The sequence below is a fragment of the Nocardia huaxiensis genome, from assembly GCF_013744875.1.
Taxonomy (GTDB): Bacteria; Actinomycetota; Actinomycetes; order Mycobacteriales; family Mycobacteriaceae; genus Nocardia; species Nocardia huaxiensis.
Window position 1 is genome coordinate 2,008,181 of sequence record NZ_CP059399.1, and the last position, 230,686, is coordinate 2,238,866.

General features: G+C 68.8%; 154 protein-coding genes and 3 pseudogenes (2 of these 157 cut by a window edge). 74 read left to right on the forward strand and 83 right to left on the reverse strand.

What is annotated here, in order from left to right:
- The 3 genes in view from H0264_RS09115 to H0264_RS09125 are tightly spaced (at most 50 nt apart) and all read left to right on the forward strand, a layout consistent with a single transcriptional unit that may run on beyond the window.
- Nucleotides 1-435, forward strand: the 3' portion of a protein-coding gene (locus H0264_RS09115; RefSeq protein ID WP_181583556.1) for a non-ribosomal peptide synthase/polyketide synthase. The gene continues 17,604 nt to the left of window position 1, outside the view; the window shows 435 of its 18,039 coding nt (coding positions 17,605-18,039); the start codon falls outside the window, past its left edge; its stop codon occupies nucleotides 433-435.
- Nucleotides 435-32,549: a non-ribosomal peptide synthetase gene (locus tag H0264_RS09120; RefSeq protein WP_181583557.1), complete on the forward strand. Its 32,115-nt coding sequence runs from the start codon at nucleotides 435-437 to the stop codon at nucleotides 32,547-32,549. The genes H0264_RS09115 and H0264_RS09120 overlap by 1 nt, the downstream gene beginning before the upstream one ends.
- Nucleotides 32,550-32,599: 50 nt before the next feature.
- Nucleotides 32,600-32,815 (forward strand): MbtH family protein, encoded by a 216-nt coding sequence (locus H0264_RS09125; protein WP_181583558.1) that lies wholly within the window; start codon nucleotides 32,600-32,602, stop codon nucleotides 32,813-32,815.
- A 506-nt stretch (nucleotides 32,816-33,321) separates the two neighbouring features.
- Here the strand turns inward: H0264_RS09125 and H0264_RS09130 are convergent.
- Nucleotides 33,322-36,564, reverse strand: coding sequence for an ATP-binding protein (locus H0264_RS09130; protein WP_181583559.1), 3,243 nt, complete (start codon nucleotides 36,562-36,564; stop codon nucleotides 33,322-33,324).
- Between the two features lie 314 nt (nucleotides 36,565-36,878).
- Between H0264_RS09130 and H0264_RS09135 the strand changes: the two genes are divergently transcribed.
- The gene (locus tag H0264_RS09135; protein ID WP_181583560.1) at nucleotides 36,879-37,217 is read left to right on the forward strand and encodes a hypothetical protein; all 339 of its coding nucleotides are present in this window, start codon (nucleotides 36,879-36,881) and stop codon (nucleotides 37,215-37,217) included.
- A gap of 108 nt (nucleotides 37,218-37,325) precedes the next feature.
- Here the strand turns inward: H0264_RS09135 and H0264_RS09140 are convergent, their stop codons facing one another.
- The 12 genes from H0264_RS09140 to H0264_RS09195 all read right to left on the reverse strand — a co-directional run bounded on the left by H0264_RS09140 (nucleotide 37,326) and on the right by H0264_RS09195 (nucleotide 48,205).
- Nucleotides 37,326-38,591, reverse strand: coding sequence for a TetR/AcrR family transcriptional regulator (locus tag H0264_RS09140; RefSeq protein WP_181583561.1), 1,266 nt, complete (start codon nucleotides 38,589-38,591; stop codon nucleotides 37,326-37,328).
- A gap of 68 nt (nucleotides 38,592-38,659) precedes the next feature.
- The gene (locus tag H0264_RS09145) at nucleotides 38,660-39,295 is read right to left on the reverse strand and encodes a hypothetical protein (RefSeq protein ID WP_181583562.1); all 636 of its coding nucleotides are present in this window, start codon (nucleotides 39,293-39,295) and stop codon (nucleotides 38,660-38,662) included.
- A 12-nt stretch (nucleotides 39,296-39,307) separates the two neighbouring features.
- A complete protein-coding gene (locus H0264_RS09150; protein ID WP_181583563.1) occupies nucleotides 39,308-40,486 on the reverse strand; it encodes an MCE family protein in 1,179 nt (392 codons plus the stop codon).
- Nucleotides 40,483-41,664, reverse strand: a complete 1,182-nt coding sequence (locus H0264_RS09155) for an MlaD family protein (protein ID WP_181583564.1) — start codon at nucleotides 41,662-41,664, stop codon at nucleotides 40,483-40,485. Before H0264_RS09155 ends, H0264_RS09150 begins: the two co-directional genes overlap by 4 nt.
- Nucleotides 41,661-42,758: an MCE family protein gene (locus tag H0264_RS09160; protein WP_181583565.1), complete on the reverse strand. Its 1,098-nt coding sequence runs from the start codon at nucleotides 42,756-42,758 to the stop codon at nucleotides 41,661-41,663. The genes H0264_RS09155 and H0264_RS09160 overlap by 4 nt, the downstream gene beginning before the upstream one ends.
- A complete protein-coding gene (locus H0264_RS09165; protein WP_181583566.1) occupies nucleotides 42,758-43,771 on the reverse strand; it encodes an MCE family protein in 1,014 nt (337 codons plus the stop codon). The genes H0264_RS09160 and H0264_RS09165 overlap by 1 nt, the downstream gene beginning before the upstream one ends.
- The gene (locus H0264_RS09170; protein ID WP_181583567.1) at nucleotides 43,768-44,805 is read right to left on the reverse strand and encodes an MCE family protein; all 1,038 of its coding nucleotides are present in this window, start codon (nucleotides 44,803-44,805) and stop codon (nucleotides 43,768-43,770) included. The genes H0264_RS09165 and H0264_RS09170 overlap by 4 nt, the downstream gene beginning before the upstream one ends.
- Nucleotides 44,802-46,034 (reverse strand): MlaD family protein, encoded by a 1,233-nt coding sequence (locus tag H0264_RS09175; RefSeq protein ID WP_181583568.1) that lies wholly within the window; start codon nucleotides 46,032-46,034, stop codon nucleotides 44,802-44,804. Before H0264_RS09175 ends, H0264_RS09170 begins: the two co-directional genes overlap by 4 nt.
- Before the next feature lie 5 nt (nucleotides 46,035-46,039).
- Entirely contained in the window at nucleotides 46,040-46,903 is an 864-nt protein-coding gene (locus tag H0264_RS09180; RefSeq protein WP_181583569.1) for an ABC transporter permease, read from the reverse strand.
- Nucleotide 46,904: 1 nt separating this feature from the next.
- On the reverse strand, nucleotides 46,905-47,723 hold the full coding sequence (locus tag H0264_RS09185) for an MlaE family ABC transporter permease (RefSeq protein WP_231087170.1): 819 nt from the start codon (nucleotides 47,721-47,723) through the stop codon (nucleotides 46,905-46,907).
- Between the two features lie 69 nt (nucleotides 47,724-47,792).
- Nucleotides 47,793-47,981, reverse strand: a complete 189-nt coding sequence (locus H0264_RS09190; RefSeq protein ID WP_181583570.1) for a hypothetical protein — start codon at nucleotides 47,979-47,981, stop codon at nucleotides 47,793-47,795.
- Nucleotides 47,981-48,205, reverse strand: coding sequence for a hypothetical protein (locus H0264_RS09195; RefSeq protein ID WP_181583571.1), 225 nt, complete (start codon nucleotides 48,203-48,205; stop codon nucleotides 47,981-47,983). Before H0264_RS09195 ends, H0264_RS09190 begins: the two co-directional genes overlap by 1 nt.
- Before the next feature lie 246 nt (nucleotides 48,206-48,451).
- On the opposite strand from H0264_RS09195, the gene H0264_RS09200 reads away from it, so the two are divergent.
- Nucleotides 48,452-48,895, forward strand: coding sequence for an SRPBCC family protein (locus H0264_RS09200; protein WP_181583572.1), 444 nt, complete (start codon nucleotides 48,452-48,454; stop codon nucleotides 48,893-48,895).
- 197 nt (nucleotides 48,896-49,092) lie between these two features.
- Here the strand turns inward: H0264_RS09200 and H0264_RS09205 are convergent, their stop codons facing one another.
- From H0264_RS09205 to H0264_RS09215, 3 genes are all read right to left on the reverse strand, one after another.
- Nucleotides 49,093-49,713 carry a DUF8020 domain-containing protein gene (locus H0264_RS09205; RefSeq protein WP_181583573.1) on the reverse strand — a complete coding sequence of 207 codons (621 nt, stop codon included), beginning with the start codon at nucleotides 49,711-49,713 and terminating at the stop codon, nucleotides 49,093-49,095.
- Nucleotides 49,713-50,465 (reverse strand): polyadenylate binding domain-containing protein, encoded by a 753-nt coding sequence (locus H0264_RS09210; RefSeq protein ID WP_181583574.1) that lies wholly within the window; start codon nucleotides 50,463-50,465, stop codon nucleotides 49,713-49,715. Before H0264_RS09210 ends, H0264_RS09205 begins: the two co-directional genes overlap by 1 nt.
- A gap of 241 nt (nucleotides 50,466-50,706) precedes the next feature.
- Nucleotides 50,707-51,300: an SACE_7040 family transcriptional regulator gene (locus H0264_RS09215; protein WP_181583575.1), complete on the reverse strand. Its 594-nt coding sequence runs from the start codon at nucleotides 51,298-51,300 to the stop codon at nucleotides 50,707-50,709.
- Nucleotides 51,301-51,397: 97 nt separating this feature from the next.
- Here H0264_RS09215 and H0264_RS09220 point away from each other — a divergent pair, with 97 nt between their 5' ends.
- The 6 genes from H0264_RS09220 to H0264_RS09245 all read left to right on the forward strand — a co-directional run bounded on the left by H0264_RS09220 (nucleotide 51,398) and on the right by H0264_RS09245 (nucleotide 59,507).
- Entirely contained in the window at nucleotides 51,398-52,984 is a 1,587-nt protein-coding gene (locus H0264_RS09220; RefSeq protein ID WP_181583576.1) for a carboxyl transferase domain-containing protein, read from the forward strand.
- Nucleotides 52,985-52,989: 5 nt separating this feature from the next.
- On the forward strand, nucleotides 52,990-54,999 hold the full coding sequence (locus H0264_RS09225) for an acetyl/propionyl/methylcrotonyl-CoA carboxylase subunit alpha (protein WP_181583577.1): 2,010 nt from the start codon (nucleotides 52,990-52,992) through the stop codon (nucleotides 54,997-54,999).
- A 72-nt stretch (nucleotides 55,000-55,071) separates the two neighbouring features.
- On the forward strand, nucleotides 55,072-56,232 hold the full coding sequence (locus H0264_RS09230; protein WP_181583578.1) for an acyl-CoA dehydrogenase family protein: 1,161 nt from the start codon (nucleotides 55,072-55,074) through the stop codon (nucleotides 56,230-56,232).
- Nucleotides 56,229-56,726, forward strand: coding sequence for a MaoC family dehydratase (locus tag H0264_RS09235; protein WP_181583579.1), 498 nt, complete (start codon nucleotides 56,229-56,231; stop codon nucleotides 56,724-56,726). Before H0264_RS09230 ends, H0264_RS09235 begins: the two co-directional genes overlap by 4 nt.
- Nucleotides 56,723-57,556, forward strand: a complete 834-nt coding sequence (locus tag H0264_RS09240) for an HpcH/HpaI aldolase/citrate lyase family protein (protein WP_181583580.1) — start codon at nucleotides 56,723-56,725, stop codon at nucleotides 57,554-57,556. Before H0264_RS09235 ends, H0264_RS09240 begins: the two co-directional genes overlap by 4 nt.
- 13 nt (nucleotides 57,557-57,569) lie before the next feature.
- Nucleotides 57,570-59,507, forward strand: a complete 1,938-nt coding sequence (locus H0264_RS09245) for an acetoacetate--CoA ligase (RefSeq protein WP_244976140.1) — start codon at nucleotides 57,570-57,572, stop codon at nucleotides 59,505-59,507.
- A 16-nt stretch (nucleotides 59,508-59,523) separates the two neighbouring features.
- Here H0264_RS09245 and H0264_RS09250 read toward each other — a convergent pair whose 3' ends face one another.
- Nucleotides 59,524-59,946: a DUF4254 domain-containing protein gene (locus H0264_RS09250; RefSeq protein ID WP_181583582.1), complete on the reverse strand. Its 423-nt coding sequence runs from the start codon at nucleotides 59,944-59,946 to the stop codon at nucleotides 59,524-59,526.
- Nucleotides 59,947-60,074: 128 nt separating this feature from the next.
- Nucleotides 60,075-61,214 carry an epoxide hydrolase family protein gene (locus H0264_RS09255; RefSeq protein ID WP_181583583.1) on the reverse strand — a complete coding sequence of 380 codons (1,140 nt, stop codon included), beginning with the start codon at nucleotides 61,212-61,214 and terminating at the stop codon, nucleotides 60,075-60,077.
- A 91-nt stretch (nucleotides 61,215-61,305) separates the two neighbouring features.
- On the opposite strand from H0264_RS09255, the gene H0264_RS09260 reads away from it, so the two are divergent.
- On the forward strand, nucleotides 61,306-62,265 hold the full coding sequence (locus H0264_RS09260) for a helix-turn-helix transcriptional regulator (RefSeq protein ID WP_181583584.1): 960 nt from the start codon (nucleotides 61,306-61,308) through the stop codon (nucleotides 62,263-62,265).
- 68 nt (nucleotides 62,266-62,333) lie between these two features.
- Here H0264_RS09260 and H0264_RS09265 read toward each other — a convergent pair whose 3' ends face one another.
- Nucleotides 62,334-63,359, reverse strand: a complete 1,026-nt coding sequence (locus tag H0264_RS09265; RefSeq protein WP_181583585.1) for a TIGR03617 family F420-dependent LLM class oxidoreductase — start codon at nucleotides 63,357-63,359, stop codon at nucleotides 62,334-62,336.
- A gap of 196 nt (nucleotides 63,360-63,555) precedes the next feature.
- On the opposite strand from H0264_RS09265, the pseudogene H0264_RS38480 reads away from it, so the two are divergent.
- Nucleotides 63,556-63,735, forward strand: a pseudogene (locus H0264_RS38480) (DUF559 domain-containing protein); the annotation flags it as partial.
- Between the two features lie 33 nt (nucleotides 63,736-63,768).
- Here the strand turns inward: H0264_RS38480 and H0264_RS09275 are convergent.
- Both H0264_RS09275 and H0264_RS09280 read right to left on the reverse strand, forming a co-directional pair.
- The gene (locus H0264_RS09275; protein ID WP_181583586.1) at nucleotides 63,769-64,503 is read right to left on the reverse strand and encodes an ABC transporter ATP-binding protein; all 735 of its coding nucleotides are present in this window, start codon (nucleotides 64,501-64,503) and stop codon (nucleotides 63,769-63,771) included.
- 27 nt (nucleotides 64,504-64,530) lie between these two features.
- The gene (locus H0264_RS09280) at nucleotides 64,531-65,580 is read right to left on the reverse strand and encodes an ABC transporter permease (protein WP_181583587.1); all 1,050 of its coding nucleotides are present in this window, start codon (nucleotides 65,578-65,580) and stop codon (nucleotides 64,531-64,533) included.
- A 92-nt stretch (nucleotides 65,581-65,672) separates the two neighbouring features.
- On the opposite strand from H0264_RS09280, the gene H0264_RS09285 reads away from it, so the two are divergent.
- Both H0264_RS09285 and H0264_RS09290 read left to right on the forward strand, forming a co-directional pair.
- Nucleotides 65,673-66,866 (forward strand): sensor histidine kinase, encoded by a 1,194-nt coding sequence (locus tag H0264_RS09285; RefSeq protein ID WP_231083373.1) that lies wholly within the window; start codon nucleotides 65,673-65,675, stop codon nucleotides 66,864-66,866.
- Entirely contained in the window at nucleotides 66,863-67,501 is a 639-nt protein-coding gene (locus H0264_RS09290; RefSeq protein ID WP_181583588.1) for a LuxR C-terminal-related transcriptional regulator, read from the forward strand. The genes H0264_RS09285 and H0264_RS09290 overlap by 4 nt, the downstream gene beginning before the upstream one ends.
- On the opposite strand, the gene H0264_RS09295 is transcribed toward H0264_RS09290, so the two are convergent.
- Both H0264_RS09295 and H0264_RS09300 read right to left on the reverse strand, forming a co-directional pair.
- Nucleotides 67,502-67,963, reverse strand: coding sequence for a DUF3291 domain-containing protein (locus tag H0264_RS09295; RefSeq protein ID WP_181585396.1), 462 nt, complete (start codon nucleotides 67,961-67,963; stop codon nucleotides 67,502-67,504).
- Between the two features lie 28 nt (nucleotides 67,964-67,991).
- Nucleotides 67,992-68,576 carry a Uma2 family endonuclease gene (locus H0264_RS09300; protein ID WP_181583589.1) on the reverse strand — a complete coding sequence of 195 codons (585 nt, stop codon included), beginning with the start codon at nucleotides 68,574-68,576 and terminating at the stop codon, nucleotides 67,992-67,994.
- A 107-nt stretch (nucleotides 68,577-68,683) separates the two neighbouring features.
- Between H0264_RS09300 and H0264_RS09305 the strand changes: the two genes are divergently transcribed.
- The 3 genes from H0264_RS09305 to H0264_RS09315 all read left to right on the forward strand — a co-directional run bounded on the left by H0264_RS09305 (nucleotide 68,684) and on the right by H0264_RS09315 (nucleotide 114,737).
- Nucleotides 68,684-69,109: a PPOX class F420-dependent oxidoreductase gene (locus H0264_RS09305; protein ID WP_181583590.1), complete on the forward strand. Its 426-nt coding sequence runs from the start codon at nucleotides 68,684-68,686 to the stop codon at nucleotides 69,107-69,109.
- Between the two features lie 13 nt (nucleotides 69,110-69,122).
- Nucleotides 69,123-69,881, forward strand: a complete 759-nt coding sequence (gene cobM / locus H0264_RS09310) for a precorrin-4 C(11)-methyltransferase (RefSeq protein ID WP_181583591.1) — start codon at nucleotides 69,123-69,125, stop codon at nucleotides 69,879-69,881.
- A gap of 297 nt (nucleotides 69,882-70,178) precedes the next feature.
- Nucleotides 70,179-114,737, forward strand: coding sequence for a non-ribosomal peptide synthase/polyketide synthase (locus H0264_RS09315; RefSeq protein WP_181583592.1), 44,559 nt, complete (start codon nucleotides 70,179-70,181; stop codon nucleotides 114,735-114,737).
- On the opposite strand, the gene H0264_RS09320 is transcribed toward H0264_RS09315, so the two are convergent.
- Genes H0264_RS09320 through H0264_RS09330 form a run of 3 tightly spaced genes read right to left on the reverse strand, consistent with a single transcriptional unit; the run spans nucleotide 114,734 to nucleotide 115,527 of the window.
- Entirely contained in the window at nucleotides 114,734-115,093 is a 360-nt protein-coding gene (locus H0264_RS09320) for a hypothetical protein (RefSeq protein ID WP_181583593.1), read from the reverse strand. The two genes, H0264_RS09315 and H0264_RS09320, sit on opposite strands and share 4 nt — an antisense overlap.
- Nucleotides 115,090-115,347: a helix-turn-helix domain-containing protein gene (locus H0264_RS39300; protein WP_181583594.1), complete on the reverse strand. Its 258-nt coding sequence runs from the start codon at nucleotides 115,345-115,347 to the stop codon at nucleotides 115,090-115,092. Before H0264_RS39300 ends, H0264_RS09320 begins: the two co-directional genes overlap by 4 nt.
- Nucleotides 115,348-115,350: 3 nt before the next feature.
- On the reverse strand, nucleotides 115,351-115,527 hold the full coding sequence (locus H0264_RS09330; protein WP_181583595.1) for a hypothetical protein: 177 nt from the start codon (nucleotides 115,525-115,527) through the stop codon (nucleotides 115,351-115,353).
- A 181-nt stretch (nucleotides 115,528-115,708) separates the two neighbouring features.
- Between H0264_RS09330 and H0264_RS09335 the strand changes: the two genes are divergently transcribed.
- The 6 genes from H0264_RS09335 (at nucleotide 115,709) to H0264_RS09360 (ending at nucleotide 120,978) form a co-directional block, all read left to right on the forward strand.
- The gene (locus tag H0264_RS09335) at nucleotides 115,709-116,935 is read left to right on the forward strand and encodes a helix-turn-helix domain-containing protein (protein WP_276514536.1); all 1,227 of its coding nucleotides are present in this window, start codon (nucleotides 115,709-115,711) and stop codon (nucleotides 116,933-116,935) included.
- A gap of 325 nt (nucleotides 116,936-117,260) precedes the next feature.
- Nucleotides 117,261-117,677 carry a hypothetical protein gene (locus tag H0264_RS09340; RefSeq protein WP_181583597.1) on the forward strand — a complete coding sequence of 139 codons (417 nt, stop codon included), beginning with the start codon at nucleotides 117,261-117,263 and terminating at the stop codon, nucleotides 117,675-117,677.
- Complete coding sequence (locus tag H0264_RS09345; protein ID WP_181583598.1) at nucleotides 117,677-117,832, forward strand: hypothetical protein; 156 nt, start codon at nucleotides 117,677-117,679, stop codon at nucleotides 117,830-117,832. Before H0264_RS09340 ends, H0264_RS09345 begins: the two co-directional genes overlap by 1 nt.
- A gap of 206 nt (nucleotides 117,833-118,038) precedes the next feature.
- Complete coding sequence (locus tag H0264_RS09350) at nucleotides 118,039-118,647, forward strand: Uma2 family endonuclease (RefSeq protein WP_181585397.1); 609 nt, start codon at nucleotides 118,039-118,041, stop codon at nucleotides 118,645-118,647.
- 222 nt (nucleotides 118,648-118,869) lie between these two features.
- Nucleotides 118,870-119,346: a nitroreductase family deazaflavin-dependent oxidoreductase gene (locus H0264_RS09355; RefSeq protein WP_181583599.1), complete on the forward strand. Its 477-nt coding sequence runs from the start codon at nucleotides 118,870-118,872 to the stop codon at nucleotides 119,344-119,346.
- Between the two features lie 213 nt (nucleotides 119,347-119,559).
- The gene (locus tag H0264_RS09360; protein WP_181583600.1) at nucleotides 119,560-120,978 is read left to right on the forward strand and encodes a vanadium-dependent haloperoxidase; all 1,419 of its coding nucleotides are present in this window, start codon (nucleotides 119,560-119,562) and stop codon (nucleotides 120,976-120,978) included.
- Nucleotides 120,979-120,983: 5 nt separating this feature from the next.
- Here H0264_RS09360 and H0264_RS09365 read toward each other — a convergent pair whose 3' ends face one another.
- Entirely contained in the window at nucleotides 120,984-122,114 is a 1,131-nt protein-coding gene (locus tag H0264_RS09365; RefSeq protein WP_244976142.1) for a GDSL-type esterase/lipase family protein, read from the reverse strand.
- A gap of 110 nt (nucleotides 122,115-122,224) precedes the next feature.
- On the opposite strand from H0264_RS09365, the gene H0264_RS09370 reads away from it, so the two are divergent.
- Both H0264_RS09370 and H0264_RS09375 read left to right on the forward strand, forming a co-directional pair.
- Nucleotides 122,225-122,698 carry a MarR family winged helix-turn-helix transcriptional regulator gene (locus H0264_RS09370; protein ID WP_231083359.1) on the forward strand — a complete coding sequence of 158 codons (474 nt, stop codon included), beginning with the start codon at nucleotides 122,225-122,227 and terminating at the stop codon, nucleotides 122,696-122,698.
- Nucleotides 122,699-122,734: 36 nt separating this feature from the next.
- Nucleotides 122,735-123,139: a RidA family protein gene (locus H0264_RS09375; protein WP_181583603.1), complete on the forward strand. Its 405-nt coding sequence runs from the start codon at nucleotides 122,735-122,737 to the stop codon at nucleotides 123,137-123,139.
- A 3-nt stretch (nucleotides 123,140-123,142) separates the two neighbouring features.
- Here H0264_RS09375 and H0264_RS09380 read toward each other — a convergent pair whose 3' ends face one another.
- Nucleotides 123,143-123,727: a helix-turn-helix domain-containing protein gene (locus H0264_RS09380; RefSeq protein WP_181583604.1), complete on the reverse strand. Its 585-nt coding sequence runs from the start codon at nucleotides 123,725-123,727 to the stop codon at nucleotides 123,143-123,145.
- An 81-nt stretch (nucleotides 123,728-123,808) separates the two neighbouring features.
- On the opposite strand from H0264_RS09380, the gene H0264_RS09385 reads away from it, so the two are divergent.
- Nucleotides 123,809-124,810, forward strand: a complete 1,002-nt coding sequence (locus H0264_RS09385) for an NAD(P)/FAD-dependent oxidoreductase (protein WP_181583605.1) — start codon at nucleotides 123,809-123,811, stop codon at nucleotides 124,808-124,810.
- On the opposite strand, the gene H0264_RS09390 is transcribed toward H0264_RS09385, so the two are convergent.
- From H0264_RS09390 to H0264_RS09415, 6 genes are all read right to left on the reverse strand, one after another.
- Nucleotides 124,811-125,761, reverse strand: coding sequence for a helix-turn-helix transcriptional regulator (locus H0264_RS09390; RefSeq protein ID WP_181583606.1), 951 nt, complete (start codon nucleotides 125,759-125,761; stop codon nucleotides 124,811-124,813).
- 198 nt (nucleotides 125,762-125,959) lie between these two features.
- Nucleotides 125,960-127,630, reverse strand: a complete 1,671-nt coding sequence (gene atzF / locus H0264_RS09395) for an allophanate hydrolase (protein ID WP_181583607.1) — start codon at nucleotides 127,628-127,630, stop codon at nucleotides 125,960-125,962.
- 10 nt (nucleotides 127,631-127,640) lie between these two features.
- Nucleotides 127,641-129,680, reverse strand: a complete 2,040-nt coding sequence (locus tag H0264_RS09400) for a 5-oxoprolinase/urea amidolyase family protein (protein WP_181583608.1) — start codon at nucleotides 129,678-129,680, stop codon at nucleotides 127,641-127,643.
- The gene (locus H0264_RS09405; protein ID WP_181583609.1) at nucleotides 129,677-130,294 is read right to left on the reverse strand and encodes an urea amidolyase associated protein UAAP2; all 618 of its coding nucleotides are present in this window, start codon (nucleotides 130,292-130,294) and stop codon (nucleotides 129,677-129,679) included. The genes H0264_RS09400 and H0264_RS09405 overlap by 4 nt, the downstream gene beginning before the upstream one ends.
- The gene (locus H0264_RS09410; RefSeq protein ID WP_181583610.1) at nucleotides 130,291-131,040 is read right to left on the reverse strand and encodes a DUF1989 domain-containing protein; all 750 of its coding nucleotides are present in this window, start codon (nucleotides 131,038-131,040) and stop codon (nucleotides 130,291-130,293) included. The genes H0264_RS09405 and H0264_RS09410 overlap by 4 nt, the downstream gene beginning before the upstream one ends.
- A 19-nt stretch (nucleotides 131,041-131,059) precedes the next feature.
- Complete coding sequence (locus H0264_RS09415) at nucleotides 131,060-132,580, reverse strand: amino acid permease (protein WP_181583611.1); 1,521 nt, start codon at nucleotides 132,578-132,580, stop codon at nucleotides 131,060-131,062.
- 192 nt (nucleotides 132,581-132,772) lie between these two features.
- Here H0264_RS09415 and H0264_RS09420 point away from each other — a divergent pair, with 192 nt between their 5' ends.
- Nucleotides 132,773-133,429, forward strand: coding sequence for a TetR/AcrR family transcriptional regulator (locus tag H0264_RS09420; RefSeq protein WP_181583612.1), 657 nt, complete (start codon nucleotides 132,773-132,775; stop codon nucleotides 133,427-133,429).
- Here H0264_RS09420 and H0264_RS38975 read toward each other — a convergent pair.
- Nucleotides 133,426-134,937: a TerD family protein gene (locus H0264_RS38975; protein ID WP_220140032.1), complete on the reverse strand. Its 1,512-nt coding sequence runs from the start codon at nucleotides 134,935-134,937 to the stop codon at nucleotides 133,426-133,428. The genes H0264_RS09420 and H0264_RS38975 overlap by 4 nt on opposite strands.
- Before the next feature lie 75 nt (nucleotides 134,938-135,012).
- Nucleotides 135,013-136,746: a thiamine pyrophosphate-dependent enzyme gene (locus H0264_RS09430; RefSeq protein ID WP_181583613.1), complete on the reverse strand. Its 1,734-nt coding sequence runs from the start codon at nucleotides 136,744-136,746 to the stop codon at nucleotides 135,013-135,015.
- Nucleotides 136,747-136,911: 165 nt separating this feature from the next.
- Here H0264_RS09430 and H0264_RS09435 point away from each other — a divergent pair, with 165 nt between their 5' ends.
- The gene (locus tag H0264_RS09435; protein WP_181583614.1) at nucleotides 136,912-138,540 is read left to right on the forward strand and encodes a DHA2 family efflux MFS transporter permease subunit; all 1,629 of its coding nucleotides are present in this window, start codon (nucleotides 136,912-136,914) and stop codon (nucleotides 138,538-138,540) included.
- Here the strand turns inward: H0264_RS09435 and H0264_RS09440 are convergent.
- The 7 genes from H0264_RS09440 to H0264_RS09470 form a co-directional block, all read right to left on the reverse strand.
- Complete coding sequence (locus tag H0264_RS09440; protein ID WP_231083334.1) at nucleotides 138,530-138,925, reverse strand: NUDIX hydrolase; 396 nt, start codon at nucleotides 138,923-138,925, stop codon at nucleotides 138,530-138,532. The two genes, H0264_RS09435 and H0264_RS09440, sit on opposite strands and share 11 nt — an antisense overlap.
- A gap of 21 nt (nucleotides 138,926-138,946) precedes the next feature.
- Nucleotides 138,947-139,471 (reverse strand): hypothetical protein, encoded by a 525-nt coding sequence (locus tag H0264_RS09445; RefSeq protein ID WP_181585400.1) that lies wholly within the window; start codon nucleotides 139,469-139,471, stop codon nucleotides 138,947-138,949.
- Between the two features lie 50 nt (nucleotides 139,472-139,521).
- Nucleotides 139,522-140,319 (reverse strand): family 1 encapsulin nanocompartment shell protein, encoded by a 798-nt coding sequence (locus H0264_RS09450; RefSeq protein ID WP_181583615.1) that lies wholly within the window; start codon nucleotides 140,317-140,319, stop codon nucleotides 139,522-139,524.
- A gap of 19 nt (nucleotides 140,320-140,338) precedes the next feature.
- A complete protein-coding gene (locus H0264_RS09455; RefSeq protein ID WP_181583616.1) occupies nucleotides 140,339-141,349 on the reverse strand; it encodes a Dyp-type peroxidase in 1,011 nt (336 codons plus the stop codon).
- A gap of 61 nt (nucleotides 141,350-141,410) precedes the next feature.
- Nucleotides 141,411-141,737 carry a cupin domain-containing protein gene (locus tag H0264_RS09460; protein WP_181583617.1) on the reverse strand — a complete coding sequence of 109 codons (327 nt, stop codon included), beginning with the start codon at nucleotides 141,735-141,737 and terminating at the stop codon, nucleotides 141,411-141,413.
- Nucleotides 141,738-141,851: 114 nt separating this feature from the next.
- Entirely contained in the window at nucleotides 141,852-142,349 is a 498-nt protein-coding gene (locus tag H0264_RS09465) for a dihydrofolate reductase (protein ID WP_276514537.1), read from the reverse strand.
- Nucleotides 142,346-143,152 (reverse strand): thymidylate synthase, encoded by an 807-nt coding sequence (locus H0264_RS09470; protein ID WP_181583619.1) that lies wholly within the window; start codon nucleotides 143,150-143,152, stop codon nucleotides 142,346-142,348. Before H0264_RS09470 ends, H0264_RS09465 begins: the two co-directional genes overlap by 4 nt.
- 20 nt (nucleotides 143,153-143,172) lie before the next feature.
- Here H0264_RS09470 and cobF point away from each other — a divergent pair, with 20 nt between their 5' ends.
- The gene (gene cobF, locus H0264_RS09475; protein WP_181583620.1) at nucleotides 143,173-143,940 is read left to right on the forward strand and encodes a precorrin-6A synthase (deacetylating); all 768 of its coding nucleotides are present in this window, start codon (nucleotides 143,173-143,175) and stop codon (nucleotides 143,938-143,940) included.
- A gap of 24 nt (nucleotides 143,941-143,964) precedes the next feature.
- Here the strand turns inward: cobF and H0264_RS09480 are convergent, their stop codons facing one another.
- On the reverse strand, nucleotides 143,965-146,163 hold the full coding sequence (locus H0264_RS09480) for a hypothetical protein (protein WP_181583621.1): 2,199 nt from the start codon (nucleotides 146,161-146,163) through the stop codon (nucleotides 143,965-143,967).
- Nucleotides 146,164-146,360: 197 nt separating this feature from the next.
- Between H0264_RS09480 and H0264_RS09485 the strand changes: the two genes are divergently transcribed.
- Both H0264_RS09485 and H0264_RS09490 read left to right on the forward strand, forming a co-directional pair.
- Nucleotides 146,361-147,221, forward strand: a complete 861-nt coding sequence (locus tag H0264_RS09485) for an Ig-like domain-containing protein (RefSeq protein ID WP_181583622.1) — start codon at nucleotides 146,361-146,363, stop codon at nucleotides 147,219-147,221.
- A gap of 45 nt (nucleotides 147,222-147,266) precedes the next feature.
- Nucleotides 147,267-147,728: a nitroreductase/quinone reductase family protein gene (locus H0264_RS09490; RefSeq protein WP_231083313.1), complete on the forward strand. Its 462-nt coding sequence runs from the start codon at nucleotides 147,267-147,269 to the stop codon at nucleotides 147,726-147,728.
- 5 nt (nucleotides 147,729-147,733) lie between these two features.
- Here the strand turns inward: H0264_RS09490 and H0264_RS09495 are convergent.
- A pseudogene (locus H0264_RS09495) lies at nucleotides 147,734-148,573 on the reverse strand (alkylmercury lyase family protein); the annotation flags it as partial.
- Between the two features lie 14 nt (nucleotides 148,574-148,587).
- Entirely contained in the window at nucleotides 148,588-149,211 is a 624-nt protein-coding gene (locus tag H0264_RS09500) for a maleylpyruvate isomerase family mycothiol-dependent enzyme (protein WP_181583624.1), read from the reverse strand.
- A gap of 188 nt (nucleotides 149,212-149,399) precedes the next feature.
- Between H0264_RS09500 and H0264_RS09505 the strand changes: the two genes are divergently transcribed.
- Nucleotides 149,400-150,266: an Fpg/Nei family DNA glycosylase gene (locus H0264_RS09505; protein ID WP_181583625.1), complete on the forward strand. Its 867-nt coding sequence runs from the start codon at nucleotides 149,400-149,402 to the stop codon at nucleotides 150,264-150,266.
- Here the strand turns inward: H0264_RS09505 and H0264_RS09510 are convergent, their stop codons facing one another.
- The 5 genes from H0264_RS09510 to H0264_RS09530 all read right to left on the reverse strand — a co-directional run bounded on the left by H0264_RS09510 (nucleotide 150,267) and on the right by H0264_RS09530 (nucleotide 155,553).
- Nucleotides 150,267-151,778: a carboxylesterase/lipase family protein gene (locus H0264_RS09510; RefSeq protein WP_181583626.1), complete on the reverse strand. Its 1,512-nt coding sequence runs from the start codon at nucleotides 151,776-151,778 to the stop codon at nucleotides 150,267-150,269.
- 74 nt (nucleotides 151,779-151,852) lie between these two features.
- Nucleotides 151,853-152,098: a DUF2630 family protein gene (locus H0264_RS09515; RefSeq protein WP_181583627.1), complete on the reverse strand. Its 246-nt coding sequence runs from the start codon at nucleotides 152,096-152,098 to the stop codon at nucleotides 151,853-151,855.
- A 148-nt stretch (nucleotides 152,099-152,246) separates the two neighbouring features.
- A complete protein-coding gene (gene pdxR / locus H0264_RS09520; protein WP_181583628.1) occupies nucleotides 152,247-153,626 on the reverse strand; it encodes a MocR-like pyridoxine biosynthesis transcription factor PdxR in 1,380 nt (459 codons plus the stop codon).
- An 80-nt stretch (nucleotides 153,627-153,706) separates the two neighbouring features.
- Nucleotides 153,707-154,870, reverse strand: coding sequence for an alpha/beta hydrolase family protein (locus tag H0264_RS09525; protein WP_181583629.1), 1,164 nt, complete (start codon nucleotides 154,868-154,870; stop codon nucleotides 153,707-153,709).
- Nucleotides 154,867-155,553: a DUF4184 family protein gene (locus H0264_RS09530; protein WP_181583630.1), complete on the reverse strand. Its 687-nt coding sequence runs from the start codon at nucleotides 155,551-155,553 to the stop codon at nucleotides 154,867-154,869. The genes H0264_RS09525 and H0264_RS09530 overlap by 4 nt, the downstream gene beginning before the upstream one ends.
- 83 nt (nucleotides 155,554-155,636) lie before the next feature.
- Between H0264_RS09530 and H0264_RS09535 the strand changes: the two genes are divergently transcribed.
- Complete coding sequence (locus H0264_RS09535) at nucleotides 155,637-156,326, forward strand: pyridoxamine 5'-phosphate oxidase family protein (protein WP_181583631.1); 690 nt, start codon at nucleotides 155,637-155,639, stop codon at nucleotides 156,324-156,326.
- Between the two features lie 3 nt (nucleotides 156,327-156,329).
- Here the strand turns inward: H0264_RS09535 and H0264_RS09540 are convergent, their stop codons facing one another.
- From H0264_RS09540 to H0264_RS09550, 3 genes are all read right to left on the reverse strand, one after another.
- Nucleotides 156,330-158,138, reverse strand: a complete 1,809-nt coding sequence (locus H0264_RS09540) for a WD40 repeat domain-containing serine/threonine protein kinase (RefSeq protein WP_181583632.1) — start codon at nucleotides 158,136-158,138, stop codon at nucleotides 156,330-156,332.
- A gap of 136 nt (nucleotides 158,139-158,274) precedes the next feature.
- Nucleotides 158,275-159,531: a hypothetical protein gene (locus tag H0264_RS09545; protein ID WP_244976143.1), complete on the reverse strand. Its 1,257-nt coding sequence runs from the start codon at nucleotides 159,529-159,531 to the stop codon at nucleotides 158,275-158,277.
- 61 nt (nucleotides 159,532-159,592) lie between these two features.
- On the reverse strand, nucleotides 159,593-160,354 hold the full coding sequence (locus tag H0264_RS09550; protein WP_181583633.1) for a crotonase/enoyl-CoA hydratase family protein: 762 nt from the start codon (nucleotides 160,352-160,354) through the stop codon (nucleotides 159,593-159,595).
- A 77-nt stretch (nucleotides 160,355-160,431) separates the two neighbouring features.
- On the opposite strand from H0264_RS09550, the gene H0264_RS09555 reads away from it, so the two are divergent.
- From H0264_RS09555 to H0264_RS09575, 5 genes are all read left to right on the forward strand, one after another.
- A complete protein-coding gene (locus H0264_RS09555; RefSeq protein ID WP_181583634.1) occupies nucleotides 160,432-161,031 on the forward strand; it encodes a TetR/AcrR family transcriptional regulator in 600 nt (199 codons plus the stop codon).
- 15 nt (nucleotides 161,032-161,046) lie between these two features.
- Nucleotides 161,047-162,669 carry an acyl-CoA dehydrogenase family protein gene (locus tag H0264_RS09560; RefSeq protein ID WP_181583635.1) on the forward strand — a complete coding sequence of 541 codons (1,623 nt, stop codon included), beginning with the start codon at nucleotides 161,047-161,049 and terminating at the stop codon, nucleotides 162,667-162,669.
- Nucleotides 162,670-162,748: 79 nt separating this feature from the next.
- Entirely contained in the window at nucleotides 162,749-163,828 is a 1,080-nt protein-coding gene (locus H0264_RS09565) for a CaiB/BaiF CoA transferase family protein (RefSeq protein WP_181583636.1), read from the forward strand.
- Nucleotides 163,829-163,876: 48 nt separating this feature from the next.
- Entirely contained in the window at nucleotides 163,877-164,383 is a 507-nt protein-coding gene (locus H0264_RS09570) for a GNAT family N-acetyltransferase (RefSeq protein WP_181583637.1), read from the forward strand.
- A 59-nt stretch (nucleotides 164,384-164,442) separates the two neighbouring features.
- Complete coding sequence (locus tag H0264_RS09575; RefSeq protein ID WP_181583638.1) at nucleotides 164,443-165,834, forward strand: DUF1731 domain-containing protein; 1,392 nt, start codon at nucleotides 164,443-164,445, stop codon at nucleotides 165,832-165,834.
- Nucleotides 165,835-165,937: 103 nt separating this feature from the next.
- Here H0264_RS09575 and H0264_RS09580 read toward each other — a convergent pair whose 3' ends face one another.
- Nucleotides 165,938-168,643, reverse strand: coding sequence for an ATP-binding protein (locus H0264_RS09580; protein ID WP_181583639.1), 2,706 nt, complete (start codon nucleotides 168,641-168,643; stop codon nucleotides 165,938-165,940).
- Between the two features lie 9 nt (nucleotides 168,644-168,652).
- Nucleotides 168,653-171,481, reverse strand: a complete 2,829-nt coding sequence (locus H0264_RS38980; RefSeq protein ID WP_181583640.1) for a helix-turn-helix transcriptional regulator — start codon at nucleotides 171,479-171,481, stop codon at nucleotides 168,653-168,655.
- Between the two features lie 120 nt (nucleotides 171,482-171,601).
- Between H0264_RS38980 and qcrB the strand changes: the two genes are divergently transcribed.
- Nucleotides 171,602-173,182 (forward strand): cytochrome bc1 complex cytochrome b subunit, encoded by a 1,581-nt coding sequence (qcrB, locus tag H0264_RS09590; protein ID WP_181583641.1) that lies wholly within the window; start codon nucleotides 171,602-171,604, stop codon nucleotides 173,180-173,182.
- Nucleotides 173,179-173,433 (forward strand): hypothetical protein, encoded by a 255-nt coding sequence (locus H0264_RS09595; protein ID WP_181583642.1) that lies wholly within the window; start codon nucleotides 173,179-173,181, stop codon nucleotides 173,431-173,433. Before qcrB ends, H0264_RS09595 begins: the two co-directional genes overlap by 4 nt.
- Before the next feature lie 15 nt (nucleotides 173,434-173,448).
- On the opposite strand, the gene pgi is transcribed toward H0264_RS09595, so the two are convergent.
- Nucleotides 173,449-175,086: a glucose-6-phosphate isomerase gene (pgi, locus tag H0264_RS09600; RefSeq protein WP_181583643.1), complete on the reverse strand. Its 1,638-nt coding sequence runs from the start codon at nucleotides 175,084-175,086 to the stop codon at nucleotides 173,449-173,451.
- A gap of 120 nt (nucleotides 175,087-175,206) precedes the next feature.
- Between pgi and H0264_RS09605 the strand changes: the two genes are divergently transcribed.
- Nucleotides 175,207-176,658 (forward strand): NAD-dependent succinate-semialdehyde dehydrogenase, encoded by a 1,452-nt coding sequence (locus tag H0264_RS09605; RefSeq protein ID WP_181583644.1) that lies wholly within the window; start codon nucleotides 175,207-175,209, stop codon nucleotides 176,656-176,658.
- Between the two features lie 221 nt (nucleotides 176,659-176,879).
- On the opposite strand, the gene H0264_RS09610 is transcribed toward H0264_RS09605, so the two are convergent.
- Complete coding sequence (locus H0264_RS09610; RefSeq protein ID WP_181583645.1) at nucleotides 176,880-177,185, reverse strand: chorismate mutase; 306 nt, start codon at nucleotides 177,183-177,185, stop codon at nucleotides 176,880-176,882.
- Nucleotides 177,186-177,504: 319 nt separating this feature from the next.
- Between H0264_RS09610 and pcrA the strand changes: the two genes are divergently transcribed.
- Together pcrA and H0264_RS09620 are read left to right on the forward strand one after the other, a co-directional pair.
- Nucleotides 177,505-179,925 carry a DNA helicase PcrA gene (gene pcrA, locus H0264_RS09615; protein WP_181583646.1) on the forward strand — a complete coding sequence of 807 codons (2,421 nt, stop codon included), beginning with the start codon at nucleotides 177,505-177,507 and terminating at the stop codon, nucleotides 179,923-179,925.
- A gap of 246 nt (nucleotides 179,926-180,171) precedes the next feature.
- Nucleotides 180,172-181,887, forward strand: coding sequence for a bifunctional phosphatase PAP2/diacylglycerol kinase family protein (locus H0264_RS09620; protein ID WP_244976144.1), 1,716 nt, complete (start codon nucleotides 180,172-180,174; stop codon nucleotides 181,885-181,887).
- A 130-nt stretch (nucleotides 181,888-182,017) separates the two neighbouring features.
- Here the strand turns inward: H0264_RS09620 and H0264_RS39175 are convergent, their stop codons facing one another.
- Complete coding sequence (locus H0264_RS39175; RefSeq protein WP_181583647.1) at nucleotides 182,018-183,370, reverse strand: M23 family metallopeptidase; 1,353 nt, start codon at nucleotides 183,368-183,370, stop codon at nucleotides 182,018-182,020.
- Nucleotides 183,371-183,879: 509 nt separating this feature from the next.
- Here H0264_RS39175 and sucC point away from each other — a divergent pair.
- From sucC to purH, 6 genes are all read left to right on the forward strand, one after another.
- On the forward strand, nucleotides 183,880-185,046 hold the full coding sequence (gene sucC, locus H0264_RS09630) for an ADP-forming succinate--CoA ligase subunit beta (RefSeq protein ID WP_181583648.1): 1,167 nt from the start codon (nucleotides 183,880-183,882) through the stop codon (nucleotides 185,044-185,046).
- Between the two features lie 14 nt (nucleotides 185,047-185,060).
- Nucleotides 185,061-185,975, forward strand: coding sequence for a succinate--CoA ligase subunit alpha (gene sucD / locus H0264_RS09635; protein ID WP_181583649.1), 915 nt, complete (start codon nucleotides 185,061-185,063; stop codon nucleotides 185,973-185,975).
- 172 nt (nucleotides 185,976-186,147) lie between these two features.
- Complete coding sequence (locus tag H0264_RS09640; protein WP_181583650.1) at nucleotides 186,148-187,134, forward strand: DUF5336 domain-containing protein; 987 nt, start codon at nucleotides 186,148-186,150, stop codon at nucleotides 187,132-187,134.
- A 156-nt stretch (nucleotides 187,135-187,290) separates the two neighbouring features.
- The gene (locus H0264_RS09645) at nucleotides 187,291-188,880 is read left to right on the forward strand and encodes a cell division protein PerM (protein ID WP_181583651.1); all 1,590 of its coding nucleotides are present in this window, start codon (nucleotides 187,291-187,293) and stop codon (nucleotides 188,878-188,880) included.
- A 77-nt stretch (nucleotides 188,881-188,957) separates the two neighbouring features.
- A complete protein-coding gene (purN, locus tag H0264_RS09650) occupies nucleotides 188,958-189,614 on the forward strand; it encodes a phosphoribosylglycinamide formyltransferase (protein WP_181585404.1) in 657 nt (218 codons plus the stop codon).
- Nucleotides 189,611-191,194: a bifunctional phosphoribosylaminoimidazolecarboxamide formyltransferase/IMP cyclohydrolase gene (gene purH, locus H0264_RS09655; RefSeq protein WP_181583652.1), complete on the forward strand. Its 1,584-nt coding sequence runs from the start codon at nucleotides 189,611-189,613 to the stop codon at nucleotides 191,192-191,194. The genes purN and purH overlap by 4 nt, the downstream gene beginning before the upstream one ends.
- A gap of 88 nt (nucleotides 191,195-191,282) precedes the next feature.
- On the opposite strand, the gene H0264_RS09660 is transcribed toward purH, so the two are convergent.
- The gene (locus tag H0264_RS09660) at nucleotides 191,283-191,747 is read right to left on the reverse strand and encodes a hypothetical protein (protein WP_244976145.1); all 465 of its coding nucleotides are present in this window, start codon (nucleotides 191,745-191,747) and stop codon (nucleotides 191,283-191,285) included.
- Between the two features lie 202 nt (nucleotides 191,748-191,949).
- On the opposite strand from H0264_RS09660, the gene H0264_RS09665 reads away from it, so the two are divergent.
- Together H0264_RS09665 and H0264_RS09670 are read left to right on the forward strand one after the other, a co-directional pair.
- A complete protein-coding gene (locus tag H0264_RS09665; RefSeq protein ID WP_181583653.1) occupies nucleotides 191,950-192,507 on the forward strand; it encodes a LysM peptidoglycan-binding domain-containing protein in 558 nt (185 codons plus the stop codon).
- Between the two features lie 212 nt (nucleotides 192,508-192,719).
- On the forward strand, nucleotides 192,720-193,637 hold the full coding sequence (locus H0264_RS09670) for an alpha/beta fold hydrolase (RefSeq protein ID WP_181583654.1): 918 nt from the start codon (nucleotides 192,720-192,722) through the stop codon (nucleotides 193,635-193,637).
- A gap of 205 nt (nucleotides 193,638-193,842) precedes the next feature.
- On the opposite strand, the gene rpsR is transcribed toward H0264_RS09670, so the two are convergent.
- The 4 genes from rpsR to rpmB are packed head-to-tail and all read right to left on the reverse strand — an operon-like array spanning nucleotide 193,843 to nucleotide 194,858.
- Nucleotides 193,843-194,097, reverse strand: coding sequence for a 30S ribosomal protein S18 (gene rpsR, locus H0264_RS09675; protein ID WP_040695439.1), 255 nt, complete (start codon nucleotides 194,095-194,097; stop codon nucleotides 193,843-193,845).
- Between the two features lie 34 nt (nucleotides 194,098-194,131).
- Nucleotides 194,132-194,437 carry a 30S ribosomal protein S14 gene (rpsN, locus tag H0264_RS09680; protein ID WP_181583655.1) on the reverse strand — a complete coding sequence of 102 codons (306 nt, stop codon included), beginning with the start codon at nucleotides 194,435-194,437 and terminating at the stop codon, nucleotides 194,132-194,134.
- Between the two features lies 1 nt (nucleotide 194,438).
- Nucleotides 194,439-194,609: a 50S ribosomal protein L33 gene (gene rpmG, locus H0264_RS09685; RefSeq protein ID WP_181583656.1), complete on the reverse strand. Its 171-nt coding sequence runs from the start codon at nucleotides 194,607-194,609 to the stop codon at nucleotides 194,439-194,441.
- A gap of 12 nt (nucleotides 194,610-194,621) precedes the next feature.
- Entirely contained in the window at nucleotides 194,622-194,858 is a 237-nt protein-coding gene (rpmB, locus tag H0264_RS09690; protein WP_181583657.1) for a 50S ribosomal protein L28, read from the reverse strand.
- A 116-nt stretch (nucleotides 194,859-194,974) separates the two neighbouring features.
- Between rpmB and mrf the strand changes: the two genes are divergently transcribed.
- From mrf to rpmF, 3 genes are read left to right on the forward strand one after another with little or no spacing between them, the layout of a single operon-like run.
- Entirely contained in the window at nucleotides 194,975-196,288 is a 1,314-nt protein-coding gene (gene mrf, locus H0264_RS09695) for a ribosome hibernation factor-recruiting GTPase MRF (protein ID WP_181583658.1), read from the forward strand.
- A 4-nt stretch (nucleotides 196,289-196,292) separates the two neighbouring features.
- Complete coding sequence (locus tag H0264_RS09700) at nucleotides 196,293-196,568, forward strand: type B 50S ribosomal protein L31 (protein WP_181583659.1); 276 nt, start codon at nucleotides 196,293-196,295, stop codon at nucleotides 196,566-196,568.
- Between the two features lies 1 nt (nucleotide 196,569).
- Complete coding sequence (rpmF, locus tag H0264_RS09705; protein ID WP_181583660.1) at nucleotides 196,570-196,743, forward strand: 50S ribosomal protein L32; 174 nt, start codon at nucleotides 196,570-196,572, stop codon at nucleotides 196,741-196,743.
- 53 nt (nucleotides 196,744-196,796) lie between these two features.
- Here the strand turns inward: rpmF and H0264_RS09710 are convergent, their stop codons facing one another.
- Nucleotides 196,797-197,021: a hypothetical protein gene (locus H0264_RS09710; protein WP_181583661.1), complete on the reverse strand. Its 225-nt coding sequence runs from the start codon at nucleotides 197,019-197,021 to the stop codon at nucleotides 196,797-196,799.
- Nucleotides 197,022-197,245: 224 nt separating this feature from the next.
- Nucleotides 197,246-198,283, reverse strand: a complete 1,038-nt coding sequence (locus tag H0264_RS09715; protein ID WP_181583662.1) for a DUF1906 domain-containing protein — start codon at nucleotides 198,281-198,283, stop codon at nucleotides 197,246-197,248.
- Nucleotides 198,284-198,507: 224 nt separating this feature from the next.
- Here H0264_RS09715 and H0264_RS09720 point away from each other — a divergent pair, with 224 nt between their 5' ends.
- Nucleotides 198,508-199,305 (forward strand): VOC family protein, encoded by a 798-nt coding sequence (locus H0264_RS09720; protein WP_181583663.1) that lies wholly within the window; start codon nucleotides 198,508-198,510, stop codon nucleotides 199,303-199,305.
- Nucleotides 199,306-199,340: 35 nt separating this feature from the next.
- Here H0264_RS09720 and H0264_RS09725 read toward each other — a convergent pair whose 3' ends face one another.
- From H0264_RS09725 to H0264_RS38505, 5 genes are read right to left on the reverse strand one after another with little or no spacing between them, the layout of a single operon-like run.
- Nucleotides 199,341-200,165, reverse strand: coding sequence for an MHYT domain-containing protein (locus H0264_RS09725; RefSeq protein ID WP_181583664.1), 825 nt, complete (start codon nucleotides 200,163-200,165; stop codon nucleotides 199,341-199,343).
- Nucleotides 200,166-200,207: 42 nt separating this feature from the next.
- Nucleotides 200,208-200,885: a GTP-binding protein gene (locus H0264_RS09730; RefSeq protein WP_181583665.1), complete on the reverse strand. Its 678-nt coding sequence runs from the start codon at nucleotides 200,883-200,885 to the stop codon at nucleotides 200,208-200,210.
- The gene (locus tag H0264_RS09735) at nucleotides 200,866-201,237 is read right to left on the reverse strand and encodes a DUF742 domain-containing protein (RefSeq protein WP_181583666.1); all 372 of its coding nucleotides are present in this window, start codon (nucleotides 201,235-201,237) and stop codon (nucleotides 200,866-200,868) included. Before H0264_RS09735 ends, H0264_RS09730 begins: the two co-directional genes overlap by 20 nt.
- A gap of 10 nt (nucleotides 201,238-201,247) precedes the next feature.
- Nucleotides 201,248-201,658, reverse strand: coding sequence for a roadblock/LC7 domain-containing protein (locus tag H0264_RS09740; protein ID WP_181583667.1), 411 nt, complete (start codon nucleotides 201,656-201,658; stop codon nucleotides 201,248-201,250).
- Nucleotides 201,655-204,882: a sensor histidine kinase gene (locus tag H0264_RS38505; protein WP_244976146.1), complete on the reverse strand. Its 3,228-nt coding sequence runs from the start codon at nucleotides 204,880-204,882 to the stop codon at nucleotides 201,655-201,657. Before H0264_RS38505 ends, H0264_RS09740 begins: the two co-directional genes overlap by 4 nt.
- 331 nt (nucleotides 204,883-205,213) lie before the next feature.
- Between H0264_RS38505 and H0264_RS09750 the strand changes: the two genes are divergently transcribed.
- The 9 genes from H0264_RS09750 to H0264_RS09790 all read left to right on the forward strand — a co-directional run bounded on the left by H0264_RS09750 (nucleotide 205,214) and on the right by H0264_RS09790 (nucleotide 213,712).
- On the forward strand, nucleotides 205,214-205,900 hold the full coding sequence (locus H0264_RS09750; protein ID WP_181583668.1) for a response regulator transcription factor: 687 nt from the start codon (nucleotides 205,214-205,216) through the stop codon (nucleotides 205,898-205,900).
- A gap of 80 nt (nucleotides 205,901-205,980) precedes the next feature.
- Nucleotides 205,981-207,399, forward strand: a complete 1,419-nt coding sequence (locus H0264_RS09755) for a HAMP domain-containing sensor histidine kinase (protein WP_181585406.1) — start codon at nucleotides 205,981-205,983, stop codon at nucleotides 207,397-207,399.
- Nucleotides 207,400-208,060: 661 nt separating this feature from the next.
- Nucleotides 208,061-209,428, forward strand: coding sequence for a S1C family serine protease (locus tag H0264_RS09760; RefSeq protein ID WP_181585407.1), 1,368 nt, complete (start codon nucleotides 208,061-208,063; stop codon nucleotides 209,426-209,428).
- 98 nt (nucleotides 209,429-209,526) lie between these two features.
- Entirely contained in the window at nucleotides 209,527-210,021 is a 495-nt protein-coding gene (locus tag H0264_RS09765; protein WP_181585408.1) for a MogA/MoaB family molybdenum cofactor biosynthesis protein, read from the forward strand.
- Nucleotides 210,018-210,233 (forward strand): hypothetical protein, encoded by a 216-nt coding sequence (locus H0264_RS09770; protein ID WP_181586145.1) that lies wholly within the window; start codon nucleotides 210,018-210,020, stop codon nucleotides 210,231-210,233. Before H0264_RS09765 ends, H0264_RS09770 begins: the two co-directional genes overlap by 4 nt.
- A gap of 331 nt (nucleotides 210,234-210,564) precedes the next feature.
- Complete coding sequence (locus H0264_RS09775) at nucleotides 210,565-211,239, forward strand: MspA family porin (protein ID WP_181583669.1); 675 nt, start codon at nucleotides 210,565-210,567, stop codon at nucleotides 211,237-211,239.
- Nucleotides 211,240-211,305: 66 nt separating this feature from the next.
- Complete coding sequence (locus H0264_RS09780; RefSeq protein ID WP_181583670.1) at nucleotides 211,306-211,980, forward strand: MspA family porin; 675 nt, start codon at nucleotides 211,306-211,308, stop codon at nucleotides 211,978-211,980.
- 319 nt (nucleotides 211,981-212,299) lie between these two features.
- Complete coding sequence (locus tag H0264_RS09785) at nucleotides 212,300-212,980, forward strand: MspA family porin (protein WP_181583671.1); 681 nt, start codon at nucleotides 212,300-212,302, stop codon at nucleotides 212,978-212,980.
- A gap of 63 nt (nucleotides 212,981-213,043) precedes the next feature.
- The gene (locus H0264_RS09790; RefSeq protein WP_181583672.1) at nucleotides 213,044-213,712 is read left to right on the forward strand and encodes an MspA family porin; all 669 of its coding nucleotides are present in this window, start codon (nucleotides 213,044-213,046) and stop codon (nucleotides 213,710-213,712) included.
- A 69-nt stretch (nucleotides 213,713-213,781) separates the two neighbouring features.
- Here H0264_RS09790 and mscL read toward each other — a convergent pair whose 3' ends face one another.
- The 4 genes from mscL to H0264_RS09810 all read right to left on the reverse strand — a co-directional run bounded on the left by mscL (nucleotide 213,782) and on the right by H0264_RS09810 (nucleotide 216,141).
- Complete coding sequence (mscL, locus tag H0264_RS09795) at nucleotides 213,782-214,198, reverse strand: large conductance mechanosensitive channel protein MscL (RefSeq protein WP_181583673.1); 417 nt, start codon at nucleotides 214,196-214,198, stop codon at nucleotides 213,782-213,784.
- Nucleotides 214,199-214,350: 152 nt separating this feature from the next.
- Nucleotides 214,351-214,980, reverse strand: a complete 630-nt coding sequence (locus H0264_RS09800; RefSeq protein WP_181583674.1) for an SAF domain-containing protein — start codon at nucleotides 214,978-214,980, stop codon at nucleotides 214,351-214,353.
- A gap of 185 nt (nucleotides 214,981-215,165) precedes the next feature.
- Complete coding sequence (locus H0264_RS09805) at nucleotides 215,166-215,468, reverse strand: FmdB family zinc ribbon protein (protein WP_181583675.1); 303 nt, start codon at nucleotides 215,466-215,468, stop codon at nucleotides 215,166-215,168.
- A 70-nt stretch (nucleotides 215,469-215,538) separates the two neighbouring features.
- Nucleotides 215,539-216,141, reverse strand: a complete 603-nt coding sequence (locus H0264_RS09810) for a 5-formyltetrahydrofolate cyclo-ligase (RefSeq protein ID WP_181585409.1) — start codon at nucleotides 216,139-216,141, stop codon at nucleotides 215,539-215,541.
- Between the two features lie 441 nt (nucleotides 216,142-216,582).
- Between H0264_RS09810 and H0264_RS09815 the strand changes: the two genes are divergently transcribed.
- The 4 genes from H0264_RS09815 (at nucleotide 216,583) to sepX (ending at nucleotide 220,866) form a co-directional block, all read left to right on the forward strand.
- Nucleotides 216,583-217,521 carry a UTP--glucose-1-phosphate uridylyltransferase gene (locus H0264_RS09815; RefSeq protein ID WP_181583676.1) on the forward strand — a complete coding sequence of 313 codons (939 nt, stop codon included), beginning with the start codon at nucleotides 216,583-216,585 and terminating at the stop codon, nucleotides 217,519-217,521.
- 50 nt (nucleotides 217,522-217,571) lie between these two features.
- Entirely contained in the window at nucleotides 217,572-218,831 is a 1,260-nt protein-coding gene (gene glp / locus H0264_RS09820) for a molybdotransferase-like divisome protein Glp (protein WP_181583677.1), read from the forward strand.
- Nucleotides 218,832-218,840: 9 nt separating this feature from the next.
- The gene (locus H0264_RS09825; protein WP_181583678.1) at nucleotides 218,841-219,491 is read left to right on the forward strand and encodes a GNAT family N-acetyltransferase; all 651 of its coding nucleotides are present in this window, start codon (nucleotides 218,841-218,843) and stop codon (nucleotides 219,489-219,491) included.
- A 184-nt stretch (nucleotides 219,492-219,675) separates the two neighbouring features.
- On the forward strand, nucleotides 219,676-220,866 hold the full coding sequence (sepX, locus tag H0264_RS09830; protein ID WP_181583679.1) for a divisome protein SepX/GlpR: 1,191 nt from the start codon (nucleotides 219,676-219,678) through the stop codon (nucleotides 220,864-220,866).
- A gap of 144 nt (nucleotides 220,867-221,010) precedes the next feature.
- On the opposite strand, the gene H0264_RS09835 is transcribed toward sepX, so the two are convergent.
- Nucleotides 221,011-221,946 carry a hypothetical protein gene (locus tag H0264_RS09835; protein WP_181583680.1) on the reverse strand — a complete coding sequence of 312 codons (936 nt, stop codon included), beginning with the start codon at nucleotides 221,944-221,946 and terminating at the stop codon, nucleotides 221,011-221,013.
- Nucleotides 221,946-222,692, reverse strand: a complete 747-nt coding sequence (locus tag H0264_RS09840) for a ParA family protein (protein WP_420832051.1) — start codon at nucleotides 222,690-222,692, stop codon at nucleotides 221,946-221,948. The genes H0264_RS09835 and H0264_RS09840 overlap by 1 nt, the downstream gene beginning before the upstream one ends.
- 301 nt (nucleotides 222,693-222,993) lie before the next feature.
- Here H0264_RS09840 and H0264_RS09845 point away from each other — a divergent pair, with 301 nt between their 5' ends.
- Together H0264_RS09845 and H0264_RS09850 are read left to right on the forward strand one after the other, a co-directional pair.
- The gene (locus H0264_RS09845; protein ID WP_231083264.1) at nucleotides 222,994-223,854 is read left to right on the forward strand and encodes a C40 family peptidase; all 861 of its coding nucleotides are present in this window, start codon (nucleotides 222,994-222,996) and stop codon (nucleotides 223,852-223,854) included.
- 72 nt (nucleotides 223,855-223,926) lie between these two features.
- A pseudogene (locus tag H0264_RS09850) lies at nucleotides 223,927-224,151 on the forward strand (SMP-30/gluconolactonase/LRE family protein); the annotation flags it as partial.
- A 13-nt stretch (nucleotides 224,152-224,164) separates the two neighbouring features.
- Here the strand turns inward: H0264_RS09850 and H0264_RS09855 are convergent.
- A complete protein-coding gene (locus H0264_RS09855; RefSeq protein WP_181583682.1) occupies nucleotides 224,165-224,782 on the reverse strand; it encodes a TetR family transcriptional regulator in 618 nt (205 codons plus the stop codon).
- Nucleotides 224,783-225,076: 294 nt separating this feature from the next.
- Between H0264_RS09855 and H0264_RS09860 the strand changes: the two genes are divergently transcribed.
- The gene (locus H0264_RS09860; RefSeq protein ID WP_181583683.1) at nucleotides 225,077-225,799 is read left to right on the forward strand and encodes a GbsR/MarR family transcriptional regulator; all 723 of its coding nucleotides are present in this window, start codon (nucleotides 225,077-225,079) and stop codon (nucleotides 225,797-225,799) included.
- Here H0264_RS09860 and H0264_RS09865 read toward each other — a convergent pair.
- The 4 genes from H0264_RS09865 to H0264_RS09880 all read right to left on the reverse strand — a co-directional run bounded on the left by H0264_RS09865 (nucleotide 225,780) and on the right by H0264_RS09880 (nucleotide 228,648).
- The gene (locus H0264_RS09865) at nucleotides 225,780-226,055 is read right to left on the reverse strand and encodes a hypothetical protein (RefSeq protein ID WP_181583684.1); all 276 of its coding nucleotides are present in this window, start codon (nucleotides 226,053-226,055) and stop codon (nucleotides 225,780-225,782) included. The genes H0264_RS09860 and H0264_RS09865 overlap by 20 nt on opposite strands.
- An 82-nt stretch (nucleotides 226,056-226,137) precedes the next feature.
- Nucleotides 226,138-226,908, reverse strand: a complete 771-nt coding sequence (locus H0264_RS09870) for an SDR family NAD(P)-dependent oxidoreductase (protein WP_181585411.1) — start codon at nucleotides 226,906-226,908, stop codon at nucleotides 226,138-226,140.
- A gap of 63 nt (nucleotides 226,909-226,971) precedes the next feature.
- Complete coding sequence (locus H0264_RS09875) at nucleotides 226,972-227,547, reverse strand: NADPH-dependent F420 reductase (RefSeq protein WP_181583685.1); 576 nt, start codon at nucleotides 227,545-227,547, stop codon at nucleotides 226,972-226,974.
- A gap of 93 nt (nucleotides 227,548-227,640) precedes the next feature.
- Nucleotides 227,641-228,648 carry a GlxA family transcriptional regulator gene (locus tag H0264_RS09880; protein WP_244976147.1) on the reverse strand — a complete coding sequence of 336 codons (1,008 nt, stop codon included), beginning with the start codon at nucleotides 228,646-228,648 and terminating at the stop codon, nucleotides 227,641-227,643.
- Between the two features lie 142 nt (nucleotides 228,649-228,790).
- Here H0264_RS09880 and H0264_RS09885 point away from each other — a divergent pair, with 142 nt between their 5' ends.
- On the forward strand, nucleotides 228,791-229,417 hold the full coding sequence (locus tag H0264_RS09885; RefSeq protein WP_181583686.1) for a cysteine hydrolase family protein: 627 nt from the start codon (nucleotides 228,791-228,793) through the stop codon (nucleotides 229,415-229,417).
- On the opposite strand, the gene H0264_RS09890 is transcribed toward H0264_RS09885, so the two are convergent.
- Nucleotides 229,400-230,176: a PP2C family protein-serine/threonine phosphatase gene (locus tag H0264_RS09890; protein WP_220139960.1), complete on the reverse strand. Its 777-nt coding sequence runs from the start codon at nucleotides 230,174-230,176 to the stop codon at nucleotides 229,400-229,402. The genes H0264_RS09885 and H0264_RS09890 overlap by 18 nt on opposite strands.
- A 253-nt stretch (nucleotides 230,177-230,429) precedes the next feature.
- Here H0264_RS09890 and H0264_RS09895 point away from each other — a divergent pair, with 253 nt between their 5' ends.
- Nucleotides 230,430-230,686 carry the beginning of a helix-turn-helix domain-containing protein gene (locus H0264_RS09895; protein ID WP_181583687.1) on the forward strand. Its footprint extends 1,036 nt past the window's final position, so only the first 257 of its 1,293 coding nucleotides appear in the window; it begins with the start codon at nucleotides 230,430-230,432; the stop codon falls past the right edge of the window.

Below are 230,686 nucleotides of genomic sequence, written 5' to 3' on the forward strand. Positions count from 1 at the left end.
ATCGACATCCGCACCGCGGCGGAGACGGACCCGCGCCCGAACGGCGCCGGCCGGGCGGCCGCCACGGCGGCGAACAGCACAGCGGCACAGTCGAATACCGCGCCGGGTGCGGGGGAGCGAGCCCCTGTCCCGCTCGCCGAGCTCCCGGATCTGATCGCCGCCGCGGCGGAGATCGCCCCGGATACCGTCGCGTTCGAGCACGCCGGCCACACCGTCACCTACCGCGACCTCGCCTCCAAGATCGCCGCCGTCACCCGTGCCATGGGCGCCGCGGCGAAGCCGGAAACGCTGGTGAACGTCGCACTCGCCGGGCTGGTGCCCGGCATTCTGGCCGCCCTCGGCGCGGGCGGCCTCGTCCAGGCACTGCGCGGCTTGTCGGGAGACGCGCAGGCCCTGGTCGTTCGATCGGAAAGCAAGTCGGAAGGAATCCTCTGATGTCACATGCGGAGTCGGTCGCCCTCAGCCGGTACGGCAGCCATGCGGCGCTGCGCCGCGCGTACGGCATCGCGGACCTACCGAATCTGATCGAGACCGTGGCCGGGCTGGAACCGGAGCGGATTGCCCTGCGGCACGGGGAGACCGCCGTGTCCTACGGCGTGCTGGCCACCGAGGTGGGCGCGCTGGCCGAGGCCATGGGCGGTGCGCTGGAGGCCGAGGCCCTGGTGCAGGTGGTCGTCTCGGGTCAGCTGCCGGGCTTGATGGAGGGCGCCGAGGGCGAGCTCGCCGCGGTGCTCGAGCGTCTGCTCGACGATGCGGTGGAGGCCGCCGCGGCGGTGCTGGAACCCAATCTCGCGCCGAACCGGACGCTGGTCACCCTGTTCGAGGAGCAGGTGGCCCGCACCCCGGACGCGGTGGCGCTGGAGTTCGGCGACGACACCCTCACGTACGCCGAATTCTATGCTCGCGCAACGACGCTGGCGCGCGAGCTGGTGCGGCGCGGGGTCGGCCCGGACGCGCTGGTGGGTCTGGCGGTGCGGCGCTCGTTCGATCTGCTGATCGGCATGTACGCGGTGCTGAAGGCGGGCGGCGCGTACGTGCCCATCGATCCGGATCATCCGGCGGACCGCATCGCCTACGTGCTCGAGGTCGCCGCGCCCGTGGTGGTGCTGACCACCGCCGCCGACCAGCCGGAGCTGGGTGCCGAGGTGCCGGTGCTGCGCATCGACGAATTCGAGCGGGCGGCGGCGGAATCCGCGAGCGAAGCGGTCACCGTGGTGGATGAGGCCGCGAACGATCCACTGCCGCACGCGGTTCCGGACAATGTCGCCTACGTCATCTTCACCTCCGGCTCGACCGGACGGCCCAAGGGCGTGGCGGTGTCGCATCGTGCGATCGTCGCCAATTTGTGCTGGCGGCAGCGCATGTACCGGCTCACCCCGGGCGATGCCGTCCTGCAGAAGACGCCGTTCACGTTCGACGTGTCGGTGTGGGAGTTCTTCTGGCCCTTGCAGATCGGCGCGCGCCTGGTGATCGCCGAGCCGGACGGTCACCGCGATCCGGCGTACCTGCTGCGCGTGATGGCCGAGAAGGACATCACCGTCACGCATTTCGTGCCCTCCATGCTGTCGGTGTTCGTGGCCGAGGCCGAGCGGACGGCCGCGGCCGACGACGCAGGCGTACCCCATTCGCTGCGCATGGTTTTCGCCTCCGGTGAGGCGTTGCCCGCCGCCACCGCGGCCGCCTTCCGCAATGTGAGCGGTGCGACCCTGCACAACCTGTACGGCCCCACCGAGGCGGCGGTGGACGTGACCGCGCACGAGGTCACCGCCGAGGATGTCGACACGGTGCCGATCGGCGCGGCCGCCGATGACACCGATCTGCTGGTGCTGGACGAGAGCCTGCGCCCGGTGCCGGTCGGCGTGGTCGGCGAGCTCTACCTGGCGGGTGTGCAGCTGGCCCGCGGCTATGTGGGCCGCCAGGCCCTGACCGCCGAGCGTTTCATCGCCAATCCCGAAGGCGCGCTGGGTGATCGCATGTACCGCACCGGCGACCTGGTGCGCTGGATCCGCTCCGAGAGCGGCGGTCCGCTGACCCTGGAGTACCTGGGCCGCAGCGACTTCCAGGTGAAGCTGCGCGGCCTGCGCATCGAACTGGGCGAGGTGGAGGCCGCACTGCTGCGGCACCGGTCGGTCGCGCAGGCGGCCGTCGTCCTGCATCAGAGCGCCACCGGGGAACAGTCCCTGGTCGGCTACCTGGTGGCCGACGGCGCGGTCGACACCGATGCCGTCCTGGACGAGGCGCGCACCCACCTGCCCGAGTACATGGTGCCCGCGCTGCTCATGGTGCTGCCCGAGATGCCGGTCAATGCCAATGGCAAGCTGGACCGCCGCGCCCTGCCGGAACCCGAATTCGCGGATGCCACGGTCGAATACCGGGAGCCGGAGACCGCCGGTGAGCAGGCGGTGGCCGCCGTGTTCGCCGAGCTGCTCGGGCTGGAGCGGGTCGGCGCGGACGACGACTTCTTCGCGCTCGGCGGCAACTCGCTCATCGCCACCCGTGCCATCGCCCGCGTGGCGGAGGCGCTGGGCATCACCGTGGACATGCGCGACTTCTTCGACCGTCCCTCCGCCGCCGCGCTGGCGGCGCTGGCCGAAGGACGTGCCGGCGCAGGTGATTTCGCTGAAGACGATGCGGTCCGGCCGGCCGCCCCGGCGGCTTCGGGTCCGGCTCTGCGGGCCGTGTCCCCGCGTCCCGATCGGATTCCGCTCTCGCCCGCGCAGCAGCGCATGTGGTTCCTGAACACCTACGCCAATGACGAAGCTGCCGCCGCCACCGCCGGTTTCGATGCCGCGGCGGTGGACAATATGCCGTTCGCCCTGCGCCTGCGCGGTGAGCTCGACGAGTCCGCGCTGGCGGCCGCCGTCGCCGACGTGATCGATCGGCACGAGTCCCTGCGCACCTGCTACCCGCAGACTCCGTCCGGTCCGGTGCAGGTGGTGCTGCCCGCCCACCCGGTCGATCTCACCCCGGTCGACGTGACCGAGATGACCGTCCGGGCCGCCGTGATCGCCGAGGCGGCACAGGGTTTCGACGTCACCGCCGAGGTCCCGCTGCGGGCGCGCCTGCTGCGCGCCGGGCGCAATGATCACGTGCTGGTGCTGGTGGTGCACCACATCGCCGCCGACGGCGTCTCCATCGGCCCGCTGCTGCGCGATCTCGTCACCGCCTACGCCGCCCGCCGGGAGGGCGCGGAGCCCGGCTGGTCCGCACTGGCCGTGCAGTACGCGGATTACGCCCTGTGGCAGCAGGATCGGCTGGGCTCCGAGCACGACCCGGAATCGGCTGCGGCACAGCAGATCCGATTCTGGCGCACCGAACTCGACGATCTCCCGGCCCAGCTGGACCTGCCCGCCGATCGCCCGCGCCCGGCCGTGTCCTCGCATCGCGGCGCGACCGTGGACACCCTGATCGGCACCGAATTGCGCACGGCCATCGACGAATTGGCCGCCCGGCAGCACGCCACCCCGTTCATGGTGCTGCACGCCGCCCTGGCCGCCCTGCTGGCCCGGCTGTCCGGCACCTCCGATATCGCGGTGGGCACCCCGGTGGCGGGCCGCGGCGAACGCGCCCTGGACGATCTCGTCGGCATGTTCGTCAACACCCTGGTGCTGCGGACCTCGGTGCGCGGCGCGGACTCCTTCGCCGACCTGATCGCCCAGGTGCGCGACCGGGATCTGCGCGCCTTCGCGCACCGGGACGTGCCCTTCGAGCGCCTGGTCGAGGTGCTGAATCCGGCCCGCGCGCAGAACCGGCACCCGCTGTTCCAGGTGGCGCTGTTCATGCAGAACCTGGGCGACCTCACCGCCACCCTGCCGGGCCTGGCCGCCGAGCCGGTGGACTTCGATCCCGGCGTCGCCAAGTTCGATCTACAGCTGACCGTGGGCGAGTCGAGCGACGGCTACCGGCTCGAATACACCTACGCCACCGACCTTTTCGACGCCCCCACCATCGAGGCGTTCGCCGCCAAGTTCACCCGCCTGCTCACCGCCGTCGTCGCCGACGCCGACCGCCCGGTGGGTGATGTCGACCTGCTCGACGCCGGCGAACTCGACTACGTCCTGTCGAGCTGGAACGCCACCGGCCACAAGGTGCCCGACCAGTTCCTGCACGAGGGCTTCGACGCCCAGGCGAGCCGCACACCGGCCGCGCGCGCCCTGGTCTTCGGCGACGCCGAGCTCACCTACGCCGAGCTGTCGACCCGCGCCAACCGCCTGGCCCGCTACCTGATCGAGACCGGCGTGGGCCCGGAATCCCTGGTGGTGCTGGGCATGGCGCGCTCGGTCGAGCTGGTGGTCGCCATGTACGCGGTGCTGCGCGCCGGCGGCGCGTACGTGCCGGTCGACCCTGGACACCCGCCCGAGCGGGTCGGGCACATTCTCGACACCGCCCGCCCGCACGCGGTGCTCACCACCCACGGCGACGGCTTCGCCCTCCCGGACAGCGCCACCGTCCCCGTACACCACCTGGACGATCTGGATCTGTCCGGCTTCGCCGACACCAAGCTCACCGATCGCGACCGCCGCGCCGCCCTGCGCCCGGAGCACCCGGCCTACGTGCTGTTCACCTCCGGCTCCACCGGAAAACCCAAGGGCGTGGCGGTGACTCACCGCGCCATTGCCAATCAGCTGGCCTGGATGCAGTCCGAGTACCGGCTGCGCGGCGGCGACGTCTACCTGCAGAAGACGGCCACCACCTTCGACGTCTCACTGTGGGGCTACTTCCTGCCGCTGCGCGCGGGCGCGACCCTGGTGGTCGCCACCCCCGACGGCCACCGCGACCCCCGCTACATCGCGGAAACCATTGCCCGGCACCGGGTCACGCTCACCGACTTCGTGCCCTCCATGCTCGCGGTCTTCGCCGCGCACGCCGAGCGAGACGAACTCACCTCGCTGCGTGACGTTTTCGCCATCGGCGAGGCGCTGCCGCCGGAGACGGTGACCGCCTTCCAGCAGGTGTGCGACGCCGGCCTGCACAATCTGTACGGCCCCACCGAGGCCGCGGTGTCCATCACCTTCGTGGAGGCCACCGGCGACGACGAGACCACCGTCCCGATCGGCGAGCCGGAGTGGAATTCGCAGGTCTACGTGCTGGATTCGCGACTGCACCCGGTGGCTCCCGGCGTGCCCGGCGAGTTGTACCTGGCCGGTGTGCAATTGGCGCGCGGCTACCACGGCCGGGTCGATCTGACCTCGGATCGTTTCGTGGCCAACCCCTTCGGCCGTCCGGGCGAGCGCATGTACCGCACCGGCGACCTGGTGCGCTGGTCGGCGGACGGTCAGCTGATCTACCTGGGCCGCTCGGACTTCCAGATCAAGTTCCGCGGTCAGCGCATCGAACTGGCCGAGATCGAGAGCGCCCTGCTCACGGCCCCCGAGGTGAGCCAGGCGGCCGTGCGCCTGATCGACGGCGACTCCGGCGACTACCTGGCCGGCTATGTGATCCCCACGCCCGAAGCCGAACTCGATCTCGACGCGCTCAAGGACGGCCTCACCCGTCTGCTGCCGTCCTACATGGTGCCCACCGCCCTCGTCGAGCTCGCCGAATTCCCGCTGAACACCAGCGGCAAGCTGGATCGCAAGGCGCTGCCCGTTCCGGTCCTGCAGGCCAAGGCTTTCCGCGCTCCCGCCGACGCCGTGCAGGAACTGGTGGCACGGGTCTTCGCCGAGGTGCTGCGCACCGACCGCGTCGGCCTCGACGACGACTTCTTCGCCCTCGGCGGCAGCTCCCTGGACGCCACCAAGGTCACCTCCCGCATCGGCGAGGAGCTCGGTGCGCGAATTCCGGTGCGCGCGCTGTTCGAATCCGCGTCGGTCGAGAGTTTCGCCGCCGCCGTGGCCGCCCTGCGCCCCGAGCCGGCCCGGCCCGTGCTGCGCCCGCAGCCGCGCCCCGACCGCATTCCGCTCTCGCCCGCCCAGCAGCGACTGTGGTTCCTCAACCGCGTCGAGAACGAGGACGGCGAGGCCACCGCCTACAACCTGCCCGTGGTGCTGCGCCTGACCGGCCGCCTCGACCTGGCCGCGCTCGAGCAGGCGGTGCTGGACGTCATGGCCCGGCACGAATCCCTGCGCACCTTCTACCCGGCCACCGAAGACGGCCCCTACCAGCAGATTCTGGACATCGCCGAGATCGGCCTGAGCCTGAACCCGGTTCCGGTCGACGCCGCCGACCTGACCGCCGCCGTCACCGCCGTCACCGCGGCCGGTTTCGACGTGACGGCCGACCTGCCCTCCCGCATCGCTCTGCTCGTGGTGGACCACGGTCCCGGCGCCCCGCTGCGCGCCGGGGCCGAGTACGTCCTCGTCGTGGTGGTGCACCACATCGCCGCCGACGCACTGTCCATGCCGCCGCTGGTCGCGGATCTCGTGCGGGCCTACGAATCCCGGCTGCGCGCCGCCGAACCCGGCTGGGAACCCCTGGCCGTGCAGTACGCGGACTACAGCCTGTGGCAGCACGCGCTGCTCGGTGCGGCCGACCGGCCCGGTGACCTCGCGCACGATCAACTCGCGTTCTGGCGGGACGCGCTCGCCGGGGCTCCGGCGCAGCTCCCGCTGCCCACCGACCGCCCGCGGCCCGCGCAGCCCACCAATGCCGGTGCCGCCGTGCAGTTCTCGGTGGACGCCACGGTCGCCGCCGGACTGCGCGAGCTGGCGCGGGGGCAGCAGGCCAGCCTGTTCATGGTCGTGCACGCCGCCTTCGCCGCCGCCCTGGCCCGGCTCTGCGGCACCGCCGACATCACCGTGGGCTCGCCGGTCGGCGGTCGCGGCGCGCGCGAACTCGACGCGCTCATCGGCATGTTCGTCAACACCCTGGTGCTGCGCACCCGCGTGGACGGTGACGCCACCTTCGCCGATCTGGTCGCGGGCGTGCGGGCAACCGATCTGGCCGCGTTCGCCCATGCCGACCTGCCGTTCGAGCGGCTGGTGGACGCGCTGGCCGTGGATCGCAGCACCGGCGCGCATCCGCTGTTCCAGGTGATGCTCAGCTTCACCGAGGGGGCCCGCGCGGCGGAGGGCACGCTCACCCTCCCCGAGCTGACCGTGACCCCGGTCGAGATCGCCGACCCCACCGTCAAATTCGATCTGCACCTGGTGATCGGCGAAGATGGTGACGGGCTCACCGGCAGCCTGCGCTACGCCACCGAACTCTTCGACGCCGCCAGCGCGCAATCCTTCGCGACCCGTTTCGTGCGGGTGCTCGAAGCCGCCGCCTCCGACGCCACCGTGCGCGTCGGCGATATCGAACTGCTGGATGCCGCCGAGCGCGGCCGGGTCCTGCGCGAATGGAACGACACCGCAACGTTCGTCGACCCCGCGCTCACCCTGCCCGCCCTGTTCGAGGCGCAGGCGGCCCGCACCCCCGACGCACCCGCGGTCACCTTCGAGGGGACAACTCTGTCCTACGCCGCGTTCGCCGCGCGCGCGAACCGCCTGGCGCACTGGCTGATTCGCGCGGGCGTCGGCCCCGAATCGCTGGTGGCCCTGGGCATGCGGCGTTCGCTGGACCTGATCACCGGCATGTACGCGGTCACCCTGGCGGGCGGCGCGTACGTGCCGCTGGATCCCGACCACCCGGCCGAGCGACGACAGCACATCCTCGCCACCGCGCGCCCGGTGTGCGTGCTCACCTCCGGCTTCGACTTGGAAACCACTGCGGGAGACGAGGTCTGGACGCCACAGGTGCGCATCGACCGGGTCGACCTGTCCGGCGTCCCGGACCGGCCGGTCACCGACGCGGATCGGCTGCGCCCGCTGCATCCGGACAACACCGCCTACGTCATCTTCACCTCCGGCTCCACCGGCCGCCCCAAGGGCGTGGCCGTGTCGCACCGGTCCATCGTCAACCGCCTGGTGTGGATGCAGTCGGCGTACGTCCCGTTCGACGCGAATGACGTGCTGCTGCAGAAGACGCCGATGACCTTCGACGTGTCGGTGCCGGAGTTCTTCGGCCCGCTGCTGGTCGGCGCGCGCCTGGTGCTGGCCCGCCCGGACGGGCACGGCGATCCCGCCTATCTGCGGGAACTCATTCGCGCCGAGGGCATCACCATCGCCCACTTCGTGCCGTCCATGCTGACGGTGTTCGTGGCCGAACTGGAGGCCACCGGGCAGGCGGGGCACTGCCGCACCCTGCACACCGTGTTCTGCTCGGGTGAGGCGCTGCCCACCGCCGCCGCCCTGCGCATGCGGGAACTGACCGGCGCGCGGGTGCACAACCTGTACGGACCCACCGAGGCTGCCGTCGAGGTCAGTTGGCATGAGGCGCAGCCGGATTCGAGTCAGCCCGGCGGTGCGGCGACCACCGTGCCGATGGGCCGCCCGGTGTGGAACACCCGCCTGTACGTGCTCGACGCCCGGCTGCATCCGGTGCCCGCCGGCGTCCCCGGCGAGCTGTATCTCGCGGGCGTGCAGCTCGCGCGCGGCTACCTGAACCGGCCCGATATCACCGGTGACCGATTCGTCGCCGACCCCTACGGCGCACCCGGCGACCGCATGTACCGCACCGGCGACCTGGTGCGCTGGCTCGAACCGCGCGATCCGCGGACCGGTCTCGTCCGGCCCGGTGACGCGGTGGTGGAGTACCTGGGCCGCACCGACTTCCAGGTGAAGGTGCGCGGCCTGCGCATCGAACTCGGCGAGATCGAATCCGCGCTGCTGGCCTCGGACGAGGTGGCGCAGGCGGTGGTGCTGGTGCGCGACGATCACGGCACCGGCGATCGGCTGGTGGCGTACGCGGTGCCCGCGGCCGGTGCGACGCTCACCGCTGATAGTCTGAAAGCGGCTCTGGCGCAGCGTCTTCCGGCCTACATGGTCCCATCGGCGTTCGTGCTCATGGAGCACTTCCCGGTCAATGCCTCCGGCAAGGCCGACCGTACCGCCCTGCCCGCCCCGGATTTCGAGCCCACCGAGTTCCGCGAGCCGAGCGGACCGGGGGAGCGGCTGGTGGCCGAGGTCTTCGCCGGGTTGCTCGGCGTCGAACGCATCGGTGCGGACGACGATTTCTTCGACCTCGGCGGCAACTCGTTGATTGCCACCCAGCTGTCGGCCCGGCTCGCGAAGGCGGGCGGCGTCGAACTGCCGCTGCGCGCCATCTTCGAGACCCCGACCGTGGCCGGACTCGCCGCGCGGCTCGGCGACCTGGAATCAGGTCAGGGACAGCCGATCTCGCTGCTGCCCCCGCTGACCGCGCAGGAGCGCGGCGACCGGGTGCCGCTGTCCATCGCCCAGCAGCGAATGTGGTTCCTCAACCGCTTCGACGCCCGCGGCGGCGCATACAACATCCCGTTCGCGCTGCGCCTCACCGGCGCGCTCGATCTCGATGCCCTGCGCGCGGCCGTCGCCGACGTGATCGCCCGGCACGAGACGCTGCGCACCCTCTACCCCGAACACGACGGCGAGGCCGCCCAGCTGGTGCTGCCCGCCGGGACCAGGCTCCTCGACCTGGTTCCGGAAAACGTTGCCGCCCAGCAGGTTCCCGAGATCCTGACCAAGGTGGCGCGGGCCCCGTTCGACGTCACCGCCGAGGTGCCGCTGCGCGCCCGGCTGCTGCGGGTGGACGACGCCGAAATCACCACGCACATCCTGCTGGTGGTGGTGCATCACATCGCCGCCGACGGCTGGTCCTTCGCCCCGCTCACCCGCGATCTGGCCGCCGCCTATGTGGCCCGCTGCGCGGGCAATGCCCCACGCTGGCAACCGCTTCCGGTGCAGTACGCCGACTTCGCGCTCTGGCAGCGCGCCGCGCTGGGCCGCGTCGAGGACGCCGAATCCGTGCTGGCCCGCCAGCTCGGCTACTGGACCGGTCACCTGGCCGGACTGCCCGAGGTCATCGAGCTGCCCGCAGACCGTCCCCGTCCGGCCGTGGCGAGCAATCGCGGCGGCGCGGTCACCGGCCGCCTGGACGCCGTCCTGCACGCCGCCGTCGACCGCATTGCGAGCGAACTGCGGGTCACCCCGTTCATCGTGCTGCACACCGCGCTCGCGGTGCTGCTCAACCGGCTCGGCGCCGGCTCCGATATCGCGGTGGGCGCGCCCGTCGCGGGCCGAGGTGATCAGGCCCTGGACGACCTGGTCGGCATGTTCGTCAACACCCTGGTGCTGCGCACCGAGGTCCCCGCCGAGGCCACCCTGGCCGAGCTGATCACGCACGTCCGCGATGTCGACCTCACCGCCTTCGATCACGCGGCCGTGCCGTTCGAGCAGATCGTGGAGGCGGTGAATCCGGTGCGCTCGCAGGCGCACGCACCGCTCTACCAGGTCTCGCTCACCCTGCAGAATCAGCGCAAACCCGAGATCCGCCTGCATCGCCTGGAGATCTCCGCCCTCGAAACCGGTACCGCTCCCATCCAATTCGACCTGGATTGGACGCTGAGCGACCGCTACACCGCAGACGGTGCGCCGGACGGCCTCGACATCCACCTGCGCTATGCCGCCGACCTGTTCGACGCCGAAACCGCCGACTGGTTCCTGACCGCCTTCGAACGCGTGGTGCGGGCCCTGGCGGCCGACACCCGCACCCGGGTGGGCGATGTCGAGCTCATGTCGGTGAGCGAACGCGGCACCCTGCTGTCGGATCACAATGCCACCGCGTACCCGGTGGCCCGGGAAACACTGTGCGAATTGCTGGATCGCCGCACCGCCCCGGACGACGCGGTGGCGGTGGCCTTCGAGGGCGTCACGCTCACCTACGCGGAATTCGAAGGCCGCGTCAATCGCCTTGCCCGCCTGCTCATTTCCGAAGGCGTCGGTCCGGAGTCGGTGGTCGGCCTCGCGGTGCCGCGCTCGATCGACCTGGTGGCCGGGATCATGGCCATTGTGCGCGCCGGTGGCGCGTACCTGCCCATCGACCCGGACCACCCGGCCGACCGCATCGCCCACATCCTCGAAACCGCCGCTCCCACATTGGTTCTGACGGTGGAGGGTGTGGCGCTGCCCACCACCGATGAGGTCCGGGCGCTGCGCCTGGATCAGGTGGACCTGACCGGATTCGACGCCGCACCGGTCCGCGATACGGACCGCCTGGGCGCTCTGACCCCCGACAATGCCGCCTACATGATCTTCACCTCGGGTTCGACCGGCCGCCCGAAGGGTGTGGCCGTCTCGCACGCGGCGATCGTGAACCGCCTGGTGTGGATGCAGACCGAATACGGCCTGACCACCGAAGACGTTGTGCTGCAAAAGACTCCGGCCACGTTCGATGTGTCGGTGTGGGAGTTCTTCTGGCCCTTGCAGATCGGCGCGAAGCTGGTCGTGGCCAAGCCGGACGGCCATCGCGATCCCGCTTACCTGGCGGATCTCATTGCCCGCGAAGGCGTGACCGTCGCCCACTTCGTGCCGTCCATGCTCGCGGTATTCGTTTCTGGTCTAGAGGGCCGGTCAGTAACACCGGATGGAAGCGTGCCCTTGCGGCAGGTCTTCGCCTCCGGTGAAGCGTTGCCCGCCGCGACCGCGCAGCAGCTGCGCGAGTTGACCGGTGCGCGCCTGCACAACCTGTACGGTCCCACCGAGGCCGCGGTGGACGTGACCTTCCACGAGGTCGTCGACGCCGACACCAGCACCGTGCCGATCGGCGCGCCTGTCTTCAATACCCGGGTGTACGTGCTGGATTCGCGTCTGCGTCCGGTTCCGGTGGGTGTCGCGGGTGAGCTGTACCTGGCGGGCGACCAGCTGGCCCGTGGCTACACGGCCCGCCCCGACCTCACCTCGGATCGCTTCGTCGCCGACCCCTTCGGTGTGCCCGGCACCCGCATGTACCGCACCGGCGACCTAGTCCGGTGGAACCGCGCCGGTGAGCTGGACTATCTGGGCCGCAACGACTTTCAGGTGAAGTTGCGCGGCCTGCGCATCGAGCTCGGCGAGATCGAGGCCGCCCTGACCGCGCTGGACTCGGTGGTCCAGGCCGCCGTCGTGCTCCAGGGCCGCGACACCGACCCCGCCGGAGCGCGACTCGTCGCCTACGTCGTGCCCATCGCGACGGCCGATGCGGCGGATGCCCAGGCGAATGCCGCCCTCCGCGAACAGATCCTGTCTGCCGTGGCGGGGAACCTGCCCGCGTACATGGTGCCCTCGGCGCTGGTGCTGCTGGCTGAGCTGCCGCTCAATGCCTCCGGCAAGTTGGACCGGAAGGCGCTGCCCGCTGTCGAGCTCGCCGAGGTGGGTGCGGCGGCGTACCGCGCGCCGCGTGCGGGAACGGAAACCGTGCTGGCAGAGCTGATTGCCACGCTCGTCGGAGCCGGCGCGGACGCGCGGATCGGCGCGGACGACGACTTCTTCGCGGTCGGCGGCAACTCGCTGCTGGCCATGCGGCTGGTGGCGCGGGCCAATGCGGCGCTGGGCTGCGATCTGAATGTGCGGGATGTGTTCGAAGCCCCGACCGTCGCGGCGCTCGCGCTGCGCGCGGGGGAGGCGTCGGGGGCGGAGGTGCCCGGCTCGGCACTGGTTGCTCGCCGTCGTCCGGCGCGAATCCCACTGTCGCTGGCACAGACCCGCATGTGGCTGTTGCACCGGTTGGACCCGGAGTCGGCGGTCTACCACATCCCGGTCGCCATCCGGCTGTCCGGAACCCTGGATGAGCGGGCATTGCGCCTGGCTGTCGCCGATGTGATCGAGCGGCACGAGTCGCTGCGCACCGTTTTCCCCGAAGATGCCGAGGGCCCGCACCAGGTGGTGCTGCCCTTCTCCGAGGTGGTGTTGCCCTCGCTGGCGGCCGTCCCGGTGGCGGCGGACGAGCTGACCGACGCCGTGCTCGCCACGGCGGCCGTCCCGTTCGATCTGCGCACGCGGATTCCGGTGCACGCCGCCCTGTTCCGGGCGGCGGCCGACGATCATGTGCTGTTGTTCGTCGCTCACCACATCGCCGCCGATGGCGTCTCCACCGGCCCGCTGGCCCGCGACCTCATGGCCGCCTACGCCGCCCGCACCGCCGGAGCGGACCACGGGCTGCCCGAGCTCGCGGTGCAGTACGCCGACTTCACGCTGTGGCAGCACGAGACCCTCGGCTCTGCCGACGACCCGGAATCGGTGCTGTCCCAGCAGATCTCGCACTGGCGCACCGAACTGGCCGGACTGGCGCCGGTGCTCGAACTACCCACGGATCGTCCCCGCCCGGCGGTGGCGACGGGTCGGGGTTCGTCGCTGGAATTCGCGATCCCCGCCGAAACCGCCACGGCCCTGGCGGCTTTCGCGCGCACCCACGGAGCCTCGGACTTCATGGTGCTGCACGCCGCCTTCGCGGCACTGCTGTCGCGCCTGTCGGCCACCGAGGACATCGCCATCGGCACCCCGGTGGCGGGGCGCGCCGAGGAGGCCCTCGACGACCTGGTCGGCATGTTCGTCAACACCCTGGTGCTGCGCACCGCCGTCCGGCCCGGCGCGAGCTTCGCCGAGCTGCTGGCGGAGGTTCGCGACACCGACGTACGCGCCTTCGCGCACGCGGACCTGCCGTTCGAGCGCCTGGTGGACGAGCTGAATCCGGTGCGCTCCCAGGCGTACTCGCCCATCGTTCAGGTGCTGCTGGGTTTCGAGCAGCGCACCGGCGACGTCCTGGAGCTGCCGGGCCTGGAGGTCTCCGGCTTCCCGCTCGGCAATCAGGTGGCGCAGTTCGATCTGGCGCTGGCCCTCACCGAGACCGACGCCGCCGGACTGCACGCCATCCTGCGCTACAGCACCGATCTGTTCGACGCCCCCACCGTCGAGGCCATTGCCCGCCGCTTCGTCCGGGTGCTGACCACGGCTCTCGCCGATCCGGACATCCGCATCGCCGATATCGATCTGCTCGATGCCGCCGAATACGACCTGGTCGTATCCGGCTGGAACGACACCGCTTTCGACCTGGACGCCGTGCTGAACGGCGGCGCGCGGACGCTGGCGGCACTGTTCGAGGCGCAGGTCGAGCGCACCCCGGACAGGACCGCCGTCAGCTTCGAGGGGACAGGTCTGTCCTATGCCGAGCTGGCCGCGCGGGCGCGCCGCCTGGCCCGGCACCTCATCACCCAGGGTGTCGAGCCCGGTGCGGTGGTGGCGCTCGGCATGCGCCGCTCCCTCGACCTGGTGGTCGGCATGTACGCCGTCACCCTGGCCGGCGGCGCGTACCTGCCGCTGGACCCGGACCACCCGGCCGAGCGCACGGAATACGTGCTCGCCGTGGCCTCGCCGGTCACCGTGCTCACCTCCGGCGAAGACCTGCCGATCGATACCGCCCAGGTGCGCATCGACCTGTTGGACCTGACCACCTACTCCGATGGGCCGCTGAGCGAGTCGGAACGGTTCGCGCCGCTGCGTGATTCGGATACCGCGTACGTGATCTTCACCTCGGGTTCGACCGGCCGCCCGAAGGGCGTGGCGGTTTCGCACGCGGCGATCGTGAATCGTCTGGTGTGGATGCAGGCCGAATACGGTCTCACTACTGAAGATGTCGTGTTGCAGAAGACTCCGGCCACGTTCGATGTGTCGGTGTGGGAGTTCTTCTGGCCGTTGCAGGTCGGCGCGAAGCTGATTGTGGCCAAACCGGACGGGCATCGCGATCCGGCCTACCTGGCGCGGATCATTGCCGAAGAGGGCGTCACCACGGCGCATTTCGTGCCGTCCATGCTGTCGGTCTTCGTCGCCGCCCTCGCCGAGGGCACCGCCGCCACGCCGATCGGTCTGCGGCAGGTCTTCGCCTCGGGCGAGGCGCTGCCCGCCGCGACCGCGCAGCAGCTGCGTGAGTTGACCGGTGCGCGCCTGCACAACCTGTACGGTCCCACCGAGGCCGCGGTGGACGTGACCTTCCATGAGGTCGTCGACGCTGACACCAGCACCGTGCCGATCGGCGCGCCGGTCTTCAATACCCGTGTCTACGTGCTGGATTCGCGACTGCATCCGGTCCCGGTGGGTGTCGCGGGTGAGCTGTATCTCGCGGGCGATCAGCTCGCGACCGGCTATATCGCGCGCCCCGATATCACTTCGGATCGCTTCGTAGCCAACCCCTTCGGCACGGCCGAGCGCATGTACCGCACCGGCGACCTGGTGAAGTGGACCGGCGCGGGTGAGCTGGAGTACTTGGGCCGCACCGACTTCCAGGTGAAGTTGCGTGGTCTGCGCATCGAGCTCGGCGAGATCGAGGCCGCCCTCACCGCCCACGACTCCATCGCCCAGGCAGTCGTGGTCCTGCGCTCCGACGCCCGCACAGGCGACCACCTGGTGGCCTACCTCGTTGGTGCGCTTGGGCAGTCTGCGCCAGGGGCGCAGGGTGGGCAAGCGCAGCACCCCGCAGCGGAGAGCGTCCTCGACACAGCCGAGCTGAAGTCCGCCCTGGCAGCAACCCTCCCGTCCTACATGGTCCCCTCGGCCTTCGTGACACTGGATGCCCTGCCGCTCAATGCTTCCGGCAAGCTGGACCGCCGGGCACTGCCCGCACCGGTCTTCGCGGCCAAGCAGCACCGCGCTCCGGTGACCGCGGCGGAACTGACCGTCGCCGAGGTCTTCACCGAACTGCTCGGCGTCGCGCACATCGGCCTCGACGACGACTTCTTCGCCCTCGGCGGCAATTCGCTCACCGCCACCCGCGCCGCCGCCCGCCTGGGCGCGACCTTCGACGCGGACCTCCCCGTTCGGCTGCTGTTCAATGCCTCCACCGTGGCCGAACTGGCCGCTGCCGTAGCCGAACTCACCGGCACCGGCGGCCGGGCTCCGCTCACCGCCCGCCCGCGCCCGGAACTGATCCCGCTGTCCCCGGCGCAGCGCCGCATGTGGTTCCTCAACCGGTTCGACCCGGCCGAGTTCGTGCACAATATTCCGGTCGCCATCCGGCTCACCGGCGCGCTCGACACCGCCGCCCTGACCGCCGCCATCGGCGATGTGATCGCCCGGCACGAGACCCTGCGCACCGTCTACCCCGACCTGGACGGCGATGGCTACCAGCACATTCTGGATGCCGAGACCGTGCCGGTGATCATCGAACTGGATGCCGCCGACCCGGCCGCACTGGTCGCGTTCGCCGCCGAGCCGTTCGATGTCACCGCTGCCGCGCCGGTACGCATCGGCCTGGCGCGGGTGGCCGTGGACGAGCACATCCTGGTGCTGGTCGTGCACCACATCTCCGCCGACGGCTTCTCCATGGGTCCGCTGGCGCGCGATATCGCCCTCGCCTATGCCGCCCGCGTCGCGGGCACCGCACCGGCGTGGACCGAATTGCCGGTGCAGTACGCCGATTACGCGTTGTGGCAGCAGGAGGTGCTCGGCGACGAATCAGACCCCGGTTCGCTCGCCGCACGCCAGCTGGACTTCTGGCGGCACACCCTGCGCGGGCTGCCCGCCCAGCTGGATCTGCCGTCCGACCGTCCGCGTCCGGCGGTGGCCTCCCATGCCGCGGCCGCGCGGAGCGTCACGCTCGACGCCGGACTGCTCGCCGGAATCGACACGCTGGCAAGCCGTTTCGACGCGACCCCGTTCATGGTCGTGCACGCCGCCCTGGCGGTGCTGCTGGCCCGCCTGTCCGGCACGACCGATATCGCGATCGGCGCACCGATCGCGGGCCGCGGCGACGCCGCGCTGGACGACCTGGTCGGCCAGTTCGTGAACACGCTGGTGTTGCGGGCGGAGGTGCCGGGCGCGGAGCCGTTCGCGCAGCTGCTGCGCCGGGTCGCCGCAGGCGATCTGGATGCGTTCGCGAATGCCGACGTCCCGTTCGAGCGGCTGGTGGAGGTGCTCGACCCGCCGCGTTCGGAGGGCCGCCACCCGCTGTTCCAGGTCGCGCTGTTCTACCAGAACCTGACTCCGGTCAGCATGCGGCTGGGCGAGGTCACCGTGGCCGAGCACGCGCTCGAGCACGATACGACCCGCTTCGACCTGCAACTCACCGTCACCGGCGATGTGCTCCGATTCACCTACGCCACCGATCTTTTCGACGCCGCCACCATCGATGCGATGGGCGCGCGGCTGCTGCGCGTGCTGTCCGCCGTCGTCGCCGACCCGGACACCGTCGTCGGCGATATCGACCTGTTCGAGTCCGCCGAACGGCGGCGCGTGCTCACCGATTGGAACGCCTCCGGCCACCCGGTACCCGCCGGGGCCATGCTGCTCGACGAGTTCCGGGCCCAGGCCGCCGCCACCCCGGACGCCCCGGCGCTGCGCTACGCCCCGGAGGACGGAACGCCCGGCCTGACACTCACCTACGGTGAGTTCGCCGCCCGCGTCAACCGGCTGGCCCGCCATTTGATCACCACCGGCGTGGGCCCGGAATCGCTGGTGGCCCTGGCTATTCGGCGTTCACCCGAGCTGGTGATCGCCATCTATGCGGTGCTCGAGGCGGGCGGCGCGTATGTGCCGATCGACCCCGACCACCCGGCCCAGCGCATCGCCCACATCCTCGACACCGCCCAGCCGGCCGCCCTGCTCTCCAGCACAACGGATCTGGTGGAGACCGGCTACGCCGGGCCGACCATCCTGGTGGACGCGGTGAACCTGGACGGCTACTCCGCCGCCCCGATCGCGCCTGCCGAGCGCCGCGCCGCCGTGCATCCGGACCAGCCCGCCTACGTCATCTTCACCTCGGGTTCGACCGGAAAGCCCAAGGGCGTCAGTGTCTCCCACGCGGCCATCGTCAACCAGTGCGCCTGGATGCAGCACGAGTACGGCCTCACCCCGGCCGATGTGTACCTGCAGAAGACCGCCACCACCTTCGACGTCTCGCTGTGGGGCTGGTTCCTGCCGCTGCGCGTCGGCGCGACCCTGCTGCTCGCCACACCCGATGGCCACCGTGATCCCGGCTACCTGACCGACGTGATCGCCGAATACGGCGTCACCGTCACCGATTTCGTGCCGTCCATGCTCAGCGTCTTCGCCACCGCCGCAGATCCGGAGCGACTGCGCGGCGCGCTGCGCAGTCTGCGACAGGTCTTCGTCATCGGCGAGGCGCTGCCCGCCGAGACGGTGCGGTCCTTCGGCGAGGTCTCCGCTGCCCGGCTGCACAACCTCTACGGCCCGACCGAGGCCGCGGTCAGCATCACCTACCGCGATGTCACCGGCGAGGTCGATCGCGCGGTCATGCCGATCGGCGTCCCGGAGTGGAACAGCCGTGTCTACGTGCTCGATTCGCGGCTGCGCCCCACTCTGCCCGGAGTGGCGGGCGAGCTGTACCTGGCCGGCACGCAGCTGGCCCGCGGCTACCACGGCCGCGTCGATCTGACCTCGGATCGCTTCGTGGCCAACCCGTTCGACGCCCCGGGCGAGCGCATGTACCGCACCGGTGACCTGGTGCGCTGGGAATCGCACGGCGGCACCGCCGAACTCGTGTACCTGGGCCGCATCGACTTCCAGGTGAAGTTCCGCGGTCAGCGCATCGAACTCGGTGAGATCGAGGCGGTCATGGCGGCGGTGCCCGGGGTGGCGCAGGCTGCCGTGCAGGTTGCCACCACGGCCACCGGCGACCACCTGATCGGTTACGTCACGGCTGTCGCCGACGGCGAAGTAAGCACGGACACAACGGAACTGGAAGCCGCAGTGCGCACCGCCGCAGCGGCCGAACTCCCGTCCTACATGATCCCCTCCGCCGTCATCGTGCTGCCGGAATTCCCGCTCAACTCCTCCGGCAAGCTGGACCGCAAGGCCCTGCCGGACGCCGCCTCCGACCCCCGCCTGTCCGGGGCCTTCGGCGGCAGCGTCTACCGGGCCCCGTCCACCCCGGCCGAACTGATTGTGGCCGAGGAGTTCTCGGCCATCCTGGGCGTCGAACAGGTCGGTGCGGACGACGACTTCTTCGACCTGGGCGGCAACTCCCTGGTCGCCATGCGCGTGCTGGCCCGCATCGGCGAACGCCAGGGCCGCCGCATCCCGGTGCGCCTGCTGTTCGAGGCCCCCACCGTCGCCGCGCTCGCCGCCCGCCTGACCGGCGGCGGCGAGGCGAGCGACGACCTGCTGCCGCTGGTGGCCGGCCCGCGTCCGGAGATCGTGCCGCTCTCGCCCACCCAGCAGGGCATGTGGTTCCTGAACCGCCTGGATCCGGAATCCGGCGTCAACAACCTGCCTGCCGCCGTGCGCATTCTCGGCACCCTGGACCTGCCCGCCATGCGGGCCGCCTTCGCCGATGTGACCGACCGGCACGAGACCCTGCGCACGCTCTACCCGGCCGATGCCGCCGGAACCGGACAGCAGGTGGTGCTCCCGGCGGGAACGGCGGCCCTCGACCTCGAGGTGCGCCCCGCCGCGGGCCCGCTCGACGACGCCTGGCTGACCGAATTCGTCGGCGCCGGTTTCGATGTCACCACCGAGGTGCCGGTGCGCGCCGCCCTGGTGCGCGAATCCGAGCACAGTCATGTGCTGGTGGTGGTGCTGCACCACATCGCCGGTGACGGCTTCTCCATGAATCCGCTGCTGCGCGACGTGATCTCGGCCTACCTCGCCCGCACGGCCGGCACCGCCCCGGTGTGGCCGGAGCTCACCGTGCAGTACGCCGACTACGCCCTGTGGCAGCGCGCCATGCTGGAACGCACCGGCGTGCAGCAGCTGGCCTACTGGACCGAGCGCCTGCGCGACCTGCCCGAGGAACTCGCCCTGCCGACCGACCGGCCGCGCCCGGCCGTCGCCTCGCAGCGCGGCGCGGTGGCCCGCGCCCGCATCAGCGGCGAGGTCGCGACCGCACTGCATCGAATCGCCAAGGAACACAACGCCACCCCGTTCATGGTGTGGCATGCCGCGCTGTCGGTGCTGCTGTCCCGGCTCACCGGTTCCGACGATATCGCCGTCGGCACCCCGCTGGCCGGTCGTGGCGGAGCGGCGCTCGACGAACTCGTCGGCATGTTCGTGAACACCCTGGTCCTGCGCACCCACCCGGAACCGGGCCGCGATTTCACCGACCTGCTGGCGCACACCCGCGACGCCGATCTGGCCGCGTTCGCACACGCGCTCGTGCCGTTCGATCAGGTGGTGGATGCCCTGGGCGTGGCGCGCACGCAGGCTCGCAATCCGCTGTTCACGGTGGCCCTGAGCTACGTGAACCTGGGCGCGCAGACCCACGCGGTGCCCGGTCTGGTGCTGGAACCGGTCGGCTTCGAGCATCCGATCGCCAAGTTCGACCTGCAGTTCACCGTCTCCGACGAACTCGATTCCGACGGCCACCTGGCCATCGAATTGAACTACGCCACCGACCTTTTCGACGCCGGCACGGCCGCCACCCTGCTGCGCCGGCTGGGCCGGGTGCTGGGTGCGGTCGCGGCCGATCCGGGCGTGCGCATCGGCGACATCGAACTGCTGTCGCCGTCCGAGCGCAACGGTCTGCTGGACCGCTCGGCGACCGCCGCCGTGCGGCCGGTCACGCTGGGCGAACTCCTGACCGCCACCGCCATGGCCTCCCCGGACGCGGTGGCACTGCGCTACCGGGGCCGCACCCTCACCTACGCCCAGGTCGATGCCGAATCCTCGCGACTGGCACGGCTTCTCATCGCTCGCGGGCTCGGCGCGGAGGACTTCGTCGCCGTCGCGGTCCCGCGGTCGGAGCTGTCGATCCTGTGCGTGTGGGCGGTCGCCAAGACCGGCGCGGCTTTCGTCCCGGTGGACCCCACCTACCCGGCCGACCGCATCGTGCACATGCTGACCGATTCGGGCGCGGCCATCGGCCTCACCATCGCCGAGTACCGGGATCAGCTGCCCGGCGCGGCCGAATGGCTCGTCATCGACGCCGACGACACTCGAAACGCGCTGCGGGACAGCCTTGCCACCCCGATCAGGGCAACCGACCTGGTGCGCCCGGTGCGCCCGGCCAACCCGGCCTGGATGATCTACACCTCCGGTTCCACCGGCCTGCCCAAGGGCGTCGTCGCGACCCACGGCGGCGTGGCGGGCGTGGCCGCCACCCAGCGGGCCGCGTACGCGGTGACCGCCGACTCGCGGGTGCTGGCGGTGTCCTCGCCCAGCTTCGACGGCTGCATGCTGGAACTGCTCATGGCCGTGCCCGCGGGCGCGAGCATGGTGATCGCCCCGGCCGATGTGTACGGCGGCGCGGAACTCACCGCCCTCATGCGCGCCGAACAGGTGACCCATGCCTTCATCACCCCGGCCGTGCTGGGCACCCTCGACTCCGAGCAGCTGCCCGACCTGCGGCGGCTGACGGTCGGCGGCGAGTACTACGGCCCCGATCTGGTGGACCGCTGGGGTGCGAACCGCGGCTTCCACAACACCTACGGCCCGACCGAGACCACCATCATCGCCACGATCAGCGAGCGGCTGCGGCCGGGCGACGCACTCGACATGGGCGTCACCATCGACGGCATGTCGGCGGTCGTGCTCGACGCCCGGCTGCGTCCGGTCCCGGCCGGCGTCACCGGCGAGCTGTACCTGAACGGTCCCGGCCTGGCCCGCGGATACCATGCGCGAGCGGGCCTTTCGGCCGGCATGTTCGTCGCGGACCCGTACGGCGCGCCCGGCGATCGCCTGTACCGCACCGGCGACCTGGTGCGCTGGGCCGTGCGCCCGCACGGCCGCCGCGTCATCGAATACGTGGGCCGCGCCGACCATCAGGTGAAGGTGCGCGGCCTGCGCATCGAACTCGGGGAGATCGACGCGGTGCTGCTCGCCCACGAAGCGGTCGACTACGCGGTCACCCTCGGGCACACCGGGCCGAAGGGCGCGGTTTCCCTGGTGTCCTATGTGGTCGCCGTTCCCGGCCGCACCGTGGACGTGGACGAGTTGGCCGCACACGCCGGTCGCTCGCTCACCGCGTACATGGTGCCCGCCGCCATCATGGTGCTGGACCGCATTCCGCTCACCCCGGTCGGCAAGCTGGATCGAAAGGCGCTGCCGGAACCCGTCTTCCGCAGCGCGGAGTTCCGGGCGCCGAGCACCCCGGCCGAGCGCACCGTCGCCGAGACCGTGGCCGCGGTGCTGGGCAACGACGGCGACACCGGCATCGGCTTGGACGACGACTTCTTCGCTATCGGCGGAAACTCGCTCACCGCAACCCAATTGGCGGCCCGGCTGAGCGCGGCCTTCGACACCACGGTGTCCGTGCGGACGATCTTCGAACACCCGACGGTCGCGGCGCTCGCCGCCGCTGCCGCTCCGGCGCACGGGGATTCGGCCGCACCGGCCCGCCCGGCACTGACCCCGCGTACCGGTACGGGTCCGATCCCGCTGTCCCTGGCCCAGCAGCGCATGTGGTTCCTGAACCGCCTGGACCCGGACTCCACCGCCTACAACATCCCGCTCGCCATCCGATTGACCGGTGAGCTGGATATCGCCGCCCTCGACGCCGCCATCGCGGATGTGGTTGCGCGGCACGAGGTCCTGCGCACCATCTACCCGCAGACCGACTCGGGCCCGGTGCAGGTCGTGCTGCCCGTGGCCGAGGCGCTGCCGCCGCGACTGGTGCCGGTGCTCGTCACCGCCGACGCGGTCATGACGGCCATCGGCGCGGTGCTCGGCGCGGGATTCGATGTCACCGAGACGGTGCCGCTGCGGGCTCGCCTGTTCCAGGTCGACTCCACCGAATCCACCGGAGCCACCGCGGAATTCGTCCTCGTCGTGGTGCTGCACCACATCTCCGGCGACGGCACCTCGCTGGCCCCGCTGGCCCGCGATGTGATGGCCGCGTACGCCGCGCGCAAACGCGGCGTCGCCCTGGCGTGGACGCCGCTGCCGGTCCAGTACGCGGACTACACGGTCTGGCAGCGCGCGGTGCTCGGCTCGGAATCCGATCCGGAGTCGCTGGTCTCGCGCCAGCTGGACTTCTGGACGGAGACGCTGGCCGGCCTGCCGCCCCAGCTCACCTTGCCGGCCGACCGCCCGCGCCCGGTGGTCATGGACACCCACGGCCGCCGCGTCGATTTCACCATCGACGCCGAAACCCACGCCGCGCTGGCCGGATTGGGCCGCGCCACCGGCGCGACCCTGTTCATGACCGTGCACGCCGCCTTCGCCGCGCTGCTGTCCCGGCTCGCGGGCGTCACCGATATCGCGGTCGGCACCCCGGTCGCCGGACGCGGCGACGCCGCCCTGGACGACCTGGTGGGCATGTTCGTGAACACGCTGGTGCTGCGGACCGAGATCACGCCGGGGGAGAGCTTCACCCGCCTGCTGGATCGGGTGCGCGCCGCCGACGTGTCCGCGTTCTCGAATGTGGACGTGCCCTTCGAGCGGCTGGTGGAGGTGCTCAATCCCGAGCGCTCCACCGCCCGCCATCCCCTCGTGCAGGTGGGCTTCTCCTTCCACAACCAGCGTGGGGCAAGCTTCGAGCTGGACGGATTGTCCGCCGCCGCAGTGGAATTCGACTCCGAGGTGTCGCAGTTCGATCTGCACCTGGTGATCACCGACCGCTACCACGCCGACGGGTCGCCCGCCGGGCTGGCGGCCTCGCTCACCTATGTCACCGCGCTGTACGACGAAGCCACCGTGACCGGATTCGCCGAGCGCTTCCAGCGCCTGCTGGCGGCCGTCGTCACCGATCCCGGCCGCCCCATCGGCGATGCCGACATCCTCGGCGCGGCCGAGACCGAACGCCTGCTGGTGTCGTGGAATGCGGCCGACAGCGGCTTCGCCCCGCACACCCTGCTGGCCGGATTCGACGAGCAGGTGCGCCGCACCCCCTTCGCCATCGCCCTGGTGGAGGGCGGTCGCGCGCTGACCTACCGGGACTTCTCCGAGCGGGTCAACCGCCTCGCCCGGGTGCTCCTGGGCTGCGGCGCCGGGCCGGATGCACTGGTGGCGCTGGCGATTCCGCGCAGTATCGAACTGCTGATCGGCATGTACGCGGTGCTGCGCGCGGGTGGTGCCTACGTGCCGCTGGATCCCGCGCATCCGCTCGAGCGCACCGCGACCGTGCTGGACGCGGCCGCGCCGGGCGTGGTACTGGTCTCGGCCGAGCGTCCCATGACGCTGCCGGACCTGCCCGAGCCGACCTTCGTGGTGGATGTCGCGGTGGCCGCCGACGCCGCGCTGCCCGCCACCCCGATCGCCGATCACGAACGCGTGCGGCCGATCTCGCCGTCCGATGCCGCCTACGTCATCTTCACCTCGGGCTCGACCGGCAAGCCGAAGGGCGTCACCCTGCCGCAGGCCGCCGTCGCGCACCAGCTGGACTGGATGCAGTCCGAATACCCGCTGGCCGAAGGCGATTCGGTGCTGTGGATGACCTCCGCGGCCTTCGACCTGTCGGTCTGGGAGCTGTGGTGGGCGCTGCGCACCGGCGCGAGCCTGGTGCTGGCTCCGCAAGGGGCACAGCAGAATCCGGAGGGCCTGCTGGATCTGGTGCGCCGGGAATCGGTCACCACCCTGACCCTGGTCCCGTCGCTGCTGGCCATGCTGGTCGAGGTGGCGGGCGCGGGCGGGCTGCCGGAATCGCTGCGCCGGCTGCTGGTCATCGGCGAGGCGCTGCCCGCCGACGTGCTGCGCCGCGCGCACGCCGCGACCGGCGCTCGCATCGACAACCTGTACGGGCCGACCGAGGCCGCGGTCTCGGTCACCCGATTCCGGACCGACACCGACATCCGTCAGGCCGTCGTGCCCATCGGCATGCCGGAGGCGGGCAACCGGGTCTACGTGCTCGACGATCGCCTCCGTCCGGTCCCGGTCGGCGTGACCGGCGAGCTGTACCTGGGCGGTGCGCAGCTGGCGCGCGGATACCACGATCGCCCGGATCTGAGCGCCGAGCGCTTCGTGGCCGATCCGTTCGGACCCGCCGGATCACGCCTGTACCGCACCGGCGACCTGGTGCGCTGGCTCGCTCCGGCCGTCGAATCCGGCAGCGGCGTCCTGGAATTCGTGGATCGCCGTGACTTCCAGGTGAAGGTGCGCGGCTACCGCATCGAACTCGCCGAGATCGAGCACGCGCTGCGTTCGCATCCGCTCGTCGCCGACGCCGTGGTGGTCGTGCGCGACGCCGGAGCGGAGGCCCGGCTGGTCGGATACTTCAGCGCCACCGGCGATCTGGAGATCGCGGTGCTGCGCGCGGACCTGGCGCGGCTGCTGCCCAGCTACATGGTTCCCGAGGCGCTGGTCGCCCTGGATGCCGTGCCGCGCAATGCCAATGGCAAGGTCGACCGCGCCGCGCTGCCCGAACCCGAGTTCGCCGCGCGCGAGTTCCGCGCGCCGTCCACCCCGCTCGAGGAGACCGTCGCGGCCGTCTTCGCGCAGGTGCTCGGCCGCGACCGGATCGGCGCGGACGACGAATTCTTCGCGCTCGGCGGCAATTCCCTGCTGGCCACCCAGGTGGCGGCGCGCCTGGGCGCGGCCGTGGACGCCCGCGTCCCGGTCCGGCTGCTGTTCGAGGCGGCCACCGTCGCCGACCTGGCCGTGCTGGTCGGGCGGCAGCTCGGCGCGGGCGGCCGGATCGCCCTCACCGCCGGATTGCGAGAGACGCTGGGGGACAGGGCCGATCGGCTCCCGCTGTCCCTGGCCCAGCAGCGCATGTGGTTCCTCAACCAGTTCGATCCGGATTCGGCGGCCTACAACGTGCCCGCCGCGGTCCGGCTCACCGGTGAACTCGACACCGCCGCACTGCAATCGGCGGTCGGTGATGTCATCGCCCGGCACGAGGTGCTGCGGACCGTCTACCCGTACACACCCGAGGGCGCCTATCAGTACATCCTGCCGGCGGAGCAGGCGGTGCCGGATCTGACCCCGATCCCGGTGCCCGCCGCCGATCTGCGCGACCGCATCCTCGAGGTGGTCGCCGCCGGATTCGACGTCTCCGCACGAGTTCCGCTGCGGGCGGCCCTGTTCCGGGTGCACGACACCGAACACGTGCTGGTGTTCACCGCCCACCACATCGCCGCCGACGGCTGGTCCATGGGCCCGCTCACCCGCGATGTCATGACCGCCTACGCCGCCCGCACCGCCGGGGCCGAACCCCACTGGGCGGCCCTGCCGGTGCAGTACGCCGACTACGCGCTGTGGCAGCGTGAGGTCCTCGGCTCGGAAGACGATGCGCGGAGCCTGATCTCGACCCAGGCCGGCTACTGGCAGCAGGCGCTCGCCGGGCTGCCCGACGAGCTGAACCTGCCGTCGGATCGCCCGCGCCCCAGCGTGCAGTCCGCGCGCGGCGGGCGGATCGCCTTCCCGATCTCCGCGGAACTGCGAGACCGCCTGCGGCAGTTGGCCCGTGCCAACAATGCCACCGTGTTCATGGTGGTGCACGCGGCCCTGGCCACCTTCCTGGCGCGCATGTCCGGCACCGACGACATCGCCGTCGGCACCCCGGTCGCCGGGCGCGGCGAGGCCGAACTCGACGATGTGATCGGCATGTTCGTCAACACCCTCGTGCTGCGGACGCGGGTGCCCGGCCAGCAGAGCTTCACCGAGCTGCTCGCCCGCACCCGCGAAACCGATCTGCAGGCGTTCGCGCACGCGGATCTGCCGTTCGAACGGCTGGTGGAACTGCTGAAGCCGGAGCGGTCCACCGCGCGGCATCCGCTGTTCCAGGTCATGCTGACCTTCCAGAACCTGCCCGAGCGCACCTTCGAACTGCCCGGATTGCAGGTCGCCGCGGTCGATTTCGATCTGGACAGCGAACAGTTCGATCTCTCGCTCACCGTGCAGGAGTACGAGACCGACCGCGACGGCGTCGGCATGCTCGCCGACCTGTCCTACTCGCGCGACCTGTTCGACCCGGCCACGGTGGAGGGCTTCGCGGCTCGCTTCGTGCGCCTGCTGGAGGCGATCGCCACCCGGCCCGAGACCCCGGTCGGCGATCTGCCGCTGCTCTCGGACGCCGAATACGACCGGTTCACCCGTATGTCCGGCGGTGACGTCCTGGCCCAGGGGCTGCTGCCCGACCTGTTCACGCACGGAGTGCGCTGGGGCGCGGACCGCATCGCGGTGCGCGACGGCGGCCGCTCGGTGACCTACGGCGAACTGGACGGCTACTCCTCCCAGCTCGCCCGGGTCCTCATCGATCGCGGCGTCGGCCCGGAAACCGCCGTGGCACTGGCCCTTCCGCGCTCCTACGACATGATCGCGGCGGTGTGGGCGGTCGCCAAGGCGGGCGCGGCGTACGTGCCGGTCGACCCCACGTACCCGGAGGACCGGGTGCGCCACATGGTGGTCGACTCCGGCGCGGTGCTGGGCCTCACCACGAGCGCCCACGCCGATCGGCTGCCGGACTCGGCGAACTGGCTGCGGCTCGACGACCTCGCGGTCGAAAGCCTCTGCACGGCAAAGTCTTCGGCTCCCGTCACCGACAACGACCGCCGGTCCCGGCTGCGCGCCGCGCATCCGGCGTACACCATCTACACCTCCGGCTCGACCGGTCTGCCCAAGGGCGTCACCGTCACTCACGCCCGGGTGGCCAACCTGACCGCGCACGTGGCCGGACTGTGCCGGGTGGAGCCCCGGCACCGCGTCCTGCACGTGTGCTCGCCGAGTTTCGACCAGTCGCTGGAGGAATGGCTCATGACCTTCCACAGCGGCGCGACCCTCGTGATCGCCCCGCCCGGCATGGTCGGCGGCGAGGAACTGGCCGATCTGCTGCGCGCCGAACGGGTCACGCACACCATGATCACGCCCGCCATGCTCGGCACCGTCGACCCGTCCGGCCTGCCGGACCTCGAGGTGATCGGCGCCGGCGGCGACGCCACCACGCCGGAACTGCTGGCCCGCTGGCAGCCGGGCCGCCGCTTCGTCAACAGCTACGGACCGACCGAGGCCACCATCTCCTCCGCGTACGCGCTGCTGGTGGCGGGCGTGCCGGTGACCATCGGCATCCCGGTCCCCGGCAGCACCGCACTCGTGCTCGACGCACGCCTGCGACCGGTGCCGCCGGGCGTGGCGGGCGAGCTGTACGTGGGCGGCGCGGCTGTCGCCCGGGGCTATCACAACCGCCCCGGCACCAGCGCGGAACGCTTCCTGGCCAACCCGTGGGGCGGACCGGGCGAACTCATGTACCGCACCGGCGATCTGGTGCGCTGGATCGAACTCCCCGGCGAAAAGCCGCATGCGCCCGCCGGATTCGGGGACTGGGAGCTGGAGTATTTGGGCCGCACCGACTTCCAGGTGAAGATCCGCGGCTTCCGCATCGAACTCGGCGAGATCGACGCGGTGCTCACCGCGCACGAGGACGTCGACTACGCGGTCACCCTGGGCCGGGAGACTCCCGCCGGCGTCATGGCCCTGGTGTCCTACGTGCTGCCCGTGGCGGGCCGCACCATCGACCCCGGCCTGCTCACCGCGCACGCGGCGCGCAGTCTGCCGTCGCACATGGTGCCGTCGGCGCTGGTCGTTCTCGACGAGGTCCCGCTGACCCCGGTCGGCAAGCTCGATCGAAAGGCCCTGCCCGAACCGGAATTCCAGGCCCGCCCGTACCGGGAACCGGTCACGCCGGTGGAACGCCTGCTCGCCACGACGCTGTCGGAGGTGCTCGGCGTGGAACGCGTCGGCCTGGACGACGACTTCTTCGAACTGGGCGGCAACTCCCTGCTCGCCACCCAGGTCATGGCCCGGCTCGGCGCGGCCCTGAACGCCCGCATCCCGGTGCGACTGCTGTTCGAGGCCGCCACGGTCGCCGCCCTGGCGGCGCGCGTCGCCGACCTCGCCGGGTCCGGCGCGCGTCATCCGCTGGTGGCAGCCGAACGGCCGCAATGGATTCCACTCTCGCCCGCGCAGCAGCGCATGTGGTTCCTGAACCGCCTCGATCCCGCCTCCACCGCCTACAACGTGCCCGCCGCGGTGCGGCTGACCGGAGCCCTGGACGTCCGGGCCCTGCGCGCCGCGGTCGCGGATGTGGTGGCCCGCCACGAGATTCTGCGCACCGTCTACCCGGAGTCGGCGTCCGTCGCCGGTCCGGTGCAGGTGATCCGGTCGGTGGGTGAGCCGGTGCCGGAACTGGAGTTGCGGACCGTCGCCGAGGCGGAGCTCGCGGCGGAGCTGGCGGAATTCACCGCCACCACCTTCGATGTCACCGCCGCGCCGCCGATTCGCCTGGCGCTGTTCGCGGTTCACGATGTCGACGACGAGTTCGTGCTCGCCGTGGTCATGCACCACATCGCCGGGGACGGCGCGTCGACCGGGCCGCTGACCCGCGACCTCATGGTCGCCTACGCCGCCCGCGTGGCGGGGGAGCAGCCCGCGTGGACGCCGCTGCCGGTGCAGTACGCCGACTACGCGCTGTGGCAGCGCGCGGTGCTGGGCTCCGAGGACGATCCGGAATCGATTGCCGCGGTACAGCTGTCGTACTGGCGCGAAGCCCTCGCCGATCTGCCCGATCAGCTGGAGCTGCCGCTCGACCGCCCGCGGCCCGCGGTGCAGTCGTATCGCGGCAGCGCGGCGCGTTTCGTCATCGACGCCGAACGGCACGCGGGCCTGCGGCGGCTGGCCCGCGCGCACAATGCCTCGCTGTTCATGGTGGTCCGGACCGCGCTGTCGGTGCTGCTCGCGCGGCTGTCCGGCAGTTCCGACATCGCGGTGGGCTCACCCGTCGCGGGCCGCGGCGAACGCGAATTGGACGATCTGATCGGCATGTTCGTGAACACGCTGGTCTTCCGGACCCAGGTGCGCGGCGACGCGCGCTTCGCGGATCTGCTCGCCCAGGTGCGCGAACGCGACCTGGCGGCCTTCGCGCACGCCGACATTCCGTTCGAACGGCTCGTGGAGGCCCTCAACCCGGTGCGCTCCACCGCCCGGCATCCGCTGTTCCAGGTGGGCCTGTCCTTCCAGAACCTCGCGCCCGACACCCTGGAACTGCCCGGCCTCACCGTCGCGGCGGTCGAGTCGCAGACCCAGGTCTCGCAGTTCGACCTGCACTGGTACCTCACCGACACCTACGACGAAAGCGGCGCTCCCGCAGGTATTTCCGGCGCGCTCACCTACGCCGCCGACCTGTTCGACGCCGACACCGTCGAGGGCTTCATCGCCCGGTTCCTGCGCGTGCTCGACGCCGTCGTGGCCGACGAGACCGCCGTGGTGGGCGATATCGAGGTGCTCGACGCCGACGAGCGCATGCGCCTGCTGGTCGACTGGAACCGCACCCGCGCCGATATCGACGCCGAGCCCCGCCCCACCCTGGCCTCCCTGTTCGACGCGGCCGTGGCCGCGCATCCGGACGCCGTCGCCCTGGTGTCGGACGAGGCCGGAACCGGTGTGGGACAGCACCTGCTGACCTATTCCGAGCTCGACGCCCGGGTGAATCGCCTGGCCCGCTTCCTCATCGACGAGGGCGTGGGCGCGCAGGATCGGGTGGCCGTGGCCATTCGGCGCTCGGTCGATCTGATGGTGGCGCTGTTCGCCGTGATCAAGGCGGGCGCGGCCTACGTGCCCGTCGATCCGGACCAGCCGGCCGAGCGTGTCGGCCACATCCTCGGCACCGCGCGTCCGGCCCTGGTGCTGATCGCCGGTGACGTGGACGTGCACACCGAATACCCGGTGGTCCGAACGGATCTGCTCGACCTGAGCGGGTACCCGGCCGATCCGATCACCGCGTCCGAACGAGTCCGCGAGTTCGACGCGGCCAATACCGCCTACGTCATTTTCACCTCGGGTTCGACCGGCCGCCCCAAGGGCGTGGCGGTCAGCCACGCGGCCATTGTCAACCGCCTGGTCTGGATGCAGTTCGCCTACCGGCTCACCACCGACGACATCGTGCTGCAGAAGACCCCGGCCACCTTCGACGTGTCGGTGTGGGAGTTCTTCTGGCCCCTGCAGGTCGGCGCACGGCTGGTGCTCGCCTCCCCGGACGGCCACCGCGACCCGGCCTACCTGGCGCGATTGATCACCGCCGAGGGCGTGACCACGGTGCACTTCGTGCCATCCATGCTGGCCGCGTTCGTAGCAACCCTGCAAGAGGGCGGGGCGGACGCTGTCGACGGACGAGCGCCGGAATGCACCGGGTTGCGGAGGGTTTTCGCCTCGGGTGAGGCGCTGCCCGCCGGTGTCGCGCAGCGGCTGCGCGCGCTCACCGGCGCGCGACTGCACAACCTGTACGGTCCCACCGAAGCCGCCGTCGACGTCACCTATCACGAGGTGACCGATGCCGACACCGCCACCGTGCCGATCGGCCGCCCGGTCTTCAACACCCAGGTGTACGTGCTGGATTCGCGCCTGCGGCCGGTGCCGCAGGGTGTGCCCGGTGAGCTGTACCTGGCGGGTGATCAGCTGGCCGACGGCTACGTGGCACGCCCGGACCTGACCGCGGACCGGTTCGTCCCGGATCCGTTCGGCTACGGCGAGCGCATGTACCGCACCGGCGACCTGGTGAAGTGGACCCGTGACGGTGAACTGGAGTACCTGGGCCGCACCGACTTCCAGGTGAAGCTGCGCGGCCTGCGCATCGAGCTCGGCGAGATCGAAACCGTGCTCACCGCACAGGAATCCGTGGCCCAGGCCGTGGTCGTGGTGCACGCCGACCGGGCGGCCGAACATCTGGTCGCCTACCTGATCCCGGCGGCCGGAGCGGTCCTCGACACCGAGGGGCTCCGGCAGAGCCTGGCGCGGCGGCTGCCCGCGTACATGGTGCCGTCGGCCTTCGTCGAGCTGGACACCTTCCCGCTCAATGCCTCCGGCAAGCTGGATCGACGCGCACTACCCGCGCCCGAGTTCGCGGCACGTGAATTCCGTTCCCCGCGAACGGTGTTGGAATCCACCGTCTGTGCGGCCTTCGCGGAGGTGCTCGGCGTCGAGCGGATCGGCTTGGACGACAACTTCTTCGAACTCGGCGGCACTTCACTGGTCGCCACCCGACTGGCCGCCCGGCTGAGTGCCGCACTGGGCGAACGGATTCCAGTGCTGTGGCTGTTCACCGCCGCCACCCCGGCGGACCTGGTCGCGGAGATCACCGCCCGCCGGGCGGGAGCGCGCGACTTCGCCGCCGAATCCGCCTTCGACGTATTGCTGCCCCTGCGCCGCACGGGTTCGGCGGAACCGCTGTTCTGCGTGCATCCGGTCGGCGGCCTGGCATGGTCGTTCGCGGGCCTGGCCGCGCAGCTGGACCGGAACCGCCCGATCTACGGCCTGCAATCACCGGCGCTGACCTCGGACGCGGAAATGCCCAAGTCCATCGAGGATTGGGCGACGCTGTACGTGGACGCCATGCGCTCGGTGCAGCCGTCCGGCCCCTACCACCTGCTGGGCTGGTCCCTCGGTGGCGTGCTGGCACACGCCATTGCCGTGCAGCTGCAGGAGGCGGGCGAGGAGGTGGCCCTGCTGGCCATGCTCGACAGCCACCTGGATCCGCGGGCGGGTGCGGACGAGACCGCCGATCTGCCCGAGGTATTGGGCGGGCTGCTCGGCGATCTCGCGGCCGACTTGGACCTCGGCGCGGTCACGACGACGGCGGCCCTGGCCGAGCGTCTGGCCGCGCTGCCGGAGCCGTTCGCCACCCTGGGCGTCGAACGCCTGACCCGCGCGCTGGACGCGGGCCTGCGCTCGGCCGCGCTCACCGACGACTACCGCCCCCGGCGGTTCACCGGCGAGCTCGTGTATTTCGCTGCGGCACTGGACGATCCGAGCTGCACGCGGGGCGTCACCGGCTGGACCGAGGCGATCGACGGCGTCATCCACACCCACGCGGTCGCGGCCACGCACTGGCGCATGACCGCCCCGGAGGCACTGGCGCAGGTCGCTCGCATTCTCGATCCGCGAATTGTGGTGAAAGATATCTGAAAAGGGCTATATTCACATCCGGGGTTCGGCGAAGATCGAGAGGTAATCCGATGAGCAATCCCTTCGACGACGAAGACGCTCAGTTCTATGTGCTGGTCAACGACGAGGCACAGCACTCGCTGTGGCCGGTGTTCGCCGCCGTGCCCGGCGGCTGGAGCATCGCCCACGGACCGGCACGCCGACAGGACTGCCTCGAGTACGTGGAGTGCCATTGGACCGACATGCGGCCCAAGTCGCTGATCGAGGAAATGGCCGAAGCCGAATAGACGTGCGGAACAAAAGCTTTCGCAAACCAAAGGAAAGGAAACACATATGGACACCGGCGGCGTGGACATCGGCGCGATCCTCACTCAGATCCTGAACTTCCTGAGCACCGGATCCACCATCAGCAGCGGCCCCCGCAAGTAGCGGTTCCGTTACAGCGCAGAGCATTACAAGGAGTATCGATATGGACAGCGGTAGCGGCCTCGGCAACCTGCTCACGGCCATCGCGAACCTGATCTCTTCGGGTTCCTCGACCAGCGTCACCCCGGGGACCCCGGCCCCGACCCCGCTCATCTGAAAGCAGGACTTGCCATGACAAGCGGTAGCGCGGTGGAGAACCTGCTCAATACCTTGGCCACATTGCTGGGCACCGGCTCGTCGTTCAGCTTCCCACCCAAAACGGGCAGCTGAAAGCCGCAGGCCGCCAGGGCTTCTCGCCCTGGCGGGCTGTGCGTCGTCAGCGCGTCGGACAGCGCCGCGTCGATTTCGGCGGGGAGCGGTCCCCGATTCACGTCGGCGTCAATTCACCTCTGTTCGGGAACGTGACGGCGCCGCTTCCGAACTGCGGCAGGGTGAGATCCGCCAGTTCGGCCCGGACCTGTCGCATGAGCTCCGCGGAGGCGGCGTGATGGGCCGCCGCGCGCTCGGCGTCGCCCATCGCCGCGGCCAGCAGGCCGAGCACGGTATCCATCGTGCCGAAGGTCGCCCCCGTCGACTCGAGGCCGACAATGGTGCCCGAGTCCGGCAGCAGTCGCCGGTACAGCGGTGACAGTTCCTCGGTGAGGCCCAGGGCCAGCGCGACATACGCGCGGGCTGTGTACTCCGCCGACGGTGCTATCTCGGGCTGCAGGTCCGCTGTCGCCAGGTAGATTTCCCGCGCTCGGTCCAGTTCGCCGGCGTGCACCAGCGCCAGCGCGTAGGCGGCGCTGCCGAATCCCGGTGCCAGCATGTACATCCGGTGCATCCGATCCACCGTGTCGGCCGGGGTGTTGCGGGCCCAGGCCAGCGCGAGGCTGGGCACGGCCCGGATCATGCCGGCCTCGTCGAAGCCCAGCCGCGCCAGCTTGTCGTCGAGTTCGGCATAGAGCCTCTCGGTTTCGGGCAGATCTCCGCGCAGGGCGGCGACCACCGGCGGGAAGCAGTCCATCAGGGCCATCAACTGTGCCAGCTGGGCGTCGGCTGTCGTCAGCACGGCGAGTTCGGCCTGCCGGCACGCCTCGCGCAGATCGACCGCGGCGAGCGCGCAGCGCATGAGCATGTAGTGCCCGACGGTCCGGAAGTGGCTGAGCTGGTGGCGGTCAGCGACCGTGAACAGCTCGTGCGCGAGTGCGGCGTCCTCGGCGGCGGTGAACCGATTGACGATCCCCGCGGCGATGGCGACGCACAGCAGTTCGGGGTCGTCGCAGGTGCGGGCGATCGCCAGCGCTTCGTCGGCGAACCGGCGGGTGCGCCCGGGAAACCGGTAGTCCCCGGCGCTTTCGTAGGCCGCCACCGCGAGCAGACGCACCCGATCGGCATCGGTCACCTCCCCGGCCAGGCATTCCCGCACCGCCTGTATCAGCCGGTGTTCCGGATCCCGCCACTCCAGCGCCGGGTACAGAATGGGGGCGCGCCAGCAGGTCAGCGCCCGCACCAGCAGGGCGGGTTCGCCGATCTCCCGGGCCAGCCGCACCGCCTGGCCTCGGGCATCGCTCGCGGCGGTCCAGCGGCCCTGGTAGGCCAGCGCGTCGACGAGCGCGCATCGCGCGTCGAGCAGGGCGACGCGGTCCGTCCGGTCCGCGTGCGCTGCCGCGTGCCCGGCCAGTTCATGCAGCTCGGCCACCGATTGCCACAGCCGCGCGGTGTCGGCGGCCATACCGCGGTCGGTGCTGCGCCGTGCTGCCGCCAGGCCGTATTCGATAGCCCGCGAAGCGGTTTCGGGCCGTGCGCCGAGCAGGGCGTGATGCGCGAGCATATCCGGATCCCGCGCCAGGCCCGGGAACTCGTCGGCATGGTTCTCCAGCAATTCCAAAGCGGCCCAGTGCATCCGGACCCGGCGCAGGCGGGGAATGCCGAGGTACACGGTGTCGCGGATGAGCGCGTGATCGAAGGTGATTCGTCCGGTGCGATCGGTGCGCACCAGTGCGGCCACCTCGGCCTCGGCGATCAGATCGATCAGCCGGTCCTCGGTGATCGCGCTGGTGACGCTGAGCAGCCGCAGATCCGCCCCGTCACCCCAGATGGCCAGATGTGCCAGGGCCGTGGCCACGTCGGGGCTCAACCGGCGCAGCCGCGTGCTGACCAGTTCCCGGATCGAATCCGGAATATTCTCCCGATCGCCCGTACTGCGCTGTGCCGCTATGAGTTTGGCCATCTCTCGCACGAACAGCGGATTGCCGCCGGTGCGCGCGTGCAACCGCTCCAGTTCCGCGCTGCCGAGGTCGTCGAGTCCGGTGGAGCGCACCAGCTGCCGGGTCGCATCCAGGTCCAGGCCGGTGAGCTCGAGCCATTCGGCCGTGTGGTGCGCCAGTGCCGCGGCGGTGGCGTGCAGGGCCTGCCCGGCCTCCGATCCGCGCAGGGTGACCACCAGCAGCACCGGCCGGCCGCGCAGCCAGTTCACCACCTGACGCAGCACCTGGAGGGTCGCGGTATCGGCGCGATGGAGGTCCTCCAGCAGAATGGCGACCGGCCCGTTCGCGCAGCGTGAGGTGCACAGTGCCACCACGGTTCTCGCGATGGTGAACGCGTCACCGGTGGCGAGATCTCCCGATGCCGCCGAATCGAGTGCGGTGAGCACTTCGGCCCACGCCCACGCGGGCGGCGCGCCGTCCACCTCCGGACATCCACCGCGCAGAAATGTCCAGCCCTGTGCGGCCAGATCGGCGAGCGCGGATTCCGTGAGCGTCGTCTTTCCCGCACCCGCTTCGCCCGCTACCCAAACCATTTGCAGATGGCGGGTTTCCGCTACCGCCGCTGTTTCCCGCAGCAGGGCGTGTTCACGCCGGTAGCCGCTGCTTTCACGGATTCTCCGAATTCGCGCCACCGGGGCGGGACCGCTCGGAACCCCGCCGGCGGCGAGCGATTCCGAGTGGCCGAGGATGGCCGTTTCCAGTTCGCGCAGTGCGGGACTCGGGTCGATGCCGTATTCCTGCCCGAGATATTCGCGGGATCTCCGCAGGGTGGTGAGTGCCTGCGCCTGCTGGCCGGTCCGATATTGCGCGGTGGCCAGCAGGCGCGCGATTTCCTCGCGTTCGGGGTGTTCGTCGAACAGGGCGCGCAGTTCGATGCCGACTTCGGTGGGCCGGTTGAGTTCGAGTTCCAGCTCGGCGCGTTTCTCGACGGCGGTGAGTCGCAGATCGGTCAGCCGGTCGGCTTCCTGTGCCGCCCAGCCGAATCCGGTGAGGCCCTCGTAGGCCGCGCCGTTCCAGCAGGCCAGCATGGTGTCGAGGAGCCGGCGGCGGTCGAGCGGATCGGGCAGTCCGGTGCGCACGCGCTCCTCGTAGTCGCGCAGCAGCGCTTCGAACCGCCACGCGTCCACCGATTCCGGTGCGAGTCGCAGGGCGTATCCGGCGGATTCGGAGATGAGATAGCGCGAGCGCGCCCGGCGCGGCCGATCGGGTTCGATCACGCGGCGCAGATTGTGGATGTGCACCTGCAGCACCGAGGTCGCGGTGGGTGGCGGGTTGCCTTCCCACAGATCGTCGATGAGCCGGTCGGCGGTGGTGGTGTAGCCGCCCGCGGCGACGAGCCGGGCCAATACCGCGCGCAACATGGTCGCGCCTAATCCGACCGGTCGGTCTTCAATAATCAATTGAATGGGCCCGAGAACGTGTACGCGCGGTTCCGCCATGATCCGCTACAACCTCCGTGCCGATTCGGGGGGTTGCCGAAAACCGAATTATTCCACCGCGCACCGCGCGACCGGCGGGAAGTCGCACTCGAATTCGACTCGCCCACTCCGCTTCATGCGTTGGCGAATGATTGGCAAATATATTTGCTCAGAAGAGACGCCATAATCCGCACGAAAGTTTCCCGGAAGTCGGTCGGCGAATACTTTTCGCCATCGACACAGGGAAGGGATTGGCAATGGTGACGGTCGTGGCGTCCGCCGAACAAGAAGGGTCTGCCGTGGGGTCGATCGCAGGCTACGGCGTGTGGTCGACGGAGTTCGTGCAGTTGCTGGCGGATAGCTTTCACGTGGAGAGGAACACCATGAGCCGAAGTGACACGGTCGAACCGCACACCGTCGGTCTCTACTGGGACCGCGACGGTGACATCTGGCAGCGCGAGGACGCCGGCTGGCGCCTCATTCTGCAGAGCGGTGTCTCGGTCGATCCACTCTCGTTGTGGGACTGGGACAACGGACACGTGCGCGACTACGCCCCCTTCACCCCCGTGTCGCCGATCGCCGCCGCCGGCGGATAGCCCGTGCCCGGCTGTCCGGCCGATCCGGCGCGGCGGACCGGGCGCAGGGTGGTCCGGCGCCCGGTCGCGGCGGTCATCGGTTCCCGATAGGCGGCAGCTGGCAGCCGCTCAGGGAGCCGGTGCCGTCGCACCGAAGAGGGTGACCTCCATGAGCCGAATCACCCTGTCCTGCGGGCACATGCGCTGATCGTCATGGAAGGCCCGCCCGAGGTCCACCACCAGGCCGAACGCGGCCTGCACCAGAATCCGGGCCTCGCCCTCGGACAGTTCCGGCCGCACCGCCACCAGCAGCCGCACCCACTCGGCCACGATGAGCCGCTGCACATTGCGCAACATGGTCCGCTCCTCCGGCGAAACATGGCCGAACTCGGCGTAATACACGTAGGTCAGCTCACGCTCGGCGAACGAGCCCGCGACGTAGAGGTCTACCAGCTTGGTCAGGGCTTCCGCCGGACTCGACGACGAGGACACCGCCGGGCCGATCGCCCCCGACACCCGATCCGCCGCGCGCCGGAAGGCCGCGGCCAGCAGATCGCTCTTGCTGCGGTAGTACCGGTACACCGCCGAGGCCGCCGACAGATCGGCCGCCGCCGCGATATCCTCCACGCTCACATTGGGATAGCCGCGCTCGTGGAACAGCTCCACGGCCTTCTTGAGCAGCAGTTCATGCTTGAACGACTGTGGAATCTCCACCGCGCGCGGGGCCGCCGTTTCGGTGTACTCGATGCCCATGCGCTCCGCGGCGATGAGCTCGCGGCAGGCCGAATGCAGCAGGGCGGTCAGCGATTTCACCGGCAGCGCCGCGTGATGGTCGCCGATGCTGCTCACAATGCTGAGCAGCGCCACCGCCCGCACCGCGCGATCGTGCCCGTCGAGTTCCGGCCGCACCGCCTTGATCAGTTCGCGCAGTGAGCGCAGGGCCTGCGCGAACTGATTCTCCAGCGTCTGCCGGTCGGCGTCGTCGAGATAGCGCTGTTCCCAGCGCACCAGCGTGACCGTGGCCCGGTTGGCGATGGTCTCCGCGATCACCTTGTCCAGCACCGCGTCCAGCCGCTGCGCCGGGGTGAGGCCCTCGGATTCCGGCGGGGGCGTGGCGGATTCGACGGTGAGCGTGCCCAGCCGCAGCAGTTCCTCCCGGAACAGCGCGTATTTGCTCGGGTAGTGCCGATACAGCGCGGCCGAGGAGATGCCGAGCCGGGTCGCGATGTCCTCCATGCTCACACCGTGATAGCCGAGCGAACCGAACGCGGCCGCGGAGGTCGCGGCGATCTGGGCCCGCCGGTTCTTCGGGCGGCGGCGGATCACCCGCTGCTCGGCCGGCTGCGGGGCGTCGTCACGGGTGCTGCCGGCGGGGCGACGCTCCTCGACATTCATATCGGCAATGGTAGTCACCAGGTCGTTTGCGCCCCTGCCGGGTTGGCGGCCGGCTCGACGGCGGGCCGTCACGGGGTGGCCTGCTGCGCCATCGGTGAATTGACCTTGTTCACCAGCCAGCGATCACCCTGCTTCTCCAGCCGCATCACCATGGACAGCTGCCCCGGCGACGGCTTGTTCTGGGTGCCCAGACTGGTGATGGTCTGCCCGATCACCACGATCGCCTCCGCCGAGGACTCGTCGGAAGTCCGGATCCCGCACTGCACATCGGTCGCCTTCGACACCACCTGACCCTGCGTGAGCACCTCGCGCAGATCCTTGCTGGTGGAGTCGAACTGGGTGCGCCAGTCGCCGGTGGCGCCGTCCAGCACGGCGGTGAAATACGCGTCCAGGTTCTTCGCGTCGTACGTGGCTAGCAACGGAGCGTAATTGCAGGCCGCCGAGCGCGCGGCCTCCCGCGCGTCGATCAGCTCGGTGCTGCGTTCGTTCTGCAGGAAGAAGTACACACTCGACGCTACGGATGCCCCGACGATGGCGGCTGCGGCGATCCGCAGGCCCGCGGTCGCGCGGACACCGAGCGCGGGCAGCGCGAAACGGCGCTTCGGCGCGGAGGATTCGGTCGCGTCCGTATCCTCGGACGCACCTGCGGTGGTCTCGGACTCCGTTGTTTCCGGTGCGGCCTTGCCCAATTCGACTTCACTCATGAGTTGCGGCTCCTATCGGTTGGGCAGAGGTTGGGTGAGTTCGTCGCCGGTGACCCCCGGCGGCGCGGTCACGCCGTTGTCGGGCACATCCGGTCGCGGCGCATTGGCGGACCCGCGCACCTGCAGCGCCGGATTGCTGGTGACGCAGTAGTTGTAGAGCCGCACCCGGGTATCGGTGGTGACCTCGGTCGGTACCACCGGGATGGTCTCGTATTCGCAGATCGGCCGCGGCCACGGATCGATGAGCGTGTGATACGCCCCGTCGTGTGCCGGCACCCCGAGCGCTTCGGACCCGGCCCGCAGCGCCGGGAACAATGCGGCGATGGCCGGTGCCCGCAGTTTGGCCGCCTTGGTGATGGCCACGAAGTTCGTCACGAGATTCGTCATGGGGTCCTGGGTTTCGCTCACGAACCCGCCGAGCGTCGCCAGTTGGTCCGGCCCGCGTTCCAGCAGCCCGCGCAATTCGGCGTCGGCCGCGGCGAACTGCTCGAACAGCACTCCGCCCGCTCTCGTGAGCGTCCCCAGATCGGGCTGGGCGTGCGCGGTGGTGTCCGCGATGATCTCCAGATTCTCGATGAGCTGCCGGGTCTGCGGCAGCAGATCACTCAGCCCCGCCATGGCCCGGCTGATCCCGGACACCATATTGCGCAGGCGATCCGGGCCACCGGCCAGCGCCTTGTCGAGCTCGTCGATGATCACGTTCAACCGGTCCGGATTCATGCCGCCGATGAAGTCGCTCAGATTGCTGAACACCGACTGGATGGTCACCGGCACGGTGGTGCGCGAGCGCTCCACCACATCACCATCGCGCAGATACGGTCCGGTGTCGGAGTCCGGCCGGAAGTCCAGGTACTGCTCCCCGGCCGCGGACAGCCGCCCCACGGCCACGGTGCCGCCCACCGGAATTCGCACCGCATCCTCGATATCAGCGACGGCGGCGATCCCGTCCCCGGAAACCCGAACCTCCAGCACCCGCCCGATCCGGCTGCCCCGGAAGGTGACGTCATTGCCCGCCGACAGCCCGGCCGAGGAAGCCAGCTCCACCGTCACCCGATAGGTGTGCGGCAGCGGGTTGAAGCGCAGCACATAGCCGCCGATATAGCCGCAGCCGACCAGCAGCACCGCCACCAGGCCGAGGTTCGCGATCGCGATGCGTTTCCGTGTGATCCATTGCCACAGTAATGAATTCATCGACCGCCTCCCTCTTCCGGCGCGGGCTCGGCGGGTGCGTCCGGTGGCGGGGCGGTGGTGTCGCCGGGCAGCCGCGGGGGACTGGTGAGCCGTCCGAAGACCTTCTCCAGCACCTGCGCGAGACTTCCGATGAACTGCGGCACGTCCCCGAGTTCCGGCAGGCGGCTGCCGCTGGGATCAGTCAGCGCGCCGATGCTCAAATACGACACGGTCGCCGCGACGGCCAGTGTCGGCCCGCGCATGCTGGCCAGCAGTGACGGTGTCAGAGAGTGCAATCCGTCCAGCGCCGCGGTGAGCTGATCGCTCTGCGCGAAGCCGGACATGAGCTGCTGAATGCTGCCGAACAGGCTCACGAATTCGGCGCCGGTGGTGTCGCTGAAGTCGCCGAGGGCGCTCATGGTGGTCGATACCTTGGCCAGCAGGTCCACGATCTGCTGATTGTTCTCCGCGAACAGCCCGATCAGCCCCGGGAAGGTGTCGGCCGCCGCGCCGAGTTCGGCCTTGCGCCTGGCCAATTCGCCGGTGAGCACGTCCAAGCCGGTGAGCACGCTGTCGATATCGCCGGTGCGCTGGTTCAAAGCCGCTATGACACCGGTCATTTCGGTGATCAGGTGCTGCAGCTGCGGTGCGCGCCCGCTGAACATGGAGTCCATCTGCGAGGTGATCTTGGCCGCCTGATTGATGCCGCCGCCATTGATCAGCATGGAGATCGACATCATGAGCTGCTCCACCGATGCGCCCGCGGCGGTCATATCGGTGCCGATGGTGTCGCCGTCGCGCAGCTCCGCACCCGCCTCCGCGGCGGTCGGCAGGGTCATGGCCACGAACATGTCACCCAGCGGAGTCCCCTGCCGCAGTTCGACGGTCGTGCCCCTGGGCAGTTTGATGTCCTCTCGGATGAGCATCTGGACGTCCGCTATGAAATTGGTCGTCTTGATGTCGGTGACCACGCCGATATCGGTGCCGCCGATCTTCACGTGCGCCCGGTCCGGCAGATTGAGCGCATCGGTGAAGGCGGCGTGAATCGTGTAGCCGGGCCGGCCGATTCCGGGCTTCGGCATGGGCACGCTGTCCACCGTCACCGCGCAGCCGGTCGCGCCGGTGAGCGCCGCGGCCGTGACCAGCGCCGCCGCGCCGATCCGGCTGCTGCGACCGAGATTGATTCTGCTTCTGGTCATTTCGTACTCGTCATTCCCAATAGCGCTGCGGTGAGCCCGAAGTCGGGGCCGAAGTCCTCGATCTTGCCGGTGCGGCAGCCGTCCACGCGCATCATGACCCGCTCGCAGAACATGGACAGGATCTCGTTATCCAGCAGCACCTTGTCGAGCACGCCGTGCAGCCGCAGCGCCTGATGCTCCTTGCTGGTGGCATTGGCCAGGTTCTGGAACATGAGCGGACCCACGTCCACGATCTCGGTGAGCCCGCGTGCATTCGCCCGCATCTGCTCGGTAATGGTGACGAAGCGCGTGAGCGCCCCCGCCAGCTGATCCTTGTTCTCGCCCACCAGGGTTGCCGTATTGGTGACGAAGGCGTCCAGCTGCGCCAGCACCGCCTGCAAGCCCGGGGCCTGCTCGCCCATGAGGTTCACCAGTTCGGTCAGCCGCCCGCTGAAATCGCGCACGGTCTGATCATTGGTGGCGATGACCTGCGTGACCTCGTTGAGCTTGATGATGGTGTTGGCGATCTGATCCTTGTTGGCGAGGCTGAGCTCGAACGCCGAGGACAGCGCGTCCAGCGTTTCGCGCAGCCGGTCGCCGTTCCCGTTCAGCAGCGGGAACAGCACCCGGCTGGCCATGGGCCCGGTCTCGTTGTCGCCCTTCAGCGCCGCGCCCAGCTGGTCGAAGTTCGCCAGGATCCGATCGAGTTCGACCGGAACCCTGGTGCGCTGCAAGGGGATGTGCGCACCGTCGGCCAGCGCGTCACCGCCGGTGTAGGCCGGGGCCAGCTCCACATGCCTGTTGGTGATCAGCTGCGGATTCACCAGCGCCGCAATGGCATCCGCGGGCACCTTGACCCCGCGATCGATGGACATGACCACCTGCACATAGGTGCCCTTGGGCGTCACCGAGTCCACGGTGCCGACCGGGACACCCAGTACCGCGACCTCATTGCCCGCGTACATGCCGGCCACGCTCTCGAAGTCCGCGCTGATGCGCATGCGATCACCGAGATACTGTCCGGCCCCGAGTGATTCGGGCAGTACAGAACATCCCGAGCCCATCGCCGCCGCGCAGCACAGCGCCGCCAGTTTGGCCACTACTCGAATTCTCATTACCCGCACCCCTGAATCACCTGCGTGGCGCACAGCCAGTTGTCCGGGAAGAACCACGGCGCCCACACCTCGCCGTAGGGCCCGTTGCCGATCACATTGTTGAACTGCCGCAAGGTGACCGGCATGATCTCGTACAGCCGTGAGAGGTTGTCCCGGTTCTTCTCCAGCCCCTCCGACATGGTGTTCAGATCGCCGATGAGCGGGCCCAGCTGATCACCGTTCTCCAGGCCCATCTCCTGCAGCAGCTGCGACAGCGAGGCCACATTGTCGAGCAACTGCTGCAGCAGGGTCTGCCGCTGCTGCACCGCTGCACCGATGGCCTCACCGCGGGTGAGCAACAGCAGCACGCTGTTCTGATTGTCGGACGCCAGCTGCGACACCGTGTCCATGCCTTTCAGCAGGGTGTCCACCTCGTCGCGGCGGTCATTGATGACCTTGGCGAGTGCGCCGACGCTGTCCAGCGCCTGCACGGCCAGTTCGGGGGAGGCGCCCATCTGCTGGTTCACCGTGTCCAGGGCCTGACGCAGCTTGTTCGCGTCGATGCGCTCGATGTGCTCGAAGGAGGACCGGTACTTCGGATCCTGGACGACCTTGCCCAGGTTGTAGGGGACCGTGGTGTTCTCGATGCGAATCCGATTGTCCGGCAGGCCCTCTCCGCTGCCCGGCACCAGATCCACGTGCAGGCGGCCCAGAATCGTGGACATCTTGATGGCCGCGCGCGCATCGGTCCCGAGACGGATGTCCTTGCGCACCTTCAGATCCACCAGCACCTTGTCACCGGCCAGCCGGACCGCCGACACCTGCCCGACCTCGATGCCCGACACATCCACGGTCGCTCCGGGCCGGAGTCCCGCCGCCTGGGCGAACTCGGCCTGAATCGTCCTGTCGCCCAGGCGCGCCTGCTTGAACGCGGTGGAGCCGACCAGCAGCAGGACCACGAATCCCGCCGTCAGCACACCCACTCGCAGATACCGGTTGCCGAGGAATCCCGGCAGCCGCGGTCGTTTCCTCATCGGCACACCTCCGATTGCGCATTGCCGCCGATCTGCGAGAACAGACCCGGCGGGAGCAGCACGCCCCACAGCGACACGTCCAGCCGGCACAGATAGGCATTGCCGTAGGTGCCGTAGCTGCTGAAGCGCGCGACGGCATTGAGCACCTCGGGCAGCTCGACGGCCGCCTGATCCAGGGACGCGCCATTGAGCAGCAGCAGGGCGACGCCGGCGGTGGCGTCGATCTGCGCCTGCGCCATACCGGGTTTCACCTGCCGCAGAATGTTCACCAGCGAATCCGTCGCGGAGGCAACGCGATCCACCGAGCCCTTCAGCACCTCGCCCTGCGCGTAGAGCGCCTCGGTCAGCGAACGGGTCTGGGTGATCAGGGTTTCCAGCTCGCCGCTGCGATTGGCCAGACCCGCCATCACGCTGCTCAGATTGGCGATGACATCGCCGAGGATCTGATCGCGCTGCCCGAAGGTCGACGCCAACTGCGCGGCCTGCGTGATCAACGCGCTGAGTGAGACATTGTTGCCCTGCAGCGCCTGAATCAGCGTCTCCGACAAGGAATTGATCTGATCCGGTTGCAGCACGCTGAACAGCGGTTCGAACCCCGACAGCAGCGCCGACACGTCGAAGGACGGCTCGGTGCGCTCGATCGGAATCTGCCCGCCCGGCTCGAGCGGCACACCCGCCTCCTTGCCCGGCATGAGCGCGATATACCGCTGCCCGATCAGGTTCTGATACCTGACCAGCGCCTTGGTGGAGGTGGTCGGATGCTGGTCGGCCTCGAGGCGGAAATCCACCCGGGCGCGGTAACCGTCGGTGAAGTCGATCTTGTCGACCCGGCCGACCCGCACCCCCGCCATGCGGATGTCGTCACCCACCCGCAGACCCAGCACATCGGAGAAGACGGCCGAATAACTGTGCGTCGCACCGGGAACCGAGCGCTGCAGCGTCGACCAGATCATGTAGGTGAGCGCGATCGCCATCGCCGCGAACAGGCTGAAACCCGTGAGCGCCCAACCCGATCGAAAACCGCCGGACTTCATTTGCCGCCCTCCGCCTCGGCGGGCACCAGGTAGCCGCCGGCCAGCACCGGGCCGAGCAGCAGCGCCTGCGCCATGGTCGGCTGACCGCCCACGACCGCGGCCACGGCTTCCAAACCGCGCAGCTGTTCGTACGATGCCGGAACCTGCTGCGCCGGAGCCACTTCCGGAACGGTCGAACCGCCGCATCGTGGTCCGGCGAGCTCGCCGTAGCGCGGGCAGTCCTCGGCCGTGTACTGCTGGAACGGCGTCAGGGAGACGTCCATCTTCCACACCATCTGCTTCTTCGGGCCGAAGGTGAACACGCCCTGCAACCGCTGCAGCGCGGTATTCAGATTCGCGATCGCGTACGGAATGGCCTGCGGATCCTGGGCCAGACTGCCGAACAGCTGATCCAGGCCCGCGACGAGCACCTTGCCCGAATCGGGGTTCGCGGCGAAGAGGCTGTTCACCGAATCCACCGCGGCACTGCCATTGGTCAGCAGCGCAATGAGATTCGCGCGCTGCTCGGTGAGCGTGCGCGCCGTCGTCACCGACTTCGACAGCAGCCCGACGAGTTCCGGTGCGGACTGGCTCAGCGCCGTGGCCGCCTGGCCGAGATCGCCGAGCAGATTGCCGATGCCGGGCACCGAGTGGATCTCGGTGAGCCAGGTGTCGAGCCGCTCGATGGTCGAGCCCGGCACCCGTGACTGCGGATCCAGTGCGGCGGACAGGGTTCCGAGCACGCGCCCGAGCTTCTCCGGCTGGATATTGTCCAGGACGGTGCGCAGCACATTCAGCGTGGTCTGCAACTGCACCGTGCCTTCGCTGGTGTCCTCCGGAATGGTCGCCCCCGCGCGCAGGCTCTGCTGGGTGGGCGCGGTGTCGACCAGCTCCACGGCGGTGACGCCGAAAATATTGTTGGGAATCACGCGCGCGGCCACCGATGCCGGAATCGTCTCGGCGATACCGGGTTTCAGGGCTATCTCCGCACGCTGACTCAGCCCCTTGGCCACCACCTCGACGGATTCCACGCGCCCCACCACCATGCCGCGGAACTTCACGTCCGCCCGCGCGGGCAGGCCGTCGCCGGTGCTGGTGAGCAGTGCGGTCACCGGCACCTTGTCCTCGAAGCGCCCGGTGTAGCGCAGGCCGAGCAGGTACAGCAGCAGCGCCACCGCGCTGATCAGGGCCAGCCCCGCGAGCGTGAGCTGACGGGCCGTGGGACCACGGCCGCTGGGATCGAGAATCATCGCACCTACCCCGAGATCCGGAAGCCGGGGTCGATACCCCAGATAGCCAGGGTCATGAACAGATCCGTGAAGACCACCAGGACGATCACCATCTTGATGGCGCGCCCCGCCGCCACGCCCACGCCCTCCGGGCCGCCGGTCGCGACATACCCGTAGTAGCACTGGACGAACGTCGAGATCATCACGAACACAATGACTTTGAGCAGCGACCAGAACACGTCCGGCCCCAGCAGGAACTGGAAGAAATAATGGTCGTAGGTGCCGGAGGTGGTGCCGCCGAGAATGAGCACCGACAGTTTGGTCGCCAGATACGCGACGCCCAGCCCCACGCTGTAGAGCGGCACGATGGTCAGCGTCGCCGCGATCATGCGGGTGCTCACCAGATACGGAAGCGGCCGGATGGCAATGGATTCCAGTGCGTCGATCTCCTCGGAGATGCGCATGGACCCCAGCTGTGCGGTGAAGCGGCAGCCGGCCTGAATGGCGAAGGCCAGTGTGGCCACGATGGGCGCGAGCTCGCGCGTGGTGGCGAAGCCGGAGATGGCGCCGGTGAGCGGGCTCATGGTGAGCAGGTTGAGCGCGGTGAAAGACTCCATGCCGACGGTGATTCCGGCGAAGCCGCACAGCGCCAGCACCACGCCGATCGTCCCGCCGCCCACGATGAGCGAGCCATTGCCCCAGCCCACATCGGCGGTCAGTCGCAGCACCTCTTTCCGATAGTGCCTGAGCACGAAGGGAATAGCGAACAGCGCCTGGAAGAACGTGATGGTCTGATGCCCCAGCCGCTGATTGGCCTGCACCGGAACCGCGAGCGCATTGCTCACCACGCGAACGGGTTTGAGTGCCGGGGGAGTGTAGGAGCTGCTCACCTCAGATCACCTTCGTCGGCAGCAGCGTGTTGTAGAGCTGGGTGAGAATGATATTGACCGCGAACAGCATGAGCGCCGAGCTGACCACCGCCGAGTTCACCGCATTGGCCACCCCGCCCGGACCGCCGTGCGCGTGTAATCCGGTGTCGCAGGCGATGATCGCGGTGATCACCCCGAAGATGGCCGCCTTGACGAGCGCGATGATGAGGTCATTGGCGACCGCGAACGAGGCGAACGAGCCGATGAACGAGCCCGGCGTCCCCGACTGCGCGTACACATTGAACATGTAGGCCGTCGCGAAGCCGACGAACACGATGAACCCGCACAGCAGCATGCTCACCAGCACCGCCGCCAGCAGTCGCGGGGCGACCAGCCGCCGCACCGGATCCACGCCCATGACCTTCATGGCGTCGATCTCCTCCCGGATGGTCCGGGATCCGAGATCGGCGGTGATGGCCGAGCCCACCGCGCCCGCGATCATGAGCGAGGTGACCAGCGGCGCACCCTGCCGGATGATGCCGAGCCCGGCCACCGCGCCGATGAAGGTGGTCGCCCCGACCTGATTCACCAGCGCGCCCACCTGAATCGACACCACCACCGCGATGGGGATGGCCACCAGCACCGTCGGCGCGGCCGACACACTGGTCATGAACGCGCACTGCTTGATGAACTCCTGCAGCGGAAACCGCCGCCGCACCAGCGCGAGAACCAGCTGCCGCACGGCCTCCCGACCCAGCAGCACCTGCCGCCCCAGCGTCTCCAGCGACCGCTGCGGATGCCGCTTCCACAGTCCCGCAACGCTTTCGGTGATCCGCGCCAGCTCGCCGCTTTCCGGCGGCGGTGGCCGGTACCCGGTGCGCGGTCTCTCGGTGATGGTCACATCGCCCCCTCAGGCCAAGTTCTCGAGATACTGCTGCAGCAGCACGAGCCCGAATCCGAGCGCCGCGATCCCCGCCCCGACCGTGCTCAACACGGCGGCCCAAAGTGCCACGCGCAGAACCGGATTGACTTCCATGCGCCCACCGAGCACCTTCACCCCCATGACGAGGAGGTCGATGAGCCAGACCAGCGCCATCATTACGCCATGCACACATTCGAGAAGGTGAGGACCGGCCAGCACACGATGGATCCGAGGAACGAGATCAGCACGTCCAACCCGTGCATCTGCTTCAAATGCGAAGTGTGCGTGAGGGTCCAGACGATCCCGATGAGCCCGTACGGGATGCCCAGCAGGATCAGCGTCCCGAGAAACTCGGACACCTTCATCTCATAGCTGAGTATGCGATCGAGCCGTTTGAGCATGGAGATTCCTTCCGTGGCCGCCGTCGTTGGCGCCGGCGGACTGCCGCAACGCGGTATGTTACCGATCATTCTCGTCAATGGAAGGGTATTGACAGTTTTAGCCACCGCATAAGTTATGGAGCATTCACAGTGTTCGGATTGCTGGCCGTCGCTCCCGGTGCGGCCGAACCGTGATCAGAAAACCCTCCCGCCCCGCCCCGATCTCGTAGGCTTCCACCGGGTTCAGGGCAACAGATCGGAGCCACCATGCGCACAGTGCACGTCCAGCGCACCATCGAGGCTCCCCTCCCCGACGTCTTCGACTGGCTCACCGACGCGACCAACTACCAACGCGTCCCCTTCGTCCGCCGAGTAACCCTCGTCCGCCCCGGCCACACCACCGGCCACGGCGAAGGCGCGGTCCGCCTCATAGTCACCCCCCTGCTCCGCATCACCGAGGAGATAGTCGAATACACCCCACCCACCCTGATGCGCTACTCCCTCCTGAAATCCGTTCCGCCCCTACGCCATCAGGAAGGCCACATCTCCTTCGAAGAGGTCCCCACCGGCACCCGAGTCCACTGGCACTCCACCTTCGAACTGGCCTCCCCGATCCTCCCCGCCCTCTGCACCCGCCTGTTCCTCCCCGTGGTCCGCGGCGGCTTCCTCCTCGTCCTCCGCACCGCGGAACGAGAACTCAAAGGTGAATAGCCGGGTCGATCCACGATGATTCACCGGCCGCCGGAGACTCGATCCCAGGGCGCATGGCCCGGGCCGGGGTGCTCTGACCCGGCAGTTGGATGAGCGCGAAGGCGTGCGGGGTGAGGCGGCGGCCCGGTCCCCCCGGCCGGAAACGCCAGTGGCGCAGCCGGATCGAAATCCGACTGCGCCACTCTCGGGTCTATTGGTCAGGGCTGACCGGTGAAGTAGGCGATGCCCGCGTCGAGGAGCGGCTGCCCGCCCGCTGCCAGAAAGCCAATGCCTGCACCGATTCCGATGCCGAGGATGGGCGGCAGGATGAAGATCCAGAACGGGATGGTGATGAGGCCGCCGATGGCGCCGCCGATCATGGCTCCGAAGGTGCCGCGCTGGACCTGCTCGTCCCAGCGCTCCTTGGAGGTGGCGACGTCCTGCAGCGCTACCGGGGCGGGCGCGCCGATGGGGCGCAGGGTGAGGGTCGCGCCCTGATCTTGGATGGTGGGGGCGAGCGCAATATCGCGTTCTGCCGCATGGATTGTCAGCGGCAGCGCGCCGAGGACGGTGCCGTCGTTCGCGGTGACCGTTACCGCAGTGGCATCCGAGGTCACCGCGAAAGTGGCCGAGTCCAGCGTCGTGGTCACACCGTCGCGATTCGGGGTGAAATGCGCGAAATACCCTGTGCCTCCGGCAGTTCCGTGGATGGAGTAACCGGTCTGGTTGTCGGTCTGTGCCGGTTCCGCCTGGGCGACGCCGACCGTCGCGCCGATGACGGAGACCGAGAGCACCGCCACGGTGGCGGCTTTCAGCGCCGTTCCGAGCCGCTCGCGCATCACCGCAGTCCGCCCTGTCCGGCGCCGATGATGGCGCCCGCGATCATGCCGGTGCCACCCCAGGTGATACAGGTGAGGGGTGTCAGCATGGCGCTCAACCCCAGGGTGATGGGGGAGGTGACGATCTGGAGGGTGGATCCGGCCGCGCAGCCGATCACCGCGCCCTGGACCGCGCCCGCCACGGCTCCCGCGGCGACACTGTCGGCGCGGCTCGGCGAGAGGCCGACCGAACGCCCGAACCGCGAGATCTCGGATTCCGGGCGGGCGAACGAGGAATTGAGACCGTCGATCTGCTCGGCGGACAGCCAGTCCGGTGCGGCCATCTGGATATCGCCGGCCCGCAGCACCCGGGCCACGGGCACGATCTCGGCGACGTCAGGAGTCGGCTCGGGGGCGTGCAACTCCTGCGGCTGGATCGGGGTGATGTAATCGCGCTGTGGGACCTCGCGAATCGGGGCATAGTCCGATTCGGGGGCGACGCCGGCTCGGTCATCCGCGGGCGACACATGGGTCTGCGCGGGCGGAGTGCGCACGGCGTCGGCCGAATTGGGAGGTGTGACGCCCGGCTGCTGCGGGGTGGTGTTGTTCTCCGGTGCCGTATTCGGATTGGTGACGCCCGGCTGCGGTGCGATGAACGCGGGTGCCGCCTGTGCGACCGCACTACCGGTGAATACCGCCGTCATCGGCAGTACGCCCATTGCCGCGCGTGCGGCGAGATGCTGGGACTTGGTTTGCCTGCGGTGTTTCGCCACGCGAATCCCCCGACCTTTCTTACTGATTCCCGACCACGCGCACCCGAATGCGCCGCCCGTGGGCGGTGTCATTAGCCCCGCGAATATTCGCCGAGTCAATCGGTGATCGTGTGCGCGTGTCAAACGCATCCGTCTGCCGTGAGGCGTGGATCACAGAACAATCACGCAGGAATAGGCGATCGGCGCTGATCGAGCCTCGCGCGCAATCGGTTCCATTCCGGAGTGCCACCAGCTGAGGTGGTTACTCCAAGGCGGCCAGGGCCATGCGGCGGAGGATGGGGCGGGCGCTCTTGGCGGCGGTGGCGGGGGCGCTGTGCGGGGTGGAGTTGATGAGGCCGAAGGTGGCGTGGGCTTGGACTCGGGCGGCGGCTTCGGGGAGGTCGGGGTGGAGGTCGCGCAGGGCGGTTACCCAGACTTCGACGTATTGGCGCTGGGTGCGGCGGACCTGGCGGCGGGCGGTGTCGGGGAGGTTCTCCAGGTCGCGGTCCTGGATGCGGATGAGTTCCGGCTCGCCGAAGGCGAAGTCGAGGTGGAAGTCGACCAGGCCCTCGAGGGCCGCGGTGGGGGAGGCGGCTTCGGCGGCTACCGCTTTGCCGCCGTCGAGGAGGCGTTGGCTGATGCCCACCAGGAGTTCGACGAGGAGGGCTTCCTTGTTGGGGAAGTGACGGTAGACGGCCGGGCCGCTGATGCCGACTGCCGCGCCGAGGTCTTCCAGGCGCATGCCGAGGAAGCCGCGGTCGGCGATGAGACGGGCTCCCGCGTCCAGCAGTTGCTGGCGGCGCTGCGCTTTGAGCTGTTCGCGACGCGTCGGGGCGATGGTATCGCTGCTGGTCACCGCCGCTCCTCTCGTCGATCCTGGACAACTCAGTTAGTGAAGATTATCTTATTTTCCAGTTATTGGTGATTAACCGAGCGAGCAGGATGGCGAAGCGATGACGGTGACTGCGGGCACCCGCGCCGGTAATCGGGAGGCGCACCTAGCGCTGGTCGAGGAGCTACGGGAGCGGCTGGCGGCCAATGCGCTGGGCGGGCCGGAGAAGGCCCGGGACCGGCATGTGGCACGCGGCAAGCTGCTGCCCCGGCAGCGGGTGGATCAGCTGCTCGACGCCGGATCCCCGTTCCTGGAGCTGGCGCCGCTGGCCGCCACCGGCATGTACGGCGACGAATGCCCGGGTGCGGGTGTCATCGGCGGCATCGGGCGGGTGTCGGGCCGCGAATGCGTGATCCTCGCCAATGACGCGACGGTCAAGGGCGGCACCTACTACCCGATGACGGTGAAGAAGCACCTGCGCGCGCAGGAGGTGGCGCTGCAGAACAATCTGCCCTGCGTCTACCTGGTGGATTCGGGTGGCGCGCATCTGCCACATCAGGACGAGGTGTTCCCCGACCGCGAGCACTTCGGCCGCATCTTCTACAACCAGGCGAATATGAGCGCCAAGGGGATCGCGCAGATCTCCGCCGTCATGGGCTCCTGCACCGCCGGCGGCGCGTACGTGCCCGCCATGAGCGACGAGACCGTGATCGTCCGCAACCAGGGCACCATCTTCCTGGGCGGCCCGCCGCTGGTGAAGGCCGCCACCGGCGAGGTGGTCACCGCCGAGGAGCTGGGCGGCGGCGACTTGCATTCGCGCACTTCGGGTGTCACCGACCACCTGGCCGAGAGCGACCAGGACGCACTGCGCATCGTGCGCAATATCGTCGCCACCCTGGGCCCCCGGCCCGCCGCCCCGTGGGATGTCGCGCCGACCGTGGATCCCATAGCACCGCAGGACGAGTTGTACGACGTGGTGCCGGTGGACCTGCGCACCCCGTACGACGTCCGGGAGGTCATCGTCCGCATGGTGGACGGCGGCCAATTCCAGGAATTCAAGGCCGAATACGGCAAAACCCTCGTCACCGGTTTCGCACGCATCCACGGCCACCCGGTGGGCATCGTGGCCAATAATGGCGTGCTGTTCGCCGAATCCGCCATGAAGGGCGCGCATTTCATCGAATTGTGCGACAAGCGCAAAATCCCGCTGCTGTTCCTGCAGAACATCACCGGCTTCATGGTCGGCCGTGACTACGAGGCGGGCGGCATCGCCAAGCACGGCGCGAAAATGGTCACCGCTGTGGCCTGCGCCCGTGTCCCGAAGCTGACCGTGGTCATCGGTGGCTCCTACGGTGCGGGCAACTACAGCATGTGCGGCCGCGCGTATTCGCCTCGCTTCCTGTGGATGTGGCCGAATGCCCGCATCTCCGTGATGGGCGGCGAGCAGGCCGCCTCGGTGCTGGCCACCGTGCGCGGCGATCAGCTCGACGGCAATGGCAAGCCCTGGTCCGAGGCCGACCAGGAGGCGTTCAAGGCCCCCATCCGCGACCAGTACGAGGCGCAGGGCAACCCCTACTACTCGACGGCCCGCCTCTGGGACGACGGCGTGATCGACCCCGCCGACACCAGAACCGTTGTGGGACTTGCACTGTCGGCGTGTGCGCAAGCGCCCCTCGAACCCGTTTCCTACGGCGTCTTCCGGATGTGATGACCATGATGAACAAAGCACACCCCGTCGCCTTCGACACCGTTCTCGTCGCGAATCGCGGTGAGATCGCGGTGCGCGTCATCAAGACCTTGCGCGCCATGGGGATTCGATCGGTCGCGGTCTACAGCGATGCCGACGCGGATGCCCGTCATGTGCACGAGGCGGATGTCGCCGTGCGCCTCGGTCCGGCCCCGGCCCGCGAGTCCTACTTGGATATCCACAAGGTTGTGGATGCGGCTGTGCAGTCCGGGGCGCAGGCCGTGCACCCGGGCTACGGCTTCCTTTCGGAGAATCCGGCCTTCGCGGCGGCGCTGGAGGCGGCGGGCATCGTCTTCATGGGCCCGCCGTCGCAGGCCATCGAGGTCATGGGCGACAAGATCGCCGCCAAGAACGCGGTCGCCGCGTACGGGGTGCCGGTGGTGCCCGGAATCGCGCGCCCCGGCCTGACCGACGCCGAATTGATCGCGGCCGCAACCGATATCGGGTATCCGGTGCTGGTGAAGCCGTCCGCCGGTGGCGGCGGCAAGGGCATGCGGCGGGTGGACGATCCGGCGCTGCTGCCGGACGCGCTCGTCAGTGCCCGGCGTGAGGCGGCCTCCGCCTTCGGCGACGACACCCTGTTCCTGGAGCGCTTCGTCAGCCGTCCCCGGCACATCGAAGTACAGGTTGTCGCAGACGGTTTCGGTCATGTCCTGCACCTGGGTGAACGCGAATGCAGCCTGCAGCGCCGCCATCAGAAGGTGATCGAGGAAGCGCCCTCGCCGCTGCTGGATGCCAAGACCCGCGCGAAAATCGGTGCGGCGGCCTGCAATACGGCCCGCAGTGTCGACTATGTGGGCGCGGGCACGGTGGAGTTCATCGTCTCGGCCGACAAGCCGGACGAGTTCTTCTTCATGGAAATGAACACCCGCCTGCAGGTGGAGCACCCGGTGACCGAGATGGTGACCGGCGTGGACCTGGTGGAATGCCAGGTGCGCATTGCCGCCGGGCAGAAGCTGTCGGTGAATCAGGACGACATCCGCCTGACCGGTCACGCCGTCGAGGCGCGCGTGTACGCCGAGGATCCGGGCCGGGACTTCCTGCCCACCGGCGGCACGGTGCTGGCCCTCGCCGAGCCGGAAGGCACAGGCGTGCGGGTGGATTCGGGCCTGCGCGCCGGAACGGTCGTCGGCACCGACTACGATCCGATGCTGTCGAAGGTCATCGCCTACGCGCCGGATCGCGCCGGCGCCCTCGCCAAACTCGATGCGGCGCTGGCGGATACCCAGATTCTCGGCGTGCGGACCAACACCGACTTCCTGCGCTTCCTGCTCGCCGACGGCGATGTGCGCGCGGGCGCACTGGATACCGGACTGCTGGACCGCCGCGCCGTCGACTTCGCGCCGGCCCCGGTGACCGATGCGCAGTTCATCGCCGCAGCTGCCGCGCTCTGGCTGCGGCAGTGGCCGACCAGCGCCGGCGACCCGTGGAATATCCCGTCCGGCTGGCGAATCGGCGCACACGCGCCGACCGGGTTCCGGCTGACCGGCGGTGACCGCACCTCCCACGTGTACTTCACCGGCACCCCCGCCCAGGCCGAGGTCCGGCTGGAGGACGGTGAAAAGCACACCGCCGCAGCGCGGCTCGACGGCGAATGGCTGACGCTGACCGTCGACGGCCTGCGCACCCGCCACCGCGTCGCCACCCAGCCCGGCCAGGTGTGGGTCGCCGACTTCTCCGGGGTCGCCGTCCTGCGCGAGGTCGCCGAGGCCGACGTCCGGGGCGGTGGCGAACACGAGGGTGACGCCGAAATCCTCAGCCCCATGCCGGGTTCCGTCATCGCCACCCCCGCCGCCACCGGCGATGTGGTGGCCGCGGGCACCCCCATCGTGGTGGTCGAGGCCATGAAGATGGAGCACACCCTCACCGCCCCCGTCGCGGGCCGCGTCGAGGTGCTGGTGCAACCCGGCGCGCAGGTGAAACTCGAACAGCCCCTCGCCCGCATCATCGCCGAGCCAACCACAGACGCGAACTAGCCCCCGTCATCCCGGCCAAAAGCATGCCGGGATGACGAGAACATTCAGCCAACGAGACCTAGGGACCTGGATATGACCGACTTCCTGTCCACCGGACAGCTCCCCGACGAATACCGCGAACTCGCCCTCACCGTGCGGGATTTCGCCAACCAGGTGGTGGCCCCGGTCGCCGCCGAGCACGATGCCGAGCACTCCTTCCCGTACGAGGTGGTGTCCGGCATGGCCGACATGGGCCTGTTCGGCCTGCCGTTCCCCGAGGAGTTCGGCGGCATGGGCGGCGACTACTTCGCCCTCTGCCTGGCCCTCGAGGAACTCGGCAAGGTCGATCAGTCCGTGGCCATCACCCTGGAGGCCGGCGTCTCCCTGGGCGCCATGCCCGTCTACCGCTTCGGCAACGACAAGCAGAAGCAGGAGTGGCTGCCGCAGCTCACCAGCGGCCGCGCCCTGGCCGCCTTCGGCCTCACCGAACCCGGCGCGGGCAGCGACGCGGGCGGCACCCGCACCACCGCCGTGCTGGACGGCGACAGCTGGGTCATCAACGGCTCCAAGCAGTTCATCACCAACTCGGGCACCGACATCACCCGCCTGGTCACCGTCACCGCCGTCACCGGCACCACCGACGGCAAGAAGCAGATCTCGACCATCCTGGTGCCCACCGATACTCCCGGCTTCGTCGCCGAACCGGCCTACAACAAGGTCGGCTGGAATGCCTCGGACACGCATCCGCTGAGCTTCACCGATGTGCGCGTGCCCGCCGAGAACCTGCTCGGTGAGCAGGGCCGCGGTTACGCGAACTTCCTGCGCATTCTGGACGAGGGCCGCATCGCCATCGCCGCGCTGTCGGTCGGCGCGGCGCAGGGCTGCGTGGACGAGAGCGTCCGCTACGCCAAGGAGCGCGAGGCTTTCGGTCGTCCCATCGGCACCAATCAGGCCATTGCGTTCAAGATCGCCCGCATGGAGGCGCGCGCCCACGCCGCCCGCACCGCCTACTACGACGCGGCCGCGCTCATGCTGTCCGGCAAGCCGTTCAAGAAGCAGGCCGCCATCGCGAAACTCGTGGCCAGCGAGGCCGCCATGGACAATGCCCGCGACGCCACCCAGATTTTCGGCGGCTACGGCTTCATGAACGAATATGCTGTGGCGCGGCACTATCGCGACAGCAAGATCCTGGAAATCGGTGAGGGCACCACGGAGGTGCAGTTGATGCTGATCGGTCGGGAGCTCGGCCTGTGACCCGCCGAGTCGTCCAGCGCGGCCTGTGGTTCGAGGAATTCGAGACCGGTGTGGTGTACGAGCACCGGCCCGGCCGCACCATTACCGAGGCCGACAATGTGCTGTTCACGACGCTCACCATGAATACGCAGGCGTTGCACCTGGACGCGGCGTTCGCGGATGCGCTGCCGCCGTTCAATCAGCGGCTCGTGAATTCCATGTTCACGCTGTCGACCCTGGTGGGGTTGTCGGTGGCGCAATTGACGCAGGGCACCATCGTCGCCAATCTCGGTTTCTCCGATATCGCCTTCCCCAAGCCGCTTTTCCACGGGGACACGCTGTACGCGGAAACCGAGATCACCGACCTCCGGGAATCCAAGAGCAGACCAGGAGAGGGCATCGTGACCTTCGCCCATACCGGCCGCAATCAACACGGGGATGTGGTGGCGACGGCCACCCGTAAAACCCTGGTCAGGCGGAATCCATTGCCCGGCTCGCCGGGGGAACCGGCATGAATTGGGAAATGCCCGGCCCCGCATGGCTTTTCTGCCCGGCGGATCGGCCCGAACGCTACGGCAAGGCCCTGGCCGCGGCCGATGTGGTGATCATCGACCTCGAGGACGGCGTCGCGGAAAGCGATAAGGCCGCCGCCCGGGAGGCCCTGGTCGCCCATCCGCAGGATCCCGAACGCACGGTGATCCGGGTGAACGCCGCGGGCACCCTGGACCACATGCTCGATCTGGACGCCCTGGTGCGCACCGAATACCGCCGCATCATGCTGCCGAAATGCGAATCGGCGGAACAGATCACGCGGCTCGGGGATTACGAGGTCATTCCGCTGATCGAATCCCCGCTCGGGGCCATGGCGGTCGGCCGGGCGGTCATGGCGCGCAATGCGATCGGCGTCATGTGGGGTGCGGAGGACCTGGTGGCGGCGCTGGGCGGCAATTCCAGCCGGCACGCCGACGGCAGCTACCGGGACGTGGCCCGCCATGTGCGTTCCCAATCCCTGCTGGCCGCAAAGGCTTACGGCAAGTTCGCACTCGATTCGGTGTACCTCGACATTCCCGATCTCGACGGTCTGGCCGAGGAGTCCCTGGACGCCGTGGCCGTCGGATTCGACGCCAAGGTGGCCATCCACCCGAGTCAGGTGCCGGTCATCCGCCGCGCCTACGCGCCGGTGGCCGCGGAGGTCGACTGGGCGCGGCGACTGCTGGCCGAGGTGCCGAATCACCGAGGGGTCTTCACCTTCGAGGGCAGGATGGTGGACATGCCGGTCATCCGGCATGCCGAGCGGATCGTGCAGCGCGCCCAGGGCGCGGACAGCGCGGGATTCGCGTCGTAGGAGGTATGGCGTAGTGCAACCGCAGTGGGTGCCGACGGAAGCCGATGTCGCGGCGGCCCGGGTCACCGATTTCGCGAAGTTCGTGGAGCGGCGGACGGGCGTCGCCGCACCGGATTACCAGGCGTTGTGGCAGTGGTCGGTGGACGACCTGCCCGGCTTCTGGGGTGCCGTCTGGGATTACTTCGAACTCGGCGAGCGCGGCCCGGAAGTGCTGACGGCGGCGGAAATGCCGGGCGCGCAGTGGTTTCCGGGAACCCGGCTCAACTATGCCGATCAGGTGTTCCGGCAGGCACGGACCGACCGGCCCGCGATCCGCGTCGCGTACGAGGACGGAACGATCGATGAGATCTCTTGGGCCGCACTGCGTGCCGCGACCCTCGCGATCGCGCGCGCACTGCGCGAACAGGGCGTCGGCCCCGGTGACCGGGTAGCCGGATATCTGCCCAATATCCCCGAAGCCATCATCGCCTTCCTCGCCACCGCGAGCCTCGGCGCGATCTGGAGTGCCTGCGGCCAGGACTATTCCGCGCAGGCGGCGCTGGACCGGCTCGGGCAGCTCGAACCCAAGGTTCTGGTCACCGCCGACGGGTATCACTTCGGCGGGAAGACGCACGACAAGACCGCCGAGATCGCGGCGCTTCAGGCCGGATTGCCGTCGCTGCGTGCCACCCTGGCGGTGCACCGGCTCGGCAAGCCGGTGCCCGGCAGCATTGCCTGGAACGAGCTGCTGCCGCTGGCCGATGCCGAATTCCGCACCGAGCAGGTCGAGTTCGATCATCCGCTGTGGGTGCTGTACTCCTCCGGCACCACCGGCAAGCCCAAGGGCATCGTGCACGGCCACGGCGGCGTCGTCCTCGAGCATTTGAAAGCCGTTGCGCTCCAGTCGGATATCGGCCGTGACGACACCTTCTTCTGGTACACCAGCCCCAGCTGGATGATGTGGAACTTCCAGATCGCCGGACTGCTGGTGGGCGCCACCATCGTCACCTACGAGGGCAGCCCCGCGTACCCGCGCCCGGACACGCTGTGGGACATCGCATCCCGCACCCGCACCACCGTGCTGGGCACCAGTCCGGGCTATGTGCTGGCCTGCGCCAAGGCCGGTGCGGTGCCGCGCACCGAACACGATCTGTCGGCCCTGCGCATGGTCGGCATCACTGGTTCGTCGCTGCCGCCGTCGTCGTCACTGTGGTTGCGCGACAATGTCGGTGAGCAGGTGCCGGTGGCCTCCATCAGCGGCGGCACCGATGTCGTGTCGGCCTTCATCGGCGGCGTGCGCACCGTGCCGGTGTGGCCGGGCGAGCTGTCCGCACCCTATCTCGGTGTGGCCCTGGACGCCTGGGACGAGAACGGGAAACCCGTTCGCGGCGAGGTCGGTGAGCTCGTCATCACCAAGCCCATGCCGTCCATGCCGGTGAGCTTCTGGAACGATCCCGACGGATCTCGTTATCACGACGCCTATTTCGAGATGTACCCCGGCGTCTGGAGGCACGGCGACTGGATCACGCTCACCGAGCACGGCAGCATCGTGGTGCACGGCCGCTCCGATTCCACCCTGAACCGCAACGGTATTCGTATGGGCAGCGCCGATATCTATCAGGCGGTCGAGCGCATTCCGGAGATCGCCGAGGCTCTGGTCATCGGGGCCGAACAGCCCGACGGCGGTTACTGGATGCCCCTGTTCGTCACTCTCGCCCCCGGTGCCGAACTCACCGACGAGCTGAAATCGCGCATCACCGCGACCATCCGCACCGAGGTGTCCCCGCGCCATGTTCCGGACGACATCATCGCCGCCCCGGGCATTCCGCACACCCGCACCGGCAAGAAGCTGGAAGTGCCGATCAAGAAGCTGTTCCAGGGCGCCGACCCGGCCCGCGTGGTGGCGCGGACCGCCGTCGACGTTCCGGAACTCCTCGACTGGTACGGCTCCCTGCGCCCGCCGCGCCCGTAACCACCCGGCGAACGCGTCAGTGACCGCCGGGCAGCCGGCGCCGCCCGGTGGTCACCTCCGACGCCAAATCCTCGTAGCCGACCGCCAATTCGGCCAGATGCTGCCACGCCTGCGCCAGATCCTGACCCGAGGTCCGGGCCAGGGCCGCGAAGGCGTGCGCGGTCAGCAGTGCCAGCCGGTCGATCACCGCGCCCAGGGTTTCGGTGTGCACCCGCGCCGCGCCGTGACTGGGCGGCAGCTGCGAGGTCACCCAGATATCGATGGAATGCACCAGATCCGTTCGGATGTCCTCCAATTCGGAAAGCTGCTCCGGCCCCGCGCCCATCCGCCGCTCGTGTAGTTCAGCCAGATCATGAGCGGCCCGGAGTAGCGGATGAGCGAAGGCGCTTCCCCGGCATGCCTGCAACAGCTGATTCTTGGTTGGAAGAGTCTCCCTCATAGCGAGTGCTCCTGCTACCGCGCCGATCGAATTACGAGAACGGTAGTGAGAGGAGATGACCGGAACGTGTCTACCGGTTCAACAACCCGGTGCCATTCTGCGCTCGAGAGATTTTCGGCGCTGTGAGGTCAGCGCAGCTTGCCGAAGAAAGTCCGGATATCGGCCGCATGGGCATCCGGAAGATCCATGGCCACGAAGTGGTTGCCGGTATTGCCCTCCGGCCAATGGACGATGACATTGTCGCGTTCGGCGAGCCGCAGCATGAGCGCCGAACCGCCGCCGTAGGTGCCCACCGGAACGAGTTTCTGACCCTTGGGCCACGCGAATCCATTGTCGCCCAAGCCGTTGTACATCGGCCACGACGAGCTCGCCACGGTATTCGTGAACCAGTACAGCGCCACATTGGTGAGCAGCTGATCGCGGTCCACCGCATCCTCGAGCCGCTCCGCCAGCGGCGAGAACTCCTTGAATTTGTGTACCAGCCAGGCCAGCAGTCCGGTGGGGGAGTCGGTCCACCCCGCGGCGAAGGTCTGCGGGGCCGCGTGCAGCAGCACGTGGTGGTTCACCCCGGACTGCCACTGCTGCATCATTTCCCATTCGGCCAGCTCCTCGGCGTTCATGGACGGCACATCGGCGGCGCTGGGCATGCCGATGCCGCCGTCGATGTGCACTCCGATGATCCGATCCGGCGCCGCGATCGCCATCTCCTGCACCACATAAGCACCCAGATCGCCGCCCTGGACGCCGTACCGCTGGTAGCCGAGCCGATCCATCAACTCCACCCACATGCGGGCGACGATCCCCGGATTCATCCCGAGTTCGCGCGGCGGGGCGGAGAAGGCGAATCCTGGCACCGAGGGAACCACCACATGGAATGCGACGTCGGTGTCCAGTCCATGCGCTCGCGGATTCGCGAGTAGACCGATGGTTTTCGTGAATTCCACGAACGTGTTCGGCCAGCCGTGAGTGAGGATGAGCGGCACCGCATTCGGCTCCGGCGACCGCACATGCAGGAAGTGCACATCCAGTCCGTCGATCTCGGTGCGGAACTGCGGGAATTCGTTCAATGCGGCTTCCTGGGCGCGCCAATCGAATTCGGTCCGCCAGTACTCGGTCAACTCGCGCAGATACTCGGTCGGCACCCCGCGCTCCCAGTCCTGCCCCGGCAGCTGCGGCGCGAAACGCGCCCGCGCCAGCCGCTCGTTCAGATCGTCGAGATCGCGCTGCGGGATGTCGATACGGAAGGGGCGGATCGCGGTGAAACTCATCGGTGCTCCTCATGCTCGGTGCTGCTGACACCGGCTACGCTACGAACCAACTAGGACTGTTCCGGTCCTAATTCCGCGAGAGGTTGGAGCCATGACCGACACCCCCGCCCGGCTGCTCCGCCTGCTCTCCCTCCTGCAAACCCCGCGCGAATGGCCCGGCAGCGAACTGGCCGACCGCCTCGGCGTCTCCGATCGCACCGTTCGCCGCGATATCGACCGCCTCCGCGAACTCGGCTACCCCGTCGAGGCGACCCTCGGCGTGACCGGCGGATACCGCCTCGTCGCCGGGGCCGCCATGCCGCCCCTGCTGGTCGACGACGAGGAAGCCGTCGCCATCGCCGTCGGCCTGCGCGCCGCGGCGGGTTCAGCGGTCGCGGGCATCGAGGAGGCGTCCGTCCGCGCCCTCGCCAAACTCGAACAGGTCCTGCCCGCCAAACTCCGCCGCCGTGTTCAGGTGCTCGGCACCGCCACCGTCATGCCCACCCTGGGCGCCGCCACCGTCGACCCCGAGGTCCTGACGGCCTTGGCCGCCTGCATAACCAATAGGGAACGCGTCCGTTTCGCCTACCGCTCCGCCGCCGGCGCGGAAACCCGCCGCAATGTCGAACCGGTCGGCCTCGTCCCCTCGCACCGGCGCTGGTATCTCGTCGGCTTCGACCTCGACCGCAACGACTGGCGCAGCTTCCGCGCCGACCGCATCGAGCGCCCGCAACCCACGGGTGCCCGCTTCCCCACTCGTGAACTTCCCGCGAGCGATGCCGCCGCCTACGTCCTCGGCGACCGGACCGACTGGGGCACACCGACATTGCGCTACGACGTCACGATCAGCGCCCCCGCCTGGCGGGTGACGGGCCGGCTGGGCGACGCACCCGGCGATATCGTCGCGCTCGATGACACCTCCTGCCGCCTGGACTCGCATCGTGACGATTCCCCGGACTGGCTGGCGCACAGACTGATCGCGCTGGGGGTCGACTTCGAAGTACGCGAACCCCCGGAACTGATCCGGGAATTGGAGACTCTGAACGTGCGGATCGGCCGCGCCATTCGCTGAGCGCCTGGTCGAAAGTCCTCCTCGTGGGACTCACGCCGGGATGATCGGTGCGGCTTCTGTCGATGCGCTCAGCCGATGGCGCGAACCCGTTCCAGCATGACCGCGAATTCGTCGTCCTCGCCTGGATCTCGCGGCAGCGGCAGCGAAATGCCATGGCAGCGACCGCCGAACCACTCCGCCAGCACATCGGGCAGTTCGGCGTAGGAGGCCACCGGCACCAGCCGGTCCACTACGTCGTCGGTCAACAGCGCCGCCATCCGCTCCCACTGCTTCACCCGCGCGAATTCACTGAGCGCAGTGGCGATCTCGCCAAGCTCGAGTCGATCGAGCGTCCCTCGATAGGCCGGCGTCGAGTACAGAAACGCCAGCTCCTTCCGCACCCCCTCCCGAGCGTCGGCCACCGCCACCGCATCCCGCCCGGTAATCACCTTCGGCACCACAACCACCCGAGGCCCGTCATCCTCGCGGCCATACGCCACCGCCCCGGCTTTCAACGCCGGCCGCAACTGTTCCTCCAGCGTGCGCGGATGCGAAGCCGTCGGATGCACAACGAACCCATCGGCCACTCCACCCGCCAGAGCCACCATCCGCTCGTTCACCCCGCCGGTCCAAATCTCCGGCGCGGAAACCTCCAACGGCCCCGGATTGAAATACGGCTGCAGCCTGGTGAACTCATAGTGCGACCCCCGATACTCCAACCCGCCCCCGGACTGGAAAGCATCGAAAATCGCCCGCAAGGCCGCCACATAATCCCCGAGTTGTGCGACCGGATCACTCCACGCCGTCGAGTACCGGCCCACAATGTTCCCCCGCACCTGCGAAGCGATCCCGAGCTGAAACCGCCCCCGCGAGAATTCCGCGAGATCCCAAGCAGCACAGGCCGTAACCATCGGACTCCGCGGAAACGCCACCACCATGCTGGTCCGAACCGTCAACCGCATGCTGTGTTCCACCGCCAGCGCACACACCGCGAACGGATCACGCACAGTCTCCGAAACGTGCACGGTATCGAACCCCACCCGCTCGATCCGCCGAACCCGCTCGGCCACCCGCGACAACGGCGTATCAGCCGCGAGCGAAGTAACTACCTCCATTCCCGCACCCTAACGGGGGATCCGTGTCGGTGGCCGATCGGATCGTGTGCGCTGGTTGAGCCCGTTCATCGACGGCGGAGCCGAATCTCCGCAGGAGTCGCGAACCCGGCTACTGCTGATGGACGACGGATTGCCCAGACCGACAACGCAGCTGGTGGTTCGTGATCATCGTGGAACGTTCATCGCCCGACTGGACATGGGCTGGAGAGATCGGCAGGTAGCAGTCGAGTACGACGGCATCCAGCACTGGACCGACCCAGCCCAGCGCACCCTGGACATCGACCGCATCGCCACCCTCGAATCCCAGGGCTGGCGCATCATTCGCGTCAACAGCACACTCCTGCACAAACATCCCCACGTAGTCCTCGACCGAGTCCGCGCCGCCCTCCGCGCTCGAGGGGAGTTCCTTTCATGCTGCGGTGTGCGCGGAGTGGGGGGATTGCTGGGTCAGGGTGCCGTCGAGCATGTGGTGGACGGAGTCCATTTGGTTCAGGTGGGAGAGGTCGTGGGTGACCAGGAGAGTGGCGGCCTGGTGGTCGCGGACCATGCCGACGATGAGGTCGATGATGGCGGCGCCGCGTTCCCGGTCGAGGGCGCTGGTGGGCTCGTCTATGACCAGGAGGGAGGGGTCGTTCATGAGGGCGCGAGCGATGTTCACACGCTGGCGCTGGCCGCCGGAGAGTTGGGCGGGGCGCTTGTTCTCGTGGCCGGAGAGACCGACGGCGGCGAGGAGATCCATTGCGCGGGAGCGTACTTCGCGGCGGCGGGCGGAGCTGACGAACAAGGTTTGGCCCAGGTGAGCCATGGCCTCCAGCTGTTCGACGGCGGTCAGGGCGGGGATGAGGTTGGACTGCTGGAAGACGATGCCGATGGAGCTGCGGCGCAGGGCGGCCGCCGATCGACGGTTCAAGGTCGCCAGATCGATGGTGCCGCTGACGGTTTCGAGTTCGATGCGGCCGGAGTCGGGGCGGAGCAGGGTGGAGACCGCCGCCAGCAGGGTGGACTTGCCCGACCCGGAAGGGCCGGTGATGGCGGCGATTTCGCCGCCTTCCACGCGCAGGTTCACGTGGTCGAGGGCGGTGATGCGGTCGGCGCCGTCCGGGAAGGTGAGGGTGAGGTCGGAGACCGTGAGGGTGTTGGTCATCGCAAAGCTCCTGGGCGAAAGGGATTGTCAGCGGGCCTGGTTGAGGGCGGTGAGCGGGTCGGTGGTGGCGAGGAAGCGCAGGGCGAACGCCGCACCGAGCAGACCGAGCAGGATCAGGGCCGCGGCGGGGAACAGAGTCGTGCTCACGCTGAGGATGAAGGGCACGGCGTCGCCCATGAACATGCCCGCGACTGCCGTGATGCCCACGCCCAGGCCGACGCCGGTCAGGAGCACCACGAGCGCCTGGCTCAGGGAATCGCGTACCAGCGAACCCGTGGTCGCCCCAAGGGCTTTCAGCACCGCGATGTCAGGTTGGCGCTGCACCGTCCACACGGTGAAGAACGCGCCGATCACCAGGGCCGAGATGGCGAAGAGCATGACGGTCATGAGAGTCAGCGAACCGTTCTCGGCCTGATAGGAACTCATGGCCGACAGCGAGCCCTCGGTGCTGGTCGACGTGGTGTGTGCGGCGGCGTTCACGGCGGACAGGTCGCCGACGCCGGACACTGCGAGAATCGTGGCCGCGCCCGAACGCGGGTTGAGGGCTTGCCAATCCGGCAGTGTCATCCACACCACGGGTGTGTGCGCGTACCAGTCGTCGCCGGTGATGCCCTGCACGGTGAAGTTGCCGGAGCCGAGCTGCACGGTGTCGCCGGTCGCGGCATTCAGGTCCTTGGCGGCGGCGCTGCTGAGGATCACGCTCCCCGCAGCGGTAACTGTTCGATTGCCGAACGGGGTTCCGTCGACTCCGAACAGTGCCACCTGGGTGGGCGACGCGCCGCCGACGGTGGCCCGCGCGCGGCTGATGCCGATCGGATCGACGGTGCCGCCGGCGCGCTGCCACACCTGGATCTGATCCTCGCCCAGCGTGGACGAGTCGAAGGATGGGCTGGACCCGGTGTCGGAGAAGACCACCGTCGAGGTGCGCAGCGATTCGATGGCGGAGATGTTCTGGTGCGCGAGCCCGGCGGTCAACCCGCTCAGGAAGCTGACCAGCAGGGCGACCAGCATGACCACCGAGGTGATGAGGAGGAAACGGCCGCGGGCGGCCCGCAGATCCCGGAGTGCGACGAACATGACTCCACCCTGTCGCCGGCGCGCCCGGAAACCATCGTCGAGCGGGACGAATCCCACCCCAGCCAAGGGTGGGTCGGCGTTTCCTACTTTCGATGGATGCCGCTCGAGTTGCCGGGCATAAGCTGGTCGGCGTGCATCGCTCGCCTTTGATTCCCGTGTTCGCCGCCATGCAGGTCGGGCTGCACGTGCTGGTGGTGATCCTGACGGGGATCGTGACGGTGCAGGCGGTCATGGCCGACAGCCATCCGTATCTGGTCATCGTGCTGGCCGGGATCTTCCTCGGCGTCTATTTCATCGGTGGCCGCTTCCGCCGCAATCTGAGTGCCGCGCGCATCTGGCTGCTGGTCCTGACCGTCCTCTGGCTGGGCCTGGTCGCCTTCGCGCCGCTCGCCGTCTATCTCGTCTTCGGGCTGTTCTTCCTCTATCTCCATCTGCTGCCGCGGGCTTGGGGATTGCTGGCCGTGGTCGCCGCGACCACGGTGGCAGTGGTCGGCTTCGCGCTGCATCGCGGCTGGACCCTCGGCGGCGTCATCGGCCCGCTGCTGGGTGCGATGGTCGCGGTCGCCATCGGCCTCGGCTACGAGGCGCTGTTCCGGGAGGCCGCCGACCGCCAGCGCCTCATCGACGAATTGCTCGCCACCAGAAACACTCTCGCCGAACAGGAACGTACCGCGGGCAAGCTGGCCGAGCGGGAACGCCTGGCCCAGGAGATCCACGACACGGTCGCCCAGGGCCTGAGCAGTATTCAAATGCTGCTGCACGCGGCCGAACGCGCCGCCCCGGATCATCCTGCGCTGGAAAAGATTCGGCTCGCCCGTGAGACCGCCGCCGACAATCTCGCCGAAACCCGCCAGCTCATAGCCGAACTCACGCCCGCCGCCCTGGAAGGTCAATCGCTGATCGAGGCGCTGACCCGCATCGCCCAGCGGGCCGCGGTCCCGGGTCTGGACGCACAGGTCCTCGTCGAAGGTGACCCGCAGCGCCTGCCCATGCCCATCGAAGCCGCCCTGGTGCGCATCGCCCAGGGCGCGGTCTCGAATGTGGTCCGGCACGCGCACGCCGACCGCATGCGAATCACGGTGACCTACGCCGACGATGCCGTTCATCTCGATGTGGTCGACGATGGCGTGGGCATCGACCCCGCCGTCCTCGACCGAGCCCCGTCCGGCAGCTTCGGCCTCCTCGCCATGCGCAGTCGGGTAGAGCAGCAGGGCGGCACCATGAATGTCGAATCCGACCCCGGCCACACCGCGGTCACCGTCTCATTCCCCCTGGAGGATCAATGATCCGCATCCTGCTCGCCGACGATCACGCCATCGTCCGCGCCGGATTGCACGCCCTCTTGGATTCCGGTGTGGCCGACAGTGATTCCGCCGACGAGGTGGAGGTGATCGGCGAGGTCGCCACCGCCGAGGAAGCCGTATCCTTCTGTGCCACAACGCCTGTCGATCTGGTCCTCATGGACCTCCGCTTCGGCCCCGGCAAGTCCGGTGCGGAGGCGACGGCAGCCCTGCGCGAACTGCCTGCCCCGCCGAATGTGTTGGTGGTGACCAACTACGACACCGACGCCGACATCCTCGGCGCCATCGAAGCGGGCGCCTGCGGCTACATCCTGAAAGACACCCCGCCCGCCGAGCTCATGGCCGCCGTCCGTTCGGCAGCAGCCGGCGAGAGCGTCCTCTCCCCGTCGGTCGCCTCCAAGCTCATGACCCGGGTCCGCAAACCCGATACGACCTTGAGCCCCAGGGAAATCGAAGTCCTCCGCCTGGTCGCCGACGGCCTCTCCAATCGAGACATAGGCCGCCGGCTCTTCCTCAGCGAGACCACCGTCAAATCCCACCTGGTTCACATCTATTCGAAACTCGGCGTCAAATCCCGCACCTCGGCGGTAGCCCGCGCCCGCGAACAGGGTGCGATCTGATCAAACCCGAAGCGCTTCGGCGGGGGTGTAGTTCTCGCGGAGGGTGAAGGCCAGGGGGGAAGGGCCTTGGGCGCGAAGGGTTTTCAGGCGGTCGAGGGCTTCTTCGAGGGTGGGGTGGTGGCCTTCGGGGATCCACCAGAGGACGGTCATGGGTTCGGTTGGGCGGGTGAACCATTCGCTGCGGCGGCGCAGGAAGTCGAGGTGGTGGGAGCGGTAGATGTAGTCCCACAGGGCTTCTCGGGATTGCCAGACGGAGAGGTTGATGATCACGTTGTCGCCGAGGGGGCGGAGGGAGGTGGCGTCGGAGCCGGAGTCGTCGACCAGGCGCCAGATGAAGCCGGGGGATTGTTCGGCGAGAGTGTTGATGGGGTCGAGGTTTTCGGTGAAGTCGGCCATGCGCGGGTCGTCGAGGGGGTAGCGCAGGGTGGCGTTGTTCATTTCGGCGAGGTGATAGCCGTTCATGGCTGTCACTTCACCATGCGCGGTGAGATCAGTCGACCCAGTCCTGGAGCGGGGTGGTGTCGAGGGTGAGGCCGAGTGGCGGGGGCAGTGGGACCGGGCGGCCGAATCCGTAGCGCCGAGTTTCCTCATAGCGGCCCTCGCTCGGCTCGCTGAAAACGGAGACTTCGGCGGCATCGCGGTCGATCAGAAGGTAGATCGGAATTCCGCACTGGGCGTACGCGTTCGGCTTCTCGACTCGGTCACGGGCGTTGGTGTCCGAATCTCTGGTGGTGATCTCGACCGCCATCACCACGGGATCGGGGACAGCCCACTCGCCGGTTCCCACGAAGGCGTCGACCGGAGCGACCACGCCGTCCGGTCGGGCTCGGCCCTTCCGATAGGTGCCCACCTGTAGCCCTTGGTTGGGATGCAGAAACAGCCGGGGGCTCAAAGGCATCAACAGGAGCAGCAGCCAGATGAAAATGCGATTGTGGTCCCCGTCCGGCACAGCCTTGACTCCCAGTCGCCCGTCGATGTACTCGAGCTGCACACCTTCGGTTTCACGCGCGGCGGCGCGCGCGATCGCCTCGAACTCGTCGGTGTTCAGGTCCGGCTCCCGGTCAACGGCTGTCATGGACTGCCTCCTGGCCTGAATTCTACGGGTTGTCCGAGATCGATTGCCGGTGGTCCGCAGTGGTGTGGTGCGCATTGTGAGGGATTCGGAACCCGTACGGTGGGCGGATGGCATCGATCTCTGATCAGCGGGTTCGGGAGTTTCTATCCGAGGGGACGCGTACCGGGAAGTTGGCTTTCACGGCGAGTGATGGGCGGGCTCTGGTGACGCCGGTGTGGTTCGTGCTGGATGGGGATGAGTTGGTTTTCAACACCGGGAAGACTTCGGCCAAGGGGAAATCCGTGCTGCGGGATGGGCGGGTGACCTTGCTGGTGGATCTGGAAGCGCCGCCGTATGCCTTTGTTCAGGTGCAGGGGGTGACCCGGGTGTCGGAGGAGATTGACGATCTGGTGCGGACCGCCACGGCGATCGGTGGGCGGTACATGGGCGCGGACCGGGCCGAGGAGTTCGGGAAGCGGAACGGGGTGCCGGGGGAGCTGGCGGTGTGGATCACGCCGACCAAGGTCACCGCGGCTTTCGATGTGACGGGCTGAAATACTCGGCCGCATGACAGTGCACTTCATCGGGGCCGGGCCGGGCGCGGCGGATTTGCTGACCGTGCGGGCGGTGGAACTGTTGAAGAGCTCGCCGGTGTGCCTGTACGCGGGGACGTATCTGGATCCGGAGGTGCTGGGGCACTGTGCGCCGGAGGCCGAGCTGATCGATACGCAGGGGCTGGATCTGGATCAGATCATCGAGCACTGCGTGCGGGCGCAGCGGGCCGGGAAGGATGTGGCTCGGCTGTGCTCGGGGGATCCCTCCATATATTCGGCGCTGCACGAGCAGACCAGCCGCCTCGACGCGGCCGGAATCGCGTGGGATGTGACGCCCGGAGTGCCCGCCTACGCGGCGGCGGCGGCACTGCTGGGGGCGGAGCTCACGGTGCCGGAGGTGGTGCAGTCGGTGGTGCTCACGCGGACGCAGGCGCGGTCGACCGCCATGCCGGAGTCCGAGGCGCTGGAGAACTTCGCAAGGACTCGCGCCACCCTGGTGCTGCACCTGGCCATCACGCGGATTCGCACCCTCGCCGAGGAGCTCACGGGCGAGTACGGCCAGGACTGTCCGGTGGCCGTCGTCTACCGCGCCAGCCAGCCCGAGCAGCGGGTGATCCGCGGCACGCTCGCCGATATCGCCGATCAGGTCGAGCAGGCCGGTCTGCGGCAAGCGGCCGTGATTCTGGTCGGCCGGGCGCTGGCGAAATCGGTGGATTGCGCCCAGTCACACCTGTACGACCCGGCCCGGGACAGGACGCACATCACTGGTTGAAACCGCCAAATGCGGTGATAGCTAAGGGCTATGGCCCTTTCTGGTTCCGCACCCGGGGCTGCCGGTAGATTGGTCCGGGTGTTTTGCTTGAAGCTTTCGGCGATAGTCGGCCGTCCGGCAGGTGTGGGCGCGCCCATGTAACGAGACTGGTCGGCTCGACGGATAGCCCAGAGAAGTTTTGTCTGATTGTTATGTGAAGTGAGCCCAGAACGCCGGACGCCACGCTAGCGGTGTGGCGTCCTGTTCGGGTTTTTCGGCGGGGAGCGCTCTCGGGTGTTCCGGAAGCGAGGTTTTCGGGTGGACCGGCTGGATTTCGGCGGCAACGGCGAAGCTGGCAGCGAAATCGCACCGGGGTCGGGCGCGCTCTTTCCGCTGTCGCCTGCGCAGCTCGGCATCTGGTACGCCCAGCATCTGGACCCACAGGTGCCGATCAATATCGCCCAGTACGTGGAGCTGCGCGGGGAACTCGACCTCGAGTTGCTCGAGCGCGCCATGGTTACCGGGTCGGAGGAGTTCGGTTCGGGCTTCCTGCGCATTGTGGAACGCGACGGCGAACCCATGCAGATGGTCGACCACTCGCTGGACCGCACCATCTACCACGCCGACCTCAGCGATGCCGAGGATCCGGCCGCCGCGGCCATGGAGTGGATGCGCGCGGATTACAGCCGTCCACTGAACCTGATCGAGGACCGCCTCATCCGCACCTGCATGCTGCGGCTGGGCGAGGGCCACTACTACTGGTACGCCCGCATCCACCACATCGTGCTCGACGGCTTCGGCGCCATGACCTACATGACGCGCGTGGCCGAGCTGTACACCGCCTACGTGCGCGGCACCGAGCCCGCGCCGCACAAGCTCACCGATCTGAAGACCCTGGTCGAGCAGGAGTTCGCGTACCGCGACAGCACCCGCTTCAAGTCGGACAAGGACTACTGGTCCGAGCGCGTCGCCGGTCTGGAGGAGGGCACCAGCCTGACCGGCCGCAGCGCCCCGCCGGCCGCCATCAACAGCATTGCGACCGCCTCGCTCACGGCCGATCAGAGCAGCCTGCTGGATGAGGCTGTCGCCAAATACGATTCGTCGCCCGCCGGTCTGCTCATCGCCGGTTTCGCCGCGTATCTGGCGCAGTGGACGGGCTCCGAGGATGTCATCCTCAGCCTTCCGGTGACCGCGCGTACGACCGCGATCATGCGCCGCTCCGGTGGCGCGGTGTCCAATATCGTGCCGCTGCGCCTGCACGTCGGCCACGGCACCACGGTGGCCGAGCTGCTCAAGCAGGTCACGGTCGAGGTGTCCGGCGCGCTGCGCCACCAGCGCTACCGGCACGAGGACATTCGCCGCGACAGCGCCGGTGAGGGCGTGGTCACCCGGGAGTTCTTCGGCCCCTGGGTCAATATCATGCTGTTCCACAACGAGGTCGTGCTCGGCGACATCACCGGTGAATACAGCGTGCTGTCCACGGGTTCCATCGAGGACCTGGGCATCAACTTCTATCAGTCGGTCAAGGGCACCCGGAATCACATCGATTTCGAGACCAACCCGAATCTGTACTCCGAAGACGAGACGCGCCAGCATCATTCGCGTTTCCTGGAGTTCTTCGACCGCTTCCTGGCGGCGGGCGAGGGCCAGCCGATCTGGGGCCTGCCCATCACCACGGCGGCCGAGCGCACCACGACGCTCATCGAGTGGAACGAGTCGCGCCACGAGGTGCCGACCACCACGCTGCCGGCGCTGCTGGACGCGCAGATTCCGCTGACGCCCAACAATATTGCCCTCGATTTCGAGGGCGAGCAGCTGACCTACGCCGAGTTCGGCGAGCGGGTCAACCGCCTGGCGCGGCTGCTCATCGCCGATGGCGTGGGCCCGGAATCGCTTGTGGCGCTGGGCATGCGCCGCTCGCTCGATCTGGTGATCGGCATGCACGCGGTGCTGCGCGCCGGTGGCGCGTACGTGCCGATCGACCCTGATCACCCGGCCGATCGCACCGCCTACATCCTCGAGTCCGCGGCACCGGTCTGCGTGCTGACCACCGTCCGTGACGAGCTGGAACTTCCAGAGTCCGTGCGGCGCTTGGAGATCGACGCGCTCGACACCTCCGCGTTCTCCGCGGAGCCGGTCACCGACGCCGATCGCCTCGCCCCGCTGCGCCCGGACAACACCGCGTACGTCATCTACACCTCGGGTTCCACCGGCCGTCCGAAGGGCGTCGCGGTCACCCACCACGCCATCGTCAACCAGGAACTCTGGATGCTCGACGAGTATCCGATGACCGAAGACGATGTCTACCTGCAGAAGACCGCGACCACCTTCGACGTGTCGCTGTGGGGCTATTTCATGCCGCTGCTGGTCGGCGCGAAGCTGATCATCGCGACGCCGGACGGGCACCGGGATCCGCTGTATGTGGCGGAAATGATTCAGCGGCACGGGGTTACGGTCACCGACTTCGTGCCGTCCATGCTGACGGTGTTCACCGCGCACGCCACCGCCGCGCAGTGTGCCTCGCTGAAGTACGTTTTCGTGATCGGTGAGGCGCTGCCGCCGGAGACCGGCGCGGCCTTCCGCGAGATCACCAGCGCGGGCCTGCACAACCTGTACGGCCCCACCGAGGCCGCCGTCTCCGTCACCTACTGGGAGAACACCGCCGCCGACACCACCACGGTGCCGATCGGTGTGCCCGAGTGGAATGTCGAAGTCTACGTTCTGGATTCGCGTCTGCGACCGGCTGCCATCGGTGCCTCCGGTGAGCTCTACCTCGGTGGACGCCAGCTGGCGCGCGGCTACAAGGGCCGTCCGGACCTGAGCTCGGACCGCTTCGTCGCCAACCCGTTCTCCACCACCGGCGAGCGCATGTACCGCACCGGTGACCTGGTGCGCTGGAACGAGTCGGGCGCTCTCGAGTACATCGGCCGCACCGACTTCCAGGTGAAGTTCCGCGGTCAGCGCATCGAGCTCGGCGAGATCGAGACCGATCTACTTGCGCACCCGGCTGTTTCGCAGGCCGCCGTGCTGGTCATGGACACAGCGACCGGCCAGCAGCTGGTCGCCTACGTGGTCCCGGTCCCCGGCCAGTCCGTCGACCCGGCCGACCTGACCCGCTTCGTCGCCGAGAAGCTGCCGACCTACATGGTCCCGGCCTCGATCATGGTGCTCGAGGCGTTCCCGCTCAACACCTCCGGCAAGCTGGACCGAAAGGCATTGCCGGAGCCGGTGTTCAGCGCCGACGCCGCCGGTTACCGCGCCCCGCGCACCGCCGCCGAGGAGATTGTGGCGGGCGTGTTCGCCGACGTCCTCGGCCACGAACGCGTCGGCGTCGACGACAACTTCTTCGATCTGGGCGGCAACTCGCTGGTCGCCACCCAGGTGGTCGCCCGCATCTCGGCCGCGTTCAACACCCGCCTGGGCGTGCGCGCGCTGTTCGAGACCCCGACCGTCGCCGGTATCGCCGCGCGCATGGAAGCCGCTGGGCCCGGCGATGTTTCGCGTCCGCCCCTAGTGGCGCAGACCCGCCCCGAGCGCGTGCCGCTGTCGCTGGCCCAGCAGCGCATGTGGTTCCTCAACCAGTTCGATCCCAGCGTCCCCACCTACAACCTGCCGTTCGTGGTGCAGCTGCGCGGTCAGGTGGATCTGGACGCCCTGCAGATCGCGCTCACCGATGTGGTGGCGCGCCAGGAGTCGCTGCGCACCATCTTCCCGGAGTCCGGTGACGGCGGCTACCAGCTGGTTCTGCCCGCCGACCAGGTGGACCTCGGCATCGAGGTGCACGATATCGATGCCGACGAACTGCCTTCCGCGCTGGCGCGATTCGCCGCCACCGGCTTCGACGTCTCGCGGGAGCTGCCCATCCGGGTGCGGGTGTTCCGCGTCCAGGAGACCTCTTCGCGCCACGCCGTCGCGGGCGACGACGAGCTGAACCTGGCCGTCGCGTTCGTGGTGCATCACATTGCGGCGGACGGTTTCTCGTTCGGTCCGCTCTCGCGCGACATGACCGCCGCCTACCTGGCCCGGGTCGCCGGGCAGGAGCCCGCCTGGGCCCCGCTGCCGGTGCAGTACCAGGACTTCAGCATCTGGCAGCGCGAGCTGCTGGGCTCGGAGTCCGATCCGGAATCCATGGCGGCCCGTGAAATCGGGCACTGGCGTGCGGCTCTGGCCGGTCTGCCGGATCAGCTGGACCTGCCCGCGGATCGCCCGCGCCCGCCGGTGCAGTCCTTCCGCGGTTCCCGCGTCACCTTCGACATCCCGGTCGAGCTGCACACCCAGCTCGCGGGTCTGGCTCGCGCGCAGGGCGTTTCGCTGTTCATGGTCATGCACTCCGCGCTCGCGGTGCTGCTGGCCCGGCTGTCGGGCACCAGCGATATCGCCATCGGCACCCCGGTCGCCGGTCGCGGTGAGCAGGCCCTCGACGACCTGATCGGCATGTTCGTCAACACCCTGGTGCTGCGCTCGGAAGTCGATGGGGCCGAACGCTTCACCGATTTCCTGGCCCGCACCCGGGAAACCGATCTGGCCGCCTTCGCGAACACCGATGTGCCGTTCGAGCGCCTGGTCGAGGTCATCAACCCGACCCGCTCGCAGGCGCGGCACCCGCTGTTCCAGGTCATGCTGTCGTTCCAGGAGATGTCGCACGGCACCATGGAGTTGCCGGGCCTGACCGTCTCGGCCGACGAACTCGAAGTCGACATCGCCAAGTTCGATCTGCAGTGGACGCTGACCGAACAGCGCGGCCTCTCCGGCGAGCCCGCCGGACTCTCGGTGGTGCTGTCCTACGCCACCGATCTGTTCGACGCCGCCACGGTCGCCGAGTTCGGGCAGCGCTACCTGCGCGTCCTCGAAACCGCCGTGGCCGCACCGGACACCGTGGTGCGCGAGATCGACATTCTCGACGACGCCGAGCGCGCCACCGTCCTGAAGGCGTGGAACAGCACCTTCGTCTGCCTGCCGCAGGCGAACACCGTCATCGACCTGTTCGAGGAGCAGGTGCGGATCCGCCCGCACGGCACCGCGCTCATCTTCGATCCGGGCGAGCGCAGCGGCAGCATGTTCGGCGCCGCACAGGATCTGAGCTATGCGGAGTTCGCCGGTCGCGTGAATCGCCTGGCGCGCAAGCTCATTGCCGAGGGCGTCGGCCCGGAATCCCTGGTGGCCGTCGGTATCCGCCGCTCGGTGGACATGATGGTCGCCATCTACGCCACCCTCACCGCGGGCGGCGGCTACGTGCCGGTCGACCCGGACCATCCGGCCGAGCGCACCGACTACGTGCTCGCCAGCTCGCGGCCGGTGGTGCTGCTGACCACCCGCGACGACGCGGTGGAAGCCGCCGACTGCCCGGTGCTGCACCTGGATACGCTGGATCTGAGCGACTTCGACGACGCTCCGGTCACCGACGCGGATCGTCGTGCGCCGCTGCGTGATTCGAATACCGCGTACGTGCTCTACACCTCGGGTTCGACCGGCCGCCCCAAGGGCGTGGCCGTGCCGCACATCGCGGTGCTCAACCAGATCTCCTGGATCACCGCCGAATACGGCATGGACGACACCGATGTGATCCTGCAGAAGACGCCGGTCACCTTCGACGTCTCGGTGTGGGAGCTCTTCGGTTCCCTCGCGGTCGGCGCGCAGCTGCTCATCGCGGCCCCGGACGGGCACCGCGATCCCATGTACCTGTCCGAGGTCATCGGCCGGCACCGGGTCACCATGACGTCCTTCGTGCCGTCCATGCTGTCGGTGTTCGCCTCCAGCGCGTCCTCGGCCGAATGCCTTTCGCTGCGTGCGGTTCTCGTCGCCGGTGAGGCGCTGCCGCCCGCCACCGTCACCGCCTTCCGCCGGTTCTCCACCGCCGCCGTGCACAACCTGTACGGCCCGACCGAGTTCACCGTGCACGCCACCTACGCGCCCATCGACGCGCCGACCGTCACGACGGTGCCGATCGGCCGCCCGGTGTGGAACGCGCAGACCTATGTGCTCGACGAGGGCCTGCGCCCGGTCGCCGCGGGCGTCCCGGGTGAGCTGTACCTGGGCGGCGTGCAGACCGCGCGCGGCTACTTCGGCCGTCCGGATCTGAGCGCCGAACGCTTCGTGGCCAACCCGTACGGCGGGGCGGGCTCGCGCCTCTACCGCACCGGCGACCTGGTGCGCTGGAGCCGCACCCAGCCCGGCGTGCTGGAGTACATCGGCCGCACCGACTTCCAGGTGAAGTTCCGCGGCCAGCGCATCGAGCTCGGCGAGATCGAGACCGCGCTGCTGGAGCACGCCTCGGTCAATCAGGCCGTGGTGCTCGTCATCGACACCGTGGCCGGTGATCAGCTGGTCGGCTACATCGTGGCCAAGGGTCCGATCGACCTCGACAGCGTGAAGACCCAGCTGCAGCGCACCCTGCCCGCCTACATGGTGCCGGGCGCGTTCGTGGTGCTGGACGCGTTGCCGCTCAATGCCTCCGGCAAGCTGGACCGCAAGGCGCTGCCCGCGCCGCAGTTCGAGGTGCGCGAATTCCGCGCTCCCACCACGCCCATCGAAGAGATCGTCGCGCAGATCTTCGGCGAGGTGCTGGGCATCGCCCGTGTCGGCGTGGACGACGACTTCTTCGAGCTCGGCGGCAACTCGCTGATCGCCACCCAGGTGGCCACCCGCCTCGGCACCGCCCTGGACACCCGCGTCCCGGTGCGCATGCTGTTCGAGGCCGCCACCGTGGAAGCCCTTGCGGCCCGGGTGGAATCGCATGCCGGTGACGGTGCGCGCAAGGCCCTGGTGGCCTGTGAGCGGCCGGCCGAGATTCCGCTTTCCCTTGCGCAGCAGCGCATGTGGTTCCTGAACCGGTTCGACACCGCCTCGGCGGTCAACAACATCCCGGTCGCCATCCGGCTTTCCGGTGAACTGGATGTGGCGGCCCTGCAGGTCGCCGTCATCGACGTGATCGACCGGCACGAGTCGTTGCGCACCGTCTTCCCGGAGACCGCGCACGGCCCGGTGCAGCAGGTGCTGGACGCCGCCCAGATCGTGCCCGACCTGACGCCGGTGCCGGTCACCGACGGCAATCTCATCGAGCATCTGGTCGAGCTGGCGTCCATGGCCTTCGACGTCACCGACGAAGTGCCTTTGCACGCGGCGCTTTTCGAGATCAGCGAATCCGAGTACGTGCTCGGCATGGTGGTGCACCACATCTCCGCCGACGGCTGGTCCATGGGCCCGCTGGCGCGTGATGTCATGGTCGCCTACGCGGCCCGCACCTCGTGGGAGGCCCCGGCGTGGGCCGAACTGCCGGTGCAGTACGCGGACTACGCCCTGTGGCAGCGTGAGGTACTCGGCTCCGAGGACGATCCGAACTCGCTGATCTCCAAGCAGATTCGGTACTGGTCCGAGACGCTGGCCGATCTGCCCGACGAACTGGTGCTGCCGTCGGATCGGCCGCGGCCCGCCGTCGCCTCCTACCGGGGTGGCGCGTACACCTTCTCGATCTCCGCCGAAACGCAGGCGCGACTGTCGGATCTGGGGCGGCAGCACAATGCCTCGCTGTTCATGGTCATGCACAGCGCCCTGGCGATTCTGCTGGCCCGCATGTCCGGCACCGCCGACATCGCCATCGGCACCCCGGTGCACGGACGCGGTGAGGCGGCGCTGGACGACCTGATCGGCATGTTCGTCAACACCCTGGTGCTGCGCACCGAGGTGGACACCGAGAAGTCGTTCGCGGATCTGCTGGCCCAGGCCCGCAATTCCGACCTGCACGCCTTCGGGCACGCCGATGTGCCGTTCGAGCGGCTGGTCGAGGTGCTGAACCCGGCGCGGTCGCAGGCGCGGCATCCGCTGTTCCAGGTCATGCTGACCTTCCAGAACACCCGGCAGGCCGGGCTGGAACTGCCGCAGCTGTCGGTGAACCGGGTCGACTACGACGCCGGGCTGGCCAAGTTCGACCTGCAGCTGACGTTGCAGGAGACCCCGGACCAGTACGGCGAGAGCGCCGGCATGTCCGCCGAGTTCTCCTACGCGCTGGACCTTTTCGACGAGCCGACGGTGGCCGCGTTCGCGCGGCGACTGGAGCTGATTCTGGAAGCCATTGCGGCCGAACCGGATCGGGCCATCGGCGATATCGATCTGCTGATTCCGGGTGAGCGCGAGCAGGTCCTGGAAGGCTGGAACAACACCGTCGCCCCGCTGGGCGCGGTGCTGCCGGAACTGCCCGCGGGCGAACACCCCACGCTGGTGTCGCTGTTCGAGGCGCAGGCGCTGACCAGCCCCGACGCGCCCGCCGTCGCGTTCGAGGGGACAGGTCTGTCCTACGCCGAGTTCGCGGCGCGCGTGCACAAGCTGGCCCGCAAGCTCATCGCCGACGGCGTGGGCGCGGAATCCTATGTGGCCCTGGCCATGCGGCGCTCGCTGGACCTCGTGGTCGCCATGTACGCGGTGCTGGAGGCCGGTGGCGCGTACGTGCCGCTGGATCCCGACCAGCCGGGCGAGCGCATCGACTACGTGCTCGACACCGCGCGCCCGGTCGCCATCCTGACCAGCAGCCGCGACGACTTCGTCACCGGCCGCAATGTGCCGGTGCTGGAGATCGACACCCTCAACCTCGAGGCATACTCCGACGCGGTCATCACCGATGCCGAACGGGCACAGCCGATCCTGCCGGGGCACACCGCGTACGTGATCTTCACGTCCGGTTCGACGGGCCGCCCCAAGGGCGTGGCCGTCGAGCACGCGGCGATCGTGAACCGTCTGCTGTGGATGCAGAACGAGTACCCGATCGGCGCGGAAGACGCTGTGCTGCAGAAGACTCCGGCCACCTTCGACGTGTCGGTGTGGGAGTTCTTCTGGCCCTTGCAGACCGGTGCGCGGCTCGTGGTCGCCAAGCCGGACGGGCATCGCGATCCGGTGTACCTGGCGCAGATCATTGCCGAAGAAGGCATTACGACAGCGCATTTCGTGCCGTCCATGCTGTCGGTGTTCGTCACTGTCGGATTGGGCGAGGCAGCAACAGTCGAAGGAAATGGGCCGGACAATGGGGATTCCAGTGTTCCCGCGTCGCGCCTGCGGCAGGTGTTCGCCTCCGGCGAGGCGTTGCCAGCGCCGACCGCGCAGAAGCTGCGCGAGCTGACCGGTGCGCGTCTGCACAACCTGTACGGCCCCACCGAGGCCGCCGTCGACGTCACCTACCACGAGGTCGTGGATGCCGACACCGTGTTCGTGCCCATCGGCCGGCCGGTGTGGAACACCCAGACCTATGTACTCGACGCGCGTCTGAACCCGGTCGCACCGGGTGTCGCGGGTGAGCTCTACCTCGCGGGCGATCAGCTGGCGCGCGGCTATGTCGAGCGTCCCGAGCTGACCGCCGATCGCTTCGTGGCCAACCCCTTCGGGGCGGCCGGCGCGCGCATGTACCGCACCGGCGACCTCGTCACCTGGACCACCGACGGTGAGCTGAACTACCTGGGCCGCACCGACTTCCAGGTCAAGCTGCGCGGTCTGCGCATCGAGCTCGGTGAGATCGAGGCGGCGCTGCTGGCGAAGCCGAATATCGCGCAGTCGGTCGTGGTCGTGCGGGCCGACGCCCATGCGGGCGATCAGCTCGTCGGTTATGTGGTGCGCGAGCCGGAGTCCGTGGTCGATGTGGACGCCGTGAAGGCCGCACTGGGCCGCTCGCTGCCCGGCTACATGGTTCCGGCCGCCCTGGTGGTGCTGGACGCCTTCCCGACCAATGCCTCCGGCAAGCTGGATCGCAAGGCGCTGCCCGCGCCGGTGTTCGAGGCCAAGCGCTTCCGCGCCCCGTCGACTCCCATCGAGGAGATCGTCGCGCAGATCTTCGCGGACCTGCTCGGCATCGAGCGCGTCGGCGTGGACGACGACTTCTTCGAGCTGGGCGGCAACTCGCTGGTGGCCACCCAGGCCGTGGCGCGGCTGTCGGCGGCGCTGAATGCCGAGATCGGCGTGCGCGCGCTGTTCGAGGCCCCGACCGTGGCGGCGCTGGCCGCGCGGGTGGAGTCGCACGCGGGAACCGGTGTGCGCCAGGCGCTCACGGTGCGCACGCGACCGGAGCATCCGCCGCTGTCGCTGGCACAGCAGCGCATGTGGTTCCTGAACCGCTTCGACACCGAATCGGCCGCCAACAACATCCCGGCCGCCGTACGGCTCACCGGCGCACTGGATCTGGACGCCCTGCGCGGAGCCGTCGCCGATGTGGTGGCGCGCCACGAATCGCTGCGCACGGTGTACCCGTCGCACGAGGGCGTGGCCTACCAGAAGGTGCTGCCGACCGCTCGGGCCGTGCCGCAGCTCGACGTCTTCGATGTCACCGACGCGGAGCTGTTCGCCGCGATCTACGACTTCGCCGGACGCGGCTTCGATGTCACCGCCGAACCGCCGATTCGCCTGCGCGCCTTCCGGATCGCCGCCGACGAGCACATTCTGGTGCTGGTGGCGCATCACATCACCGCCGACGGTTTCTCCATGAAGCCGCTGGTGCGCGATCTCATCACCGCCTATGTGGCACGCGCCAACGGCGAAGCGCCGGGCTGGCACGAACTGCCGGTGCAGTACGCCGATTACGCCCTGTGGCAGCGCGAAACCCTTGGGTCCGAGGAGGATGCGCGCTCGCTCATCACCGAGCAGCTCGAATACTGGGGCCAGACCCTGGCCGGGCTGCCGGACGAGCTGCGACTGTCGACCAAGGCGCGGCCCGCGGTCGCCTCGTACGAGGCGGGTACGCATCGCTTCCAGGTGCCGGGCGAGCTCATCACCGGGCTGAACCGGGTGGCGCAGCAGCACGGCACCACGCTGTTCATGGTGGTGCACAGTGCCTTCGCCGCGCTGCTGGCGCGACTGAGCGGCACCGATGACATTGCCGTCGGTATTCCGGTGGCCGGTCGTGGCGAGCAGGCGCTCGACGATCTCGTCGGCATGTTCGTCAACACGCTGGTGCTGCGGTCGCCGGTGGATACCGGCGCGAGCTTCGCCGAGCTGCTGAAGACCGTGCGCGAGCGCGACCTGCAGGCGTTCGCGCACGCCGATGTGCCGTTCGAGCGGCTCGTCGAGGTGCTGAACCCGGCGCGGTCCCAGGCGCGGCATCCGCTGTTCCAGGTCATGCTGTCGTTCCAGAACCTGGGGCGCACCGCGCTGGAGCTGCCGGGGCTGAGCGTGGCCGAGCTGGGCGTGGACCAGCAGTCGGCCAAGTTCGACCTGCAGCTGACGCTGAGCGAAGTGCTCGACAGCGACTCGACCATGGACGCCGAACTCGTCTACGCCACCGATCTTTTCGATGGCGAATTCGCGAATGTGTTCGCGCAGCGGTTCGTTCGCGTGCTCACCGCCGTGGTCTCCGATGCCTCGGTGCTCGTCGGCGATATCGAACTGCTCGACGATATCGAGCGGCACCGGGTGCTGCACGCCTGGAACGACACCGAGTTCTCCCTCGATGCCGCGCTGTCGGTGGTGCCGGAAGGCACTGCGGCGACGCTGGTTTCGCTGTTCGCGGCGCAGGTCGCGCTCATGCCGGACGCGCCCGCTGTCACCTTCGAGGGGACAACTCTGTCCTACGCCGAGTTCGCGGCGCGAGTGCACAAGCTGGCCCGCTGGCTCATCGCCGCGGGTGTCGGACCGGAATCGCTGGTGGCGCTGGGCATGCGCCGCTCCATCGACCTGGTCGCGGGCATGTACGCCGTGGCAATGGCCGGCGGTGCGTACGTGCCGTTGGATCCGGATCATCCGGCCGAGCGCACCCAGTACATCTTGGAGACCGCCCAGCCGGTGTGCGTGCTGACCACCTCGCGCGACGCTTTCGAGATCGAAGACCCCCGTCATCCCGGCGCGCTTTTGGCCGGGATCGACACGGATAGCGTGCCTGGCTCTGTGGATCCCGGCCAAAAGCATGCCGGGATGACGAGGGTGGTCCGCATCGATGAGCTGGAGCTGTCGGAGTTCGCCGACACCCCGCTCACCGATGCCGATCGCCTCGCCCCGCTGCGGCCCGAGAACACCGCGTACGTGATCTTCACGTCCGGTTCCACCGGCCGGCCCAAGGGTGTGGCCGTCTCGCATGCCGCCATCGTCAACCGCCTGGTGTGGATGCACGCTCAGTACGGGCTGGCCGCCGATGACGTTGTGCTGCAGAAGACTCCGGCCACCTTCGACGTGTCGGTGTGGGAGTTCTTCTGGCCGTTGCAGGTCGGTGCGCACCTGGTGGTCGCCAAGCCGGACGGGCATCGCGACCCGGCGTACCTGGCGCAGGTCATCCAGGCCGAGCAGGTCACCACGGTGCATTTCGTGCCGTCCATGCTCGCGGTCTTCGTGGCCGAGCCCGCCGCGGCCGAGTGCGTCAGCCTGCGCAATGTGTTCGCCTCCGGCGAGGGCCTGCCCGCGCCGACGGCGCAGCAGCTGCGCGCGCTGACCGGTGCGCGCCTGCACAACCTGTACGGTCCGACCGAAGCCGCCGTCGACGTCACCTATCACGAGGTCACCGACAGCGACATCGCGTCGGTGCCGATCGGTGCGCCGGTCTTCAATACCCAGGTGTACGTGCTGGATTCGCGGCTGCGGCCGGTTCCGGCGGGTGTCGCGGGTGAGCTCTACCTCGCGGGCGATCAGCTCGCCACCGGTTATGTGGCGCGGCCGGACCTGACCGCGGATCGCTTCGTGGCCAACCCCTTCGGGGCCGGGGTGCGCATGTACCGCACCGGCGACCTGGTGATGTGGACGCCGGCCGGGGAACTGGAGTACCTGGGCCGCACCGACTTCCAGGTGAAGCTGCGCGGTTTGCGCATCGAGCTCGGCGAGATCGAATCGGCGCTCACCGCGCTGCCCGCGGTCGCGCAGGCGGTGGTCGTGGTGCGCCATGACGAGCGCACCGGCGATCAGCTGGTCGGCTACCTCGTCGCCAATGACGGGTCCATCGACCTGGACGGCGTGAAAGACACGCTCGCGCAGCAGCTTCCGGCCTACATGGTCCCGGCGGCCTTCATGGTCCTCGATGCCTTCCCGCTCAATGCCTCCGGCAAGCTGGACCGCAAGGCCCTGCCCGCACCGGAATTCGCGGCCAAGGCGTACCGGGCTCCGGTCACGCCGGTGCAGCAGACCATCGCGGGCGTCTTCGCCGACGTGCTCGGTGGCGAACGCGTCGGCCTCGACGACGACTTCTTCGAGCTCGGCGGCAACTCGCTCATCGCCACCCAGGTGATCGCGCGCCTGTCCGCCGCCCTCGACGCCGACATCCCGCTGCGCGCGCTGTTCGAGGCCACCACCGTGGCCGCCCTTGCCGCGCAACTGGAATCGCGCGTCGGCACCGGCACCCGCGCCCCGCTGGTGGCGCAGGAACGCCCCGAGCTGGTGCCGCTGTCCCCGGCCCAGCAGCGCATGTGGTTCCTGAACCGCTTCGACAACCGCACCGCCGTCAACAACATCCCGGTGGCGCTGAAGCTCACCGGCGAGGTCGACACCGCCGCCTTCACCGCGGCCATCGGCGATGTGCTGGCGCGGCACGAGGCGCTGCGCACCCTCTACCCCGAGGTCAACGGCGACGGCTACCAGCGGGTGCTGGGCCTCGACGAGGTCGACTTCGAGGTGCGCACCGAAACGGTCACCGCCGACGAACTCGCCGCGCGCATCACGCAATTGGCGAGCGTGTACTTCGACGTCACCCGTGAACTGCCGTTCCGTGCCACCGTGCTCACCCTGAGCCCCGCCGAGCATGTGGTCGTGCTGGTGCTGCACCACATCAGCGCCGACGGTGTCTCGCTGCGCCCGCTGCTGCGGGATGTGGTGGGCGCGTACCTGTCCCGCAGCGGCGGTGCGGCTCCGCAGTGGGCTCCGCTGCCGGTGCAGTACGCGGACTACGCGCTGTGGCAGCGCGAGGTGCTGGGTTCGGAGAGCGATCCGGAATCCATTGCCGCGCAGCAGGTCGCCTACTGGACCGAGCAGCTGCGCGATCTGCCCGAGCAGATCGAGCTGCCGGCCGACCGGCCGCGGCCGGAGATCGCCACCAATGCCGGTGGCACGTACGACTTCTCGATCGACGCCGAGCTGTACGCGGCGCTGAACGCGGTCGCGCGCGAGCACGACGTCACGCTGTTCATGGTCGTGCACGCCGCACTGGCCGTGTGGTCGGCTCGACTGTCGCGGTCCACCGATATCGCCATCGGCACGCCGATCGCGGGCCGGGGCGAGCGGGCGCTCGACGACCTGGTCGGCATGTTCGTCAACACCCTGGTGCTGCGCAGCGAGGTGAAGCCGGACGCCGCCTTCCGCGACCTGCTCGCCCAGGTGCGCCGCACCGACCTGGCCGCCTTCGCGCACGCCGACGTGCCGTTCGAGCGCTTGGTCGACGTGCTCAGCCCGGTGCGTTCGCAGGCGCACCACCCGCTGTTCCAGGTCGCGCTGACCTTCGAGGCCGCGGGCGCCAAGGATGCGGGCGCGGTCGCGCTGCCCGGCCTGGATCTCGAGGTCGTCGAATTCGACCCGGGCACAGCCAAGTTCGATGTGCAGCTGACCGTGGGCGAGCGCACCGACGGCTCGCTGGGCCTGTCCTGGAACTACGCCACCGACCTGTTCGACCCGGAAACCGTGGCCTCCTTCGCGGAGCGCCTGGTGCGCATCCTGCGCGCCGTGGCCGAGGACACCACCGCGCTGGTCGGCGATATCGACCTGCTGGGTGAGGCCGAGCGCCACGACGTCTCGGAGCGCTGGGTCTCCTCGGGCGAGGACATCGTCGCGCTGGTGCAGGCCGCCAGCGGCGCCACGGTGGATGCCACAGACGGCGTCGCGACGGAAACCGGCAGTGTCGCAGACGTTTTCGCGGACGATGCCGCGTCGAGCGCGCTCGTGGAGCTCGCGCAGCGGCTCGCGGGCGGGACCGGCGCGGGCCGGTTCATCGACCCGGCTGCCACGCTGTCGGGGCTGTTCGATGCCGCGGTCGCCGCGTACCCGGAGCGCATCGCAGCGCGCTTCGGTGACGACGAGCTGACCTACGGTGAGCTCGACAAGCGCGCGAATGTGCTGGCGCGCAGGCTGATCGCCGACGGCGCCGGACCGGAATCGCTGGTGGCGGTGCTGCTGCCGCGCTCGCTGGATCTGGTGGTGGCGCTGCTCGCGGTCATCAAGAGCGGTGCGGGCTATGTGCCGATCGACCCGACCTATCCGGCCGATCGCATCGCCTACGTGCTCTCGGACGCGAAGCCGACCAGCGTGATCATCGACTCCACCGCCCAGGTGGAGCTCCCGTCCGGACTGCATACCCTGCTCATCGACGGATTCGCGCTGGAGACCGGCGATATCGTCGATATCGAGGATCAGCCCGTCGCCGACGCCGACCGGCGCGCGGCGCTGCGGCCGGACCACGTCGCCTACGTCATCTACACCTCCGGCTCCACCGGCCGCCCCAAGGGCGTGGCCGTGGCGCACCGGAATGTGGTGCGGCTCATGGCCAATACCGATCGCGAGTTCGGTTTCGGCCCCGACGACGTGTGGACGCTGTTCCACTCCTACGCCTTCGACTTCTCGGTGTGGGAGCTGTGGGGTCCGCTGCTCTACGGCGGCACCCTCGTGGTGGTCGACTACTACGTGTCCCGCTCGCCGGAGCAGTTCCTGGAACTGCTGCGCCGCGAACAGGTCACGGTGCTCAACCAGACCCCGTCGGCGTTCTACCAGCTGGCCGAGGCCGACCGCCTGGCCACCACGGCGAGCCGTGAATTCGGTACCGCCGCGGGTGACGAGCAGGCGCTCGCGCTGCGCTATGTGGTTTTCGGTGGCGAAGCGCTGGAGCTGCGCCGCCTGGGCGATTGGATCGCCCGCCACGGCGACGGCGTCGATCCCGCCTCCACCGGCCCGCAGCTGGTGAACATGTACGGCATCACCGAGACCACGGTGCACGTCTCGCACCGCGTCCTGGATGCCGAAACCATCGCCGCCGCAACCGGTTCCGTGGTCGGCCGGGCCATCGCCGGACTGCGCGTGTACGTGCTCGACGATCGCCTGCACCCGGTGCCGGTCGGCGTGGCCGGCGAAATGTACGTCGCCGGACCGCAATTGGCGCGCGGCTACCTCGGCCGCCCCGACCTCACCACGGCGCGCTTCGTGGCGTCGCCGTTCGGTGAGCCGGGCACCCGTCTCTACCGCTCCGGTGACGTGGCGCGCTGGAACCGCTTCGGCGAGCTCGAATACCTCGGCCGCGCCGACGATCAGGTCAAGGTGCGCGGCTTCCGCATCGAGCTCGGCGAGATCGAAGCCGCCGTGCTCGCGCAGCCGGGCGTGGCCCAGGCCGCCGTCATCGTGCGCGAGGACCAGCCCGGCGATCAGCGCATCGTGGCCTATGTGGTGCCGGAGGACGGCGTCGCGCTCGCCCTCGACGCGGTGCGCGACGGTGCGGGCGAGCACCTGCCGTCGTACATGGTGCCGTCGGCCGTCGTTGTGCTGGAAAGCATTCCGCTGACCGTCAACGGCAAACTGGATCGTCGCGCGCTGCCCGCCCCGGCGGTGCAGGCGCGGGCCTTCCGCGCGCCGGAGACCCCGACGCAGGAAACCGTCGCGGCCGTCTTCGCAGAGGTCCTGGACCTGCCGCGGGTCGGCCTGGACGACGACTTCTTCGACCTCGGCGGCAACTCGCTCATCGCCACCCGGGTGGTGTCGCGCATCGGCGCGGCCCTGGACACCACGGTCGCGGTGCGCACGCTGTTCGAGGCCACCACGGTGGAGGCGCTCGCGGCCCGCATCGAATCGCACGCCGACGGCGCCTCGCGCGCCAAGCTGGTGGCGCGCCCGCGCACCGCCGGTGAACTGGTGCCGCTGTCGTTCGCGCAGCAGCGCATGTGGTTCCTCAACCAGTACGACACCTCCTCGGCCGCCTACAACCTGCCCCTGGCCATCCGTCTCACCGGCGAACTCGACACGGCCGCACTGGAATTGGCCGTCGCCGACGTGGTCCGCCGGCACGAGTCGCTGCGCACCCGGTACCCGGAGCACGGCGGCACGCCCATGCAGGTGGTCGTCCCGGTCGAGGAGATCGCCCTCGACCTGCGCCCGGTCACGGTCACCGGTGAGAACCTCATCGACGCCGTCACCGCGTTCGCGACACTGGGATTCAATGTCGCGGAACAGGTTCCGTTGCGCGCCCGGCTCTTCCGCGTCGCCTCGGCCGTCGAAACCGGTTCGGCGGACGACGAGTCGGCCAAGGCCGCCTCGAAGTCCGGCGAGTACGTGCTCGTCGTGGTGGTGCACCACATCGCGGGTGACGGTTTCTCCATGGCTCCGCTCACGCGCGATGTCATGACCGCCTACACCGCGCGCACGCTGGGGGCGGCTCCCGGTTGGGCGCCGCTGGCGGTGCAGTACGCCGACTTCGCCGTCTGGCAGCGGGAAGTGCTGGGCTCCGAGGAGGATTCGTCCTCGCTCATGGCCCGCCAGGTGGGGTACTGGCAGCGCACCCTCGACGGGGTGCCGGACGAGCTGGCGCTGCCGACCGATCGGCCGCGGCCCGCCGTCGCCTCGCATCGCGGTGCGACGCTGCATCGGACGCTGTCGCCGGAACTGCTCGCGGCGCTGGAAAGCCTTGCGCGGCAGCGGGGTGCGTCGCTGTTCATGGTCATGCACAGTGCGCTCGCGGTGCTGCTGGCGCGACTGTCCGGTGGTGATGACATCGCTGTCGGCACCCCGTCGGCGGGACGTGGCGAGGCCGCGCTCGACGACATGGTCGGCATGTTCGTCAACACCCTGGTGCTGCGCACCGGCATCGACCCGGCCGAATCGTTCTCGGATCTGCTGGATCGGGCCCGCCACACCGACCTCGACGCCTTCGGCAATGCCGATGTGCCGTTCGAGCGCCTGGTGGAACTGCTCGCCCCCGAGCGCTCGCAGGCGCGCAATCCGCTGTTCCAGGTCATGCTGGCCTTCCAGAACCTGGATCGCACCAGCCTGGAACTGCCCGGCCTGACCGTGGCCGCGCTGGATCTCGACGAGAACATCTCCCGCTTCGATCTGCAGTTCACGCTGTCGGATCAGGATTCGGGCATGGCGCTGGCATTGACCTACGCCACCGACCTGTTCGATGAGCAGACCGCCGACGGGTTCGCGCAGCGCTGGCTGCGGGTGCTCGAAGCGATCGCCGCCGATCCGGAGATCACCGTCGGGGCCATCGACATTCTCGATGCCGCCGAAAAGGCCGATCTGGTCGCGCGTTTCGGCCTGCCCGCGATCCCCGCGCGCACGTTGCCGGAACTCATCGCCGACGCCGTCGCCATCAACCCGGGTGCACCCGCCGTGGTGTTCCAGGGCGTCAGCCAGACCTACGCCGAACTCGACGAGCGTTCGAACCGCCTGGCGCGCTTGCTCATCGAGCGCGGCATCGGTACCGAGGACCTGGTGGCCGTGGCCGTGCCGCGGTCGGCGGACTCGTACTTCGCCGAATGGGCGGTGTCCAAGACCGGCGCGGCCTTCGTGCCGGTGGACCCGAACTACCCGGCCGACCGCATCGCCCACATGGTCACCGACTCCGGTTCGCCGGTCGGCCTGACCGTGGCGTCGGTGCGCGCGGACATGCCGGAATCGGTGGAATGGCTGGTCCTGGACGATCTGGACCTGAATGCCTTCTCCGCCACCGCCATTGCCGACGGCGAGCGGGTGCGCCCGCTGCGTCCGGAGCATCCGGCCTACGTCATCTACACCTCGGGTTCGACGGGTGTGCCCAAGGGCGTCGTGGTCACCCACGCCGGCCTGGCCAACTTCAGCGTCGAGCAGGCGCAGCGCTACCACCTCGACTCCGATTCGCGCGCACTGCATTTCGCGTCGCCGTCGTTCGACGCCTCCATGCTGGAATTCCTGCTCGCCATCGGCGCGGGCGGCACCCTCGTGGTCGTCCCGCCGGGCACCTACGGCGGTGAGGAACTGGCCGAGCTGATCCGCACCGAGCGGGCCACGCACGCCTTCATCACCCCGGCCGCGCTGTCCACCTTCGGACCGGCCGGGCTGGACAGCCTGCGCGTGCTGGTCGCCGGTGGTGAGGCGGTGCCCGCCGATCTGGTCGAGAAGTGGGCGGTGCCCATTGGAGAGGGGACAGGGCCGGACGGCACGATTCGTGCCTTCCACAATGGTTACGGCCCGACCGAGACCACCATCATGACCAACATCAGTGACGCGCTGGTGCCGGGTGATCTGGTCACCATCGGCGGCCCCATCCGGGGCATGCAGTCGCTGATCCTCGACAACCGGCTGCGGCCCGTTCCGGTGGGTGTCGCGGGTGAGCTCTACCTGTCGGGCATTCAGCTGGCGCGCGGCTACCACGCGCGGCCGGGCCTGTCGGCCGACCGGTTCGTGGCCAACCCGTACGTCGCGGGCGAGCGCATGTACCGCACCGGTGACGTGGTGCGCTGGACGCCGGACGGCCTGGTGGAGTACGTCGGCCGCTCCGACTTCCAGGTGAAGGTGCGTGGTTTCCGCATCGAGCTCGGCGAGATCGACGCCGCGCTGGCCTCGCACGAGACCGTCGACTTCGCGGTCACCGTCGGCCACAAGAACGCCGCCGGCGCGGTCTCGCTGGTGTCGTATGTGGTTGCCACGCCGGGCCATTCGATCGATGTCGCGGCCGTGACCGCGCACGTCGAGGCGCGGCTGCCCGCGTACATGGTGCCGTCCTCGGTCATGATCATCGACCGGGTGCCGCTGACGCCGGTCGGCAAGCTGGACCGCAAGGCCCTGCCCGAGCCGGTGTTCGCGACCGAGGTCGTGTTCCGGGCCGCGCGCAATACCGTCGAGCAGACCATTGCCGAGGTGTTCGCCGAGGTGCTCGGCCTGGAGCGGGTCGGCATCGACGATTCGTTCTTCGCGCTGGGCGGTGACTCCATCGTCTCCATTCAGCTGGTGTCGCGGGCCAAGGCACGCGGGATCGTGTTCAGCCCGCGCGACGTGTTCGAGCAGCGGACCGTGTCCGGGCTCGCCGCCGTCGCGGAAACCGCTGACACGCAGAGCGATTCGGCTCCGCAGCTGACCGAGCTGCCGGGCGGCGGCGTGGGTGTCATGCCGCTGACGCCGGTGGTGCGGTTCATGGTGGAGCGGCCGGGCTCGTTCGGCCGGTTCAACCAGACCATGGCCCTGGAACTGCCGATCGGCATCGACCGGGCCGGCATCGCCGCCACGGTCGGCGCGGTCATCGACCGGCACGACATGCTGCGCGCCCGCCTGCGGCGCGTGCCCGGCGCGGACTGGGTCGTCGAGACCGTCGCGCCCGGCACCGTGGACGCCGACGCGCTCATCGACCGCTACGAGTTCGATCCGGCCGTGAGCGATGACGAGCTGGTCGGAATCGCCTCGGCCGCACTGGATGCCACGCTGGACAAGCTGGATCCGGCTGCGGGCGTGGTCATCCGGTTCGCCTGGCTGGAGCCCGGTGACGCTTCGCGCGCCGGTCGCCTGATCGTCGCCGCGCACCACCTCGTGGTCGACGGCGTCACCTGGCGCATCCTGGTGCCGGACTTCGTCGCCGCGTGGGGCCAGATCGCCTCCGGGCAGACCCCCGAGCTGGTCGCCCCCGCGACCAGTATGCGCACCTGGGCGCACGCCCTCGAGCGTGAGGCAGCCACCGACGACCGCGTTGCCGAACTCGACTTCTGGCGTGGCGTGGTCGAAGGTCCGGACCCGCTGCTCACCGAGCGGCCCATGGATCCGGCCGTGGACGTGACCGCCGTCATCGAGAAGCATCGCGTCGAGCTGCCCGCCGAGGTCACCAAGGCGCTGCTCACCACCGTGCCCGCGCTGTTCCACGGTGGCGTCAATGACGGTCTGCTGACCGCGCTGGCCCTGGCCGTCGCGAAGTGGCGCTCCGACAAGGGAATCGCGGCGGGGGAGAAGTCTGCCCTCGTCCGTCTGGAAGGCCACGGCCGCGAGGAAGAGGTCGTGCCCGGCGCCGACCTGTCCCGCACGGTCGGCTGGTTCACCGCCATCTTCCCGGTGCGCTTCGACCTCGCCGAGATCGACGTGGACGCCGCCCTCACCGGCGGCCCGGCCATGGGCCGCGCCATCAAGGCCGTCAAGGAGCAGCTGCTCGCGGTGCCGGACAAGGGCATCGGCTATGGCCTGCTGCGCTACCTGAACCAGGCCACCGCCGACCGGCTGCCCAAGCAGCTGCCCGGCCAGGTCAGCTTCAACTACCTGGGTCGCGTCAACGAGGGCGATGTGCCGGACGCGCTGCGCGGCTTCGGCTGGATCCCCGCCGCGGAGCTGGGCAACCTCGGTGGCGCCTACGACGGTGACATGCCCGCCATGGCTCCGATCGACATCAATGCCATCGTGGTCGGCGACAAGCTCACCGCGAACATCGGCTACCCGAGCACGCTGCTCAGCGCCGCCGAGGTGGCCGAGTTCGCCGCGCTGTGGACCTCGGCGCTGGAAGCCGTTGCGCACCATGCGGAATCGGCGCAGGCGGGCGGGCACACCCCGTCCGACTTCGGCCTCGTCAAGATCACCCAGCGCGATATCGACGGCTGGGAACAGCGTTTCGGCGGGCTCGCCCAGGTGTGGCCGCTGTCCGCGCTGCAGGCCGGTCTGCTCTTCCACGCCCAGCTGGCCGCCACCTCGGTGGACGTGTACACCGCGCAGGCGGTGCTCACCCTCGAGGGCCGCGTCGACGGCGACCGCCTCGCCGCGGCCGCGCAGGCGCTGCTGGACCGCCACGAAATCCTGCGCACCGCCTACGTTTCCGACGCCTCGGGCGTGCCGGTGCAGGTGGTCGTGGACGGCGTGCGCGCCGCCTTCATCCAGCACGATGTGAGCGGCCTGGCCGATGCCGGGGCCCGCGCCGCCGCGGCCGAGCAGCTCATCGCCGCCGACCGCGTGCAGCGCTTCGACCTCACCGAACCGCCGCTCATCCGATTCACCCTGGTGCGGGTGGACGAGGGCCGCTGGTCGCTGGCCGTGGCCAACCACCACATCCTGCTCGACGGCTGGTCCATGCCGCTGCTCATGCAGGACCTGCTGGTGCTCTACGCCACGCACTCCGACACCAGCATGCTGCCGCCGGTGCGCTCCTACCGCTACTTCCTGGAATGGGTTGCGCAGCAGGACCGTTCGGCTTCGATCGCCGCCTGGCAGCAGTCGCTGCGCGGGGTGTCCGAGCCGACGCTGCTCACCCGTCCGGATGCCGGGCGCGAGATCACCGCACTGTCCGGCGAGTACTTCTTCGACCTGGACGAGGCCGCCACCGCCAAGCTCACCGGGCTGGCCGCGGAACTCGGCGTCACGCCGAACACCGTGCTTCAGGTGGCATGGGGCATTCTGCTCGGCCGTCTGACCGGCCGCGACGACGTGCTGTTCGGCACCACCGTGTCCGGTCGCCCGGCGCAGCTGTCCGGCGTCGAGTCCATGGTGGGTCTGTTCATCAACACCGTGCCGGTGCGGGTCGCCTTCGACCCGGCCGAGTCGGCGCACTCGCTGCTCACCCGCACCCAGGGTGAGCAGGCCGACCTGCTGGACCACCACTATGTGGGCCTGGCCGACATCCAGTCGGCCGCCGGCATCGGCGGGCTGTTCGACACCCTCGTGGTGTTCGAGTCGTATCCGGTTGACGCCGAAGGCATTCGGGCGCAGGCCGCGGATATCGACGGCATGGCCGTGACCGGTCTGGACGCCGCCGACGCCACGCACTACCCGCTGACCCTCATCGCCCAGCTCGACACCCGCCTGCGCATTCGCGCCGGATACCTGCGCGACCTGTTCGACGAGGACACCGTGCGCCGCATCGCGGATCGCCTGGTGCGGGTGCTCACCGCCATCACCACCGAACCCGCTGCGGCCGTGGGCGATATCGAGCTCCTGGATGCCGCAGAGCGCACCCAGGTCGTGTCGGCGTGGAACGAGACCACCTTCGATGTGGGCGCGATCGTCGCCGAGCGCACCGACGCCTCGAACGTCCCGGCGGCGGAAACGCTTGTCGCGCTGTTCGAATCGCAGGTCGAGCGGACGCCCGATGCCATCGCGGTCTCCTTCGAGGGGACAAGTCTGTCCTACGCCGAGTTCGCCGACCAGGTGCATCGCCTGGCGCGCTGGCTCGTCGAGCGCGGTGTGGGCGCGGAATCGTTCGTGGCGCTGGGCATGCGCCGCTCCATCGACCTGGTCGTGGGCATGTACGCCGTGACCGTGGCCGGTGGCGCGTATGTGCCGCTGGATCCGGATCATCCGGCCGAGCGCACCGAATACATTCTGGCCACCGCCGATCCGGTGACCGTGCTGACCTCCGGTGACGATCTGCCGATCAATACCGCGCAGGTGCGCATCGACCTGCTGGATCTGGCCAGCTACTCGGGCGCGCCGTTGACCGACGCGGAACGCCGTGTGCCGCTGCGGGAATCGAACAACGCCTACGTCATCTTCACCTCCGGGTCCACCGGCCGCCCGAAGGGTGTGGCGGTGCCGCATTCGGCGATCGTCAACCGCCTGGTGTGGATGCAGGCCGCGTACGGGCTCAATGCCGAAGACGTTGTGCTGCAGAAGACTCCGGCGACCTTTGACGTGTCGGTGTGGGAGTTCTTCTGGCCGTTGCAGATCGGCGCGACGCTGGTCGTCGCGAAGCCGGATGGGCACCGGGATCCGTTGTACCTGGCCGAGCTCATCGCCCGCGAGGGTGTGACGGTCACCCACTTCGTGCCGTCCATGCTGGCCGTGTTCGTCGCGGAACAGGCTGCCGCACAGTGCACCAGCTTGCGGATGGTGTTCGCCTCCGGTGAGGCGCTGTCGCCCAAGCCCGCGCACAAGCTGCGCGAGCTGACCGGTGCGGAGCTGCACAACCTCTACGGTCCGACCGAAGCCGCCGTCGACGTCACCTACCACCAGGTCGTGGACGCCGACATCGACACGGTGCCGATCGGCCGCCCGGTGTTCAACACCCAGGTGTACGTGCTGGATTCGCGTCTGCGCCCGGTCCCGGTGGGTGTCGCGGGTGAGCTCTACCTCGCGGGCGATCAGCTCGCCACCGGGTACGTGGCGCGCCCCGACCTCACCTCGGATCGCTTCGTGGCCAACCCCTTCGGCACCGGCGTGCGCATGTACCGGACCGGTGACCTGGTGGCCTGGAACGCCGACGGCGAGATCGACTACATCGGCCGCACCGACTTCCAGGTGAAGCTGCGCGGTCTGCGCATCGAGCTCGGCGAGATCGAAACCGCGCTGACCACACTGGATTCCATCGCCCAGTCGGTGGTCGTGGTCCGCAATGACGCGCACACCGGCGATCAGCTGGTCGGCTACGTGGTGCCCGCCCCGGGCCGCACGGTCGACGCCGACGCGGTGCGCGCGGAGCTCGGCGACAGCCTGCCCGCGTACATGGTGCCGTCGGTGCTGCTGGTGCTCGACGAGTTCCCGCTCAATGCCTCCGGCAAGCTGGATCGCAAGGCGCTGCCCGCGCCGGTGTTCGAGGCCGCGGTCTTCCGTGCCCCGGCCACCCCGGTCGAGCAGATCGTGGCCGGCGTCTTCGGCGAGATCCTCGGCCTCGAGCGGGTCGGCCTGGACGACGACTTCTTCGCCCTCGGCGGCAACTCGCTCATCGCCACCCAGGTGGCGGCGCGCCTGTCCGCCGCGCTGGACACCCAGCTGGGCGTGCGGGAGATCTTCGAGGCTTCCACCGTCGCCGCGCTGGCGGCGCGCGCCGAATCCCATGCGGGCGCCGGCAAGCGTCAGGCGCTGACGGCGCAGGAGCGCCCCGAGCACCTGCCGCTATCCCTGGCGCAGCAGCGCATGTGGTTCCTCAACCGCTTCGATCCCGAATCGGCCGTGGACAACATTCCCGCCGCCGTGCGCCTCTCGGGTCTGGTGGATCGCCAGGCCCTGCAGATCGCCGTCGCCGACGTGCTGGCGCGGCACGAGTCGCTGCGCACCCGGTACCCCGAGATCGACGGTCGCGCCCACCAGGAGATCGTCCCCACCAGCCAGGTCATTCCGGACCTGACGCCGGTGGACGTCACCGAAGCCGAACTGCCGCAGGCGCTTTCGGACGTGGTGCGGACCGCGTTCGACGTGACCAGCGAGGTGCCGTTCCGGGCCCGCCTGTTCGAGGTGAGCCCCACCGAGCATGTGCTCGCGCTGGTGGTGCACCACATCTCCGGTGACGGCTTCTCCATGGGCCCGCTCACCCGGGATGTCATGACCGCCTACGGCGCACGCGTCGAGGGCGGCGAACCCGGCTGGCAGCCGCTGGAAGTCCAGTACGCCGACTACGCGCTGTGGCAGCGCGAAGTGCTCGGCGACGAGAAGGACTCCGAATCGGTTATCGCGCAGCAGATCTCCTACTGGCGGGAGGCGCTGCGCGGCCTGCCCGACCAGCTGGACCTGCCCTCGGATCGGCCGCGTCCGGCGGTCGCCTCCGGGCGGGGTGCGACGCACGTCTTCGACATCGACGGCGAAACCCACGGCAAGCTGGCCGAATTGGCCCGCAGCCGGGGCACCACCCTGTTCATGGTGGCGCACGGCGCGCTCGCGGTGCTGCTGTCGCGCCTGTCCGGTGAATCGGATATCGCCATCGGCACCCCGGTCGCCGGTCGTGGCGAACGGGCCCTCGACGACCTCATCGGCATGTTCGTGAACACGCTGGTGCTGCGCACCGAGATCGACGGCGGCACCAGCTTCGCCGAGCTGCTGGAATCGGTGCGCGCCACCGACATCCAGGCCTTCGGCCACGCCGATCTGCCGTTCGAGCGCCTGGTGGAGATCCTCAACCCGGCGCGCTCGCAGGCGCGGCACCCGCTGTTCCAGGTCATGCTGTCGTTCCAGAACCACGGCGTGAGCGAACTGGAACTGCCGGGCCTCACCGTGAGCGGCGTCGACCTCCCGCTCGACACCGCCAAGTTCGACCTGCAACTGGTGCTCACCGAGCGCGCGGGCGTCGCCGACGCCACCGGCAACGGGCACGGCGGCGCACCGGCGGGCTTCACCGCCGAACTCATCTACGCCACCGATCTGTTCGACGCCGGCACCATGCGGCTGTTCGCACAGCGGTTCACCCGCCTGCTGGAAGCCATTGCGGCCGAACCGAACCGGGCCGTGGGCGATATCGCGCTGCTGGACGCCGACGAGCGGGCACAGGTCGTCTCCGGCTGGAACGACACCGAACACAATGTGGGCGGCGTGCTCGCGGCACTCACCCGGGGCGTGGCCCCGCTGGACGCCGAACCCGTCACCCGCACCGGCGATTCGGCGAACACGCTGGTCGCCCTGTTCGAGGCGCAGGCCGCGCGGACGCCCGACGCGACCGCCCTCACGTTCGAGGGGACAGGTCTGTCCTACGGCGAGTTCGCCGGGCGCGTGCACCAGCTGGCCCGCAAGCTCGTCGAGGCCGGAGTCGGCCCGGAGAGCATGGTGGCCCTGGGCATTCGCCGCTCGCTCGACCTGCTCGTCGCCATGTACGCGGTGGTCGAGGCCGGTGGCGCGTACGTGCCGCTGGACTTGGACCAGCCCGCCGACCGTGTTGCCTATGTGCTCGACACCGCCAACCCGGTGTGCGTGCTGACCACTGCGCGTGATGGGTTCGAAGACCCCCGTCATCCCGGCGCGCTTGTTGGCCGGGATCCATTGCAGTCGGATGATGTCGTTGTCAGTGTGGATCCCGGCCAAAAGCATGCCGGGATGACGGAAGTGGTGCGCATCGATGAGCTGGAGCTGTCGGCATACTCCGACGCACCGCTGACGGATGCGGATCGTCTTGCGCCGCTGCGTGGCTCGAACACGGCGTATGTGATCTTCACGTCCGGTTCGACCGGCAAGCCGAAGGGCGTGGCGGTGAGTCACGCAGCGATCGTGAACCGGCTCGTCTGGATGCAGGCGGAGTACGGGCTCACCGTCGACGATGTGGTGTTGCAGAAGACTCCGGCGACCTTCGACGTGTCGGTGTGGGAGTTCTTCTGGCCGTTGCAGATCGGTGCGCGCCTGGTCATCGCCAAGCCCGAGGGGCATCGCGATCCGGTGTACCTGGCGGAGCTCATCGCCAGCGAAGGCATTACGACCGCGCACTTCGTGCCGTCCATGATGGCCGTATTCGTCGCTGAGGCTGCTGCCGCCGCATGCACCAGCCTGCGAATGGTTTTCGCCTCCGGTGAGGCGCTGCCCGCGCCGACCGCGCAGAAGCTGCGCGCACTCACCGGCGCCGCGCTGCACAACCTGTACGGTCCGACCGAAGCGGCCGTCGACGTCACCTATCACGAGGTGACCGATGCCGACGTCGACACCGTGCCGATCGGCGCCCCGGTGTTCAACACCCAGGTCTACGTGCTGGATTCGCGTCTGCACCCGGTCGCCCCGGGTATGGCGGGTGAGCTCTACCTGGCGGGCGTGCAGCTGGCCACCGCCTACGTGGAGCGCCCCGACCTCACCGCGGATCGCTTCGTAGCCAACCCGTTCACCCCGGGCGAGCGCATGTACCGCACCGGTGACCTGGTGGTCTGGACCGCCGCCGGCGAACTGGAGTACCTGGGCCGCACCGACTTCCAGGTCAAACTGCGCGGCCTGCGCATCGAGCTCGGCGAGATCGAGGCCGCCCTCACCGCCCACGACTCCATCGCCCAGGCAGTCGTGGTCCTGCGCTCCGCCCCCCACACAGGCGACCACCTGGTCGCCTACCTCGTTGGTGCGCTTGGGCAGTCTGCGCCAGGGGCGCAGGGTGGGCAAGCGCAGAACCCCGCAGCGGCGAGCGTCCTCGACACAGCCGAGCTGAAGTCCGCACTGGCAGCAACCCTCCCGTCCTACATGGTCCCGTCCGCCTTCGTAGTCCTGGACGCCCTGCCCCTGAACGCCAACGGCAAGCTGGACCGAAAAGCCCTCCCGGACCCGGAATTCGCAGCCCGCGAATTCCGCGCCCCCACCACCGCCGCCGAGGAGATCGTCGCGACCGTCTTCGCCGAGGTACTCGGCCTGGACTCCCCGATCGGCGCCGACGACGACTTCTTCGAGCTCGGCGGCAACTCGCTAATCGCCACCCAGGTGGTCGCCCGCCTGGGCGCGGCCCTCGACACCCGCGTGCCCGTGCGCACCCTGTTCGACGCCCCGACCGTCGCCACCCTGGCCGCCCGCGTGGCAGCGCAGGCCGGCACCGGCGCACGCCGCGAACTGGTGGCGCAGGAGCGTCCGGCGGAGATCCCCCTGTCGCTGGCACAGCAGCGCATGTGGTTCCTCAACCGCTTCGACACCGCCTCGGCCGTCAACAACATCCCGCTTGCCGTCCGCCTCACCGGCGAATTGGATGTGGACGCCCTGCTGGCCGCCGTCGGCGACGTGCTCGACCGGCACGAGGTGCTGCGCACCGTCTACCCGGAGAACGCGGAAGGCCGTGGCGTGCAGGTGATCCTGCCCGCCGACCAGGTCCGCCTGGGCTTCGGCCTCGCCGGTGCTCAGCGTGACACCGTGCCGAACGGCACGGATAGCACGCCGAACGGAACTCTCGCAGAGCCGGACGGCGCAGTGCGCGCCACCGGCCTGGCGGCCACCGATGTCACCGAGGCCGAACTGCGCGACCGCGTCGCCGAGCTGGTGCTCACCGGCTTCGACGTGACCGCGGCGGTTCCGGTGCGCGCCGGGCTGTTCCGGGTCACCGATGCCGAACAGCCCACGCACGTCCTGGTTTTCGTGGTGCACCACATCTCCGGTGACGGCTGGTCGGTCGGCCCGCTGTCCCGCGATGTGATGGTGGCCTACGCGGCTCGCGCCAATGGTGTTGCGCCGCAGTGGGCTCCGCTGCCGGTGCAGTACGCCGACTTCGCGCTGTGGCAGCGCGAGACCCTCGGTTCCGAGGAGGACGCCGAGTCGCTCATCGCGCAGCAGGTGGCGTACTGGTCGGACAGCCTGGCCGGGCTGCCGGACCAGATCGACCTGCCGTCGGATCGCCCGCGGCCGGCCGTGGCCTCCAACCGCGGTGGCGTGCACGAGTTCTCGATCGACGCCGAGCTGCTGGCCGGGTTGAACGAGCTGGCACGTGAGCACAATGCCTCGCTGTTCATGGTCGTGCACGCGGCCTTCGCGGCGCTGCTGGCTCGCCTGTCCGGCGGCGACGACATCGCCATCGGCACCGCCGTCGCGGGTCGTGGCGAGGCCGTGCTGGACGATGCCATCGGCATGTTCGTGAACACGCTGGTGCTGCGCACCGCCGTGGACTCGGGCGCGGAATTCCGTGAGCTGCTGGCGAACACCAAGGACACCGACCTGGCCGCCTTCGGCCACGCCGATCTGCCGTTCGAGCGCCTGGTGGAGATCCTCAACCCGGCGCGCTCGCAGGCGCGGCACCCGCTGTTCCAGGTCATGCTGTCGTTCCAGAACACCGGCCCGGCGTCCTTCGCCCTGCCGAACCTGGAGGTCGCCGGTGTGCCGCTGGACGTGGTCACCGCCAAGTTCGATCTGCACCTGAACCTGACCGAGCAGGCCGACGCGGACGGCATGACCGCCGAATTCGCCTACGCCACCGATATTTTCGATGCCGGTACGATCGCGGGCTTCGCGCGGCGCCTGGTTCGCATGTTGACCGCCGTGGTCGCCGATTCGACCTCGGTCGTCGGTGATATCGAGCTGCTGGACGAGGCCGAGCGCCGCACCGTGCTGCGCAACTGGAATGCCACCGAATACGACGTGACCCGAGTCGCGCTGGGCGGCAAGAAGTCCGCCGCCGCCGTGACGCTGGCTTCCATGTTCGCGGCGCAGGCCGCACAGACCCCCGACGCCATCGCCGTGGTGTTCGAGGGGACAGCTCTGTCCTACGGCGAGTTCGCCGCACGCGTGCACCGGCTGGCCCGCCACCTGATCGCACAGGGCGTCGGCCCGGATTCCCTTGTTGCCCTGGGCATGCGCCGCTCCATCGATCTGGTGGTCGGCATGTACGCGGTGATCGCGGCGGGCGGCGCGTACGTGCCGCTGGATCCGGATCACCCGGAGGAGCGCAACGGTTACGTCCTCGATATCGCGCGGCCCGCGGCCGTACTCACCACCGCGCGTGATGGTTTCGCCGCCGCGAATGCGCTGCTGATCGACGAGCTCGAACTGTCGGCGTACTCGGACGCCCCGATCACCGACGCGGATCGCATCGCACCGCTGCGCGAGGGCAATACGGCGTACGTGATCTTCACGTCCGGTTCGACCGGCCGTCCGAAGGGTGTGGCGGTCAGCCACGCGGCCATCGTCAACCGTCTCGTCTGGATGCAGACCGAGTACAACCTGTGGGACGACGATGTCGTGCTGCAGAAGACGCCCGCCACCTTCGACGTGTCGGTGTGGGAGTTCTTCTGGCCCTTGCAGATCGGTGCGTCGCTGGTTGTCGCGAAGCCGGACGGCCACCGCGATCCCGCGTATCTGGCGGAGCTCATCGTCGAGCACGGCGTCACCACCACGCACTTCGTGCCGTCCATGCTCTCGGTGTTCGTGGCCGAGCAGAAGGCCGCGCAATGCGTCTCGCTGCAAAGGGTTTTCGCCTCCGGTGAAGCGCTGCCCGCGCCCACCGCGCAGAAGCTCGTGGAGCTGACCGGTGCGAGCCTGCACAACCTGTACGGCCCCACCGAAGCCGCGGTCGACGTCACCTATCACGAGGTCACCCCGGCCGACACCGTCTCTGTGCCGATCGGCGCCCCGGTGTTCAACACCCGTGTGTACGTGCTGGATTCACGTCTGCACCCGGTCGCCCCGGGTGTCGCGGGTGAGCTCTACCTGTCCGGCGTGCAGCTGGCGCGCGGCTATGTCGCCCGCCCCGAACTGACCGCGGACCGCTTCGTCGCCGACCCGTTCCACGACGGCGAGCGCATGTACCGCACCGGCGACCTGGTGAAGTGGACCGGCGCGGGTGAGCTGGAGTACTTGGGCCGCACCGACTTCCAGGTGAAGCTGCGTGGTCTGCGCATCGAGCTCGGCGAGATCGAGGCCGCGCTCACCGCCGTCGAATCCATCGCCCAGTCGGTGGTCGTGGTCCGTCACGACGAGCGCCTCGGCGATCAGCTGGTCGGCTATGTCATCCCGGCCGCCGGTCACACCGTGGACCTCGACGCCGTGCGCGCCGAACTGTCCGACGGGCTGCCCGGCTACATGGTCCCGGCCGCCTACGTGGTGCTGGATGCCTTCCCGCTCAACGCTTCCGGCAAGCTCGACCGCAAGCAGCTGCCCGCGCCGGTGTTCGAGGCCAAGGTGTTCCGCGCCCCCGTCACCCCGATCGAGGAGATCGTGGCGGGAACCTTCTCCGATGTGCTCGGCGTCGGCCGTGTCGGCGTCGACGACGACTTCTTCGAACTCGGCGGCAACTCGCTCATCGCCACCCAGGTGACCGCGCGCATCGGCGCGGCCCTGGACATCCAGCTGACCGTGCGCGATCTGTTCGAGGCGTCCACCGTCGCGGCCCTGGCCGCGCGCGCTGAACACCGCAGCGGCTCCGGCCGGACCCGTCCGCGCCTGGTCGCGGGGGAGCGGCCGGAGATCCTGCCGCTGTCCCCGGCGCAGCAGCGCTACTGGTTCCTCAACCAGTTCGACACCAGCACCTCGGCGGTGGACAACATTCCGCTCGCGGTGCGGCTCGTCGGCGCGCTCGACCTGACCGCCATGGAAGAGGCCATCGGCGACGTGGTCTCGCGGCACGAGGTGCTGCGCACGGTCTACCCGCGCTCGGCCGAAGGCCCGCACCAGGTCATCCTGCCCGCCTCCCAGGCCGATGTGGCCCTGGTGCCCGAGGCGGTCGCAGAGGAGGGACTACTAGCCAAGGTCATCGAATTCGCCATGACCACCTTCGACGTCACCGTCGAAGTTCCCCTGGCGGTCAAGCTCTTCCGCATCAGCGACAGCGAGCATGAAGAGCACGTCCTGGCTTTCACCGTCCACCACGTCTCCGCCGACGGCTCCTCCATGGGCCCGATGGCGCGCGACATCATGGCCGCCTACATGGCGCGCGTGAACGGTGAAGCGCCGCAGTGGGCTCCGCTGCCGGTGCAGTACGCCGACTACGCGCTGTGGCAGCGCGCGGTCCTCGGCTCCGAGGACGACACCGAATCGCTGGCCGCACAGCAGGTCGCCTACTGGACCCGCGCGCTGACCGGGCTGCCGGACCAGCTGGAACTGCCCACCGACCGGCCGCGCCCGCCCGCGCAGTCGTTCCACGGCAAGGCGATTCGCTTCGATATCGACGCCGAACGGCACGCCAAGCTGCACGAGCTGGCGCGCGCCAACAATGCCTCGCTGTTCATGGTCGTGCACGCGGCCCTGGCCGTGCTGCTGGCGCGTCTGTCCGGCACCGAGGACATCGCGGTCGGCACCCCGATCGCGGGCCGTGGTGAACGCGAACTCGACGATCTGATCGGCATGTTCGTCAACACCCTGGTGTTCCGCACCCAGGTGGACGCCGGCGCGACCTTCGCCGACCTGCTCGCCGAGGTCCGCGAACGCGACCTGGAAGCCTTCGCCAATGCCGACGTGCCGTTCGAGCGCCTGGTCGAGGTGCTCAACCCGGTGCGCTCCACCGCGCGCAACCCGCTGTTCCAGGTCGGCCTGTCGTTCCAGAACCTGGCCGAGACCGCCTTCGAACTGCCCGGCCTGCATGTCAGCGCCGTCAACTTCGAATCGCAGCTGGCCAAGACCGACCTGCACGTGACGCTCTACGACCGCTACGCCGAAGACGGCACCCCGGCCGAGATCCTCACCGAATTCGGTTACGCGACAGACCTGTTCGACGAGAGCACCATCCGCTCCTTCGCCGACCGGTTCGTGCGCGTGCTCGACGCGGTCATCGCCGACGCGACGGCGACCGTGGGTGAGATCGACCTGCTCGACGAGGCCGAGAACACGCGAATCCTGAAGCAGTGGAACAACACCGCGCAGGATCTGGACGCCTTCCACCCGGGCGCCACCACGGCGACCCTGGTCTCGCTGCTGGATCGGACCGTCGCCGACGACCCGAAGGCCGTTGCCCTGGTGGCGGATTCGGCCGACGGCACCGAGACGCTGACCTACGCCGAACTCGACGCCCGCGTCAACCGCCTCGCCCGCGAGCTCATCGCGCGCGGCATCGGAACCGAAGACCGTGTGGCCCTTGCCATCCGCCGCTCGGTGGACCTGGTCGTCGCCATGTACGCGGTCGCCAAGACCGGCGCCGCCTACGTCCCGATCGACCCGGACCAGCCCGCCGACCGCACCGGCTACATCCTCGAGACCGCCGCTCCGGCCTGCGTGCTCACCACGGCACGCGACGGTTTCGACGCCGAGGACGTCACTGTTCTCCGCATCGACGAGCTCGACCTGTCGGAGTACTCGGACAAGCCGATCACCGCCGCCGAGCGGGTGCGCGAGCTGACCCCGGCCAACACGGCGTACATCATCTTCACCTCCGGTTCGACCGGCCGCCCGAAGGGTGTGGCGCTGCCGCACGCCGCGGTCGTGAACCAGTTGCTGTGGAAGATGACCGAATTCGGGCTCGACCCGGCGGATGCGGTACTCCTCAAGACCGCCGCCACCTTCGACCTGTCGGTGTGGGAGTTCTGGTCGGCCGCCGTGTGCGGTGGCCGCCTGATCATCGCCGCCCCCGACGGCCACAAGGACCCGGCCTACCTGAACGAGCTCATGGCCCGCGAATGGGTCACCACCCTGCACGTGGTGCCGTCCATGCTCGACGCGCTGCTCACCGACGGCCTCCCGGATTCGCTGTGGCGCATCCTCGCCATCGGTGAGGCCCTGCCCGGCCCGCTGGCCCAGCGCGTCCTGCGCGAGCGCCCCCGCACCGAACTGTTCAACCTGTACGGCCCCACCGAAGCCGCGGTCTCCATCACCACCCACCGCGTGAACACCGCCGACACGGTCTCGGTCTCCATCGGTTCGCCCGAATGGAATTCGCAGGTCTACGTGCTGGATTCGCGCCTGCGCCCGGTGCCCGTCGGCGTCTCCGGCGAGCTGTACCTGGCCGGCGCCCAGCTGGCCCGCGGCTACTACGCCCGCCCCGACCTCACCTCGGACCGCTTCGTCGCGAACCCCTTCGCGGACAACGGCTCCCGCATGTACCGCACCGGCGACCTGGTGGCCTGGACCGACAAGGGCGAGCTGGAATACCGAGGCCGCACCGACTTCCAGGTGAAGATCCGTGGCTTCCGCATCGAACTGGGCGATATCGAGTCCGCCCTGCTCGCCATGCCGGAGGTAGCCCAGGCCGCCGTCGTCGCGAAGTCGGACCCCCGCACCGGTGACCGCCTGGTCGCGTACCTCGTTGGTGCGCTTGGGCAGTCTGCGCCAGGGGCGCAGGGTGGGCAAGCGCAGCACCCCGCAGCGGAGAGCGTCCTCGACCCAGCCCACCTGAAGTCCGCGCTGGCGGCAACCCTCCCGTCCTACATGGTCCCGTCGGCCTTCGTAGTCCTGGACGCGCTGCCCCTGAACGCCAACGGCAAGCTGGACCGAAAAGCCCTCCCCGAACCCACCTTCGAGAAGGCGGTCTTCCGCGCCCCCGTCACCCCGATCGAACAGATCGTGGCCGGCGTCTTCGCCGAAGTCCTGCACGTCGAGGCCGGCCGCATCGGCCTGGACGACGACTTCTTCCAGTGGGGCGGCAACTCCCTGCTCGCCACCCAGGTAGCGGCCCGCCTCGGCGAGGCCCTCAACACCCGGGTCCCGGTGCGCCTGATGTTCGAGGCGTCCACCGTGTCCGCCCTCGCGGCCCGCGTGGAACACGACGCCGGCGCGGGCGGCCGCAAGGCCCTTACCGCCGCCCCGCGACCCGACCACATCCCGCTGTCGCTCGCGCAGCAGCGCATGTGGTTCCTCAACCGCTTCGACAACCAGTCCGCCGCCTACAACGTGCCGGTCGCGGTCCGCCTGTCCGGCGCGCTGGATGTGGACGCCCTGCGCGCCGCCATCACCGATGTGGTGAAGCGGCACGAAATCCTGCGCACTATCTACCCGCAGACCGAACACGGTCCGGTGCAGGTCGTGCTGCAACCGTCGCAGGCCACGCCGGAACTCGAGGTGCGGACCGTCGCGCTCGACCAGGTGACCGCCGCCGTGGTGGCGCTGACCTCCACCATCTTCGACGTCACCACCGAGGTGCCGCTGAAGGTCGTACTGTTCGAAATCGACGGCGAGGCCGGCGAATACGTGCTGGCGATGGTGGTTCACCACATCTCCGGCGACGGTTCCTCGGTTGCCCCGCTGACCCGCGACATCATGACCGCCTACGCCTCACGCTCCATGGGCAACGCCCCCGCGTGGGCCCCGCTGGCCGTGCAGTACGCGGACTACTCCATCTGGCAGCGCGAGCTGCTCGGCGACGAGAGCGACGCGGAATCCCTTGCCGCCAAGCAGGTCGCGTACTGGAAGCAGGCTCTCGCCGATCTGCCGGATCAGCTGGATCTGCCGTCCGACCGTCCGCGCCCGGCCGTGCAGTCCTTCGCCGGCGGCAAGGTCGACGTCCGCATCGACGCCGAAACCCACACGGCGCTGGTCGAATTGGCGCGCGCCGAGGGTGCGACCCTGTTCATGGTCGTGCACACCGCTCTCGCGGTCCTGCTGGCCCGCCTGTCCGGCACCGACGACATCGCCATCGGCACCCCCATGGCCGGTCGTGGCGAGGCCGTCCTCGACGACCTCATCGGCATGTTCGTCAACACGCTGGTGTTCCGCACCCAGGTCGAAGGCGGCGAAGCCTTCACCGACCTGCTCGGCCGCCAGCGCGAGACCGACATCCAGGCTTTCGCCAACGCCGACGTGCCGTTCGAGCGGCTCGTCGAGGTCCTGAACCCGGTGCGTTCCACCGCCCGCCACCCGCTGTTCCAGGTGGGCCTGTCCTTCCAGAACCTGGCCATGTCCAGCCTGGAACTGCCCGGCCTGACCGTGTCGGGCCTGGACGTCGACACCGAGATCTCGCAGTTCGACCTGCATCTCATCGCCACCGACCGCTACAACGAGACGGGCGAGCCCGCCGGCATCACCGGCATCTTCACCTACGCCACCGATCTGTTCGATCGGAACACGGTGCAGGGCTTCGTGGATCGCTTCACCCGCCTGCTCGGCGAGATCATCGCCGCGCCGCGCACCGCGGTCGGCGACTTCGAACTCCTCGACGGCGCGGAGCGCGCGGAACTCCTGGAGGCCCGCAACAACACCGCGCACCAGACGGATTCGACCGCCACCCTGGCGTCGCTGCTCGAATCCACCGTGGCGACCATTCCGACCGCCGTCGCCCTGATCGGCCCGGACGGCGAGGTCCTCACCTACGCCGAACTCGGCCAGCGGGTGAACCGCCTTGCGCGACACCTGATCTCGATGGGTGTCGGCCCGGAGGCCCGGGTCGCCCTGGCGCTGCGCCGTTCGGTGGACCTCGTGGTCGCCATGTACGCGGTCTCGGTCGCGGGCGGTGCGTACGTGCCGGTCGACCCGGACCAGCCCGCCGACCGCACCGGCTACATCCTCGAGACCGCCGCCCCGGTGTGCGTGCTCACCAATGCCGAGGCCGAATTCTCGACCGAGGTCGCACCGCTGGTGCGGATGGACGAGCTGGACCTGACCGCCCTCGACGGCTCCGCCCTGTCGAACGCGGAACGGGTTGCGCCGCTGCGGCCTTCGAACACCGCGTACGTGATCTTCACGTCCGGCTCGACCGGCCGCCCGAAGGGCGTGGCACTCCCGCACGCCGCCATCGCCAACCAGTTGCAGTGGAAGACGGCCGAATTCGGCCTCGGCGCCGATGACGCGGTCCTGCTGAAGACCGCCGCCACCTTCGACCTGTCGGTCTGGGAATTCTGGTCGGCCGCGGTCTCCGGTGGCCGCCTGGTCATCGCGGCCCCCGACGGTCACCGTGATCCGGCCTACCTGAACCAGCTCATGGCCCGCGAGCAGGTCACCACCCTGCACGTGGTCCCGTCCATGCTGGACGCGCTGATCACCGAATCCGGTGGGGCGCTGACAGGTTCGCTGCGTCGCATCCTCGCCATCGGTGAGGCGCTCCCCGCGTCGGTGGCGCAGCGTTTCCGCTCCGCCAACCCGCAAGCCGCCCTGTTCAACCTGTACGGCCCGACCGAAGCGGCGGTGTCCATCACCACGCACCTGGTCACCGACGCCGACCAGGGTTCCGTCTCCATCGGTCTCCCCGAATGGAACAGCCAGGTCTACGTCCTCGACAGCCGCCTGCACCCGGTTGCCGCCGGAGTCGAAGGCGAGCTCTACCTCGCGGGCGCCCAGCTGGCCCGCGGCTACTTCGGCAGAGCCGACCTGACCGCCGACCGCTTCGTCGCGAACCCCTTCGCGACCGGCGAGCGCATGTACCGCACCGGCGACCTGGTCGCGTGGGGCACCGACGGTGAGCTGGAATACCGTGGCCGCACCGACTTCCAGGTGAAGATCCGCGGCTTCCGCATCGAACTCGGCGAAATCGAAGCGGCCCTGCTGGCCATGCCCGAGATCGCCCAAACAGCGGTGCTCGCCAAGTCCGACCCCCGCACCGGTGACCGCCTGGTGGCCTACCTCGTCGGTGCGCTTGGGCAGTCTGTGCCAGGGGCGCAGGGTGGGCAAGCGCAGAACCCCGCAGCGGCGAGCGTCATCGATGTAGCCCGCGTGAAGTCCGCGCTGGCAGCGGCCCTCCCGTCCTACATGGTCCCCTCGGCCTTCGTAGTCCTGGACGCCCTCCCGCTCAACGTGAACGGCAAGCTGGATCGAAAGGCCCTCCCGGAGCCGGAATTCGAGACAACAGCCTTCCGCGCCCCCTCGACCCCCATCGAGGAAATCGTGGCGGGCGTCTTCGCCGACATCCTCGGCGCCGACCGCGTCGGCGCGGACGACGACTTCTTCGCCCTCGGCGGCAACTCGCTGCTGGCAACACAGGTCGCCGCCCGCCTGGGCGCGGCCCTGGACACCCGTGTCCCGGTCCGCACCCTGTTCGAGGCATCGACCGTGTCCGGCCTCGCCGCCAAGGTCGAGCACTTCGCAGGCGCGGGCGACCGCAAACCGCTTGTGGCACAGGAACGCCCGGCCTCGGTCCCGCTGTCGCTGGCACAGCAGCGCATGTGGTTCCTCAACCAGTTCGACACGGCCTCGGCGGCCTACAACATCCCGGTAGCGGTCCGCCTGACCGGCGACCTGGATGTCGAAGCCCTGCAACAGGCCGTCGCCGACGTGATCGGCCGCCACGAAACCCTGCGCACCGTCTACCCGCAGGTCGACGGCGCAGCGAGCCAGGTCATCGTGACCGCCGCCCAGGCGGTCCCCGACCTGACCCCGATCGCGGTGCCCCCCACCGAGATCCAGGACCGCATCGTCGACCTGATCTCGAGCGGCTTCGACGTGACCACGGAAGTCCCGTTGCGCGCCAAGCTGTTCCGCGTGGAGGAGCCTGCCCCGGCCACCCCGGCGGACCCGTACGAGACCGGCGTCTTCGAAGCGGTCGGCCTCGATATCCTCGAGGCAGTCGAACAGGCCACCCTCCGCGCCGTGGGCGAACACCCTGCCGCGCAGAGCGTGTCGGGCGCCCGCAAGAAGCCCGCCCCGGTCGAGCACGTCCTCGTGTTCGTGGCCCACCACATCAGCGCCGACGGCTGGTCCATGGGCCCGCTCACCCGCGACGTGATGATCGCCTACGCCTCCCGCGCCGCCGGCGTGACTCCGGGCTGGGCCCCGCTGCCGGTGCAGTACGCCGACTACTCGCTGTGGCAGCGCGAAGTCCTGGGCTCCGAACAGGATCCGGAGAGCCTCATCTCCGCCCAGGCCGCCTACTGGAAGACCGCCCTCGCGGACCTCCCGGACGAACTGAACCTGCCCGCGGACCGCCCGCGCCCCATCGCGCAGTCCTTCCGCGGCGGCAAGGTGCTGTTCCCGATCAGTACCGATCTGCACGCCGGACTCCAGCGCATCGCCCGCGAGCAGAACGCGACCATGTTCATGGTCATGCACACCGCGCTCGCGGTCCTGCTCGCCCGCCTGTCGGGCACCCGGGACATCGCCATCGGCACCCCGATCGCGGGCCGCGGCGAAGCCGAACTCGACGACGTGATCGGCATGTTCGTCAACACGCTGGTGCTGCGCACCGACGTGGACGGCCAGCGCGGCTTCGCGGACCTGCTCGCCGCCGCCAAGGATTCCGACCTCAAGGCGTTCGCGCACGCCGACCTCCCGTTCGAGCGGCTGGTCGAACTGCTCAACCCGGAGCGCTCCACCGCCCGCCACCCGCTGTTCCAGGTGGCGCTGTCGTTCGAGAACCTGCCCGACAGCAGCTTCGAACTGCCCGGATTGCGCGTCGCCGCAGTCGAATTCGACGCCGAGACGGCCAAGTTCGATCTCTCGCTGACGGTTCGGGAAGCCCCGGCCGACGCCGAGGCCGGCATGTACGCCGAATTCGCCTTCGCGCGTGACCTGTTCGACGACGCCACGGTGGAATCCTTCGCACAGCGGTTCACCCGACTGCTGACCGAGATCGTGGCCCAGCCGCAGCGCCCGGTCGGCGACCTGGAGATCCTGGCGGCCGACGAGCGCGCCGACCTGCTCACCCGCACGGGTGGCGCGTCGGTCGCGCCCATGACGCTGCCGGAGATCATGACCGCCGCCGCCGAGGCCAACCCGGCCGGTGAAGCGGTGGTCTTCCAGGGCCAGGCCCTCGGCTACCAGGAACTCGACGCGGCATCCTCGCGTCTGGCGCGCATGCTCATCGAGCGTGGCGCCGGACCGGATGTGCGAGTGGCCATTGCCATTCCGCGTTCGTTCGAGTCGATCCTGGCCATCTGGGCGGTAGCCAAGTCCGGTGCGGCCTTCGTCCCGGTCGACCCGGCCTACCCGGCCGACCGCATCGCGCACATGGTCCGCGACTCCGGCGCGACACTCGGCCTCACGCTGAGTGCCGAAGCCGAGGCGCTGCCGCCGGTGGCGAGCCTGGCGGGCTGGATCTGCCTGGACGATCCGCTCGTGCACGCCGAGATCGAATCGCACTCGGCCGCACCGGTTTCCGACGCCGAACGCTGGGGTGTGATCCGTCCGGCCCACGCCGCGTACGTCATCTACACCTCCGGCTCCACCGGCCTGCCCAAGGGCGTCGTCGTCACCCACGAGGGCCTGGCGAACTTCACCCGTGAGCAGGTCGAGCGGTACCGCCTCGACACCCACTCGCGCGCACTGGCTTTCGCCTCACCGTCGTTCGACGCCTCCATCCTGGAGCTGCTGCTCGCGCTGGGTGCGGGCGGTGCGCTGGTGGTGGTGCCGCCGGGCACCTACGGTGGCGACGAACTGGGCGATCTGATCGCCCGCGAGCGCGTCAGCGTCGGCCTCATCACGCCGTCCGTGCTGGCCTCGCTCGATCCTGCGCAGCTGGCGACCATGGAAGTCATCATCGCCGGTGGTGAAGCGGTGTCGGCCGACCTGGTGGCCAAGTGGTCGGTCAACCCGGCCGGGCCGCGTCGCTTCCACAACGCCTACGGCCCGACCGAAGCCACCATCGCGACGAACATCTCCGACGCCCTGTCGCCGGAGGACACCGTCGTCATCGGTGGACCGGTGCGCGGTATGCGGGCCATGGTGCTCGATGCCCGCCTGCGGCCCGTGCCCGAGGGCGTGACCGGCGAACTCTATGTCGCCGGTGTGCAATTGGCGCGCGGCTACCACGCGCGCCCGGGTCTCACGGCCGAGCGTTTCGTGGCCGACCCGTACGGTGAGCCCGGCACGCGCCTCTACCGCACCGGTGACGTGGTGCGCTGGCGTCGCGACGCCAAGGGCAACTCCGTCGTGGAATACGTGGGCCGCAACGACTTCCAGGTGAAGGTGCGCGGTTTCCGCATCGAGCTCGGCGAAATCGATGCCGCGCTCACGGCTTTCGAGTCGGTGGACTTCGCGGTCACCGTCGGCCACAAGACCGAGGCGGGCTCGACCATCCTCGCGTCGTACGTGCTGCCGGTGGCGGGCGCGGTCGTCGATATCGCCGCGCTCACCGAGCATGTCGCCGCGCGACTGCCGGAATACATGGTGCCGACCGCCATCACGGTGCTCGACGAGATCCCGCTGACCCCGGCGGGCAAGCTCGATCGCCGGGCGCTGCCGGAGCCGGTTCTCGCCCCGCGCGAATTCCGGGCTCCCGTCAGCGATCTCGAAGCCGAGCTGGCCGAGGTGTTCGCCGAAGTGCTCGGTGTCGAACAGGTCGGCGCGGACGATTCGTTCTTCGCGCTCGGCGGCGACTCCATCCTGTCGATCCAGCTGGTGTCGCGGGCCAAGGCGCGCGGCATCCTGTTCACGCCGCGCGAGGTGTTCGAGAAGCGCAGCGTGGCCGGACTCGCCGAGGTCGCCGTGCGCGGCGGCGACGGCGAGCGGGAACTCCTCGCGGAGCTGCCGGGCGGCGGTGTCGGTGACATCCCGCTGACGCCGATCATGTCCATGTTCCTCGCGAGTGATGCGCCCTACCAGCGGTTCTCGCAGTCCATGGCCTTGCGCCTGCCGGACGGCATCGACCGGGCCACCCTGGTCGGATCGATCTCCGCGGTGTTCGACCACCACGAGCAGCTGCGCTCGCGCCTCACCGGTTCGGCTCAGCAGGGCTGGACGTTCGAAGCGCTGGAACGCGGGGCCGTCGACGTGGATGCTCTCGTGCATCGCGTCGAATTGCCCGGCGACATCAGCGATTCCGAGCTGTCGGCCGTGGCGACCGTCGAAATGGATGCCGCGCTGGGACGTTTGAACCCGGCCACCGCGTCCATGGTGCAGTTCGTGTGGTTCGCCTTCACCGGTGAGCAGATCGAGCGCAAGGATGTGCTGCTCATCGCCGGCCACCACTTCGTGGTCGACGGCGTGTCCTGGCGCATTCTGATCCCGGACCTGGCCACCGCCTGGTCGCAGATCGCCTTCGGTCAGCCGATCGCCCTGCCCGCCAATGGAACGTCCATGCGACGCTGGGCGCACGCCCTCGTCGAGGTCGCGAATTCCGAAGCGCGCGTGGCGGAACTGCCGTACTGGCAGAACGTCGTCAGCGCGCCGGATCCGCTGCTGGGCCGCCGGGCCTTCGATCCCAAGGTCGACACCTTCGCCACGCTGGACCGCGTCGAGGTGACGGTTCCGGCTCACGTGACCGAGGCCGTGCTCACCGCCATTCCGGGCCTGTACCGGGGCGGCGTGAACGACGGTCTGCTGTCGGCGCTGGCCCTGGCGGTCGCGCGCTGGCGCGGCCAGACCAGCGGCGGTTCGGCGCTGATCAAGCTCGAGGGCCACGGCCGCGAAGAGGAAATCGTCGCGGGCGCGGATCTGTCGCGCACCGTCGGCTGGTTCACCAGCGCCTACCCGGTGCGGCTGGACCTGGCCGGGGCCGACCTCGATGAAGCCTTCATCGGTGGAAAAGCCCTGGGCGACATCGTGAAATCGGTGAAGGAGCAGCTGCTCGCCGTGCCCGACAAGGGGCTCGGCTACGGCCTGCTGCGCTACCTCAACACCGAGACCGCGGCGCAGCTGCGCGGCAATACCGGCCAGATCAGCTTCAACTACCTGGGCCGGGTCTCCGCGGGCGAGGTGCCCGAGGCGCTCGCCGCGGTGGGCTGGCATCCGGTCGACGATCTGGGCCGCCTCGATGTCGACATGGATCTGGACACCCCGGCAAACGCCACCATCGATATCAATGCGCTGGTCAGCGACGGAGACGACGGCCCGCAGCTGGGCGCGTCGTTCGCCTTCCCGAAGGGTTTGCTGGACCGCGAGCAGGTCCAGGAATTCGCCGATCTGTTCGTGGCGGCGCTGACCGCGCTGGCCGCGCATGCCGCGACCGACGCCGCCGGCGGCTTCACGCCGTCGGATATGGCGCTGGTCGAGGTGACGCAGCCCGATATCGAGCTGTGGGAGCAGAACTACCCGAACATGACCGACGTGTGGCCGCTGTCGCCGCTGCAGTCCGGTCTGCTGTTCCACGCCATGCTCACGCAGAACACGGTGGACGTCTACACCATTCAGGCCGTCCTCGACCTGGGCGGCACCGTGGACACCGAGCGGCTGCACCGGGCCGCGCAGGCCATCGTGGACCGCTACGCCAGCCTGCGCACCGCCTTCGTCACCAGCGCCGACGGCCGGCCCATGCAGATCGTGCTGGAGCATGCCGAAGCGGCCTGGAAGGTCATCGACCTCACCGAACTGCCGGAGGCGGAAGCGATTTCGCGCATGCGGCAGCTCATCGACGAGGACCGGGCGCAGCACTTCGACCTGTCCGCACCGCCGCTCATGCGCTTCCTGCTCTTCCGCACGGCGGCCGAGAAGTGGAATCTCGTGATCACCACCCACCACATCCTGGTGGACGGCTGGTCCATGCCGCTGCTCATGCGCGACCTGCTCATGCTGTACGCGCTGCACGGCGATCAGTCCGCGCTGCCGCGCGCGGTCTCCTACCGGAACTACCTGGCCTGGCTGGCCGGACGGGACCGGCAGGAATCGCTGGCGGCGTGGACCCGGGCGCTGTCCGGCGTCTCCGAGCCGACCCAGCTCGCCCCGGCCCCGCGCAAGGACGAGCAGTACGAGATCGGCCGTCACGCACTGGAAATCGACGCCGAGCGCACCCGCCAGCTCACCAAGCGGGCCGGTGAACTCGGGGTCACGGTGAACACCCTGGTGCAGACGGCCTGGGCCATCCTGCTCGGCCGCCTCACCGGCCGCGGCGACGTGGTCTTCGGCGCGACGGTCTCCGGCCGTCCGGCGGATCTGCCCGGCGTGGAATCCATGGTGGGTCTGTTCATCAACACGGTGCCCGTGCGCATTCGCGTGGACGACCGCCTCACCATCGGCGGGCTGCTCGAACGCGTGCAGCGCGAACAGGCCGACCTGCTCGAGCACCACCACATCGGGCTCACCGAGATCCAGCAGTTGGCCGGCGCCGGAGCGGAATTCGACACCCTCGTGGTGTTCGAGTCCTACCCGGTGGACAAGGACGCCATCGCGGCGGCCAGCTCCATCGACGGCATGTCGGTGGCGGGCGTCGGCATGAACGACGACACCCACTACCCGCTGACCCTGGCCGTCATGGCGGGCGAGGCCATCGAAATCGGCCTGCGCTACCTGGACTCCCGGTTCACCGCCGACGAGATCGCCACCCTCGCGGCACGTTTGAACCGCGTGCTGGACGCCCTGCTCGACGAGCCCACCGGCCTGGTCGGCGACATCGACATCCTCGATGCCACCGAACGCGCCCGCATCCTCGCCGAATCCGCGGTCACCACCGGTGATTCCGCCGCGGAACCGGCCCGGGTCGGCACCCGCACCCTCGCCAATGTGCTCGCCGAAGTGGTGGAAGAGGACCCGCAGGCTCCCGCGCTGCTCTCCGGCGGCGACGAGATCGCCTACCACGTCCTGGACCGCCGCTCCTCGCAGCTGGCGCGCCTGCTCATCGACCGCGGCGCGGGCCCCGGCGACATTGTCGCCGTCGCCCTCCCGCACTCGGTCGACGCGGTCGTGGCGGCCTGGGCCATCCACAAGGCCGGCGCCGCCGTCCTGTTCGCCGACGGCCTGTCCTTCGGCGAAATCCTCGCGGCGGGAACCGGTTTCGGCATCGCCCTGGAACCGGCCGCCAGCAATGTCCGCTGGCTGGTCCCCTCCGACCCGAAGATCCAGGCCGACCTCACCGCCCGCCCGGCCCACCCGGTCTCCTACACCGACCGCGTGCGCCCCCTCACCGAATCCGACCCCGCCTTCGTCTACCGAGCCGTCGACACCACCTGGGCCACCCTCACCCAGTCCGAGGCCCTCGACCGCGCCACATCCCTGCGCACCGACAACGACATCGACTACGAATCGACCACCTTCACCACCGCGGGCACCGGCCTCCCGGCCATCCACGAATACCTCGCCTCCGCCACCGCCGGCGCCCTCTCGGTCCTCCCGACCGGAGCCCTCGCCGACGACCTCGACGAAGGCGAAGTAACCCACTGGTTCACCACCCCCGGTGAAGCGACCGACGAAGCGGCCGAAGACATCCGGATCATCACTGCCGACTAGAACCAGATTGGCGGGGGGACGATCGCAAATGCGATCGTCCCCCCGCCAACGTTGCGGACGGTGTATCTGGTGCCAGTGTCCGTGCAGATCACGTCGGCGACTTTGACCAGTGCCGATAGATCGCCAGGCTCGAAATGGTCTGTGCTGGGCGCGATGACCTCGTTGACGCATTCGGTGTAGGTGAGGTTCATCAGGCGGTTGATCAATGCGCCACCGGGCCGGGCCGGGTCGCCGTAGTACATCAGGATGACCGACCACCCGCATTCGGCGGCGAGCGCGTGGATGCGTGACTCGTCCTGGTGCCGCGCCGCGCCCGACACGTCAGGCCGTAGGAAGCCGATCACGTAGTTGGTCATGGCCGTGTCCTTGCGTATGCGCGGTAAACCGGCCGAGTCATCGCGAGGCGGCCTCGATCGGTACAACGCCACCGCGCAGGGCCTTGCAAAGTACTCATCGCCAGCCCAGTCCGTGACAGCCGCAGCAGCGCCCGGTGGATCGAGGTCTCGGGCAGCCCGGTCGTGTGGCAGATCTGACGCACGGTCAGTGCTTGAACAGAGTCCAGGATCGACAGTGCCCCAAGGACTTTGACTTCGGGCTCGGTGAACGCCATCGTTCACCACCCCCGGCTGATCGGTACATATGGGCGTGGTGGTTCGGCCGCCAAGCGCGTTTGAACGTCGGCGACGGTCGGCCGCTTCGGCCGGTGGGTGCGTTCGGCCTCCGGCAGTGTATGAGCAGCGAGGAAAACCAGCACTAGCGCGACGGTGGTGGCGGCAACGATGATTTCCATGTCGGGTGTTCTCCATGTCCCTTGCAACGGTGTTGGAGTGCACCCGACGTCGGGGACTGGTGATCGAACCGACGTCGGGGCAATGTGGACCGTAGGCCCGGCCGACGTCGTGAACGGGTACGAACGTACCCCCATGCCGTTACGCTGGCGGTTGTCGTCACAGCACGAGGAGGCGGTTCCCGTGAGTGGTTCAGCAACTCCCACCGAGATCGGACAGCGGGTCCGGTTGCACCGAGAACGTGTCGGCATAGCTCGACCGGTGTTGGCAGCACAGATCGGCCGGTCCGCCGAATGGCTGAAAGCCTTGGAGAACGGCAAGATTCAACGCACGCCTAGCCTCGAGTTGCTGCTGCGCATCGCCCGCGTCCTCGACCTGGACGACCTCGCCACCCTCACCGGAGACGATCACGCCGTGCCGGTCACGGTGTTCGCGGGTGAACGCCACGCCGCCCTCACCGACGTGCAGGCCGCCCTGACCGACTACCGCATCACGCCCAGCGATCGGCGGATCAGCGTCGACCATCTGGATGAGCGGCTGCGCAAGGCATGGCGTATTCGTCACTCCAGTCCCGACCACCGCTCGCAGCTGGGTGCGCTGCTGCCCAGCCTGATCCGCGACGCCCAAACCGCCGCCCGCACCGCCGAGGACCGTCGCGCCGCCCGCCGAACCCTCGCTGGTGTGTACCAGCTGGCCGATTTCTACGTCGCCTATCAGCCCGCGCCCGAGTTGGTGTGGATGGTCGCCGACCGCGCCGTGAACGAGGGCTACGAAGCCGACGACCCGTACGTGATCGCGTGCAGCGCCTGGGCGATGGTGCAGGCGCTGCGTGATTCCGGCCGTTGGGAGGAAGCGATCGCGTTGGCCCGCAACGCGATCGACCAGATCACCCCCTACCTCGACCGCGCCGAAACCCCCGACGATTGGCACGGTATCGCTGGAGCACTGGAATTCGAGATCGCGTACGTCCACGGTCGACGCGGCCGCTCCGGCGACGCCTGGCGCGGCCTCGAGCAGGCCGACCGCATCGCCCAGCAACTCGGCCCGACCTATCGCCACGTACAGACCAGCTTTTCCCAACCGGTAATGGCCGCGCACGCAACAACTCTCGGTGTCGAACTGCGCCAGCCCGGCGAAGCGCTGCGCGCGGCCCGCTCCATCGACGCCGACCGTATCGTGTCCGTGCCCCGTCGCGGCCGCCACCTCATCGAGGTCGCTCGCGCCCACATGCAACGCGACGAGGACACTGCCGCCCTGACGATGCTGGTGAAATCGGAACGGACTGCGCCCGAGACGATCCGGTACAACGGGTTCGCCCGTGACATGCTCCGCGACCTGTTGAAGAAACCTCCGACGGGCATGCGCGGCGATGTCCGCGAACTGAGCCAGCGAGTGGGTATCCGCATCTAGGCCGCGATTGATTCCGGTGGTAGCGGCGCTGCCGGTGCCGCCGGGCCTGCCACCGCGAAAGAAGTCGAAGACATCGTCAATGGTCGGACGCAACCTGGTAAGACCGAGCCACATCGGCAGATGGACACCGACGAACAGATTCGGCAACTGTACGACGATTTGACCAAAACGTTGAGCCGATGGATGTTGGACGATACCCCGGGCGAGGCGAGCGGCTTTCTGACGGTACCGAGATCAGGATCAGAGATGGCAGCAAGTCTGGTGGTGTTACGGTTGACATCGAATATCCAGGTATGCCCGAAGTGAAAGTGCATCTGCCGAAGAAATGGCCGAGAAGCTCGAAAATTTCCTCCTGCACGAACTGTCGGACGATTGGGTTCCCATCGCCACGTTCGACGGTTTCGTGGCACGAATTGCGCCGGAAAGATATTCACGCGAAGGCGTCATAGATGTAATTCGGGAACTGGCCGATAAGGGGTACATCCGATTCGGAGCTTTTCCCGGCGGTGGTCGCTCATGGGAACCGTGGGACGTCTCGATCGAGGAAGCGATTCAGCGAATTTCGTTCGGGTACAAAGATATACCAGGATACTTGACGGTATCCGACGACGAAATTGGGTCCAATGAGGTATTCCGGGCCGATTTGTTGCCTCCCGGAGAGCGCCGACTCGCAGACCTTGGCCACCCATACGAGAAGTACGGTGACCCTTGGCAGGACACACCCCGGCACGTACACGACTGATGTCGATCATCGCCGACGGCCTGTCCTTCGGTGAGATCCTCGCGGCGGGAACCGGTTTCGGCATCGCCCTGGAACCGGCCGCCAGCAATGTGCGCTGGCTGGTCCCCTCCGACCCGAAGATCCAGGCCGACCTCACCGCCCGCCCGGCCATGTAACCCACTGGTTCACCACCCTTGGTGAAGCGACCGACGAAGCGGCCGAAGACATTCGGATCATCACTGCCGGCTGATGCCCGGACGCGCCGAGGACGAGCATGGCGATGCTCGTCTTCGGCGCGTCGGTCGGTCGGCAGCGATAACCTTTGCCCGGTCGGTGGGTGTTCTCGAATTCGATCGCGACTCAGGGGGTGGTTGCCTTGGCGATGCCGGTGCCGGAGCTGGACAATTCAGCTATGCAGCCGCCTGCTTCCGATCGCTGGACCGCCGCCGATCTCGATCATCTTCCCGAGAACGGACTCAGGTTCGAGGTCCTGAATGGCCAGCTCGTCGTGAACGCGGCGCCGAAGCCGCTGCATCAGTGGATCGTCAGCCGGCTCGGGCGCGCGCTCGAGGACGCGCTACCGTCAGGATCCGCGCTACTCCCGGGTGTGGGAGTGCTCATCGGTGACGACGAGCCGGTTCCGGATCTGCTGGTGGCGACCGGCCCGATCCCCTGGGATGACCGTGGTATCCCCGCCGACCAGGTACAGCTCCTGGTCGAGGTGGTATCCAAATCGACCACATTCCCGGATCGCATGACGAAGCCGGTGATGTACGCCGAAGCAGGTATCCGCAATTACTGGCGGATCGAGCCCAACAGGTTCAAGGGGCAGCTTCCTGGCGAATCTCTTCCGGTGCTCTTCGCGTACGTGCTGAGCGATGCCGGGGAATACGAACTGGTACAGCGGGTGCCTGCCGGGGTGCAGGCCGAACTGGGCAGCCCGTTCGAGTTCACCATCGACCCCGCATCCTTGGTGCCGGGGCGACCCTGATCTAGAACGGGATTCAGGTTGGGGCCGGTGCGCCGGTCTTGCCCTGGCCTGATCCAGGTGAGCTGCGCCTGTATCTGGGTATTGCTATCTCAGTGAACGAGATTGCCGGTGATGTTCTGCACTCGCCGGGCAATCGGGGGTGAGCGGCGATAACGTGTTTCAGTAGAAACCTGCTCTCTCCTCCGACGTCGTGGGAATCCCTAGCTCTCGTGAGGAAGTGTCATGCCGGGAAAAGTGCTGCCCAGGGTTGCTCGTCGGATCGGAACCAAGCGCTGGGTGCTGAAGCGGCGCAATCAGATTCTGAAGCTGGATCGGGGGATCCGGCGGATCACCGCGGGACGCCGCGGGGTGCTCGACATCGCCGGGCTGCCCTCGCTGGAACTGACGGTGGCCGGGCGCAAGACCGGTCTCCCGCGCACCACATCGCTGCTGTACGTGCCCGATGGCGACAGCATCCTGCTGGTTGGATCGAACTGGGGGAGTACTGAACATCCTTCGTGGTCAGCCAATTTGCGGGCCGCGCCGACCGCGCTGGTGCATGTGCGGGACGAGTACTTCGCGGTGACCGTCACCGAGGTCACCGGGATGGACCGGAAGCTGGCCTGGGACCAGGCCGTCGAGTTCTGGCCGGGATACGAGATGGAGTACGAGCTGTCGGGGCAGCGGCGGTTCCGGATATTCGAGCTGCGCAGGAAATGACCCTGAACCCCGATGAGTAGCCAACTTTCGGTTGTGTACGGGAATGCGCACAGCTACTCGCATCGGGCATGCCTGCACCCTTGAAATCGGGTAGCGCACTACTGCCGAAAATCGCCGCCGACCGGTGAATCGTGGAGCGGGCGGTCGATACGCCGCGGAGCCGCCCCGGCGTATCGCCCGCCTTCGATCGAAAGGCACTGGGAGGCAGGGGAAGTGGATCAAGTTCTGTATTGGAACGCGGTGGCGCTGGAATCGGATCGCGTGGCGCACACCGACATCAAACCCCTGGAGCGGGGGACGCGCGGTCCGGCCGGGAGTTCACGGGCACTGGGGATCGTGCACCTGGCCATGCACGATGCCTTCTTCAGCATTGCCGGCGCGCCGCACGGGTGCTGGCTGACGGCACCGCCGGTGGCGGCCAATGGATCCAAGGTGGAGGCGGCCATCGCGGTAGCCGCGCACACCACGCTGACCGCGCTGTATCCGGCGCAGACCGCGCGGCTGGATCGAGCCCTGCGCGAATCCGGACTGCACGGGCCGGGCACCGGGCGCGGCAGTGCGCACGGGCAGGCCATTGCCCGCGCGGTATTGAAAGCGCGCCGGGGTGACCCGTCGCTGGACGATATCGATTACGCCGCCGACACCAGCCCACCCAATCACCGTCCGGATCCGGTCAATCCGAAACAGGGTTACTACGCACCGCATTACGGTGCGCGATCGCATTGTTTCGCGGTGACCAGCCGATATTCGCTCGATCCGCCGCCCAAGACCAACGACCCGCGCTATCTCGCCGCCCTGCGCGAAGTCCGGGGCAAGGGCGTGGCCCCGGAATCGGCCGCCGGTCTGCCACCCGGACTCCGCACTCGCACGGCGGCCGAAACCCTCGCCGCCGTGTTCTGGGCCTTCGACGGGGCCAAGCGGATCGGCACGCCGCCCCGGCTCTACAACCGGATCGTGCGCGAGATCGCCGGCGCCCGAGGCAATTCCGTCGAACAGAATGCCCGGCTGTTCGCACTGGTCAACACCGCGCTGGCGGACGCCGCAATCCTGTGCTGGGACGAGAAGTACCGGCACAATCTCTGGCGGCCGATTCTCGGTATCCGCGAACACGATCCGTCGATGGGACCCGCGGGCACACCGGGTTCCGGACTCGATCCCGAATGTGATCCGTGGTGGCAGCCGTACGGCGCGCCGCGCAGCAATGAGATTGCCCCGAACGCCACCCCGCCGTTTCCGGCCTACCCCTCCGGGCATGCCACCCTGGGCGCCGCCGCGCTGCAGATGACCCGGCGGTTCTACGGAGTCGCCGCCGACGGCCCCGATTCCGTCACCGCCGGAATGGCTTTCGTCTCCGATGAACTGGACGGCGAAACCACCGACAATCACGGTGTGCAGCGGCCCCGCCACCGCCGCGAATTTCCCGCCGGCCTGTGGCAGATGATCGAGGAGAACGGGCGCAGCCGGGTATTCCTCGGCGTGCACTGGTCTTTCGATGCCTTCGCCACCGATCCGTCCGGCGCGATGGATCTCTCGCAGAATATCGGCGGCGCACGCCTGGGTCGCGATATCGCCGACGATCTCTGGCTACACGGCCTGAAGCAGGCGGCCGCCGCCGGGCCCAGGGTGCCGTAAACCGGTCAGCGAAAGGCCGCGGGCAGCACGCCGAGATCGAATGCCGCGGCGATCGCCCGATGCCCGGCATCATTGAGATGCATTCCGTCATTGTCGAATTCGGGCCGGATGAAGCCGGGTCGCGCCGGATCCTCCACCGCGGCGGCGACATCGAAGACGGCGTCGAACACCTCGGTGGCGCGCAACCACTCGTTCAGCTCGTGCCGCACCGGAGTGCCCTCGGCGACATTGAGATCCGGATAGTACGCGCCACCGAACGGCCCGATGGTGTTGATGTAAACGGGCAGTCCGGCCGCGTGCGCGAGCCGGGCCAGTTCGGTGTATCCGGCGATCATGTCGTCGCGGCTTGCGGTGCGGTTGTCCAGGATCAGGTCGTTGATGCCGAAGTTGGCCCACACGGCGGTGACGCCGGGCACGGTGAGGACATCGCGGGCGAAGCGCGACAGCCCGTGCTCGCCGACCTGATCGGTCAGCAGCCGGTTGCCGCCGATGCCCTGATTCACCGCCCAGCCCTTGGCCAGTCGCTCATTGAGCCGGTCCACCGAGCGTCGGTTCGCGCCGTGCGTGGAACCGACGCCCTCGAACCACGAGTCGCCGAAGGCGACCAGCACCGGCGTCTCGGCCGCGGTGAGCACATCGATGCCGGTGAGGAAGAATCGCGAGGTGGTTTCCTCGGCGCCGGGCAGAGCGAGCGCGGCGGTCCGATCGCCGGCCGCGATCCACGCGGTGTCCACCGGCATGTGCGCGAAGGCGGCGGGCCCCGTCGGCTCCGGCAGGTAAAGGCTCAGCGCCAGTTCGGTTCCCGCCGCCACCGGCAGCGCGATGGGGTCGCTGACCACCTCGCCGAAGGCCGGAACCCGCACCTGCGCAGCGCCGCCGAAGCGGATCTCGGTATCGGTCTCGGCGATGATCTCGCTGCCGGTCTTGCGCGCCGCGACGGCCGCGGCTCCGATCACCAGTTCCCGATCCGAGTAACGATTGGTCAGCCGCACCCGCAGTTGCTCGCCGCCACCGGCCACCCGCACCACCTGTCGCAGGGTCTCCCCGTCGAACCCGCGCGGCTCCGCCAGCCGGATCGGCTCCGCCGGATTCACCAGCGGCGCACGGAAACCCGCCACCCAACCCTGCGTCGTCATCGGAACCTCCATTTTGTTGCGGTGCGGAATATTGCGTTGGCAACAACATACGCGAAATGTTCCGCGTGTCAACTATCCCCACGGCAACTGTTGGGTTTAGGCTGCTCAGCGTGGACAACAAGAAGCTCTTCGACGACCCGCGCCTGACCGCGGTGGGCCTGCTCTACGAAGCACACGACGGCGTGCTGGCCCGCCTCGAGACCACCTGGAAGGGCAATGGCCTGTCCGGCCTCGACCTCAACGCCCTCATGCGCCTGAGTCGTTCGCCCGGTCGCAGGCTCCGCATGACCGACCTCGCCGTCCAGACGAATCTGTCGACCAGCGGTGTCACCCGCCTCGTGGATCGCCTGGAGCGCAACGGTTTCGTCCGCCGCGAAGCCGACCCGAAAGACCGCCGCAGCTCCTACGCCGTGCTGTCCGCCACCGGCGCCACCCGCGTGGCCCGCGTCCTGCCCGCCTACCTGGAGGGTGTGGACCGCTGGTTCACCAGTCTGCTTACGCCGCAACAGCTCGAGGATCTGGTCGCGAGCCTGCGCATCATTCGCGACGCCACCGTTCCCGGCGCGGCTCAGGTCTCGGAATGATCGAAACTGTCGGTCCCCGCCCCTAAGCTGCCGACCATGAGCCTCACCACCTTCATCAATCCCGAATCCATGCCCAGCAACCCGGCTTTCACGCAGGCCGTGCGGGTCTCCGCCGCCGCCGACACCGTCTATGTCGGCGGTCAGCACGGTGTGGACGGTTCCGGTCAGGTGGTCGGCCCCGACCTCAAATCCCAAGCGCGCCAAGCGCTGCTCAATGTCGCCACCTGTGTGGAGGCCGCCGGCGGCACGGTCGCCGACATCGTGAAGTGGACGATCTTCTTCCGCGACGATCAGCCCGCCGAAGACGGCTTCGCCGCCTACATCGAACTCTGGGGCATGCGGCCCAACCCGCCCGCTATCACCGTCGTCCAGGTCTCCGGCTTCGCCCGCCCCGGCATCGTCTGCGAAATCGAGGCCGTCGCAGCGATTCCCGCGCAGTAGGCGCTAGTCCTTGGCCTTGGGGCGGGCGCGGAAGTGGGCGCGTTCGCCCTGTTTGCCGAAGAGGCTGAGGAATTCGACGGGTTCGTCGTCGGCGCGGCCGAACCAGTGCGGGACATGGGTGTCGAATTCGACGGCCTCGCCGGGGGTGAGGATGACGTCGTGGTCGGCCAGGACCATGCGGAGGCGGCCGTTGAGCACGTAGAGCCACTCGTAGCCCTCGTGGACCTTCAGATCGGGTTCGCGGCGCGGGCTGGTGGCGGGGATGATCACCTTGAAGGCCTGGATGCCGCCCGCTCGGCGGGTCAGGGGGAGCATGGTCATGCCGCCCCGGGTGAACGGCTTCATGTGGACCCGGGGGTCGCCGGTGAGCGGGGCGTCGACGAGTTCGTCGAGGGTGACGCCGTGGGCGCGGGCCAGGGGGAGCAGTTGCTCGAGGGTGGGGCGGCGGGTGCCGGACTCCAGGCGGGACAGGGTGCTGACCGAGATGCCGGTGGCGGCCGACAGCTCGGCGAGGGTGGTCTCGCGGGTGCGGCGGAGTTCGCGCAGGCGGGGGCCTACCGAGTCGAGGGTCCGGTCGATGTCCTCCATGTAGCGAGTTTGCCATATCGGCAAATTTCGTTGCCGATTCTGCCGGTCCGGCGGCATGGTCGTTCGCAGGAGGTGGTCTGAATGACCGATCAGCTGAAAGACAGCTATGACGTGGTAGTTATCGGCGGCGGGGCGGCCGGGTTGAACGGGGCGCTCATGCTCGCCCGGTCGCGCCGGTCGGTTGTGGTGATCGATTCGGGGGCGCCGCGCAATGCGCCCGCCGCGCACGCGCACGGGATGCTGGCGCGGGACGGGATGCCACCGGCGGAGATCCTCGAGCGCGGGCGGGCGGAGGTGCGCGGTTACGGCGGTCAGGTGGTGACCGGTGAGGTGGTCGCGGTAGCGGGCACCGACACTGGAGCAGGCGCGAATGCTGACGCCGGCACACCGGGCTTCCTGGTGACACTGGCCGATGGCCGCGTCGTGTCGGCGCGGCGACTGCTGGTGACCACCGGGCTCGTCGACGAACTGCCGGACATTCCGGGCGTGCGGGAACGCTGGGGCAAAGATGTGCTGCACTGCCCCTACTGCCATGGCTGGGAGGTGCGGGATCAGGCCGTTGGCATTCTGGGCGGCGGGCCCATGTCGGTGCATCAGGCGCTGCTGTTCCGGCAGCTGACCGCGAATGTCACGTTCTTCACGCACACCGGCAGCATCACTCCCGAGCAGTCGGAACAATTGGCGGCCAGGGAAATTCGCGTCATCAACGGTGCGGTGACGGCGCTGGAGATCGGGGACGATCGGCTGACCGGAGTCCGTGTGGCGGACGGCACCGTGACTCCCGTCGAGGCGCTGGCCATTCCGACCCGCATGGTCGCGCGCGGGGCCTTCCTCAACGCGCTGGGCCTGCACCCGGTCGAACACCCCAGCGGCGCTGGCGAACACATTCCCACCGACCCCATGGGCCGCACCACCGTCCCCGGCATCTGGGCTGCGGGGAATGTCACCGACCTGTCCGCGCAGGTTGGAAACGCGGCCGCCGCAGGCGCTTTCGCGGGTGCGCAGATCAATGCCGATCTGGTCGGTGCGGAAACCGCCCAGGCCGTGGCCGCCCGCGCTGCGCGGCTCAGCCCCGCGCGGTAATCAGCCGCGCGCCCGCAGCAGTCGTCCGGCGACGGTCTCCAGATGGGCTGTCAGCTCGGGCGGATGGTCGACGCGGAACTCGAACCCGAAAAGCGCGACATAGACCGCCAATTCGTCCAGCGAGTTCGAACCGGTGTGCAGCACACAGGTTTTCGCGTCGACCGCCTCGATGGTGCCCACGGTGGGCGCGATCCGAGCGGCTGCGTCCTCGGCCGAGGCGTACACGGTGATCCGGGCCTGATACCGATACGGCGAGGTGCTGACCGACCGCGACACATAGGCGGTCAGCGCCTCGTCGGGTATCTCGCGCGGAATGAACCGCGGACCGTTGGGGGTTCGGGGCGTCAACCGATCCACCCGATAGGTGCGCCAGCCCTTCCGATCCGCATCCCAGCCGATCAGATACCACCGACGGTCGGTGTGCACCAGCCGATGCGGTTCCACCACGCGGCGCGTGCTGTCGCCGTCGTGCGAGGTGTAGTCGAACCGCAGACTGTCCCGGTCCCGGATCGCCGCCGCGATCGCGGTCAGCGTGTCGGGCGAGACCTGCGGCGCGGGCGCGGCCATGGTGACGGTGGCCGCCTGCAATGACGAAACCCGATGGCGCAGCCGGGAAGGCAGCACCTGTTCCAATTTCGCCAGCGCCCGCAGCGAACTCTCCTCGATCCCCGCGATGGTCCCGCCCGCCGCCGTCCGCAGCCCCATGGCGACCGCCACCGCCTCCTCGTCATCGAGCAGCAGCGGCGGCACCTGCGCCCCCGCGCCCAGCCGATAACCCGCCGCCCCCGCGACCGCGTGCACGGGATAGCCCAGCTTGCGCAGCTTCTCGATATCGCGGCGGACGGTGCGGATGTCCACCTCGAGCCGTTCCGCCAGATCCGCACCCGACCAATCACGCGGCGTCTGCAGCAGTGACAGCAGGCGAAGCAGTCGAGCCGAAGTCTCCAACATGACACGTATTCTCCCGCACACCTAGGACAGCTCCAGCCCTAGATGCCCCACCGCGTCCACCCGAACTCCGTCATTCCGGCGCGCTCTTGGCCGGAATCCACACTGTCGGCGCAGGTTCGGTATGGGATGGATCCCGGCCAAAAGCATGCCGGGATGACGCGGTTGGTCCTGCGGAGCCGACCTACGGCGGCGAGGCGCTCAGCCGCCGACCGCGCCGGCGGCCAATGCGGCCTTCCAGCCGCCGTATTCGCTGATGTCCTTGGCGGCCTCAGCGGCCGCACCGGCGGTGCTGAAACCGGTGTGCCAGGTGCCGTCCTCGAGTTCGACCGCGCCGAGTTGCATGGGGGCGGGGAGGGCGGCGAGGAAGCGGCCGAGGGCGGCGGGGGAGAGGAGCCAGCGCTCGCCGGCGATGGAGACGCCGGATTCGGTGTCGGGGACTCGGGTGACGGCGGGTTTCGGCGGGGTGGTCTGCAGTGCGGCCAGGCGGTAGCGCGCGGCGGTGTGCACCGGGCCGCCCCAGCGTGCGCCCAGTTCGACCAGTTGGTGTTCGAGCGGCTGGCCGCGCAGGTGCGCGCCGAAGACGATCAACTCCTGCGCGGGCGCGATCGCCAACGGCCACACCGGTGCCACCTCCTGGGTGGAGGCAATCGCGGACGGCCGCAATGGTTGCGAGGCTTCGTCGGCGTCCGTTCCGGTGAGCAGGGCGGCTACGTCGAAGGCCACCGCGTCTTCGAAGGGGCGGGCGAAGACTGTCACGCCGAATGGGGCGTCACCGGCTGTGCCCGCGGGGACCGCCACCGCGCAGAGGTCGAAGAGATTGCAGAAGTTGGTGTACGTGCCGAGCAGGGAGTTCACGCTGATCGGGTCGGCTTCCACCTCCGCTATGGTCGGGTGGGCGGGGACCGTGGGGGCCAGCAGGACATCCGCGCCGGACAGGGCCGCCAGCGCGGTCGCCCGCAGGCGTTCCAATTCGGCTGTGTCGGTGACCAGTTGGTGAGCGGGAAGGTCGCGGGCGGCGCGGATGATCGAGGCTACGGTCGGGTCGACCGCGTCGGTGTGCGTGTCGAGGAATTCGCCGACCGCCGCATAGCGTTCGGCGACGAGTGCGCCGCCGTACAGCAGTCGTGCGGCGGCGAGGAAGGGTTCCGGATCTACTTCCACGATCCGAGCGCCTCGATCCCGCAACTCGGTGATGGTGCGGTCGAACGCCTTGCGCCACAGGGGATCCAAGTCCGGCAGTTCCCGGAAGACCGCGATGACCGGGTTCGGGGGAGCGGCGAGCCGGGTGTCGGCGGGCCACGGACGGCCGGGCGCGCCCGCCGCCATGACGCCCATGGCACGTCCCGCCAGTGCGAGATCGGCGGCGAAGATGGTCACGCAGTCATAGGAGCGGCAGGCGGGCACGACACCGGCCGTGGACACCACGCCCACCGTCGGTTTGATGCCCACGATGCCGTGCAGGGCGGCGGGCACCCGCCCGGAACCGGCCGTGTCGGTGCCGATGGCGATATCGGCCTCACCCCGCGCCACCGCGACCGCCGAGCCGGAACTCGAACCGCCCGAGACGAATCCGGGCCGGTGGGCGTTCTCCACCACGCCGTAGGGAGACCGGGTGCCGACCAATCCGGTGGCGAACTGGTCGAGGTTGGTCTTGCCGAGCACCACCGCGCCGGCCGCGCGCAGGGCGGCAACCGCCGCGGCATCGGTCTCGGGGAGGTAGGCGTAATCCGGGCACCCGGCGGTGGTGGGCAGGCCGGCGACATCCACATTGTCCTTGACTGCCAAGCGAATTCCCGCCAGCGGCCCGGCGGCGGCAGCCAGGTCGGCCGCTACGTCGGTCTCGGGTCGGCGGTGGATCCACACGGTCATGCTCGGTTCCCTAACGTTGTCGGACTGGAGGCTGGTGCGCGTCGGCGAGTTCGCCGGTCTCACGCCACGAATTGCGTTCGGCGGTAAACGCTTCGGACTGGTGCGCCTGGAAATCGGCGATGGACGAAGCATTCTCGGCGAGGAATCGGCGGTAGTCCGCGAGCCGGAACTCCCCGTCCTCGGCCCGCAGCTCGCCGCGCCCGGCGGCGATATCGGCCCGCAGGTCGAGCAGCTCCTCGGCGCTCACCGGATACCAGCTGATGCGGTCGAAATACCGCAGCAGCCAAGGATCTTCGCCGATGCCGGAGGAGCGGTGATCCCACACCTGGGTGGTGCGCCCGACGAACTGATAGCCGCCCGGCCCCTCCATCCCGTAGATGCACAGGTACGCGCCGCCGATGCCGACCGCGTTCTCCGGCGTCCAGGTGCGGGCCGGGTTGTACTTGGTGGTCACCAGACGATGCCGGGGATCGGTGGGGGTGGCCACGGGTGCGCCCAGGTACACGTCACCCAGGCCGAGCACCAGATACTCGGCCGCGAAGACGATATCGAACACTTCGTCCACGGTCGCCAAACCGTTTGCGCGCCGGATGAATTCGATATTCCACGGGCACCACGGGGCGTCCGCGCGCACCCCGTGCATGTACCGCGTGATGGCCTCCCGCGTCGACGGATCGTCCCAGGACAGCGGCAGCCGCACGGTGCGGCTGGGCACGACCAGCTCATCGGCGGAGGGCAATTCGGCCTCCACCTCACCCAGCAGGTCGAGCAACTTGCGGGTGGGCAGCCGATCCGGGTCGGTGCGCACCTGGAGCGAGCGCACCCCCGGCGTGAGCTCGGTGACGCCGGGTTCGGCCCGCTCCAGCAGCGCCTGGTGCAGGGCGTGCACGCGGGCCCGCAGCTCCAGATCCAGTGTCATATCGCCGTATTCGATGAGCACGCCGTCATTGCCCTGGCGGCGGTAGGTGACCGCGGTCTCCGACCCGTCCCGGCGCGCCAGCACGCCGTCATCGCCGTCCCCGCCGCTGGACAGCACGACGGGCCACGACGCGCGGCGTTCGGCCCCGAGCTCGCGCAGCGACGCGGCCCGCTCGGCCCGTACCGGCACGAATCGCACCGTGTCCCCGGGCGTGAGCTGTCCCAGCTTCCAGCGTTCGGCGGCCACCACCGTCACCGGGCAGACGAAGCCGCCCAGGCTCGGGCCGTCCGGGCCGAGCAGGATCGGCGTGTCGCCGGTGAAGTCCAGCGCCCCAATGGAATACGCATTGTCGTGAATGTTCGACGGATGCATCCCGGCCTCGCCGCCGTCGGCCCGCGCCCACTGCGGCTTCGGACCGATCAGCCGCACACCGGTCCGATCGGAGTTGAAGTGCACCTCGTAGTCGGTGCCGACAATGGTCTCGAAGTCCTTGCGGGTGAAGAACTCCGGTGCACCGTGCGGCCCTTCGGTGACGGCCAGCTCCCACCGCCGCGTCAGCACCGGCTGATCGTCACCGGTCACCCCGGCGGTCACCCGGCCGATCGGCGCGCCGAGCGCGATCACATCGTCGGCGGCCAAGGCACGACCGGTCGCCCCGCCGAACTTGCCGAGCGTGAAAGTCGCTCGGCTGCCGAGGTATTCGTGGACGTCGATGCCGCCGGCGAGCAGGATGTAGGACCGCATCCCCGGCCCGCGCACCGCGCCCACATCCAGCACGCCACCCGCCGGAACGAGCACACTGCGCCACTGCCGCACCGGTTTTCCGTTCACGGTGACGGGCACCGGAGCGCCCGTCACGCACACCCAGGTGTCGGCATCGAAGCGCAGCGCCGGTCCGCCGAGCGTGCATTCGAGCCCGGCCGTGCCTTCGGTATTGCCGAGCGCGCGATTGCCCAGCCGGAAGGACAGGTCGTCCATCGGCCCCGAGGGCGGCACGCCCACATGCCAGTAGCCCACCCGGCCCGGCCAATCCTGCACGGTGGTCTGCATTCCCGGCCGCAGCACCGTGAGCGTGCCGGGCGTGGCCGGCTCCTCGTCGGCGAGCACGGGTTCGGGCAGTACTGCCGTCATCGCGTCACCACCATGCGCACCGGCGTCGGATCGAATCCATTGCAGGGGTTGTTGATCTGCGGGCAGTTCGACACCAGCACGAGCGTGTCGATCTCGGCGCGCAGCGTCAGAGATTTCCCCGGCGCGGACAGCCCGTCCACAATGCCCAGCGTGCCGTCGGCCTCCACCGGAACATTCATGAACCAGTTGATATTCGACACCAGATCCCGTTTGCCCAGGCCCCATTTCAGGCCCTCGGCGAGGAAGTTCTCCACGCAGGCGTGCTGATGCCGGGTGTGGTGGCCGTAGCGCAGGGTATTGGACTCCTGCGAGCACGCGCCCGCGACGGTGTCGTGATTGCCGACCTGATCGTCCACCACCGTCATGAGCGCGGTGCCGATCTCGGTGCGCAGCACGCTGCCGGTGGTCAGGAAGATATTGCGCTGCGCGGTGACGGTGGCCTGCGCGCTGTAGCGGTCGGTGTGGTCGGCGGCCGAGTAGAGCAGGCAGTCCACGGCCTGATTGCCGTGCAGGTCGATGATCTCGAGCTGCTCCCCGGCGCGCACCACGGCCGACCACGGGCCGCGCGCGGGAACGGTCTCGTCCAGGACGACGGTGCGGGATGCGGCGATCATGCGATGCTCTCCAGAGTGCGTGCGGTCCAGTCGCGTTCGGTGTTCTGCACCGCGCGCAGGTATTCCGGGTCGGTGTTGTGCGGGACGGACAGGTCCTCGGGGGCGGACCAGGCCACCACATCCAGGTCGGTGGTGGGCGCGAGATCCAGCGGATGCTCGGCATTGGCGACCAGCAGGGTCACCGGGAGCTGGATGAGCAGATCGACGGCCGCGCCCGCCCCGGCGGCGCCGGTCGGGGTGAGCGCGCCGTCGGATTCCACCCGCACACCCCGGAACAGCGAGACGGTCGGGCCGAGATCACGCGGCTCCAGACCTTGTTTGACGCCCGCCAGCAGGAGGCGATCGCGGGCGGCAGGGGTGGGGCCGCACAGCGTGTCGTGCCTGCCGGAGGAATCGGCCACGACGGTGGCCAGCACCCGCCCCTGATCGGAGAGCAGCGGGTGGCCGACGCCCAGATACGCCTGCCACGGCACCTTCACCGTGTCGGCGACATTCAGCCGCTCCCACGGTGATTCGGCGCGCAGCAGGAACAGGTGGGCGCAGGCCGCACCCGCCGGATCCGAGAACCGGATCCGGGTGCCCCGGCCGAGCACGACATTCGCATAGCCGCCGGAGGGAATCCGCTGGGCGAAAGTCACTGTCGCGGGATCGATGCCCTCCGGCAGCGACGGGCCGTCGATGGTCGCGGCCGCCGCCTGCGAGCGGGCGTGCGCCCGTGCGCCGGAAGTGTCCGAGGTGCTCGTCATGATTACTCCTTGTGGGATGTCAGGCGGGTTGGGGGAGGGGTTCGGTGCCGGGCATCGCGCGGGCTGTCACGACGCGGTGGACCAGAACGCCCGCGAGCAGCGTCACGAGCACGAAAAGTGGTGCGGCCCAGAGCATCCACCAGCCGCCGCCCTGCGGGGTGTAGATCTCCGGCCGGGGCCAGGCCAGATTGACGGCCATGCCGAGACCCCACAGCACCGCTCCGATATTGACCGCCAGACCCCAGCGGCCCAGGCTGAACAGCGGGGTGCCGTCGGTATCGGATACCTGGAAACCGGTGGTGCCCTTGATCCTTCGCACCAGCAGCGGCGTGGTCACCATGGCGTAGGCCAGATAGATGGTGACGATGCAGACGCTGGCCAGCGTCGCGAAGATCGCCGCATTGCCGAGGTTCAGCACCAGCAGCCCGATGCCCAGCACCCCGATCACCACGGCCGGCAGCACCGGTGTCCTGTAGCGCGGATGCACCGTCGCCAGCTGCCGGGCGAACGGCAGCTTGCCGTCGCGGGCCATGGAGAACATGAGCCGCGATCCCGCCGTCTGAATCGCCAAGGTGCACACCGTGATCGCGCAGGCCACGCAGGCCAGCACCACCTTGCCCGCCGGGGTGCCGAGTTTGGCGGTGATCACGTAGCCCAGGCCCTCCGAGGCGAGCGCGCCGTCGGACAGGCTGGGCGCGGCCATGAGCGCACCGAGCAGAATGAGCCCGCCACCCAGCGCCGAGACCGTCAGGGCGCTCAGAATCGTGCGCGGCGCGACCTGCCGGGGATTCACGGTTTCCTCGGAAAGCTCACCGGCGGAATTGAATCCGACCATCACATAGGCGGCCATCAGGCCCGAGACCAGGAAGGCGGCCCAGTACGGTCCGGGCGCGGCCTGATCGGTCTGCAGCACCACGCCCGGTCCACGCTCGGCGCTCGTGAAGAACAGCGCGATCACCGCGGCCACGCCGACGATCTCGATGGTCACGCCGATGGAGTTGATCCGCGACATGAGGTCGATGCCGATGACATTGATGGTGGTGGTGAAGGCCAGCAGAATGCTGCCCAGCAGCACCGCGTTCATGGCCCCGTCGTGCGAGGTCAGCGCGGTGTCGGTGCCGACGAGCTGGAAGCCGTCCCAGATCGAGGGCAGCACCACCTGCAGTGCGATGGCCGCCGCGGCGGCGGTCACGATCTGGGCGATGATCATCATCCAGCCCGCGAACCAGCCCACCAGTTCACCGCCCAGGCGGCGCGCCCACTGGTAGATGGCGCCCGAAATCGGGTACCGCGCAGCAAGTTCGGCGAAGTTCAGGGCAACGAGCAGCTGTCCGGCGAAGACCAGCGGCCAGGTCCAGAAGAAGGAGGCGCCGCCGAAAGAGTAACCGAGACCGAAGAATTGGAAGATCGTGGTGAGGATGGAGACGAAGGAGAAACCGGCGGCGAAGGAGGCGAAGCGGCCGAGTTTGCGGTGCAGGACGGGCTGATACCCGAAGCTGGCGAGGTCCGCGCCCTCGGCGCTGGTATCGGTGGCAACCATGGCGGATCTTTCGGCGAGCGGCGAATAACTATCGAGTGAAAGGTTTCCAGTCGCGACCGCTCCGCCGGTGACGCCGATGTATCCGTTCCGTGGCCCGGCGTAACTTCTGCATTTCCGGTATTTCTATCGAGTGACAGAAAACTCACCGAGTGCCGAAACCGGTGGTGACACCGCGTAGGCCAGAATGATCAGGTGACGCAAATCGGACCGGGACGGCCCAGGCTGGAAGCCCGGCGCAGAGCCGGGCAGACGCCGCGCGCCGAAATCCTCGACGCGGCGGCCGAACTGTTCACCACCAAGGGGTACGGCAGCACCTCCACCCGGGGCATCGCCGACGCGGTCGGCATCCGGCAGGCGTCGCTGTACCACCACTTCGCGTCCAAGGACGACCTGCTCGACGCTCTGCTCGAGGAAACCATCACGGGCGCACTGGAACTCGCCGATCGCCTTGCCGCGGATCCCGCACCCGCCGCCGTGCGCCTGTATGCGCTGGCCTGGTTCGATGTGAGCCAGCTGTGTGCGTCCCGATGGAACCTGGGTGCGCTGTACCTACTCCCGGAACTGCGCAGCGAACGCTTCGCCGTCTTCCGGGAACGCCGCGACGAGCTGCGCCGGCACTACGAGCAGCTGGCCGCCGCCGTCGCAGTGGAAGCCGGCGGCGGCGTCCCCGGTGTGGAGCTGCTCCCGTTCCGGCTCGTCGAATCCGTCATCAATATCCGCTCGGACGAAGGTGATTCACCCGAGTACGCCGAGCACCTCATCCCCGAAGCCATCCTGCGCCTGCTCGGCCGACAGGGTGACATGGCGGAAACGCGCTCGGCCGCACTCGAATTGGCGGGACGGGACTAAGCCTTGCCCTTCGAGGTGCCCCACTTGAGCTCCCAGCGGTAGGTCTGGTCCACGGCCAGCTTGCCCCAGAAGCGGTGCCCCTGGGGTGGGCGGACGAAGACGCCTTCACGGCGAACCACCAACTCGCCGTTGATGTTCTCGATGAGGGCCAGCACCATTTCGCGGGAATCGTCGACGCAGCCGCTCACCTCCATCTCGATGGGCGGCGAATTGCGCGGGTAGAGCGTGGCGGTGGCGTGCACGTTCCGGAAGTCCTCCGCGCCCTCGTACAGCGAGGCGAACACCAGGATGCGGCGGAACTGCTGCGTGTGATCGAGGTTGATGGACAGGTTCTCGCCCGAGGCGCTCGCACCCGACCGGTCGTCCTGATCGAGCTCGATGAACGGCGCACGATGCAGGTTGCCCATGGCATCGAGCGGGCTGATGCAGCCCTTCGAACCATCGGTCAGCTCCCAGAAGCAGCACAGATCCAGATCCAGCCCGCCGTTCCCGCCACGCTTGCGACCGAACAGGCCACTGGACGCACCCGGCACCATCCAGTTCAGGTTCACCCGCATGATGCCGCCGTTCGCACCCTGCTTGGTCAGCGACACCGCGGGCGATTCCTTGGTCAGCGAGATCTTGCCCCCGGACGGCGGCATATTCGGCTGCGGCGGAATCGGATTCGGCTGCCCGAACTGGGCGGGCGGCGGGGGAAAGCCGCCCTGCCCGGCTCCGAAAGGTTGCGTGGGCGGCGGCGGATAACCGCCTGCCGCGAATGCCGGGTCCGGATAGGGCTGCTGGCCCGGCTGTCCGTACTGGCCCGGAGGAGGCGGAGGCGGGTTGAACCCCTGCGGCTGCCCGTACGCCGGTTGCTGCTGACCGAAATTCGGCGGTGGCGGGGGCATAGCGCCCTGCTGCTGGCCGAAGGTCGGCGGCGGTGGGGTAGCGCCCTGCAGCTGAGCGTAATTCGGCGGCGGTGGGGGAGGAGTCGGCTGGGAGTGCTGTTGCGGGGCGGGGGCATCGTCGACGGAGATGCCGAAATCTGTTGCCAGACCGGCCAATCCGGAGGCGTAGCCCTGGCCGACGGCGCGGAACTTCCAGGCGCCCTGGCGGCGGTAGAGCTCGCCGAGGACGAAGGCGGTCTCCGAGGAGGCGTCGGTGCTGTCGAAGCGCGCGAGTTCCGCGCCGCTGGCCGCATCCACCAAACGCACGTGCAGGCCCTGCAATTGGGCGAAGGTGCCGCCATCGGCGGAGGCGGCGATGACGATGGTCTCGATCTGCGGTTCCACCTGCGACAGGTGCACCGACAGGGCGTCGACGACCTGCGCGCCCGGCCGCTTGCCCTCGTGCCGCACGGCGCCCGAGGCATGCGCGGGCTGGTTGTAGAAGACGAAATCGCTGTCCGAGCGCACCCGTCCGCCGGCCAGCAGCAGCGCCGACGCATCGGCATCCACCGGTCCGGACTGCCAGCCCAGTTCGACACGGACCGCGGACGCCGCCACCGGTACGTTGGAGCCCTTCATCATCGACACGTCTCTCAACGTATCCGATACCGGCGCGGCCTCCCAGTCCACCGCGGAAACTTCGGACAGCGGCCTTCCTTACAGCAGTTTCAGGTTGTGGGTGACGTTCTTGGCGACTTCGGCGGCATCGCCGTCGAGGATCATCTTGGCCTGGCTGAGGGTGAATCCGGTGGCGGTTTCCGCGGGCACGTGCGCGGGCAGGGCCAGGGCGTAGGAGTCGACCAGCACGTCCAGCACGACCGGGCCGTCCCTGTGCTGTAGTGCCGCCCGCACGGCCGAGCGCAGGTCGCCCGGATCCTCCACGCGAATGCCGGTGGCGCCCATGGCTTCCGCGACCTTGCTGAAGTCCGGATTGCGGAAGTCGGTGCCGTACGGGACGAATCCCGCCTCCTGCTGTTCCAGATGCACGAAATCCAAACTGGCATTGTTCAATACGACCTGCACGACCGGTGTCTTGCGCTGCACCTGGGTGAGCAGATCGCCGAGGCCGAGCATGGTGAAACCGCCGTCCCCGCACAGCGCGATGGTCTGACGGCCCTTGAAGGCCATGGCCGCGCCGAAGGCATTGGGTGCGGCATTGGCCATGGAGGCCCAGCTGAACGAACCCATGAGCCGGCGGTTCGGGCCCAGGTCGAGGTGGTGCGAGGCCCAGATGACGGCGGTGCCGGTGTCGGCGAAGAAGAGCGCGTCGTCGTCGGCTTCTTCGTTCAGGATCGACGCCAGGTACTCCGGCCGGATCGGTTTCGTCTTCGGGCCCGCGTCCACGTAGTGGTTGAGCCGCTTGCGCGAACGCTCGGTGAGCTTGACGCACTTGTCCAGAAAACGGCTGTCGCTCTTGACTTCCACCAGCGGCAGCAGCGCGTCCACCGTGGCCTCCACATCGCCGAGGACCGCCAGCTCCAGCGGAATCCGGCGGCCCAGATGCCCCGGATCGCGGTCCACCTGCACCACTTTCACCTTGCCGTGCGGCAGGAACTGGGTGAACGGGAAGTCGGTGCCGAGCATGAGCAGCACATCGCACTTGTTGATGGCGTCCCAGCAGCCGCCGTAGCCGAGCAGGCCGGTCATGCCGACCGCGTTCGGGTTGTCGTACTCCAGCCACTGCTTGCCCTTGAGTGAGTAGCCCACGGGCGCTTGCAGTTTCCGGGCCAGCGTGCGGACCTGCGCACCCGCGTCCGCGCAGCCGTCGCCGCCGAAGATGGCGACCTTGTTCGCGGAATTGATCAACTGCGCCATGGCGGACAGGTCCGCGGCATTGGCCGGTCCCGGTTTGGTGGCCGGAAGTGGTACGCGCAGTGGCACTTTCGGAGCGTCGAGGACGGCGATATCGCCGGGCACCGAGATCACCGTCGGCCCGCGTTCGGCCAGCGCGACGGTCACCGCATTGCCGACCACATGATGCAGCTGCGCCGGATTCACGATGCGGCCGATATAGCGTGCGGCGACGTCGAAGAACTTGTACGGGTTCAATTCCTCCAGGGTCTGGCTGTCCATCACCCCGGTCTCGGTGTCACCGGCGATGGCGATGACGGGCGCGCGCTCTTTGCGGGCATCCATCAAACCGTTGATGAGGTGCGCGGTGCCCGGACCGGCCGTGCCGCAGACCGCCACCGGCCGCCCGGTGAGCAGGGCGTCGGCGACCGCCGCGAACACGCCGTACTCCTCGTGCCGCACGTGCACGAAATCGATGGACCCATTGCGTCGCAGCGCGTCGATGACCGGGTTGAGGGCGTCGCCAACGATGCCGTAGCACCGCTGCACGCCCGCCGAGACCAGCATTTCCCACATGCCGTCGGCAACGTTCTTGCCCATAACACTCCTCTCGAGGGGAGAGCAAATGTCTAGCAGCCGGTGGTTTTCTCCCGACCCTACGCGCCGAAGCTAGACTCGGACAGGTTCCGCGTGCCTTGAACGCGGTCCAGCTAATGTGCAGCACCATGGTTCTGGACGGTTGTCTCTGAGCAGTGGGAGCGGATGATGACGGAAGCGGAGCTGGAAGCGGCAGTGCCCATGGGCCGTAAGAAATGGTTCGCCCTGGGTGTGCTCGCGCTCGGACTGTCCATGGTGGTGCTCGACGGCACCATCGTCTCGGTCTCGCTCCCCGTCATCATCGGCGACCTCGACCTGAATTTCACTCAGGCGCAGTGGATCACCAGCATCTACGCGGTGGTGCTGGCCGCCCTGCTCATCACCAGCGGACGGCTCGGCGACCGGCTCGGCCGGCGCAATATGTTCGCCCTCGGCGTGCTCGTCTTCCTGGCGGGCAGCGTGCTCGCGGCCATGGCGACCTCGATCTGGCCGCTGATCCTGGGCCGCGTGGTGCAGGGCATCGGCGCGGCCGGGGTCATGCCCGGCACGCTGGCCACCATGAACGCCATCTTCCGCGGACGCGATCGCATCATCGCCTTCGCGGTCTGGGGATCGGTCATCTCCGGCGTCGCCGCCATCGGCCCGCTGCTCGGCGGTTGGATCACCACCTACTACACCTGGCCCTGGATCTTCCTGGTGAATATCCCGCTGGGTGTGCTGGTCCTGATCGGCCTCATCCTGTTCGTCCCCGAAACCCGTATGGGCAAGGCCGCCCCCGGCCTCGATGTGGACGGATTCCTGCTCAGCGCAGCCGGTTTCGCCCTGCTGGTCTTCGCCTTGATCGAAGGCCAGACCTACGGCTGGTGGAAGCCGCTGCACGAATTCCCCCTGGCGGGGTGGACCTGGCCCGTCACCGCGCCGATTTCCCCGATCCCGGTCCTGCTGGCCCTGGGGGTGCTGTGCCTGGTCCTCTTCATCCGCTGGGAGCAGCACCGCAATCTGATCGGCCGCTCCGCCCTGCTGGACCCCGCCCTGTTCAAGATCAAGAGCTTCCGGTGGGGCAATATCACCGCCTTCGCCGTGGCCCTGGGCGAATTCGGCCTCCTGTTCGTGCTGCCCCTGTTCATGGTGAATGTGCTCGGTCTCTCGACGCTCGGCGCGGGGTATGTCCTCGCCGCCATGGCCGTCGGCGCGTTCCTGGCCGCGGGTATAGCCGAAGGGCTGGTCCACAAGTTCGGCCCGGTCCGCGTGGTCCAGATCGGCCTGGCCATCGAAGCCGTGGCCATCGCCCTGGCCGCCCTCGTCGTCACCCCCGACATCTCCGGTTGGTGGCTGGCGATCCTGCTCTTCGGCTACGGCGTCGGCCTGGGCATGGCCTCGGCCCAGCTCACCGGCGCCGTCCTGGCCGACGTGCCGACGGTCGCGTCCGGCCAAGGCTCCGCCACCCAGAGCACGGTCCGCCAGGTGGGTTCCGCTTTCGGCACCGCGGTCATCGGCGCGCTGCTGTCGGTCTCGCTCGGCCACGACCTCACCAAGCAGCTGGATACGGTCCCCAACCTCTCGGCCGAAACCGTCGACACCCTCGCCACCGCCACCCGCGAATCCGCCGGTGGCGCCATCGCGGGCGTTCGCGACCACGACCACGCCGGTCCCATCCTCGACGCCCTCTGCCGCGGCTTCACCGACGCCACCCGCACCACGCTGCTCGCGGCCGCGCTGTTCCTGCTGCTCGGCCTGGCCGCCGCCACTCGAATCCCCAACAGCCCCAGGGCAACCGGCGACGCCGTCAGTCGATGAGATCGAGGTCGCGCAGGCGCTGGAAGACCAGCAGCGAACCGGGCGCGACCTCGGGCATGGCCGCGTATTCGGCCAGGGTGAACCAGCGCAGCTCGGCGATTTCGCTGGTGGGGCGCGGGGTGCCGGTGAGGTCGGCGGTGAAGCAGGTCATGTGCAGGTGCGTGCCGGGGGCGTGGCCGTACGCCTCGGCTTCGAAGATGCCCAGTTCGGTGACGGCGGTGACGCCGACGCCCAGCTCCTCGCGGATCTCGCGATGCAGGGCGGATTCCGGGGTTTCGCCCGGATCGATCTTGCCGCCGGCCATGTAGAAGACGGTTTTGCCGGTGGAGCGTGTTTGGAGCAGGCGACGATCTCGGATGTGGGCCAGTGCCGCGGTGCGAATCACGGGGTCAAGCCTAGCCAGGTGTTAGCGGGTGGGCGGGGCCAGCTTCCAGTGGCGGGACAGGGCCTCGGCGATGTCGGGGAGGACGGTCACCGGGACGCGTTTGTGGCGGAGCATGGTGCGGATTTCATTGACCTGCTCGCGCTTTCGCATGTCGTAGGCATTCGCGACCGGACGCAGCACCGGGGGAATGGACAGCAGGATCAGTTCGCCGTGCAGTTCGTCGCCGCCATTGAGATCCAGAGCCAGTGACCAGCGGGACTTTTCGTCGAGCGTGAACCGTCCGGCCACCACCCGGTCCCAGGCGATGGTGTCGGCGGTCCAGGGGGTGCGGCGGACGATGGCGTCCTCGGTGAGTTCCACCGAGTCGCGGCGGAACAGGGCGATCAGCAGAGCCAGGCCCGCGAATGCGCCCAGCAGCAGGCCGGTGAACACCCGCCCCAGTCCGAAGAAGGTGACGGTCGCGCCGGAGATCAGCGCGATCGTCACCACCGCCGTCAGGGCGTAGAGGGCTGTTCGCCGCCCGGAGACCACGCCCGCTCGCACCATTGTCAACGCACCTCCCGCATATGCTGCGGGTTACCGTACCGGCCGGTGCGTCAGGCCTCCAGCGCGACGGCCGCTTCCGCCGTGTACACCAGGAAGGTCAGCGATTCCTGGAAGTACAGCTGCACCGATTCGGCATCGTGTGAGAGATAGCCGATGGACAGGTCCTGGCCGATCTGCAGATCGAAATCGCCGCCGCGCGTGGACAGTGCGAACGCGCCGTCGATGGCCGGGGCCCAGATGATCTCGCCGTCGATGAGCCGCTCGATATGGGTGCGGATCGGGTGGCCGTGATCGGAGGTCTCGCTCACCGCGGTGTAGAGGTCCGCGGACAGCAGCACCGAGTACGGGCCGTCCACACCGGCCAGGCGCAGCTTGCTCAGCGCCTGCGCGATGGCCTCCGGGGCCAGGCGCGGGTCACCGGGCAGCTTCACCGGCTCGCACGAGGAACCCGACCGGATACCGGTGATACCGGCCGCCGGATAGCCCTCGAAAATGGCGCGGTCCTCGGCGAAGGCGACCTTCTTGGCGGCCTCCTTGACCGCGTCCAGATCGGTGTCGCGCGCGCCGCGTTCCACATTGTCGAGCTCCTCGCGCGAAAGCCGGAACGGCACCCGCAGTTCCACCAGCGGGACCACGACACGCTGCCGGGCCTGCACCCCCTCGCCGGGGGAATCGATGGTGGCGGAGCGGCCGGTGCCGACCGCGTTGTAATCCGCGCCGTGCGGACCCGACAGATCGACCACGCGCCGACCGGCGATGTGCCGCTTGAAGGTTCGGGTCGCCTCCTCCTCGATGGCCGCCCAGGCCTCGGAGGTGATCGGCGCGAGTTCGCGGTGGAGGTTGTTCATGCTGTTGGCTCCTATCGCTTCAAGGTTTCCGTAGCGTGCCGATACCCAGGGATCCGTTACCGGACATGACAACACCGTTGCCCTCGGACAATTCCCGCTCCGCCGCGGCGGGCGCGGGCGCGTCCGGCAGGGCGTCGAAGAAACCGTTGGGCGGGGTGAAGAACATGGTTCCGGTGACGGCTGTGGAGAAATCGAGAATGCGGTCGTAGGCCACCTCGTCGGTGCCGAGGAACATGCGCTCGAGCATGGTCTCGGTCACCGTGGGATCGGCCGCGTAGGCGATGTAGTAGGTGCCGAATTCGCCGTCCGCGACGCTGCCGAAGGGCATGTTGGCGCGGATGACCGTGCCGTTGTCGTCCTGATCGTTCACGGCCACATGGGAATTCGCGGGCTTGTCGGCGTCGGAGAGTTCGTAGTCGTCGAGCTTAGTGCGCCCGATGACCAACTCCTGCTCCCGGGTGGACAGGGCGTTCCACGCGTCCAGATCGTGCAGGTACTTCTGCACGATCACATAGGAGCCGCCGGTGAATTCGGGCTCCTCGTCGCCGATCAGCCCGACCGCCAGGGCCAGTTCGCCCTCCGGATTCTCGGTGCCGTCCACGAAGCCCAGCAGATCGCGCTGCTCGAAGTAGCGGAAGCCCACCGTCTGATCGACGATCGTGGCCGCGCCGGAAAGACTTTCGGCGATCTTCATGGCCAGTTCGAAGCAGGCGTCGTGGCGCTCGGCCTTGATGTGGAACAGCAGATCGCCGGGAGTTGCCGGGGCCTGGTGCTTTTCGCCGACGTAGCCCGGAAACTCGTGCAGCTGTGCGGGTTTCGGACCGGAGAACAGGCGATCCCACGCGGTGGAACCGATGCTCGTGAGGCAGGCCAGGCCCGCGCCCGGCAGCCGGAATCCGATGGATCTGCGCAGACCGGGAAGGTCTGCGAGCAGGTCGCGTACGACGGCCTCGCCGCCCTCGTCGATGGTTGCGACGAGGAAGATCGCGGCTGGCGTAAGCGGGTCGACGATCGGCTGCGGCTCACCCATGCGTTCCAGATTAGAACGACCCGCAGCCGGACCTACCGACCGGTTGCCCGGTGAGTGCGGATTACTTCGCGACGGTCAGCAGAAACGCCACGTCGTCGATGGCCTTCACACTGTGCCGTGCGTTGGGGATCACAAGCAGATCACCCGCGGAACCCTTCCACTCGTTGGCTCCGCTGATCAAGGTCAGCACCCCGCTCAGCACCACGATGGTGGCTTCACCCGGATTCTCGTGCTCCGCGAGGCTCTGCCCCGCCGTCATGGCGATCACCGTCTGCCGCAGACTGTGGGCGTGCCCGCCGTAGATGGTTTGTGAACTGCGCCCGCTCGAAGCGGTCGCGGCCAGCTTCAGCTGCTGGCGAGCGACCGCGGTCAGCGATTTCTTGTCCATGGACTGCCTTTCGCCGGAGTATCCGTGAGTATGCCGGAGTCTCCGCGGGCGATCGGCGGTTTCGAGGGTGCGTGTACAGGAATTGGCACACGCGGGATGTGCGCGTTATCCGCGTTACCGCGTATAACGACGGAAGCGATACCGCAGACCCGTGGACGACTCCCGCCACGGCTCCGCATCGGCGGTCCACTCGGGGCCGATGGCCGGTGCGTGGCAGTCGCCGGTCACGTCCGCGGCCACCTCGGTGACCATCAGCTCGGTCGCGAAAGGCAGTGCGGCACGGTAGATCTCGCCGCCGCCGGCCACCCAGATCGGCCCGTCGCCGCACAGCTCGAAGGCTTCCTCGAGCGAGCCCGCGCGTTCGGCGCCCGCGGCGGACCAGTCGGCTTGACGGGTCACGACGATATTGCGGCGTCCGGCCAGCGGGCGAAACCGCGGCGGCAGCGAATCCCAGGTGCGCCGGCCCATCACCACGGGATGCCCCAGGGTGGTGTCCTTGAAGTGCGCCATATCCTCCGGCAACCGCCAGGGAATGGTGTTGTCGATCCCGATGACACCCTCGGGCGTCTGCGCCCAGATGAGGCCGATGGTCCGGGTCATGGTCGCACTCATACCGCCACCGGGGCCTTGATCGCCGGATGATGCTGGTAGCCCAGGATTTCCACGTCCTCGTACGCGTAGTCGAAGAGCGTGGGCGCCGGGCGCAGGTTCAGCTGCGGGAACGGGTAGGCGTCCCGGGTCAGCTGCTCGCGCACCTGATCCACGTGATTGTCGTAGATGTGCACGTCGCCGCCGGTCCAGATGAAATCGCCGGGCTGCAACTCGGTCTGCTGCGCCACCATGTGCGTCAGCAGGGCATAGCTGGCGATATTGAACGGCACGCCCAGGAACAGGTCGGCGCTGCGCTGATACAGCTGGCAGCTGAGTTTGCCGTCGGCCACATAGAACTGGAAGAAGGCGTGGCAGGGGGCCAGCGCCATGCGATCCAATTCGGCCACATTCCAGGCCGACACGATGATTCGCCGCGAATCCGGATTCGTGCGCAGCGTCTGCAGCACCTCCGAGATCTGGTCGATGTGGGTGCCGTCCGGAGTCGGCCAGGACCGCCACTGCACGCCGTAGACCGGGCCCAGTTCGCCGTCGCGGTCGGCCCATTCGTCCCAGATGGTGACGCCGTTGTCCTGCAGCCACTTCACGTTCGAGTCGCCGCGCAGGAACCACAGCAGCTCGTACACGATCGACTTGAGATGCACCTTCTTCGTGGTGATCAGCGGAAACCCTTGCGACAGGTCGTACCGCAGCTGATGTCCGAAGATGCTGCGAGTCCCGGTACCCGTCCGATCCGCCTTGGGTGTCCCGTTCTCCAGCACGTGCCGCAGCAGGTCCTCGTACTGGGTATCCGGTGCGCTCTCCACGCCTGGCAAGCTTACGCACCGTGCGGAAGCTCTTCGTGATCGGAATCGGCGCTGGCGACCCGGACCAGGTGACAGTGCAGGCCATCAAGGCGATGCGCCAGGTGGACGTGTTCTTCGTCATCGGCAAGGGGGCCGAGAAACAGGAGCTCGTGGACGTGCGGGCGAAGATTCTCGCCGAGCATGCCGAACAGCCGCATCGGGTGATCGAGATCGCCGACCCGCCGCGCGATCGATCCGTGCCCGCGCGTGGCGCCGACGCCGCGTACCGGGGTGTGGTCGGGGACTGGCACGAGGCGCGGGCCGAACTGCTCGAAGCCGCGTTCGCGGGCGCCGAGGGCGTGGGCGGCATTCTCGTCTGGGGCGACCCGTCGCTCTACGACAGCATTCTGCGCGTGGTCGAACGGGTGCTGGAACGCGGCAGCGTGGGCTTCGACTACGAGGTCATCCCCGGTATCACCAGTGTGCAGGCGCTGGCTGCCGCGCACCGCATGGTGCTGCACGAGATCGGCGAACCGCTGCACATCACCACCGGTCGCCGGCTGCGCGAGGACGGTCTGGCCGCCGGGCAGTCCACCGTCGTCATGCTCGACGGCGACTGCTCGTTCACCCAGATCCCCGGCGACGATCTCTACATCTGGTGGGGCGCCTACCTCGGCATGCCCGACGAGGTCATCATCGAGGGCCCGCTGCGGCTGATGGAGAACCGCATCACTCGCCGCCGCGCCCAGCTGCGCGAGGCCAAGGGCTGGATCATGGACGTGTACCGGCTGACTCGCGGCGCGCCCTGAATCCCGATCGAACGGCCTTGCCGCTCAACACGTTCGCCCGTCGGCCCGCCAGCCGAGGAAGCGGCGGCCACTGCCATCGGGGGTGACACCGTGGGTGAACCGGCCGCCGTCGACAATGTGCGCCAGGCCGAGGACGGCGGTCTGGAACTCGGCCGGGCTGTGGCGAGTGTCCAGCTGCTGCAGTAGCCGCAGCACCTCGTCCTGCTGTGCGTCCTTCGGGCAGTGGCTGAGCAGGAACACGCCCACGCGCCAGATTTCGGCGGCCGGATGCCGGTCGGGGAAGTTGTGGCGCCACACCGCGCCGATATCGTGCATCGGCTGCACAGCCGCGTCGAACACCCGGGTGACCAGGGTCGGTGCGCCGTGGCGTAGTTCCGCGCGCAGATCCGCGACCTCGAACAGCACGGCCAGATTGTGGGCGGTGAGGATCTGAGCCTGTTCGAGGACCGCGCCATTGCGTGCGATCCAACTGCCGCCCAGGCCCGCCTCGGCGGCGCGGCGTACACAGAGATCGCGGAAGTCCTCCGCGCTCGGGCCCTGATGGCGCCGCCCCGGGTGGGTGTAGGCGGCCCACTCGTCCGGCTCGGGTAGGTCGAAATAGCGTTGATAGAGCGTGTCGTGCAGGGCGTGAACAGTTTTCGCGGCCGACTCGGTCCAGGTGCTGTCGAAGTACACCGCGTGCTTCTCCAGCGGTATCCGCTCGACCAGCGGCAGGCGACGTCGTGCGCGCTGTGCGAGCGCCCGGAATTCCGCCAGGAGGGGATCCGGCGCCACCTGGTGCGGAAATCCGGTGAGCGTCACCAGAATCAGATGTCGCAGGAGATCCCAGGCGGCCGCGGAGGCGCCCTTCCCGTACGGATTTCGATTGCTGCCATCGGTGCGCAGCTCCTCGAAGGCCCGCAGCACGGGCAGCGGAGGCGACCACACCGACTTACCGCGATCGAACGCCGTCACCCAGCCTTCCCGGGTGAGTGCGATATGGCAGCGCTCGAACAGGCCGGCCTGCACCGGATCCGCGAAATCCGCTGCGTACAAACGGGTTCGAAGCTGGGGCAGGACCGCGGCGAGCATTTCCGGGGACTCGATGATGCCGTCGCGGATCAGCTCGTGCACCGGCGCTTCGAGTGTGCGAGCGGCCAGCCGGAGCAGCGGACCCGGAATCGGTGTTCCGGGTGCGATGACCCGGTCCTCGCCGGGCCGCACCGGGGCGGTGAGCATGGCCAGGTCGGTGCAGCCGTGATCGGCGGCATTCCGCAAGCGCCGCACGAGAATTGCCGCCATCAGCTGCGTGGGATGGCCGCTGAGCTCCCGGAGCTGCCGCGCCCGCAGCGATCGGCGCGCCTCGCTGCCCGGTGCGCCGGAGCGCGTGATGGTATTGGCCAATACCCGTCGCACCCAGCCGATTTCGCGAGGGCTCAGTCCATCTGACGTCATGGCCTGCCGCAATGCCGTGTACAGGCGCTGGAAGTTCCCGCCCGGACGCGCGTGCCGGCCGATCAAGGGCTGTTCGCGACGGGTCGAGTCGAAATCGGCCAGCCAGCGGGCGCATTCGGCCCGCCACTGCGGGGTCAGCACCTGATAGGGCCGGCCGCCGTGCACGTTGAGGGATTCGTCGAGATGCGGCAGCCCGCCCTCGACCGTGCGGCACCACAGTGCGACCAGCCGGTCGTACATCGGATGCCAGACTCGAATGCTGGTGTGCATGACCAGGATCTGGTGCGAATCACGAATCCCGGACAGTGTCCAGGACACTTTGTGCAGCGTGGCCACCTGTGCGATCCGATCCAGCGGCCGTCCCGCGCCGGTGATCGGCGCGGGCGCGGCGAACCGGTGTGCTTCCCACTTGATGCTGCTCAGGAGCCGCATGGCCGCCTGTGGCCGGGCGTGTTCCATGAGGAGCACGGCCAGCGGGATCGCGGTATCCTCCTGCGACACCAGGTGATACGTCCCTGCTCGCAGCCTGACGAGCAGCTCACGCCGCCCCGCATCGGTGAGATGCCACAGATTCGGCTGGATGCTGTGATCAACCGAATCGGTTGTCACCCAACTGTTCTCGTCGACACTCGCCATCGCCGACGCCAGCGCCCTCGCGATCGTCGCGACCGTCTCGCGCCAGCGCAGCGTCTCCTCGGCGAGGTTCGGCCCGCGTTCCGCCTGGGCCTCGCGTTCCGCGTCCGCCAGCGTCTGGTGCAGACCGGTCATGGAGAATTCGTTCCCGAGCATGGCCGACGGTAGGCAGGGATCTTCGCCGTCGCCAAGCTGTTTCGGCCAGAGCCGGAGGCTGCCGACCAGTATCTGACGTATGACTGTTTCAGAATTCGGTCCGCTGGACGTTCGACCATGATCTAATCGCGCCAACTCGGGTGCGTGAGCGCCTCGATCACGAGATCGAGGGGTACCCGATGTGCTTGGGAGCAACGATGGTGGACAGAAGAATGCAGCGGGTGGCCGGTTCCCTGGCCGCGTTCGCGGTGGCGGCCGGTTTCGTGGCCGCGGCGGTGCCCGGCACGGCCGCGGCCGCACCGGGCACGATCACCTGGACCGACGGGAACAGCAAGTTCACCCGCACGGTCTCGAACGTCAACCCGGTCGTCGGTGACATCGTCACCGTCACAACGACATTCGAGCGCACCGGAATTCCGGTCGAGTACATCTACTCGGTCAAGGACCTTCACCCCGCCTGCCTCACCCCGGTCCCCGGCTCGGCGCGCATGGGCGGCGACCAGGTGGACCTCGACACCTCCTCCTCGGACTGGGTCCGCGCCGAATTCGGCATCACCAAATACCCGGTGTACCCGAACATCAACCCGAAGTCGCAAACCTTCGAAGTGCAGTACAAGGTCGGCGTCAACTGCGCCCGCGACACCCCGCTGACCACCTCCATGCACTACGGCGGCTCTCTCGGCGACGGCACCTACCAGGGCAAGGGCCCCAACATCACGGTCTCCAGCGACGCCCTGTCGAGCACCGCCCTCGCCGACGTGACCGGCGCGCAAACCGGTAAGGCCGTCACCCTGGAAGCCACCGTGACCCCCGCCGCGGCCGGCGGCACCGTCCAATTCAAGGCCGGCGACAATATCCTCGGCGACATCCCGGTCAACGCCAGCGGCAAGGCGTCGATCGTCTGGACCCCCGGCGCCGCAGGCTCCTACACCATCGGCGCGACCTTCTCCGGCCGCGCCGGCGTCGCGGGCTCCGTCACCACCAAGGTCGTCACGGTCACCGATCAGCCCACCGATCCCGGCCCCACCAAGCCCGGCACCGGATCCTTCGGGTTCTGATCCCGTTCTGGCACACTGTTTTCCATGGGGATCCTCGGCAATTTGATGCTTTCCACATCAGAGCGATTGAATCGCCGAGGCATCTACCTGGGCCGCCGCTCCACGAAAATTCATGTGGCCCTGTACCGCTGGTCCAACGGCAGAATCGGCGCATCCATCCTCGGCTGGCCGCGCGCCCGAATCCTGTTGCTGGACCACGTCGGCGCCCGCACCGGACTCCGCAGAACCTCCCCGGCCATCTACCACCAAGCCGATGGCCTCCTGGCCATCGTCGCCTCCAAGGCCGGCCAGCCCACCAACCCGGCCTGGTTCCACAATCTCCGCGCCAACCCCGAGACCACCGTCCGAATCGGCGCTGAAATCCGCCCGGTCCGCGCCCGTCTCGCCGACGATGCCGAACGAAACAGGCTGTGGCCCAGCTTCATCGAAGCCTTCCCGGCCTTCGACTTCTACCGCCGCAACGCCCCCGGACGAGAAATCCCGATCATCATCCTCGACCCCCGCTGACCGGGGCGTACACGGAAGCGGATGAAGCTTCCCAGACGTCGGCGCCAGTCGACGGCCATGCGCGGCGTCGGGAGCCAGAAGGGGTCCGGCAGTGCGCGGGCGAAGCCGGTGCTGCGGGTCAGGCCGTAGCGGGCGGGAGTGCGCAGCAGGGGAAGCAGGGGGATCTCTGGTTGGTAGTCGCCGCGGAGACGGCCCGGGCCGAGGGTTTCGTTGATGAGCTGAGACATCTGGTGCGGCGAGCGGGTTATGCCGTGGATATTCGGGTGCGTGCGTTGCCATTCGGCGGCTGCTTCCTCCGAGGCGAAGAAGCTGTTGTAGTCGCACCAGCCGACGACACGGTGGGGCATTTCGCGAAGGGGGTAACCGAGGTGCACGCGAAGGGTTTTCGGGGTGAAGTCGAGTAGGACGCCGTCGCGGCCGGTCAGGCGGATCGGTTGTCCGGTTTGGCGGCAATGGGATTCGACGATCACCTCCGCCCCGGGGAACTGGGCGGAGATGGCGCACGCCTCCACCGCGCATTCGGCGAACCAGCGTTGATCGCCGTCGACGGTTATGCGGTAGTGGTTTTCGAAGGTGGCGAACGGGCGGGCGTAGACGAGTTCGCCTCGGGACGGCTGGGGATGGTTCAGGGGTTCGTCTTGGAAGGTGGGGCTGTCGGCGTGCTCGGCGTCCTGGCGGGCCACGCAGATCGCGCCCTCGAGGTCGCGGAGGTCCGACGATAATTCGTTGTCCGACAGCGCGAATCGGGTGCGCAGGTCGGCGATGGATGGTGCGGTGCCGGTGGCGCGAACCTGATCCATGATGTGCTGCCGGATCGTTCGGGCGCGGGTGCTGAGCTGGGCCATGAATACTCCTCGGGTCAGGTCAGGCGACCGCGGAGGATGTCGACGCCTGTGCCGGTCAGGTCGTCCAGCGCGGGGGTGCGGCCCGCGATGGCCATGAAGATTGCCTCGCCGGGGCCCTTCACCGGTGGGCCTTCGCCCTGCTGCCAGTCCAGATCGGTGGCCTGGAAAGACAATCCGCGCATGCGGGGGCCGGGGCGCAGGGTCGGATCCGGGTGGTTCAGGAGGGTTCGCAGGTGCGCTTCCGGAACGGTCCGGGGCAGCCCCAGCGGGCGGCGGATGTCCTGGTGGTGAATCATGGTGTCCGCCAGGGAGAGTCGTGGTGCCCAGCGGTATCCCACGCCGCGGGTGATGGTGGATTCGTAGGCGGTGATCAGGTCGTCGGTCGACAGGTGGCGGGCGCTGTCGACGTGCAGGCCGTTCATGCGATCGAACGACCCTCGGGAGCGGATCACGTCGGCGGTATAGGCGCCCGCTGATCGCGTCTCGTAGAGCAGATGGGCCACGACGTCGCGAACTCGCCAGCCGGTGCACAGGGATTCGGTGTTCCACTGCTGCGGGGTGAGGGTGCGCAGCAGGTCTGCCAGCTCGCGACGCTCTCGTTCCAGCATGGCCCGGACGGCCGCCTTCGCTTCACTCATGTCTGCCTCGCACATTCATCAAATGTGAACAGTGATCACAGTGTATGCGGTGTTTGCAAAACCGGGGCGGGGCCGTGACGCACGTCACCATCACCGCTGTTTCGAATGGTAATCGCGGATCGGCCGGGGATTCCGGGGTCGGCGCGCGCCATCCGACGGCTGTCGGTCATCGCCGGTAGGCTGCGGGTATGCCCGAGTTGCCGGAAATCGTGGCTCTCGAACAGTTCCTGGTCGAGCATGCCGTGGGAGCGGTGGTGGGGCGGGTCGATATTGCGGCGCTGAGCGTTCTGAAGACTTTCGATCCGCCGGCCACCGCGCTGTCCGGGCGGGATGTGACCGGGGTGGGGCACTGGGGGAAACATCTCGGGATCGACTGCGACGGGTTGTGGTTGATCACCCATCTGTCGCGGGCGGGATGGCTGCGGTGGATCGATGAACCCTCCGCCGCGCCGCCGAAACCGGGGAAAGGCCCGCTGGCCCTGCGGGTGAACCTGTTCACGCCGGACGGGTCCACCCCGGCCTTCGACCTCACCGAGGCGGGCACCAAGAAGCGGCTGGCGGTGTGGATCACCAAGGAACCGCTCCAGGTGCCCAGCATCGCGCGGCTCGGCCCCGACGCCCTGGCGGTGAGCGAGGCCGAGTTCGGTGAACTCCTGCACGGGACTTCGCAGCGGGTGAAGACCGCACTCACCGATCAGGGCCTGATCGCCGGGATCGGCAACGCCTACTCCGACGAAATCCTGCACACCGCCAAACTCTCGCCTTTCGCGAGCACCCGAAGCCTCGACGCCGACCAGACGTCGCGCCTGTACTCCGCCATGCGCGCCAGCCTCGGCGACGCCATCGAGCGATCGGTAGGCCAGGACGCGGCCCGCCTCAAGGGCGAGAAGCGATCCGGCCTACAGGTGCACGGCCGCACCGGCCTGCCCTGCCCGGTATGCGGCGACACCGTCCGTGAAGTCGCCTACGTGGACAAGTCCTTCCAGTACTGCCCGACCTGCCAGACCGGCGGCAAGATCCTCGCCGATCGCCGCATGTCGCGGCTGCTGAAATAGTCAGACCAGGGCGGGCAGGGTCACTCCTTGCCAGGCGAGGCGTTTGGCCTGCTCGGGATCGTGGTCGACGCGCGGCGGATAGTCGATGATCATGGTGGCGCGCTGGTCCTCGGTGTAGGCGGGCCAGGAGGGGAGGGGAGCGCCGGTGCGGGCGAAGGCCAGCCAGTTCTCTTGGAATTGCCTTGTTACCGAGCGTAATCCGCGTTGGCCACCGGCCGCGGTGAGGGCGCGGGCGAAGGGGGAGTCGGCTGCGCCGAAGACGGGGAGCAGATCCGAGGCGTGGGTGGCGCCGAAACCGGCGAGATGCAGTGCGCGGGGGGCGAAGTCGTAGCGGTAGGCGTAGGTGGGGGCGAAGCGGCTGTGGGCCGCCATCACCTGGAGTGCGGGGCGCCAGAAGGTGAAGTCGCCGCCTATGCGGACCGCCACCTTGGGCTTGGGGTAGCCGGGATACGCTGCGGTTACCCGGGATTCGGCGGCGACGTCGCCCTGGCCGAGCAGCCAGTGGATGCGGTCGGGGGTGGTGGGCAGGGTGTCGTCGAAGCGGGTGAACAGGGTGCCCTCGTCGCGGTTGGTGCCGATGATGAGGGGCAGCTTGTGGGCGGAACCACTGGTGAAGGCGTCCACCGGGGCCTGCGGGAGGTAGTCGCCGTCCACCAGGGGCGCGACCGGGAACAGGCCCGGCTGTTCGCGCAGGACCGAGCCGACGGCATGATCGACCGCGCGGCGAATGTCGTTGGGGCGGGCCGTGAGCAGGGCTTGCGCCGCCGCGTCGGGTGCGACGCCGAGCTTGTCGATGCAGCGGCGGGCGAAGACCTTCGCGTCGGCGAGCGAGGTGCCCCAGTCGGCGGGCGGGCTCTGGGAGATGCCGCGATGGAAGAGCCCCGCGGCGGCGGGTGTGCACATGAGTGCCAGCACCGCGTGCGCCCCAGCGGATTCGCCGAAGATGGTGACATTGTTCGGATCGCCGCCGAACGCGGCGATATTGCGCTGCACCCACTCCAGGGCCGCCACCTGATCGCGCAGGCCGAGGTTGGAGTCGAATCGGTGTGCGGGCGTGGCGTATTCACTGAAGTCCACATAGCCGAACGCGCCCAGCCGGTAGTTGATCGACACCAGCACCACGTCGCCCCGAAGGGCAAGTCGCGCACCGGAATACAGGCCGAGCGCGGACGTGCCGATCACATAGCCGCCGCCGTGGATGAACACCATGACCGGGCGCGGGCCGGGCGCGGGGTCATTGGGGACGGTGACATTGAGGGTCAGGCAGTCCTCACCGGTCGGCTGCTGCCGGCGCGGGCCGATGCGCGCGCCATTGCGGTGCTGCATTGCCGCGAAACCGAATTCGGTCGCATCGCGCACGCCGTTCCACGGCTGCACCGGCTGTGGGGCGCGAAAACGGAGCTCGCCCACGGGCGCCGCCGCATAGGGAATGGACCGCCAGCGTGAAACGCGGCGGCCCCGATAACCACGAACGACACCGTCAGCGGTCTTGATATCTGTAGAAGCCACCATTTATCGATGGTAGCCACGGACACCGCCGCACCGGGATAGCGAAAAGGCCAATGCACGCATCCGTGGCGCGCCGGCTACTGCAGGTAGCCCTCGACCTGGCGGGCCGAGTTGACCTCGGCTTCCTCGGGATCGCGGCCCTGGTCGAGGCGGGCGCGGCGCTGGCGCAGCAGATCCCAGCACTGGTCGAGCTGGACTTCCAGATCGGCGAGCTGGCGGCGTTCGGCCTCGGGGTCGAGCGCGCCGCTGGTGGCCTTCGAGCGGAGTTCGTGTTCGCGGTCCACCAGGGTTTTGATGGTGGCGAGGATGTCCTTGTCGGTCATGTGGCCTCCACTCCGATACGGGTACTGCCGGGTGTGGCGACCCTTACGGGCCGCCCGGTCCACTCTACGACTCCGGCCGGGCCATGCTCCGGCAGCGACCGCCTCGGCAGGTCCGGGTGTTCCCCGAAATGCGCCGAAACCTGCTGGTTCAGGCGCTCGCCAGCGCATCTGCCGCCAGGCGGACGGCGTGCGGCAGATCGTGACGAGGCAGGGCCGCATAGCCGAGGGCAATGCCGAAGGTGTGCCGCGGGCCGATGTGGTGGCGGCCCAGCCCGTCGAGGTAGACGCCCGCCGTGCGGGCCGCGGCAATAGCGCGATCCTCCTCGGCCTGGGACGGCAGGATCACCGCCACATGCGACCCGGCGTCGTCGCCGCGCACCTCGAGGCCGCGCTCCCGGAGTGTGTTCACGACCAGGGCGCGCCGCGGCGGCATCTCGCGGCGCAGGCGGCGCAGATGCCGGGCCAGATCGCCGTGCCGGGCCAGGGCGGCCACGACCTGTTGACCGGCGGGCGCCGCGCTGGTGCCGGTGAGTTCGCGATGGGTGAGGACCGCGTCTGCGACCCCCGGTGCGGCGACCATCCATCCGCAGCCCAGGGTGGGGGTGAGGATCTTGCTCGTGGTGCCGAGGTGCACGACCACATCCGGGGCGAGCGTGGCGAGCAGCGGCAAGGGCGCGGTGTCGTACCGCAATTCGCCGTCGTAGTCGTCTTCGAGGATCAATGCGCCGGTGCGCCGGGCGAATTCGATGAGCGCCACCCGGCGCGCCGCGGGCATCCGGGCCCCCAGCGGAAACTGATGCGCCGGAGTGCAATACACCGCCTTGGCGTTCTCCGGCAGCAGGTCCACGCGCAGCCCGTCGGCGTCGACCGGCACCGGCACCAGGCGCACCCCCGCTGCCCGGAACGCCCCGGCGGCCCGGGAGTATCCGGGATCCTCGATGGCCGCGGTATCACCGGGTTTCAGCAGTGCCGCCGCGAGTTCCGCCACCGCCGAACTGGTTCCGGATGTCGCCAGGACCGTGCAGCCGCTTCCGGGAACCAGCCCCCGATGCCGCAACAGATGTTCCGCGACCGCCGCGAGATAGTCGGCCTCACCTGCGCGATCCCTGCGCACCAGGGGAATTCGATCCGAAGCCGCCCGCCAGGCTCGTCGCCACGCGGCCCGGTCGAGGGTTTCGATACTCGGCGCACCCGCCCCCAGATCCAGCAGCCCCGCCAGTGGATTCGTGCGATACGCGCCGCTGGCCGGCGCGGCCGCGGGCTCCGGCGAAGCGGTGAGATAGGTCCCCGACCCGTGCCTGCCACTGAGCCACCCCTCGGCATGCAGCTGGTCGTACGCCGCCGTGACCACGGTCCGGCTCACCCGCAACCGCGCCGCCAGCTCCCGGGAGGACGGCAGCCGGTCGCCACCCCGGAACGCGCCCGTCGCCGCCGCACCACGCAAACCATCCGCCACCTGCACCGCAAGCGGCACGGCGGACGCACGGTCCACCGTGAAGGGCAGGTCCTCCGCCGCGAGATCACCCACGAATTGGCCTTCCGACGAGCGTGAGTTGCGCTCATCCAGAATGCCACTCCGCGCGCACGGCCTCGCGGCGGGCCGACCGGTCAGCGCAGCCGCCTCAGCTCGGGTTCGGTCGGCGGCTGCTCCAGCACGGTGTCGGTGCGACCGCGCAGGAACTTGTCGAACATGGCCGCCACATAGGTGTGGACCAGCGTCACGCCGCGGTCGCCGATGGCGCCGATGTAGCGCGAGGCCAGGCCGCGCGCCGCGGGCGGAATGAGCTGGGGATAGTCGGTGAAGTCGTAGTGCGCCGAATCGCGCATGGTCACATGCTGTTTCCAGCCGGTGCCGCTGCGCCAGAACGCGTCGAACGACGGATTGCCGTCACCGACTTCCTCGATCTGCTGACTGGTCAGCAGCAGGACCGGCCGATCCGTGCCCTCGGTGATCACCCGGCCGAAGTCCTCGTCCACACCGATCTGACCGTCCATGTCGACGGCGGCGTCGATTCGCGGGTCCTCGTGCATGGCCTCGACGGCGGTGTAGCCGCCGGAGGAATGGCCCGCATAGCCGATGTGCTCCAGATCCAGTGCCCGATCCAAACCTGATGGGAGCGAACGCTGTTCGGCATCAGGATTGATGCCATTCGCGAGCTGGGTGAGTGAATCGAGCACGAACCGGGCGTCGAGCAGCCGGGCGTCGATGTACTTCCCGCGGATCGCGGTATCGAACCCGTTCGGTGCGTCCGCGCGGTAAACGATTCTGCCACCGGGAAATTCGACGAAAGCCGGCTCGTAGGTGTGATCGATGGTCACCACCACATACCCGCGACTGGCCAGGTCCTCGGCCAGGCCGTTGCCCCACAATCGGGTATCGCCCGCACCGGGCGAATAGAGCACCACCGGAAAGCTCGCGCCCGCGGGAACCGGTGCGCCTGTGGCGGAATTGGTGAATACGCCGGGCAATCGAATGCCCAGCTGCTGGTCCAGGCCCGGCATGAACTGGTTGGAAAGATAGCGGGTGCGCGGGTATTTCTCGGTGTCGGTGGCCGGGTAGAAGACCGAAACCATCAGTTCCCGTGCGGTATCCGGCTGGAACGGGTCCGGCCGGTTCCTGTCGACCAGGTGCAAGGTCGTTGTCCCGACCTGGAATTGGCCGCCGGGCTTGGCGAGCACGACGATCCCGACGGGCGCGGCCTCGGCCGTACCCGCTGCCGTGGTGGTCAGGGCAATGGCCGTGACTGCCGCAGCGGCTGCGCGCTTGATCAAACTTTCCCCCGTGTGCTGAAAGCAATTGCCACATAAGCCCCGACCGCGATCACCATAGCCCGGATTGCTCCGACGAGCACGTGACGTACGGCGTCGTAGAGGCTGATGGTTGTGACCGGATCTGTACTCGCCGTGAGCCCGCCGAGCAGTGCGGCGCAGGCGAATCCGGTGAGGACCCAGCGCCGGTGTGGTAGTGCTGGTCCCGGCCGGGTCCGGCGGAACCAGCGGGCGGCGTACCAGGCGAGTGCCAGCAGGCCCAGGGCCGAGGAGATGTATCCGATCACGTTGTAGACGCGGTGCGGTCCGATCACGGCCTCGCGCAGCACTTCCCAGTGCTGCACCGCGATGCCGTCGGTATGGGTGAGCGAATCCCACGCCACGTGCGTCAACGCGCCCACCCCGAGCGCCGCGGCGGCCCGCCACACTCCCGGCCAGGAGAGGGTGGTCGTTCGGCCGATCAGACGCAGCAGCGGCGCACGCGCCATCCACGCGATGGCCAGCAGTGCCGCCCCGAGCAGCACATCGACAGGTAGCCCGAGGGCCGAGTGGGTCAGCTCTCCGCCCGGTCCGAGCGGAATGTAGTACCCGGCGTCGGGTGCGATGCTGCCCGCCACGAGGCCCGGAAACCACAGCGTCCGGCGTAGCGGCAGCACCGCCGCCGGGTGTGCGAACGTGAACGGCACAGTTGGATCCCCCCGAAGTGGTCTGTCGAATCGGCCGGGAATTGGCTATTTGGTGAGGCCATTTCTCCGGGGATGCTGGTCACATGAGTGAGTCAGCCTCGATCCGGACCCCATTGTCGCCCACGCTGCGTAGCACGCCGACTCGCCTCAGGGACCGGGCCGCCACCGATCGCGCCGAGTTGGATGCCGTGCTCGATGCCGGGCTGGTGTGCCACCTCGGGGTGGTCATGCACGGTTCGCCCGTGGTCATTCCCACCGTGTACGGCCGTGACGGTGACACGCTCTATCTGCACGGGTCGACCGGTGCGGGAAATCTGCGCGCCGCTCTCACCGGGGCGGTGTCGGTCGCTGTCACACACGTGGACGGCCTCATCTACGCCCGTTCGGCCATGCACTTCTCCATGAACTATCGGTCGGCGGTAATCCATGCCCGCCCAACGGAACTCACCGATGCCGACGATCGGATGCACGGGCTGCGGGTGATCGTCGAGCATGCCGCGCCGGGCTCGTGGGACGCGGTGCGCTCGCCGAACAAGAAGGAGCTCGCCGCCACCATGGTGCTGGCGCTGGACCTCAGCGAGGCGTCGGTGAAGATCCGCACCGGCGGGCCCAGAGACGATGCCGCCGATATCGCGGCGGGGGGCGTCTGGGCGGGCGTGCTGCCCATTCGGCAGGTCTTCGACGCGCCGGTACCGTCCGCGGATCTGGAGCCGGGAGTCGAAGTGCCCCAGCATGTGCTGGCCCGGCTGGCGGACCGTGTGCCGGTGCACTGACGGTTACAGCCGCCACAGCCGCACGGCCTCGCCGCCGCTGCAGGTGGCCAGCCAGGCGCCGTCGGGATGGAAGGCGAGACCGGTCACCGGACCCTGGTGGCCGGTCAGCGCTGGACCGAGCTCCTCCCGGGTGCGCGGGTCCGAAAGGTACACCGCGCCTGCGGCTGTCGCGGCGGCGAGGGTGCCCTTCGGACCGAATGCCAAGCGGGTGAACGCCGCTCCGCTCCGGGTGAGCGCCGGTTCCAGCAGCTGGGTGGCGGCGGTGTCCCACAGCTGTACCGTCGTCTCGTTGATGACCGCTGCCGCAAGGGAATCCACCGGACTGAATACCAGATGCCGGATCGAATGCGAGTACTGGGAGGTGCTGCGCAACGCGAGCGGGAGCAGATCCCAGCGCACCAGGGACGTGTTGTACAGCGCGACACCGATTTTGGTGCCGATGGCGAGATCCCCGGCCGGAGTGAAGGCGATCGAGCTGACGCCCCAGCTGCCGATCAGGACCCGCCGCATCGATCCCGCGCGCTGCAGGTCGTACAGGTAGACGTCATAGGTGGTGCCGACCGCCAGCAGCCGGCTGTCGGGGCTGAAGGACAGATCGACGACATCCCCGGTCACATTCAGCGTGATCGGCGACCGTTCCCCGCTCCGGACATCCCACAGCCCCAGGCTGCCACTCGCCGAGGCCGCCAGCATCGTGCCGTCCGGACTGAAAGCGACGGCGAAATCCGAGGTGTCGCGTCCGGCCCGATGCCGGCCGTGGTGTCCGGGCTCGGTGTGGGCGGTCGCCTGCGCGGGATCGTCCACCGCCAGCCAGCGGACCGTCTCGGGTCCGGCCGTGGCCAGCAGACTGCCGTCCGGGCTGACGGCCACGGCCTTGGCACGGGCGGTGCCGGAAACCGTTGCGGGACCGGGCTCCGGGGGCTTGCCCGCAGCGGGCTGCGCGCGCGTCTCCCGCACTGGCGCGACGCGTTCCACGGGCGCCGCGGTGAGCGCCCGCCCGGCCGCGTCCGCGAGCGCCCCGCAGGTCGGATACCGGTCCGCCGGATTCTTGGCCAGGGCCTGCGCGATGACCGCGTCGAAGCCGGGCGGTGTGCCGGGCCGAAGTTCGCTGACCCGCTGCGGCTTCCGGCCGAGATGCGCCCCGATCAGCGCGGCGGCGTCGGCGGCCACGAACGGTCTTCTGCCGGTGAGGAATTCGAACAGCGTGCAGCCCAGCGAGTACACGTCGGACCGGCGGTCGGTGACCTCACCCCGGAACCGTTCCGGCGCGGTGTAGGCCAGCGTGGTCACCAAGCCGGATCGGGTCGGGGTGTCGCCGAGGCTGCGCGCGATGCCGAAGTCGGTGACCAAACCGTGTTCGCGCCCTCCGGATTCCCGGCGCACCAGCAGATTGGCCGGCTTGACATCGCGGTGCAGCACATTGTTCGCGTGCGCGTGGTCCAAACCCCGTGCGGCATCGGCGATCAGCGCGACCGCCCGCTCCGCCGCGAACGGCCCGGCATCCCGGAGCAACTGCGCGGCGTCACCACCCTGCACATAGCCCATGGCGATCCACAGCACGGCGTCGCCGGCGGCGCTGTGGTCGTAGACCGGCACGATATTCGGGTGCTCGAGTTCGGCCGTCAGTTCGGCCTCGCGTTCGAAGCGGGAGCGGACGGTCTCGTCGGCGGCCATGGACTCCGACAGCACCTTCAAGGCGATCTTCCGCTTCATGCGCGGATGCTGTGCCAGGTAAACCTTGCCCATTCCGCCGGATCCGAGCAGTAGCCGAATCGTGTACCCGGCCAGCACGTCTCCCGGCTGCAGATCCACCGGCTGTCTCCTCATCTTTCCCCCCGGGCACCCGGCGGGCGAATGCCACCCATCACCTGACTCGATGGGTGGCACCGATCATGCAGGGCGACACCGGCGCTCGCAACGGAATCCGGGGGCGGGCGGGTGTCATCTCTTACCAGCAGGTCCCTTCCAGTCCGAGATCGGACAGGGCGGCGCGGGCGAGCCCGCGCAGGGTTGCGTTGTCGCGCAAGACATCCGGGTCGAGGCTCACCAGGGACAGGGTGTAGCTGTCGGCGATGCGGGTGAGATAGCCGGACAGCCGGGTGCGGGGGAGGCGATCGGGCGTCAGGCCGGGGTGGATGGCGCGGGCGGCGACGCCGGTGCAGGCGTGGGAGCCGAGCGTGAGCAGGGAGTCGGGCAGGGTTCCGATATTGGAGCACAGGATGTCTCGCTCGCCCGCGCCCTGTGCCAGGCGGTGGGCCCAGCGGTCGGGGATGACCTGGAGCAGCTCCTCCGGCATGCCGCCGGGGGCGGTCATGCGGTGCTCGTAGGCGGCGCGTGCCTTGCGGCGGAGGGTGGCCGGGGTGTCGTCGCGGTCGATGCGGATCTCCGTCATGGCCATGTCGTTGTCGACACGGGGTTCGTCACGAGTGTCGACGGGGAGGCTGGCGGCGATCGAATCCTGCGGGAAACCGGTGCGCCACAGCATATTCGCCATGAGGTGGACGAAGAGGCTGTTGGCGGTGCCGTCGTGGGCGACCGCCACCCGGTTCCACTCGCGCGCCGGGATCTGCACGACCGCACTGCGGGTGGCGTTCGCCGCCGTGCCGGGTGTGGTGTTGTCGGCGGACAACGCTTTTCGTGGAGTGACCGGAGTCGGAGGGGGCGGCATGCCGTGGCGCAGTGCGCGCGCGACGCCACCCAGGACCGTGCGCCACTGCCGACGGGCGTCGGCCCAATCCGAATGCGCCGCAAGGGGAGCCGCGAGCGGTGCGCCGGCGAGGGCGTGATCGACGGCGAGCGTCACCGCCCGGCCGTCGGCCAGGGCGTGCGAACAGGTCAGGGCGACCACCGAGCCGCCGTCGTCCAGCGCGGCGGCGGCCAGCCGCCAGCCCGGACCGTACTCCGGATCCAGGTCGCCGCCCAGCCGGTCGGCCCAATCCAGCACTGCCGCAGTGGGAATCGGCTGCGCTGTCGTTTCCAGCGGATAGCAGTGCCGGTTCGCCTGCCAGCGCGGCCGGGCGCCCGGCACCCGGGAGCGCACCACCCGCCGGGCCAGTGGGCCGGTGCGCAGCGCCTCGTGGACGCGGTGCAGGAGTTCGGGTTCGACCGGGTCGGCGGTACGCCAAATCCCCTGCAGAACGATCGGGGTGCCCATGCCCCGATGCGCCCGCAGGAAGATCTCGTCCACCACGCTCAGTCGATTCATCGCACTGGAGCGTACCGATCGGTGTGGTATTTCGACCACGTGCGCGCGTGCGCGGGGGTGATCAGGCCGGGCGGCCGTGGCGACCGGCGCCGGAGGCGAAGCGCTGCGCGCCGTCCAGTGCGCCGTCGCCGAGGGCTTTGATCCCGTGCCGGAGTTCGTTGCGGATGGCCGCGTCCTCCTCCAGGCCGTCCTGTTCCAGCACCGACATGCGGTCCGAGCGCAGGCAGGTCTGCGGGAGCGCGGCCAGCTGGGCGCCGAGTTCCTCTGCGGCCCGGCGGGATTCACCGGTCGGGACGACCTGGGTGACCAGGCCGATCTGCAGTGCCTCCGGAGCGCCCACGGCCCGGCCGGTGAGAATCAGATCCATGGCGCGGCCGGTGCCGATGATGCGCGGCAGGCGGACCGTGCCGCCGTCGATGAGCGGCACGCCCCAGCGGCGGCAGAAGACGCCGAAGGTGCTGTCCTGCTCCGCGATTCGCAGATCGCACCACAGGGCCAGCTCCAGCCCGCCCGCCACCGCGTAGCCGGAGACCGCGGCGATCACCGGCTTGGACAGCTTCATGCGGGTCGGGCCCATGGGGCCGTCGCCGTCCTCGGTGACCTGGTTGGAGCGTTCGGTGCCGAGGCCCTTCAGGTCCGCGCCCGCGCAGAAGGTGCCGCCCTCGCCCCACAGCACCGCGACGGCGGCGGTCGGGTCGGCGTCGAATTCGCGGAAGGCGTCGGCGAGGGCTGCGGCGGTGGGGCCGTCGACCGCGTTGCGGGCCTCCGGGCGGTGCAGGATCACGGTGGTGACGGGGCCGTTGCGTTCGATTCGTACGCTCACGGGCTCGACCATACGCCGTACACGCCTGTGTTCGGGAGCCCTTGCGTGAAGAAATGAATCCGTGCTTCACTTCTTTCGTGGCCTACCGCAGAACCCCTGCCGTCCAGGCCCGCCTCGACGCCCAGGCGGGGTCGATCGTGCGGGCCGCCATGAAGGTGCTGTCCGAACAGGGCTTCGCCGGATTGTCCATGGCCACCGTCGCCGCCGAGGCCGGCATCGCCACCGGCACCGTCTACAAGAACTTCAGCGGCAAGGCCGAACTCATGGCCGCCGTGTTCCGCGAGGTGGTCACCCGCGAGGTCGCCACCGTGGCCGCCGCCGGCAGCGCCGGTGAAACCGCCCGTGAACGCGTGACGGCCGCCGTCGAAACCTTCGCGGGACGTGCGCTCAAGAACCCCAAACTCGCCTACGTGCTGCTGGCGGAACCGGTCGATACCGCCGTCGACGCCGAGCGGCTGCGCTTCCGGCGCGCGTTCGCCGAGACCTTCGAGTCCGCGGTGGCCGCCGGTGTCGCCAATGGTCAACTGCCGCCGCAGGATCCGCGCACCAGTGCCACCGCGCTGGTGGGCGCCATCGGCGAGGTGCTGGTCGGTCCGCTGGCCGAACAGCTGCAGAGCGAAACCGTGGTTCCCGAGCTCGTCGCCTTCGCTTTGCGCGCCCTCGGCATCCCGAGCTGAAACAGGAGTCCCTCCATGCACACTCACGACGTGTTCAATCAGGTACCGAACATCGTCCCCTTCGACAACTCCCGCAATCCGGCGCTCATCGAGGGCCTGCATCGGGAGGGTGCGGGCTGGGCCGAGGCCGAGGTGCGTGAACTCGGCGCGCTCGCAGGCGGTTTCGCGGCGCAGGAGTGGGGCCGGGTGGCCAACGACTACCCACCGGTCCTGCACACCCACGACCGCTACGGGCATCGCGTGGACGAGGTGGAGTTCCACCCGTACTGGCACAACCTCATGGAAGTCGCTGTGGCACACGGTTTGCACGGCGCACCGTGGCGCGACGACCGGCCCGGCGCGCACGCCGCCCGCGCCGCCAAGTTCTACACCTGGGGCATCGCGGACGCCGGGCACATGTGCCCGATCTCCATGACCTACGCGGTGGTTCCGGCCCTGCGGCACAACCGGGAACTGTCCGAGAAGTTCGAGCCGCTGCTGGCCTCCGGCGTCTACGACTACGGGCTGCGGGAACCGTCCACCAAGGCCGGTCTCATCGCCGGCATGTCCATGACCGAGAAGCAGGGCGGCTCCGACGTCCGCGCCAATACCACCACGGCCACACCGCAATCCGACGGCGCGTACCGCATCGTCGGCCACAAGTGGTTCACCTCCGCGCCCATGTCGGACATGTTCCTCACGCTCGCGCAGGCGCCGGGCGGCCTGTCCTGCTTCCTGCTGCCGCGCGTGCTGCCCGACGGTTCGCGCAATCCCCTTCGGCTGCAACGGCTCAAGGACAAGCTGGGCAACAAGTCCAATGCCTCCTCGGAGATCGAATACGAGAACGCCACCGGCTGGCTGGTCGGCGAGGAGGGCGCGGGCGTGAAGACCATTATCGAAATGGTCAATATGACGCGCCTGGACTGCGTCATCGGCTCGGCCACCGGCATGCGCGCCGGCGTCACGCACGCGGTGCATCATGCCCGGCATCGAAAGGCGTTCGGCGCCAACCTCATCGACCAGCCCGCCATGCGCAATGTGCTGGCCGACCTGGTCGTCGAATCCGAGGCCGCCACCACCGTCATGATGCGCCTGGCCGGCGCCACCGACCGGGCCGGCGCCGACCCGGCCGAGGCCGCGCTGCGCCGCATCGCGCTGGCCGTCACCAAGTACTGGGTGTGCAAGCGGGCCCCGGCGCATGCCGCCGAAGCCCTGGAATGCCTGGGCGGCAATGGTTATGTCGAGGACTCCGGCATGCCCCGGCTGTACCGCGAGGCCCCGCTCATGTCCATCTGGGAGGGTTCGGGCAATGTGGCGGCGCTGGATGCGTTGCGCGCCATGGCCCGTCAGCCCGAATCGGTCGAGGCCTTCTTCGCCGAGGTCGCCCTGGCGCGCGGTGCGAACCAGCACCTGGACACGGCCATCGATCGAATCGGCAAGGAGCTCACCGACCTCGCCGATATCGAGTACCGCGCCCGCCGCGTGGTCGAGCTCATGGCCCTGGTGCTGCAGGGTTCGCAGCTGGTGCGGCACGGCAATCAGGCCGTGGCGGATGCCTTCTGCGCCACCCGATTCGGCGGCGACTGGGGCATCGCCTTCGGCACCCTGCCCACCGGCATCGACACCGAGGCGATCCTGGAACGCGCGTACGTGGCCTGAGCCGGTTCGATTGGCACGCCAATTTAGAACGTGTTCTACTCGGGTGGATCATCCACAGGGGTAGAGCAAGGGGCAGATCGTGAGCGCAACCAGAGGGCCGCTGACCGGGGTTCGGATTGTCGAGCTGGCCAGCATCGGGCCCGGCCCGCACGCGGGCATGATGCTGGCCGACCTGGGCGCTGACGTGGTGCGGGTGCAGCGGGCCGGGATCGACCGGACGGTGCCGCCCGCGCAACTGCGGGGCCGCCGGACCGTCGAGGCGAATCTGAAGGACCCGGCCGACGTCGCGGCCGTGCTCGAACTCGTCGATCGCGCCGATGTGCTGATCGAGGGGTTCCGGCCGGGCGTGGCCGAACGACTCGGGCTCGGGCCCGAACAGACGCGGGCCCGCAACCCCCGGCTCATCTACGGCCGGGTCACCGGCTGGGGACAGGACGGGCCGCGCGCCGCGCAGGCCGGGCACGACATCAACTACATCGGAATCACCGGGGCGCTCAATGGAATCGGGCGCAAGGGTGAGCGGCCGGTGCCGCCGATCAACCTGCTCGGCGACTACGGCGGCGGCTCGGTCTTTCTCGTGCTCGGCGTGCTGGCCGCGCTATACGAGCGGGAACGCTCCGGAGAAGGGCAGGTCATCGACGCGGCCATGACCGACGGCGTACTCACGCTGGCGCATTCGATCTGGGTCGCGCACCAGGCCGGCGCCTGGTCCGACGAGCGCGGCACCAACCTGCTCGACACCGGCAGGGCCTGGTACGACACCTATCGGACCGCCGACGGGAAGTTCATGGCCGTCGGCGCCTTCGAGCCGCAGTTCTACGCGGAACTGTTGCGCGTGCTCGAACTCGACCCGGAATCCCTTCCGCACCAGATGGATCCGGCCGGGCAGGACATCCTGCGCAAGGTCTTCACCGAGCGCTTCGCGGCCAGAACCCAGGACGAATGGTGCGCCCTGTTCGACGGCGTCGACGCCTGCGTCACCCCGATTCGCAGCTTCACCGACGCCGCCACCGACGAACACCTCACCGCCCGAGGCGCTTTGATCGAACTCGACGGGGTGCGCCAGCCCGCGCCCGCGCCGCGCTTCTCCCGGACCGTGCTCCCCGCGCCCGCGCCGGCGCCCACCTCGGCGACCCCCATCGGTGCGATCTGGGTGTAGCCCGTGTGATCGGATGGGGTGATCACGCACTGCCCCAGGAGGATTCCGATGTCCGAGACCATCACATTCCGGCGGCCCGTCGAAGACGACTTCCTGCGCGTGCAGGACGGCCTCACGCACTGGTGGGGTGGTCTCGGCGGCGAGGAGGGCGCGCGCCAGCGCCGTCTGCTGGTGCCGCGCCTGTTCCTCCAGCACTTCACCACCACCAGCCAGATCGCCGAGGGACCGGCGGGCGAACTCGCGGGCTTCCTGATCGGCCTTCTCTCCCAGGACGATCCGAGCGGGGCCTACATCCACTTCGTGGGCGTCCACCCGGACCAGCGGCGCGGTGGCCTGGGATCGGCTCTCTACCAGCGCTTCTTCGCCGACGCCCGCGCCGCCGGGCGCACCCGCGTCCGGTGCATCACAGGGACCGGCAATCTGCAATCCATCGCGTATCACACCAGCCTCGGCTTCCGGATCGAACCGGGCGACCTCGACCTCGACGGCGTGCCCGCCACCTCCGACTACGACGGCGCGGGACTCGCGCGCGTGAAGTTCGTCCGGGAGCTCTGAATCGCGTTGAGAGTCACGACACGCTTCCGTGTCGCGGGCTGCGGGGATAGCGTCGAAGCATGGCTCGTACAACGTCGTACACGCAGTTCATCGCACTTCCGCCGCAGGAGCTCTGGGCCGTCGTCGGGGACCCGGCGCGGTGGCCGGAATGGAATGCGCGCGTTACCTCGGTGACCCTGTACGGGGAGCCGGGGGCCGGCGTCACGGGCGACTATCTGCCGCGCGGGCGGATGTCCGAGGCGATCCACGGGCGGCTGGCGAAGCCGTTCGTCATCGCCACGTTCGTGCCGGGGCGGGAACTGAGCATCGAGCAGCCGGAGCCCGCGGGGACCATGCGGGTGCGGTGGACGCTGACACCCCGCGACGGCGGGACCGAGGTCGCGCAGGAGCTGACGTTCAGCGGTCCGTCGGCGCCGGTGTTCCGGAAAGTGGTGGGGGACAACCTCCAGACGGATGCACGGACCAGCTTCGCGCGGCTCGCGCAGGTGGCCGGGATCGCTCCCGCGGCGGAGGCGCTGTCGGTGGTGATCGCGGGCGGGAGCGGGGCGCTCGGACGCAATATCGCGGCGGATCTCACCTGCCGGGGGCATCGGGTCACCATTCTGACCCGGCGCGCCGCTGCCGCGCTGCCGTACGAGCAGGTCATCTGGGATGGCCGCACGGTCGGGGATTGGGTTGCGGCGCTCGACAATCCGGGGAAGACAGCGCTGATCAACCTCGCGGGCAAGCTGGTCGACTGCCGGCCCACCGACCGCAATATCGCCGAATTGCGCAGCAGCCGAGTGGATTCGACCGAGGCGCTGGTGGCAGCCGCGAAGAACCTGGCCGCGCCGATCGACTACTGGGTGCAGGCGAGCACCACCGCCATCTGGGCCGACGCCGGCGAAACACGGTGTGTGGAAAGCACTCCGCTGCCGGACCCCGGGCTGCCGCAGATGACCGGGGTCGCCGAGCCGTGGGAGCGGGCGTTCACCGGGGCCAATGCCGAGCACTGGACGATTCTGCGCACCTCGATCGTGCTCGATCCGGACGCGCCGGCCATGAAGCGGCTGGCACTGCTCACCAAGGCGGGACTCGGCGGCAGCGTCGGGAACGGGCGGCAGTGGTTCAGCTGGATTCACCTCGACGACTGGCTGGCCATCGTGCGCGCGGCCGTCGGGCTGGATCCGCAGGTGACGCTGCCGAACGGAATCGTGGTGGCCGCCACCGATTTTCCGGTGCGCAACCAGGAACTGATGTCGGCGCTGCGGCGGCATCTGCACCGGCCGTGGTCGCCGCCCACCCCGGCGGCCGTTCTCGGCATCGGTGCGGTCGTGCTGCGCACCGATCCGGCGCTCGGGCTCACCGGGCGGCACGCCACCTCGGAGGTATTGCGGCAGGCCGGATTCCGTTTCCGCTACCCGACCCTCGACGAGGCGCTGCGTAACCTGCTGCCCGGCACGCGGCCATAGCATCTGGTTATACACGCAGGTATTAGGCGGTATTCGACGGCGGCGAGAAGGCCGAGGTGCCTTCGAAAACCGGGCCACCTGTCCGATACCGCCGGGACGGAATTCAGTCGAGTTCGAGCCGGGCCAGCTCCACGCGGCTCGAGACGCCGAGCTTGCGGAAGGCGCGGGATAGGTGGTGTCCCACCGTTTTCGGGCTGAGGAACAAGCGTGCGCCGATCTCCTTGTTGGTCGCGCCGCCCGCAGCGAGCCGGGTGACCTGGAGTTCCTGCGGGGTGAGGAGTTCGGCGAGGCCGGGATTGGCCTGCGGCACCGCGCCTTCGCCCGCGGCGCGGAGTTCGTCGCGGGCGCGGTCGGCCCAAGCCGGGAGGCCGAGCCGTTCGAACGCCTCCAGGGCGTCCCGCAATTCGGAGCGTGCCTCGGCGGTGCGGCGTTCGCGGCGCAGCCATTCGCCGAAGAGCAGTGAGGTGCGGGCGCGATCGAACCAACGGCCCTGGCGCGCATGCAGTTCCAGGGCCCGGGTGAAGGCGTCCGCATCGCCGTTCAGCAGGGCGGTGCAGCGCAGCAGCAGAGCCTGCGCCCACGGGGCCTCCAGGGCGTCGGACCAGATGCGCAGTGCGGCCAGGGCGGGAGCCGCGCGTTCGGGCTGATTGGCGCGGACGGCGGCCTCGACGCGGTCGGCGTAGGCCAGCACCCACTGGCCCTGCCGGTACAGCGGGACATGGTCCAGGGCTTCCAGCCGTTCCAGGGCGGAAAGGTATCTGCCACAGGTCATGTCGAGTTGCGCCACGGCCCAGTCGAGCAGGGCGTGATGCATGCTGGCGGTGCGTGGATTGGCGCGCACCGTGTCCACCAGCTCCAGGCAGCGCTGTTCGTCCCCGGCGACGGCGGCGACGAGCGCCAGATTGGTCGCGGCGTGCACGATTCGGATCGGTTGGTCGATGCTCTCGCCGATGCGGCGGCCCTCCACGGCCAGCACCGTCGCCTCACGGAAGCGCCCGCCGATCAATTCGACAGTGCTGAGCCACAATTCGATGGCCGCCAGCCAGCCGAGCTGTCCGCGCAGGCGGCAGCTCTCCGCGACCTCGCTGAGCACCTCGCGCGCGGTATCGACATCACCGAGCACGATGGCGTGGGTGGCCAGCGCGAAACGGATGGCGGGCGCGCGATCCCGATGCCGGTCCGGATCCTCCACCACCTTGCGCAGCAACAGGATGCCCTGGGTCGGGTCGTCCTCGTAGAGGGCCAGGAAGGCGTCGTAGGCCTGGAGGAAACGGTTGCGGTCGGTGCTGGGCGGTAGTTCGGCCAGCAGGTCGCGGCAGGCTCGGAAGGCGGCCAGATCACCGGCGGCCCAGGTGATCCGGCCGGCATCGAGCAGCAGGACGGCCGCACGATCGGGATCACTGTGCGCCACCGCCGCCGCGCCCGCCCGCAATCGCCCATGCGCGGAAGCCAGTGCGCCGTGCTCGAATTCGATGTGCGCCAGCACGCCCGCGAGCCGGGCCCGGGACTCCGCGGAGCAGCTCGCGGCCGCCGCGGCGTGGCCGAGTCGGGTGGCGCGCGCGAATTGTCCCGCGTTGGTGGCTGTTTCGACCGCGGCCAGCAGGCGACGCCCGCGTTCGGCGGGGTCGGGCGTGAGTTGCGCGGATCGCTCCCACGCGGTGGCCGCCGTGCCGAAACCGGTGCGCTCACCGGCCCGCAGGGCCGAGGCTTCCAGTGCGGCCGCGACGGATTCGTCCGGTCCGGTGGCCGCGGCGGCGCGATGCCAGGTCTGGCGGTCCGGATCGTCGGCCAGCGCCCGCGCCATGGCCGAATGCACGGCGACGCGCTGGGCTTCGGAGGCGATGCGGTAGGCGGCGGCCCGCACCAGCGGATGCCGGAATGTCACCGACTGCCCGGTCACGGTGACCAGGCCGGTGCGCTCCGCATCGGCCAGGGGCTCCGCGCCCGAGCCCAGGGCGCACAGCACATTCAGCACCAGGCCGAGCGCGCCGGACTCGTCGGCGGCCGACACCAGCAGCGCCAGCCGGATCGGCTCCGGCAGATCGCCGATGTGCTCCTGATACCCGGATTGCAGCCGATCCGACAGCGCCAGCGGCCCGACCGGCAGCGCGTCCAGATTCATCCCCGGCAATTCCAACAGCGCCAAGGGATTTCCGGCCGACTCCGCCAGCACCCGGTCCCGCACCTCGACCGGCAGCTCCGGACTGTGCTCGGCCAGCAGCGCCCGCGCCGCCTGCGCGTCCAGCGGCGCCGGGTGCAGGATCTCGAGCCCGGCGGCCGTGAAATCCGGCCGTCCCGCGAACAATACGGCGATGCCCTCGTCACCCAGCCGCCGCGCGGTGAACAGCAGCGCGTCCAAGGACGGCTGATCCAGCCACTGCGCGTCGTCGATCAGGCACAGCACCGGACCCTCGTGCGACAGCTCCGCGAGCAGTGACAGCGTGGCCAGGCCCACCAGGAACCGTTCCGGATCCCGTTCGGCCGAGGCCAATCCCAGCGCCCCCGACAGTGCCCCGGCCTGCGGTTGCGGCAGCGCGGGCAGATGCGCCAGCGCGGGTTCCAGCAGTGCGCGCAACCCGCAGAACGGCAACTCCGCCGCGGTCTCCATCCCCGTGCAGCGCAAGACCCGCCACCACGGCGACGCTCCCGCAGGCAAGGTCGCTCCCGTCATTTCCGCCGCTCGCTCGAGCAGCGCGGACTTCCCCTCCCCGGGCCCAGCCACCACCGCCACCGCGCCACTCCGCCCGCGCGCGGCCTCGGTCAACAGTGTGCCGATCCGCCGTTCTTCCCTCTCTCGGCCGTACAGCACCCAGTGAACCTACCGGAACCGTTCCGCCACCACCCGAGCCAGCTCCACCCGGCTCCGCACCCCCAACTTGGGAAATGCCCGATACAGGTGATGGCCAACGGTTTTCGGGCTCAGACACAACTGCGCGCCGATCTCACTGTTGGTCGCTCCCCGCGCCGCCAGCCGCACCACCTGCAACTCCTGCGGCGTCAACAGATCATCCCGTGGCCCGGGATCGCCGAGCACGGCCACAGCCCCTTCGCGGGGCCGTCCCGCGACGGCCTCGCGAGGCGCGTGAGACCGGACGTTGAGCATCGCGCCGGTGTCGCTCGGCAGGACGCTGGAATCGCCTCCGGCGGCACGGAGTTCGCCGCGGGCGCGGGCGGCCCAGGGGTGGGCGCCGAGGCGGTCGAAGGTGCGGGCGGCGGATTCCAGGTGGGTGCGGGCGGCGCGCTGACGGCGCTCGCGGCGCAGGCGTTCGCCCAGCAGGAGCTGGGTCCGGGCGTGGTCGAACCAGCGGGATTCGGCGGACTGGATGCGCAGGGCCAGCTCGAAACCGTCGGGGTCGCCGGCCAGGTGGGCTTCGCAGCGCAGCAGCAGACCACGGACCCAGGGGGTGCCGGTCGCGGCGGCGATCTCGCGCAGCGCGGACAGGGGCTCCAGGACGCGCGCCGAATCCCGGTGCCGCAGGGCGGCTTCCACACGGTCGGCCAGCAGGTGCGGCCACTGGCCGAGCGGACGGTGCGGACTGCGCAGCATGGCCTCGCCACGGTGCACGGCGGCCTCGTAACGGCCCTGCGCGAGATCCAGGTGCAGCAGCGCCCATTCGCAGTGGGCGGCGTCGATGGTGTTGACCTCCGGCTGGGCATCGCCGTAGCGGGTCGAGGCGAATTCCGGACCCGGCCGCGCGCCCCGGCGGCGGGAGTCGGCGAGTTCGCGGCAGCGGTCGGCGTCGCCGCGGATGGCGGCCAGCACGGCCAGCACCGATTCGGCCTGCAGGACGCGGTTCGGCTGGCCGGTGCCCTCCGCGAGGCGGACGGCGGTCAGGCAGGCGGCCTCGGCCTCCTGGAAACGACCGACCAGCAAATGGGTGGTGCCCAGTGAGGCGTGCACCGCGGGCAGACGGCCGACCATGCCGCGCGCGCTGTACTCGGCCGCCACCTCGGCCAGCAGGTCGTGGGCGTCGTCGGTATCGGTGCCGACCGCGCACAGCAGACCCAGCAGGAACCGGGTCGCCGGGTCGGTGGTCCACCGCGCCGCCGCCACCCCGGCGCGCACCAGTGCGACACCTGCGGCGAGCTCGCGCCCGTACATCAGATTGGGCCCCTCCACCGCGGCGAGCAGCGGCGTCCACGCGTCGTCCAGCACCAGCTCGGACATGCGCTGCCGGGCCAGCCGCGCCCCGGCCAGGTCACCCCGGGTCCAGGCGGTGCGGGCCGCGTCCATCAGGGCGACCGCGGCCCGATCCGGTTGCCGCACCGACAATTCCGCCGCGACGTCCAACCAGAGTTCGTACGCGCTGCCCAGGGCGCCGCGTTCGAATGCGATGTGCGCCCGCACATCCCGCACCATCGCGAAATCGGCGACAACCGCGAACGTGGCCGGATCCAACTGATCGGCCAGGGCGAGGGCCTGTTCCGGACGACCGGCGGTGGCCAGGGCCTCCACCGAGAGGATGAGGCGGCGGGTGCGGTCGGCGGGGGCGGGGGACAGGCGCGCGGCCCGTTCGTACGCGGAGGCGGCGGCACCGCAGGCGGCCCGCGCGGTGGCGCGGGCGGCGGCGGATTCCAGTGCGGCGGCGACGGTTTCATCGGGAGCCGGGGTGGCGAAGGCCAGATGCCAGGCGCGGCGATCCGGGTCACCGGTCAGGGCCTCCGCCAGCGCTGCGTGCACCGCGAGCCGCTGCGTGAACGGGGCCAGCTGATAGGCGGCGGCACGCTTGAGCGGATGCCGGAACGCGACCGAATCCCCGGAAACCACGACCATGCCGGAGTTCTCGGCCATGATGAGGGCGGCCGGGCCCATTCCCAGCCGAGCCAGGGCAGTGCGCACCACCTCGACATTGCCGGTCTCCTCGGCGGCCACGACCACCAGCGCCGTGCGGGCGGCCTCGGGTTGCGTCGCAATGTAGTCCCGATACCCCGCGCACAGTCGCTCCGGCAGCGGAAGTGGCCCCACCGGATGGCAATTCGCGTCCATGCGCGGCAATTCCAGGACAGCCAACGGATTTCCGCCCGCCTCCGCCAGCACCCGCTCGCGCACCTCGGCCGCCAGCTCCGGGAACCGCTCGGTGAGCAGCGCCCGCGCGTGTGTCTCATCGAGTGGGCCCAGCGTCAGCTCCGGCACCGCACGGCAATCCAATTCGACCCGGCTGCCCAGCAACAGCACCACCGACTCGGCGTCCAACCGGTGCGCCGCGAACAGCAGCGCGTCCGCGGACGGCCGATCCAGCCACTGCGCGTCGTCGATCAGGCACAGCACCGGACCGTCAGCAGCCACCTCGGCCAGCAGCGACACCATGGCCGCGCCCACCGCGAACCGGTCCGGCGCCGGCTCGGCGCTCAATCCGAACGCGCAGCGCAGGGCGGCCCCGTGCGGGGCGGGCAGCGCGTCGAGCCGATGCACCTGCTGGTGCAGCAGCGATTGCAGGCCGGCGAAGGGCAGTTCGGACTCGCTCTCCACCCCGGTGCAGCGCAGCACCCGCCACGACGAATCCACCAGGGTGGCGGCGTGATCGAGCAGTGCGGACTTGCCCGCACCGGGATCGCCGAGCAGCGCCAGCGCGCCGCTGCCACCCGCGCGTGCCGCGTTCAACAGCGCGGTGATGCGCCGCGATTCCTCCACTCGGCCGTACAGCATGTGATCAACCCTATGGGTGGATCCGCTCGCCGCCGCTGCGGTGAATGTCTGGTCTGCCACATTCGGTCCTTCGTTCCACCCCGGGTGTCACGTTTCTGCGCGCTGCGGTGTCTGTTGGATATGAGCACCACCGTCGCACAGCATGCCGACGCCGCCGACCAGCGCTATCACGCGGCGGCGTTCGTGAAACGCTCCATCAACAAGGTGTTCCCGACGCACTGGTCGTTCCTGCTCGGGGAGATCGCGCTCTACAGCTTCGTCATCCTGCTGCTGTCGGGCATCTACCTGACCCTGTACTTCGATCCGTCCATGACCGAGGTGGTCTACGACGGGGCCTATCAGCCGCTGCGCGGTGTGCGCATGTCCGCCGCCTATCAGAGCGTGCTCGACATCTCCTTCGAGACGCGCGGCGGACTGTTCGTGCGGCAGGTCCACCATTGGGCCGCACTGCTGTTCGCGGCCTCGATCATCATCCACATGTTCCGGGTGTTCTTCACCGGAGCGTTCCGGCGGCCGCGCGAGGCCACCTGGGTGGTGGGCTCGATCCTGTTGATTCTGGCCATGTTCGAGGGCTACTTCGGGTATTCGCTGCCCGACGATCTGCTCTCCGGCACCGGGCTGCGGTCGCCGCTGGGCGGCATCACCATGGCGGTGCCCGTGATCGGCACCTGGACGCACTTCTTCCTGTTCGGCGGGGAATTCCCTGGGACGGTGCTGATTCCGCGGCTCTACATCACGCATGTGCTGCTGTTCCCCGGAATCATGCTGGCGCTCATCGCGACCCATATCGCGCTGGTCTGGTACCAGAAGCACACGCAGTTCCCAGGTCCCGCCCGCACCGAGCGGAATGTGGTGGGCGCGCGCATCATTCCGGTGTTCTCGCTGGATCAGGGCGCGTTCTTCGCCTTCACCCTGGGCACGGTGGCGGTCATGGGCGGCGTCCTGCAGATCAATCCGATCTGGAATCTGGGGCCGTACAACCCGGCGCAGGTGTCGGCGGGCTCGCAGCCGGACTTCTACATGATGTGGACCGACGGCCTGGCGCGGCTCATGCCGCCGTGGGAGATCTACATCGGCAACTACACCATCCCGGCCGCGTTCTGGGTGGCGGTGATCATGGCGCTGGTGCTCGTGGCGATCCCGCTCTACCCGTGGATCGAGAAGCGGCTCACCGGTGATCGTGCGCACCACAATCTGCTGCAGCGGCCACGAGATGTGCCGGTGCGCACCGCCATCGGAGCCATGGCCATCGCGTTCTATCTGGTGCTCACGCTGGCGTGCGTCAACGACATCATCGCGGTGCAGTTCCACATCTCGCTGAACGCGACGACCTGGTTCTTCCGCATCGCGCTGCTGATCGCGCCGCCGCTGGCCTACTTCGCGGCCTACCGGTTCTGCCTGGGCCTGCAGCGCAGCGACCGCGCGGTGCTCGCGCACGGCATCGAAACCGGCATCATCAAACGGCTGCCGCACGGCGAGTACATCGAGATGCATCAGTCGCTGGGGCAGGTCGAGTACGAGGGCGCGCCGGTGCCGAAGAAGATGAACAAGCTCGGTGCGGCGGGTAAGCCCGGTGTCGGCTCGTTCCTGCGCGCCGATCCGGAAGCCGAGCGGACGGTGATCGAAGCGGGCGAGGAGCACGCCGAGCAGGCTCAGCTCGCCATGCTGAAGGCCAAGCAGGACAGCGGGACTCGGTCATGAGCGGCTGGTTCCGGGCCCATCGTGCACGGGCGGCCGGTGATTACGGACTCCTGGTCCCGGCGGCCACCGTGCTCGACGAGCGCGCCGCCCACACCGTCCGCCAGCTGCTGCACGCCTACGGGGTGCGCGCCACCACGGGCCGCGCCCGCGCCGCCCATCGCCGGCGCAACGAACCGGACCGGTTCCGCATCCTGGTCTTCCCGGAGGACGCCACGCTCGCCTACGACGTGCTCAGCCGGCACACCAGCTGAGCACGGGCGGACGGCTCAGCGGTGGTCGCGATACCAGCGAATGAGCGCGTCCGTGGACGAATCGTCCTGGGGTGCGGGCGCTTGCGCCGAGGTGAGCAGCGGTTCGAGGGCCAGCGCCTGCTGCTTGCCCAGCTCCACACCCCACTGGTCGAAGCTGTCGATTCCCCAGATCGCGCCCTCGGTGAACACCTGATGCTCGTAGAGGGCGATGAGCTGACCCAGCACCGACGGAGTCAGCTGCGGCGCGAGAATGGCGGTGGAGGGCCGGTTGCCCGGCATCACCTTGTGCGGCACGATCTTCGGATCGGTGCCCTCCGCGGCGATCTCCTCGGCCGTCTTGCCGAAGGCCAGCACCTTGGTCTGCGCGAACAGATTGCTCATGAGGATGTCGTGCATGCTGCCGGTGCCGTCGAGGGTCGGCAGATCGTCTGTGGGACGGGCGAATCCGATGAAGTCGGCGGGCACCAGCCGCGTACCCTGGTGCAGCAGTTGATAGAACGCGTGCTGGCCGTTGGTTCCCGGCTCGCCCCAGAAGATCTCACCCGTCGAGGTGGTCACCGGCGTGCCGTCGGCTCGCACCGACTTGCCGTTGGATTCCATGGTCAGCTGCTGCAGATACGCCGGGAAGCGCGCCATATCGTTCGAATACGGCAGCACCGCACGGGATTCCGCGCCGAAGAAATTCGAGTACCAGAGGCCCAGCAGGCCCAGCAGCACGGGGGCGTTCTCGGTCAGGGGAGCGGTGCGGAAGTGCTCGTCCACGGTGTGGAATCCGGCCAGGAATTCGGCGAAGCGCTCCTTGCCGATCACCGCCATGACCGACAGCCCGATGGCCGAATCCACCGAGTAGCGGCCGCCGACCCAATCCCAGAAGCCGAACATGTTCGCGGTGTCGATTCCGAAGGCCGCCACCCGATCCGCGTGCGTGGACACGGCCACGAAATGCTTGGCCACCGCCTCCTCGCCGAGCGCGGCCACCAGCCAGCGCCGCGCGGCTGTCGCGTTGGTGAGCGTCTCCAGCGTGGAGAAGGTCTTGGACGCCACCACGAACAGCGTTTTCGCCGGATCCAGGCCGTCCAGCTTCGAAACCAGGTCCGCCGGATCGACATTCGACACGAAGCGGGCCGAGATGCCCGCGTCGGCGTAATGCCGCAGTGCGAGGAACACCATCGCCGGGCCCAGATCCGAACCGCCGATGCCGATGTTCACCACCGTGGTGATGCGCTCGCCGGTCGCGCCGCGCCACTCGCCGCTCCGCACCGAATCGGTGAATTCGCCCATGCGCCGCAGGACTTCGTGCACCTGCGCGTCGGCATCCTCGCCGTCGATGTCGGTGGGCTGTGCGGCGGGCAGCCGCAGCGCCCAGTGCGCCACCGCCCGATCCTCGGAGGTGTTGATGTGCGCGCCCGCGAACATGGCGTCGCGCCGCTGCTCGAGTTCGGCCGTCTCGGCCAATTCGACCAGCAGGTCCAGGGTTTCGCGCGTCACGCGGTGCTTGGAGTAGTCGATGTGCAGGTCACCGACCTGCACGGTCAGCTCCCGGCCGCGCTCCGGGTCCTCGGCGAAGAACTCACGCAGATGCCGTCCGGCGATCGCCGCATGGTGGTCGTGCAGTTTCCGCCAGGCCGCCGATGCGGTGATGTCGCTGCTCACGTCCGCCGAGGTTACAACCACTGGCCGCTACGCGCAGGTAACCCCAGGTGAACGCAGCGCCGATGCCGGATTCGCCCGGACTCCGGCTGTGCTCTCGGACACCGGCCTAGGCTGGCGAATATGGCGACCGAACACGATGTTCTGCAATCCGTCCCCACCCGGCTCTGGATCGGCGGCCCGGTCGACGCGACCGGCGGCAAGACCTTCCCGGTGCACAATCCGGCGACCGGCGAGGTGCTCGTCGAAGTCGCGGACGCCACCCCCGAGGACGCCGTGCGCGCCCTCGACGCCGCGGCGGCGGTGCAGGCCGAATGGGCGGCCACGCCGGCCCGGCAGCGCGGGGAGATCCTGCGCGCGGTCTTCGAAGCCATCACCGCGCGGGCCGAGGAGTTCGCGCTGCTCATGACCCTCGAAATGGGCAAGGCGCTGCCCGAATCCCGCAATGAGGTGAAGTACGGGGCGGAGTTCTTCCGCTGGTTCAGCGAGGAGGCGGTGCGTGTGCACGGGCGCTATCAGCCCGCGCCCGCCGGGACCGGCCGGATTCTGGTGACCAAGCAGCCTGTCGGGCCGTGCCTGGCCATCACGCCGTGGAACTTCCCGCTCGCCATGGGCACCCGCAAGATCGGGCCCGCGCTCGCCGCGGGCTGCACCATGATCGTCAAGCCCGCCGGTGAGACTCCGCTCACCATGCTGCTGCTCGCCAAGCTCTGCTCCGAGGCGGGCCTGCCCGACGGGGTGCTGTCGGTCATCACCACGAGTCGTTCCAGCGCTGTCACCGCGCCGCTGCTCAACGATCCGCGACTGCGCAAGCTCACCTTCACCGGATCCACCCCGGTCGGCAAGAAGCTCGTCGAGTCCTCGGCGCACGGACTGCTGCGCACCTCCATGGAACTCGGCGGCAACGCGCCCTTCGTGGTCTTCGACGACGCCGACCTCGACGCCGCGGTGCAGGGGGCGGTGCTGGCCAAGCTGCGCAATGGCGGCGAAGCCTGCACGGCGGCAAACCGATTCCACGTGCAGAACTCGGTTCGCCAGGAATTCACCGACAAGCTCGTGGCGGCCATGGGGGAGTACAAACTCGGCAATGGCACCGAACCGTCGACCACCCTCGGACCGCTCATCAACGAGGATCAGCTCGACACCGTGACCGGTCTCGTCGACGACGCCGTGAGCGCCGGCGCGCAGATCGCCCTGGGCGGCAAGGCTCCCGGCGGCCCCGGCTGGTTCTACCCGGCCACCGTGCTGACCGACATTCCCGCCCAAGCCCGCATCCTGCGCGAGGAAGTGTTCGGCCCGGTCGCCCCGATCGTCGGCTTCGACACCGAGGAAGAGGGTCTCGCCGCCGCCAACAACACCGAATTCGGCCTGGTCGCATACGTTTACACGAAGAGCCTGGACCGCGCCCTGCGCGTGGCCGAGGGGCTGGAGACCGGCATGGTCGGCGTCAACCGCGGCGTCATCTCCGATCCGGCCGCGCCCTTCGGCGGCGTCAAGGAATCCGGCTTCGGCCGTGAGGGCGGGTTCGAGGGCATCGAGGAGTACCTCGACACCAAGTACATCGCGCTGCCGTAATCAGCCGGGGTGCCCGCCGCGTCGCCCGAACCGTGAAAGAACCGCCCCGGGGCGATAGACACCCGGGGCGGCCTGGGGAAGCCTCACTCGCTCTCACGGGCAAGGCGTGGTCTCGTGGGAACCGGCAGCCCGTCGGCGAACCAGGGCGCGCGGTAGTTCCGCGTGAATATCCCGGGCACGCTGCCCGGCGTTAACACCCGGCTAGTGACGCGGGCTCACGGCTAGTGGCCCAGGCGGCCGCGGCCCAGGCGCAGCAGCAGCATGGCGAGGGTGTGACCCTCCTGGCCCAGCTCGCTGAAGCGCTCGAGCACCTTCATCTCGCGCGAATGCACCAGCTTCGGGCCGCCATTGGCCATGCGCGTGCGGCCGATGATGCGCGACACCTCGGTGCGGCGCTTGATGGCGGCGAGGATCTCGGCGTCGAGCTTGTCGATCTCCTTGCGCAGCTTCTCGATCTCCGCCTCGGAGGGGAGGGCGGAGTCCGACCCGGTGGCAGGCTCGGATTGTCCCGTCGTCGAGATGCTCATACTTTCACTCCTCGTGGTCCAGAACGTCGATCGGCATGAGGTGCCGACCTGTTACCGATCGGTTCTTCACCAAGAATCAGACCTGTTCGGCCTTCATTGTCCCCCCGGGGGTGCGCTGGGTCCGCATCGTGTTGCCACCAGCGCCGGTCATGTGGCCAGTGTGCCACGTGGGATGACCAAACGAAAACGCCTTCATTTGTGAATCTCCTGAGTTTTCGGCGGCCGATGTTCACTCGAAATTCGCTCGACCGGCACTATTCGGACGGCTCTGCCAGCGGGCTGTCAGTCTGTCGGTGCGCGCCAGTAACGTGGATGGGCGATGAACACGACGGTGGCACAGGACGAGCAGAAGACCGAGCAGTTGCTCGAAGGGCTGAATCCACAACAGCGCGCCGCGGTGGTACACACCGGCACTCCGCTGCTGATCGTGGCCGGAGCCGGATCCGGGAAAACCGCCGTGCTCACCCGGCGCATCGCCTATCTGCTCGCCGCCCGCGGCGTGCGGCCCGGCGAGATCCTGGCCATCACCTTCACCAACAAGGCCGCCGCCGAAATGCGTGAACGCGTGGCCGGATTGGTGGGGCCACGCGCCGCTAGCATGTGGGTGTCCACCTTCCACTCCACCTGCGTGCGCATTCTGCGGACCCAGGCCGCGCTGGTGCCGGGCGGGCTCAACACCAACTTCTCCATCTACGACGCCGACGACTCGCGGCGACTGCTCGCCATGATCAGCCGCGACCTCGAGATCGATCCGAAGAAGTACACGCCGCGGCTGCTCGCCACCGCCATCTCCAATCTCAAGAACGAGCTCATCGATCCGGATCAGGCCGCCGCCGACGCCGCGACCGAGGACACCGAGATGCCGCGGCTCGTCGCCAAGGTCTACGACGAATACCAGCGGCGGCTGCGCGCGGCCAATGCCCTCGACTTCGACGATCTGATCGGTGAGACGGTCGCGGTGCTGCAGAAGCATCCGCAGGTGGCCGAGTACTACCGGCGGCGGTTCCGGCACGTGCTGGTCGACGAGTACCAGGACACCAACCACGCGCAGTACGTGCTGGTGCGGGAGCTCGTCGGGCATCACCTGCCCAAGGACTCCGAGGATCGGGTGCCGCCCAGCGAACTGTGCGTGGTGGGCGACGCCGATCAGTCCATCTATGCCTTCCGCGGCGCGACCATTCGCAATATCGAGGAGTTCGAACGCGACTTCCCCGATGCGGAAACCATTCTGCTGGAACAGAACTACCGGTCCACGCAGCGCATTCTGACCGCCGCCAATGCCGTGATCTCCCGCAATGAGAACCGGCGCGACAAGAAGCTGTGGACCGATCAGGGCGACGGCGAACTGATCGTCGGATACGTCGCCGACAACGAGCACGACGAAGCCTCGTTCGTGGCACGCGAAATCGACCGGCTCGTCGATCAGGGCGATGCCAACTACGGCGATGTCGCGGTGTTCTATCGCACCAACAACAACTCCCGGGCGTTGGAAGAGATCTTCATCCGCATGGGGCTGCCGTACAAGGTGGTCGGCGGCGTTCGGTTCTACGAGCGCAAGGAAGTGCGCGATATCGTCGCCTACCTGCGCGTGCTGGAAAATCCCGAGGACGCGGTGAGCCTGCGCCGCATTCTCAACACCCCGCGCCGGGGGATCGGCGATCGGGCCGAAGCGTGCGTGGCCGTGCATGCCGAACAGCGCAATGTCGGCTTCGCGCAAGCGCTTCGGGATGCCGCCGACGGCAAGGTGGCGCTGCTCAACACCCGGTCCCAGCGGGCCATCGCGGGCTTCCTGGAGCTGCTCGAAGAGGTGCGCGCGGCCGGCACACAGGAGGATCTCGACTTCCCGGACGTCGGCAATGTGGTCGAGGCGGTGCTCGACCGCACCGGCTACCGCGCCGAACTCGAAGCCTCCGACGATCCGCAGGACGGGGCGCGGCTCGACAACCTCAACGAATTGGTCAGCGTCGCACGCGAATTCAGCTCCGAGGCGCGCAACAATGTCGAGGCGGCGCGGGCCGAAGGGCTACTGCCCGAAGCCGGTGAGGGTGAACCCGATCCCGGATCGCTGGCCGCCTTCCTCGAACGCGTCTCCCTCGTGGCCGACTCCGATCAGATCCCCGACGAGGGCACCGGCGTGGTGACGCTCATGACCCTGCACACCGCCAAGGGCCTCGAATTCCCCGTCGTCTTCGTGACCGGCTGGGAGGACGGGCAGTTCCCGCACATGCGCGCCCTCGGCGACCCGGCCGAACTGGCCGAGGAACGCCGCCTCGCCTACGTCGGCATCACCCGCGCCCGCAAACGCCTCTACCTCACCCGCGCCATCGTGCGCTCGGCCTGGGGGCAGCCCACCTCCGGCCCGGAATCTCGCTTCCTGCAAGAGATCCCCGGCCACCTCATGGACTGGCGTCGCCTCGAACCCACCTCCACCCAGCGCGGCTTCGTCCGCCGCCGCGGCGACGACGACGGCTTCGAACGCGACTGGACCCGCGGCGACGGCTGGAACGACCGCCCCGGCATCAGCGCCCGCACCGACCGCCGCCCCGCCCCCGCCGCCACCAAGCGCAGCAACTCGAATCTCGTACTGGCCGTAGGCGACCGCGTCAGCCACGACAAATACGGCCTCGGCCGCGTCATAGCCGCCGAAGGCTTCGGCGCCCTCGCCACAGCCACCATCGACTTCGGCACCGCCGGCAAAATCCGCCTCATGCCCCAGCACAGCCCCCTCACCAAACTCTGACCCCAGGCCCCGTTCGGGACAATTCCCTCTACCGCAGCAGCCGTGACCACCTCGGCTACGTAGGCCCCGTGCTGAATCCTCCGTTGTGCCATCGCCAACAGCGAGGAGCTGCTGGGGGCGGGGCCGTTCGAGTTGGGCGGGGATGCCCGCCGGTGACTCTGGTGTTCGGAGTGAGCGTTCTCGGATGGCTCCACGCTGGAGACTTCGGTCGACAGTGCGTTCACGTAGTTGACTACGATGTAGCTGGTGCGATCATCGACCTACCCGCCGCGTCATCGAAATGCCCTGCGCCGCATGGTGTCAGGACAGGGTTTGGTCGATATCGGTAGTGTCGGCGCGGTGAGTGGGTGGCTGGACCGGAAGTTTCACCGGGTAGGACGATTCGATCGAGCGGTCGAGAATGCGGTGGGGGCGCTGCCCGCGTCCAAGGTCGATGTGGGGATGTTGCGGCTCACGCGCACCGCGAATTACAGCGGACTGTGGCTGGGGATCGCCGCCGCGCTGGCCACGCGCAAGGGCGCGACGCGGCGGGCCGCGCTGCGCGGGACCGTGTCCGTCGCGGGGGCCAGCCTCGTTGTCAATGCGGGGATGAAGACGCTCATTGCGCGGCGGCGGCCGGCCGCCGAGGTGCTGCCCGTGCACCGGCGGCTGGTGCCGGCTCCGCTGTCGTCGTCGTTCCCGTCCGGGCACAGTGCCTGTGCGGCGGCCTTCGCGACCGCTGTCGCGCTCGAAAGTCCGCGCACCGCACTGGTTGTCGCGCCGCTGGCCGCCACGGTCGCGTACTCGCGCGTTCACACCGGTGTGCACTGGAGCTCGGACGTATTCGTCGGCGCCGCAGTCGGTTCCGCGGTCGCGCTGGCCACCCAGCGCTGGTGGCCGGTGCGCGAATCCGACGAGGCGCTGGCCCGGCCGGTGCGCGAGGCGCCGGCCATGCCGTACGGCAAAGGTCTTGTGGTCGTGGTGAATCCGGTGTCCGGTGACCCGAACTACGATCCGTTCGACGATATCGCCGAGGCGCTGCCGCAAGCCGTCGTGCTGCGTACGCAGAAGGATCTCGACGCCGCCGAACAACTCGAACAGGTGCTCGCCGAACTCGGGGGAGCCGTGCAGGCGGTCGGCGTGGCGGGTGGCGACGGCACCGTGGCCGCCATCGCCGCGGTCGCGCTGCGCCACAAGCTGCCGCTGGCCGTCGTCCCCACCGGGACGCTCAACCACTTCGCCCGCGATCTCGGCGTCTACGACCTGATCGAGGTGGTCGACGCCACCAGCATGGGCGAAGCGGTCGCCGTCGACGTGGCCAGTGTCGAGCTGGAGGATGAAACCGGTTCCAGCACAAGGTATCTGCTCAATACCGCGAGCATCGGCACCTATCCGGACATGGTGCGCATGCGGGAGAAGTGGCAGCACCGCTGGGGCAAGTGGCCCGCCTTCGCGGCCGCCCTCGTGGTCACCCTGCACCGCGCCGAATCCATCCGGATCCAGATCGACGGGCGCTGGCAGCAGGTCTGGTTCCTGTTCATCGGCAATGGGCCCTACCACCCGCACGGCGCGGTCCCGGCCTTCCGCGACCGCCTCGACTCCGGACTGCTCGACATCCGCTGGATCCGGGCGGACGTGCGCTGGTCCCGCACCCGCGCCTTCCTGGCGCTCGCGCTCTCGGCCATCGGCCACTCCAAGGTCTACGGCGAACGCCAATTGCCGGAACTCCTGGTGGATCTGCCGTCGCCCGAAGCGGTCGCCACCGACGGTGAGGTGGTCGGCAAGGCGACCCGGCTGCACTTCCGCATGGCGGGCCAGATCCCGGTCTACCGCCGCGACGAATCCAATCCGCGCTGGGCCGACCGCATCCGCCCGCACCATCGCCGCGCGCCCTGGTTGCGCGATGCCTTTCAATCCCTCGGACGCTGGGCATCGGCCTCCTCCAGCGAAGCCTCGAAACCGGTTACCGCGCAGCGCCGTTGAGGGCGGTGCGTCAGATTATCGCGGACGTACCCCCGTCATCCCGGCGCGCTTTTGGCCGGGATCGACACGGATAGCGTGCGTTGCTCTGTGGATCCCGGCTAAGAGCATGCCGGGATGACGAAAGTGGTGCTCAGTCGCGCTGGATGCCGAGTGAGATGCCGCGCGAGGCCAGCCACGGAATCGGGTCGATCTTGTCGACGCCGTTCAGCCACACCTCGAAGTGGCAGTGCGGGCCAGTGGAGAAGCCGCGGTTGCCGACCGTGGCGATCTGATCGCCGGCCATGACGCGCTGCCCCTGCGACACGGTGGCCGTGTCGATGTGGCCGTAGATGGTGACGGTGCCGTCATCGTGCAGCAGACGCACCCACATGCCGAAACCCGAAGCGGGACCGGCCTCCAGCACGGTGCCGTCGGCCACCGCGTAGATGGGGGTGCCGATCGGCGCGGCCACGTCCACGCCCGCGTGCTGCACACCCCAGCGCATACCGAAGCCGGAGGTGAAGTTGCCATTGGCGAACTTGGAGAACAGGGGCCGCAGCTTGGCGGCCTCGGCGGCGGCCAGATCGGCGGCGTAGCGCGCGCCCTTCTCCAGAATGTCGTTGAACTGGTCGATGTTCACCGGCGCACCGACATTGAGCACCTGCGGCGCGCCCGCGGCGGGAGCGTCGGCCAGGCCGATGGTCTCGTTGGCCGCGATCTCCTTGACCTGAGCGGCGGCCTGGAAGTCCACGGTGTCGGAGGGGGCGCCGGACACCTCGATGCCGGTCTGGCCCGCAGCGACCACGGCGCCGGCGGCCACGGCCACCACGGCGGCGCGGCCCTTCAGCGCGGTCGGCGGGGCGGGCAGGCGGTGCGCGCCACCACCGGCGGCGCGGCGACGGCCGCCCGCACGGGTCGGGCGCGGCTGTGCCGCTTCGGAATCGGCGTGTTCGTCGTCGTGCTTGTCGAGGCGCGCGCCGTCGCCGGAGAAGGTGAGCTTCTCGCCGGAGGCGGTGCGGAAGGTGTAGGCCGGGCGGTAGTCGCCCGAGGGGGCCGGATCGTCGCCCCAGTCCGGGCGCGGCGAGTAGTCGGCCGGATTCGGGGCCGCCCAGCCATTGGTGGTCGAGGTGGTGGACCAGTGATCGCGGGAATCCCACGCGGATTGGTCGTCAACCGGGGTGTCCCATTCGGGCTGGGACTGCCACTGCTCGCCGGAATTCCATTCGGGGGCGGCATCCCATTCGGTGGAAGCGCCGTTATCCCACTGTGTTCCGTCGTTCCACTGCGCCGCGGCGGCGGGGTCTTCCCACTGCTGCTGGGCGTCCCACTGCGGTTCGGCGGGCGTGGTCCACGCCGGGCCGGTGCCCCAGCCGCCGTGCGAGACCTGACCGTCGAAGGTTTGCGGTGCGTCGAAATGCGTTGCGCCGCCGTAGTTCTCGGCTTCCTCGCGGTAGCGGTGGCCGTGCCGGGCGCGGCTGGGCGAGGGGAAGGGGCCGTCGCTCATCGGAGCTTGTCCCGGAGCTGTGCGAATGCCGATGTTTCATCCGCGGAGCGGCTCTCTACCTGCGGAGCGCTGTGCTGCGTCAAGCCTGCCGTCCTCCTGTCGTGACCGGGTTGTGACATCGACCGCATCGACGGTAACGAAACGATTGCGCGTCAGCAAGCGATGGAGCGGCGTCGTGGCCGGGCTGTGACATTCATCACCTTGCACGCTTGGATTGGCTCACTGTGCTGGGGGTAACCATGTGAGGCTTGTCAACGACAAGATGTAGTAGCGAGCGCCACTCTCCGGGATTCCCGGGCTCTACCTGGCGCGCCGTCAACAAGCTACTCGTCAGTAGGATTTCATCGCCGTTTTGCCTGGCCGGAGACAGTTCCGTGACCTGCGCCACTTAGGCTGTATGCGGCTGATTTCGGCTCCATGTGACTGATTAGAGTCCGACCCGACCCGCCTCCGACGACGGGCCGCCAACCAAGACGTTGTCACAACAACGCAGACGAGACGGTGAGTACATGGATCTCTTCGAATATCAGGCGAAGGAACTCTTCGTGAAGCACGGAGTGCCTTCGTCGGAGGGCCGCGTCACGGACTCGGCCGAGGACGCCCGTGCCATCGCGGAAGAAATCGGCAAGCCTGTGATGATCAAGTCGCAGGTCAAAGTCGGTGGCCGCGGCAAGGCCGGTGGCGTGAAGTACGCCGCCACCCCGGACGACGCCTTCACCCACGCCCAGAACATCCTGGGCCTGGACATCAAGGGCCACATCACCAAGAAGATCCTGGTTGCCGAGGCCAAGGACATCGCCTCGGAGTACTACATCTCCTTCCTGCTCGATCGCTCCAACCGCACCTACCTGGCCATGTGCTCGGTCGAGGGCGGCATGGAGATCGAAGAGGTGGCCGCCACCAAGCCGGACCGGCTGGCCAAGGTTCCCGTCGACGCCGTCAAGGGTGTCGACCTCGCGTTCGCCCGCTCCATCGCCGAGCAGGGCCACCTGCCCGCCGACATCCTGGACGCCGCGGCCGTCACCATCCAGAAGCTGTGGGAGGTCTTCATCAAGGAAGACGCCACCCTGGTCGAGGTGAACCCGCTGGTTCGCACCCCCGACAACGAGATCCTGGCCCTCGACGGCAAGGTCACCCTGGACGAGAACGCCGAATTCCGGCACCCCGACCACCTCGAGTTCGCGGACATCGAAGCCACCGATCCGCTCGAGCTCAAGGCCAAGGAGAACGACCTCAACTACGTCAAGCTCGACGGCGAGGTCGGCATCATCGGCAACGGCGCGGGTCTGGTCATGTCGACCCTCGACGTGGTCGCCTACGCCGGTGAGAAGCACGACGGCGTCAAGCCCGCCAACTTCCTCGACATCGGCGGCGGCGCCTCGGCCGCCGTCATGGCCGCCGGCCTGGACGTCATCCTGGGCGACTCCCAGGTCAAGTCCGTGTTCGTGAACGTCTTCGGCGGCATCACCGCCTGTGACGCGGTCGCGAACGGCATCGTCGGCGCGCTGCAGACCCTGGGCGACGCGGCCTCCAAGCCGCTGGTCGTCCGCCTGGACGGCAACAAGGTCGAAGAGGGCCGCAAGATCCTCGCCGACTTCAACCACCCGCTGGTGACTCTCGCCCAGACCATGGACGAAGGCGCCGACAAGGCCGCCGAACTGGCCGCGGCCAAGTAAGGACACGAACCGATATGTCTATCTTCCTGAACAAGGACAACAAGGTCATCGTCCAGGGCATCACCGGCGGCGAGGGCACCAAGCACACCGCGCTGATGCTGAAGGCCGGCACCAATGTGGTCGGCGGCGTGAACGCGCGCAAGGCGGGCACCACCGTCAAGCACGTCGACGCCAACGGCAACGACATCGAGCTGCCCGTGTTCGCGTCCGTGGCCGAGGCCATGGAGAAGACCGGCGCCGACACCTCCATCGCCTTCGTGCCCCCGGCCTTCTCGAAGGACGCCATCATCGAGGCCATCGACGCGGAGATCCCGCTGCTCGTGGTCATCACCGAGGGCATCCCGGTGCAGGACACCGCCTACGCGTGGGCCTACAACGTGGAGAAGGGCAACAAGACCCGCATCATCGGCCCGAACTGCCCCGGCATCATCACCCCGGGTGAGTCGCTGGTCGGCATCACCCCGGCCAACATCGCGGGCAAGGGCCCGATCGGCCTGGTGTCGAAGTCGGGCACCCTGACCTACCAGATGATGTACGAGCTGCGGGACTTCGGTTTCTCCACCGCCATCGGCATCGGCGGCGACCCGGTCATCGGCACCACCCACATCGACGCCATCGAGGCGTTCGAGAAGGACCCGGAGACCAAGCTCATCGTCATGATCGGCGAGATCGGCGGCGACGCCGAGGAGCGGGCCGCGGCCTACATCCAGGCCAATGTCACCAAGCCGGTGGTCGGCTACGTCGCGGGCTTCACCGCGCCGGAGGGCAAGACCATGGGCCACGCGGGCGCCATCGTGTCCGGCTCGGCGGGCACCGCCCAGGCCAAGAAGGACGCCCTCGAGGCCGCGGGCGTGAAGGTCGGCAAGACCCCGTCCGAGACCGCCGCCCTCGCGCGCGAGATCCTCGAAAAGGCTGCCGTCAACGCCTGATTCGAGACTCTCGAAGGCTGACAACGAAGTCCGCCTGCCGATTTCGGCAGGCGGACTTCGTCATCTTTTGGGTATTGCGGTAAGGCCACGGCCGTTGGTACGGCGTGACCTGCGCTGGCGCGTGCAGTAGCGTCGGTGAGAGTTCGTGAACGACTCGATAGGAGACGACGACATGTCATACCCGACCGGGGGCTCGGGATTCAACGCGCCCGCGCCGACGCCTTCCAACGCACCCGGCTACGGCTCGCAGGCTCCTGCTGCCGGGTCGAGTGCGACGCCCTCCGGGGCCAAAGGGCTGCCTTTCTTCCTGACCGCGGGTGTCGCCGCCCTCGGTGTGCTGAACTTCCTGCTCGGCTTCGCGCCCTACAAGGGCTCGGACTCCAGCGTGGTCGAGTTCAACTACAGCATGTTCGAATCGGTTCCGGCGCTGTCGGCGCTGTTGCTGTTCGCGGGTGTGCTGGCGGGTCTGTCGCTGCTGCCCAAGCAGGAGTGGATCGGCGTCGCCGCGGCCGCCTCGGTGGCCGGATTCCTGGCGCTGCTGTTCAGCAGCTTCCAGGGTGAGGCCAGCACCAAGTGGGGCGGCTGGGTGGTCATCTTCCTGTCGTTCGTGCAGGCCGTGCTGGCCGTGCTGGTGATCCTGTTCGAGATGGGCATCGTGAAGCCGCCGGCGCCGAAGCCCGCTGCGCCGCAGGGTGGTTACGGTCCGGGCGGACAGCCGGGCTTCGGCCAGTTCGGTCAGCCAGGGCAGCCGTCCGCGTTCGGTCAGCCGGGTGGCTTCGGTCAGCCGGGGCAGCCGCCGGCGTTCGGCCAGCCGGGCCAGCAGCCGGGGTACGGCACCGGCCCGCAGCATCAGCAGCCGTCCTACGGGCAGCAGCCCGCGGGTTACGGCAGTGGCTCGCATCAGCAGCCGTCCTATGGTCAGCAGCCGTCGTACGGCCAGCAGCCGGGCGGATACGGCCAGTCCTACGGGCAGCAGCCCGCCGGAAACGAAGCCGCCACACAGCACTTCGGCGCCGCGCAGCCGGGCCAGCAGTACGGCCAGCCCTCCTACGGTCAGGCCGGACAGGAGAGCAAGCCGTTCGGCAGTGAGCAGAGCGCCGATCCGGCCGCCGACGCCACCCGCGCGTTCCGTCCCGGCCAGGACGACCAGAACAAGTAACCGCGGTTCTGGCTGACGCCACTGTGAATGGCCCCCGGTGATCCCCACCGGGGGCCATTCGCATGTCGACCGTCCGTCCCGCTTCGTCCGCCGCACGCCGTGTTTCGCGGCGCGCCTGACTCAGGTCTCATCGCGATGCTGCCACGCTGGTTGTCCATGAACGTTCCGAAGTCCACCGCTCTCGCGCGGATCGACGACGATGCGCGGGAGGTGCCGCGCGAACCCGAGTCGCGGCATCCGGGAGAGGGAGGATTCGGGGCGCTGACGCCCGAGCGGGCGCGGGTGCTGCTCATCGTGGCGGCGCGGGCGTCGAGCGTGACACTGCTGGTGATCTTCGGGCTGGTGTTCGCGACCCTGTTCGCCGCCGGCAGCGGGCTGACCGGCGCGTCGGGGGCCATTGCGGCGAGTTGGCTTGCGGTGCATCAGGTTCCGCTGGTGATCGGGAAGACGGCGCTGGGGCTGTGGCCGCTGCTGCCGACCGGATTCATCCTGTGGATGGTGGGGCGGGACTGCGCGCGGGCGGCCGAACCCGAATGCGGGCGCGCCGATCTCGGGTGGATCGCGGGCGCGGCCGTGGGTGGTCCGCTGCTGGTGACCGCGATCTGCCTGGCGGTGGCCGACGACGCCTCCGCGGTGGTGGCATTGCAGCCGCCGGATACGCCGGTCGCATTCGCGTGGGTGATCGGGTTGCACGGGCTCGCGGCGGCGGTGGGCATCGGCTCGCGGCGGTGGCGGGAGCTCGTCGAGCTGCTGCCGATCGCCTTGCCGGACTGGGTGATTCCCGGGGTGCTGGCCGGATTGCGGGCCCTGTACCGACTATTGGCGGTCGCCACCGGGCTCACGATCGTCTCGTTCCTGGTGCACTGGTCGCGCATCGGCGACACCTATCAGGGCGCGGGAAACATTGTGGGCGTAGTGGGTTTGACGCTGCTGTCGCTGGCCTACCTGCCCAATATCGTGATCGACGCGGTGAGCGTGCTGCTCGGCGGGCAGGTGCGCATCGGCGAGGGCTCGCTGAGCGTCTTCGCCATCGACGGCGCACCGGTGCCGGCCGTGCCGTTGGCGGCGGCCGTGCCGTCGGGTCCGGTGGCCATCTGGTGGCTGGTGCTGCTGCTCGTGCCCGCCGCTGTGGGCGTGCTGAGCGGACTCGACTGCGGCAGGCATTCCGATGACCGGCCGGCCGCGCCGTGGGCGACCCTCACCGCCGCCGGGGTGGGCGCGGTCCTGCTCACCCTGCTGGGTGTTTTCGCCGGGGGAGACCTCGGCACCTTCGGCTGGATCGGCCCGAATGTGCTGCTGTCGGCGGCCCTGGCGTTCCTCTGGCTGGCGGTGCCCGGCTATGTGGGCATGCTCGGTGCGCGCTGGTTCGCACCCGCCGCCGGAACCGCCGCCGCGGTCGAGGACGAATACGACGAGTACGACGACGACTACGACGACTACGACGACGAGGACTACCCGGACGGCGACGAGTACGCCGACGACGAGGACTACGCGGACGGCGGCACGGAGTACGCCGACGACGAATACGACGACTACGACGACGAATACGACGAATCCGAGGACGACGAGCCCGCCACGGTCGCCGAGGACGACGACTGCTACTTCAGCCCCGACGACCCGGACCGACCCGAGGCCCTCGAAGCCGAACTCGTCGACGACGAGCCCGCCGACCACCCGACTGTGAAATCCGACGAGAACGCCGACATAGTCGACGCGGAAGTGGTAGAGGGCGACGTCAGGTCGTAATCCGGCGGTGGCTAGTCTTTAGGGCGGCGGCCCGCCCCCGCCGATCCCTTCCCGCTCCGAGACACAGGAGTAGTGCGCTGACGCCCACGCCCGCCCAGTCGTTGCCGCCGACCGCGCCCGCGAGCGTCGTCGTGCTCGCCTCCGGCACCGGTTCCCTGCTGCGGTCCCTGCTCGAAGCGACCCGGCAGCCCGGCTATCCGGCGCAGGTCATCGCCGTCGGCGTGGATCGCGATTGCGCGGCCGCCGATCACGCGGAAGCCTTCGACGTCTCCTCGTTCAAGGTCGCGCTCGGTGATTTCGAGGGCCGCGCCGAATGGGATCACGCGCTGACCGAGATCGTCGCCGCCTTCGACCCCGATCTGGTGGTGTCGGCCGGCTTCATGAAGATCCTCGGCCCGAAGTTCCTGGACCGTTTCGGCGGTCGCATCATCAACACCCATCCCGCGCTGCTGCCCGCCTTCCCGGGCGCGCACGGGGTGCGGGACGCGCTGGCCTACGGCGTGCGGGTCACCGGTTCGACCGTGCACCTGGTCGACGCGGGCGTCGACACCGGCCCCATCCTCGCGCAGGAGGCGGTCGTGATCGAACCCGGTGACGACGAGGCGACCCTGCACGAGCGCATCAAGGTCGTGGAGCGCCGGCTGCTGGCGGAAACCGTCGCCGCTGTCGCTGAGCGAGGCATCATCTCCGATGGACGAAAGGCAGTTATCCCAGATGAGCGAGTTCTGCGGTGAGTGAACGCAAGCCGATCAAGCGCGCCCTCGTAAGCGTCTACGACAAGACCGGCCTGATCGAGCTGGCCACCGGCCTGCATCAGGCGGGCGTGGAGCTGGTGTCGACCGGCTCGACCGCCGGCAAGATCGCCGACGCCGGCATCCCGGTCACCAAAGTCGAAGACCTGACCGGTTTTCCGGAGACCCTGGACGGCCGCGTCAAGACCCTGCACCCGCGCGTGCACGCCGGCATCCTCGCCGACACCCGCAAGGACGAGCACCTGGATCAGCTCGTCGAACTGGGTGTGGAGGCGTTCCAGCTGGTGGTGGTGAACCTCTACCCGTTCACCCAGACCGTCGCCTCGGGCGCGTCCATCGACGAGTGCGTCGAGCAGATCGACATCGGCGGGCCGTCCATGGTGCGCGCCGCCGCCAAGAACCATCCGTCGGTCGCCGTGGTGGTCAACACCGGTGACTACGACGGCGTGATCGAGGCCGTGCAGGCCGGTGGTTTCACGCTCGCGCAGCGGACCGCCTTGGCCGCCAAGGCTTTCCAGCACACCGCCACCTACGATGTGGCCGTCGCGAGCTGGATGACGAGTGTCGCGAGCCCGGCCGCGGCCGCCGCCGACGCGGAAGCCGAAGCGCCGCAGCAGTTCCCGGAGTGGATCGGCGCGACCTGGAACCGCGAGGACATTCTGCGCTACGGCGAGAACCCGCATCAGGCCGCCGCGCTGTACACCAGCGAGGCGGGCGCGCAGGGCCTGGCGCAGGCGGAACAGTTGCACGGCAAGGAGATGTCGTACAACAACTACACCGACGCCGACGCCGCCTGGCGCGCCGCCTACGACTTCGACGAGCCGGCCGTGGCGGTCATCAAGCACGCCAACCCGTGCGGCGTCGCGGTCGGCGCGGACATCGCCGAGGCGCACCGCAAAGCCCATGCCACCGACCCGGTTTCGGCGTACGGCGGCGTGATCGCGGCCAATCGTGAGGTGTCGGTCGAGATGGCCGAGCAGGTCGCCGAGATCTTCACCGAGGTCATCGTGGCCCCCGGCTACGCGCCCGGTGCGGTGGAAGTGTTGCAGCGCAAGAAGAACGTGCGCGTGCTGACCGCCACCCCCGCCCAGCGCAAGGGCGCGGAACTGCGCCCGGTCAGCGGCGGCGTCCTGCTCCAGGACCGCGACATCCTCGACGCCGACGGCGACAGTCCCGCCAACTGGACCCTCGCCGCCGGTGACGCCGCCGACGAGGCGACCCTGCGCGATCTCGAATTCGCCTGGCGCGCCTGCCGTTCGGTGAAGTCCAATGCCATCCTGCTGGCCAATGACGGCGCGGCCGTCGGCGTCGGCATGGGCCAGGTCAACCGCGTCGACTCCTGCAAGCTGGCTGTCGACCGCGCCGGTGAGCGCGCCAAGGGCTCGGTCGCCGCGTCCGATGCCTTCTTCCCGTTCTCGGACGGCCCGCAGATCCTGGTCGACGCCGGCGTGCGCGCCATCGTCCAGCCGGGTGGCTCCATCCGCGACCAGGACACCATCGAGCTCTGCAAGGCCGCGGGTGTCACCCTCTACCTGACGGGGTCGCGTCACTTCGCCCACTAGGGTTCACGGCAAGACAATTTGAAGGGCTGGTGCGCGACTGCGCACCAGCCCTTCGTCTTTCGCTGCCGGTTCTACTTCTCGCGCGAGATCACTTGGCGCTGACGACGTTCCGGTCCCCGAGGGGTGCCTTCAGCTGGATCTCGAGGCTGCCGAAGACGGCTTCCTGGGTGCACATCTTGCCGACGGCGTCGGCGCGGGTGCCCACGCGGAGTTCGACGGTGACGGTCTTGTCGGTCTCGGTGGTGGTGGCGTCCACGCCGTAGCAGGCGGGGGAGCCGGTCTGGAAGTTGACGGCGATCTTGTCGGGGGCGACGCGGGTCCAGCTGTCGAAGGTGGTGGGGCGCGGGTTGACGATGGTGCGGTCGGCGGTGAAGGGGCGGCCGAGCTGGGTGTCGGGGGCCTCGGTGGGGGAGGGGGTCGTGGTGGTGACGGCCGAGGTTGTCGTGTTTGACTGATTTGCACCGTTTTCCGAGTCGCCGCACGCCGCGACGGTCAGTGTCAGCAGCGCTGCGCCGGCGGTGAACATGAGTCGGCGTGTACGAATCCCGTCCATGCTGCAACCCTAACGGTCCGACCGGTCGGCGCAGATATAACGCTGTGGCGAACTCTCAGCGACCACGAGCCAAATAATCCGGGGACTCACCGGGGAATCCCTACGCGGAGCGGGGCGCGGTCGGTAATCTCGATGGAAGTTGGCGAATGCAGTTCCGTGCCATCGACTTATCTGATGTTCCCCCCTCCGGAAAGGACCCACCGTGGGCGACTCGTTGAAAGTTGGCGAAGAACTCGGTCTCGGTCAGTCGCTCACAGGCGGCGCTTACACCCTGACTCTGCAAGATGATGGCAACCTCGTGTTGTCGCAGCCCGATGGGAAGGTGTTGTGGTCCACCCTGACCCACGGCCAGGGCGTGCAGCGCGCCGTGCTGCAGGACGACGGTAACTTCGTCGTCTACAAGGCGGACGGCGCTGCCTGGTCCACCGAGACCAATGGCAAGAGCGCCGATCGTCTCGTCGTCCAGTCCGACGCGAATGTCGTGCTGTACGGCACCGACGGTTCCGCGCTGTGGTCCTCGGGCACCAACACCGACAACCCGCTCCCGGCTCCCGAGCCGGAGACGGTCGCGGCCGCGGTCGCGGAAGAGGCTCCCGCGGCTCCCGCGGCGCAGACCTACACGGTCGAGCCGGGTGACACCCTGTGGGCCATCGCCGAGCGCTTCTACGGTGACGGCAACCGCTACCAGGAGATCGCGAACGCCAGCGGCATCGACAACCCGGACGCCATTCAGCCGGGCCAGGTGCTGACCATCCCGTAATCGGGAGTCTCGCGCAGCGAACAGAACATGTCCCCGAGTGCTATTGCACTCGGGGACATGCTGTTTCAGCGATAGGAAGCCCTGCGGTGTGCCGGGGGCACGAGGTGTCCCGGTCGAGCACCGATGAGTTTGCGCGCGGCGCTCCGTCTCCACCGATGTACCGAGCGAGGAACCGCGGCCTCGCAGCCGAACACATCGTGCAGGAGACCGCCATGCAGAACACGGGCCTGAAGAAGACAGTCCTCGCCGCCCTCACCGCTATCGCCGCCGCCACCCTGGTCGCGTGCGGCAGCCCGGCTTCCACCCCGGAACAGCCGGTCGCCGAGCCGGGCCACTACGAAACCATCAACGGCGTCGACATGTACTACGAGGTGCACGGCGACGCGAATGATCAACCGCCCCTGGTGCTTCTGCACGGCGCGCTGTCCGGCATCGGCACCGATTTCGGTGAGCTCATCCCGGTGCTGTCGAAGCAGCGGCAGGTCATCGCCGTCGAGCAGCAGGCGCACGGCCACAGCTCCGATATCGACCGCCCGCTGCGCACCTGGTCCATGGCCGACGACACCGCGACCCTGCTCGAACGGATCGGCGTGCGGAACGCGGACGTGTTCGGCTACAGCATGGGTGCGGGCGTCGCCCTCGACATCGGCATCCGGCATCCGGAGCTGGTGCACAAGCTGGTGCTGCTCTCCGGCGGTCTCGGCCCCGCCGGCATGCACCCCGGCGTGCTGGACGGCATCGGCGAATTGCAGCCGGAGATGCTGCACGGCAGCACTTTCCACGACTACTACCTCGCCAATGCCCCTCGCCCGCAGGACTTTCCGACACTGGTGAGCCGGGTCAAGGAGATGGACGGCAACACCCCCACCGTGCCCGCCGACGCCGTGCGCGCCCTGCCCATGCCGGTGCTGAACATCATCGGCGACTCCGACATCGTCACCCCCGAGCACGCCGTCGAGGTGTTCCGCCTGCTGGGCGGCGGCATCATGGGCGACACCCCGGCCGGCCTCATCGACTCGCAGCTGGCCATCGTCCCGGGCGCCTCGCACGTATCGGTCATGCACCGCCCCGAACTGCTGGCCCCCATGGTCACCTCCTTCCTGGACCGCGCCGTCACCGGGAAATCCTGAGACCACCCCCCGCACGCCGGAGTGCCCCTGATGCCGAAGCATCAGGGGCACTCTGCATTTCAGTCCGGGAGTGCCCACGTCCAGTCGTACGCGCGGGCGATGCCACGGAATTGCATCGTCGGGATTCGGCGAAGGGCTCCTCACGCGTAAGCGTGAGGAGCCCTTCGCTTTTGGCTTTTCCAGCAGGATCGGTGTCGCGAGCCGCCTACCGGCTCGTGAACGGCAGCAAGGCCATTTCGCGGGCGTTCTTCACGGCGACGGCGACCTGGCGCTGCTGCTGCGGGGTCAGGCCGGTTACGCGGCGGGAGCGGATCTTGCCGCGGTCGGAGATGAACGTGCGGAGCAGGTTCACGTCCTTGTAGTCGACGGTCTCGACGCCGGCGGCGATCAACGGGTTCTTCTTCGGGCGGCGGGCCTGCTCGGCACGGACCTTCTTCGACGGTGCTCGCTTCACTGCCATGTCAGCGCTTCCTTACTCACGAGATCGTGGATGCTTACCAGCTCGATTTGTGCACACCGGGCAGTTCTCCGCGATGGGCCATCTCGCGCACACGCACTCGCGAGAGTCCGAACTTCCGGAGGTGACCGCGCGGGCGTCCGTCCGCGGCGTCCCGATTGCGCAATCGTACCGGACTGGCATCGCGCGGCAGCTTCTGCAGGGCGGTCTGAGCAGCGGCCCGAACCTCGTCGGAGGTGGTGGGCTTGCGGATGAGTTCCTTCAGTTCCGCGCGCTTCTCGGCCCAGCGGGCGACGATTTCCTTGCGCTGTTCGTTCTTCGCGATCTTCGACTTCTTGGCCATGTCAGCGGGATTCCTTGAAGTCGACGTGCTTGCGGATCACCGGGTCGTACTTGCGCAGGACCATGCGGTCGGGGTCGTTGCGCCGGTTCTTGCGGGTGACATAGGTGTAGCCGGTGCCGGCCGTGGAGACGAGCTTCACGATGGGCCGCAGTTCGGTCGATTTCGATGCCATCGATTACTCCTTTCAGATCTTCTCGCCGCGGGCGCGCAGCCGGGCGACGACCGCCTCGATGCCGTCGCGGTCGATGGTCTTGATGCCCTTCGCGGAGACGGTCAGCGTGATGCGCCGGCCTTCGCTGGGCAGGAAGTAGGTCTTGCGCTGGATGTTCGGGTCCCAGCGCCGGTTGGTCCGCTTGTGCGAGTGCGACACGGACTTGCCGAAGCCCGGCTTGCGGCCGGTGACCTGGCAGATAGCCGACATAGGAGCACTCCCTTCCAGTCCTAGATGTTGATGACAATCGTTTTCGACAACGACCGTCGAACAATGTACCCTCGGCAACCGGTAAATGAAAATCGTTGTCGAAAGGGGTCGTGGTGGTGTCCGAATCCACTCAGCGCCCAGAGCGCGACCGCCGCACACCCGTCGTGGTCATCGCGGGTCTTCCGGGCCGCGGCGCCGACGGAGTGCGGCGCGCGGCGAGCCTGCTGGGCGCGGAGCCGGGCACCGTCGTCGTCCGTCATGATCTGACCGAACTGCGCGAAGGCGTGGTGCGCCGGATCGTGGAACTCGACGGGCGCGAGACCGTGAGCGTGCTGGAACTCGCGCACGGGTGCGTGTCCTGCACCCTGCGCGCGGATCTGCTGCCCTATCTGTGCCTGCTGGCCGAGCGGGATTCGGTGCGGCGCATCGTGCTCGCACTCGATCCGGCCTTCGAGGCCGAAGCCGTGTGCCAGGCCATTCGCGAGGTCACCGTCGCCGGTGTGGTGGGGCGGGTGGACGGCCCGGCCGGGCGCAGCGTGCGCATCGAAGCCGTGCTCACCTGCCTCGACGGCCGCGATTGGCTCAGCGACGCGCTCGGTGACGAGACGCTGTCCGAACGCGGGCACGCCACCGTCGAGGACGACCGGACGATCGCGCAGCTGGCCGTCGGGCAGGTCGAATTCGCCGACGCGCTGGTCGCTTTCGATGCCGGGGCCGATCCGATGGACTGCATGCGCACGGCCGCGGTGCTGGCCCGGCTCGCACCGCAGGCGACCGTCAGCTGGGTGGCCGACCCGGAGGCGCTGCACGCCGACGACCTCTACGCCCTGCTCGCGCCGATCGATGAGAATGCCCGCCGCGGTGCGGGTTTCGACCCGCACGGCCCGCTGCTGCGCGGTCAGCCGCCGCTGGACGCCGAGGGCGGGGTGCAGCTGGTCGAGTTCGAAACCGATCGCCCCTTCCATCCCGACCGCCTGCACTCGGCCATCGACGTCCTCCTCGAAGGCGTGGTGAGCGTGCGCGGCCGGGTCTGGCTCGCCACCCAGCCCGACGAGGTGGTGTGGCTCGAATCCGCCGGTGGCGGAATGCGAATCGGCGGCGCGGGCAAGTGGCTGGCGGCCATGACGCCCGAGGAACTCGAGCAGGCCGATCCGGCCCGCAGCGTCATGGCGTCACTGCGCTGGCACGAGCAGTTCGGCGACCGGCACACCTCGCTGGTGATCCTGGTGAACGACGCCGACGCCGACGAGATCCGGCACGCCCTGCACTGGGCGCTCGTCGACGAGGACGAACTGCGGCAGGTGCGCTTCGCGCCCGAACGCGTCGCCCAGTGGGAGGACCCCTTCGGCGACCAGCACGAGGAGCCCTGCGAAGAAACCCGATCCACGCCGGTCACCGGCGACGGCCATTCCCGGCAGAACGAAAGGTGAAGCCATGAAACCAGGAATCCACCCCGACTACCATCCGGTGGTCTTCCAGGATGTGAGCACCGGTCACAAATTCCTGACCCGGTCCACCGCGGTCTCGGAGCGCACCATCGAGTGGGAGGACGGCAATACCTACCCGCTGCTGGTGGTCGACGTGACCTCCGATTCGCATCCGTTCTGGACGGGCGCGAACCGCCTGCTGGACACCGCCGGCCGGGTCGAGAAGTTCGAGCGCAAATACGGGAAGCGGACTCGCAATTCCGCTGCTGGAAAGGAGAACTGACATGGCAGTGCCGAAGCGGCGGATGTCGCGCGCCAATACCCATGCCCGCCGTTCCCAGTGGAAGGCGACGCCGCCGGATCTGATTCCGGTCAAGGTCGGCGGCGTCGTCCATCAGGTGCCGCGCCGCATCGCCAAGGCCGTGCAGCTGGGCCTGATCGACGTGAGCAAGATCTAGATCGAAAAATGAGAAGAGCGGTGTGTCCCAATGGGACACACCGCTCTTTCGTCTCAGCCTTCCTTGGCGGCGAGTTCCACCAGGGTGGCGGCCAGCTGGAAGTACTTGTTCTTGCCCAGATCGGCGATGGTCTTCACGCCGAGCGCTTCGAGCAGCTGGGTGTCGTGCTTCTCCGTGAGCCCCGCGAGCGCCGACGGCGGCGCCGCGAGCAGCTCGGTGAGCGACTTGTTTTCGTATGCCTTGTCGAGAGCTTTGTCGAGTACCACGCTGACGGCCACGGGAGCCTCCTTCGTTAGAGCACAACGGACATGGAGCTTGGTCGAACAAGACCGACCATAACAGTGGGAGCGCCGAAAAAGTCTTCTCAAAGTTGTGAATTCGTGGCCTGGCGACGGTATTCTCGTGGCCGAGGGCGGGTTCTCCTGTTTACCGGAGAACCCGCTCATCGCCACTTCAGAGGCGGTTTACCCGCCATTCACGATCCCACACAAATTCCGGCAAATCAGCCAATTGGACTGTCGGAGGCAGGTTTCCGGCCATTGGACGCCGAAACTTGTCCGCTTTGGGTGTTTTCACGCGAATGTCCGTTGGGTCCCTCGCCCCAGCCGGGCAGCGGCAGATCCGGAAGCAGCTGTTCCAGTTTCGCGAGCTGCTCGGCGAACACCGTCGCCGGCCCCTCGATGAGCGAGAACGGGAACGGCCAGTGATGGTGCCCGTTCAGCCGCGACACCTCCTCTTCCAGCTCGGCGGTCGTCGCCTCCAGTTCACTGACCTCCGTGCGTAATTCGTCGATCTTGGTCAGGGCCGCGGCGAGCGCGTCCACCACCGTGCGGTTGCGGCCTTCGGCGTCGGTGCCCAATTGCGGCCAGCCCGACAGTCCCGGACCGCGCAGCTGGATCTGGACATCGCGCAGCATCTCTTCCTGTTCCGGCGTCAAGTCCGGTTCCTCCTGTTCGAAATCCCACTGCCCGAAATCGATCTTGTCGGTTTCGTTCACATCGCACTGCACGCCGTCGACATAGACCTGCTCGCCGGTCTGCAGGATCTGCGCGCGCGGATCGCGATTGCTGCCCGACCAGGCCACCGTCTGCCACGCCCACTGCGCGATCCCGGCGTTGAGCGCCCGGCTGATCGGCCAATATCCGCCGTAGATACCGACATTCGCGCGGCCCAGCACGCTGGCGGCGCCGTCGAGGTAGGCATTGATGGGCTGCTGCTGTTGCGGCGTCGCGTCGAAATCGGCGGAGAAATAAATAGGGCGGTCGGTACGTCCGCCGCAGCGCAGCACCTGCGCCAGCGCGGCCCGCGCATCGGTGACCCCCGCCCCGTACCCGTCCAGCATGCGCGCCGCCGTGGTCTCCCAGTTGGACACGATCGAAACCCCGTGTGCGCGCAGGTCGTCGGCCTCGGCGGGAGTCAGCAGCTTGCCGGGTAGGGAGGGTCCGCCGGGGGAGAGATAGCGGACCACGAAGTCGTACCCGGCCGCGCGGATGGCGCTCGCAGCGGGCCGACCTGCGGCGTAGTCAAGCCCGAAACGCATGGGTACCAGAGTAATTCGCGAGACACGCCGACCGCGCGGCATTGCGGAAGTCGATCACACCGGGTCTCGGGAAGCCCGGACCGCGAGCTTGGGGCGAAGCCCGGACACTGCCGGAGTCGAGTGGTTGACTGTGCATGGCCGTGTGATCGGCATCACTTCGTCCTCGGAGTCCCTGCGTTCGCGCGGCGTACCCGATTGCTCGATAGCGCAGAGACGGAGGAAAGATGCCTGTACGCAATGAAGCGTGGCCCCCCGGCACCCCGTGCTGGGTCGATTGTCAGGTCGACGATCCCGCGAAAGCCGGTGAGTTCTATACCGAACTGTTCGGTTGGGATATGCACGGTGGAGGGGAGGAGTCCGGGGGATACCTGATGGCGCTGCGCGACGGGGAGGCCATTGCCGGCATCGGCCCGAAACCCGAAGGCGACATGCCGTCCGCCTGGACGACCTACTTCGCCGTCGCCGATGCGGACGCCACCGCCGAAAAGGTTGTCGCCGCAGGCGGCTCGCTGCTGGTGCCCGCCTTCGACGTGATGGAGTTCGGCCGCATGTTCGTCGCCGCCGACGCCTCCGGCGCACCCTTCGCGGTCTGGGAGGCGCGGGCGCACAATGGCGCCGCCGTGCACGGCGAGCACGGCGCCTACGCCTGGAACGATCTGCACACCGCCGACTACGACGCGGCGAAGACGTTCTACGCCGAGGTATTCGGCTTCACCTACACCGAATACGACGACCCCAGCGTGCGCTACGCCACCTTCACCCCGCCCGGCCGCGGCGACCCGGCGGGCGGCATCAACGACGACACCGTGAACGGCGCGGCCGCCGCGCAACCCTACTGGCTCACCTGGTTCCACGCCGACGGCATCGACGAGACCCTCACGCGCGCGGCCGAACTCGGCGCGGCGGTGCTCATGCCCGCCACCGACGGCCCATTCGGCAGGATGGCGATCCTCGCCGCCCCCCAGGGCGAGGTGTTCGCGCTACTCGACCCATCACATCGAAAGAGCGAAGACGACAACTGATTTGGTGCGGTCCGGGTAACTCCAGGCGGGGGAGCTCAGCGCACCGGCTGCTCGGTACGGCGTGCGGACTTGGCCGCGCGGGACGCCGCCGCCAGTGAGGTGGTGGGGGTGGTCTGCGGCAGGGTCGGAGCCAGGCGTCGCGCCTCCCGCCGGTCGGGCGCGATCAGGATCGCGGTGACCGGAACCGCCAGCGACAGGGAGCTGATCACCCAGAACGGCACGAAATAGCTGAACAGGTCCGCACCGCCGGGGACACCCGCGGTCGGGTCGACCTGCGCCGTCAACCCGGTCATGCCGACGAGATGCATGGTGACCGACAGGGTTCCGTAGACCAGCGCGCCGATCAGCAGCAGCGCGCGCTTCTTCGCGGCGAAGACCAGCCACAGCATGGCCGCCGACAGCGCCGCCGCGACCACGATCACGCCGGTCATGGACAGCACGTTCTGGTCCACGCTGCCGCGAATCCGGATGCCGGACACGAAGATCAGATGGGTGCCCGCCATGCCCGCGGTCATGATCACGCCCGCCCCGGCCAGCCGCGGCCAGTTCAGGGTGCGACCCGCGACCAGCAGCGCGATGAAGGCCGCCGCGCCGGACAGCACCGACGCCAGGATGACCCGGCCCTCGTCGTAGTGCAGCTTGCTCTGCGACACCTGCAGCCCCACCAGCGTGATGAACAAGGGCATGCCGACACCCGCGCTGCCGAGGGCATTGCCCGCGACGAACAGCCACACCGTGCGGAACCGGGCCGTCTCCGACTTGGCGGACTGGCGGATACACGCCAGCCCGCACGCCGCCGCGATGGCCGAGAAGAACAGGGCCAGGCCGACGACCCAGTACCCCATCGAGAAATAAGTCACCCGCAAACCCCTGCTTTTCGTATGACCCAGGTACGCGAAAACCTAGGTGTTCCTGGCCGTTTCGCGCTGTGCAGCCATGAGCCGCTCGATCGCGTATTCGGTGACCGCCGCCAGCGAGCGGCGCACCTCCTGCGGATCGCGGGCGTCGATGTCCACGATCGGCACGCCTTCGCGCACGCTGAGCGCCTCGCGCAGTTCGGCGACCGGGAAGCGCGGTGCGTCCGGGAACCGATTGACCGCGATGAGGAACGGCAGCTGCTTGGCCTCGAAGAAGTCGACCGCGGCGAAACTGTCCTCGATGCGCCGGGTGTCGACCAGCACCACCGCGCCGATGGCACCCTTGATCAGGTCGTCCCACATGAACCAGAACCGGCGCTGTCCGGGCGTGCCGAACAGGTACAGGACCAGATTGCCGGGCAGGATGATGCGGCCGAAATCCATGGCCACCGTGGTGGTTTCCTTGCCCGGCGTGGCGGCGAGGTCGTCGACCCCGTCCGACATGCCGGTGACCATGGCCTCGGTGCGCAGCGGCACGATCTCCGAGACCGCGCCCACGAAGGTGGTCTTGCCGGCGCCGAAACCGCCCGCGACCACGATCTTGGTGGAGGCGGTGCGGGACTCGTCGCCGGGACGCGGTGGAAACTGCTGGGGCAGACCCGAATTCGTCGGGTACTGCGGTGCGCCGTTGTAGGCTCCGCCGTCAAAGGGCGCGGAGTCCATGCAGGGTCCTCTCCATCAAAGATCGGCGCTCGTCGAAGGTCGCCTGGTCGCTCAGGGTGGAATGCACGCGCAGGGTTCCGGCGACGACGAGATCGCCGATCACCACGCGGATCATGCCCAGGGGCCGCTGCAGGTGGGCCGCGATCTCGGCGACCGACAGGCGGGCGGTGCCCATGCGCAGGATCTCGGTGCGGATGTCACCCGCGGGCCAGTCGAAATGCGCCGTGTAGGACAGGGTTTCGACGACCGCCTCGAGCGGCAGGTCGACCGCCGGCTCGGTGCGGCCGGAGGTCAGGGCGTAGGGGCGGACCCGGGTTGGTGGCCGGTTGCCGCCGCCGTTGGGAGTGCTCATGGCCGCCTCATCAGGAGGCGCTGCGGGCGGTGGCCTGAACCACCGATCCGACCCGGTCGACCAGCAGCGCCATTTCGTAGCCGATGCGGCCGATATCGTGCTGCTTGTTGGCCAGCACCGCCAGGTGCGAGCCATTGCCGACCGTCATGACCAGCAGGTAGCCGCGCTGCATCTCGACGATGGACTGCATGACCTTGCCGCCCTCGAAAAGCTGTGCGGCGCCGGAGGCCAGGCTCGCCAGACCGGCGGTGACCGCCGACAGCTGCTCGGCGCGATCGGCGGGCAGATGCGGGCTGGTGGCCTGCAGCAGGCCGTCGGCGGAGACCAGGACGGCGTGCGAGACTCCCGGAACCTCCCGGGTGAAACGGGTGACCAGCCAGTTCAGGTTGTCGTCTGTGGTGGTCTGTGCGTCGGTCGTCATGCCTGCCCTCCGTCGTTGTGCTCGGCGTCGGCCCGCCCGGAGCGGACGCCGCTGAGATGTCTGGTCAAGCTGCTGCGAATCTCGTCCGGATTGCGCGCGCCGCCCTGGTCGTCCTGTGCCACCGCGCCCGGCACCAACTGCGCGCCCGGCCGCCGGATCGGCAGTCCGCCCTGTGTCGTGGCATTGCTGGTGGGATTGGCGGCTTCGGCCGCCGCGGCCCAGCCGGCATCCGAGGTGGACGACCAGGCCGCGCCCGAAGGCGCTCCCGCGTCACCACCGGCCGCCGGTTCCACCAGCCATTCCGACACCATCCGCTGGAAGATCGGCGTCGGCGCGTCCCCGACCGGCCGCAATCCGCTCTGCGGCGCGGCCGGACGCTGGGGCGCGGCCGGGGGCTGCGGTGCGGCGGGCTGCTGGGGCGCAACAGGCTGCTGCGGTGTGAACGCCGCGAAACGTGCACCGTTCTCCGCGGACCCGTTGGTCCCGGCGCTGTTCCCGTTGGCGCCATTCCCGTTGGCGCCGTTCGCGTTGCCGCTCGCCTGCTCCGCGATCCCATTGCCGGTGAACGCGTCGCGGGCCTGGTCGTTGCCGTCCTGGCCGACCACACCGAAGCGGCCGCTGTCGTGGCCGTTGCCGCCGAGGTCGAATCCGGTGTCGCCCGGGGCGCTCTCGAACGCGGGTGCGGAATCGGCCGGGGCCGCATCGGCATTCACGTCGCCGCGGACGGCTTCGAAGCTGCCGGTGGTGTAGCTGCCGGTGCTGCCGTTCGTGCCGAAGGCGGCGTCGCCGTTGCTGTCGTACCCATTGCGGTCGAAACCGTTGCTGTCGGCGCTGTCCCGGAAGCGTGCGACGGAGTTGCCGTCGGCGCCATTGGTTTCGGCGCGGCTCGGCAGCGGCGGGAGACCGTTGGGCTGCTGGGCTCCCGAGTTGTCGCTGTCCTCGGCGTCGCGCCGCGTCGGGATCGGGGTGATCGGGGTGACGGTGTCCGGTCGGCTGCGCCAGTAGTCGGCCTGGTACTGGGCGGTCACCGGGTCGTGCCGGCCGTCGTCCATGCCGTCGTCGGTGGCAGCCGGGTGTTCGGTGAACGCGTCGGAGAAGCTGTAGGACTGCGTGGGCTGGTCGCCGATGTAACCGGCCACCACCGGCTGCTCACCGGTCTCCGGCCCGTTGCCCGGACGCCGCTGCGGCAGACCCGAACTGGTGGTGCCGAAGCGCTGCGGCAGCGCCTGCGGTTCCGGCGGGTTCGCGACCGGCATGAGCCGCGGCGGCGAGACCGCCGGGGCCGCGGCGATCGCGGGCGCGGCGACCGGCACCGCACCGGTGAGCGGGTACTGGCCGGTGGCGTCGCCGCCATTGTTGTTGCGTTCCGGCGCGGGCGAGACGAGGGTGCCCGGCAGGTGCACGCTGGCGGTGATGCCCGGCTGCTGCACCATCGCCGAGGTGCGGCGCAGGCTGACCGTGATGTTGTGCCGCTTGGCGAGCCGGCCGACCACGAAAAGACCCATGCGGCGGGCGGTCTCGACATTGACCTCGCCACCGGAGGCGAGCCGGTCGTTGATGGACTGCAGGTCCTCGGCGTTCATGCCGAGGCCGCGGTCGGTGATCTCGATGAGATAGCCGCCGTCCACGGCCCGCGCCACCGACACCGCCACGGGGGTGGACGGCGGCGAGTAGCGCAGCGCGTTGTCGATCAGCTCGGCCAGCAGGTGTTCGACGTCGACGGCGGGTTCACCGGCGACGATGCCGTCGGGCACGGTGCCGATCTCGACGCGCTGGTAGTCCTCCACCTGGGAGACCGAGGACCACAGCATGTCGGACAGCGGCACCGGCGCGAGATGGCCACGGCGCAGCGCGGTTCCGGCGAGCACCAGCAGGTTGTCGCCGTTGCGGCGCATGCGCGTGGCGAGGTGGTCGAGGCGGAACAGCGACTGCAGGCGTTCGGAGTCGTCCTCGTCGCGTTCCAGTTCCTCGATCAGGGTGAGCTGCTGCTCCACGAGGGATTGGCTACGGCGCGAAAGCGTCTCGAACATGTTGCCGATCTGCAGGCGCAGTCGCGCCTGTTCGGCGGCGAGGTGGAGCGCCTGGGCGTGGATGTCGTCGACGGCTCGGGCGAGCTGCCCGATCTCCTCGGTGGTGTGCACGTCGACCGGACTGATCTCCGGTGTGGCGCCACCGTTTCGCACGGTTTCCAGTTCCTGCGGCAGGTCGATGTGCGCGACCTGCAACGCGTCGCGCCGCAGTCGTCGCACCGGCACGACCAGCGAGCGGGCCACCACGAGCGCGATGGCCAGACCGGCCAGCAGCATGCCGACCACGATCGAGGTATCACGCAGCACGTTGTTGCGGGCCTCGGTGGTCAGGTCGCCCAGCCGGTCGTCCAGCTCGGCCGCGATCGCGTTGATCTCCTTGGAGTACATGTCCGAGGCGGCGCGCAGGCTCTCCTGCATACCCGGCATGGAGTTCGGGTCGGCGGTGTTCGCCGCCAGCATGCCGATGCGGGCCTGCGCGGAGTCGTTGAGGGCCTTGGAGTTCGGGGCCAGCTCCGCGTTCATGGCGCTGTACACGCCGAGCATGGTGACCTCGGCGCCGATCACGGTGATCAGTTTGATCCGGGTGATCGGATTGCGCGTGATGTCGGGCGAGGCCAGCATCATGCGCTGTTCGGTGAACATGCGCTCGGCCACGATGGCGGAACCGACCTGCAGGAATAGCGGCTGCACCCGCATGTCGGACACCTGGTCCGACTGGTTCAGCGCGCTCTGCACCTTGGCGGACACGGCCTGCATCTGCTCGGTGGTGCCGGCCGCGGAGCCGCTCTTGAGACCGGACTTCATGGTCTTGGCCATGGCGATGGCCTCGGTCAGCGGATCGGTCACCGAGGCGCCGGCTTTGGTTGCGCGCAGCTGTGATTCGAGATCGGCTACGGCCTGATCGAATTTGCCGGTCGCCGTGTCGAGGGCCGGATCGGCGTCCGGGTTGCCCCAGCCGGCGATGGCCGTGACCGCGAGTTCCTGTGTGGCGGACTCGAACTTGATGGTCGGCCGGAAGAATGCGGCGTGCTCGGTGGCCGCCCGCAGTTTGTCGATGGTCTGCAATTCGCTGTCGATACGCAGCACCGCGAACGTCGAGGCAAGCAACACCGGGAGCACCAGTACGATGCCGACCTTGCGCGTGACGGGCCAGTTGGACAGGCTGAATTGCCAGGACCGGGGTGTTGCTTCCATCCCGCTTCCGTCGCCTCCGCTTTCACGAGTGACCCCCGGGCTGTATGCGGTTGTGGGGCTTCGGGGTCGAATCCCGCGCGGAACCAACTAGAGGTCTTTTTGTACGGCCTGCAACATACCGCGTGAGCTGAGTAACGGCAATTCGGACTACTTTTCGTCTGTCTACGCGAATGCTGGCCCCGCACAACGTCTTTCGAATAGGCATAGCTCCCGAATAGGTACGCGTATCCGCACATGCCGCGAAAGGCGCAGGTCACCGCGTTCGGTCCCCCGGCGTGTCGAATGCGAGCTTCTCAGTGACCTCTCAGTCGCTGTGGGCAGACTGGACCCCATGCGCATTCTGGTAGTCGACGACGACCGCGCGGTCCGGGAATCGCTACGTCGTTCGCTGACCTTCAACGGGTACTCCGTCGACCTCGCCGTCGACGGACTCGACGCCCTCGAGAAGGTCGCCGGTCAGCGACCCGATGCCCTGGTCCTCGATGTGATGATGCCCCGGCTCGACGGCCTCGAGGTGTGCCGCCGCCTCCGCAGCACCGGCGACGATCTGCCGATTCTGGTGCTCACCGCACGGGATTCGGTCTCCGAACGCGTGGCCGGCCTGGACGCGGGCGCCGACGACTACCTACCCAAGCCCTTCGCGCTCGAGGAACTCCTCGCCCGGCTGCGCGCCCTGCTGCGCCGCACCACCACCGACTCCGCCGAAGCGTCGGAGACCATGAAGTTCGCCGACCTGTCGCTGGATCCGGTCACCCGCGAAGTCTGGCGCGCGGACCGCGCCATCAGCCTCACCCGCACCGAGTTCTCGCTGCTGGAAATGCTCATGGCGAATCCGCGCCGCGTGCTCACTCGCAGCCGCATCCTGGAAGAGGTATGGGGCTACGACTTTCCGACCTCCGGCAACGCGCTCGAGGTCTACATCGGATATCTGCGGCGCAAGACCGAGGCCGAGGGTGAACCGCGGCTCATCCACACCGTGCGCGGTGTCGGATACGTGCTGCGCGAGACGCCTCCGTAGAGGCCGGACCCGTGGCTAGAACCGTTTCCCGCCGCACCGGGGTGGCCGCGCTCACGCAGCGCTCCTCCGAGTCGGTCGACATGCGCCCGCCCATGCCGCTCACCTCATCGGTGTCGCTGCGCTGGCGCGTCACCCTGCTCGCCGCCTCGGTGGTGGCCGTGGCCGTCGCCTTCACCTCCATCGCCGCCTACGCGATGGTGGCGCGCTCGCTGTACGCCGAGGTCGACTCGCAGCTGCGCACGCGCAGCGCGGTGATGATCAACAACAACATCGACTCGGTGAACTATCTGCAGGTGCTCTATCTGGGCAGCCTGTACTCCGACGACCTCGGCATCGCACTGATCTATCCGGAAACCAAGCTGGACACCAAACAGATCGGCTATCCGGACGGCCCGCCCATCGGCAAGCAGGAGCTGGCCGTCGTGCGCGGCGACCTCGCCTACTCGCTGCGCACCGTCGAGAATCAGCGAGTTCTGGCCCGCCGCACGCACTCCGGGGCCACCCTGGTCATCTCGCAGTCGCTGCAACCCACCCGCGAGGTGCTCGATCGCCTGGCCTGGCTGCTGTTCGTGGTCGGCGGCTGCGGCGTCATGCTCGCCGCCGCCGCCGGAACCGCGGTGGGCCGCACCGGTTTACGGCCCATCGCGCGGCTCACCGCCGCCACCGAGCGCATCGCCCGCACCGACGACCTGACCCCCATCCCGGTCACCGGCGACGACGAACTGGCCCGGCTGACCGAGAGTTTCAACACCATGCTGCGCGCCCTGGGCGAATCCCGGGAGCGGCAGCGCCGATTGGTGGCCGACGCGGGCCACGAACTCAAGACCCCGCTCACCTCGCTGCGCACCAATACCGAACTGCTCATCGCCTCCAATCGGCCGGGCGCACCGCAGATTCCGGACGAGGACATGGCCGAACTGCGCGCGGACGTGATGGCGCAGATCGAGGAATTGTCCACGCTGGTGGGCGATCTCGTGGATCTGGCGCGCGAGGACGCCCCGGACGCGGTGTACGAGCAGGTCGACATGGCCGATGTCGTCGAGCGCGCACTCGAGCGCGCACGCCGCCGCCGGGTGGGCATCGAATTCGTGGCCGAATTGCGCCCGTGGCTCGTTTACGGCCACGAGGCCAGCCTGGAGCGCGCGATCCTCAATGTGCTCGACAATGCGGCGAAATGGAATGCCTCCGGCGAGCAGGTGCACGTCACCATGCGCGAGGTGTCGCGGGGGCTGCTCGAGATCGCGGTGGACGATGCCGGGCCGGGTATCCCGCCGGAGGAGCGGGAGCTCATCTTCGAGCGGTTCTACCGCGCGACCTCGGCGCGGTCCATGCCGGGTTCCGGGCTGGGGCTGGCCATCGTCAAGCAGGTGGTGACCAAGCACGGCGGCACCATCGCCGTGGTCACCTCGCAGCGCGGCGGGGCCCGCATCAATATCGTGCTCCCGGGTGAACCCGGCACCCCCGACGATTCGCCCGCGACCGGTCCGGCCGGAGCCTGACGAGACCGGTCCGCTTCTTCCGGGCGAGCCGCCGCGAACATCCGTATCGTTTCCCAAGCACGGTCTCAGTCCGCTCTCAGTCCACAGCGCCAAGGTTGGCCAGGAGACTCGAGGAGAAAACGAGAAAATGACCGAGGATTCGAAGGACACGCGGGGCACCGGACCCGAAGGCGCCCAGGGCAGCCCCGCTCAGCCCACGAGCGGCACCCCCACAGCGCCTGCGAGCGGCACCCCGGCTGAGCCTGCGAGTGGCATTCCCGCTGAGCCTGCGAGTGGCGCGCCCGCTTCCCAGCCCCAGTCGTCCGCCGGGCAGCCCGCCGACCTATCCGGGTCCGCCGCGGCCTCCGCACCGGCGTCGGCCGCCTCGGCGTCCGACCAGACCCCTTCGGATTCGGGCATTCCGGGTGGATCGGGCGCGCCTGCCGCCCAGCCGCAGGATGATCGGCCCGCGTGGGGGCAGGGCTCGGCATCCTGGGGACAGGGCGGCCAGGCCCCGAGGGCCGCCCAGCCGCAGCCCGGCGCGGAGTGGTCTCGTCCCGGCGACGGCGCGCAGCGCCCGCCCTTCGACGGCTTCTCCGATCCGGCGGCCGCGCATTCCCCGGGCGGCGCTTCATCCGGCGCTCCGGGATTCGGTGCGGCACCGGTGTTCTCCGGCGGCGCGATGCAGGGCGGGCCCGGAACCGGTGCGACGGAAGCGATTCCGGGCAGCACACAGCAGCTTCCGGCCGGTGCGTACGGGCAGGCGTACTCCGCGTCGGGGGCGGGGTACGCCCAGCCCGGCGGACATCAGCACACCGAGCCGATCTTCGGCGGGCCGGGCCAGCCGGGTGGGCCCGGTGCGGCGTATCCGGGGATTCCCGGCGGTCCGGGCGGGCCCGGTGGCCCGGGTGTGCCGGGCGGCCAGGGTGTTCCCGGCGGTCCGGCTCCCAAACGCAACGGCAAGGCCGGTCTGGTCGCGGGCGCGATCGTGCTCGCCCTGCTGAGCGGCGGCATCGGCGGTGCGGTCGGTTCGCTGGCCACCCGCGACGGTCACTCGGTGACCAACGCGCTGGACGCACCGCGCACGAATGTGAGCGGCGTGGTCAACGCGCCGGCTGGTTCGGTGCAGGCGGTCGCGCAGAAGGTCGTGCCCAGCGTCGTCATGATCCGGGTGGCCGGCAATCGGGCCGAGGGGGAGGGGTCCGGCGTGATCCTCTCCAGCGACGGCAAGATCCTCACCAACAATCACGTGGTGAGCGGCGCGGGCCCGAACGCCAAGATGGAGGTCGCGTTCAGTGACGGAAGCACCGCTCCCGCAACGCTGATCGGCGCCGACCCGGTCTCGGACCTGGCCGTCATCAAGGTCGACCGCAAGGACCTGACCCCCATCGAGCTCGGCGCCTCGTCGAACCTCCAGGTGGGTGAGTCCGTGGTGGCCGTCGGTTCTCCGCTGGGCCTGGCCGGCACCGTGACCACCGGCATCGTCTCGGCGCTCAACCGCCCGGTGTCGACCAGCGGTGAATCCGGTTCCACCGGCTCGGTCATGAACGCCATCCAGACCGACGCCGCCATCAACCCCGGCAATTCCGGTGGCGCCCTGGTGGATATGAGCGGCAAGCTCATCGGCATCAATACCGCCATCGCCACCCTGGGCACCGCGGAGGCCACCGGCGGGCAGAGTGGTTCCATCGGACTCGGCTTCGCCATTCCGGTGGATCAGGCCCGCCGCGTCGCGGACGCCTTGATCAAGAACGGCAAGGTCACCTACGCGCAGATCGGCGTGAAGGTGCGCGGCGCCGACGACGTGAACGGCGCCCGCGTGCTCGAGGTGACGCCGGACGGCCCCGCCGCCAAGGCGGGCATCCCGAACAACGCGATCATCACCAAAGTCGATGACACGCCTATCGATTCGGGCAACGCTCTGATCGCCGCCGTGCGCTCGCACCAGCCGGGCGACAAGGTGAAGATCACCTACACCGATGAGCAGGGAAACAATTCCAAGACCGTCGAGGTGACCCTCGGCGAGGCAACCGCGGAAGGTGGCCGATGATGCAGCACGACACTGGACGAGTACCCGCACCGGCGATTCGGGTCACCCCGGACGGGGGATGGGAGCTGTTGTCCGACAAGGGCGCTACGGTGAGCACCATGGAAATCGATGCCGCTGTCGCGGGCCGTGCACTTGTCGTGGTCGTCGACGACCGAACCGCCCACGGCGGGGTGGATTCGCTCGGTCCACTGGTCACGGAGCTACTCACCGAGGCCGGCTTCCTGGTCGATGCCAGCGTGTCGGTGCAGGCCGACGAGGTGGAGATCCGGAACGCGCTGAACACCGCGGTCATCGGCGGTGTCGACCTGGTCATCTCGGTCGGCGGCACCGGCATGTCCCCGCGCGATGTGACGCCGGAGGCCACCGAGGAGGTGCTCGACCGGGTGCTGCCGGGCATCAGCGAGGCGCTGCGCGCGTCCGGGCTGGCCTCGGGTTCGCTGGACGCGGGCCTGTCGCGTGGTCTGGCCGGTGTTTCGGGCAGCACGCTGGTGGTGAACCTGCCGGGTTCGCGGGCCGCGATCCGCGATGGCATGGCCACCCTGGGCCCGCTGGCCAGCCGCGTCATCGATGAACTGTCCGGCCTGGACGAATGACGTCCGAGTCCGATCGTCCTTCCGAGGAACCCCGTCCGGCCGCGCGCCCGGCGGGGTCTCGTCGTCTTTCGGCCGCCGACAAGGCCCGCCTCGCGCGCATCTTCGGCGATCCACTGCCGTCCACCACCTCGGACGAGCGCGCCCCCGAACCCGAGCAGGGACAGTCCTCCGACGAGTGGTTGCGCTCGCAGGTTCCCCCTCATCACGGCTGAGTGCCGAATTCATTTATGCATACAAGCTATTAAGCTTTCGCGTGCGGGTTTCTGTTGTGCGCGTGCGCGTTTTCCCGCACTCACCTTGAGTTTGCCGACTATTAGCACAATGTGGCGAAGCGCTTACCGCCACCCTTGTTGCTAACTGATTGCTGTTGTGACTAAGGTCGCGTACGGGTCACAAAACCTACGGGTCTTAAGGGTTTGAGAAGAGTGCTTGCTCTTTGCGAAGAGTGTCCTGCGCTTTGCTCCGGTGGGAATCCGACCGCGTAGCGACTCCTTTGCGGCATCGGTGGTCGGTGTCGTACGGAAGAACCTGATGAGGGAAAATATGCGCGAGAATCGCACCGTTCGTGGTGCCCGCCTGGCCCGTGCCGCCGGAATCGGCGCGGCCGCAACCGTTGTCGTGGGCCTGCTGTCCACCGGCGCCGCCAATGCCGACACCTTCGTACCGTTGCCGGACGGTCAGAAGGCCGGAGCAGGCGTCACCATCACCCGCAATGGCGAGCACGCCGTCATTTCACCGTCCCTGAGCGCCAATGGCGCCGGACGCACCGCGTGGCTGAGCGGCAATGTCGTCGCCGACGTCACCAGCACCCCCGAGGGCGAGGTCGGCCCCTGGAACGGCGCCACCAACAACCCCGGCTCCAACAACTCCTCCACGCACGGCACCTCCCGCCTGAGCACCGGCTACATCGTCGGCTGCCAGGTCAGCCTGGCCGACAACGCCATCTCGGCCGGCATCGGCGCGAGCGCCGATCTGACCGGCGGCGGCCTGAGCGGCTCGGTCGGCCTGAACCTCGGCCCGGGCGAGGTCAAGTTCATCGGCATCGACGGCAAGGACATCAAGAAGGCCGGCACCTACTCGGTCGAGTACACCGATGTGCCGATCGAGATCAACGGCTGCGCGGGCTACGCCCAGGCGCGCTCCTACACCGTCGTCGAGATCATCGGCGACCACTACTCGAAGACCACCCTCTACGGGCAGCCGTTCAGCCTCGGCTGACGCTCGGTCTGCGATCGCCCAATTCTTCACTCGCGTAAGCGAATTCGACCCTAGAGGGAATTCAACATGAGCATCCGCAACACTGCGGCCCGCGTGGCCGGTGTCGGGCTTGCCGCCACCGCCGCCATCGGCCTGTTCTCCACCGGCGCCGCCAACGCCGACACCTTCGTGCCGCTGCCCGGCGGCGCCATCACCAAGACCCTGTCCGACGGCACCGTGGTGACCGTGCGCATGGTCGGCGAATCCGCCAATATCAACCCGTCCATGGGATCGACTCCGCTGCACCGCAATGCGTGGGTTTCCGGTTCGGCGCAGGTCGACATCTCCGGCAACAACAGCACCGTCGGCGGCAAGATCTACCCGGGTTACGTGGTGGGCTGCCAGGTCAACGTCTCCGGTGGCGGCGCCTCCGGTGGCGCCGAGGCCGGCGCCGACTGGGGCGCCAGCAGCATCGGTTCCGCGAAGGGCAATGTCGGCGGCAACCTGACTCTCGGCCCCGGTCAGTCCAAGGCGTTCTACATCCTCGATCTGGAGGAGGCCGACGACTACGGCAACGAATCGCACAACGCCCGCAACAAGTTCAAGGGCTCCAGCGGTTCGGTCACCTGGGCCGACGAGACCATCGGGCTGAACGGCTGCGCCGGCTACGCGCAGGCGCGGTCCTTCGTGATCGTCAAGGTCGAGACCGACAATGTCATCTCCGACGTCACCCTGTGGGGTCAGCCCTTCAGCCTCGGCTGATTCTTCTTCCGTTCCTCGGAACAGCAACGGGCCCGGTGCGATTCGCACCGGGCCTTTTGTGTATCCCGTTGCAAGCCGTGCGTATTCATAGCAGCTCGGGCATAAGTCCGGGCAGCAATCACTTGTTCAGGTTCTATCTTCTCTCACGCCTCGCGAGTCACACCTGTGATGTAAAGTGCCCTGCGTCGCTACATATAAAGAATTTGTTAGCAGTAACACAGCGGCAACAATGTGGCGACAAACTTACCCGGGGTTCGCCAGGACCCCTTTTCAGCCTCGGTGGTCGAGGCTGACCGCAAGAAACCTGATGAGGGGAAGTATGAGCGAGAACCGCACCAACGGTCTTCGTCGCGGTGCCCGTTTTGCGGGCATCGGTGCGGCGGCGGCCGTGGCCATGGGCCTTTTTTCGACTGGTGCTGCTAATGCCGATACCTTCGTGCCGTTGCCGGACGGCCAGAAGGTGTCTCCCAGCGGGACCGTGACCATCACCCGCACGGGTGAGCGCGCGATCATTTCGCCGTCGCTCGCCGCGAATGGCGCAGGTCGTACCGTCTGGGTCAACGGCACCGTGAGTGCCGATGTCACCGAGACCCCCGAGGGCGAAGTCGGCCCCTGGAACGGTCCCCGGAACTGGGAGGGCACCAACAACTCCTCCACCCACGGCACGTCCCGCATCAGCACCGGCTACATCGTCGGCTGCCAGGTGTCGATCGCCGATGACGCCATCGGCGCCAGCGTCGGCGGCGGCATCAGCACCGACGGCTTCAGTGTCAGCGGCGGCCTCGGTCTGAACCTCGGCCCCGGCGAGGTCGGCTGGGTCGAGATCCAGGGCAAGGACATCAAGAAGGCGGGCACCTACTCGGTCGAGTACATGGACGCCGAAATCCAGATCCAGGGTTGCGCCGGTTACGCGCAGGCGCGCGCGTACACCGTCGTCGAGATCATCGGCGACCACTACTCGAAGACCACCCTCTACGGCATGCCCTTCAGCATCGGCTGACGTGGTACGGACCGTTAAAAATCTTCTCGCGCAAGCGAATTCGAACCCTGAGGGAACAAAAGAATGAACATCCGTAAGACCATGGCGCGGGTGGCCGGTGTGGGTGCCGTCACCGCCGCCGCTCTCGGCCTGTTTTCCACCGGCGCCGCCAACGCCGACACCTTCGTGCCGCTGCCGGGCGGCACCATCACCAAGACCCTGACCGACGGCACCGTGGTGACCGTCAAGCTGGTCGGCGAGTCGGCCGTCATCAGCCCGTCCATGGGTTCCACTCCGGTGCACCGCAATGCGTGGGTCTCCGGTTCCGCGCAGGTCGAGCTGTCCGGCGCCAATGGCGATGTGGGCGGCAAGATCCGTCCGGGTTATGTCGTGGGTTGCCAGGTCAATATCGACGGCGGCGGCACCGAGGTCGGTGTCGAGGCCGGCAGCGACTGGGAGGGCAACGCCTCCGGCGGCGGCACCGTCGGCGGCAGCCTGAGCCTCGGCCCCGGCCAGGCTCGCGCGTTCTACCTGCTGGACCTCGAGGCCGCGGACGACTTCGGCAACGAGGACCACACCGGCAAGAACAAGTTCAAGGGCTCGCACGGCTCGGTCACCTGGGCCGACAGCACCATCGGCCTGAGCGGCTGTGGCGGTTACGCCCAGGCGCGGGCCTTCGTGCAGGTGCAGGTCGAGACCGACAATGTGATGAGCTGGATCACCCTGTGGGGCCAGCCCTTCTCGCTCGGCTGATCGACGCCACTCGGTAAAGGCAACGGGCCCAGCGCTTTTCGCGCTGGGCCCGTTTCTTTGTGTGCGGCTTCAGATTTCGTGGCGGCCGCCGCCGGATCCATTGCCGCCGTTGCGGCTTTCGGCGAGCAGGTCGCGGATCTGGTGCAGCAGATCGTTGTCGGTGAGGGAGTCGTCGGCGGCGCCCCAGCGCTTCTTGGCGTGCGTGGCGGGCAGCACCACGATGAAGTACAGCAGCGCGGCGATGATGACGAAGTTGAGGGCCGCGGTGATGATCGGGCCGATGGCCACGAAGGTCGCCGGCTTGTCGGCCACCAGCTGGAAGCCCAGGCCGAGCTCATTGGTGCCGCCGAAGACGGCCAGCAGCGGATTGATGACGCCATTGCTGAAGGCGGTCACGATGGCCACGAAAGCCGTGCCGATGACCACGGCGACCGCCAGATCGACCACATTGCCGCGAAGCAGGAAATCCTTGAAACCCTTGAGCATTGCCGAAACTCCTTCGGTCGTGCGGGATCGGGGGAGCTACTTGTTCGCTATCATCACCGTCTCGATCGTATTTCTCGACGATGGAATTCCCCCGCATCTCGTCGCACCGCCAGCGCGCCGCGAACACCAGCATGGATGGACCCACCGCGCCCTCAGTGAAAGGTGACGGTCAGCGCGCTGTGCAGGGAGGCCGCCGCGACGGTCATGGCCCGCCGCGAATCCAGGGCAACCAGCACAACCCGCTCGTCGTGTCCCCGAGTGCCGTTCGTCCCGGAGACCGACACGACCACGGCATCCCCGGCCAGTAGTCGCGCCGCGCGCCCCTCCTCGGCCCCCGCCACCACATCGACCCGATCACCGCCGCGCAAAATATCTGCAATAGCGTTGTCCGCCAAGCGAATCGGCACAATGCGTGCGTCCGCGCTCCCCACCGAGACCGCGGCCAGCCGCGGCCCCACAATCCGCAGCTCGGTCATTACTTCCCCCGCCCCGACAGCGCTGGTCAGCGTCCCGCCGACCAAGGATCCGGCGTCCCCGACCGCCCCGCCGGGCAGCGTCCCCGCTTCGCGCGCAACCACCCGCAGATCGTCATGGCTCACAACGTGACCGGGCGCCAAATCCCTTGCGGCGACAAGCACTTCCCGCTGCCGATCGGCCGGATCCCCGCGCACCGCGACAACCCCCGCGACCACGCACAACCCGACGGCCGCGACCCGGCGCACCAGCACACTGTCCGCCCACACCGGCCGCACCCGCGAAAAATGCTCTCGCAATCCGATCATGCGCGCAGCCTACGACCGCCATGCGTTCACAGCGCCCAAAAAACCGCCCGAACCGGACGGCCTGTGGATAGCGAAAAACCCTGTGGAAGAACGGTTTTCGCCCTGTTGAGGCCGCGTGTCCTGAAATGGGGTTTGGGGGCAACGCCCCCAAATTCCTCCCTCTTTCGCGCCGAAGGCGCGCTGCCTCAGGCGGCGGAGGTGCTGCTGGGGGTGCTGGAGGCGGTCGAGGTGGAGGTGCTCGACGCGGTCGAGGTGGACGAGCTGCTGTCCGAGGAGGACGAAGGCTTCGCCGCCTCGCTGGAGGTGGACCCGTTGCGCGAGTCGGTGCGGTAGAACCCGCTGCCCTTGAAGACGATGCCGACCGAGTTGAACAGCTTGCGCAGCTTGCCGTTGCATGCGGGGCAGACGGTCAGCGCGTCATCGGAGAAGGACTGCACGATGTCGAACTTGTTGTCGCACTCGGTGCACGCATACGAGTAAGTAGGCATCGGGAAACCTCCACAGTCTTCGTCGAATTAGCACTCTACAGCTCACAGTGCCAACGCTGCCAATCGGGTGTCAATTCCCGGCTTGTTCGTCCAGCGCCAGCAACCCGCCGAAGGGCGTCAGCGCCCATCCCATTCGATGGTCGTGCGGCTCCTCCGGCAAATGGCCGACGAGTTCATCGTCCCGCACCACCGCGATCAACCGCGCATCGGTGCGGCAGGCGGCCAAACTCCGGTCGTAATAACCCGCTCCACGGCCCAATCGCACGCCGCGCCGATCGACCGCCAGCGCGGGAATCAGGAGGGCGTCGGCTTTACCCAGCGCATTGGCGATCGGAGCCCCGGAAGGCTCCCGCAATCCGAATCGGCCGCGTCGCAAGGCTTCCGGTCCGGTGTACTCGGCCCATTCGAGCGGCCCCGGTTCCCCGGTCACCGGCAGCAGCACCCGGACGCCACCCGCGCGCAGTGCGTCCAGCATGTCCAGGGATCCCGGTTCGCCGCCGACCGGCACGTACGCGCACACCCATGCGAGCGTCCCGAGCGGCCCGCCGGGGGCCGCGAGCCGCGCGACCCCGGCCGCCAGCGCGTCCGCCTCCCGCTCGCGCTCGTCTGCGGTCACGGTCTTGCGCCGCGCGAGGACCGCCTCCCGCCACGCTCGCTTGTCCCAGGCATCCATGCCCCGGGCGTCCTCGTCCCAGGCGTCGCCGTCGTTCACCTCCTCACGATAGGTGTCCCGCCGCGCCCGCCTGTCGCTCGCATCGTTGTGGCGGTTTGCACGGTTTGCCGGTCCGCTGGCTGGGAATTGTCTGATACGTACGGATTTGCCTGCCCACCTGCGCACACTGTGTGCGGTATCGCACTCTGCTCCGTTTGCTTCGCCGCGACATGCCATGTCCCATGGGACGTGACTACTGATTTCGTGAGGTCCGGGTAACTCGCCGGGGACGTCCACAATAGGTTCGGCACCTACACCGGCGGCACGGGTGCGATACGGGTAACGGCTCTCGGCCGCCCGCAAAAGGCGCGGAGAGGCGGGAGTGCCATTTAGGCTCTCGGGGATGCCGAGGCGGAGATGAAGGACGCCCCGGCACACAGACGACTGGATAGGGTGAAGTTCATGACAGCTAATGGCGGCGGAGCCGCGTCGTGCTTCCGCACCGCGGTAGTACCCGCGGCGGGGCTCGGCACGAGGTTCCTGCCCGCGACCAAGACGGTGCCCAAGGAGCTGCTCCCGGTGGTCGACACCCCGGGCATCGAATTGGTCGCCGCCGAGGCCGCGGATTCCGGCGCCAACCGCCTTGTCATCGTGACCTCCCCCGGAAAAGACGGTGTCGTCGCGCATTTCGTCGAGGACCTGGTGCTGGAGAGCACTCTCGCCGAGCGCGGCAAGTTCCATCTGCTGGAGAAGGTCCGCAAGGCCCCCGGCCTGCTCGACGTCACCTCGGTGGTGCAGGAGGAGCCGCTCGGCCTGGGACACGCGGTGGCGCAGGCGGAATCGGTGCTCGACGACGACGAGACCGCCGTCGCGGTGCTGCTCCCCGACGACCTGGTGCTGCCCTCGGGCGTGCTCGCCGTCATGGCGAAAGTCCGTGACACCTACGGCGGTTCGGTGCTGTGCGCCATCGACGTGCCCAAAGACCAGGTCAGCGCGTACGGCGTGTTCGACGTCGAAACCCTGCCCGGCGCGTCCAGCGATGTGCTGAAGGTCAACGGCATGGTGGAGAAGCCCGCCCTGGCCGACGCCCCCTCCACCTACGCGGCCGCCGGCCGATACCTGCTGGACCGCGCCATCTTCGACGCCCTGCGCCGCATCACCCCGGGCGCCGGCGGCGAACTGCAGCTGACCGACGCCATCGCCCTGCTGATTTCGGAAGGACACCCGGTACACGTGGTGGTCCACCGTGGGTCGCGGCACGATCTGGGCAATCCGGGCGGCTATCTTCGAGCTGCGGTCGATTTCGCCCTGGAGCGAGAGGAATACGGTCCCGCCCTGCGCGAGTGGCTGGAGCAGCGACTCGGCCCGGGCTGGAACCCGCAGCTCACCTCGCCCGAATAACGGTGCGGCCGTAGCTGAGTGGGTAGTGCGCGAGATCATGGAAGGGCGGAATGCGCTCGGTTGAGGATCAGCAGATCAAGGTGACCGCGGCGGCCGTCGCGCCACGTCCGGTCCGGGTCGCTATCTCGGAGGCCCAGGGTTTGCTGTGTGCCGAGGATGTGGTGACCGAGCGCCCGCTGCCGGGTTTCGACCAGGCGGCCATCGACGGCTACGCGGTACGCAGCGTGGACGTGTCGGGCGCGGGCGCCGATATCCGCGACGAGGACGGCGAACCGGTCGATCTCACCCTGCCGGTGGTGGGGGAGGTGGCGGCCGGATCCCGGCAGCCGATCCGCTTGCAGCCCAGGCAGACCGTGCGCGTCGACACCGGCGCGCCGCTGCCGACGCTCGCGGATGCCGTGCTGCCGCTGGACTTCACCGACGGCGGGCGCGCCCGGGTGAAGGTGTACGAGCCGGTGCGATCCGGGGACTACGTGCGCCGCATCGGCGACGACGTGCAGCCGGGTGATCTGGCCGTGCGCGCGGGCACCATCATCGGTCCCGCGCAGGTGGGGCTGCTGGCGGCGGTCGGCCGCGACAAGGTGCTGGTGCATCCGCGTCCCCGGCTGTCGGTGCTGTCGGTCGGCGGCGAACTCGTCGACATCGATCGCACGCCCGGTCCGGGCCAGGTGTACGACGTGAACTCCTACGCGCTGGCCGCGGCCGCGCGCGATGCGGGCGCGGATGTGAATCGGGTCGGCATCGTCAGCATGGATCCCAAACGCCTGCGCGATGTGGTCGAGGGTCAGCTGGTGCGCTCGGAGGTCGTGGTGATCGCGGGTGCGGTCGGCGGCTGGGCGTCCGAGCAGGTGCGCGAGGCCCTCGAGGGGCTCGGCGAACTCGAGATCGCCCGCGTCGCCATGCATCCGGGTTCGGTGCAGGGTTTCGGCCTGCTCGGCCGCGACGAGGTGCCGACCTTCCTGCTGCCCTCGAATCCCGTTGGGGCCCTTGTCTGTTTCGAGGTGATGGTGCGACCGCTCATCCGCATCGCCCTGGGCAGAAGGCATCCCATGCGGCGGATCGTGCGGGCGCGCACCATCCTGCCCATCGCCTCGATTCCGGGTCGCCGGGGTTATCTGCGCGCGCAGCTCATGCGCGACGAGCAGACCGGCGACTATCTGGTGCAGCCGCTGGGCGGTCCGAACGGTGCGTCCTCGCACCTGCTGGCCACCATGGCCGAGGCCAACAGTCTCATCGTGGTCGATCCGGATGTCACCGAGGTGCGCACGGGTGACGAGGTTCGGGTCGCGTTTCTCGCGCAGCGTGGGTGAGGCGTGGACATGAACGTCTTCCGGGCCGCTCAGCACCCGGGCTGGCCCGCTCATCTGGGTCCGGTGCGGGTGGCGGCCGGACAGGTGACGTTGCGACCCATCCGATTGCGGGATGCGGCCGCGTGGAGCCGGATTCGCACCCGCGACCGCGATCATCTGGAGCCGTGGGAGCCGACCGGGCGTGGGGCGTGGGAGGCGCGCAATCACGCCTCCAACTGGCCGTCGCTGTGGTCGTCGCTGAAGGCCGAGGCCCGGCGGGGTGCCATGATTCCCCTCGTCATCGAGGTGGACGGGCAGTTCAGTGGTCAGCTCACGGTGGGCAATATCGTGCGCGGCGCGCTGCGGTCGGCCTGGATCGGCTACTGGGTGTCCAAGGAGGTCGGCGGCCAGGGCGTCGCGACGGCGGCGCTGGCCATGGGACTGGACCACTGCTTCGGCGAGGTGGGCCTGCACCGCGTGGAGGCCACCGTGCGCCCGGAAAACCTTGCCAGCCAGGCGGTTCTGCGCAATGTGGGCTTCCGGGAAGAGGGCCTGCTCAAGAAGTATCTCGATGTCGACGGCCAATGGCGGGATCATCTGCTGGTCGGCATGACAGTCGAGGAGATCTCGGGCACGGTGGTGGACAAGCTGATTCGCGCGGGACGCGCCGCCCTGCCGTGACCGGAACTCCCCGCGACGGTCGTTCGTTGTTACGTATGTGGCGTATGTGATCGGCGCGCCTCACGATGATTCCTGAGACGGCGAACTAGCCTACGGACGTCGGTGGTGCGTCCGTGCTCCACCGGAGGCGCTTCGGTGCACGTCGAAGGGACTACGGCTACGCGGGGACGGAGGTGCGAGCACGATGCCGAATTCGATCTTGTGGATCGGGCTGGTCGTGCTCTGGCTGTTCGTGCTCTTCCCGATGCTGGCCGACCGGCACCCGCGCATCCGTCAGCACACCGACGCCGCGCTGTCGACCCGGGTGCTGCACCGCGGGGATGCCAAGCCGCGCACCAGGAAAGGTCCGGCCACCGGACACGACACCGATCCGGACTACGTGCCGGTTCGCAGGAAGCATCACCACAGCGATGATCCGGAGGATCGGATGACCAGATCGGACGAGAGCGCTACCACCGCATCGGACGACGAGGATTTCGAGACCACCAGCGAACACGACACCGACCGCGCCGATGCGGCGGAGCTCGAAGCGGATTCGCCCACCGGCGAGCGCGACGAGGACGAATTCGAGCCCGAGACAGCCGAATCCGAGTCGGAGGCCGTCGACGACGACCGGCACGACGAGGAATCCGCACCCGAAGCGGCCGATTTCGCCGACGATGCCGAATACGATGATCAAGTGGCGAATCCCGGCACTCGTGCCGACACCGCAGATTCCGACGACGAGCTCGTCTCGGTGCGCACCTGCTCCACGCGCGGGGATTCCGGGTCCGACGACGAGCAGCCCGCCCGCTCCGACGCCCCGCAACGCACCCGCATGCCGGCCCTGCGCGCCCCGGAACCGGAACCCGAGGATGACGAATCCGATTCCGAGGATGAGGATTTCGTGCCCAGCCGGCGTGGCCGCGGTGGCTTCGACCCCGAGGCCGACGCCATCGCCCGCGCCGCCCGCTACACCTTCCGCCAGCGCGCTGTCCTGGCGCTGCTGCTCAGCACCATCATGTTCGGCGGCGCCGGGGTGGCGCTGTCCGGCCGCTTCTGGTGGCTGTGCGGCATCACCGGCGTCATCCTGGTGGGCTATCTGGCCTACCTACGCCGCCAGGTCCGGATAGAAGAGGACATTCGCCGCAAGCGCATCGCGAGACTGTCCAAGAAGCGCCGCCAGGCCGAGGACGACGAGCAGGCCGAGCGCGCCGCGGAACGCGACCGCCCGGATCTGGAAACCGCCCGCACTCAGCTACGCCGCGCGGTGCTGGTCGAGCCCGACGACGACGATCCCGCCTTCGAACACCTCGAACTCTTCGACGCCGCCACCGCCCGCGCCGCCCGGAACCGCGCCGCAGGCAACCGCTCTCGCCGCGCGGTCGGCGAATAGCAGCAGATCCAAAGACCTGAACGAGCGCCCATTCGAGGGCGCTCGTTCAGTCTTTTCCGAGGGCGGGATATCCCAGTGCGCCTGCGGGAAGGGCCCGGCTGCTGCCGGGCCCTTCCTCGGATGTGGGTGAGGTTGTTCTACCGCTTACCGCATACGCGGGGTTACCGGGATCTGCCGCTCGATGAGTTCGGCCATGTCGCGCAGTTTCGCCGCGAATTCACGCGCCGCGATCGGATCATCGCTCGAGCCTTTCACGACCTTCTGGGTGAGTGCGGCCAGGCGTGATTCGACGGTGCTGAACAGATCGGGCGTGCGCTGGTTCCCATCGATGAGATCGCCGCGCAGCCAAGCCTGTAGCCGCGCCACGACCGCACCCTCGTCGAAGTGGTCGGGCAGCACCGCCACGGCCTCGCGCAGCTTGCCCGCGGTGACCTTCACATCGGCGGCCAGGGTGGTATAGACGGTGACGGCCGCGTCCTCGCCGTGCGCCGCCGCCACCGGCAGCAGCTCGCGGATCTGCCCCTCGTTGATGGAGGGGGCCAGCGGATGCAGCCGCGCCGCCAGCGGCCAGGCGCGAATCAGCTTGTGCGCGTACGACCGCTGCATATCCCACCGCTTCTCCACGTAGTCGTCGAAGCTGGCGTGGTCGGCCCGGTAGAGCCGGCCGTCCCGCACGATCTGCAGCGCGCGTCCCGCCATCCAGAACGCGACCCGCAGGGCATCGATGGAGGATTCGCACGCCTCGAGCTGCGCCTGCTCGCCGGAGCTGAGCGGCCCGTCGCCCGCCGTGGGCAGCGGCATGGTCAGAACGTTCGAATTCGGTTCCGCCCGACCCGGTTCGGGCCCGTCCGCGATGAGGTCGATGACGCCGCGGCGGGGTTCGGCCGGGCGGGTCTGGGATGCGGTTGCGCCGTCGCGGGATGCGGTGGTTCCGCTGCGCACCTCGAACGTGCCGCCCAGCCATTCGGCATCGCGCAGCGGCGAAACCGGGGGAGTGTGCTCGGCCTCGTCGGCGAGCGGATTGCGGGCGGGTGCGGCGGTCCCGCCGCCGATGGATCCCTTGCGTCGTTGCGGAGGCATCAGGCGCTCACCTCCACCGGGATCCGAACCGGCTGTGCGCCCGCGAGATACGGCCGCAGCAGTTCGTCGCCGACCTGCCGGTACTCGCCGAGATCCTCGATCGGGTTCTCCGCGCCGTCGCCGACCTCGCCGTCGGCGGCCTCCCGATACCACTTCCACGCGCTCACATAATTGTCGAAGACGTCGTAGCCGGCGTCCTCGAGATTCTGTCGCTGCGTGCGGTATTCGGTGGAGACATTGACGCCGTTCTTCATGGTGACCGGAACCTTGGTCATGAGCACGCGCACGCGGATCTCCTTGGCGTTCTCCGTGGCCGCTTCCTCGGCGGCCCGATAGGTGCTGGGCACGCGTTTGACCTCGGACGGGCTCACGCTGGTCACCAGGATCAGTTCGTCGCTCTCCGGTACCGCGGCCTTGAAGATGTCGGCCGATTCACCGCCGGCGTCGACGATGATGACGTCGTAGCGCCCGGCATTGTCGGTGATGCAGTCGTTCACGTGCCGGGACGGGAAGGCGATGAGTTCGAACGGCACCGCGATCTCCGCTTTCTGCAGCCGCCGGTACCACGAGTATCCGGTCTGGCTGAGCGGGTCGGCGTCGATCACGAGCACGCGCAGACCGTGCCCGGTCGCGAAATACGAGGCGAGAAAGAAGGCCGAGGTGGTTTTTCCCACGCCGCCTTTGAGATTCCCCAGCGTGACGACGAGCGGTCGGGGAAGTTCCGGTGTCGCAATGGAATCGGTCATGGACATCCTCCGGGTGATGTGGGAGGGCACTTTCGACTGCGCTCGATCCTGTCACGCACACCTCTTTTCGCCCCGGATTCCGTGCGCCGTTTCGCAAAAATGAGCCGTTTTCGGGCTGTGTCCAATTGGACACGGCCGCACATGTTTACGAATTCGTTATGAATTACATGGGCGTTATTCGTTGCACGTCATGCATTTTGCGTGAACTATGCATTTTCGGATCGACTGGCACTACCGAGATGTTCGAGTTGATGGACGGAAACCGGAATAGCTTTCAGTGGCTTGATCGGAGGACCGCATCATGGAGACAACCGGTGACAGACAGAAGGTTCGATTCCTTCGCCTCACGTGGCGGGGCCTGGCGACAGGCTTCCTGAGCGCAGCGGCCGTGGGTGCGGCGCTGCTGTTCACGGCGGGCGAGGCGGAGGCCACGCCGGTGGCCGTACCCGGTATCGGGGAATTCGATATTCCGAACGAATACGTGCCTGCTGCGGAGGCCATGTTCGGATTTCGTCCCGTGACGATTCCCGGTGTGGCCCAGGCCGATACCGCCACCATGGCATCGATTCCCGCTGAGGCCGATATCGCCCCGATGCCGGAAACCGTCATGGCTGCGGCGAATCCGGAACCCATTCCGTCGAATACGGTCGCGGCTGCTCCAGCGCCCGCTCCGATTCCGGCGGCCCCGGAATCCCGGTCGGTCACGGTGGCGGGTCTCGGAGAATTCTCCGTACCGAATTCGCTCCCGGTGCTCACCGGAATTCCGGGCCTCACCGACAGTGCGGCCACGCCCGCTCCCGCGATGGCGACGCCCACGCTCACCACGGGCGAGCGCGCGGTCGAGGCGGCCAAGTCGCGGCTCGGTTCCTACTACCGCTCCGGCGGCAACGGCCCGGACTCCTTCGACTGCTCGGGTCTGGTGCAGTGGTCCTACGCGCAGGCCGGTGTGGCGCTGCCGCGCACGAGCCATTCGCAGCTGGCCTCCGGAACCCCGGTGGAGCTGGACGAACTGCAGCCCGGCGATCTGGTGTCCTTCTACGGCGGCGGCCATTCCGCCATCTACGCCGGCGACGGCAAGATCATTCACGCCTCGACCTACGGGACCGGCGTGATCGAATCCCCGATGGACAATATGCCGGTCGCGGGTGCGCGCCGCTTCTGAACGGAGTCACCGTGTTCAACGGAAACACCGTGTTCAACGGAAACACCGTGCTCGCCGAAACCCTTGTCACGCATGGCCACCGCGCTCTCGATTGTCACGGGCGCACCCGCCGCGCAGGCGGCGCCGATCTGTCCGGGCGCATCGGAGGGGCTCACCGTCGACGCGGCGGGCCGGGCCTGCACCACCGACCTGTTCAGTGGCCGCGTCTACCGCTTCGACGCCCCTGGCGCGCCACCGGTCGCCATCGCCACCGTCCCCGGCGGCGGAGCGGGTGCGCCGGCCTGGTCGCCCGGTGGTGCCGCCGAATCCGTCAGGCCCCGGTGACGGCGGGCAGTGGTTCGGTCAGCAGTCCCACCAGCATGGCGATGATATTGTCCTGCACCTCGATTCGGTCGGCGTCGCCGAGTTCCTGCCGCTCGTAGTCCGCGAGCAGGGCGAACATGACGGTGCTCATGGCGGTGATCCGGTATCGCCGCATGCTGGGGGTGAGGCCGGGCATGGCCCGGTAGAGCCGCTCGACCAGGATTCGCGTGGCGTGCCAGCGCTTTTCGTGCAGATCGGGTCCGCTGACGGCGGGGTGTGCCCGGGTCTGCTCCAGGAACCGCGCGTAGTGCGTGGAGCCCTCGGCGTAGGGGATGTCGAACATCGGGCGCACCAGCATGTCGAGCAGCGCGGCCACGGAATCCGGTGCGCCGGCGGCCTCGTGGTCGGCGAGCAGGGCGGTGCGCCGGGATTCGAGTGCGGGCTGGTGTCTTTCGATGATGGCCGCGATGAGTCCGTCGCGGGAGCCGAAGTGGTAGTGCACGGCCGAGTTGTTGCGCTGTCCGGCGGCCACCGCGATATCGCGCAGGGCGACATCGGGTCCGCGTTCGGCAATGGTGCGCTCACCTGCGAGGAGGATGAGTTCCCGGGCATCAGGGCTGGTCACGGGGACACTATAGCGCCACTCGGCCCCGGTTAAGCTCACCGGATTGGACTGTTAAGCAGTGTGGCTTAGTCGCCGCGGCGTGCCGGTTCGAACTCTGGCGAACGCTACGTTGCGTTCACAAGGTTGAAAATGTGCATGGGCCCTCGAAATCGATCCAATGCCAGGTGAATACGGTATTCGCGGCATGGATGACCGTGCAGCCTAATGCAATTGGCCAGGTCGTGTGTTGCAATAGGTTCGGGGGCGTCGCACCGCGTGGACCGCGCCGCCGCCGCGCACGAGGGAGGTTGCCCGATGCCGGGCGGAAGGCTCACACCCGAGGACCGTCGGCGCATCGCCGCGGGTCTGGCGCAGGGGCTCGGATACGCGGAGATCGCTCGTGAACTCGGGCGGCCCACCTCCACCGTCAGCCGGGAGGTCGGCCGCAATGGCGGGCCCGGCGGCTATCGCGCGGATCTGGCCCACGCCGCCACGGTGGTGCGCTCCCGGCGCCGGACAGCGCGGCCGAAGAAGACCGAAAGTGCTTCCGGCGCAGACGAATACGGTCGTTCGCCGGAGGCTGTCGCGGAGTTCGGCGCGCAGTTCGCGGAACTGTTGGCGCGGACCGGCGTTCCCAAGATGCCGGCCGCGGTGCTGGCCCGCCTGTACGCCGCCGACTCCGGCAGCGTGACCGCCGCGGAACTGGTGCGGCACCTGCGGGTCAGTCCCGCCACCGTCTCCGCGGCGGTCGGCTATCTCGAAGGGCAGGAGCTGATCCGGCGCGAGCGTGATCCGGGTACACGCCGCGACCGCTACTTCATCGACGAATCAGCCTGGTACAGAGCGACTCTCGCAAGTGCGCGGAACAATGAACTGCTGGCCGCGCGGGCGCGCGCCGGGGCGGAGGAACTGGGCATCGGCACGCCGGCGGGAATGCGGCTGCTGGGCATGAGCGAGTACCTCGACGGCGTGGCGCGCGACATGGTCCGCTCGGCGGAACAGTGGCACGCGAAACTCGTCAGACGGCTCTGGCGGTAATACCGGGAAATCTGCGGTGAATTCGATCTACATACCGGCGCACGGTGGTGAGCTCGGTATCGATCGACTGCCGCGCTTCGGACGTCAGCGCGGTCTGCAATCGGCGCGTCAATCCGGCCATATGCCGTTCCAGCTCTCGCAAGAACACCCGGGCCTGAGCTAACTCGGGATCTTCGGAGAGCTCTGGATCATCGAACATATCGCGGAAGTATCCCACCGACCCGATACCCGTGCCTGCCGAATAGTGTGTGCTCACTGCGTAATCGAGATGTTCGAGAAGGCCGGCGCGGTGTCCGGGCGCGGAGCAGGCCCGCGCCGGGGGGGTGCGGGCGGCGGGCTCAGGCCCCGTATCCGCCGTCGATATCGAGCTTCTGGCCGCTGATGAAATCCGCGCGATCCGACGCCAGGAAGCAGACCGCCTCGGCGATATCCTCGGCATCCCCGAATCGCCGCAGTGGAATATTGCGCCGGGTGATGTCGAGGGCTTCCGCGTTCAATTCGCCTGTGCTGATCAGTCGTTCGGCCATGCCGTCGGTGGTCATCCCGGGGCCGACGCAATTCGCGCGAATGCCGAACCGGCCCTCCTCGGCCGCGATCGCGCGGATGAGCGCTTCCACCGCGGCTTTGGGGGCGCTGGACAAGCCGTCGCGGATGGGGAATCGCGTGGTCGCGGCCGTGGTGATCGCGACGATATTGCCGCGGCTCTCGCGCAGATGAGGCAGTGCGGCGTGGGCGGCATTGAAGAACGCCGTGGCGTCATTGGTCAGCTGCCGCTGGAAGTCGGCAGGTGTGATCCGGCTCAGATGCACCATGGGCACGTGCGGCCCCGCGGCGTAGACGAGTGTGTGGATGCCGCCGAGTGCGGCGGCCGCGTCCTGGAGCACCGCCGCCGTCTGATCCGCGTCGGCGAGGTCGAGTTGCCAGGCCAGTGCGTGACGGCCTGCGGCGGAGGCGGACTCGAGCAGTGGTTCGATCGCGGCCCGCGACCGGAAGTAGGTCAGCCCGACGGCGCTGCCGCGGTCGATGAGCATGCGGGTGACGGCCGTGCCCAGTCCGCCGCTCGCGCCGAGCACCAGTGCCGCGCCGGATCGGTGCGCGAAATCGTCCATGGATTCCATTGATAACGCACCCAGTGGAACCAAGCAACTGCTTGGTTCCACTGGGTGGGCCCGCTACTCGCCGGCGTTCTTGGACTGCGCCAGCCCGCCGCCGTCGACCGGTTCGAATCCGGCATCGCGAATGAGCGGCAGGACCGTGGCCGCGGCCAGCGGATCGTCACTCCAGTAGCGCATCTGCCCGCGCGCGCCACCGCCCTGCCCGCGCTGCCCGTCGGCGAGCAGATCAGCCGCCGGCCGATCCCCAAAGGTGCGGACCAATCGGACATCCCCGAGTCGCCGCAATTGATACTGCGGACTGGTGAGCCCGTCCGGAATCGGCAGTCGCACGATCTGCCCGTCGCGTTCGGTGAGCGGATTGCTGGGATCGACGACGATCCTGCCCTGCAGTGCCGCCCCGTATTCGAGGGCGATCTCCGGGAACGCCTCCCACCACACCGCGATCACGACGACATCGGCGGCGGCGATGGCGTCGAGCGGGCTCGTGGCCGTGGCGTGTGCGCCGAGCTCGTCGGCGAGTGCCTTGGGTCCGTCCGGCCGGCCCGCGCTCAGCAGGACCTCGTCGCCGCCCGCGACGAGCAGCCGGGCCAGATTGCCGCCGATGCGGCCGGTGCCTATCAATCCCACGCGCATGGGCTCTCCTTCGTCGAAGTGGACGAGTCGACCAGTGCTACATCGGGTTTCACACGATGCGACGGCAGGCGGCCGCCGCGCTCGAATGTCAGGCTACAGGGCGGGCGGACCTGCGCCGATCGCCGCCGCGGCGGCCCGGACGGGTGTGTCGGACGGTCCCTGGAAAGTCCTGCGGTAGGCCGAGGGTGTGGTGCCGAGGGCGCGGGCGAACTGCTCGCGCATGGTGACCGCGCTGCCGAAACCGCATTGATCGGCAATGCGTTCGATGGTGCAGTCGCCGGTCTCCAGCAGGCGCTGCGCCATGACGATGCGCTGGGTGGCGACCCAGCCGCTCACGCTGGTGCCCACCGTCTTCCGGAACTGCCGGGTGAAGGTGCGGCGGCTCATGTTCGCGTGCTCGGCCAGGCGGTCCACGGTCAGCTCCGTCCCGAGCCGCTCGATCGCCCAGTGCAGGGTCTCCGCCAGCGGATGCTTGGATCCCGTTGCGGGCAAGGGATGTTCGATGAATTGCGCCTGCCCGCCCGCGCGATGCGGCGGGGTGACCAGCCGGCGCGCGACCCTGTTGGCGAGTTCGGCGCCGTGCTGACTGCGCAGCAGGTGCAGGCAGGTGTCGATGGCGGCGGTGGTGCCCGCCGACGTGACGATATCGCCGTCGTCGACATACAGCGATTCCCGATCCAGCAGCACGTCCGGGAACCGGCGGGCGAACACATCGGCCCATTTCCAGTGGGTGGCCGCCGGACGGCCCGCCAGCAGCCCGGTGTCGGCGACCACGAAGGCGCCCAGGCACAGCCCGACCACACGCGCGCCACCGGCGTGCGCGGTCCGCACCGCGTCCACGATCTCGCCCGGCGCGGGTAGTTCCGGATCAGGCCAGCTGGGCACGATCACCATCGACGCCCCGGCCACTTCTTCCAGCCCGTATCCCGTCGACACGCTGAATCCGGCGGTCGTGACGATCGGCGCGGCGCCGGGCGTGCACACCCGGATCTCGCACGGCGGCAGCTCCGCCGACGGCTGCTCCTCACCGAAGACCAGGCACGGCACCGACAGATGGAACGGATTGATCCCGTCGAATCCGACAACCGCGATCACATCCACGGCGATCCTCCCGCAAACAAGTGGCCCGATTCCGTTGATTGTAGGCACGCGAGCCACTGTCGAGCCGGCCGCGTCCGAGCGAAGGTGGATGTCGTGCCGGTCCCGACCGGCAAATAGGCACCCTCGGCAAGGAGAAAGCGAAATGACTACTGCCTCAGCGACTTTGCGCACCGTGAGCGGACTCGACAGCCGGCCCGCGCGGCTGGCCGACGCCACCCTGGTGCTGATCGACTTCCAGAACACCTACCGCACCGGCGTCATGGCGCTGCCGGACGCCGAGCGGGCCCTCGAGGCCGCCGCCGGGCTGCTGTCCGCCGCGCGGGCGCTCGGCCGCCCGATCGTGCACATCGTCAATGACGGCGGGCCCGGCAGCCCTTACGACATCACTGCCGAGATCGGTGCGATCAGCGATCCGGTGGCTCCGCTGCCCGGCGAACCCGTGGTGGTCAAGACCGTGCCGAACGGCTTTCACGACACGACGCTGGAAGCCACGCTGCGCGCACTGAGTTCCGGGACGGACCTGGTGCTGGCCGGTTTCATGACCCACATGTGTGTGCAGTTCACCGCCGAGGGCGCGTTCTATCGCGGGTTCCGGCCCACGGTCGTGGCCGAGGCCACCGCGACCCGGCCGCTGCCCGGACCCGACGGTCGCACGGTCCCGGCCGAGGTGCTCCAGACCGCCGCGCTCACCACCATCGGTGATCTGTTCGGTGTGGTCGCGCCGAGCCTGGCGCAGCTTCTCCCGGAGCAGCTAACTCCGGCGAACTGACCTCCGCCGCGCGTCCACGACGAACGCGGTCGAATTGTCGGTGCCGCCGAGACCCAGGGCGGTGTCCACCAGGGTCTCGGCGGTCGGTCCGGCCGGAACATCGGCCGCCAGCAGGGTTTTGATCATGACGATATCGAGCAGCTTGTGTGCCCCGTCGCTGCACAGCAGCAACCGTCCGGCACTCGAACCTGTTGCCGCGTAGCCGATTTCCTCCGGCTTCACGGTGCGGGCGGAGGTGGTGACCAGATGTCCCATCCGCGCCGTCGGCTGCTTGCCGCGAGCCCGGAAGTATTCGGCCACAGTGTGATCGGTGGTGATCTGCTGGAGCGTGCGCCCGTTCCAGCGATAGGCGCGGCAGTCGCCGATCCACGCCACCTCGCACGGCCCGTCGGGCTGTCCGGCCATCGGCAGCACGGCCACCACGACCACGCAGTCGGCATTGGCTTCGGGTAGCTCGCGCAGCAGTTCCCGTTGCGCCGCAAGAATTCCCGCCCGCACCCCGTCGGCCGCGGCCACTCGCGCCGCGACCGTGGCCACCAGCCGCGCCGCCCGCGCCGCCGCCAAATGATCACCGACCCCGTCCGCCACCGCGAAGGCGGTCCGCCCCGTCCGTGAATTCGTCGCCGCGGCATAGGAATCCGCATTGACGCTGCGCCGCCCCCGCTTGCTCACCGCGCGCCCCGTCACCTCGGCCAGTGGCGTCACCACGGGCCTGGCCATGACTTCGGTGGGACCGATCTCGATGGCTGCGGAACTCATGGGCCCGACCTCCTCGGACTCGAATGGCCGGATGTGCCCTTCCGGCGTACCTAACAGTCAACGCCACCAACCCGTGTCGCGTGCCCGAATTGCCTGTGCGATTGCTGTGTAGTGGGTATCGATCCGGTCGCGCCCGGAGCCGGAACGTGTCCAGGGGTATTGCGTTCGATCGTGTCCGGGCCCATTCTCCGGGGCCGCGGTCGGCGGTGTGACCGGTGTTACAGTGAAGTCCCGCAGGTTCGAAGGACACCGATTGGGCAGCTCGGAACAGGTGAATCCATGGGTCGCCGCGCGGCCGGGAGAAGATCTCGGGCTGCTGGCGCGGCGGGTTTCGTCGGCGCACGCTCGGTTCGTGACCGGGGGCGAAACGCCCGCCGGGGGAGATTCGGTGCGGGCGGTGGTGCTCGAATCCTGGCGGCGCAGCCGGGAACACGGGGTGGATCCGGACGCGGCGGGCGGCGGGGGCGTGCTGGGGGACTCGGAGTTGCGCGGGTATCGGGCCGAGCATCC

What these genes read in the sequence shown, in the direction of transcription:
- H0264_RS09840 (WP_420832051.1), bottom strand. Translation starts at nt 222,692, where the DNA reads ATGACCGATTCCATTGCGACACCGGAACTTCCCCGACCGCTCGTCGTC.
- H0264_RS09345 (WP_181583598.1), top strand. Translation starts at nt 117,677, where the DNA reads ATGTCGATCATCGCCGACGGCCTGTCCTTCGGTGAGATCCTCGCGGCG.
- H0264_RS09570 (WP_181583637.1), top strand. Translation starts at nt 163,877, where the DNA reads ATGTCCGAGACCATCACATTCCGGCGGCCCGTCGAAGACGACTTCCTG.
- H0264_RS09330 (WP_181583595.1), bottom strand. Translation starts at nt 115,527, where the DNA reads ATGGAAATCATCGTTGCCGCCACCACCGTCGCGCTAGTGCTGGTTTTC.
- atzF (WP_181583607.1), bottom strand. Translation starts at nt 127,630, where the DNA reads ATGACCGTGTGGATCCACCGCCGACCCGAGACCGACGTAGCGGCCGAC.
- H0264_RS09500 (WP_181583624.1), bottom strand. Translation starts at nt 149,211, where the DNA reads ATGAGTGAAGCGAAGGCGGCCGTCCGGGCCATGCTGGAACGAGAGCGT.
- rpsN (WP_181583655.1), bottom strand. Translation starts at nt 194,437, where the DNA reads ATGGCCAAGAAGTCGAAGATCGCGAAGAACGAACAGCGCAAGGAAATC.
- H0264_RS39300 (WP_181583594.1), bottom strand. Translation starts at nt 115,347, where the DNA reads ATGGCGTTCACCGAGCCCGAAGTCAAAGTCCTTGGGGCACTGTCGATC.
- H0264_RS09490 (WP_231083313.1), top strand. Translation starts at nt 147,267, where the DNA reads ATGCTTTCCACATCAGAGCGATTGAATCGCCGAGGCATCTACCTGGGC.
- H0264_RS09240 (WP_181583580.1), top strand. Translation starts at nt 56,723, where the DNA reads ATGAATTGGGAAATGCCCGGCCCCGCATGGCTTTTCTGCCCGGCGGAT.
- H0264_RS09455 (WP_181583616.1), bottom strand. Translation starts at nt 141,349, where the DNA reads ATGGGTGAGCCGCAGCCGATCGTCGACCCGCTTACGCCAGCCGCGATC.
- H0264_RS09765 (WP_181585408.1), top strand. Translation starts at nt 209,527, where the DNA reads ATGGAAATCGATGCCGCTGTCGCGGGCCGTGCACTTGTCGTGGTCGTC.
- H0264_RS09770 (WP_181586145.1), top strand. Translation starts at nt 210,018, where the DNA reads ATGACGTCCGAGTCCGATCGTCCTTCCGAGGAACCCCGTCCGGCCGCG.
- H0264_RS09460 (WP_181583617.1), bottom strand. Translation starts at nt 141,737, where the DNA reads ATGGACAAGAAATCGCTGACCGCGGTCGCTCGCCAGCAGCTGAAGCTG.
- H0264_RS09260 (WP_181583584.1), top strand. Translation starts at nt 61,306, where the DNA reads ATGACCGACACCCCCGCCCGGCTGCTCCGCCTGCTCTCCCTCCTGCAA.
- H0264_RS09465 (WP_276514537.1), bottom strand. Translation starts at nt 142,349, where the DNA reads ATGAGTGCGACCATGACCCGGACCATCGGCCTCATCTGGGCGCAGACG.
- H0264_RS38980 (WP_181583640.1), bottom strand. Translation starts at nt 171,481, where the DNA reads ATGCTGTACGGCCGAGTGGAGGAATCGCGGCGCATCACCGCGCTGTTG.
- H0264_RS09775 (WP_181583669.1), top strand. Translation starts at nt 210,565, where the DNA reads ATGCGCGAGAATCGCACCGTTCGTGGTGCCCGCCTGGCCCGTGCCGCC.
- H0264_RS09445 (WP_181585400.1), bottom strand. Translation starts at nt 139,471, where the DNA reads ATGGTGCGAGCGGGCGTGGTCTCCGGGCGGCGAACAGCCCTCTACGCC.
- H0264_RS09610 (WP_181583645.1), bottom strand. Translation starts at nt 177,185, where the DNA reads ATGAGCATCTCGACGACGGGACAATCCGAGCCTGCCACCGGGTCGGAC.
- H0264_RS09225 (WP_181583577.1), top strand. Translation starts at nt 52,990, where the DNA reads ATGATGAACAAAGCACACCCCGTCGCCTTCGACACCGTTCTCGTCGCG.
- H0264_RS38975 (WP_220140032.1), bottom strand. Translation starts at nt 134,937, where the DNA reads ATGATGAAGGGCTCCAACGTACCGGTGGCGGCGTCCGCGGTCCGTGTC.
- H0264_RS09190 (WP_181583570.1), bottom strand. Translation starts at nt 47,981, where the DNA reads ATGATGGCGCTGGTCTGGCTCATCGACCTCCTCGTCATGGGGGTGAAG.
- H0264_RS09340 (WP_181583597.1), top strand. Translation starts at nt 117,261, where the DNA reads ATGGCCGAGAAGCTCGAAAATTTCCTCCTGCACGAACTGTCGGACGAT.
- sucD (WP_181583649.1), top strand. Translation starts at nt 185,061, where the DNA reads ATGTCTATCTTCCTGAACAAGGACAACAAGGTCATCGTCCAGGGCATC.
- H0264_RS09805 (WP_181583675.1), bottom strand. Translation starts at nt 215,468, where the DNA reads ATGCCTACTTACTCGTATGCGTGCACCGAGTGCGACAACAAGTTCGAC.
- H0264_RS09835 (WP_181583680.1), bottom strand. Translation starts at nt 221,946, where the DNA reads ATGCCTCCGCAACGACGCAAGGGATCCATCGGCGGCGGGACCGCCGCA.
- H0264_RS09415 (WP_181583611.1), bottom strand. Translation starts at nt 132,580, where the DNA reads ATGGTTGCCACCGATACCAGCGCCGAGGGCGCGGACCTCGCCAGCTTC.
- H0264_RS09720 (WP_181583663.1), top strand. Translation starts at nt 198,508, where the DNA reads ATGCCTGTACGCAATGAAGCGTGGCCCCCCGGCACCCCGTGCTGGGTC.
- H0264_RS09160 (WP_181583565.1), bottom strand. Translation starts at nt 42,758, where the DNA reads ATGAGAATTCGAGTAGTGGCCAAACTGGCGGCGCTGTGCTGCGCGGCG.
- H0264_RS09350 (WP_181585397.1), top strand. Translation starts at nt 118,039, where the DNA reads ATGCCGGTGCCGGAGCTGGACAATTCAGCTATGCAGCCGCCTGCTTCC.
- H0264_RS09860 (WP_181583683.1), top strand. Translation starts at nt 225,077, where the DNA reads ATGCCGGGCGGAAGGCTCACACCCGAGGACCGTCGGCGCATCGCCGCG.
- H0264_RS09480 (WP_181583621.1), bottom strand. Translation starts at nt 146,163, where the DNA reads ATGCTCGGGAACGAATTCTCCATGACCGGTCTGCACCAGACGCTGGCG.
- H0264_RS09125 (WP_181583558.1), top strand. Translation starts at nt 32,600, where the DNA reads ATGAGCAATCCCTTCGACGACGAAGACGCTCAGTTCTATGTGCTGGTC.
- H0264_RS09505 (WP_181583625.1), top strand. Translation starts at nt 149,400, where the DNA reads ATGCCCGAGTTGCCGGAAATCGTGGCTCTCGAACAGTTCCTGGTCGAG.
- H0264_RS09155 (WP_181583564.1), bottom strand. Translation starts at nt 41,664, where the DNA reads ATGACCAGAAGCAGAATCAATCTCGGTCGCAGCAGCCGGATCGGCGCG.
- H0264_RS09295 (WP_181585396.1), bottom strand. Translation starts at nt 67,963, where the DNA reads ATGAACGGCTATCACCTCGCCGAAATGAACAACGCCACCCTGCGCTAC.
- H0264_RS09410 (WP_181583610.1), bottom strand. Translation starts at nt 131,040, where the DNA reads ATGACGAGCACCTCGGACACTTCCGGCGCACGGGCGCACGCCCGCTCG.
- H0264_RS38505 (WP_244976146.1), bottom strand. Translation starts at nt 204,882, where the DNA reads ATGGAAGCAACACCCCGGTCCTGGCAATTCAGCCTGTCCAACTGGCCC.
- H0264_RS09560 (WP_181583635.1), top strand. Translation starts at nt 161,047, where the DNA reads ATGCACACTCACGACGTGTTCAATCAGGTACCGAACATCGTCCCCTTC.
- H0264_RS09730 (WP_181583665.1), bottom strand. Translation starts at nt 200,885, where the DNA reads ATGGACTCCGCGCCCTTTGACGGCGGAGCCTACAACGGCGCACCGCAG.
- glp (WP_181583677.1), top strand. Translation starts at nt 217,572, where the DNA reads ATGCGCTCGGTTGAGGATCAGCAGATCAAGGTGACCGCGGCGGCCGTC.
- H0264_RS09700 (WP_181583659.1), top strand. Translation starts at nt 196,293, where the DNA reads ATGAAACCAGGAATCCACCCCGACTACCATCCGGTGGTCTTCCAGGAT.
- H0264_RS09845 (WP_231083264.1), top strand. Translation starts at nt 222,994, where the DNA reads ATGGAGACAACCGGTGACAGACAGAAGGTTCGATTCCTTCGCCTCACG.
- H0264_RS09485 (WP_181583622.1), top strand. Translation starts at nt 146,361, where the DNA reads ATGGTGGACAGAAGAATGCAGCGGGTGGCCGGTTCCCTGGCCGCGTTC.
- H0264_RS09400 (WP_181583608.1), bottom strand. Translation starts at nt 129,680, where the DNA reads ATGACGGCAGTACTGCCCGAACCCGTGCTCGCCGACGAGGAGCCGGCC.
- H0264_RS09535 (WP_181583631.1), top strand. Translation starts at nt 155,637, where the DNA reads ATGAGTGAGTCAGCCTCGATCCGGACCCCATTGTCGCCCACGCTGCGT.
- H0264_RS09790 (WP_181583672.1), top strand. Translation starts at nt 213,044, where the DNA reads ATGAACATCCGTAAGACCATGGCGCGGGTGGCCGGTGTGGGTGCCGTC.
- H0264_RS09670 (WP_181583654.1), top strand. Translation starts at nt 192,720, where the DNA reads ATGCAGAACACGGGCCTGAAGAAGACAGTCCTCGCCGCCCTCACCGCT.
- H0264_RS09355 (WP_181583599.1), top strand. Translation starts at nt 118,870, where the DNA reads ATGCCGGGAAAAGTGCTGCCCAGGGTTGCTCGTCGGATCGGAACCAAG.
- H0264_RS09320 (WP_181583593.1), bottom strand. Translation starts at nt 115,093, where the DNA reads ATGACCAACTACGTGATCGGCTTCCTACGGCCTGACGTGTCGGGCGCG.
- H0264_RS09165 (WP_181583566.1), bottom strand. Translation starts at nt 43,771, where the DNA reads ATGAGGAAACGACCGCGGCTGCCGGGATTCCTCGGCAACCGGTATCTG.
- H0264_RS09870 (WP_181585411.1), bottom strand. Translation starts at nt 226,908, where the DNA reads ATGGACGATTTCGCGCACCGATCCGGCGCGGCACTGGTGCTCGGCGCG.
- H0264_RS09175 (WP_181583568.1), bottom strand. Translation starts at nt 46,034, where the DNA reads ATGATTCTCGATCCCAGCGGCCGTGGTCCCACGGCCCGTCAGCTCACG.
- rpsR (WP_040695439.1), bottom strand. Translation starts at nt 194,097, where the DNA reads ATGGCAGTGAAGCGAGCACCGTCGAAGAAGGTCCGTGCCGAGCAGGCC.
- H0264_RS09575 (WP_181583638.1), top strand. Translation starts at nt 164,443, where the DNA reads ATGGCTCGTACAACGTCGTACACGCAGTTCATCGCACTTCCGCCGCAG.
- H0264_RS09405 (WP_181583609.1), bottom strand. Translation starts at nt 130,294, where the DNA reads ATGATCGCCGCATCCCGCACCGTCGTCCTGGACGAGACCGTTCCCGCG.
- H0264_RS09365 (WP_244976142.1), bottom strand. Translation starts at nt 122,114, where the DNA reads ATGACGACGCAGGGTTGGGTGGCGGGTTTCCGTGCGCCGCTGGTGAAT.
- H0264_RS09220 (WP_181583576.1), top strand. Translation starts at nt 51,398, where the DNA reads ATGACGGTGACTGCGGGCACCCGCGCCGGTAATCGGGAGGCGCACCTA.
- H0264_RS09825 (WP_181583678.1), top strand. Translation starts at nt 218,841, where the DNA reads ATGAACGTCTTCCGGGCCGCTCAGCACCCGGGCTGGCCCGCTCATCTG.
- H0264_RS09640 (WP_181583650.1), top strand. Translation starts at nt 186,148, where the DNA reads ATGTCATACCCGACCGGGGGCTCGGGATTCAACGCGCCCGCGCCGACG.
- H0264_RS09285 (WP_231083373.1), top strand. Translation starts at nt 65,673, where the DNA reads ATGGATGCCGCTCGAGTTGCCGGGCATAAGCTGGTCGGCGTGCATCGC.
- H0264_RS09255 (WP_181583583.1), bottom strand. Translation starts at nt 61,214, where the DNA reads ATGAGTTTCACCGCGATCCGCCCCTTCCGTATCGACATCCCGCAGCGC.
- sucC (WP_181583648.1), top strand. Translation starts at nt 183,880, where the DNA reads ATGGATCTCTTCGAATATCAGGCGAAGGAACTCTTCGTGAAGCACGGA.
- H0264_RS09750 (WP_181583668.1), top strand. Translation starts at nt 205,214, where the DNA reads ATGCGCATTCTGGTAGTCGACGACGACCGCGCGGTCCGGGAATCGCTA.
- H0264_RS09380 (WP_181583604.1), bottom strand. Translation starts at nt 123,727, where the DNA reads ATGGAGGACATCGACCGGACCCTCGACTCGGTAGGCCCCCGCCTGCGC.
- H0264_RS09780 (WP_181583670.1), top strand. Translation starts at nt 211,306, where the DNA reads ATGAGCATCCGCAACACTGCGGCCCGCGTGGCCGGTGTCGGGCTTGCC.
- H0264_RS09280 (WP_181583587.1), bottom strand. Translation starts at nt 65,580, where the DNA reads ATGTTCGTCGCACTCCGGGATCTGCGGGCCGCCCGCGGCCGTTTCCTC.
- H0264_RS09205 (WP_181583573.1), bottom strand. Translation starts at nt 49,713, where the DNA reads ATGCGCGAGCGGCTCGGAACGGCGCTGAAAGCCGCCACCGTGGCGGTG.
- rpmB (WP_181583657.1), bottom strand. Translation starts at nt 194,858, where the DNA reads ATGTCGGCTATCTGCCAGGTCACCGGCCGCAAGCCGGGCTTCGGCAAG.
- H0264_RS09140 (WP_181583561.1), bottom strand. Translation starts at nt 38,591, where the DNA reads ATGAATGTCGAGGAGCGTCGCCCCGCCGGCAGCACCCGTGACGACGCC.
- H0264_RS09120 (WP_181583557.1), top strand. Translation starts at nt 435, where the DNA reads ATGTCACATGCGGAGTCGGTCGCCCTCAGCCGGTACGGCAGCCATGCG.
- mscL (WP_181583673.1), bottom strand. Translation starts at nt 214,198, where the DNA reads ATGCTCAAGGGTTTCAAGGATTTCCTGCTTCGCGGCAATGTGGTCGAT.
- sepX (WP_181583679.1), top strand. Translation starts at nt 219,676, where the DNA reads ATGCCGAATTCGATCTTGTGGATCGGGCTGGTCGTGCTCTGGCTGTTC.
- H0264_RS09885 (WP_181583686.1), top strand. Translation starts at nt 228,791, where the DNA reads ATGACTACTGCCTCAGCGACTTTGCGCACCGTGAGCGGACTCGACAGC.
- H0264_RS09645 (WP_181583651.1), top strand. Translation starts at nt 187,291, where the DNA reads ATGAACGTTCCGAAGTCCACCGCTCTCGCGCGGATCGACGACGATGCG.
- qcrB (WP_181583641.1), top strand. Translation starts at nt 171,602, where the DNA reads ATGAGCACCACCGTCGCACAGCATGCCGACGCCGCCGACCAGCGCTAT.
- H0264_RS09305 (WP_181583590.1), top strand. Translation starts at nt 68,684, where the DNA reads ATGGCATCGATCTCTGATCAGCGGGTTCGGGAGTTTCTATCCGAGGGG.
- H0264_RS09170 (WP_181583567.1), bottom strand. Translation starts at nt 44,805, where the DNA reads ATGAAGTCCGGCGGTTTTCGATCGGGTTGGGCGCTCACGGGTTTCAGC.
- H0264_RS09875 (WP_181583685.1), bottom strand. Translation starts at nt 227,547, where the DNA reads ATGCGCGTGGGATTGATAGGCACCGGCCGCATCGGCGGCAATCTGGCC.
- H0264_RS09230 (WP_181583578.1), top strand. Translation starts at nt 55,072, where the DNA reads ATGACCGACTTCCTGTCCACCGGACAGCTCCCCGACGAATACCGCGAA.
- H0264_RS09715 (WP_181583662.1), bottom strand. Translation starts at nt 198,283, where the DNA reads ATGCGTTTCGGGCTTGACTACGCCGCAGGTCGGCCCGCTGCGAGCGCC.
- H0264_RS09605 (WP_181583644.1), top strand. Translation starts at nt 175,207, where the DNA reads ATGGCGACCGAACACGATGTTCTGCAATCCGTCCCCACCCGGCTCTGG.
- H0264_RS09755 (WP_181585406.1), top strand. Translation starts at nt 205,981, where the DNA reads ATGCGCCCGCCCATGCCGCTCACCTCATCGGTGTCGCTGCGCTGGCGC.
- H0264_RS09385 (WP_181583605.1), top strand. Translation starts at nt 123,809, where the DNA reads ATGACCGATCAGCTGAAAGACAGCTATGACGTGGTAGTTATCGGCGGC.
- H0264_RS09740 (WP_181583667.1), bottom strand. Translation starts at nt 201,658, where the DNA reads ATGACGACCGACGCACAGACCACCACAGACGACAACCTGAACTGGCTG.
- H0264_RS09250 (WP_181583582.1), bottom strand. Translation starts at nt 59,946, where the DNA reads ATGAGGGAGACTCTTCCAACCAAGAATCAGCTGTTGCAGGCATGCCGG.
- H0264_RS09450 (WP_181583615.1), bottom strand. Translation starts at nt 140,319, where the DNA reads ATGAACAACCTCCACCGCGAACTCGCGCCGATCACCTCCGAGGCCTGG.
- H0264_RS09800 (WP_181583674.1), bottom strand. Translation starts at nt 214,980, where the DNA reads ATGATCGGATTGCGAGAGCATTTTTCGCGGGTGCGGCCGGTGTGGGCG.
- H0264_RS09275 (WP_181583586.1), bottom strand. Translation starts at nt 64,503, where the DNA reads ATGACCAACACCCTCACGGTCTCCGACCTCACCCTCACCTTCCCGGAC.
- H0264_RS09145 (WP_181583562.1), bottom strand. Translation starts at nt 39,295, where the DNA reads ATGAGTGAAGTCGAATTGGGCAAGGCCGCACCGGAAACAACGGAGTCC.
- H0264_RS09200 (WP_181583572.1), top strand. Translation starts at nt 48,452, where the DNA reads ATGCGCACAGTGCACGTCCAGCGCACCATCGAGGCTCCCCTCCCCGAC.
- H0264_RS09810 (WP_181585409.1), bottom strand. Translation starts at nt 216,141, where the DNA reads ATGGATGCCTGGGACAAGCGAGCGTGGCGGGAGGCGGTCCTCGCGCGG.
- H0264_RS09545 (WP_244976143.1), bottom strand. Translation starts at nt 159,531, where the DNA reads ATGAATCGACTGAGCGTGGTGGACGAGATCTTCCTGCGGGCGCATCGG.
- H0264_RS09785 (WP_181583671.1), top strand. Translation starts at nt 212,300, where the DNA reads ATGAGCGAGAACCGCACCAACGGTCTTCGTCGCGGTGCCCGTTTTGCG.
- H0264_RS09150 (WP_181583563.1), bottom strand. Translation starts at nt 40,486, where the DNA reads ATGAATTCATTACTGTGGCAATGGATCACACGGAAACGCATCGCGATC.
- rpmF (WP_181583660.1), top strand. Translation starts at nt 196,570, where the DNA reads ATGGCAGTGCCGAAGCGGCGGATGTCGCGCGCCAATACCCATGCCCGC.
- H0264_RS09290 (WP_181583588.1), top strand. Translation starts at nt 66,863, where the DNA reads ATGATCCGCATCCTGCTCGCCGACGATCACGCCATCGTCCGCGCCGGA.
- H0264_RS09735 (WP_181583666.1), bottom strand. Translation starts at nt 201,237, where the DNA reads ATGAGCACTCCCAACGGCGGCGGCAACCGGCCACCAACCCGGGTCCGC.
- H0264_RS09390 (WP_181583606.1), bottom strand. Translation starts at nt 125,761, where the DNA reads ATGTTGGAGACTTCGGCTCGACTGCTTCGCCTGCTGTCACTGCTGCAG.
- H0264_RS09375 (WP_181583603.1), top strand. Translation starts at nt 122,735, where the DNA reads ATGAGCCTCACCACCTTCATCAATCCCGAATCCATGCCCAGCAACCCG.
- H0264_RS09510 (WP_181583626.1), bottom strand. Translation starts at nt 151,778, where the DNA reads ATGGTGGCTTCTACAGATATCAAGACCGCTGACGGTGTCGTTCGTGGT.
- H0264_RS09430 (WP_181583613.1), bottom strand. Translation starts at nt 136,746, where the DNA reads ATGGGCAAGAACGTTGCCGACGGCATGTGGGAAATGCTGGTCTCGGCG.
- H0264_RS09815 (WP_181583676.1), top strand. Translation starts at nt 216,583, where the DNA reads ATGACAGCTAATGGCGGCGGAGCCGCGTCGTGCTTCCGCACCGCGGTA.
- H0264_RS09515 (WP_181583627.1), bottom strand. Translation starts at nt 152,098, where the DNA reads ATGACCGACAAGGACATCCTCGCCACCATCAAAACCCTGGTGGACCGC.
- H0264_RS09130 (WP_181583559.1), bottom strand. Translation starts at nt 36,564, where the DNA reads ATGTTGCGCGCGGTATTGGCCCGGCTCGTCGCCGCGGGCGGCTACACC.
- H0264_RS09265 (WP_181583585.1), bottom strand. Translation starts at nt 63,359, where the DNA reads ATGGAGGTAGTTACTTCGCTCGCGGCTGATACGCCGTTGTCGCGGGTG.
- H0264_RS09435 (WP_181583614.1), top strand. Translation starts at nt 136,912, where the DNA reads ATGACGGAAGCGGAGCTGGAAGCGGCAGTGCCCATGGGCCGTAAGAAA.
- H0264_RS09195 (WP_181583571.1), bottom strand. Translation starts at nt 48,205, where the DNA reads ATGCTCAAACGGCTCGATCGCATACTCAGCTATGAGATGAAGGTGTCC.
- H0264_RS09595 (WP_181583642.1), top strand. Translation starts at nt 173,179, where the DNA reads ATGAGCGGCTGGTTCCGGGCCCATCGTGCACGGGCGGCCGGTGATTAC.
- rpmG (WP_181583656.1), bottom strand. Translation starts at nt 194,609, where the DNA reads ATGGCATCGAAATCGACCGAACTGCGGCCCATCGTGAAGCTCGTCTCC.
- pcrA (WP_181583646.1), top strand. Translation starts at nt 177,505, where the DNA reads ATGAACACGACGGTGGCACAGGACGAGCAGAAGACCGAGCAGTTGCTC.
- cobM (WP_181583591.1), top strand. Translation starts at nt 69,123, where the DNA reads ATGACAGTGCACTTCATCGGGGCCGGGCCGGGCGCGGCGGATTTGCTG.
- H0264_RS09660 (WP_244976145.1), bottom strand. Translation starts at nt 191,747, where the DNA reads ATGGACGGGATTCGTACACGCCGACTCATGTTCACCGCCGGCGCAGCG.
- H0264_RS39175 (WP_181583647.1), bottom strand. Translation starts at nt 183,370, where the DNA reads ATGAGCGACGGCCCCTTCCCCTCGCCCAGCCGCGCCCGGCACGGCCAC.
- H0264_RS09135 (WP_181583560.1), top strand. Translation starts at nt 36,879, where the DNA reads ATGGTGACGGTCGTGGCGTCCGCCGAACAAGAAGGGTCTGCCGTGGGG.
- H0264_RS09300 (WP_181583589.1), bottom strand. Translation starts at nt 68,576, where the DNA reads ATGACAGCCGTTGACCGGGAGCCGGACCTGAACACCGACGAGTTCGAG.
- H0264_RS09890 (WP_220139960.1), bottom strand. Translation starts at nt 230,176, where the DNA reads ATGAGTTCCGCAGCCATCGAGATCGGTCCCACCGAAGTCATGGCCAGG.
- H0264_RS09760 (WP_181585407.1), top strand. Translation starts at nt 208,061, where the DNA reads ATGCAGGGCGGGCCCGGAACCGGTGCGACGGAAGCGATTCCGGGCAGC.